230 protein-coding genes, 2 tRNA genes and 2 pseudogenes (2 of these 234 cut by a window edge) are annotated in these 218,943 nt (G+C 70.9%); 83 read left to right on the top strand and 151 right to left on the bottom strand.

Features of this window, described 5'->3' with window-relative positions; all coding sequences use genetic code 11:
• The 4 genes in view from VGN74_RS12420 to VGN74_RS12405 are tightly spaced (at most 48 nt apart) and all read left to right on the top strand, a layout consistent with a single transcriptional unit that may run on beyond the window.
• Positions 1–486 carry the 3' portion of a hypothetical protein gene (locus VGN74_RS12420; protein WP_327448651.1) on the top strand. It extends 141 nt beyond the left edge of the window, so 486 of the gene's 627 nt are visible here — the last part of the coding sequence; its start codon lies beyond the left edge, outside the window; it ends in the stop codon at positions 484–486.
• On the top strand, positions 486–785 hold the full coding sequence (locus VGN74_RS12415; RefSeq protein ID WP_327448649.1) for a transcriptional regulator: 300 nt from the start codon (positions 486–488) through the stop codon (positions 783–785). The genes VGN74_RS12420 and VGN74_RS12415 overlap by 1 nt, the downstream gene beginning before the upstream one ends.
• Positions 786–833: 48 nt before the next feature.
• Positions 834–1,607 carry a tyrosine-protein phosphatase gene (locus VGN74_RS12410; protein WP_327448647.1) on the top strand — a complete coding sequence of 258 codons (774 nt, stop codon included), beginning with the start codon at positions 834–836 and terminating at the stop codon, positions 1,605–1,607.
• Between the two features lies 1 nt (position 1,608).
• Positions 1,609–2,958: an anthranilate synthase component I family protein gene (locus tag VGN74_RS12405; protein WP_327448645.1), complete on the top strand. Its 1,350-nt coding sequence runs from the start codon at positions 1,609–1,611 to the stop codon at positions 2,956–2,958.
• Here VGN74_RS12405 and VGN74_RS12400 read toward each other — a convergent pair.
• From VGN74_RS12400 to VGN74_RS12390, 3 genes are read right to left on the bottom strand one after another with little or no spacing between them, the layout of a single operon-like run.
• The gene (locus tag VGN74_RS12400; protein ID WP_327448643.1) at positions 2,955–3,488 is read right to left on the bottom strand and encodes a TadE/TadG family type IV pilus assembly protein; all 534 of its coding nucleotides are present in this window, start codon (positions 3,486–3,488) and stop codon (positions 2,955–2,957) included. The genes VGN74_RS12405 and VGN74_RS12400 overlap by 4 nt on opposite strands.
• A complete protein-coding gene (locus VGN74_RS12395; protein WP_327448641.1) occupies positions 3,488–4,066 on the bottom strand; it encodes a TadE/TadG family type IV pilus assembly protein in 579 nt (192 codons plus the stop codon). The genes VGN74_RS12400 and VGN74_RS12395 overlap by 1 nt, the downstream gene beginning before the upstream one ends.
• Entirely contained in the window at positions 4,015–4,428 is a 414-nt protein-coding gene (locus VGN74_RS12390) for a pilus assembly protein N-terminal domain-containing protein (RefSeq protein ID WP_327448639.1), read from the bottom strand. Before VGN74_RS12390 ends, VGN74_RS12395 begins: the two co-directional genes overlap by 52 nt.
• A gap of 299 nt (positions 4,429–4,727) precedes the next feature.
• Here VGN74_RS12390 and VGN74_RS12385 point away from each other — a divergent pair, with 299 nt between their 5' ends.
• From VGN74_RS12385 to VGN74_RS12345, 9 genes are all read left to right on the top strand, one after another.
• Complete coding sequence (locus VGN74_RS12385; RefSeq protein WP_327448637.1) at positions 4,728–4,892, top strand: Flp family type IVb pilin; 165 nt, start codon at positions 4,728–4,730, stop codon at positions 4,890–4,892.
• A 119-nt stretch (positions 4,893–5,011) separates the two neighbouring features.
• Positions 5,012–5,524, top strand: coding sequence for an A24 family peptidase (locus VGN74_RS12380; protein WP_327448635.1), 513 nt, complete (start codon positions 5,012–5,014; stop codon positions 5,522–5,524).
• A gap of 89 nt (positions 5,525–5,613) precedes the next feature.
• Entirely contained in the window at positions 5,614–6,537 is a 924-nt protein-coding gene (gene cpaB / locus VGN74_RS12375; protein WP_327448633.1) for a Flp pilus assembly protein CpaB, read from the top strand.
• The gene (locus VGN74_RS12370; protein ID WP_327448631.1) at positions 6,534–7,940 is read left to right on the top strand and encodes a type II and III secretion system protein family protein; all 1,407 of its coding nucleotides are present in this window, start codon (positions 6,534–6,536) and stop codon (positions 7,938–7,940) included. Before cpaB ends, VGN74_RS12370 begins: the two co-directional genes overlap by 4 nt.
• Before the next feature lie 8 nt (positions 7,941–7,948).
• Positions 7,949–8,614: a CpaD family pilus assembly lipoprotein gene (locus VGN74_RS12365; RefSeq protein WP_327448629.1), complete on the top strand. Its 666-nt coding sequence runs from the start codon at positions 7,949–7,951 to the stop codon at positions 8,612–8,614.
• Between the two features lie 2 nt (positions 8,615–8,616).
• Complete coding sequence (locus VGN74_RS12360; protein ID WP_327448627.1) at positions 8,617–10,092, top strand: AAA family ATPase; 1,476 nt, start codon at positions 8,617–8,619, stop codon at positions 10,090–10,092.
• A gap of 3 nt (positions 10,093–10,095) precedes the next feature.
• The gene (locus tag VGN74_RS12355) at positions 10,096–11,724 is read left to right on the top strand and encodes a CpaF family protein (protein ID WP_327448625.1); all 1,629 of its coding nucleotides are present in this window, start codon (positions 10,096–10,098) and stop codon (positions 11,722–11,724) included.
• A 6-nt stretch (positions 11,725–11,730) separates the two neighbouring features.
• Complete coding sequence (locus tag VGN74_RS12350; RefSeq protein WP_327449494.1) at positions 11,731–12,708, top strand: type II secretion system F family protein; 978 nt, start codon at positions 11,731–11,733, stop codon at positions 12,706–12,708.
• 7 nt (positions 12,709–12,715) lie between these two features.
• Positions 12,716–13,684: a type II secretion system F family protein gene (locus VGN74_RS12345; protein ID WP_327448623.1), complete on the top strand. Its 969-nt coding sequence runs from the start codon at positions 12,716–12,718 to the stop codon at positions 13,682–13,684.
• Between the two features lie 24 nt (positions 13,685–13,708).
• Here VGN74_RS12345 and VGN74_RS12340 read toward each other — a convergent pair whose 3' ends face one another.
• Positions 13,709–14,338 carry a TetR/AcrR family transcriptional regulator gene (locus VGN74_RS12340; protein WP_327448621.1) on the bottom strand — a complete coding sequence of 210 codons (630 nt, stop codon included), beginning with the start codon at positions 14,336–14,338 and terminating at the stop codon, positions 13,709–13,711.
• A gap of 49 nt (positions 14,339–14,387) precedes the next feature.
• Positions 14,388–14,954, bottom strand: coding sequence for a TetR/AcrR family transcriptional regulator (locus VGN74_RS12335; RefSeq protein WP_327448618.1), 567 nt, complete (start codon positions 14,952–14,954; stop codon positions 14,388–14,390).
• Positions 14,955–15,196: 242 nt separating this feature from the next.
• Between VGN74_RS12335 and VGN74_RS12330 the strand changes: the two genes are divergently transcribed.
• From VGN74_RS12330 to VGN74_RS12285, 10 genes are all read left to right on the top strand, one after another.
• Complete coding sequence (locus VGN74_RS12330; protein ID WP_327448615.1) at positions 15,197–16,342, top strand: ABC transporter permease; 1,146 nt, start codon at positions 15,197–15,199, stop codon at positions 16,340–16,342.
• A 5-nt stretch (positions 16,343–16,347) separates the two neighbouring features.
• Positions 16,348–17,061 carry an ABC transporter ATP-binding protein gene (locus VGN74_RS12325; RefSeq protein ID WP_327448613.1) on the top strand — a complete coding sequence of 238 codons (714 nt, stop codon included), beginning with the start codon at positions 16,348–16,350 and terminating at the stop codon, positions 17,059–17,061.
• The gene (locus VGN74_RS12320; RefSeq protein WP_327448611.1) at positions 17,051–18,031 is read left to right on the top strand and encodes an HlyD family efflux transporter periplasmic adaptor subunit; all 981 of its coding nucleotides are present in this window, start codon (positions 17,051–17,053) and stop codon (positions 18,029–18,031) included. The genes VGN74_RS12325 and VGN74_RS12320 overlap by 11 nt, the downstream gene beginning before the upstream one ends.
• Positions 18,028–19,392, top strand: coding sequence for a TolC family protein (locus VGN74_RS12315; protein WP_327448609.1), 1,365 nt, complete (start codon positions 18,028–18,030; stop codon positions 19,390–19,392). The genes VGN74_RS12320 and VGN74_RS12315 overlap by 4 nt, the downstream gene beginning before the upstream one ends.
• Positions 19,393–19,470: 78 nt before the next feature.
• Positions 19,471–21,516, top strand: a complete 2,046-nt coding sequence (gene cckA / locus VGN74_RS12310; protein WP_327448607.1) for a cell cycle histidine kinase CckA — start codon at positions 19,471–19,473, stop codon at positions 21,514–21,516.
• A 69-nt stretch (positions 21,517–21,585) separates the two neighbouring features.
• Positions 21,586–23,430: a M61 family metallopeptidase gene (locus VGN74_RS12305; protein ID WP_327448605.1), complete on the top strand. Its 1,845-nt coding sequence runs from the start codon at positions 21,586–21,588 to the stop codon at positions 23,428–23,430.
• 111 nt (positions 23,431–23,541) lie between these two features.
• Positions 23,542–25,341 carry a DUF885 domain-containing protein gene (locus VGN74_RS12300; RefSeq protein ID WP_327448603.1) on the top strand — a complete coding sequence of 600 codons (1,800 nt, stop codon included), beginning with the start codon at positions 23,542–23,544 and terminating at the stop codon, positions 25,339–25,341.
• Between the two features lie 133 nt (positions 25,342–25,474).
• Positions 25,475–26,680 (top strand): acetyl-CoA C-acetyltransferase, encoded by a 1,206-nt coding sequence (locus tag VGN74_RS12295; RefSeq protein ID WP_327448601.1) that lies wholly within the window; start codon positions 25,475–25,477, stop codon positions 26,678–26,680.
• 139 nt (positions 26,681–26,819) lie between these two features.
• Positions 26,820–28,994 (top strand): 3-hydroxyacyl-CoA dehydrogenase NAD-binding domain-containing protein, encoded by a 2,175-nt coding sequence (locus VGN74_RS12290; protein ID WP_327448599.1) that lies wholly within the window; start codon positions 26,820–26,822, stop codon positions 28,992–28,994.
• Between the two features lie 80 nt (positions 28,995–29,074).
• Positions 29,075–29,428, top strand: coding sequence for a DUF6768 family protein (locus VGN74_RS12285; protein ID WP_327448597.1), 354 nt, complete (start codon positions 29,075–29,077; stop codon positions 29,426–29,428).
• 12 nt (positions 29,429–29,440) lie between these two features.
• Here the strand turns inward: VGN74_RS12285 and VGN74_RS12280 are convergent, their stop codons facing one another.
• From VGN74_RS12280 to VGN74_RS12270, 3 genes are read right to left on the bottom strand one after another with little or no spacing between them, the layout of a single operon-like run.
• The gene (locus VGN74_RS12280; RefSeq protein WP_327448595.1) at positions 29,441–30,322 is read right to left on the bottom strand and encodes a hypothetical protein; all 882 of its coding nucleotides are present in this window, start codon (positions 30,320–30,322) and stop codon (positions 29,441–29,443) included.
• 20 nt (positions 30,323–30,342) lie between these two features.
• Positions 30,343–31,269, bottom strand: coding sequence for a hypothetical protein (locus VGN74_RS12275; protein ID WP_327448594.1), 927 nt, complete (start codon positions 31,267–31,269; stop codon positions 30,343–30,345).
• A complete protein-coding gene (locus tag VGN74_RS12270) occupies positions 31,266–32,027 on the bottom strand; it encodes a hypothetical protein (RefSeq protein WP_327448593.1) in 762 nt (253 codons plus the stop codon). Before VGN74_RS12270 ends, VGN74_RS12275 begins: the two co-directional genes overlap by 4 nt.
• A 157-nt stretch (positions 32,028–32,184) precedes the next feature.
• Here VGN74_RS12270 and trmFO point away from each other — a divergent pair, with 157 nt between their 5' ends.
• Positions 32,185–33,576: a methylenetetrahydrofolate--tRNA-(uracil(54)-C(5))-methyltransferase (FADH(2)-oxidizing) TrmFO gene (gene trmFO / locus VGN74_RS12265; RefSeq protein WP_327448592.1), complete on the top strand. Its 1,392-nt coding sequence runs from the start codon at positions 32,185–32,187 to the stop codon at positions 33,574–33,576.
• Between the two features lie 27 nt (positions 33,577–33,603).
• On the opposite strand, the gene VGN74_RS12260 is transcribed toward trmFO, so the two are convergent.
• The gene (locus VGN74_RS12260; RefSeq protein ID WP_327448590.1) at positions 33,604–34,110 is read right to left on the bottom strand and encodes a hypothetical protein; all 507 of its coding nucleotides are present in this window, start codon (positions 34,108–34,110) and stop codon (positions 33,604–33,606) included.
• Positions 34,111–34,354: 244 nt separating this feature from the next.
• On the opposite strand from VGN74_RS12260, the gene VGN74_RS12255 reads away from it, so the two are divergent.
• A complete protein-coding gene (locus tag VGN74_RS12255; RefSeq protein WP_327448588.1) occupies positions 34,355–35,002 on the top strand; it encodes a CatB-related O-acetyltransferase in 648 nt (215 codons plus the stop codon).
• Here the strand turns inward: VGN74_RS12255 and VGN74_RS12250 are convergent.
• The 27 genes from VGN74_RS12250 to VGN74_RS12120 all read right to left on the bottom strand — a co-directional run bounded on the left by VGN74_RS12250 (position 34,999) and on the right by VGN74_RS12120 (position 57,682).
• Positions 34,999–35,625: a squalene/phytoene synthase family protein gene (locus tag VGN74_RS12250; RefSeq protein WP_327448586.1), complete on the bottom strand. Its 627-nt coding sequence runs from the start codon at positions 35,623–35,625 to the stop codon at positions 34,999–35,001. The genes VGN74_RS12255 and VGN74_RS12250 overlap by 4 nt on opposite strands.
• Positions 35,618–36,235, bottom strand: a complete 618-nt coding sequence (locus VGN74_RS12245) for a hypothetical protein (RefSeq protein ID WP_327448584.1) — start codon at positions 36,233–36,235, stop codon at positions 35,618–35,620. The genes VGN74_RS12250 and VGN74_RS12245 overlap by 8 nt, the downstream gene beginning before the upstream one ends.
• Positions 36,236–36,328: 93 nt before the next feature.
• Complete coding sequence (secF, locus tag VGN74_RS12240; RefSeq protein ID WP_327448582.1) at positions 36,329–37,297, bottom strand: protein translocase subunit SecF; 969 nt, start codon at positions 37,295–37,297, stop codon at positions 36,329–36,331.
• A complete protein-coding gene (gene secD / locus VGN74_RS12235) occupies positions 37,297–38,892 on the bottom strand; it encodes a protein translocase subunit SecD (RefSeq protein ID WP_327448580.1) in 1,596 nt (531 codons plus the stop codon). Before secD ends, secF begins: the two co-directional genes overlap by 1 nt.
• 30 nt (positions 38,893–38,922) lie before the next feature.
• Positions 38,923–39,237 (bottom strand): preprotein translocase subunit YajC, encoded by a 315-nt coding sequence (gene yajC, locus VGN74_RS12230; RefSeq protein WP_327448578.1) that lies wholly within the window; start codon positions 39,235–39,237, stop codon positions 38,923–38,925.
• Between the two features lie 434 nt (positions 39,238–39,671).
• Positions 39,672–40,652, bottom strand: coding sequence for a M23 family metallopeptidase (locus VGN74_RS12225; RefSeq protein ID WP_327448576.1), 981 nt, complete (start codon positions 40,650–40,652; stop codon positions 39,672–39,674).
• A gap of 257 nt (positions 40,653–40,909) precedes the next feature.
• Positions 40,910–41,554 (bottom strand): protein-L-isoaspartate(D-aspartate) O-methyltransferase, encoded by a 645-nt coding sequence (locus VGN74_RS12220; protein WP_327448574.1) that lies wholly within the window; start codon positions 41,552–41,554, stop codon positions 40,910–40,912.
• Entirely contained in the window at positions 41,551–42,336 is a 786-nt protein-coding gene (gene surE / locus VGN74_RS12215; RefSeq protein ID WP_327448572.1) for a 5'/3'-nucleotidase SurE, read from the bottom strand. The genes VGN74_RS12220 and surE overlap by 4 nt, the downstream gene beginning before the upstream one ends.
• A gap of 10 nt (positions 42,337–42,346) precedes the next feature.
• Positions 42,347–42,739, bottom strand: coding sequence for a hypothetical protein (locus VGN74_RS12210; protein ID WP_327448570.1), 393 nt, complete (start codon positions 42,737–42,739; stop codon positions 42,347–42,349).
• 4 nt (positions 42,740–42,743) lie between these two features.
• A complete protein-coding gene (gene serS / locus VGN74_RS12205; RefSeq protein WP_327448568.1) occupies positions 42,744–44,201 on the bottom strand; it encodes a serine--tRNA ligase in 1,458 nt (485 codons plus the stop codon).
• A 203-nt stretch (positions 44,202–44,404) separates the two neighbouring features.
• Complete coding sequence (locus tag VGN74_RS12200; RefSeq protein WP_327448566.1) at positions 44,405–44,758, bottom strand: phage holin family protein; 354 nt, start codon at positions 44,756–44,758, stop codon at positions 44,405–44,407.
• 252 nt (positions 44,759–45,010) lie between these two features.
• Positions 45,011–45,904, bottom strand: a complete 894-nt coding sequence (locus tag VGN74_RS12195; protein WP_327448564.1) for a DMT family transporter — start codon at positions 45,902–45,904, stop codon at positions 45,011–45,013.
• A gap of 101 nt (positions 45,905–46,005) precedes the next feature.
• Positions 46,006–46,485: a single-stranded DNA-binding protein gene (gene ssb / locus VGN74_RS12190; RefSeq protein ID WP_327448562.1), complete on the bottom strand. Its 480-nt coding sequence runs from the start codon at positions 46,483–46,485 to the stop codon at positions 46,006–46,008.
• 68 nt (positions 46,486–46,553) lie between these two features.
• Positions 46,554–47,018: a hypothetical protein gene (locus VGN74_RS12185; RefSeq protein WP_327448560.1), complete on the bottom strand. Its 465-nt coding sequence runs from the start codon at positions 47,016–47,018 to the stop codon at positions 46,554–46,556.
• Positions 47,015–47,707, bottom strand: coding sequence for a hypothetical protein (locus VGN74_RS12180; RefSeq protein ID WP_327448558.1), 693 nt, complete (start codon positions 47,705–47,707; stop codon positions 47,015–47,017). Before VGN74_RS12180 ends, VGN74_RS12185 begins: the two co-directional genes overlap by 4 nt.
• 75 nt (positions 47,708–47,782) lie before the next feature.
• Complete coding sequence (locus VGN74_RS12175; protein ID WP_327448556.1) at positions 47,783–50,464, bottom strand: transcriptional regulator; 2,682 nt, start codon at positions 50,462–50,464, stop codon at positions 47,783–47,785.
• Positions 50,465–50,540: 76 nt separating this feature from the next.
• On the bottom strand, positions 50,541–51,377 hold the full coding sequence (locus VGN74_RS12170; RefSeq protein WP_327448554.1) for a flagellin: 837 nt from the start codon (positions 51,375–51,377) through the stop codon (positions 50,541–50,543).
• Positions 51,378–51,510: 133 nt separating this feature from the next.
• Positions 51,511–51,789 (bottom strand): hypothetical protein, encoded by a 279-nt coding sequence (locus tag VGN74_RS12165; RefSeq protein ID WP_327448552.1) that lies wholly within the window; start codon positions 51,787–51,789, stop codon positions 51,511–51,513.
• 84 nt (positions 51,790–51,873) lie between these two features.
• The gene (locus VGN74_RS12160) at positions 51,874–52,704 is read right to left on the bottom strand and encodes a flagellin (protein ID WP_327448550.1); all 831 of its coding nucleotides are present in this window, start codon (positions 52,702–52,704) and stop codon (positions 51,874–51,876) included.
• A 321-nt stretch (positions 52,705–53,025) separates the two neighbouring features.
• Positions 53,026–53,532, bottom strand: a complete 507-nt coding sequence (locus tag VGN74_RS12155; RefSeq protein ID WP_327448548.1) for a hypothetical protein — start codon at positions 53,530–53,532, stop codon at positions 53,026–53,028.
• A complete protein-coding gene (locus VGN74_RS12150; RefSeq protein ID WP_327448546.1) occupies positions 53,529–53,918 on the bottom strand; it encodes a M15 family metallopeptidase in 390 nt (129 codons plus the stop codon). The genes VGN74_RS12155 and VGN74_RS12150 overlap by 4 nt, the downstream gene beginning before the upstream one ends.
• On the bottom strand, positions 53,915–54,178 hold the full coding sequence (locus VGN74_RS12145; protein WP_327448544.1) for a hypothetical protein: 264 nt from the start codon (positions 54,176–54,178) through the stop codon (positions 53,915–53,917). The genes VGN74_RS12150 and VGN74_RS12145 overlap by 4 nt, the downstream gene beginning before the upstream one ends.
• The gene (locus VGN74_RS12140) at positions 54,175–54,336 is read right to left on the bottom strand and encodes a hypothetical protein (RefSeq protein WP_327448542.1); all 162 of its coding nucleotides are present in this window, start codon (positions 54,334–54,336) and stop codon (positions 54,175–54,177) included. Before VGN74_RS12140 ends, VGN74_RS12145 begins: the two co-directional genes overlap by 4 nt.
• A gap of 3 nt (positions 54,337–54,339) precedes the next feature.
• On the bottom strand, positions 54,340–55,620 hold the full coding sequence (locus VGN74_RS12135) for a DUF2793 domain-containing protein (RefSeq protein ID WP_327448540.1): 1,281 nt from the start codon (positions 55,618–55,620) through the stop codon (positions 54,340–54,342).
• A gap of 272 nt (positions 55,621–55,892) precedes the next feature.
• Positions 55,893–56,609, bottom strand: coding sequence for an anti-sigma factor (locus tag VGN74_RS12130; protein WP_327448538.1), 717 nt, complete (start codon positions 56,607–56,609; stop codon positions 55,893–55,895).
• A complete protein-coding gene (locus VGN74_RS12125; protein WP_327448535.1) occupies positions 56,606–57,163 on the bottom strand; it encodes a sigma-70 family RNA polymerase sigma factor in 558 nt (185 codons plus the stop codon). Before VGN74_RS12125 ends, VGN74_RS12130 begins: the two co-directional genes overlap by 4 nt.
• Positions 57,164–57,220: 57 nt before the next feature.
• The gene (locus VGN74_RS12120) at positions 57,221–57,682 is read right to left on the bottom strand and encodes a DUF4112 domain-containing protein (protein WP_327448533.1); all 462 of its coding nucleotides are present in this window, start codon (positions 57,680–57,682) and stop codon (positions 57,221–57,223) included.
• Between the two features lie 62 nt (positions 57,683–57,744).
• On the opposite strand from VGN74_RS12120, the gene VGN74_RS12115 reads away from it, so the two are divergent.
• On the top strand, positions 57,745–58,704 hold the full coding sequence (locus VGN74_RS12115; protein ID WP_327448531.1) for an endonuclease/exonuclease/phosphatase family protein: 960 nt from the start codon (positions 57,745–57,747) through the stop codon (positions 58,702–58,704).
• On the opposite strand, the gene rlmJ is transcribed toward VGN74_RS12115, so the two are convergent.
• Positions 58,701–59,510, bottom strand: coding sequence for a 23S rRNA (adenine(2030)-N(6))-methyltransferase RlmJ (gene rlmJ / locus VGN74_RS12110; RefSeq protein WP_327448529.1), 810 nt, complete (start codon positions 59,508–59,510; stop codon positions 58,701–58,703). The two genes, VGN74_RS12115 and rlmJ, sit on opposite strands and share 4 nt — an antisense overlap.
• A 75-nt stretch (positions 59,511–59,585) precedes the next feature.
• Between rlmJ and VGN74_RS12105 the strand changes: the two genes are divergently transcribed.
• On the top strand, positions 59,586–60,602 hold the full coding sequence (locus VGN74_RS12105) for a DNA topoisomerase IB (protein WP_327448527.1): 1,017 nt from the start codon (positions 59,586–59,588) through the stop codon (positions 60,600–60,602).
• Positions 60,603–60,694: 92 nt separating this feature from the next.
• On the opposite strand, the gene tdh is transcribed toward VGN74_RS12105, so the two are convergent.
• Positions 60,695–61,729, bottom strand: a complete 1,035-nt coding sequence (gene tdh / locus VGN74_RS12100; RefSeq protein WP_349256348.1) for an L-threonine 3-dehydrogenase — start codon at positions 61,727–61,729, stop codon at positions 60,695–60,697.
• An 8-nt stretch (positions 61,730–61,737) separates the two neighbouring features.
• The gene (locus tag VGN74_RS12095; protein WP_327448523.1) at positions 61,738–62,931 is read right to left on the bottom strand and encodes a glycine C-acetyltransferase; all 1,194 of its coding nucleotides are present in this window, start codon (positions 62,929–62,931) and stop codon (positions 61,738–61,740) included.
• A 147-nt stretch (positions 62,932–63,078) separates the two neighbouring features.
• On the opposite strand from VGN74_RS12095, the gene VGN74_RS12090 reads away from it, so the two are divergent.
• Together VGN74_RS12090 and VGN74_RS12085 are read left to right on the top strand one after the other, a co-directional pair.
• Positions 63,079–63,720: a TetR/AcrR family transcriptional regulator gene (locus tag VGN74_RS12090; protein ID WP_327448521.1), complete on the top strand. Its 642-nt coding sequence runs from the start codon at positions 63,079–63,081 to the stop codon at positions 63,718–63,720.
• Between the two features lie 41 nt (positions 63,721–63,761).
• A complete protein-coding gene (locus VGN74_RS12085; protein ID WP_327448519.1) occupies positions 63,762–64,250 on the top strand; it encodes a DUF1003 domain-containing protein in 489 nt (162 codons plus the stop codon).
• On the opposite strand, the gene pyk is transcribed toward VGN74_RS12085, so the two are convergent.
• From pyk to VGN74_RS12045, 8 genes are all read right to left on the bottom strand, one after another.
• Complete coding sequence (gene pyk, locus VGN74_RS12080; protein ID WP_327448517.1) at positions 64,247–65,695, bottom strand: pyruvate kinase; 1,449 nt, start codon at positions 65,693–65,695, stop codon at positions 64,247–64,249. The genes VGN74_RS12085 and pyk overlap by 4 nt on opposite strands.
• A gap of 96 nt (positions 65,696–65,791) precedes the next feature.
• Positions 65,792–65,876: transfer RNA gene (locus tag VGN74_RS12075), tRNA-Leu, on the bottom strand.
• Between the two features lie 7 nt (positions 65,877–65,883).
• Positions 65,884–67,284: a M20/M25/M40 family metallo-hydrolase gene (locus VGN74_RS12070; RefSeq protein ID WP_327449492.1), complete on the bottom strand. Its 1,401-nt coding sequence runs from the start codon at positions 67,282–67,284 to the stop codon at positions 65,884–65,886.
• Between the two features lie 50 nt (positions 67,285–67,334).
• Positions 67,335–67,574, bottom strand: coding sequence for a DUF3297 family protein (locus tag VGN74_RS12065; protein ID WP_327448515.1), 240 nt, complete (start codon positions 67,572–67,574; stop codon positions 67,335–67,337).
• 62 nt (positions 67,575–67,636) lie between these two features.
• Positions 67,637–68,596 carry a hypothetical protein gene (locus tag VGN74_RS12060; protein ID WP_327448513.1) on the bottom strand — a complete coding sequence of 320 codons (960 nt, stop codon included), beginning with the start codon at positions 68,594–68,596 and terminating at the stop codon, positions 67,637–67,639.
• 35 nt (positions 68,597–68,631) lie between these two features.
• Positions 68,632–69,153, bottom strand: a complete 522-nt coding sequence (locus VGN74_RS12055; RefSeq protein WP_327448511.1) for a DUF6468 domain-containing protein — start codon at positions 69,151–69,153, stop codon at positions 68,632–68,634.
• The gene (gene fliM / locus VGN74_RS12050; RefSeq protein ID WP_327448509.1) at positions 69,150–70,193 is read right to left on the bottom strand and encodes a flagellar motor switch protein FliM; all 1,044 of its coding nucleotides are present in this window, start codon (positions 70,191–70,193) and stop codon (positions 69,150–69,152) included. The genes VGN74_RS12055 and fliM overlap by 4 nt, the downstream gene beginning before the upstream one ends.
• Positions 70,190–70,855 carry a flagellar basal body-associated FliL family protein gene (locus VGN74_RS12045; RefSeq protein WP_327448507.1) on the bottom strand — a complete coding sequence of 222 codons (666 nt, stop codon included), beginning with the start codon at positions 70,853–70,855 and terminating at the stop codon, positions 70,190–70,192. Before VGN74_RS12045 ends, fliM begins: the two co-directional genes overlap by 4 nt.
• A gap of 181 nt (positions 70,856–71,036) precedes the next feature.
• Between VGN74_RS12045 and flgF the strand changes: the two genes are divergently transcribed.
• The 7 genes from flgF (at position 71,037) to VGN74_RS12010 (ending at position 75,522) form a co-directional block, all read left to right on the top strand.
• On the top strand, positions 71,037–71,774 hold the full coding sequence (gene flgF, locus VGN74_RS12040) for a flagellar basal-body rod protein FlgF (protein ID WP_327448505.1): 738 nt from the start codon (positions 71,037–71,039) through the stop codon (positions 71,772–71,774).
• 14 nt (positions 71,775–71,788) lie between these two features.
• The gene (gene flgG / locus VGN74_RS12035) at positions 71,789–72,577 is read left to right on the top strand and encodes a flagellar basal-body rod protein FlgG (RefSeq protein WP_327448503.1); all 789 of its coding nucleotides are present in this window, start codon (positions 71,789–71,791) and stop codon (positions 72,575–72,577) included.
• Entirely contained in the window at positions 72,577–73,182 is a 606-nt protein-coding gene (locus tag VGN74_RS12030) for a flagella basal body P-ring formation protein FlgA (protein WP_327448501.1), read from the top strand. Before flgG ends, VGN74_RS12030 begins: the two co-directional genes overlap by 1 nt.
• Before the next feature lie 11 nt (positions 73,183–73,193).
• A complete protein-coding gene (gene flgH / locus VGN74_RS12025) occupies positions 73,194–73,934 on the top strand; it encodes a flagellar basal body L-ring protein FlgH (protein WP_327448499.1) in 741 nt (246 codons plus the stop codon).
• Between the two features lie 129 nt (positions 73,935–74,063).
• Positions 74,064–74,525 carry a hypothetical protein gene (locus tag VGN74_RS12020; protein WP_327448497.1) on the top strand — a complete coding sequence of 154 codons (462 nt, stop codon included), beginning with the start codon at positions 74,064–74,066 and terminating at the stop codon, positions 74,523–74,525.
• Between the two features lie 37 nt (positions 74,526–74,562).
• Positions 74,563–75,018 (top strand): hypothetical protein, encoded by a 456-nt coding sequence (locus tag VGN74_RS12015; RefSeq protein WP_327448495.1) that lies wholly within the window; start codon positions 74,563–74,565, stop codon positions 75,016–75,018.
• A gap of 15 nt (positions 75,019–75,033) precedes the next feature.
• Entirely contained in the window at positions 75,034–75,522 is a 489-nt protein-coding gene (locus tag VGN74_RS12010; protein ID WP_327448493.1) for a hypothetical protein, read from the top strand.
• A gap of 16 nt (positions 75,523–75,538) precedes the next feature.
• Here VGN74_RS12010 and dxs read toward each other — a convergent pair whose 3' ends face one another.
• The 6 genes from dxs to VGN74_RS11980 all read right to left on the bottom strand — a co-directional run bounded on the left by dxs (position 75,539) and on the right by VGN74_RS11980 (position 80,713).
• Entirely contained in the window at positions 75,539–77,449 is a 1,911-nt protein-coding gene (gene dxs, locus VGN74_RS12005) for a 1-deoxy-D-xylulose-5-phosphate synthase (protein ID WP_327448491.1), read from the bottom strand.
• Between the two features lie 65 nt (positions 77,450–77,514).
• Positions 77,515–78,411 (bottom strand): farnesyl diphosphate synthase, encoded by an 897-nt coding sequence (locus tag VGN74_RS12000; RefSeq protein WP_327448489.1) that lies wholly within the window; start codon positions 78,409–78,411, stop codon positions 77,515–77,517.
• An 11-nt stretch (positions 78,412–78,422) separates the two neighbouring features.
• On the bottom strand, positions 78,423–78,773 hold the full coding sequence (locus VGN74_RS11995; protein WP_327448487.1) for a tRNA-binding protein: 351 nt from the start codon (positions 78,771–78,773) through the stop codon (positions 78,423–78,425).
• Entirely contained in the window at positions 78,770–79,027 is a 258-nt protein-coding gene (locus tag VGN74_RS11990; RefSeq protein WP_327448485.1) for an exodeoxyribonuclease VII small subunit, read from the bottom strand. Before VGN74_RS11990 ends, VGN74_RS11995 begins: the two co-directional genes overlap by 4 nt.
• 86 nt (positions 79,028–79,113) lie before the next feature.
• Positions 79,114–79,698, bottom strand: a complete 585-nt coding sequence (locus VGN74_RS11985; protein ID WP_327448483.1) for a histidine phosphatase family protein — start codon at positions 79,696–79,698, stop codon at positions 79,114–79,116.
• Positions 79,699–79,792: 94 nt separating this feature from the next.
• Entirely contained in the window at positions 79,793–80,713 is a 921-nt protein-coding gene (locus tag VGN74_RS11980; protein WP_327448481.1) for a histone deacetylase family protein, read from the bottom strand.
• A gap of 63 nt (positions 80,714–80,776) precedes the next feature.
• Between VGN74_RS11980 and VGN74_RS11975 the strand changes: the two genes are divergently transcribed.
• The 5 genes from VGN74_RS11975 to VGN74_RS11955 are packed head-to-tail and all read left to right on the top strand — an operon-like array spanning position 80,777 to position 83,566.
• Positions 80,777–81,304: a GNAT family N-acetyltransferase gene (locus VGN74_RS11975; protein WP_327448479.1), complete on the top strand. Its 528-nt coding sequence runs from the start codon at positions 80,777–80,779 to the stop codon at positions 81,302–81,304.
• Positions 81,305–81,318: 14 nt separating this feature from the next.
• Positions 81,319–81,606, top strand: a complete 288-nt coding sequence (locus tag VGN74_RS11970) for a nucleotidyltransferase family protein (protein ID WP_327448477.1) — start codon at positions 81,319–81,321, stop codon at positions 81,604–81,606.
• Positions 81,596–81,919 carry a DUF86 domain-containing protein gene (locus VGN74_RS11965; protein ID WP_327448476.1) on the top strand — a complete coding sequence of 108 codons (324 nt, stop codon included), beginning with the start codon at positions 81,596–81,598 and terminating at the stop codon, positions 81,917–81,919. The genes VGN74_RS11970 and VGN74_RS11965 overlap by 11 nt, the downstream gene beginning before the upstream one ends.
• Positions 81,919–83,109, top strand: a complete 1,191-nt coding sequence (locus VGN74_RS11960) for a VWA domain-containing protein (protein WP_327448474.1) — start codon at positions 81,919–81,921, stop codon at positions 83,107–83,109. The genes VGN74_RS11965 and VGN74_RS11960 overlap by 1 nt, the downstream gene beginning before the upstream one ends.
• A 28-nt stretch (positions 83,110–83,137) precedes the next feature.
• On the top strand, positions 83,138–83,566 hold the full coding sequence (locus tag VGN74_RS11955) for a hypothetical protein (RefSeq protein ID WP_327448472.1): 429 nt from the start codon (positions 83,138–83,140) through the stop codon (positions 83,564–83,566).
• A gap of 6 nt (positions 83,567–83,572) precedes the next feature.
• Here VGN74_RS11955 and VGN74_RS11950 read toward each other — a convergent pair whose 3' ends face one another.
• The 5 genes from VGN74_RS11950 to VGN74_RS11930 all read right to left on the bottom strand — a co-directional run bounded on the left by VGN74_RS11950 (position 83,573) and on the right by VGN74_RS11930 (position 87,275).
• Positions 83,573–83,752 (bottom strand): CsbD family protein, encoded by a 180-nt coding sequence (locus tag VGN74_RS11950; RefSeq protein ID WP_327448470.1) that lies wholly within the window; start codon positions 83,750–83,752, stop codon positions 83,573–83,575.
• A gap of 83 nt (positions 83,753–83,835) precedes the next feature.
• A complete protein-coding gene (locus VGN74_RS11945) occupies positions 83,836–84,273 on the bottom strand; it encodes an NUDIX domain-containing protein (protein WP_327448468.1) in 438 nt (145 codons plus the stop codon).
• The gene (locus tag VGN74_RS11940) at positions 84,264–85,316 is read right to left on the bottom strand and encodes a sensor histidine kinase (RefSeq protein ID WP_327448466.1); all 1,053 of its coding nucleotides are present in this window, start codon (positions 85,314–85,316) and stop codon (positions 84,264–84,266) included. Before VGN74_RS11940 ends, VGN74_RS11945 begins: the two co-directional genes overlap by 10 nt.
• A 4-nt stretch (positions 85,317–85,320) precedes the next feature.
• Positions 85,321–85,746, bottom strand: coding sequence for a response regulator (locus tag VGN74_RS11935; protein ID WP_327448464.1), 426 nt, complete (start codon positions 85,744–85,746; stop codon positions 85,321–85,323).
• Complete coding sequence (locus VGN74_RS11930; protein WP_327448461.1) at positions 85,743–87,275, bottom strand: sensor histidine kinase; 1,533 nt, start codon at positions 87,273–87,275, stop codon at positions 85,743–85,745. Before VGN74_RS11930 ends, VGN74_RS11935 begins: the two co-directional genes overlap by 4 nt.
• 98 nt (positions 87,276–87,373) lie before the next feature.
• On the opposite strand from VGN74_RS11930, the gene VGN74_RS11925 reads away from it, so the two are divergent.
• Complete coding sequence (locus VGN74_RS11925) at positions 87,374–88,066, top strand: hypothetical protein (protein WP_327448459.1); 693 nt, start codon at positions 87,374–87,376, stop codon at positions 88,064–88,066.
• 71 nt (positions 88,067–88,137) lie between these two features.
• Positions 88,138–88,719: an NAD(P)H-dependent oxidoreductase gene (locus VGN74_RS11920; RefSeq protein WP_327448457.1), complete on the top strand. Its 582-nt coding sequence runs from the start codon at positions 88,138–88,140 to the stop codon at positions 88,717–88,719.
• Here the strand turns inward: VGN74_RS11920 and flhA are convergent, their stop codons facing one another.
• From flhA to VGN74_RS11870, 10 genes are all read right to left on the bottom strand, one after another.
• Positions 88,720–90,798: a flagellar biosynthesis protein FlhA gene (gene flhA / locus VGN74_RS11915; protein WP_327449490.1), complete on the bottom strand. Its 2,079-nt coding sequence runs from the start codon at positions 90,796–90,798 to the stop codon at positions 88,720–88,722. It abuts the gene before it with no gap.
• Positions 90,799–90,812: 14 nt separating this feature from the next.
• Complete coding sequence (gene bla / locus VGN74_RS11910) at positions 90,813–91,697, bottom strand: class A beta-lactamase (protein WP_327448455.1); 885 nt, start codon at positions 91,695–91,697, stop codon at positions 90,813–90,815.
• Positions 91,698–91,708: 11 nt separating this feature from the next.
• Positions 91,709–93,091, bottom strand: coding sequence for a sigma-54 dependent transcriptional regulator (locus tag VGN74_RS11905; RefSeq protein WP_327448453.1), 1,383 nt, complete (start codon positions 93,089–93,091; stop codon positions 91,709–91,711).
• 35 nt (positions 93,092–93,126) lie between these two features.
• The gene (gene fliN, locus VGN74_RS11900) at positions 93,127–93,459 is read right to left on the bottom strand and encodes a flagellar motor switch protein FliN (RefSeq protein WP_327448451.1); all 333 of its coding nucleotides are present in this window, start codon (positions 93,457–93,459) and stop codon (positions 93,127–93,129) included.
• Positions 93,459–94,115 carry a flagellar assembly protein FlbE gene (locus VGN74_RS11895; protein ID WP_327448449.1) on the bottom strand — a complete coding sequence of 219 codons (657 nt, stop codon included), beginning with the start codon at positions 94,113–94,115 and terminating at the stop codon, positions 93,459–93,461. Before VGN74_RS11895 ends, fliN begins: the two co-directional genes overlap by 1 nt.
• 1 nt (position 94,116) lies before the next feature.
• Positions 94,117–95,142 (bottom strand): flagellar motor switch protein FliG, encoded by a 1,026-nt coding sequence (fliG, locus tag VGN74_RS11890; protein WP_327448447.1) that lies wholly within the window; start codon positions 95,140–95,142, stop codon positions 94,117–94,119.
• Positions 95,143–95,150: 8 nt separating this feature from the next.
• A complete protein-coding gene (gene fliF / locus VGN74_RS11885) occupies positions 95,151–96,794 on the bottom strand; it encodes a flagellar basal-body MS-ring/collar protein FliF (RefSeq protein ID WP_327448445.1) in 1,644 nt (547 codons plus the stop codon).
• A 76-nt stretch (positions 96,795–96,870) separates the two neighbouring features.
• On the bottom strand, positions 96,871–97,890 hold the full coding sequence (locus VGN74_RS11880; RefSeq protein WP_327448443.1) for an alpha/beta fold hydrolase: 1,020 nt from the start codon (positions 97,888–97,890) through the stop codon (positions 96,871–96,873).
• Positions 97,887–98,468, bottom strand: a complete 582-nt coding sequence (locus tag VGN74_RS11875) for a uracil-DNA glycosylase family protein (RefSeq protein WP_327448441.1) — start codon at positions 98,466–98,468, stop codon at positions 97,887–97,889. Before VGN74_RS11875 ends, VGN74_RS11880 begins: the two co-directional genes overlap by 4 nt.
• The gene (locus VGN74_RS11870) at positions 98,465–98,737 is read right to left on the bottom strand and encodes a DUF3253 domain-containing protein (protein WP_327448439.1); all 273 of its coding nucleotides are present in this window, start codon (positions 98,735–98,737) and stop codon (positions 98,465–98,467) included. Before VGN74_RS11870 ends, VGN74_RS11875 begins: the two co-directional genes overlap by 4 nt.
• A 41-nt stretch (positions 98,738–98,778) precedes the next feature.
• On the opposite strand from VGN74_RS11870, the gene VGN74_RS11865 reads away from it, so the two are divergent.
• Positions 98,779–99,219 carry a PaaI family thioesterase gene (locus VGN74_RS11865; protein ID WP_327448437.1) on the top strand — a complete coding sequence of 147 codons (441 nt, stop codon included), beginning with the start codon at positions 98,779–98,781 and terminating at the stop codon, positions 99,217–99,219.
• Here VGN74_RS11865 and VGN74_RS11860 read toward each other — a convergent pair.
• Positions 99,216–100,511: an SLC13 family permease gene (locus tag VGN74_RS11860; RefSeq protein WP_327448435.1), complete on the bottom strand. Its 1,296-nt coding sequence runs from the start codon at positions 100,509–100,511 to the stop codon at positions 99,216–99,218. The genes VGN74_RS11865 and VGN74_RS11860 overlap by 4 nt on opposite strands.
• Positions 100,512–100,581: 70 nt before the next feature.
• Here VGN74_RS11860 and VGN74_RS11855 point away from each other — a divergent pair, with 70 nt between their 5' ends.
• On the top strand, positions 100,582–101,391 hold the full coding sequence (locus VGN74_RS11855; RefSeq protein ID WP_327448433.1) for a hypothetical protein: 810 nt from the start codon (positions 100,582–100,584) through the stop codon (positions 101,389–101,391).
• On the opposite strand, the gene VGN74_RS11850 is transcribed toward VGN74_RS11855, so the two are convergent.
• A complete protein-coding gene (locus VGN74_RS11850) occupies positions 101,372–101,851 on the bottom strand; it encodes a MarR family winged helix-turn-helix transcriptional regulator (RefSeq protein WP_327448431.1) in 480 nt (159 codons plus the stop codon). The genes VGN74_RS11855 and VGN74_RS11850 overlap by 20 nt on opposite strands.
• 101 nt (positions 101,852–101,952) lie before the next feature.
• Here VGN74_RS11850 and VGN74_RS11845 point away from each other — a divergent pair, with 101 nt between their 5' ends.
• Genes VGN74_RS11845 through VGN74_RS11835 form a run of 3 tightly spaced genes read left to right on the top strand, consistent with a single transcriptional unit; the run spans position 101,953 to position 106,641 of the window.
• Entirely contained in the window at positions 101,953–103,728 is a 1,776-nt protein-coding gene (locus tag VGN74_RS11845) for an N-acetylglutaminylglutamine amidotransferase (protein WP_327448429.1), read from the top strand.
• Positions 103,718–105,514: an N-acetylglutaminylglutamine synthetase gene (ngg, locus tag VGN74_RS11840; protein ID WP_327448426.1), complete on the top strand. Its 1,797-nt coding sequence runs from the start codon at positions 103,718–103,720 to the stop codon at positions 105,512–105,514. The genes VGN74_RS11845 and ngg overlap by 11 nt, the downstream gene beginning before the upstream one ends.
• On the top strand, positions 105,511–106,641 hold the full coding sequence (locus VGN74_RS11835) for an osmoprotectant NAGGN system M42 family peptidase (RefSeq protein ID WP_327448425.1): 1,131 nt from the start codon (positions 105,511–105,513) through the stop codon (positions 106,639–106,641). Before ngg ends, VGN74_RS11835 begins: the two co-directional genes overlap by 4 nt.
• Before the next feature lie 10 nt (positions 106,642–106,651).
• On the opposite strand, the gene VGN74_RS11830 is transcribed toward VGN74_RS11835, so the two are convergent.
• The 6 genes from VGN74_RS11830 to VGN74_RS11805 all read right to left on the bottom strand — a co-directional run bounded on the left by VGN74_RS11830 (position 106,652) and on the right by VGN74_RS11805 (position 111,030).
• Positions 106,652–107,269, bottom strand: a complete 618-nt coding sequence (locus VGN74_RS11830) for a glutathione S-transferase (protein ID WP_327448424.1) — start codon at positions 107,267–107,269, stop codon at positions 106,652–106,654.
• Between the two features lie 50 nt (positions 107,270–107,319).
• Complete coding sequence (locus tag VGN74_RS11825; protein ID WP_327448422.1) at positions 107,320–108,594, bottom strand: NupC/NupG family nucleoside CNT transporter; 1,275 nt, start codon at positions 108,592–108,594, stop codon at positions 107,320–107,322.
• A 76-nt stretch (positions 108,595–108,670) separates the two neighbouring features.
• On the bottom strand, positions 108,671–109,099 hold the full coding sequence (locus VGN74_RS11820; protein WP_327448421.1) for a DoxX family protein: 429 nt from the start codon (positions 109,097–109,099) through the stop codon (positions 108,671–108,673).
• Between the two features lie 2 nt (positions 109,100–109,101).
• Entirely contained in the window at positions 109,102–109,848 is a 747-nt protein-coding gene (locus tag VGN74_RS11815) for a DNA-binding domain-containing protein (RefSeq protein ID WP_327448419.1), read from the bottom strand.
• On the bottom strand, positions 109,845–110,690 hold the full coding sequence (locus VGN74_RS11810) for a DUF692 domain-containing protein (protein WP_327449488.1): 846 nt from the start codon (positions 110,688–110,690) through the stop codon (positions 109,845–109,847). Before VGN74_RS11810 ends, VGN74_RS11815 begins: the two co-directional genes overlap by 4 nt.
• Positions 110,691–110,730: 40 nt before the next feature.
• Positions 110,731–111,030, bottom strand: coding sequence for a DUF2282 domain-containing protein (locus VGN74_RS11805; protein WP_327448417.1), 300 nt, complete (start codon positions 111,028–111,030; stop codon positions 110,731–110,733).
• A 158-nt stretch (positions 111,031–111,188) separates the two neighbouring features.
• Between VGN74_RS11805 and VGN74_RS11800 the strand changes: the two genes are divergently transcribed.
• Both VGN74_RS11800 and VGN74_RS11795 read left to right on the top strand, forming a co-directional pair.
• Entirely contained in the window at positions 111,189–111,728 is a 540-nt protein-coding gene (locus VGN74_RS11800) for a sigma-70 family RNA polymerase sigma factor (protein WP_327448415.1), read from the top strand.
• Positions 111,718–112,350, top strand: coding sequence for a DUF1109 domain-containing protein (locus tag VGN74_RS11795; protein WP_327448413.1), 633 nt, complete (start codon positions 111,718–111,720; stop codon positions 112,348–112,350). Before VGN74_RS11800 ends, VGN74_RS11795 begins: the two co-directional genes overlap by 11 nt.
• A 6-nt stretch (positions 112,351–112,356) precedes the next feature.
• On the opposite strand, the gene VGN74_RS11790 is transcribed toward VGN74_RS11795, so the two are convergent.
• Positions 112,357–113,235, bottom strand: a complete 879-nt coding sequence (locus VGN74_RS11790) for a branched-chain amino acid aminotransferase (protein WP_327448411.1) — start codon at positions 113,233–113,235, stop codon at positions 112,357–112,359.
• Positions 113,236–113,317: 82 nt separating this feature from the next.
• On the opposite strand from VGN74_RS11790, the gene VGN74_RS11785 reads away from it, so the two are divergent.
• From VGN74_RS11785 to VGN74_RS11775, 3 genes are all read left to right on the top strand, one after another.
• A complete protein-coding gene (locus tag VGN74_RS11785) occupies positions 113,318–114,049 on the top strand; it encodes a response regulator (protein WP_327448409.1) in 732 nt (243 codons plus the stop codon).
• 46 nt (positions 114,050–114,095) lie between these two features.
• Complete coding sequence (locus VGN74_RS11780; protein WP_327448407.1) at positions 114,096–115,436, top strand: ATP-binding protein; 1,341 nt, start codon at positions 114,096–114,098, stop codon at positions 115,434–115,436.
• 76 nt (positions 115,437–115,512) lie between these two features.
• Entirely contained in the window at positions 115,513–116,022 is a 510-nt protein-coding gene (locus VGN74_RS11775) for a hypothetical protein (RefSeq protein ID WP_327448405.1), read from the top strand.
• A gap of 3 nt (positions 116,023–116,025) precedes the next feature.
• Here VGN74_RS11775 and VGN74_RS11770 read toward each other — a convergent pair whose 3' ends face one another.
• The 3 genes from VGN74_RS11770 to VGN74_RS11760 form a co-directional block, all read right to left on the bottom strand.
• Complete coding sequence (locus VGN74_RS11770; protein WP_327448403.1) at positions 116,026–116,814, bottom strand: pyrroline-5-carboxylate reductase family protein; 789 nt, start codon at positions 116,812–116,814, stop codon at positions 116,026–116,028.
• Positions 116,814–117,317: a YbjN domain-containing protein gene (locus VGN74_RS11765; RefSeq protein ID WP_327448401.1), complete on the bottom strand. Its 504-nt coding sequence runs from the start codon at positions 117,315–117,317 to the stop codon at positions 116,814–116,816. The genes VGN74_RS11770 and VGN74_RS11765 overlap by 1 nt, the downstream gene beginning before the upstream one ends.
• Before the next feature lie 64 nt (positions 117,318–117,381).
• Positions 117,382–117,663: an accessory factor UbiK family protein gene (locus tag VGN74_RS11760; RefSeq protein WP_327448399.1), complete on the bottom strand. Its 282-nt coding sequence runs from the start codon at positions 117,661–117,663 to the stop codon at positions 117,382–117,384.
• Positions 117,664–117,860: 197 nt separating this feature from the next.
• Between VGN74_RS11760 and lgt the strand changes: the two genes are divergently transcribed.
• From lgt to pgeF, 3 genes are read left to right on the top strand one after another with little or no spacing between them, the layout of a single operon-like run.
• Positions 117,861–118,739, top strand: a complete 879-nt coding sequence (gene lgt, locus VGN74_RS11755) for a prolipoprotein diacylglyceryl transferase (RefSeq protein WP_327448397.1) — start codon at positions 117,861–117,863, stop codon at positions 118,737–118,739.
• Complete coding sequence (locus VGN74_RS11750; protein WP_327448395.1) at positions 118,736–119,809, top strand: class I SAM-dependent methyltransferase; 1,074 nt, start codon at positions 118,736–118,738, stop codon at positions 119,807–119,809. Before lgt ends, VGN74_RS11750 begins: the two co-directional genes overlap by 4 nt.
• Positions 119,806–120,582 (top strand): peptidoglycan editing factor PgeF, encoded by a 777-nt coding sequence (gene pgeF, locus VGN74_RS11745; protein ID WP_327448393.1) that lies wholly within the window; start codon positions 119,806–119,808, stop codon positions 120,580–120,582. Before VGN74_RS11750 ends, pgeF begins: the two co-directional genes overlap by 4 nt.
• Positions 120,583–120,878: 296 nt before the next feature.
• On the opposite strand, the gene lpxC is transcribed toward pgeF, so the two are convergent.
• The 12 genes from lpxC to VGN74_RS11685 form a co-directional block, all read right to left on the bottom strand.
• Complete coding sequence (gene lpxC, locus VGN74_RS11740) at positions 120,879–121,781, bottom strand: UDP-3-O-acyl-N-acetylglucosamine deacetylase (protein ID WP_327448391.1); 903 nt, start codon at positions 121,779–121,781, stop codon at positions 120,879–120,881.
• A gap of 175 nt (positions 121,782–121,956) precedes the next feature.
• Positions 121,957–123,504 carry a cell division protein FtsZ gene (ftsZ, locus tag VGN74_RS11735; protein WP_327448389.1) on the bottom strand — a complete coding sequence of 516 codons (1,548 nt, stop codon included), beginning with the start codon at positions 123,502–123,504 and terminating at the stop codon, positions 121,957–121,959.
• A gap of 229 nt (positions 123,505–123,733) precedes the next feature.
• Positions 123,734–127,054, bottom strand: a complete 3,321-nt coding sequence (locus VGN74_RS11730; protein WP_327448387.1) for a TonB-dependent receptor — start codon at positions 127,052–127,054, stop codon at positions 123,734–123,736.
• 216 nt (positions 127,055–127,270) lie between these two features.
• Positions 127,271–128,578: a cell division protein FtsA gene (ftsA, locus tag VGN74_RS11725; RefSeq protein WP_327448385.1), complete on the bottom strand. Its 1,308-nt coding sequence runs from the start codon at positions 128,576–128,578 to the stop codon at positions 127,271–127,273.
• Positions 128,575–129,435, bottom strand: coding sequence for a cell division protein FtsQ/DivIB (locus tag VGN74_RS11720; RefSeq protein WP_327448383.1), 861 nt, complete (start codon positions 129,433–129,435; stop codon positions 128,575–128,577). The genes ftsA and VGN74_RS11720 overlap by 4 nt, the downstream gene beginning before the upstream one ends.
• Entirely contained in the window at positions 129,423–130,361 is a 939-nt protein-coding gene (locus VGN74_RS11715; protein WP_327448381.1) for a D-alanine--D-alanine ligase, read from the bottom strand. The genes VGN74_RS11720 and VGN74_RS11715 overlap by 13 nt, the downstream gene beginning before the upstream one ends.
• 61 nt (positions 130,362–130,422) lie before the next feature.
• Complete coding sequence (locus tag VGN74_RS11710; protein WP_327448379.1) at positions 130,423–131,982, bottom strand: MASE1 domain-containing protein; 1,560 nt, start codon at positions 131,980–131,982, stop codon at positions 130,423–130,425.
• Between the two features lie 47 nt (positions 131,983–132,029).
• Positions 132,030–132,935: a UDP-N-acetylmuramate dehydrogenase gene (gene murB / locus VGN74_RS11705; RefSeq protein ID WP_327448377.1), complete on the bottom strand. Its 906-nt coding sequence runs from the start codon at positions 132,933–132,935 to the stop codon at positions 132,030–132,032.
• Positions 132,932–133,333 (bottom strand): type II toxin-antitoxin system VapC family toxin, encoded by a 402-nt coding sequence (locus VGN74_RS11700; protein WP_327448375.1) that lies wholly within the window; start codon positions 133,331–133,333, stop codon positions 132,932–132,934. The genes murB and VGN74_RS11700 overlap by 4 nt, the downstream gene beginning before the upstream one ends.
• Positions 133,330–133,584, bottom strand: a complete 255-nt coding sequence (locus VGN74_RS11695; protein ID WP_327448373.1) for a type II toxin-antitoxin system VapB family antitoxin — start codon at positions 133,582–133,584, stop codon at positions 133,330–133,332. Before VGN74_RS11695 ends, VGN74_RS11700 begins: the two co-directional genes overlap by 4 nt.
• Positions 133,585–133,653: 69 nt before the next feature.
• Positions 133,654–135,099: a UDP-N-acetylmuramate--L-alanine ligase gene (gene murC / locus VGN74_RS11690; RefSeq protein WP_327448371.1), complete on the bottom strand. Its 1,446-nt coding sequence runs from the start codon at positions 135,097–135,099 to the stop codon at positions 133,654–133,656.
• A gap of 23 nt (positions 135,100–135,122) precedes the next feature.
• A complete protein-coding gene (locus tag VGN74_RS11685; RefSeq protein WP_327448369.1) occupies positions 135,123–136,838 on the bottom strand; it encodes a HAMP domain-containing sensor histidine kinase in 1,716 nt (571 codons plus the stop codon).
• A 167-nt stretch (positions 136,839–137,005) separates the two neighbouring features.
• Between VGN74_RS11685 and VGN74_RS11680 the strand changes: the two genes are divergently transcribed.
• Positions 137,006–137,452: a SufE family protein gene (locus VGN74_RS11680; protein WP_327448367.1), complete on the top strand. Its 447-nt coding sequence runs from the start codon at positions 137,006–137,008 to the stop codon at positions 137,450–137,452.
• Between the two features lie 13 nt (positions 137,453–137,465).
• Here the strand turns inward: VGN74_RS11680 and VGN74_RS11675 are convergent.
• The 5 genes and pseudogenes from VGN74_RS11675 to VGN74_RS11655 all read right to left on the bottom strand — a co-directional run.
• Positions 137,466–138,113, bottom strand: a pseudogene (locus VGN74_RS11675) (DUF6456 domain-containing protein); the annotation flags it as partial.
• Between the two features lie 20 nt (positions 138,114–138,133).
• Positions 138,134–138,502 carry a helix-turn-helix domain-containing protein gene (locus VGN74_RS11670; protein ID WP_327448365.1) on the bottom strand — a complete coding sequence of 123 codons (369 nt, stop codon included), beginning with the start codon at positions 138,500–138,502 and terminating at the stop codon, positions 138,134–138,136.
• Between the two features lie 138 nt (positions 138,503–138,640).
• Complete coding sequence (locus tag VGN74_RS11665) at positions 138,641–139,282, bottom strand: hypothetical protein (RefSeq protein ID WP_327448363.1); 642 nt, start codon at positions 139,280–139,282, stop codon at positions 138,641–138,643.
• 63 nt (positions 139,283–139,345) lie between these two features.
• On the bottom strand, positions 139,346–139,639 hold the full coding sequence (locus VGN74_RS11660) for a hypothetical protein (protein WP_327448361.1): 294 nt from the start codon (positions 139,637–139,639) through the stop codon (positions 139,346–139,348).
• Positions 139,640–139,859: 220 nt separating this feature from the next.
• A complete protein-coding gene (locus VGN74_RS11655; protein WP_327448359.1) occupies positions 139,860–140,819 on the bottom strand; it encodes an IS1595 family transposase in 960 nt (319 codons plus the stop codon).
• Between the two features lie 282 nt (positions 140,820–141,101).
• Here VGN74_RS11655 and ctrA point away from each other — a divergent pair, with 282 nt between their 5' ends.
• From ctrA to VGN74_RS11625, 6 genes are all read left to right on the top strand, one after another.
• Entirely contained in the window at positions 141,102–141,803 is a 702-nt protein-coding gene (gene ctrA / locus VGN74_RS11650) for a response regulator transcription factor CtrA (protein ID WP_327448357.1), read from the top strand.
• A gap of 247 nt (positions 141,804–142,050) precedes the next feature.
• Complete coding sequence (locus VGN74_RS11645) at positions 142,051–142,425, top strand: AtpZ/AtpI family protein (protein ID WP_327448355.1); 375 nt, start codon at positions 142,051–142,053, stop codon at positions 142,423–142,425.
• A 3-nt stretch (positions 142,426–142,428) separates the two neighbouring features.
• Complete coding sequence (locus tag VGN74_RS11640) at positions 142,429–143,217, top strand: F0F1 ATP synthase subunit A (protein WP_327448353.1); 789 nt, start codon at positions 142,429–142,431, stop codon at positions 143,215–143,217.
• Between the two features lie 59 nt (positions 143,218–143,276).
• On the top strand, positions 143,277–143,501 hold the full coding sequence (locus tag VGN74_RS11635) for a F0F1 ATP synthase subunit C (protein ID WP_298276930.1): 225 nt from the start codon (positions 143,277–143,279) through the stop codon (positions 143,499–143,501).
• A gap of 84 nt (positions 143,502–143,585) precedes the next feature.
• On the top strand, positions 143,586–144,122 hold the full coding sequence (locus VGN74_RS11630) for a hypothetical protein (RefSeq protein ID WP_327448348.1): 537 nt from the start codon (positions 143,586–143,588) through the stop codon (positions 144,120–144,122).
• Entirely contained in the window at positions 144,122–144,637 is a 516-nt protein-coding gene (locus tag VGN74_RS11625) for an ATP F0F1 synthase subunit B (RefSeq protein ID WP_327448346.1), read from the top strand. The genes VGN74_RS11630 and VGN74_RS11625 overlap by 1 nt, the downstream gene beginning before the upstream one ends.
• Positions 144,638–144,790: 153 nt before the next feature.
• Here VGN74_RS11625 and VGN74_RS11620 read toward each other — a convergent pair whose 3' ends face one another.
• Positions 144,791–145,264, bottom strand: a complete 474-nt coding sequence (locus VGN74_RS11620) for a DUF6789 family protein (RefSeq protein WP_327449486.1) — start codon at positions 145,262–145,264, stop codon at positions 144,791–144,793.
• A 113-nt stretch (positions 145,265–145,377) separates the two neighbouring features.
• Positions 145,378–146,313 (bottom strand): SDR family oxidoreductase, encoded by a 936-nt coding sequence (locus tag VGN74_RS11615; RefSeq protein ID WP_327448344.1) that lies wholly within the window; start codon positions 146,311–146,313, stop codon positions 145,378–145,380.
• An 81-nt stretch (positions 146,314–146,394) separates the two neighbouring features.
• Between VGN74_RS11615 and VGN74_RS11610 the strand changes: the two genes are divergently transcribed.
• Positions 146,395–146,979: a TetR/AcrR family transcriptional regulator gene (locus tag VGN74_RS11610; RefSeq protein ID WP_327448342.1), complete on the top strand. Its 585-nt coding sequence runs from the start codon at positions 146,395–146,397 to the stop codon at positions 146,977–146,979.
• Positions 146,980–146,982: 3 nt separating this feature from the next.
• Here VGN74_RS11610 and VGN74_RS11605 read toward each other — a convergent pair whose 3' ends face one another.
• Positions 146,983–147,756, bottom strand: a complete 774-nt coding sequence (locus tag VGN74_RS11605) for a YebC/PmpR family DNA-binding transcriptional regulator (RefSeq protein ID WP_327448340.1) — start codon at positions 147,754–147,756, stop codon at positions 146,983–146,985.
• Between the two features lie 174 nt (positions 147,757–147,930).
• Here VGN74_RS11605 and VGN74_RS11600 point away from each other — a divergent pair, with 174 nt between their 5' ends.
• On the top strand, positions 147,931–149,496 hold the full coding sequence (locus VGN74_RS11600) for an alkaline phosphatase D family protein (protein ID WP_327448338.1): 1,566 nt from the start codon (positions 147,931–147,933) through the stop codon (positions 149,494–149,496).
• A 172-nt stretch (positions 149,497–149,668) separates the two neighbouring features.
• Here the strand turns inward: VGN74_RS11600 and VGN74_RS11595 are convergent, their stop codons facing one another.
• A complete protein-coding gene (locus VGN74_RS11595) occupies positions 149,669–151,723 on the bottom strand; it encodes a glycoside hydrolase family 97 protein (RefSeq protein ID WP_327448336.1) in 2,055 nt (684 codons plus the stop codon).
• 93 nt (positions 151,724–151,816) lie between these two features.
• Between VGN74_RS11595 and VGN74_RS11590 the strand changes: the two genes are divergently transcribed.
• Entirely contained in the window at positions 151,817–152,833 is a 1,017-nt protein-coding gene (locus VGN74_RS11590; protein ID WP_327448334.1) for a LacI family DNA-binding transcriptional regulator, read from the top strand.
• A gap of 11 nt (positions 152,834–152,844) precedes the next feature.
• Here the strand turns inward: VGN74_RS11590 and VGN74_RS11585 are convergent, their stop codons facing one another.
• A complete protein-coding gene (locus tag VGN74_RS11585; protein ID WP_414643573.1) occupies positions 152,845–154,479 on the bottom strand; it encodes an alpha-amylase family glycosyl hydrolase in 1,635 nt (544 codons plus the stop codon).
• Between the two features lie 11 nt (positions 154,480–154,490).
• Complete coding sequence (locus VGN74_RS11580) at positions 154,491–156,341, bottom strand: alpha-amylase family glycosyl hydrolase (protein WP_327448329.1); 1,851 nt, start codon at positions 156,339–156,341, stop codon at positions 154,491–154,493.
• 285 nt (positions 156,342–156,626) lie between these two features.
• Between VGN74_RS11580 and VGN74_RS11575 the strand changes: the two genes are divergently transcribed.
• Together VGN74_RS11575 and VGN74_RS11570 are read left to right on the top strand one after the other, a co-directional pair.
• Positions 156,627–159,389 (top strand): TonB-dependent receptor, encoded by a 2,763-nt coding sequence (locus tag VGN74_RS11575; RefSeq protein WP_327448327.1) that lies wholly within the window; start codon positions 156,627–156,629, stop codon positions 159,387–159,389.
• A 107-nt stretch (positions 159,390–159,496) separates the two neighbouring features.
• A complete protein-coding gene (locus VGN74_RS11570) occupies positions 159,497–161,035 on the top strand; it encodes an MFS transporter (protein ID WP_327448325.1) in 1,539 nt (512 codons plus the stop codon).
• Between the two features lie 7 nt (positions 161,036–161,042).
• On the opposite strand, the gene VGN74_RS11565 is transcribed toward VGN74_RS11570, so the two are convergent.
• Positions 161,043–162,752, bottom strand: a complete 1,710-nt coding sequence (locus VGN74_RS11565; RefSeq protein ID WP_327448323.1) for an alkaline phosphatase D family protein — start codon at positions 162,750–162,752, stop codon at positions 161,043–161,045.
• A gap of 64 nt (positions 162,753–162,816) precedes the next feature.
• A complete protein-coding gene (locus VGN74_RS11560) occupies positions 162,817–165,375 on the bottom strand; it encodes a TonB-dependent receptor (protein ID WP_327448321.1) in 2,559 nt (852 codons plus the stop codon).
• A gap of 102 nt (positions 165,376–165,477) precedes the next feature.
• Between VGN74_RS11560 and VGN74_RS11555 the strand changes: the two genes are divergently transcribed.
• From VGN74_RS11555 to rpoH, 3 genes are all read left to right on the top strand, one after another.
• Entirely contained in the window at positions 165,478–166,476 is a 999-nt protein-coding gene (locus tag VGN74_RS11555; protein WP_414643559.1) for an RluA family pseudouridine synthase, read from the top strand.
• A 31-nt stretch (positions 166,477–166,507) separates the two neighbouring features.
• Positions 166,508–166,810: a GNAT family N-acetyltransferase gene (locus VGN74_RS11550; protein WP_327448319.1), complete on the top strand. Its 303-nt coding sequence runs from the start codon at positions 166,508–166,510 to the stop codon at positions 166,808–166,810.
• Positions 166,811–167,016: 206 nt separating this feature from the next.
• Positions 167,017–167,901: an RNA polymerase sigma factor RpoH gene (rpoH, locus tag VGN74_RS11545; protein WP_327448317.1), complete on the top strand. Its 885-nt coding sequence runs from the start codon at positions 167,017–167,019 to the stop codon at positions 167,899–167,901.
• Between the two features lie 15 nt (positions 167,902–167,916).
• Here the strand turns inward: rpoH and VGN74_RS11540 are convergent, their stop codons facing one another.
• The 8 genes from VGN74_RS11540 to VGN74_RS11505 form a co-directional block, all read right to left on the bottom strand.
• A complete protein-coding gene (locus VGN74_RS11540; RefSeq protein ID WP_327448315.1) occupies positions 167,917–168,720 on the bottom strand; it encodes a response regulator in 804 nt (267 codons plus the stop codon).
• Positions 168,721–168,811: 91 nt separating this feature from the next.
• Positions 168,812–170,104, bottom strand: coding sequence for an adenylosuccinate synthase (locus VGN74_RS11535; protein ID WP_327448313.1), 1,293 nt, complete (start codon positions 170,102–170,104; stop codon positions 168,812–168,814).
• Between the two features lie 79 nt (positions 170,105–170,183).
• On the bottom strand, positions 170,184–171,338 hold the full coding sequence (locus tag VGN74_RS11530) for a phosphoserine transaminase (protein ID WP_327448311.1): 1,155 nt from the start codon (positions 171,336–171,338) through the stop codon (positions 170,184–170,186).
• 5 nt (positions 171,339–171,343) lie between these two features.
• Positions 171,344–172,255, bottom strand: coding sequence for a DnaJ C-terminal domain-containing protein (locus VGN74_RS11525; RefSeq protein WP_327448309.1), 912 nt, complete (start codon positions 172,253–172,255; stop codon positions 171,344–171,346).
• Between the two features lie 67 nt (positions 172,256–172,322).
• The gene (locus VGN74_RS11520) at positions 172,323–175,997 is read right to left on the bottom strand and encodes a baseplate multidomain protein megatron (protein WP_327448307.1); all 3,675 of its coding nucleotides are present in this window, start codon (positions 175,995–175,997) and stop codon (positions 172,323–172,325) included.
• A 1-nt stretch (position 175,998) separates the two neighbouring features.
• On the bottom strand, positions 175,999–176,451 hold the full coding sequence (locus tag VGN74_RS11515; protein WP_327448305.1) for a peptidase P60: 453 nt from the start codon (positions 176,449–176,451) through the stop codon (positions 175,999–176,001).
• Positions 176,448–177,101: a baseplate hub protein gene (locus VGN74_RS11510; protein ID WP_327448303.1), complete on the bottom strand. Its 654-nt coding sequence runs from the start codon at positions 177,099–177,101 to the stop codon at positions 176,448–176,450. The genes VGN74_RS11515 and VGN74_RS11510 overlap by 4 nt, the downstream gene beginning before the upstream one ends.
• A 1-nt stretch (position 177,102) precedes the next feature.
• Complete coding sequence (locus VGN74_RS11505) at positions 177,103–177,732, bottom strand: DUF2460 domain-containing protein (protein WP_327448301.1); 630 nt, start codon at positions 177,730–177,732, stop codon at positions 177,103–177,105.
• Between the two features lie 73 nt (positions 177,733–177,805).
• On the opposite strand from VGN74_RS11505, the gene VGN74_RS11500 reads away from it, so the two are divergent.
• Positions 177,806–178,474: a DUF805 domain-containing protein gene (locus tag VGN74_RS11500; RefSeq protein WP_327448298.1), complete on the top strand. Its 669-nt coding sequence runs from the start codon at positions 177,806–177,808 to the stop codon at positions 178,472–178,474.
• On the opposite strand, the gene VGN74_RS11495 is transcribed toward VGN74_RS11500, so the two are convergent.
• From VGN74_RS11495 to VGN74_RS11460, 8 genes are all read right to left on the bottom strand, one after another.
• Positions 178,471–179,010: a phage tail tape measure protein gene (locus VGN74_RS11495; protein WP_327448296.1), complete on the bottom strand. Its 540-nt coding sequence runs from the start codon at positions 179,008–179,010 to the stop codon at positions 178,471–178,473. The two genes, VGN74_RS11500 and VGN74_RS11495, sit on opposite strands and share 4 nt — an antisense overlap.
• On the bottom strand, positions 179,003–179,182 hold the full coding sequence (locus tag VGN74_RS11490; RefSeq protein ID WP_327448294.1) for a phage tail assembly chaperone: 180 nt from the start codon (positions 179,180–179,182) through the stop codon (positions 179,003–179,005). The genes VGN74_RS11495 and VGN74_RS11490 overlap by 8 nt, the downstream gene beginning before the upstream one ends.
• Positions 179,179–179,481 carry a GTA-gp10 family protein gene (locus VGN74_RS11485; protein ID WP_327448292.1) on the bottom strand — a complete coding sequence of 101 codons (303 nt, stop codon included), beginning with the start codon at positions 179,479–179,481 and terminating at the stop codon, positions 179,179–179,181. The genes VGN74_RS11490 and VGN74_RS11485 overlap by 4 nt, the downstream gene beginning before the upstream one ends.
• Positions 179,478–179,900 (bottom strand): phage major tail protein, TP901-1 family, encoded by a 423-nt coding sequence (locus VGN74_RS11480; RefSeq protein WP_327448290.1) that lies wholly within the window; start codon positions 179,898–179,900, stop codon positions 179,478–179,480. Before VGN74_RS11480 ends, VGN74_RS11485 begins: the two co-directional genes overlap by 4 nt.
• Before the next feature lie 146 nt (positions 179,901–180,046).
• Entirely contained in the window at positions 180,047–180,451 is a 405-nt protein-coding gene (locus VGN74_RS11475) for a DUF3168 domain-containing protein (protein WP_327448288.1), read from the bottom strand.
• On the bottom strand, positions 180,448–180,753 hold the full coding sequence (locus VGN74_RS11470; RefSeq protein ID WP_327448286.1) for a phage head completion protein: 306 nt from the start codon (positions 180,751–180,753) through the stop codon (positions 180,448–180,450). Before VGN74_RS11470 ends, VGN74_RS11475 begins: the two co-directional genes overlap by 4 nt.
• Positions 180,750–181,025, bottom strand: coding sequence for a head-tail connector protein (locus tag VGN74_RS11465; protein ID WP_327448284.1), 276 nt, complete (start codon positions 181,023–181,025; stop codon positions 180,750–180,752). Before VGN74_RS11465 ends, VGN74_RS11470 begins: the two co-directional genes overlap by 4 nt.
• Positions 181,026–181,172: 147 nt before the next feature.
• Complete coding sequence (locus VGN74_RS11460; RefSeq protein WP_327448282.1) at positions 181,173–182,414, bottom strand: phage major capsid protein; 1,242 nt, start codon at positions 182,412–182,414, stop codon at positions 181,173–181,175.
• A gap of 117 nt (positions 182,415–182,531) precedes the next feature.
• Between VGN74_RS11460 and VGN74_RS11455 the strand changes: the two genes are divergently transcribed.
• A complete protein-coding gene (locus tag VGN74_RS11455) occupies positions 182,532–182,903 on the top strand; it encodes a hypothetical protein (RefSeq protein WP_327448280.1) in 372 nt (123 codons plus the stop codon).
• 200 nt (positions 182,904–183,103) lie between these two features.
• Here VGN74_RS11455 and VGN74_RS11450 read toward each other — a convergent pair whose 3' ends face one another.
• A complete protein-coding gene (locus VGN74_RS11450) occupies positions 183,104–183,712 on the bottom strand; it encodes an NYN domain-containing protein (RefSeq protein WP_327448278.1) in 609 nt (202 codons plus the stop codon).
• A 125-nt stretch (positions 183,713–183,837) separates the two neighbouring features.
• A pseudogene (locus tag VGN74_RS11445) lies at positions 183,838–184,719 on the bottom strand (IS1 family transposase).
• 77 nt (positions 184,720–184,796) lie between these two features.
• Between VGN74_RS11445 and VGN74_RS11440 the strand changes: the two are divergent.
• A complete protein-coding gene (locus VGN74_RS11440) occupies positions 184,797–186,038 on the top strand; it encodes an ATP-binding protein (protein WP_327448276.1) in 1,242 nt (413 codons plus the stop codon).
• 641 nt (positions 186,039–186,679) lie between these two features.
• Here the strand turns inward: VGN74_RS11440 and VGN74_RS11435 are convergent.
• The 4 genes from VGN74_RS11435 to VGN74_RS14600 all read right to left on the bottom strand — a co-directional run bounded on the left by VGN74_RS11435 (position 186,680) and on the right by VGN74_RS14600 (position 188,607).
• Positions 186,680–187,441, bottom strand: a complete 762-nt coding sequence (locus VGN74_RS11435) for a hypothetical protein (RefSeq protein ID WP_327448274.1) — start codon at positions 187,439–187,441, stop codon at positions 186,680–186,682.
• A 93-nt stretch (positions 187,442–187,534) separates the two neighbouring features.
• A complete protein-coding gene (locus VGN74_RS11430; RefSeq protein ID WP_327448272.1) occupies positions 187,535–187,822 on the bottom strand; it encodes a hypothetical protein in 288 nt (95 codons plus the stop codon).
• Positions 187,823–187,824: 2 nt separating this feature from the next.
• Positions 187,825–188,223, bottom strand: coding sequence for a hypothetical protein (locus VGN74_RS11425; protein WP_327448270.1), 399 nt, complete (start codon positions 188,221–188,223; stop codon positions 187,825–187,827).
• 42 nt (positions 188,224–188,265) lie between these two features.
• Positions 188,266–188,607, bottom strand: a complete 342-nt coding sequence (locus VGN74_RS14600) for a thermonuclease family protein (protein WP_414643572.1) — start codon at positions 188,605–188,607, stop codon at positions 188,266–188,268.
• Here VGN74_RS14600 and VGN74_RS11420 point away from each other — a divergent pair.
• Together VGN74_RS11420 and VGN74_RS11415 are read left to right on the top strand one after the other, a co-directional pair.
• Positions 188,509–188,760, top strand: coding sequence for a hypothetical protein (locus tag VGN74_RS11420; protein ID WP_327448268.1), 252 nt, complete (start codon positions 188,509–188,511; stop codon positions 188,758–188,760). The two genes, VGN74_RS14600 and VGN74_RS11420, sit on opposite strands and share 99 nt — an antisense overlap.
• A 412-nt stretch (positions 188,761–189,172) precedes the next feature.
• Positions 189,173–190,012: a hypothetical protein gene (locus VGN74_RS11415; RefSeq protein WP_327448266.1), complete on the top strand. Its 840-nt coding sequence runs from the start codon at positions 189,173–189,175 to the stop codon at positions 190,010–190,012.
• A 106-nt stretch (positions 190,013–190,118) separates the two neighbouring features.
• Here the strand turns inward: VGN74_RS11415 and VGN74_RS11410 are convergent, their stop codons facing one another.
• Positions 190,119–190,781 (bottom strand): recombinase family protein, encoded by a 663-nt coding sequence (locus VGN74_RS11410; protein ID WP_327448265.1) that lies wholly within the window; start codon positions 190,779–190,781, stop codon positions 190,119–190,121.
• Between the two features lie 418 nt (positions 190,782–191,199).
• Here VGN74_RS11410 and VGN74_RS11405 point away from each other — a divergent pair, with 418 nt between their 5' ends.
• The gene (locus VGN74_RS11405; RefSeq protein WP_327448263.1) at positions 191,200–191,745 is read left to right on the top strand and encodes a hypothetical protein; all 546 of its coding nucleotides are present in this window, start codon (positions 191,200–191,202) and stop codon (positions 191,743–191,745) included.
• A 193-nt stretch (positions 191,746–191,938) separates the two neighbouring features.
• Here VGN74_RS11405 and VGN74_RS11400 read toward each other — a convergent pair whose 3' ends face one another.
• The 9 genes from VGN74_RS11400 to VGN74_RS11360 all read right to left on the bottom strand — a co-directional run bounded on the left by VGN74_RS11400 (position 191,939) and on the right by VGN74_RS11360 (position 201,432).
• Positions 191,939–194,989 carry a DUF927 domain-containing protein gene (locus VGN74_RS11400; protein ID WP_327448261.1) on the bottom strand — a complete coding sequence of 1,017 codons (3,051 nt, stop codon included), beginning with the start codon at positions 194,987–194,989 and terminating at the stop codon, positions 191,939–191,941.
• A gap of 293 nt (positions 194,990–195,282) precedes the next feature.
• Complete coding sequence (locus VGN74_RS11395; protein WP_327448259.1) at positions 195,283–195,777, bottom strand: hypothetical protein; 495 nt, start codon at positions 195,775–195,777, stop codon at positions 195,283–195,285.
• 53 nt (positions 195,778–195,830) lie between these two features.
• Positions 195,831–196,052: a hypothetical protein gene (locus VGN74_RS11390; protein ID WP_327448257.1), complete on the bottom strand. Its 222-nt coding sequence runs from the start codon at positions 196,050–196,052 to the stop codon at positions 195,831–195,833.
• Complete coding sequence (locus tag VGN74_RS11385; protein WP_327448255.1) at positions 196,049–196,402, bottom strand: hypothetical protein; 354 nt, start codon at positions 196,400–196,402, stop codon at positions 196,049–196,051. The genes VGN74_RS11390 and VGN74_RS11385 overlap by 4 nt, the downstream gene beginning before the upstream one ends.
• A gap of 218 nt (positions 196,403–196,620) precedes the next feature.
• Positions 196,621–198,225, bottom strand: coding sequence for a recombinase family protein (locus VGN74_RS11380; RefSeq protein WP_327448253.1), 1,605 nt, complete (start codon positions 198,223–198,225; stop codon positions 196,621–196,623).
• Positions 198,191–198,655, bottom strand: a complete 465-nt coding sequence (locus VGN74_RS11375) for an HK97 family phage prohead protease (RefSeq protein WP_327448251.1) — start codon at positions 198,653–198,655, stop codon at positions 198,191–198,193. Before VGN74_RS11375 ends, VGN74_RS11380 begins: the two co-directional genes overlap by 35 nt.
• A 69-nt stretch (positions 198,656–198,724) precedes the next feature.
• Positions 198,725–198,949 (bottom strand): hypothetical protein, encoded by a 225-nt coding sequence (locus VGN74_RS11370; RefSeq protein WP_327448249.1) that lies wholly within the window; start codon positions 198,947–198,949, stop codon positions 198,725–198,727.
• A 108-nt stretch (positions 198,950–199,057) separates the two neighbouring features.
• Entirely contained in the window at positions 199,058–200,197 is a 1,140-nt protein-coding gene (locus tag VGN74_RS11365) for a phage portal protein (RefSeq protein WP_327448247.1), read from the bottom strand.
• Positions 200,198–200,220: 23 nt separating this feature from the next.
• Complete coding sequence (locus VGN74_RS11360) at positions 200,221–201,432, bottom strand: DNA-packaging protein (RefSeq protein WP_327448245.1); 1,212 nt, start codon at positions 201,430–201,432, stop codon at positions 200,221–200,223.
• 103 nt (positions 201,433–201,535) lie between these two features.
• Between VGN74_RS11360 and VGN74_RS11355 the strand changes: the two genes are divergently transcribed.
• Complete coding sequence (locus VGN74_RS11355) at positions 201,536–201,709, top strand: hypothetical protein (protein ID WP_327448243.1); 174 nt, start codon at positions 201,536–201,538, stop codon at positions 201,707–201,709.
• A 116-nt stretch (positions 201,710–201,825) separates the two neighbouring features.
• Here VGN74_RS11355 and VGN74_RS11350 read toward each other — a convergent pair whose 3' ends face one another.
• The 3 genes from VGN74_RS11350 to VGN74_RS11340 all read right to left on the bottom strand — a co-directional run bounded on the left by VGN74_RS11350 (position 201,826) and on the right by VGN74_RS11340 (position 205,082).
• Positions 201,826–202,593 (bottom strand): NYN domain-containing protein, encoded by a 768-nt coding sequence (locus tag VGN74_RS11350; protein ID WP_327448241.1) that lies wholly within the window; start codon positions 202,591–202,593, stop codon positions 201,826–201,828.
• 72 nt (positions 202,594–202,665) lie between these two features.
• Entirely contained in the window at positions 202,666–204,426 is a 1,761-nt protein-coding gene (argS, locus tag VGN74_RS11345) for an arginine--tRNA ligase (protein ID WP_327448239.1), read from the bottom strand.
• The gene (locus tag VGN74_RS11340) at positions 204,423–205,082 is read right to left on the bottom strand and encodes a Tat pathway signal sequence domain protein (RefSeq protein WP_327448237.1); all 660 of its coding nucleotides are present in this window, start codon (positions 205,080–205,082) and stop codon (positions 204,423–204,425) included. The genes argS and VGN74_RS11340 overlap by 4 nt, the downstream gene beginning before the upstream one ends.
• A 141-nt stretch (positions 205,083–205,223) precedes the next feature.
• Here VGN74_RS11340 and ispH point away from each other — a divergent pair, with 141 nt between their 5' ends.
• Together ispH and VGN74_RS11330 are read left to right on the top strand one after the other, a co-directional pair.
• Positions 205,224–206,183 carry a 4-hydroxy-3-methylbut-2-enyl diphosphate reductase gene (ispH, locus tag VGN74_RS11335; RefSeq protein WP_327448235.1) on the top strand — a complete coding sequence of 320 codons (960 nt, stop codon included), beginning with the start codon at positions 205,224–205,226 and terminating at the stop codon, positions 206,181–206,183.
• A gap of 13 nt (positions 206,184–206,196) precedes the next feature.
• Positions 206,197–206,928: an FkbM family methyltransferase gene (locus tag VGN74_RS11330; RefSeq protein ID WP_327448233.1), complete on the top strand. Its 732-nt coding sequence runs from the start codon at positions 206,197–206,199 to the stop codon at positions 206,926–206,928.
• Here the strand turns inward: VGN74_RS11330 and scpB are convergent.
• The 5 genes from scpB to VGN74_RS11305 form a co-directional block, all read right to left on the bottom strand.
• A complete protein-coding gene (gene scpB, locus VGN74_RS11325) occupies positions 206,925–207,584 on the bottom strand; it encodes an SMC-Scp complex subunit ScpB (RefSeq protein ID WP_327448231.1) in 660 nt (219 codons plus the stop codon). The two genes, VGN74_RS11330 and scpB, sit on opposite strands and share 4 nt — an antisense overlap.
• Positions 207,581–208,405, bottom strand: a complete 825-nt coding sequence (locus VGN74_RS11320) for a ScpA family protein (RefSeq protein WP_327448229.1) — start codon at positions 208,403–208,405, stop codon at positions 207,581–207,583. The genes scpB and VGN74_RS11320 overlap by 4 nt, the downstream gene beginning before the upstream one ends.
• Complete coding sequence (nagZ, locus tag VGN74_RS11315) at positions 208,402–209,451, bottom strand: beta-N-acetylhexosaminidase (protein WP_327448227.1); 1,050 nt, start codon at positions 209,449–209,451, stop codon at positions 208,402–208,404. Before nagZ ends, VGN74_RS11320 begins: the two co-directional genes overlap by 4 nt.
• A gap of 4 nt (positions 209,452–209,455) precedes the next feature.
• Complete coding sequence (locus VGN74_RS11310; RefSeq protein ID WP_327448225.1) at positions 209,456–210,232, bottom strand: SPOR domain-containing protein; 777 nt, start codon at positions 210,230–210,232, stop codon at positions 209,456–209,458.
• A gap of 80 nt (positions 210,233–210,312) precedes the next feature.
• On the bottom strand, positions 210,313–211,506 hold the full coding sequence (locus VGN74_RS11305) for a deoxyguanosinetriphosphate triphosphohydrolase (protein ID WP_327449482.1): 1,194 nt from the start codon (positions 211,504–211,506) through the stop codon (positions 210,313–210,315).
• A gap of 140 nt (positions 211,507–211,646) precedes the next feature.
• Here VGN74_RS11305 and VGN74_RS11300 point away from each other — a divergent pair, with 140 nt between their 5' ends.
• Complete coding sequence (locus tag VGN74_RS11300) at positions 211,647–211,964, top strand: HesB/IscA family protein (RefSeq protein ID WP_414643571.1); 318 nt, start codon at positions 211,647–211,649, stop codon at positions 211,962–211,964.
• 40 nt (positions 211,965–212,004) lie between these two features.
• Positions 212,005–213,165 carry a class I SAM-dependent methyltransferase gene (locus tag VGN74_RS11295; protein WP_327448221.1) on the top strand — a complete coding sequence of 387 codons (1,161 nt, stop codon included), beginning with the start codon at positions 212,005–212,007 and terminating at the stop codon, positions 213,163–213,165.
• Between the two features lie 6 nt (positions 213,166–213,171).
• Here the strand turns inward: VGN74_RS11295 and msrA are convergent, their stop codons facing one another.
• Positions 213,172–213,822 (bottom strand): peptide-methionine (S)-S-oxide reductase MsrA, encoded by a 651-nt coding sequence (gene msrA / locus VGN74_RS11290; RefSeq protein WP_327448219.1) that lies wholly within the window; start codon positions 213,820–213,822, stop codon positions 213,172–213,174.
• Positions 213,823–213,940: 118 nt separating this feature from the next.
• Here msrA and VGN74_RS11285 point away from each other — a divergent pair.
• Positions 213,941–214,030 (top strand) — tRNA-Ser (locus VGN74_RS11285).
• A gap of 77 nt (positions 214,031–214,107) precedes the next feature.
• Here VGN74_RS11285 and VGN74_RS11280 read toward each other — a convergent pair.
• From VGN74_RS11280 to VGN74_RS11260, 5 genes are all read right to left on the bottom strand, one after another.
• A complete protein-coding gene (locus VGN74_RS11280; protein ID WP_327448217.1) occupies positions 214,108–214,509 on the bottom strand; it encodes a cytochrome c in 402 nt (133 codons plus the stop codon).
• Entirely contained in the window at positions 214,506–214,961 is a 456-nt protein-coding gene (locus VGN74_RS11275; protein ID WP_327448215.1) for a host attachment protein, read from the bottom strand. Before VGN74_RS11275 ends, VGN74_RS11280 begins: the two co-directional genes overlap by 4 nt.
• Positions 214,962–215,006: 45 nt before the next feature.
• Positions 215,007–216,992: a sialate O-acetylesterase gene (locus VGN74_RS11270; protein ID WP_327448213.1), complete on the bottom strand. Its 1,986-nt coding sequence runs from the start codon at positions 216,990–216,992 to the stop codon at positions 215,007–215,009.
• A 5-nt stretch (positions 216,993–216,997) separates the two neighbouring features.
• Positions 216,998–218,143: an endo-1,4-beta-xylanase gene (locus VGN74_RS11265; protein ID WP_327448211.1), complete on the bottom strand. Its 1,146-nt coding sequence runs from the start codon at positions 218,141–218,143 to the stop codon at positions 216,998–217,000.
• A 71-nt stretch (positions 218,144–218,214) separates the two neighbouring features.
• A protein-coding gene (locus VGN74_RS11260) for a TonB-dependent receptor (RefSeq protein WP_327448208.1) crosses the window boundary here: on the bottom strand, positions 218,215–218,943 show its 3' end. The gene runs 2,430 nt beyond the window's last position; the window shows 729 of its 3,159 coding nt (coding positions 2,431–3,159); its start codon lies off the right edge, out of view — the gene reads right to left on this strand; it ends in the stop codon at positions 218,215–218,217.

Raw genomic sequence — 218,943 nt, 5'->3', positions numbered from 1 at the left:
CACTACGGCATCGAAAGCGGCATCCTCGACCTCCCCCCGGTCGCCTACCTCTGGCTCTGGGGCGCCGCCGGCCTGCTCTTCTTCATCACCCTCGGCGTCCTGAGCCACAGGGTCGGCAAGCTTCCGGGCGCCACCGGCCTTGGCAGCCGCGCCGTCGGCACGGCCTGGACCGGGGTCGGCATGGTGACCTTCGCCGTCGGCCTGTCGATGGCCGTTCTGGGCATGAAGTTCGAGAGCGCCCTGCCCTTCACCGTGTTCCCGTCGCTGATCTTCGCCGCCTACGGCGCCGGCTGGGCCGTCTCGGCCACCGTGTCCGGTTCCGCCTGGCAGCGGACGCTCGCCGTCGGCGCCTGGATCGCCGCGCCCGCCCTGGCCTTCCTCGCCGGCGAGCCCACCCTGTGGCTGGCCTATGCCGCCGGCCTGGCCCTCTTCGCCCTGCTGCCCGGCATCCTGCTGGTGCGGCAACAGCCGAGCCTGGTGGTGTGATGCCGGACGATTTCGATATCTCGAGACTGAACGACGTCATCCACGGCCGCGTCCGCCTCGGCATCATGGCCTACCTGTCCGGCGCCGACGAAGCGGACTTCGCCACCCTCAAGCAGAAGCTGGAGCTGACCGACGGCAATCTGTCGGTCCATCTCAAGAAGCTCGAGGAGGCGGGTTTCGTGGCGGTGGACAAGCGGTTCGTCGACCGCAAGCCGGTGACCCGGGCGCGGATGACCGAGGCGGGCCGCGACGCCTTCATCGCCTACCTCGACGCCATGGCGGCGCTGGTGAAGGGCTGAGGCGATCAGGCGGCTGTTCAGGCGGGCGCATGGCTCTATAGAGGAGCCATGCGCCTGCTCCCGTTCGAGGCCGTCGACAACTTCCGTGACTATGGCGACTACGCCACCGCCGCCGGACGGCGGGTCCGGCCCGGCCGCCTGTTCCGCTCCGCCCACCACGCCCGCGCGACCGAGGCCGACCTGGCGCGGCTGGAGGCCCTGGACCTCGGCGTGGTGGTCGACCTGCGGCGGCCCTCGGAGCGCCGCCAGCAGCCGTCGCGACGCCCGGGCGGCTTCTCGGCGCAGGTGATCGAGAGCCACGAGGACGATGGCGGCGAGGCCCCGCACATCACCTTTCTGAAGACCGAGGACCTGACCGAGGAGTCCGGGCGGCGCTTCATGACAGCGACCTACCGCGAGCTGCCGTTCCTGCCGGCCCACGTCGACCTGTTCCGCCGCTACTTCGAGGCGCTGGCCGACAGCGACCGGCCCGTGGTCATCCACTGCGCCGCCGGCAAGGACCGCACCGGCATGCTGGCCGCCCTGACCCACCACCTGCTGGGCGTCGGCCGCGACGACCTGCTGGAGGACTATCTGCTGACCAACCGCGCGGTGGATCTGGAGGGCCGGGCCCCGAAGATCGCGGAGCAGCTCCGCGCCATGACCGGCAAGACCGCCAGCCACGGGGCCGTGGTCGCCTTCCTCGGCGTCGAGCCGGCCTATCTGGACGCGGCCTTCGACGAGATGGGCCGACGCAATGGCGGGCTGGACGGCTATCTGGAGCAGGTGCTCGGGCTGGACGGGGCCCGGCGGGCCCGCATCGCCGAGCGGCTGACCGCCTGAGGTGGACATCGACCTGACAGGTCTGGAGGCGGTCGGGCAGACCGCCATCCCGTGGCGATCGCCGCTGACGACCCTCGCCGCCGTGGCCCATGAGGACGGGTCGCTGGGCCTGATCTCGGACGGGGTCGAGGGCCGCTGGTCGTTCGTCGCCGCCCGGCCGGACCGGGTGCGGATCATCCCCGCGGGCGAGGCGGACGGCTATGCGGCGCTGGCGGGACTGGTTCCCGGGCGCCGGACCGGCGACACGGCCGCGGCGGGCCTGTTCCCCGGCGGTTGGGTGGCGCTGGCGGCCTATGACCTCGGAGCCCGGGTCCTGATCGGCAGGGCGCCCGGCGACTGGCCCGACCTGATCCTCGCCCGCTATCCGGCGGTGATCGCCTTCGATCATCAGGAACAGCGCGCCTGGCGCATCGGCCGCGGGCCGGACGCGGCGTCAGCGCGCGCCGCGGCGGCGCGGCTGGACGACCTGCTCACAGCGCTGGAACCGCCGCCCCTGCCCGGCCCGCCGGGGCTCGACGCTGCGGAAGGGCTCGGTTCGGACGGCTATCGCGCCGCGGTCGCCGATGTGGTGGCGCGCATCGGTCAGGGCGAGCTGTTCCAGGCCAATGTCGGCCGGGACTGGTCGGGACGGCTGGCCCCCGGCCGCGATCCCTTCGAGGTGTTCCTGCGCGCCGCCGCCGCCGGGCCGGCCCCCTATGGCGCCTGGTGGCGTGCGCCCGGACTGGCGCTGGTGTCCAACTCCCCCGAGCGCTTCCTGCGACTGGACCCGGACAGCGGCCGGCTGGAGACCCTGCCGATCAAGGGCACGGCGCCGCGCGGCGCCACACCGGAGGCGGACTCCGCCGCCGCCGCCGCCCTGCTGGCCAGCGCCAAGGACCGGGCCGAGAACCTGATGATCGTCGACCTGATGCGCAACGATCTGGCGCGCCTGAGCCCGCCGGGCGAGGTGCGGGTCGACGCCCTGTTCGAGCTGCGCAGCTACGAGCGGGTGCACCACCTCGTGTCCCGCGTCAGCGCCCGGCTGCACCCGGGCGCCAGCCTCGCCGACCTGCTGGCGGCGACCTTCCCGCCGGGCTCGATCACCGGGGCGCCGAAACATCAGGCCATGCAGGTCATCGCCGCGCATGAGCCGCCGCGCGGACCATGGTGCGGGACCCTGGCGGTGATCGGGGCGGACGGCGGCTTCGACGCCTCGGTGCTGATCCGCAGCCTGGCTTTCACCCGCGAGGGCGAAGGCTGGCGCTGGTCGGGTCGGGCCGGCGCCGGGCTGACCGCCGACAGCGATCCCGACGCCGAACTGGCGGAGACCGAGGTCAAGATGGCGGCGCTGAAGGCCGCCCTGCTGGGCTAGCAGCAGGTGACGCGGTTGGTCAGGCGCGGCCGCAGATAATAGATGGCGTCGAACTGCACGCCGTTGGGCAGCAGGTCGCCGATCGGCGAGGTGTAGGTGTAGAGCACCTCGGCGACGATGATGGTCTCGCCGTTTTCCAGCACATCGGCGGGGAGCGGGATCGACCCTGTGGCCCCGAACGTGCCGCCGCCGCTCGTGCGGGTCCACAGCACGGTGGTCGTCCCGTCGGCGCGGCGCTCGATGCTGGTCAGGCGCTGGCTAAGCGGGGCCGCCGGAAACGGCTGCAGGATGTGCTGCCCGGCGGCGAAGATGTCATCGACCATGCCCTGGTTCAGGGTGGTCTCCTGCGAGGTCAGGTCGGCGATCACCGAGGCGACGTGGGTGACCCGCTTCTGGGCCATATAGGCCTGGGTCAGCTCGGCGGCGCCGAAGTACATCAGGATCATCAGCGGCGCGATCAGCGCGAACTCGACGGCGCTGACGCCGCGACGGTCCCGGATCAGATGGACCAGAAGGGCGATCGGGCGCATCAGAACGGCTCGTTCTTGAAGGCTGTGGTGACAGCGACGATGGCGTTGCCGTCCCCGAACCGGGAGACCGCCTGCTGCATCAGCGGTGACAGCAGCCGGTGGCGGTACCAGACGCGGACGAGGATCAGGTCGCCGGCCTCGCCGATCTGGAACTCCTGCGGGAAGCCGTCCTCGCTCGGCTGCGGCGGGTTCTGGTTGCGGAACTGGGGCACGACCCGGACATCGACGAACAGGTTGTCGGCGCAATTGGCCTCGAAGATCGTCATGCGATCGCAGATGGCCGTGCGGAATCCTTCCTGGTTCAGCCCCCCTTCCTGGGCCTGACCCGTCCTGATCAGGCGGTTGGTCTCGATCATCGCGTTCTCGAGCGAGGCGTCGAGCACCAGAAGCCCGCCGATCTCAAGGATGGCGAACAGCAGGATCAGGAAGGGGATGGCGACGAAGGCGAACTCGATCGCCGCCACGCCGTCGCGGCGGCGACGGCGGCGCAACGCCCGCCAGAGCCCCCGGGCGCGCACGCCGGACCTCAGGGCGTGGGCGAAGCGGCCGCGCCGCCCGCCCGCAGGCTGGGCGCGCACGACGCGCCGCAGGCCATCTCGGTCACCTGGCCGCCGCGCCAGACGCGGACCGCGCCGCGGGTCGGGGCGACCACGGCGATCTGGCCCTGGAACAGGGTGCGGCCGATGGCGTCGACCGCGACGATCTCGGTCAGGCCGTAGCCCTTGCCGGTGATGAACAGGGTGGTGGCGTCGACGACCGTAACGTCGGCGATCTGCGGATTGGCCACGATCACCGAGGTGGCGGCGCCGCGCAGCTGCACCCGGGCGGCGTGATCGATCTCCACCGTCAGGGCGCGGCCGGCCGGCTGCCCGCCATCCTGGGCCTGGGCCGGAGCCGCACAGACCATCACGGCCGCGAGGGCGATCAGGGCGCCGCGCATGGGAACCTCTTTCTGAAACAACCGCGCGCTCGCGCGGGACGCCCGCAACCTGCGCCCCAATCCTCAAGAAAGGCTGAAAGGGAACGCGCCCCGGCCGGGAGCACGATTAAGCGACGGTAACCATGTATTCGTAGTAAATCTCATGTAAACTACGAATTCTCGGATGACGACCATCAGTTTTACTTGGACTTAAGGAAGCCGGTCCATCTTGCGAACCGTAAGTTGGGGTCCAGCGGGCAAGCCGAGGACCCTTGTTTCGGAAACCTCAGTTGCTCGCTGCAGACGAAGGATCAAAGACCATGACCAAGTTCATCTCGCGCTTCGCCAAGAACGAATCGGGCGCCACCGCGATCGAGTACGGCCTGATCGCCGCCCTGATCGCCGTCGTCGTCATCGCCGTGCTGACCACCATCGGTCAGAACCTGCTGGCTCGCCTTACCGAAGTCGCGACCGGCCTCGCCTAACACGGCGACACGCGTCTGAAACCGCGGGGGGCCGGAGCGGAAACGCTCCGGCCCCTTTCGCTTGCGCGCGAGGCGGTGCGGCAACCCGTCCTTAAGTCGCCGAGGCTAGACCCGGAGACATGGAAGCCCTGTCTCCGGTTCTCGCCGCCATCCTGCCCCTCATCGCCGTGGCCGCCGCCGTGCATGATGTGGCCACCTACCGGATCCCCAACTGGATGTCGGTCGTGCTGCTGGCCGCCTTCATCCCGGCCGCCCTGGCCGCCGGCCTCGAGCCTCGCCTGATCGCCATCGACGCCCTCGTGGGCCTGGCCGCCCTGCTGGTCGGCATGGGTCTGTTCGCCGGCAATCTGCTGGGCGGCGGCGACGCCAAGATCATGGCCGCCATGGCGCCCTTCATGGGACTCGCCGCCCTGACGGAATTCGTCCTGTTCACCGCCGTGGCCGGCGGCCTGCTGGCGCTGTTCGCCCTCGTCGTCCGGCGCCTGCCCGAGCGCCTGCGGACGCGGGGCCCCGGCTGGTGGCGCCGTCTGGCCGAGCCGCGCGGCCCCCTGCCCTATGGCGTCGCCATCTGCGCCGGCGCGCTTGTGGCCTTCCCGGCCAGCCGGATCGGGCTCGCAGCGTTCGGCGGCTGACCCCGGCTTAGGCGGTCGTTAACCGGCGGGCCGCATGGTCGTTAACGCTCGGGCGGCGTGCGCGCGCCGTTCCGTGGGGAGACGTCCGGATGAAGCCCGCCCGCATCGCCGTCATCGCCGTCGCCGCCGTGTCCGCTATCGGCCTGGCGCTGGTCGTGCGCGCCATGATGGGCGGCGAGCCCACCGCGACCGCGACCGCCTCGGTCGCCGAGGTGCGTCCGATGGCCAAGGTTCTTGTCGCCGCGCGCGACCTTCAGCCGGGACAGCGCCTCGCTGACGCGGACCTGGAGTGGAAGGACTGGGCCGTCGAGGACGTCAATCCGGTCTTCATCACCGATGGCTCGGTGCCGATCCCGCAGGCCGAGGCCGCGGCGGACGCCGCCGCCGAGGCTGACGAGGAAGATGCCGGCGCGGCCGCCGCCCGACGCGTCGCCGAAGCCGCTGAAGCCCTGTCCGGCGGCGGGGCCAAGGCCGACTTCGTCGGCGCCGTGGTGCGCGAACCGATCCTCGCCGGCGAGCCAATCGTGACCCGCAAGATCGTCCGCGCGGGCGACAGCGGCTACATGGCCGCCTACCTCCAGCCCGGCATGCGCGCCATGGCGGTCCGGGTCAGCGTCGAGACCGCCGCCGGCGGCTTCATCCTGCCCGGCGACCGGGTCGACGTGTTGCTGACGCGCGAGATGGACCTCGGCAACGCCGGCACGCCGGAAAGCGCCCGCAGCCGCTTCGCCTCCTCGACCGTGATGCAGAACGTCAAGGTGCTGGCCATCGACCAGACCACCCGCGCCGATGAGGACGAACAGGCGGTGGTCGGCGCCACGGCCACGCTTGAACTCGGCCCGCGCGACGCCGAGGCCCTCGCGCTCGCCCGGTCCGAAGGCGAGTTGTCGCTGGTGCTGCGCTCCTACGCCGACACCAACGGCCCTTCCGGTCGTGTCGCCGCGCCGCGCACCGAGGCCCGCGCCGTGCGGGTCCATCGCGGCGATGATGTGGAAACGGTGGTGGTGCAATGATGCGCAAGCCGACCTCCCGGGCGATCGCCCTCGCCGCCGCCCTGCTGGCCATTCCGGCCCTCGCCGCCACCGGCCCCGCGGCCGCCCAGTCCGTGCGGGTCGCCCTTGGAACCGAGACCCAGTCCGTCAACCTGCCGCGCGGCCGGTCGGCCGCGATCGACCTGCCGACCGACGCCCGTGATGTGATCGTCTCCAACCCGGCGGTGGCCGAGGCGGTGCTGCACTCGCCGCGCCGCATCACGGTCATCGGCCTGGCCCCCGGCGAGACCGACGCGGTGTTCCTCGACGCGTCAGGCCGGGCCATCCTGAGCCTGCGGGTGCGGGTCGACACCGGCGTCGGAGCCCTGCAGGACACCCTCGCGCGGGTGGTGCCCAACGCCCGCGTGCAGGTCGAGGCGGTCAACGAAAGCATCATTCTCACCGGCACGGTCGCCAGCCCCGGCGAGTCGGACCGCGTGGCCCAGATCGCCCGCCAGTTCGTCAGCCAGCCCGACCGGGTGCTGAACATGCTGAGCGTCACGGGCGCCGACCAGGTGATGGTGCGGGCGCGCATCATCGAGGTGCAGCGCACGGCGGTGCGGCAGCTCGGCTTCGACATCAACGCCATTCTCGACGCCGGCAACGGCCTGTCCCTGACCCAGAACGCCACCTTCGGCGTCGCGGGCAGCCAGCTGGGCGGTGGCAACCTGCGCTACTCCGACGGCACGGGCGAAGGCCTCACCGGGACCCTGCGCGCCTTCGAGCGCGTCGGCCTGGTGCGCACCCTGGCCGAGCCCAATGTCACCACGGTCAACGGCGAGAACGCGGAGTTCCTGGCCGGCGGCGAGTACCCGGTGCCGGTGGGTCGCGACCGGGACGGCAACGTCACCATCGAGTTCAAGCCGTTCGGCGTGCGCCTCGCGTTCCGTCCGGTGGTGCTGTCCGAAGGTCGCATCTCGCTGCAGCTGTCGACCGAGGTGTCAGAGCTGACCACCGACGGCGCCTTCACCCTCGGCGGGACCTCCGAGAACGCCCTGATCATCCCGGCCCTGACCGTGCGCCGCTCGTCGAACACGGTGGAGCTGCCGTCCGGCGGCGCCCTGATGATCGCCGGCCTGCTGCGCGAGGAGACGCGCCAGAACATCGACCAGCTGCCGGGGGCCGGCGACCTGCCGGTGCTGGGGGCCCTGTTCCGCTCGCGCGACTACGAGTCCGGCCAGACCGAGCTGGTGATCATCGTCGAGGCCTATGTGGTCCAGCCGACGTCGCCGGATCGCCTGCAGACCCCGGCCGACGGCCTGCGTATCGCCAATGACCTGCAGACCCTCCTGTTTGGCCAGCTCAACCAGGTCTACCGCACCCCCGCCACAGAGAGCGCCGGTGCGCCGCGCTGGCAGGGGCCGGTCGGCTATGTGATCGAATGAGGCCGACGATGATCGCCCGCGCCCCTCTCGCCATCGCCCTGACCGCGAGCCTGGCCCTCGCCGCCTGCGCCGCAGGCCCGTCGGTCGGGCCCGAACCCCTGACCCCGACGAGCCGCTGGACCCTGCAGGTCGAGCCGGGCGTCGACCAGATCGCCCTCGCCGTGCGGGAGGACGCCCTGTCGGTGAACCAGGCGGCGGCGCTGGACGCCCTCACCGCCCGTCATCGCGCCCGCGGCGTCGGGGCCGTGAGCGTCGCGGCCCCGGCCGGGGAGGACGCCGCCGCCGCCCGCACCGCCTGGAATGTGCGCGACGCCCTGATGGCCCGCGGCCTGCCGGCCGAGGCGATCCGGATGGCCGGCTACGCCGCGCCGGACCCGCGCGCGCCGGTGATCGTCAGCTTCGAGACGGTCGAGGCCCGGGTGCCCGCCTGCGGGCGCGCCTGGGAAGACCTCTCCGCCAACAGCACCCGCACGCCGAACAATTTCGGCTGCGCCGTCACGGCCAATATGGCCGCCCAGATCGCCGATCCGCGCGACATCCAGCAGCCCCGCGCCATGCCGCTGCAGGACTCCCACCGCGCGGTCGTGGTCTTCGACAACTACCGGCAAGGCCGGCAGACCTCCGCACCGCAGGAAGAACTCGTCAGCGGCCGCGTCACCCAGGCCGTGGAGTGAGCATGAACGCCTTCGCCCCGTCTCCCGACGACGGATTCGAGGACGATCTGGACCTCGAGCTGGAGGCCCAGCCGGGCATGCCGGCGCGCGCGCCGGCGCCCGCGCCGGCCCCGTCGGCCGGTCCGCTCCAGTTCACCCCGCCAGCGCCTGTGGCTGCGCCGGTCGCCGTGGCGGCCGCGCCGCGCGCGGTCGTGGCCGAGCCGGGCTTCAATCCCGTCGGGGACCTGATCGCCGGGGCCAGCCAGGCGCTGGCGGAAGTGTCCGTGCCGCGCATCGCCATCCACGTCTTCGCTGAGCGCCAGGACACGCTGGCGGCCGCCGACCGGGCCGGACAGGACCGCCGCCTGTCGCGCGCGACCACCACGATCCGCGTGGGGGGCGTCAATGCGGCTATCGCCACCTATCACCACGAGCCGACCCCGCCGCTGATCATCGTCGAGCACATGGGCGATCCGGCCACCCTGCTGAACGACATCGACCGGCTGGCCGAGGTCTGCGACGCCGGCACCAAGGTCGTGATCATCGGCGCCGCGAACGACATCATCCTGTTCCGCGAGCTGATGCGCCGCGGGGTGTCCGAGTATCTGGTCGCCCCCATTCAGCCGCTGCAGCTGATCGGCGCCATCGGCGGCCTGTTCAACGACCCGGCCCAGCCCTTCGTCGGCCGCTCGATCGCCTTTGTCGGCGCGCGCGGCGGGACCGGCGCCAGCGCCGTGGCCCACAACACCGCCTACGCCCTGTCCGAGCGCATCGGCGCCAATACGGTCATCGTCGACTACGACCTGCCTTTCGGCACCGCCGGTCTCGATTTCAACCAGGACCCGATCAACGGCGTCGCCGACGCCCTGGCCCAGCCCGACCGGCTGGACCCGGTGCTGCTCGACCGCATGATGGTCCGCTGCACCGACAAGCTGAGCCTGTTCGCGGCCCCGGCCACGCTGGACGCCGACTACGAAATCAGCCCGGAGGCCTTCGAGGAGGTCACCACCCGGATCCGCGCCACGGCCCCGTTCGTGGTGCTGGATCTGCCACACGTCTGGTCGCGCTGGGTGCGCCGGACGCTGATTTCGGCCGACGAGGTGGTTGTGGTGGCGACACCGGATCTCGCCTCGCTGCGCAACGCCAAGAACATGATCGACCTGATCCGTCAGGGCCGGCCCAATGATGCGCCGCCGCGGGTGGTGCTGAACCAGGTCGGCATGCCCGGCCGTCCGGAGATCCCGGCCAAGGACTTCGGCGACGCGCTCGGCGTGCACCCGGCGCTGGTCATTCCCTTCGACCCGAAGGTGTTCGGCGCCGCCGCCAACAACGGCCAGATGATCCTCGACGCCGCGGCCAGGTCGAAGGCGGCGGACGCCTTCCAGGTGCTGGCCCAGATCGTGTCGCGCCGGGAGATGCCGGCCATCGCCGGGCCGAGGGCGGCCAAGGCCGGCGGCAAGTCCCTGCTCGGCGGCCTGTTCAAGAAGAAGGCGCGCTGACGGGTGTTCGGCAAGCGCACATCGCCGGTCAGCGGCGGCCCGCCCCCTGTCCCGGCCGGCGCGGCGACGGCCGACGCCGCGCCCAGTCCGTTCGCCGCCGACAGCGCGCCGGCACAGCCCCCGCAAGGCGTACAGACCCAGGCCTTCGCCTTCGACGCCGCCGCGCCCGGTGAGCCGGAGAGCGCGGCCCTGTTCACCGCCCAGCCTGGCGCCGAACGCCTGGACGCCCTCGCCGACCCGGTCGCCGCCCGGCCGCGCCCGGCGGCGGAAGGCCAGCGTCGCGGTCCTGGCCCGCGCGCCACCCCCGCCTTCGAGCAGCTGAAGAAGGCGCAGCAGGTCACCGAGATCGTCCGCGAGCAGTCGGACTACTATCACGCCACGAAGACGACGATCTTCAACGCGCTGATGAACACCATCGACCTGGCCCAGCTGGCGCAGCTGGAGGCCCGGGCGGCGGCCGAGGAGATCCGCGACATCGTCGCCGAGCTGGTGGCGATCAAGAACGTCTCCATGTCGGTGGCCGAGCAGGAGCACCTCGTCCAGGACATCGTCAACGACGTCCTCGGCTACGGCCCGCTGGAGCCGCTGCTGGCCCGCGACGACATCGCCGACATCATGGTCAACGGCGCCGGCCGGGTGTTCATCGAGGTCGGCGGCAAGGTGCAGCTGACCAATGTGCGCTTCCGCGACAACGGCCAGCTGATGAACATCTGTCAGCGCATCGTGTCCCAGGTGGGCCGGCGCGTGGACGAGAGCAGCCCGATCTGCGACGCGCGTCTGCCGGACGGCAGCCGGGTCAACGTCATCGCCCCGCCCCTGGCGATCGACGGCCCGACGCTGACGATCCGGAAGTTCAAAAAAGACAAGCTGACGATGAAGAACCTGGTGGAGTACGCCTCCATCAGCCCGGAAGGGGCCCGGGTTCTGGGAGTCATCGGCGCCTGCCGCTGCAACATCGTCATCTCGGGCGGCACCGGCTCGGGCAAGACCACCCTGCTCAACACCCTGACCGCCTTCATCGACCCGACCGAGCGGGTCATCACCTGCGAGGACGCGGCCGAACTGCAGCTGCAGCAGCCTCACGTGGTGCGTCTCGAAACCCGCCCGCCCAACCTCGAGGGCCAGGGCCAGATCACCATGCGCGATCTGGTCAAGAACTGTCTGCGGATGCGTCCCGAGCGGATCATCGTCGGCGAGGTGCGCGGGCCCGAGGCGTTCGACCTGCTGCAGGCCATGAACACCGGCCACGACGGCTCGATGGGCACGCTCCACGCCAACAGCCCGCGCGAGGCCATCAGCCGTCTGGAGTCGATGATCACCATGGGCGGCTACGGCCTGCCGTCCAAGACCATCCGCGAGATGATCGTCGGCTCGGTCGATGTGATCGTGCAGGCCGCCCGCCTGCGCGACGGCAGCCGTCGCATCACCCACATCACCGAGGTGGTCGGACTCGAAGGGGACGTCATCGTCACCCAGGACCTGTTCGTCTACGAGATCACCGGCGAGGACGAGAACGGCAAGATCATCGGCCGCCACCGCTCGACCGGCATCGCCCGGCCCCGCTTCTGGGACCGTGCGCGCTACTACGGGCTGGAGCGCGAGCTGGCCGAAGCCCTCGACGCGGCGGAGTAGGTCATGCTGCTGCCCACCCTCGCCGCGGTTCTGGCCTTCATCACCATCGGCGGCCTCGGCTGGGCCTTCGTCGGCGGCGACGATTCCAGCGCCGAGGCCCTGAAGCGCGCCCGCGGGCTGCAGGGCGGCAAGCAGGCCAACAGCGCCGCCCGGCGCGCCGCGCAGAACAACACGCCCGAGGGCCGCCGCAAGCAGATCCTGCAGCAGCTCAAGGAAGCGGACCGTCGCGACCGCAAGGCGCGCATGACCCTGTCCGCGCGGATGCAGCAGGCGGGCCTCGCCCCGAACCTGAAGATGTTCTGGATCCTGTCCTCGGTCGCCGGCGTGGTCGGGCTGCTGCTGGCCCTCATGGTCGGCCTGTCGCCGCTGATGGCGCTGATGATCGCCGTGGTGCTGGGTCTCGGCCTGCCGCGCTGGGTGCTGGCCTTCCTCGCCAAGGGGCGGATGAAGAAGTTCTCCGGCGAGTTCGCCAACGCCGTCGACGTGATCGTCCGCGGCATCAAGTCCGGCCTGCCGGTGCACGACTGCTTCAAGATCATCGCCCGCGAGAGCCCGGCCCCGCTCGGACCGGAGTTCCAGCGGCTGGTCGAGGCCGTCGGGGTCGGCATGACCCTCGGCCAGGCCCTCGACAAGATGTACGAGCGCATGCCCTCGCCGGAGCTACGCTTCCTCTCCATCGTCATGGCCATCCAGCAGAAGACCGGCGGCAACCTCGCCGAAGCCCTCGGCAACCTGTCGACCGTGCTGCGCGCCCGCCGGATGATGGGAGAGAAGGTCAAGGCCCTGTCGTCCGAGGCCATCTCCTCGGCCGGCATCATCGGCTCGCTGCCCATCGTGGTGATGGGCCTCGTGATGGTCGCCTCGCCTGGCTACATGAGCCGCATGTTCACCGACCCCCGCGGGCACGTGATGCTGCTCGGCTCGGCCCTTTGGATGGGCCTCGGGGTGCTGGTGATGAAGAAGATGATCTCGTTCAAGATCTGAGGACCGGATGGACGCGATCTCCGACCTCATCATGGACAAGAGCAACTGGGTGACCGGCGCAGTCGCCCTCGGCGTGTTCCTGACCGTGCTGACCCTGATGAACGGGGTGCTCCAGGGCGCCAGCCTCGAGAAGCGCATGAAGGCCGTGGCCGGCCGCCGCGAGGAGCTGCGGCGGCGCTCGCGCGAGGCCATGGCCACGCCCGGGGCCCTGCGCCAGGCCGACGACGGCTTCAAGAAGCGCATCGTCGAGCGGCTCAACCTGACCAAGCTGCTGGAAGATCCGCAGGTCGCCGAGAAGATGCTGCAGGCCGGCCTGCGCGGCCCGCGCCCGCTGACGACCTTCTACTTCTTCCGCTTCGCCTCGCCGTTCATCCTGATGGCGACGAGCTTCCTGTATCTGGAGTTCATCAACGACTTCGGCATGGCCCCCTTCCAGAAGCTGGCCGCCGTCATGGTGTTCGCGGCGATCGGCTTCTACGCGCCCAACATCTACGTCTCGAACCGCATCTCGAAGCGGCGGGCCTCGATCATGGTCGGCTTTCCCGACGCGCTGGACCTGCTGCTGATCTGCGTCGAGTCCGGCATGTCGATCGAGGCGGCCATCACCAAGGTCAGCCAGGAGATCGGCGGCAGTTCGCTGGAGCTGGCCGAGGAGCTGTCCCTGCTGGCCGCCGAGCTCAGCTACCTGCCTGAACGGCGCCTCGCTTACGAAGGCCTGGCGAAACGCACCAACCACCCGGGCGTGAAGGCGGTGACCACCGCCATGATCCAGGCCGAGCAGTACGGCACGCCCCTGGGCGCCGCCCTGCGGGTCATGGCCAAGGAGAACCGCGACCTGCGCCTGTCGGCGGCCGAGAAGAAGGCGGCCTCGCTGCCGGCCCAGCTGACGGTGCCGATGATCCTGTTCTTCCTGCCGGTGCTGTTCGTCGTGATCCTCGGCCCGGCGATCATCAACATCGCCGACACCATGGGCTGACGCGGAGGCTGGCGCCGCCCCCGGTCAGTCCGGCGCGTGGGCCCGGCAGAACTCGTCGGCGCAGGCTTCGACATGGGCGCGCAGCCGCGCCGGCTCCACCGGCGGCAACCCCATGGACGCGCGCAAATGCGCTTCGGCCTTGACGGCGCCGAGGAAGCGCCACGCGGCCCCGTCCGGATCCTTCACCGCCAGTCGACCCGCGGCCGTCTGCTGCCGCAGCCAGTCGGCGAAACGGGTCTTGGTGGCCAGAACCGCGGTCTCGAAGAACAGCTCGGCGACCCGCGGGGCCCGGCAGCATTCGGCGACGATGATGCGGTGCATGGCCATCGCCTTGTCGCCCAGCACCAGTCCGATGAACTGGTCGGCGATGAGGATCAGCGTCTCGCGCACCGAAGCGTCCGGCGGCGGAACGAACGAGGCCGGCAGCACCACCGAGCTGCACTCGTGGTCCAGCACGGCGCGGAACAGGGCGTCCTTGTCGGCGAAGCGCGAATAGATGGTGGCCTTGGACACGCCCGCCGCCTGGGCCACGGCGTCGAGGCTGGCGGCCTCGTAGCCGCGTTCCATGAACAGCTCGCCGGCGGCCACGAGGATGGCCTCGTCCTTGGAGGCGTCGCGCGGGCGGCCGCGCCGGGGCAGGTTTCCATCCGACATGTCAGACCACAGCGTATGCTAAATCGGCCAACAGGGCCACAATACCCGGTCAGGGGACGCCGTAGGTCTTCAGGAAGAGCTCGGTCGCGGCCCGGGCGCGGCGATCAACGGTGTCGGCGAGCGGCGTGGGTTCAACCCCGAGAGCGATCTGGAAACTGCTGTAGCCCTGCAGCAGTCCGAGGAACTGGTCCGCCGCGAGGTCGAGGTCCTCGATGGCGAGCTCGCCCCGCGCACAGCCTCGCCGGAAGATCGACTTCAGGTTCTCGAACGTCTTGCCCGGCCCGGCTTCATAGAAGGCCTGCGCCAGCTCGGGCGTTCGCCGCAACTCCCCCGCCAGGGCGGCGTAGAAGTCCATGGCCGGTCCGGAGAACAGATAGCTCATCAGGCCGCGGCCGAACGTCTCCAGCACGTCGCGGATCGGTCCGTCGCCGTCGAGCGCAGCGGCTCCCTGAAGCGACTCCAGCCGTGTCATCTCCATTCGGATCGCCGTGCGGAACAGGTCGTGCTTGTCCGCGAAATGCTTGTAGGCGGTCACCTTGGACACGCCGGCGGCGGCCGCGATCTGCTCCATGCTGACCGCCTGGACACCGTGCTGAAGGAAGAGCGACCAGCCCACATGCAGAAGCGCGTCCGCTTTGGCGGGATCGAGCCTGCGACCTTTTTGACCAGTTGCTGCGCCCAATTCGACTTGCCCTCACTCACCTGCGCAAATATGAACGCGAACGTTCACGTTTGCGATGGCGCAAATGGCGCCATTGACATACTGAACCGCTCAGTATTTTAATACGGTCAGTTCCCAGCTTACCCCGTCGCGCCCCTCCCGGCGCAAGCCCGACCGCGGATCACAGGAGTCCGAGGATGCGATCTGTCGCGCTCAAAATGCTGCTCGGCGACAGCGCCAAGTATCTGGCGCTGGTGTTCGGGGTGGCCTTCGCCACCCTGCTGATGAGCCAGCAGGTGTCGATCTTCATCGGCCTGATGACGCGCACCGCCAACCAGGTGCTGGACGTGCGCGAGGCGGACATCTGGGTCATGGACCCGCGCGTGCGCTACGTCGACGAGGTCGAACCCCTGCCCGACGCGGCGCTGGCCCGGGTGCGCTCGGTCGAGGGTGTCGAGTGGGCGGCGCCGCTGTTCAAGGGCCTCGCCATCTTCCGCACCCGGGACGGCCTGATCAATCAGGTCAGCCTGGTGGGTGTCGATGACGAGACCCTCGTCGGCGCGCCGCGGGAATGGCTGAGCGGCGACCTCGAATCCCTGCGCACGCCCGGCGGCATCGTCTTCGACAAGGAGGGCGCCCAGCTGATCTGGCCGGAGGGCGATCCGGTCGACCGGGTCGGGCTGGAGGCCGAGATCAACGACCGGCGGGTGGTGGTCAGCGGCATCGCCGACGCCTCGCCGCCCTTCATCACCTTCCCCATCGCCTATGTCCGCTACTCCGAGGCGATGAAGCTGACCCCGCCGCAGCGGAACAAGCTGTCCTTCGTGCTGGTGCGCGCCCGCGACGGCGAGGATCCGAAGGCGCTGGCCCAGCGCATTGCGGCGCAGACCGGCCTGCAGGCCCTGACCTGGGACCAGTTCGCCTGGCGCAGCGTGCAGTACTATCTGACGCGCACCGGCATCCCCGTGAACTTCGGCATCACCGTGTTGCTCGGCTTCATCGTCGGAGCGGCGGTGACGGCCCAGACCTTCTACCTGTTCGTGATCGAGAACCTGCGCCAGTTCGGGGCGCTCAAGGCCATCGGCGCGACCAACCGGCAGATCACCGGCATGGTGCTGCTGCAGGCGGCCGTGGTCGGGGTCATGGGCTATGCGCTGGGCATGGGCGGGGCCGCGGCCTTCTTCACCTTCGTCCGGGGCGGCGCAGCGCTGGAGGACTTCTACCTGCCCTGGCAGGTGCTGGTCGGCACCGGCGTGGTCGTCTTCCTGATCATCCTCGTGTCGGTGCTGGGCAGCCTGCTGAAGGTGTTCCGCGTCGATCCGGCCATCGTGTTCCGGGGGTGAGCGCCATGTCCGCTGTCATCGCCCGCCACATCGACATGGCCTTCGGCCAGAACGGCCTTTCCACCCAGGTGCTGTTCGACGTCAATCTCGAGGTCGCCCAGGGCGAGCTGACCATGCTGGTCGGCCCCTCCGGCTGCGGCAAGACCACCCTGCTGTCGATCCTGTCCGGCACCCTGCGGCCGACGGCCGGCGAGGTCGAGGTGATGGGCAACGTCATCACCCGCATGAAGGATGCGGAGAAGGTGATCCTGCGCCGCCGGCGGATCGGCTTCATCTTCCAGCAGTACAACCTGCTGCCCGCCCTGACCGCGGCCGAGAACGCCGCCATGGCGCTGGTGGCGGACGGCATGCCGCTGAAGGCCGCCGCCGAGCGCGCCCGCGTCGTGCTGGAGACCCTCGGCATGGGCCCGCACGCCGACAAGCTGCCGCGCCAGCTGTCCGGCGGCCAGCAGCAGCGCGTCGCCATCGCCCGCGCCATCGTGCACGAGCCGGACCTGGTGGTCTGCGACGAGCCGACCGCCGCCCTCGACGCCGAGACCGGCCGCCAGGTGATGGAGCTGCTCAAGGCCGCCGCCGCCGGGCCCGGCCGGGCCGTCCTCGTCGTCACCCACGACAACCGCATCTACCGCTACGCCGACCGCATCGTCGCCATGGAAGACGGGCGGATCGTCGGCGACAGCCGCACAAACTCGCTCCCGGAGGGACTCCATGCCCACTAGCCGTCGTCAGCAGATCCAGCGCCTTGTCCTGCCGGTCATCGCCGGCGGGTGTCTGGTGTTCGCCGTCTCCGCCGTGCTGCGGCCGGAGCGCACCCGGGCCGATCCGCCCGCCCCGCCGCCGTCGGCCGCCGCGGCCTCGGCCGTGGCCGGCATCGGCACGGTCGAGCCGCAGTCCGAGCTGATCGCCGTCGCCGCCGAACTGCCCGGCGTGGTGCGGCAGGTGCTGGTCCAGCCGGGCGACCGGGTGGCCGGCGGACAGCCGCTGTTCCGGCTCGATGACCGCGCCGCCCGCGCCGCCCTCGCCACCGCCCGGGCCGACGCCGCCGCAGCGGCCGCCGCGGCCCGGCAGGCCGAGGTGGCGCTGGCCGACGAGCGCCAGCGGCTCTCCCTGTTCGAGGCGGTGGAGGACGCCCGCGCCCTGTCCACCGACGAGCTGGCGCGGCGCCGCTTCGCCGTGTCCCGCGCCGAAGCCGCCCTCGCCCAGGCCCGCGCGGCGGTGGCCGTGGCCGACGCCCAGGTCCGCGCCCGGGCCGTCGATCTGGACCGGCTGACCGTGGCCGCCCCCATCGCCGGCCGCGTCTTCCGCGTCGATGTCCGCCCCGGCGAGTACGCGGTCGCCGGCCCGACGGCCGCGCCCCTGATCGCCCTCGGCGACGACGTGCGCCTGCACGTGCGGGCCGAGTTCGACGAGGCCGACGCCCCGCGCCTGAACCGCAATGGACGCGCCTACGGCGTGCTGCGCGGCCAGACCGGTCGACGCATCCCGCTGACCCTGGTGCGGATCGAGCCGCAGGTGGTCGAGAAGCGCGCTCTCGCCGGCGGCTCGGAGCGGGTCGACACGCGCGTGGTCGAGGTCCTCTACGCCTTCGATCCCGCCGCCCACCCGGCCTGGCTGGGCCAGCGCATGGACGTGTTCGTCGAGGCCGCCGCCTCGGCCACCCAGCGCCCCGCGACGGAGCCCGCGCGATGAGCCGGCTCGCGCTCCTGCTGACCGCGGCCGGCCTCGGCCTCGCCGCCTGCGCCACCGACAGCGGCCCCGCCCCGGTCGCCCTCGACGCGCCGGCGGCCTGGCAGGCGGCCGCCCTCCCCGACGTCGATCCCCGGCTTGAGGCCTGGTGGACCGCCGCCGGCGATCCGGTCCTCAGCGATCTGGCCCGCCGCGCCGGGACGGCGGCCGAGGTGAGGCTGGCCGAGGCCCGGCTGTTCGAGGCCCGGGCCCGGCTCGGCGCCGCCCGCGCCGCCCTGCGCCCGACCGTGGGCGCCGAGGGCGCGGCCCAGCGCGAGACCGTCGACGATCTGGATCAGGACACCTTCCGGGCCCTCGTCGCCTTCAGCGTGGACACGGATCTGAACGGAGCGCTCGGCGCCCGCGCCCGCGCCGCGGGGTTGCGCGCCGAGGCGCAGGCCGCCCGGATCGAGGCGGCCCGGCTGGGGGCTCGGTCGACCGCCGTCCAGCTCTATGCCGCCTGGCGCGAGGCCGCGGCGCGCGCCGCCGCCGGCGACCGCGCCGTCACCGCGCTCGAAGAGGCCCTGGACCTTGCGGAAGCGCGCGAGCGGGCCGGCCTGACCTCGGGTCTGGACGCCGCCGCGGCCCGCGCCGCCTTCGCCGCCGCCCGGGCCCGTCCGATCGCCGCCCGTCAGGCGCAGCAGGAGGCGCAGCTCGGCCTTGAGGCCCTGCTCGGCCTCGCGCCCGGCGGCCTGAGCGACGACCTCGCCGAGGCCCCGGACGCCCTGCAAGCGCCGCCAGCGACCGCCCTCGCCGCCCCGGCCGCGGTGCTGGCGCGTCGTCCGGACCTTCGGGTGGCCGAGCTGGACCTGCTGGCCGCGGGGGCCGACGCCGACGCCGCCCGACGCGACTTCTGGCCGACCCTCTCCCTCGGCGCAGCCCTTGGCGGTCAGGAGGTGGATCCGGAGACGCTCTTCACCGCCTCGGGCTTCCTCTCGCGCCTGACGGCCGGGCTGACGGCCCCGGTGTTCAGCTTCGGTCGACTGGAGAGCGCCCGGGACGGCGCCGACGCCCGCCGCCTGCAGGCGGACATCGCCTACCGCCAGGCGGCGATCGACGCCCTCACCGAGGTGGAGACCGCCCTGGTCGCCCTCGCCGCCGCCGAGGCCCGGGCGGCGACGCTCGACGCCGCGGCGCGCGCCGCCGCGACCCAGGCGGCCCTGGCCGACCAGCGCTACCGCGCAGGACTCTCGCCCTTACTCGAGGTGCTGGTCGCCCGGCGCGCCGTGGCGGACGCCGAGGCGGAGCTGGCCGGGGCGCAGGGGGCCGCCCTGTCCGGCTGGGCCCGGCTGAACGCCGCCGCCGGACTGGGAGGACGGGCCTGACAGCCCGCCCCGACGGTCATTCGTCGCTTGTCGCCCAACCGGCGTATCATCGGGCTCTGATTCGTCGCCGAGGACCCCATGAGCGCTGCGCCGGGCCGACCCCGCCTCGATCCCCTGCCGATCGTCATCGTGCTGGGCTTCGGCCTCGCCGCCGCCGCGCTGGCGTGGCCGGCCCTGCGTCAGGGCGACACCTCGGCCGCAGGCGTGGTGCTGATCTGCGCCGCCGCCGCCGTCTGCCTGATCGGCGTGCTGGTGTTCCTGCGCAATCCCGCCCGGCGGCCGCTCGAGGATGCGGTGGTCGATGTGCTCGACGCCATGGCCGAGCCCGCCGCCCTCGTCTGGGAAGGCGGGCAGGTGCTGGCCTTCAACGGCGCCTGGGTCGCCGCCAACGGAGCCCAGACCAGCCTGCCGCCGCCGCGCTCGCCCCAGGCCCTGTACATGGCCTTCGCCCAGGCCCGCCAGGGCGAGACCGGCCGCGCCATCCTGATGGTCGGCGAGCGCGAGCTGGAAGTGCTGATCGGCCAGGCCGGCCCGGACCGCTTCCTCGTGCGGCAGGCGCCCGAGGAGGCGGTGCCTGTCGCGGCCCCCGGGTCCGCCCCGCCCCCTTCGCCGCGCCAGACCGGCGACGCCCGGGCCATGGCCGCCGGCGCCCCGTTCGGCTCCGGCGTGATCGCCGCCGCCGACCTGTTCGCCGGGCGCATCGAGGACGCCAACGAGGCCCTGTCGGTGCTGACCGGCCCGGGCGCGGCGCGCGACGCCGCCTTCGGCCACCTGTTCGACCCGGCCGGGGTGGTCGCCGCCCGCGAGGCCATGGAGCGCGGCTCCTCCGGGCCGATCGAGCTGATCGCCCGGGCTCACCCGGACCGGGCCCTGCACCTCTACGTCGCGCCCGAGGGCGACAAGCGCCGCATCTGGCTGTTCGACGTGACCGCCCAGAAGTCGATGGAGCTGCAGCTCAGCCAGGCCCAGAAGATGCAGGCCGTGGGCCAGCTCGCCGGCGGCGTGGCGCACGACTTCAACAACCTGCTGACCGCCATCCAGCTGCAGCTGTCCGGGCTGCTGGAACGCCACCCGGTCGGCGACCCGTCCTACGACGGCCTGAACGAGATCCGCCAGACGGCCCACCGCGCCGCCGACCTGGTGCGCAAGCTGCTGGCCTTCTCGCGCAAGTCGACGGTGCGGCGCGAGCGGCTGGACCTCGGCGAACTGGTCGGCGAGTTCACGGTGCTGCTGCGCCGCCTGCTGCGCGAGGACGTGCGGCTGGAGACCGACTACGGCCGCAACCTGCCGCCGGTTCTGGCCGACAAGAGCCAGCTGGAGACGGCGGTGATGAACCTCGCCGTGAACGCCCGCGACGCCATGCGCGGGGTGGTCGAGCCGGGCGCCGGGGTGGTCACCATCCGCACCCGCCGCCTGACCCGTGACCAGGCCATGGTGCTGGGCTGGATGGACCCGCCGACCGAGGAGGTCGCGGTGATCGAGGTGGCCGACACCGGTCCGGGCGTGCCCGCCGACATCCTCGACAAGATCTTCGAGCCCTTCTTCACCACCAAGGCGGTGAACGAGGGCACCGGCATGGGCCTGGCCACGGTCTACGGCATCGTCGAACAGGCCGGCGGCCACATCAATGTCGCCAACCAGCCGGACGGCGGGGCCGTATTCCGCATCTTCCTGCCCGCCGCCGGGGCCGAGGAGCTGGCCGAGGCGGCGCCGGTCGAGGTGCGCGCCCCGAAGGCCCCGCGCGACCTGTCGGGCGCCGGCCGCATCCTGTTCGTCGAGGACGAGGCCGCCGTGCGCGGCATCGCCGCCCGGCTGCTGCGCCAGCGCGGCTACGAGGTCATCGAGGCCTGCGACGGCGAGGAAGCCCTGGCCCTGGCCGAGGAGCACGCCGGCCAGATCGACATGCTGATCTCGGACGTCATCATGCCGGGGCTGGATGGCCCCTCGCTGCTGAAAAAGGCTCGCCCCTTCCTCGGCGATGCCCCGGTGATGTTCATCTCCGGCTATGCCGAGAGCGACTTCTCGGACCTGTTGGCCGACGAGACCGGCGTGTCCTTCCTGCCCAAGCCGCTGGACATCAAGACCCTGGCCGAGCGCGTCAAACAGGAGCTGCGCGCGGCCTGACGCGTCGCGTCACTTGCCAGCCCCGTCCCGAGGCGCGAGGGTCGCGGCTTCGGGCTTCGGGGGTTCTGAATGCGTATCCTGGCTTTGTTCGTCGCCGCTGCGGCTGTGTTTTCCGGCGCGCCCGCATGGGCCCAGACGCCGCCGCCCGTTGAGTACGAGCTGAGCTTCGACAACGCCGCCCATCGCGAGGCGCGCATCGCCGTCACCTATCGCGGGCTTCAGCCCGGTCCGGTGCGCTTCCGCATGTCGCGGTCCTCGCCGGGGCGCTACGCCATCCACGAGTTCGCCAAGAACGTCTATTCGGTCACCGCCGTGGACGGGACCGGACGGCCGCTGCCGATCGATCGTGCCGAGCCCTATTCCTGGTCGGTGTCCGGCCACGACGGGACCGTGACGGTCGCCTACACCCTGTGGGCGGACCGGGGCGACGGCACCTACGCCCAGATCGACCCCACCCATGCGCGGCTCAATGCGCCGGCCAGCCTGATGTGGGCCGAGGGCCATGACGAGCGCGCCGCGCGTCTGCGGTTCCGCCGTCCCGACCCGAGCTGGCGCGTCGCGACCCAGCTGGCGCCGACCGATGATCCGGAGGTCTTCACCGCCCCGGACTTCCAGTACCTGATGGACAGCCCGATCGAGGTGTCGCGCCATACGGTGCGCGAGTGGCAGGTGGATGACGCGGGGGCCCCGCGCACCATCCGCATCGCCCTGCATCATCTCGGCACTGACGCCGAGGCCGACGAATTCGCCGCCCGCGCCCGGCGCATCGTCGACGCCCAGATCGCGGTCTTTGGCGATGTGCCCGACTTCGATTTCGGGACCTACACCTTCCTCGCCGACTATGTGCCGTGGATCAGCGGCGACGGGATGGAGCACCGCAACTCGACCGTCATCAGCACCCCGCGCGGGCTGGCCGAGGCGGAGTACGACCAGCTCGGCACTCTCAGCCACGAGTTCTTCCATGCCTGGAATGTGGAGCGCATCCGCCCCGCCGAGCTGGAGCCCTTCGACTTCACGGCGGCCAATCCGACCCCGTCGCTGTGGTTCGCCGAGGGCTTCACCAGCTACTACGGCCCCCTGACCATCCGCCGCGCCGCCGTGGAGGACGTCGACGCCTTCCTGAACGAGATGGGCGGGCAGCTGAGCTTCATCCTCAACACGCCGGCGCGGGCTTATGGCGGTCCGGAGGAGATGAGCCTGCGGGCCCCGTTCGTCGATGCGGCCACCTCGATCGACCCGACCAACGGCAACATCTTCGCCAGCTACTATCCCTATGGCGCGGTGGTCGCGATGGGGCTGGACCTGACGCTGAGGACGCGCTTTCCGGGCGTCACCCTCGACGACTACATGCGTCTGATGTGGGCGCGGCACGGGGTCAGCGAGCGGCCCTACACCCCGGCCGACCTGGAGCAGGCGCTGGCCGATGTGACCGGCGACGCCGCCTTTGCGCGCGAGGTGTTCGACGGCTGGATCCGCGACAGCCGGTTGCCGGACTTCACGGCCCTGCTGGCCCGGGCCGGCGTCGTCGTCGCGCCGAGGAACCCCGGCCGGGCCTGGGTCGGCCAGGTCTCGCTCCAGTCTGCAAACGGCGCCGCCACCCTCGGCGGGGCCAGCGCGCCCGGAACGCCGATCCATGCGCTCGGTCTGGATCGCGGCGACGAGATCGTGTCGGTGGGCGGCGTCGCCATCGACAGCCAGGCCGACTGGACCCGGGTCATCGCCGGGGCGCGCCCGGGCGATGAGGTCGAGGTGCAGTTCATTCGCCGCGGCGTCGCCGGCTCCGGCCGCCTGACCTTCGGCGCCGATCCCGCCCTGCGGCTGCAGCGCATCGAGGCGATCGAGGGCGAGCTGACGGAATCGCAGCGCGCCTTCCGCCGCGCCTGGCTGGGCGAGGACGCCGCACCCGCGACCTGAGGCGGGCCGACTGACGTGGGGAACGGCGGGCGGCCTCCGCCGCGCCGGCGCCCCGCCCTTGCGCCCCCCGACGGGGCGGGCTCCTATGGCGAAAACGCCCGGGAGGCCCTCATGAACATCGACCGTCGCCACCTTCTGATGGGGGCCGCCGGCGCGGCGGCGCTGGCCGCCCTGCCGGCCGCGGCGCAGGACAACCGTGACGCGGCGCTGGACGCCCTGATGGCCGGCTGGTTCGCCGCCGACCTCGACCGCAACCCCGAGAGCGCCACCAACCTGGGGCTGGACCGCGGGCCGAACGCCGGTCGCGCCGCGCGCCTGTCCGACCGCTCCCCGGCCGGCTGGCAGGCAGAGCGCGCCGAGGCGATCTCGCGCCTCGCCACCCTGCGCGCCTTCGGCCGCGAGGGCCTCAGCGACAACGGCGCCCTCAACCTCGATGTCGCCCTGTTCCGGGCCGAGACGGCCGCGACCGGCGCCAGCTTCGACTACGGCGCCCTGATCAGCGGCGGCCGCATGGGCCCCTATGTCGTCAGCCAGCTGGCCGGCGCCTATTTCAACGTCCCGGACTTCATGGACACCCAGCACCGGGTCGAGGACCGTGACGGGGCCGAGGCCTTTCTCGCCCGGCTGGCGCAGTTCGGGCCGGCGCTGGACGGTGAAACCGCGCGGATCGTCGCCGACGCCGGCAAGGGCGTGGTCCCGCCCGACTTCGTGCTGGACCTGACCACCGGCCAGCTGAACGCCCTCGCCGTCCAGCGCGGCGAGGACATGGCCATGATCCGGTCGCTGGCGCGCAAGGCCGCCGCCGCCGGCCTGCCGGCCTCCTGGGCCGAGCGCGCCGCCGCCCTGGTCGAGGCCGAGGTCAAGCCGGCGCTGGCCCGGCAGATCGCGGCGCTGGAGGCGCTCAAGCCCGGCGCCGTGCACGACGCCGGCGTCTGGCGTCTTCCCGAAGGCGAAGCGCTCTACGCCCACACGCTGAAGACCTGGACCACCACCACCCTGACCCCGGCCGAGATTCACGCCATCGGACTGGAGCAGGTGGCGGAGATCAGCGCCGGCATCGACGCCATCCTGCGCGCCCAGGGCATGACCGAGGGCACGACCGGCCAGCGCATCGACGCCCTGAACCGCGACCCGGCGCAGCTGTGGCCCAATACGGACGCGGGCAAGGCGGCGCTGCTGGAGAGCCTGAACGCCCAGATCCGCGCGCTCGACCCGCTGCTGCCGCAGGTGTTCGGCCGGCTGCCGCGGACCCATGTCGAGGTGCGGCGCGTGCCGCCGGCGATCGAGAACGGCGCCCCGGGCGGCTACTACCAGGGGCCGCCGCTGGATGGCTCGCGGCCGGGCGCCTACTACATCAACCTCCGGGACACGGCGAACTGGCCGAAGTTCAGCCTGCCGACCCTGACCTATCACGAGGCCTCGCCGGGCCATCACCTGCAGGTCGCGCTGCAGCGCGAGTCGACCCACCTGCCGGAGTGGCGGCGCGCCAACGGCTTCTCGGCCTACAACGAGGGCTGGGCCCTGTACGCCGAGGCGGTCGCCGCCGACGACCTGAACGCCTATGCCGAAGACCCGCTGGGCCGGCTCGGCTTCCTGATGTCCTACCTGTTCCGCGCCGTGCGGCTGGTGGTCGACACCGGCCTGCATGACAAGCGCTGGAGCCGTGAGCAGGCGGTCGACTACATGGTCGCCTCGGGGGCCAAGCCGGTCGGCTCGGCCAACAACGAGATCAACCGCTACACGGTGATGCCAGGCCAGGCCTGCTCCTACAAGATCGGCGAGACGGTGATGGCGCGGCTGAGGGCCGAGGCGGCGGCGCGGCCCGGTTTCGACCTGCGCGATTTCCACGACAAGGTGCTGGCGACGGGATCCGTGCCGCTGGCCGTGCTCGAACGGCGCATGCGGGCCTGAGCCTCGAGGGCCGTCGCGGCGACGCGCCGGCCCGGCTCGCCCCTGACGCGCTCACGACATCGATACTTGACGTTGACGTAAACGTAGGGCCTTTGGGCCCCAACGAGGAAACCGTCCTTACAGGAGACGCACCATGGCCGACGCCTACATCTACGACGCCGTGCGCACGCCGCGCGGCAAGGGCAAGAAGGACGGGAGCCTGCACGAGATCACCGCCCTGTCGCTGGCCACCCAGGTGCTGGAGGCCCTGCGCGACCGCAACGGGCTGGACACCTCGAAGGTCGACGACGTGATCCTCGGCTGCGTCTCGCCGGTGGGCGAGCAGGGCGCCGACATCGCCCGCACCGCCGTGCTCAACGCCGGCTGGGCCCAGACCACCGCCGGCGTCCAGATCAACCGCTTCTGCGCCTCGGGCCTGGAAGCGGTGAACATGGCCGCGGCCAAGGTGAAGTCCGGCGAGGCCGACTTCGCCGTCGGCGGCGGCATCGAGGCCATGAGCCGGGTGCCGATGGGCTCGGACGGCGGCGCCTGGCCGATCGACCCCTCCTCGGCCATGCCGACCTACTTCGTGCCCCAGGGCGTCTCGGCCGACATGATCGCCTCCAAGTGGGGCTTCAGCCGCGACGACGTCGACGCCTATTCGGTGGAGAGCCACAAGCGCTCGGCCCGCTCCTGGGCCGAGGGGCGCTTCAAGCGCTCCGTCGTGCCGGTCAAGGATCAGCTGGGCCTGACCATCCTCGACCACGACGAGACGATCCGTCCCAACACCGACATGCAGACCCTCGGCGGGCTGAACCCGTCGTTCGCCATGATGGGCGAGATGGCCTTCGACGCCGTGATCAACCAGCGCTACCCCGAGGTGGAGCGGGTCAACCACGTGCACACCCCGGGCAACAGCTCGGGCATCGTCGACGGCTCGGCCGGGGTGCTGATCGGCACGCTGGAGGCCGGCCAGGCTCTGGGCCTGAAGCCGCGCGCCCGCATCCGCGGCGCCGCCTCGATCGGCTCCGAGCCCTCGATCATGCTGACCGGTCCGGAGTTCGTGACCAACAAGCTGCTCGGCAAGCTGGGCATGACCACCGCCGACATCGACCTGTGGGAGCTGAACGAGGCCTTCGCCGCCGTCGTGCTGCGCTACATGCAGGCGCTCGACATCCCGCACGACAAGATCAACGTCTGCGGCGGCGCCATCGCCATGGGCCACCCGCTCGGCGCCACCGGGGCGATGATCCTCGGCACGGTGCTCGACGAGCTGGAGCGCACCGACCAGTCCACCGCCCTGATCACCCTGTGCATCGGCGGCGGCATGGGCACCGCCACGGTCATCGAGCGCGTCTGACGTCCCCTCCCGCCGTCATGGCCGGGCTTGTCCCGGCCACCCATAAGCGCGGACGGCGAGGAGCAGAGCGGAAAGACCTGAGTCTATGGGTCCCCGGGACAAGCCCGGGGATGACGAAACGAGAGAGCGGGAGCTCACGATGGAAAACTTCAAGATCGACGTCGACGCCGACGGCATCGCCCTGATCACCTTCGACGTGCCGGGCCGGTCGATGAACACCCTGACCTCGTCGGTCATGGCCGAGATCCCGCAGTGGGTCGACAAGGTGAAGGGCGACGACGCCATCAAGGGCGTGGTGCTGACCTCGGGCAAGAGCTCGGGCTTCTGCGCCGGCGCCGACCTGGGCGACATGGCCTCGGGCATGCTCGGCGGCGCCGACCTGCAGGCGGCCTATGACGCCGGCTGGAAGCTGAACGGCGCCCTGCGCGCGCTGGAGACCTGCGGCAAGCCGGTGGCCGCCGCGATCAACGGCCTGGCGCTGGGCGGCGGCCTCGAACTGACCCTCGCCTGCCACTATCGCGTCGTTGAGGACGATCCGAAGATCCAGCTGGGCCTGCCGGAGATCAAGGTCGGCCTGTTCCCGGGCGGCGGCGGCACCCAGCGCCTGACCCGCCTCGTCGGCGTGCAGGCGGCCATGATGGCCATGAGCGAGGGCAAGTCCTTCCGCCCGAACGACGCGAAGGGCGCCGGCATCGTCCATGAGGTCGTGGCCAAGGGCGGCGCGGTCGAGGCGGCCAAGGCCTGGATCAAGGGCGGCGGCAAGGCGCAGCAGCCGTGGGACGACAAGGGCTTCAAGCTGCCCGGCGGCGGCCCCTACCATCCGGCGGGGGTGCAGAACTTCCTCGTCGGCAACGCCATGCTGCGCAAGCAGAGCTACGGCAACTATCCGGCCGTCATCAACCTGATGAAGGCGGTCTACGAGGGCGTGCAGCTGCCGATGGACGCGGCCCTGCGGGTCGAGACGCGCTACTTCATCAAGACCCTGATGACGCCCCAGGCCCAGGGCATGATCCGCTCGCTGTTCCTGTCCAAGCAGGAGCTGGACAAGGGCGCGGTGCGGCCGAAGGACGTGCCGCCGTCGGACCCGAAGAAGGTCACCGTGCTGGGCGCCGGCATGATGGGCGCCGGCATCGCCTATGTGAACGCCATGGCCGGCATCGAGACCATCCTGATCGACCGCGACCAGGACGCCGCCGACAAGGGCAAGGCCCATGTCGAGGGCCTGCTGAAGAAGCGGCTGTCGCGCGGCCAGCTGACCCAGGAGAAGTACGACGCCCTGCTGGCGCTGGTGGTGCCGACCACCGACTACGATCACATCAAGGGCTCGGACCTGGTGATCGAGGCGGTGTTCGAGAACCGCGAGATCAAGGCCGAGGTGACGAAGCGCGCCGAGGCCCAGCTGGCCCCGGGCGCGGTGTTCGGCTCCAACACCTCGACCCTGCCGATCACCGGCCTCGCCGAGGCCAGCGTGCGGCCCGAGGACTTCATCGGCATCCACTTCTTCTCGCCCGTCGACAAGATGATGCTGGTCGAGATCATCATGGGCGCGAAGACCGGCCAGGTCGCCCTGGCCAAGTCGCTCGACTACGTCATGAAGATCAAAAAGACCCCGATCGTCGTCAACGACGGCCGCGGCTTCTACACCAGCCGCTGCTTCGGCACCTATGTGGCCGAGGGCATGGCCATGCTGGAGGAGGGCTACGCCCCCGCCCTGATCGACAACATCGGCCGGGCCACCGGCATGCCCCGCGGCCCGCTGGAGATGCACGACGACGTGGCGCTGGACCTCAGCGTCAAGATCGCGAAGCAGACGGCCGAGGACCTCGGCGACGCCTACAAGCCACTGCCGGGCTCGGAGATCGTCCGCAGGATGGTCGAGGAGCTGGGCCGCTACGGCCGCAAGAACGGCAAGGGCTTCTACGACTACGACACCAAGCCCAAGACCCTCTGGAAGGGCCTGTCGGACCTGGCCCCGGTGAAGATCAACGACTCCACCCCCGAGCTGGTCGAGGATCAGAAGCGCCGCCTGCTGTTCCGTCAGGCGGTCGAGGTGGCGCGCTGCTGGGAAGAGGGCGTCATCGACGACCCGCGCGAGGCCGACGTCGGCGCCATCCTGGCCTGGGGCTTCGCGCCCTGGACCGGCGGCCCGATCACCTACATCGACCAGTACGGGCTGAAGGCCTTCGTCGACCAGGCTGACACCTATGCGGCGAAGTACGGCGACCGCTTCAGCCCGCCGCAGCTGCTGCGCGACATGGCCGCGAAGGGCGAGACCTTCTACGGCCGGTTCACGGGAGCCAGGGCCGCGGCCTGAGCGAAAAACCGACCGGCCCGCTGAACCGGCGGGCCGGTTCGACGCACCTTTCCGGCATGAGCCTTTGAGAGGAGCGTCTCATGCCGGATATCGCCTCGACCCTGACCCCCGCCCAGCGGGCCATCCTTGACCGCCTCGAGCGCCAGCCGGGCTTCTTCGAGCTGGCGTTCGGCCTGTTTCGGGGCGGGGCGGCCTGGGCCACCCTGGCCATGATGGTCGCCGAAATCGGCCTGTTCGCCGCCGGCGTCTGGTGCGGCTGGCGCTTCCTTCAGGCGGCGGAGCCGATGGAGGCCCTGCGTTTCGGCCTGCCGGCGCTGGGGCTGATCCTGATGTCCTTCACCATCAAGTTCTCGTTCTGGCCGGTGATGCACGTCAACCGGCTGAAGCGACAGGTCGCTGAACTGGAACTGCGGCTGGCCGGCGAGGGACGGTGATCGCCGCGCGGCTCAGCCGGCCTTGAGGTCGCGGTAGGCGGCGCTGAAGGGCGCGTACATGATCGCCAGCTGCAGGGCCGAGAGGATGCCGTTGATCACCCCGAAGGCGATCAGGGCAGGCGCGGCGCCCTGCAGCAGCTCCACAAGGCTGGCGCCTTCGAAGGCCGCGAGCCGCTCAAGGTCCCCGGTCATCAGGGTGATCGGCATCACGACGATGCTGCCGAGCAGGCCGACGATCACGGCCATGACGATCGCAATCACCGCCATGCCGAGCAGGGGCCAGAAGCTTCCCTTCGTCAGGGCGAAGGAGGCGAAGGGGGCGAAGCGGCGCTCGGCCACGACCAGCGGCACCGCGAGGCTCAGCCGCACCAGCAGCCAGATGACCCCGGCCACACCGGCCAGCCCGAGCAGGACGGCGACGAGCCAGAGCCAGCCCTGTCCCGACGCCGTCGCGACGCCGCCGATGACGCCGACCAGCACGAACGGCAACGTCCAGGCGATGGCGAAGACGACAAACAGCACGAGGGTCACGCCCAGCACCCGGAGCTCGTCCATGCCGAGACGCATATAGCCCAGGGCGGACTCGGCCGGCCTCAGCACGGCCCGGGCCACCGCAGCGGCGAGGACAGCCGTCACCAGCAGCGACAGCGGCAGGGCGGTGCCGACCAGCAGGGCGTAAAGCGCGCCGAGGCTCTGCAGATCCTCGGGCTGCGGCGACGCCATGTCCTGGAGCCGCGCCACCTCGGCCATCAGGGTGGCCAGCGACGGCCCCATGAGGGCGACCGTGGCGACCATAAGCACCACGTAGAGCAGGGCCCACAGCGCCACGGCGACGGGCGCGCGGCGGGTCAGGCGGAAGCCCTCGAAGGCGGCGTCGGTGGCGGAGAAGGTCATGGCGGTCCCTCGGGAAGCGGTCACAGGGAGTCTAGCGAACTCGCCGGGGGCGCGTCACCCGTTTCCCGCGGCCGGGGCGCCAGATCGGCGGCGGCCGAGGCGAGCGGGGCCACGCTGAACGCCTGGCCGAGACCCGTCAGATAGAGCAGGGGCAGCATCACGGCCCCTGCCGCGGCGAGCAGCGGGATCCAGTCCTGGGTCACCTGCGCCGGCGTGTCGGCGCCAAAGTCGATGCGGCCGCCGAGGCCGAAAAAGACCGCCCCGCCGATCGCGGCGATGACGGCATAGGCGAACAGGGTCACGACCGTCGCCAGCAGGGCGACGATGATGATCAGGCCCAGCAGCTTCCAGACCCGCCCGCCCGTCGCGCGCCAGCCGTCGCCGACGGCGAACTCGCCGGTCGCCATGCTCATCGGGGCGATCAAGCAGGTGCGCAGGGCCAGCCAGATGACCAGGACGGTCGCGACCAGGATATAGAGGGCGATGCCGAGCCCTCGCGCCGGGTCGCCGAGGGACCACAGGGCGGCGCCGACCGCGAAGCCGATGAGCGTCAGGGCGAATATCAGGACGAAAACAGCGATCCACACCACGATCACGGTCAGACCGTAGCGCAGCTCGTCCATGCCGATGGCGAAGCCGCGGGCGCGCGGCGTCAGGGTCACGCGCGTGGCCCAGGCGGCGACGAGGATGCTGAGGAAGATCTGCAGCCAGCTGGCCAGCTGGCTGTAGACCTGCGCCGCCAGCCAGCCCTCGAGGTTCTGCTCCATCCAGACCTCGACGTCGACGCCGTCGACCGGCAGCGGGAAGAACTGGCCGAGGAAGGGGATCACGAACAGGAACGGCAGCCAGACGACCGCGCCCCAGCCGATCAGGGTCAGGGGGCGGCGCATCAGCCGGAAGGGGGCCTCCAGCGCGCGGCTGAAATCGAAGTCGGGGCGACGGCTCATGCGGCGCTCTCCTTCTCAGGGGTCCAGTACTCAAGCTGACGATAGGCGTCGCCCATGGCGCCGGCGGCGAACGGCGCCTGGATCAGGGCCAGCACCAGCACCCAGACGATCTGACCGGCGGCGCCGGTCAGGATTCCCTGGGCCGACAGGACCAGCAGGGCGATCTTGGGCAGGGCCACCACCAGCAACAACGCAAAAAGCGGCCACAGACTGCCTTCGGCCACGCCGAGGGTGTTCAGCGAAATGACCCGCCCCCGCCCGAGGCTGGCCTGGGCGAACAGGGACAGGCGCACGGCGAACAGCAGCGGCACGCCGATGGCGATGGCCGCCACGAGGCCGACCACCGCCAGCTGCAGCGGCGTGCCGGCGCGGCCCCAGTTGCGCGCGGCGATGGCCTCGGCGTCGAGATCCGACGCGCCAGCGACGCCCAGCAGCAGCAGGGTCGTGACCGTGGCGAGGATGGCGAGGAAGATCAGGTTCAGCAGGAGGGCGGCGAGGATCCGGCCCTCGCCGGCGCCGAGCTGCAGCCCGGCCGGGCCGAGCCCCAGCGCCTGCGCGCCTCCGACGTCGCGGGTCAAGCCGATCCGGGTCAGGGCGCCCCAGGCGATCAGCACCGCCAGCGCCTGGAACAGGCCGGCCACCCAGGCCGCGCCCCCGGGCAGGGGCGCCAGAACCGGCAGGACCCCCGCCACCACGCCGAAGGCCAGGGCGCCCCAGGCCTCGCGGTACATGCGCGGCATCGTCGCTGCGCCAGCCATGAGGGCCGCGCCCACGTTCAACCGCCGCCCGTCGGCGCGTGCGTTTCCAGCTCGTCGGGTCATGCCCCCTCCCGATACGGCCCGATCCTTAACCCGCCGGCCGCCCTGCGACCAGACCGGCCGTGACGCGGCGGGCCGACGTGACTAGAAAGCCGCGATGAGCACCCCCTCCCCCATCCATGTCATCGGCGGCGGCCTGGCCGGCTCCGAGGCCGCCTGGCAGATCGCCCGCGCCGGCGTGCCGGTGATCCTGCACGAGATGCGCGGCGTCCCCGGCGTGAAGACCGACGCCCACCACACCGACGGCCTGGCCGAACTGGTCTGCTCCAACTCCTTCCGGTCGGACGACTGGGAGTACAACGCCGTCGGTCTGCTTCACGCCGAGATGCGCCGGCTGGACAGCGTCATCATGGCCTGCGGCGACGCCAACCAGGTGCCGGCCGGCGGGGCGCTGGCCGTCGACCGCGAGGGCTTCTCGGCCGCCGTCACTGCCCGGCTCGAGGCCCATCCGCTGATCACCGTCGTGCGCGAGGAGATCGACGGCCTGCCGCCGGCCGACTGGGACAGCGTGATCGTGGCCACCGGCCCGCTGACCTCCCCGGCCCTGGCGGACGCCATCCTCGAGCTGACCGGCGAGGAGAGCCTGAGCTTCTTCGACGCCATCGCCCCGATCGTCCATGCGGACACGATCAACTTCGACATCGCCTGGCGCCAGTCGCGGTACGACAAGGCCGGGCCGGGCGGCGACGCCGCCGCCTATGTCAACTGCCCGATGACCCGGGATCAGTACGAGGCCTTCATCGACGCCCTGCTGTCGGGCCCCAAGGCCGAGTTCAAGGACTGGGAGCACGTGCCCTATTTCGACGGCTGCCTGCCGATCGAGGTGATGGCCGAGCGCGGCCGGGAGACCCTGCGCCACGGCCCGATGAAGCCGGTCGGCCTGACCGATCCGCGCAACCCGACGGTCAAGCCCCACGCCATCGTCCAGCTGCGCCAGGACAATGCGCTGGGCACGCTGTTCAACATGGTCGGCTTCCAGACCAAGCTGAAGCACGGGGCCCAGGCCGAGGTGTTCCGCATGATCCCGGGCCTGGAAAACGCCCAGTTCGCCCGGCTCGGCGGCCTGCACCGCAACACCTTCCTGAACAGCCCGAAGCTGCTGGACCGCCAGCTCCGCCTCAAGGCCATGCCGAGGCTGCGCTTCGCCGGCCAGGTCACCGGCGTCGAGGGCTATGTCGAGAGCGCCGCCATGGGGCTGGTCACCGGACGCTTGGCCGCGGCCGAGCGCCTCGGGGCCCCGATCGAGGCCCCGCCCGCGGACACGGCGCTGGGCGCCCTGGTCGAGCACATCACCGGCGGGCATCTGGACGGCGCCAAGTTCCAGCCGATGAACGTCAACTATGGCCTGCTGCCGCCGCTGGAAGCGCCGCGGGTCGACGAGGACGGCAAGCGCATCCCGCCGAAGGACCGCGGCCGGGCCAAGAAGCGGCTGATGAGCCTGCGGGCGCTGGCGTCGCTGGACCGGTGGAGCGGGGCGGCCGCGGCCTGAGCCCCCGTCTCGCCGGTCGCGGCGACCTCAGGGGCAGCGGGCGAACAGGCTCTTGCGGCCTTCGGCGTCGACCCAGATGAGGCGGTCCGGGCCGGGCTTGATGACGGTGACCACGCTGGTGCGCGGCGTCGAACCGCTCTCGGAGGGCCCCAGACCGGCGTGTTCGATGTCCACGGCCGTGATCGTGAGCTGGTCGCCGGCCAGCGTCCACGTCCCGGCCGAGCCCTCGTCGAAATACTCCCCCGAGGGGTCGAGCAGGAACGACTCGCCACTGTTGCACTCGCCGCCCTCGTTGACCCAGCGGGCGGCGAGGAACGGCGCCGACCCGGCCGGGGGCGTGGCGCCGTCCGGCGCAGGCGTCCCTGCGCTCGCGGGGGCGGCAGGTTGTTCCGCGGCGACCGGGGCCGGCGTAGCCGCCTCCGGGGCGGCATCCGCGCGCTCCCCCGGCAGGTCTACCACCCCGGTGGCCACGAGCAGCGCCAGACCGCCGCCGACGGCGGCGAGGACCAGAAGCGCCAGCCTTGCAGGACTCATCACACTCCCCTGAACGCGTTTCGATAGCCAACCCTGGCGCCATCGTTCCCGGGACGCACTCGCCTGAATCGTCGCTCCCCTCAAGCTTGACGTCGTCCGTCCCCGGCGCTCAGGTGCCACCCCAACCGGAGCTCGCCTGACGTGATCAGCTGACGAGCGCGGGTCTGGCCGCCGCGATCCGGCGTCCTCCGCGCGCAACGACATGACCGTTCCTGTCCTTGCCCCCGTCAGCGGAGCTCGCCCCATGCCTGCCGTCGCCGGCCCCGATCCCTCGGCCGTCCACCCCCTGCCGCACGCCCCGACCATGGTCTTTCTCAAGGCCGTGGTGTCGAACCCCCAGATCGAGGTGGGGGAGTTCACCTACTATCATGACCCCGACGACCCGCTGGGGTTCGAGAAGAACGTCCTGTACGCCTTCCCCTTCATCGGCGACCGGCTGGTGATCGGGAAGTTCTGCGCCATCGCCTCCGGCGCGACCTTCCTGCTGAACGGCGGCAATCACCATACGGAGACCCTGTCGACCTTTCCGTTCGGGATCTTCGGCGGCGGCTGGGAGACGGCCCTGCCGGAGACGTGGCCGCACAAGGGCGACATCGTCGTCGGCTCGGATGTCTGGATCGGTCAGGGCGCGGTGCTGATGCCGGGCGTCACGGTCGGCCACGGCGCAGTGATCGCCGCTCGCAGCGTCGTGACCTCGGACGTGCCGCCCTATGCCATCGTCGGCGGCAACCCGGCCCGGGTCATCCGGATGCGCCGGCCGGAAGCCGAAGTCACGCGTCTGCTGGCCCTGGCCTGGTGGGACTGGCCGGTCGATCGCATCAGCCGCCACGTCAAGGCCATCGCCGGCTTTGACCTGGCGGCGCTGGAGGCGGCGGCGGCAGCGGACGGCTAAACCCGTCCCCTGAGGCTGGCCCAGATCAGGCGCAGGCGCTTGACCGGCTCGGGCGCGTCGCGATCGATCAGCGCAGCGTGGGCCACGGCGGGGAAGGCGGCGGCGGGCAGCTGTTTCAGGGCGCGATTGGCCTCAGGGCGGAGGGCGCGGGCGGCGTCGAACTGACCGGTCTGGATCAGGCCCCACAGCCGCCCGGCCGGGGCCGCGAGGGCGGGCTCCGGCGCGCCGAGCAGCCGCGCCGCCTCGACCGCCGGGCCGGTGAACAGGGCCTCGAGATCATGGGGGCGGCCATGGGCGCGGTCGAGGTGGGCGTCGATCAGGGCGTCCAGCGGGGCCCGCTGCAGCCCGCGACCGGCGACGGCCGCCGCCAGCGCCTCCAGGACCGGATGGCCCTTGCGCGGCGTCCCGGCGAAGACCCCGTCCATCTGCTCCGCCCACCAGGTGAAGCGCATCTCCGCCAGCAGGGGCTGGGTGACGCGCGCGGGGATGGCGGAAAGCTCCGCCTCGAAGGCGTAGAGGGCGATCAGGTCCGCGCGCGCGCCGGCGTCCGCCACCAGCCGGCTGGACAGCCAGCGGTCGGGATCGGCCGCGCGGACCTGTCCGTCGAGGTCGGCCTCAGCCAAGGAGCGTCTGGTACATGGCCATGGACGTCAGCATCGGCAGCGACAGCAGCAGGTTGATGCGGCTGCCCAGCATGGCGACGCGGGCGGCGTGGGCCTTCTTGTCGTCATCGACGACGACGATGCCAAGCGCGCGCTTCTGGTTCGGCCAGATCACGCCCCAGACGTTCAGGAACATGACGATGGCCAGCCAGATGCCGACGCCCAGCAGGGTGAAGCCGCGGTCCTCGGGCCCGTAGCCGGCGGCGAAGCCGAAGCTCAGGGCCTCGGCCGAATAGGCGTGGCCGCGGGTGGCCATCAGGGCGAGGCCGGCCAGCACCGTGCCCAGCGCCGCCCAGCGGAACCAGAAGAGGGCCTCCGGCGCGATGTAGCGCGTCACCGTCGGCTTCAGCTCGGCGGGCACGGCCGGCATCACCCGGATCTGCACGAAGTTGAAGTAGTACAGCAGGCCGATCCAGAGGATGCCCAGCACCACGTGCACCCAGCGGAACGTCGCCTGCCAGAAGATCACGTCGAAGCCGCCGTAGGCCGCGCCGAAGGCGTAGATCATCACCCCCGCCAGCACGAGGCTGAGCAGAAGGGTGTTCCTGAAGTTGGTCAGCAGTCCGGCCATGTCTCGCCCCTCCCGTGGCGTCGTTCACCTGCGCCGGATTAGCCGGTTCGCGCTCCGGGGAGAAGGGCGGGCGGGGTCAGCCCCCGCCTCGCCTTACGGCCGGCTGGCCGGGCCGAGCACCACCGGCTGGGCGTCCTCGGCCGACTCGCCGCGCTTGACGCCCCAGATCAGGATCACCGGGGCGGCGATATACACCGACGAATAGGTGCCGATGATGATGCCGAACATCAGGGCGATGGAGAAGGCGAACAGGGCCGGACCGCCGAGCACCGCCAGCGCCGCCAGCACCATGACCGCCGTGATGCCGGTGATGATGGTCCGCGACAGGGTCTCGTTGACCGACAGGTCGATGATGTCACGCAGCGGCATGGTCTTGTACTTGCGCAGGTTCTCCCGCAGGCGGTCGAACACCACGACGGTGTCGTTCATCGAATAGCCGATCACCGTCAGGATGGCGGCGACGCTGTTCAGGCTGAACTCCAGCTGCATCAGCACCATCAGGCCGAACACCAGCACCACGTCGTGCACCAGCCCGAACACCGCTCCGAGGCCGAACTGCCAGGGGAAGCGGAAGGCGATGTAGAGGAACATCAGGATCACGGCGACGACCAGGGCGAGGACGCCCGAGGTCAGCAGCTCGCCGGACACCTTGGAGCCGACCACGCTGGTGCCCGAGAAGCGCGCGTCCGGCACCGCTTCGGTGATCGCCGCCTGCACCCGGTTGACCGTGTCCGCCTGGACCGTGCCGTCGGGAATCTGGAAGCGCACGATGGCGCTGGAGTCGCTGTCGATGCCCTGCACCTGCACGTCGCCGAGGCCGAGGTCATCGACCGCGCCGCGCACGGCGCCGAGGTCCAGCGTCTGGCCGCCCGGCCGGGTCATCTCCATGGCGGCGCCGCCGCGGAAGTCGATGCCGAGGTTCAGGCCGGGATAGAAGACGCCGATCAGCGAGGCCGCGCAGAGCAGCACGGACAGGATCCCGAACAGGCGCGCGAAGCGCACGAAGCGGAAGTTGGTCTTGACCGGGAGGGTCTTGATGAGGGGCCACCACGACATGGTCATCACTCCGCGATCGGCAGGGTCTTGGGCTTCTTCGCCCGCAGCCAGTAGGCCAGCAGCACCTGGGCGACGAGCACCGCCGAGAACACCGAGGTGAACACGCCGATGGTCAGGGTCCAGGCGAAGCCGCGCACCGGACCGGCCCCGAACACGAACATGATCAGCGCCGCCACCAGGGTGGTCAGGTTGGCGTCGATGATGGTGCCCATGGCGCGGTTGAAGCCGGCGTCCATGCTGGCGATCACCGACCGCCCGGCCCGCGCCTCGTCGCGCATCCGCTCGTAGATCAGCACATTGGCGTCGACGGCCACGGCGAAGGTCAGGATCAGACCGGCGATGCCCGGCAGGGTCAGGGTCGCCTGGGTCAGCGACATGGCGGCGACGATCATCAGACCGTTGAGCACCAGGCCCAGTACCGAGATGCCGCCGAACAGCCAGCCGTAGGAGAGGATCATGAAGGCGACGATGATCAGCCCGCCCACGGCCACCGAGATGGCGCCTGCCTGCACGGCGTCGGCGCCCAGCTCGGCGGTGACGACCCGACGCTCCTCGACTGTCAGCGGCGCCGGCAGGGCGCCGCCGTTCAGCAGGTTCACCATTTCCGAGGCCTCGGCGATGGTGAACTGGCCCTCGATGATGCCGGAGCCGTTGGGGATCGGGCTGTTAATGCGCGGGGCCGAGATGACCTTGCCGTCGAGGATGATGGCGAACAGCTTGCCTCGGTTCTCCGGGCGCGTGGCCTCGGCGAAGCGGCGCGCGCCCTGGCCGTCGAAGCGGAAGCCGATGGCCGGGCGATTGTTCTGGTCGGTGGAGACCTCGGCGCGGGTCAGATTTTCGCCCGACACCAGCACCCGGGTCTTGACCAGATAGGGGGTGTTGAACTCGTCGTAGACGACCTCGGAGCCCGGCGGCACGCGCCCGGCGAGGGCGTCCTGCACCGAGTTCTCGTCATCGACCATCTGGAAGGTCAGCTGCGCCGTCTGGCCGATGACCCGTTCCAGCTCTTCCGGATCACTCTCGCCCGGGGCCTGGACGACGATGCGGTTGGCGCCCTGACGCGTGATCGAGGGCTCGCGGGTGCCGAGGGCGTCGATCCGGCGGCGCACCACCTCGATCGACTGCTCGACGGCATTGGGGCCCATCTGCTCCAGCGCCTGGGGCGTGAAGACGACGCGGATGCCGTCATTGCCGGCGCGGCTGACGGTGCGCTCGGCGGCGGCGCCGGCGAGACCCGGCTGGCTGCCCAGCGGCTGCAGGGCGGTGAAGGCCGCGTCCTGATCGGCCGGGGCGACGCGGACCACCGCGCCGGCGGCCTCGCGCTCGATCCGGGCCAGGGCCACGCCGGACTCGTTCAGCGACACCCGCACGTCCTCGACGAGGTTGTCGAGGCGGGCCTGGCGCATCTCGTCGACATCGACCTCGAGCAGCAGGTACGAGCCGCCCTGCAGGTCGAGGCCGAGGTTGAGCGCGTTCTTCGGCAGGAAGTCCGGCAGCGCCGCACGCTGGGCGGGCGTCAGCAGGTTCGGATAGGCGAAGGCGACGCCCAGGATCACCGCAAGGACGACGAGGACGACCTTCCAGCGTGACAGCTGAATCATGGCGGGGATCCGGGCGGGAGAGAGCTGGGCTTACTTGCGGTCGTTGGCGGCCACGGCGGTGCGGTTACGCACCTCCGAGATCATCGCCTTGATGACGCTGACGTTCACGCCCTGGGCGATCTCGACCATGGCCTCGGCGTCCTCGACGCGGGTCACCTTGCCGACCATGCCGTTGGACAGGACCACCTGGTCGCCGCGCTTCAGCGAGGCGATCATCTCGCGGTGCTCCTTGGCGCGCTTCTGCTGCGGACGGATCAGCAGGAAGTAGAACAGCACGAAGATGAGGATGAAGGGCAGGAACTGCACCAGGGCGGCGGTCATGCCACCGTCAGCGGTCGGGCTCATGGATCACTCCGGATCGGGCGCGGACGCGCGCCGCAGAAAATGAGGCGCGGAACCTAGGGCGCAGCGTCGCCGGATGCAATGCGGCGCCCCCTTCCTTCTCCCCTTGCGGGAGAAGGTGGGCCGCGGAGCGGCTCGGATGAGGGGTGGCGGCGCCAACGTCCCGGGTTCATCACAGAGATCACGGAGGGGCCACAAAGGACACAACGGTCCCTCTGCCGCCGCGCGCGAAGCGCCTTCTCTACTGTCGTTGTCAGGAGAAGGCGCCTTCGGCGGAGCTTGCGCGACGCCGTTTTGCCCGCTGTGCCTTTCGCTGTGCTCGTTGTGATGAACCGGCGACGGTCGCCACAACAGCCCGGCGTCGGCGCTGACACCCCTCATCCGTCCTGCTCCGCAGGACACCTTCTCCCGCAAGGGGAGAAGGAACGATGCGCTGCCTACCGCGGCAGCACCGTCACCGGATCGATCGCCACCGGGTCTTCGCCGCGCATGCGACGGGTCTGGAAGTGCATCGACGGGCGGCCGTCGCCGGCGGTCTCCCCGACCGTGCCGATGGTCTGGCCGGCGCGCACCTCGTCGCCGTCGCGGACGCTGGCCGAGCCGAGGTGGCCGTAGACCGTGCGCCAGCCGTCAACGTGGGTGATCAGCACCGTCAGGCCCTGGCCGACGAGCCCGTCGCCCACATAGGCGACCCGCCCGGCGGCCGCGGCCACCACCGGCGTGTCGCGCGGGGCGGCGATGTTGATGCCGTTGTTGCGCTCGCTGACCCCGACCGGACCGAAGCGGCGGACGATGTCGCCGCGCACCGGCCAGGTGAAGGCCAGGCTCCCAGCGACGGCCGGCTGGGGCGTGGGGGTCGGCGGCGTGGCGGGACGCGCCGGCGGGGGTGGCGGCGGCGGAGCGCCTGTGTTGGTCACCTCGACGCCGACCGGCGACGGGCCCGTGGCGTAGGGATCGACCCCGCCATCGACGGCGCCGTCGGGCAGGCGCAGCCGCTGGCCGGCGCTGACCGCGCCGCGCGGGCCGAGGCTGTTCAGATCGATCAGGGTCTGCACCGGGGTGCGGAAGCGGCGCGCCACGCCGGACACCGTGTCGCCGGGCTGCAGCTCGTACATCAGGCCCAGCGCCGTGGCGGTCGAGGTGGTCAGGGCCGGCGGCAGGGCCCCGCCCTCGACCGGCGCCACCGCGGCGCCGGGGATCGGCGTGGGGGCCGGCGGAGTGGCCGGCTGGGCCGGGGCGGCCGGATTGTAGACATAGGGGCTGGCGGGCGGCGGCCCGCCGGCGGGCCCCGGCAGGGCCGTCCCCGGGGGGACCGGCCGCGTCGGATAGCGCGGGGCGTCCGGATAGGTCGAGCACGCCGCCGCCGTCATCGCCGCCAGCGCCACCGCCGCTGCTCTCAGCCAGCCGTTCCGGGTCATGCCGCCCCTCCCTGCTCTCGGTTCCGAATCGTTTGCCCCAAACCTACCGCCCCAGCCAATGCGGTAAACGGCGCGAAAGTTGGGCGGGGGCCTGACGCTCTCCCTTCCCCCTCGATGGGGGAAGGGGCGGGGATGGGGGTGGGCCCGCAACGGCGCCCATTCATCCACCAGAGGCTCAGCCTCCTGCGCGAGACCGGAAGCGCACTGCCCCCACCCCCTCCCAACCCTCCCCCATCGAGGGGGAGGGCTTGTGGACCTCACGGCTCCCTGGCCATGCCCTCGACCAGCGGCACGAAGCGGACCTCGGTCAGGCTCTCGCGGCGGAAACTGCCGTCGCCCTGGCCGACGTAGCGGTGCAGGATCTGCACCGAGGTGCGGCCGACCGGGCAGACCAGCACCCCGTTGGGCTTCAGCTGCTTGAGCAGTTCGGTCGGCTCGTGCGGGCTGGCGGCGGTGACCATGATGCGGTCGAACGGGGCCTGCTCGATCCAGCCCAGCCCGCCGTCGCCGTGGCGGGTGATGACGTTGTCGATCTCCAGCGCCCGCAGGCGGCCTTCGGCCTCGGCCAGCAGGCTGCGGTAGCGCTCGACCGAATAGACGTAGCGCGCCAGCCGGCTGAGCACGGCGCACTGATAGCCGGAGCCGGTGCCGATCTCGAGCACCCGATGCCGCGCCTGCACGTCCAGCGCCTGGGTCATCAGGCCGACGATGAAGGGCTGGCTGATGGTCTGGGCGCAGTCGATCGGCAGGGCCTGGTCCTCCCAGGCCTGGTCGAGGAACTTCTCGTGGACGAACACGGCGCGGTCGACCGACTCCATCGCCGCCAGCACGCGCGGGTCGGTGACCCCGCGCTGGCGCAGCGACAGGATCAGACGCCCGGCCCGGTCGTCCCTGAGGTTCACGCCACGGCCCTCGGCGGGGCGCCGCCCAGCACGCCCTTGAGGTCGTGGATCGAGGGCATGTGGGTCAGGTCGATGTGCAGCGGCGTGACCGAGATGCGGCCCTCGTCCATGGCCCGCAGGTCGGTACCGTCGGGATGCTGCTGCTTCGCGCCGCGGAAGCTCATCCAGTAGTAGTCGCGGCCGCGCAGGTCGGTGCGCTTGACCGCGTGCATCTCCCCCAGATCACGGAAGCCCTGGCGCGTCACCTCCACCTCGGTCACCGCCTCGGGCGGGCGGGCCGGGAAGTTGAGGTTCATCACCACCCCGTCGCCCCACTTCTGGTCGAGGAGACGGCGGATGATGGCCGGGGCATAGGCCTCGGCGGTCTCGAAGTGGGCGACCACCTCGTCGTGGAAGCGTTCGAGGCTCTGGCTCAGGGCGATGGAGCGGATGCCGAAGGCCATGCCCTGCAGCGCCCCGGCGACGGTGCCGGAATAGCTGACGTCCTCGCCGACGTTGTGGCCGCGGTTGACCCCGGACAGCACCAGGTCGGGCTTCTCCGGCATCAGGTCATTGACCGCCAGCACCACGCAGTCGGTGGGCGTGCCGGTGACGGCGAAGCGCCGGTCGCCCAGCCGGTTGACGCGCAGGGGCTCGGTCAGGGTGATGCCGCGGCCCTTGCCCGATTGCTCCACCGCCGGGGCGCAGATCCAGACGTCGTCGGACAGCACCCGGGCGATGCGCTCGAGGGCCTCCAGCCCCGGCGCGTCGATCCCGTCGTCGTTGGTCAGCAGAAGGCGCATCAGGCTCCGATCACAGGATGGCCTCGATGTCGTCGGCCAAGATGACGAAGGCGCCGCCGCAGGTGTTGCGGATGGTGGCGCGCTCATGGACGAGGCGGTTGCCCGGCAGGTCGGACGACCAGGCGGCCGTGCGGCCGGTGATGCGCACGCGGGCTCCGGCGAGGTCGCCGAGCGCGCGCATCTCGTCCAGCGACGCGGCGCCCGAGACGCACGGGCGCGCGAACGGACGCAGCACCTGCTCCTCGCGGGCGTAAAGCTCGAACTCCTCGCCCGACAGCTTCAGCCAGCCGGTGAACTCGGTGGCGTCGGCGGCGTAGGGCAGGTCGGTGCGCGGCGTCGTGGCGCAGGCCGACAGGGACAGGACGGCGGCCGCGGCGGCGGCCAGAGACAGCACGGTCTTCATGGCGTCAGGCTCCGATATGGGTGACCCCGCCCATCCAGGGCTTCAGGGCGTCGGGGACGGCGATGCGGCCGCCCTCATCCTGATAGGTCTCCATAATCGCGACAAGCGTGCGACCGACCGCCAGACCTGACCCGTTCAGCGTGTGGACAAACTCGGTCCTCTTCTCGCCGGCGCGCTTGAAGCGGGCGTCCATGCGGCGGGCCTGGAAGTCGCCGCAGTTCGAGCAGGAGCTGATCTCGCGATAGGTGCCCTGGCTGGGCAGCCAGACCTCGAGATCGAAGGTCTTGCGGGCCGAGAAGCCCATGTCGCCGTTGCACAGCAGCATGCGGCGGAACGGCAGGTCCAGCGCCTGCAGCACCGCCTCGGCGCACGCCGTCATGCGCTCGTGCTCGGCCTCGGAGTCCTCCGGCCGGGTGATGGAGACCAGCTCGACCTTGGAGAACTGATGCTGGCGGATCAGGCCGCGGGTGTCGCGCCCGGCCGAGCCCGCCTCGGCCCGGAAGCAGGGCGTCAGGGCGGTCAGCCGCATCGGCGTGGCCAGCTCGTCCTCGGACAGGATCTGCTCGCGCACCAGGTTGGTCAGGGAGACCTCGGCGGTGGGGATGAGGTAGAGCTTCAAGTGCTCGCTGACCTCACCGTCGAACGTCTGGCGCCACGACGGGAGGAGCTGATTGAAAGCGTCTTGGAGCATCTCTAGCGTGGCTCCATCGGGGAGCTCCCGCCGAGCCTTCTCGAAGCCGCCCTTGATCAATTCGTCGAACATCGCGTCGGCGTCAGACTTGCTCCGCATCGCCGAGAACAAGTCCTCTTCGAACTTCGGGAGCTGACCCGTCCCATACATAGTCGAGTTGCGCACGAGGAAGGGCGGGTTCACCTCCTGATACCCGTGCCTGTCGACCTGCATGTCCAGCATGAACTGGCCGATGGCGCGCTCCAGCCGGGCCAGCTGGCCCTTGAGCACGGCGAAGCGCGACCCGGACATGCGGGCGGCGGCCTCGAAGTCGAGCAGGCCCAGCGCCTCGCCGAGGTCGGCGTGGTCCTTCGCCGGCCCCGTGGTGCGCGGCGTCCCCCAACGCGACACCTCGACATTGCCGTGCTCGTCCGCGCCGTCGGGCACGTCGGCGGCGCCGAGGTTCTTCAGCCCGGCCAGCCGGTCCTTCAACTCCCCGGCCAGACGCCGCTCGTCAGCCTCGGCCGCGGCGATGGTGTCCTTGAGCGTCTCGACCTCGGCCTTGAGCCGGTCGGCCTCGGCCAGGTCCTTCCGGCCCATGGCGGCGCCGATGGCCTTGGAGGCGGCGTTGCGGGCGGCCAGCGCCTCCTGCCCCCGGGTCTGGGCGACGCGCAGGTCACGGTCCAGCGCCAGCAGCTGGTCCACCACGACCGCCGCATCCTCCACCCCGCGCGCGGACCAGCCCTGGATGAAGGTCTCGGGGGTCTCGCGAATGGCTTTGATGTCGTGCATGGCGGGCGCTTCGGTCAGGAGGAGCGCCTGCCTTACCCGCGCCCGGCCCGGCGATCAAACGGGGGGCGGCGGAGACAGCCCCGCCCCTCCACCGCTTCGCGGTCCCCCTCCCCACTTTGTGGGGAGGAAAGGCGTTCTCCTCCCCATGAAATGGGGAGGTGGATCGCCGGCGAAGCCGGCGAGACGGAGGGGCTGCCCGCCCCCTACCCCTTCTTCTCGTCCGGGATGGCCGAGCCGGCGATCCAGCTGACGACGCCGGTGACGATGGCGGCGCCGACGCCCGGCCACAGGCCGTCGACCTGGAAGCCGTCCAGCAGCATGGCCGTCAGTCCGATGGTGGCGGCGTTCACCACCAGCAGGAACAGGCCGAAGGTGATCACCGTCAGCGGGAAGGTGATGATCACCAGCAGCGGCCGCACCACCGCATTGACCAGGCCCAGCAGCACCGCCGCGAGGGCCAGCGTCAGGCCGTCACTGAAGGCCACCCCCGGCACGAACTGCGCCGCCAGCCACAGCCCCAGCGCGGTCACCACCGCCTGCACCAGAAAACGCATCATGGGTTGCTCCCTCCCGCGAGCCGCGCGGCTCAAGTGTCATCACAACGAGCACAGCGAAGCAAAAGCCACAACGATCACGACGGGCTTCTCCTCCCCCGCCTGCGGGGGAGGGGGACCACGCGCAGCGTGGTGGAGGGGGCGAGGGACGCAGTGCAAGGTTCGCAGGGCGCGGCGCTTGCGGCCGCCCCCTCCACCGCCTCCGGCGGTCCCCCTCCCCCATACGCTGCGCTATGGGGGAGGAGAGCGCCCCGCCTACCCCCGCGAGGCGCCGGCGCGCAGGCCGCGTTCGGCGAGGGCGACGACGGCGACGCCGCCGATGGTCAGGGCCGAGCCGAGCAGGATCTGGGCGGTCAGCACATCGCCGAGCAGGCCGGCCCCGATGATGATCGACACCACCGGCGTGGCCAGCAGATAGGGGGTGACCCGCCCCGCCTCGCGCCGCTGCACCAGCCAGAACAGCAGGCTGGTGGCGACCAGCGACGAGGCCAGCCCGCCCCAGGCCACCGCCGCCCAGGCGATCGGCGGGGCGGTCATCACCGCCTCGACCTGGCCGGACTCCAGGGTCAGGGAGGCGAGCGCCGCCAGCGGGAAGGTGGTCAGGGCCAGCAGCCCCTGCATCTTCAGCGGCGGGATGGAGGTGGTGCGCCGGGCAATCACCGTGGTGATGGCCCAGGCGGCGCTGGCGGCGACGGTGACGGCGATGGCGTCCCACTCGCTGAGAACGGCCGGGTCGGCGCCCATCCAGACGATGCCGAGGAAGGCCAGGGCCATGCCGATCATGGCCGCCTTCGACAGCCGCTCGCCCAGCATCAGGAAGGCGAACAGGCTGGTGAAGGGGATCCACAGCTGGGCCGCCACGGACACCGGGCTGACGTCGCGCGCCAGCCAGAAGGCGAGATAGATCAGGCCGTAGTGCAGCGGCCCGCCGAGGCCGACGATCAGCACCAGACTCTTCCAGTTGGGAAAGGGCGGCCGGATGAAGGGCGCGAGGCACAGCGCCGCCATCAGGAAGCGGACCGTCACCACGACCATCGGCGGCAGATAATCCGTAGCCACCGCCGCGGCCGCATTGTTGACGCCCCAGATCACCACCACGGCGAGGATGGCGGTCAGTTCGACGGGGCTGAGGCGGTCGGACAGGGGCACGGGCCGCCTATGGCATGCGTCGGCGGCCGGGCGGGCTCACATTCGGTGAGCGCAGGTTTCGCCCGGCCCCGGGCAAGGTGGAGACGTCAGAAGGGCCAGACTTAAAACGGGATGTCGTCGTTGAGGTCGTAGCTTTCGCGCGGGCCCGAGGGCTTGGCGGCGCCGCCGGTGGAGAAGCCCGAGCCGTAGTCGTCATCGCCGCCGCCGCGGCTGGCCCCGCCGCCGTCGCCGCGGCCGCCCAGCATGGTCAGCTCGCCGCGGTACTTCTGCAGCACGATCTCGGTGGAGTACTTCTCCACGCCCTGCTGGTCGGTCCACTTGCGGGTCTGCAGGGCCCCCTCGATGTACACCGTCGAGCCCTTCTTCAGGTAGTTCTCGGCGACCTTCACCAGGTTGTCGTTGAAGATCACGACCGAGTGCCACTCGGTCTTCTCCTTGCGCTCGCCGGTCGACTTGTCCCGCCAGGTCTCGGACGTGGCGAGGCGCAGGTTGGCGACCCGGTCGCCGGAGTTGAGGGTGCGGATTTCCGGGTCTTTCCCGAGGTTGCCGACCAGAATGACCTTGTTGACGCTGCCCGCCATGGCGCGGTTCCTTTTCTTCTGATTGCGCCCGCTCTATAGCGCGAACGGGCGGATGTTCCAACTTTGTTCTAGTTCGCCGGGGGCGCGGACGGCGCGTCAGCCGGCGGCGCGGCGATGGCCGTGGGCCGTCCGTCGATGTCGCGCTGGATCGCGCCGGGGATGGCCAGCCGGCCGTCGCCGGTCCGTGTCAGGGCGAAAAACCGCGGCCCGTTCAGATCCTTGCCAAACTGCACGCCGCGCCGGTCGATGAAGATGAACTGGCCCTGGTAGGCGCCGATGATCTCGCGGTTGGAGCCGCCGAGGCGCAGGAAGCGCAGCCGCATCTCTTCCAGCCGCGCGGCGCAGAACTCGATCTGCGGCTGGTCGCGGGCGACCAGGTTGAAGCGCGGCGGCGCATCCTCGGCGCCGTCTTCGGCCGGCACCACATACCAGCAGACCCCCTCGTCGCGCGGGGCCTCGACGCGCGGGGCGCAGGCGGCGGCGAGGCCGGCGACGGCCAGACCGGCGAGGGCGAGGAACGGCTTGCGGGTCATCCGAGGTCCGGGAACTGACAGTTGCGGTCCTGCTCGACGAGCGTGCGGAAGCGGGTGTTGTCCGGCGACTGCTCGACCCGGCGCGGCACGAGCCGCAGGGTGGTGTCGCCATAGCGGCCGTACAGGGCTTCGCCCGGGCGCACGCAGGCGCCGGCGAACAGGGCGCGGACGCAGGCGGCCTGGCTCAGGCCGTCGCCCATGTTGCGCCACTCCGAGCCGGCGAAGCGCAAGCACGCCGGCCCGGCCACTGGCGGCGGGGCCGCCGGCGCATCGGGCTGCGGCTGGGTCTGGGGCTGCGGCGCGACGACGACGGTCGGGGTCGGCGCGGCCGGCGGCGGGTCGAAGGTGGCGGTCGGGGCCGCGGCCAGGGCGCCGGTGGCGTCGAGCCCGACGTCCAGCGCGTCCGTGGCGAGGCCGTTGCGGCGGGCGCAGTCGACCAGCGTGGCCATGCCGACGAACTGGCCATTGACGAAGCAGCGCAGCTCGCGGGTCGGCTCCAGCGCCGGCGCCTCGGCCACATCGACGGTGAGGTCGCCAGGCGGTCCCTCCTCGACGGCCTGGGACGGCGGCGCGCCACGTCCGCCCAGCATTACGGCGAGCAGGACGGCGGCGGCGACGGCCAGCACCACCCCGACGATCAGCACGAGGCGGTTCGGAGGCGACTTCAGCGGGGAATCAGGCTCGGCCATGGGCGCTCGCGCGGGGGGCGGGGGACCCGGCCAATAACCCCGCCGGCCGGTCCGGCGTCAACCGCTATCGCACGGTCAGCCGCCGCCGGTCAGCCGGTTCAGCGCCGCCTGGTAGTTGGCCAGCTGGGCCTGCAGATAGGCCGGCGCCTGACCCGTGACGCGAGGCGTCGTCGACTCCGGGGCCAGCGCCCGGTAGGCGGCGCGAATCTGCGACAGGGCCTTCAGGATCGTCTCCCCGGCGGCCTTGCGCGTGTCGGCGTCGCGCAGGGTCAGGTCGCTGGTCAGGCCGAGCCCGAAGGTGCGCACCACGTCGTCCCCGGACGTGGCGCCGATGTAGCCCGGCGCCAGCCCGAGACCGGCGAGGGCGTCACGGCCGCTTTCCCCCGAGCTCAGCACGGCGCCGCGCTCCGGATCGCGGGGTCGCAGGTTCAGCCGCTGGATGCCGTCATCGCCGGTGGTCACGGAGACGATCAGGCGCCGCTGCGAGGCCTGTTCGATCTTGCGCGACAGGGTCTGCAGGGTGTCGCGCGCATCGATGGTGACCGTCCGGGCGCGCGAGCCGTCGCCGAGCGAGACGGAAAACCGGTCCCCGACCCGCAGGCTGGTGGCGGCGGTCAGCAGGCGCGAGTCGCTCTGGGCGATGGTCCCCGTCGGCAGGCCGAGGCGATCCAGCACGCTGGCTCCGCCGCCGCCCACTGCGAGCGTCGCGGGACTGGCCTGACCGCCGTCGCCGGCCCAGGTCGTCGCCGACACCACGGCGCCCGTGCCGGCGTCGAGCCGGGCCAGATAGGCGCGCGTCGGATCTTCCGGCTTGGCGTTGAACGGGCGGTCCGCGACCCCGGTCAGCCAGATGGCCCCGTTGTGCACCTTGACGTCGGCGGCCCCATCCTCGCCGGCGCCGCCATAGTAGCTGACCCAGTCGCCCGGATCGGCGGTCAGATCAGCGGCGAGGCTGGCGGCGAAAGCGTCCATGCCGCCGTTGTGGGGCTCGACGACCGTTCCGGCGTCGAGGGCCGCATTGCGGGTCGCCCCGGCGACGATGACGCGGCCGCCCTCGACGGCGATGCCGGCGATCTCGCCGCTCATCAGGCCGAGGTCGCGGGTGGCCGCCAGCGTCGGCGTACCGGCGGCGTCGAGGGTGAAGCGGCGCACCACGGCGCGGCCGCTTTCGACGCCTGCGGTGTAGAGATCGCTGCCCGACACCGTCATGGCCGAGACCGTGTCCTCGCCGCCGGTGCCGAACTGCCGGATCGAGGTCGCCACGGCGGTGAAGGGCGCGCCCGGATAGCGCTGGCTGGCCTTGAAGGACTCGACATAGCTGTCCCAGCCGCCGACCGAGGCGGCCCCGGGCATGGCCGAGGCCGCCCGTCCGCTGACGTAGACGGTCCCGTCGGCGCCGAAGGCCACGCCGGTCGCCTCATCCGCCGCCCGGGCGCCGCGGCGCTGGGTCCAGAGCTCGAGCCCGGCGGCGTCGAAGACCGTGACGAAGCTGTCGCTGGCGGCTGAATCGACCACGGCGCGGCCCGGCTCCAGCGCGCCGGTGACCGCGCCGGCCACCGCCACCTTGCCGTCCGCGGCGATGGCGATGGCGTAGCCCGAGGCGGTGTCGGCGGCCCCCAGCGCGCGGCTGGCGACCAGACGGCCGGACGGGTCGTACTTGAGCAGGGCGACGTCGCGTTCGCCCTTGACCGGCTGTCCGGCCAGAGCCTCATCCTCCACGTCCGCGACCAGCCAGAGCGAGCCGTCCGGACCGATGGCGCTGGCGCGCACCGCGGCCACGCCGGCCGGCAGAGCGCTCTGCGAGACGCGGCCATCGACCCACTGGGTCTCGCCCGGCCGGGCGGCGCCGGGCACGGTTGTGGTGTCGGCGGAGAACTTGAGCAGCTGGCCCGGGGCCGTCCCGCCGACAGACTGGGCGACATAGACGGCGTCCGCCGCCTGCACCGGCGCGAAGGAGACCGTCTCGACCGACGTTCCCCGCACCACCAGCGACCACCGGTCGGGACCGGACGGCAGGGTGACGGTTCGCCCCCCGACCTGGACCGTGCGGGCCTCCTGGGCCACCTGCTCGCGCCCGAAGCGGGTTTCGAGCCCGGCCGCCTGCAGCTTGTCGTTGATGAAGCTGTTGACCGCATCCAGCGTCCGCGGCGTGCTCCCCATGTCCGCCAGATCGATGCGCAGGGTCTGGGTGGGATTGGCGGTGCGCGCGACGGTGATGTCGAAGGCCACATCGCCCTGGAAGGCCGCGACCGGGGTGTCGATCGCCCCCTCATGGATCGGCGCCGTGACGAAGTTCGGCCGGTCGCGCGGCACGCCGGCTGTGGTCTTGGCGGTCGCCGCAGCCGTGCCGGTGACCACCCGGACATCCTGCAGACGCGTCGTGCTGAGATAGGAGGTGATTTCGGCCATCCCCGTCTCGAAGCGCCGCTGCAGGAGGTTCAGCTCCGTGGAGGCCAGTCCCTTGGCCTGCGAGCGGTTGACGATGGCGGCGAGGGTGTCCAGCCCGTTGTAGAGGCTGAACAGGGTGCGGTAGTCCGCCGACCCGCCGGTGGCGTCGAGCCGGATCGCGGATTCATTGATCAGCTTGCGACCGCCGAGGGCGGCGCGGACGAGATCGCTCTGGGGCGTGGCCTGGACCGACGTCGACCAGGGCGGCGTGGGCTGCCGCTGACGCGGAGGCGCGACGACGCCGCCGAAGTCGCCTGCGGCGATTCCGGAGCCTCCAAACAGACCCAGCAGGTAGCTGTTGTTGATCACGGCCACATCTCCGTCGGCCAGAATGACCGCGCGAGAGGTAACGCCGCGTTAAGCCGCGCGGCGTCGCCGCCGGGAATCAGCCCTGGAACAGCGACAGGATGATCTGCGGCGCCTGGTTGGCGATCGACAGCGACTGCACGCCCAGCTGCTGCTGCACCTGCAAGGCCTGCAGTCGCGCGCTTTCCTTGGCCAGGTCGGCGTCGACCAGGTTGCCGATCCCCGCCTCAAGCGTGTCGGTCAGCTTGGCCACGAAGTTGGTGTGGGCGGCGATTTGCTTGGCCTGGGCCCCCATCTCGCCGAGGGCGCTGTTCAGCGAGGTGATCGAGGCGTTCAGACGCGACAGCGCCTGGGAGGCGCCCGTCACCGTGGCCAGCGTATCGGCGGTCGACAGGCTGATGATGGCTCCCGACAGGCTCAGGTCCTTCGACGCCAGGGTGATGAAGGACGTCGCGTCGGCGTTGGCAAGGAAGGCGATGCCGTTGGTCAGCGAGCCGTTCAGCAGGTTGCCGCCGTCGAACTCGGCGTTCTCGACCGCCGACTCGATGGCGCGCAGCACGGCCTGGAAGTCGTCGTTGAGCAGCTCCCGCGACTGGGTGCTGAGCGACACGTCCTGGGCCGCGACCACCTTTTCCTTGAGCTGGTTCAGCAGGTCGGAGATCGACTCGCCGGCCGCCAGGGCCACATCCGCCAGCGAGGTGGCCCGCGCCAGGCTCTGCTTCACCGCATTGAGCGCGCCCAGATCGGCGCGCTGGCTCTGGGCGATGGCCCAGATCGAGGCGTTGTCCTTGGCCCCCTGGACCTTCAGGCCGGTGGAGATCCGGCCCTGGACCTCATCCATCCGCTGATTGGTGCGCGTCAGGTTCTGCAGCGCGACCGCGGCGGACGTGTTGGTATGGACGCTATTGGTGGACATGGCGTTCGGCCTCGCAGATTCGCCGTGACGCTAGCGCGTTAACCATGAGCGTATGGTTAACGCCGATTCACGACGATCAGCGCCGCCCCGGGCTGCGCCCGACGCGGTTGGAAAGGCCGGTGACGCCGGGGCCTCAGGCCCGGGTGTCGATCAGGGCGCCTGCCTGGACGCTGCTGTCATCCCGCATCAGCCGCAGCAATTCCTCTCGCGGCAGCTGGCGGAGCACCTCTCCCGTCACCGGATCCAGCGTCTTGTAGATAAAGACGCCCGGTTGGGGCCCCTCCTCGATGACCAGCCGTTCGGCCGGAGCCGGGGCGGGTTGCTCGGAGGTCCGCTCGACGACCGCGGGCTCGGGGCGCGCGGCGAGAGCGGCGGAAGCGGCTACAGGCAGAACTCGGACATTCTCGTTCATCTCCTGTCGCGTCGGCGGTCAGGCCGGCGCCTCCTAACGCGAAGACGGGGCGAGGTCCGAAGACCTCGCCCCAATCCGCGACGATTAGCGGAACAGCCCCAGCAGGATGCCGGTCGACTGGTTGGCGATGCCCAGCGCCTGCACACCCAGCTGTTGCTTGGTTTGCAGCGACTGCAGCCGCGCACTTTCCTTGGCCAGATCCGCGTCGACCAGGTTGCCAACGCCCGCTTCGAGGGCGTCGGACAGCTTGCCGACGAAGGTCAGGTGGGTGCCCAGGGCCTTCGAGCCGGTGCCCAGGCGGGCGAGGCCGGCCGAGACGTTGGCGATCGAGGCGGTGACAGCGCTCAGCGCCGCCGCAGCGTCGGTGGCGGTGTCGATTTCCTGGGTCGAGGTCAGGGTCACGATGGTCCCCGACAGGCTCAGGTCTTCGCCATCAACGGTGATCGCGCCACCCTCGACGTTGGCCAGAGCGGCATAGCCGTTGGTCAGCGAGCCATCGAGCAGGTTCACGCCGTTGAACGAGGCGTTTTCGATCACGGTGGTGATCTGGTCGCGAATCGCCGTGAAGTCTTCGTTCAGCGCGGCGCGGGCCGAGCTGGACAGCGAGGCGTCCGTGGCCGCCAGGGCCTTTTCCTTCAGCTGAACGAGCAGGTCCGAGACCGACTCGCCGGCCGCGAGGCTGACGTCGACGGCGGACTGACCGCGCTGCAGGGATTCCTTGACGGCGTTGAGCGCACCGATTTCCGAACGCTGGCCCTGGGCAATGGCCCAGATCGCGCCGTTATCCTTGGCGGTGGCGACCTTCTTGCCGGTGTTGATCCGGCTCTGAACCGTTCCGAGTTCGGAATTGGTCTGGTTCAGGTTTTGCAGGGCGATCATCGCCCCATAGTTCGTGTTAACGCTGTTCAGCGCCATGACGACAGTCCTTCTTTCAAGGTGTCCGACCGCCATTTTGGCCGTCGGGAGCATTTTGCTCGGACAGGGCCCAAGCAAGGGCCGGGCCACACGCTGAAAGCCCGGAACTCCGGGGTTTCCGAGCCCCTCCCCCGGCGCCCGGCGCCCGGCAGGAACGCGTGGGCGCCCGGCAGGATTTGCCGGTCCCGGCAGATTTTGCCGGGTCAGCGGCGGTCAGGTCCGCCGGCGGCGAGGGTCCGCTCTGCCGCGATGAGCTGCACCGCGAGGGCGCGGGCCGCGTCGCAGGCCACCAGGTCCGCGCCCCTTCGGGCATACGCAGCTTCAAGATCCGCCAGGGTCGCCTCCGGCGGCAGGGTGGCGAGCCGGCACGGCCGCGACACCGTCTCGGGCAGGGTCAAGCGCGGCGGCGCAGCCGTCGAGAGCGGGGGCGAGCTGGCACAGCCGGCGATCATGAGCGCGCAGGCGGTGGAGACGATCAGGCGATAGCGGCAGGGCGGCATCGGGGGCTCCTCGGGCCAGGGATTCGACATCACGGGTGGACGCCTCGGCGTCGGCGGCGCGGGTCGCTGCGGCGACCTCGGCCCGGGTCAGGGCGCGCTCGGCCGCCAGCACTGCCGCCAGCCGGTCGCGCTCGACCCTCAGCGTGGCCGCCTCCGCCTCGGCGCGCGCGAGCCGTCGCGCCTGCAGGCCCAGCGGATCCCAGCGCAGGCCGAGGCTCCCGGCCAGCTGGGCGGCCGCGACCGCGAGCCCTGCGGCCAGCGCCAGAGCGAGCAGCCAGCGGCCCGGTCCGGCGAGGGAAATGCGGGCCAGCCGTGGCAGGCCCCTCACGGGAACGCCCTCCGGTCGAGCTCGAAATGGGGGCCGTCGCGCAGTCGGGGCCAGTCGCCGCCCCAGACCAGCGCCACCCCCTGCGCCTGCGCCGCCGCCTTGAAGGCCGCCGCGATGCGCGGATAGAGCGGCCAGTCCCAGCGGAGCCGGCCCTCGACCCGGGCCGCCACATCGACGGCATGGCCGGTCAGATGGCGGCTGTTGAGCGTCCGGCTGGCCCCGGCCCGCACCAGCGCCGCCTGCCGCTCGGGCGTGCGCCGCCCCTCGGTGATGATGAAGGGCACGGGACTGGTGCGCGCCGCCTGCTCGACCACGGCGACCAGCGCCGGATGCACCCCGGCCAGCCGGGCCCGGCTGCGCGCATCCAGCGGATCGCGGCCCGTCACGGACGGCGCTCCAGGGCGCGCAGGCGCACCGCCGCGGCCAGCTCGACCAGCTGCTGCGCGGTCGGGGCCACCAGATAGAGCACCAGCACGAGGCCGAGCAGGCCGGTGAGCTGCTGCGCCAGGCTGCGCAGATCGGCGGCAGGCGCCCGCGCCACCACCTCCGCCAGCAGACGCCACAGCCCGAAGGTCACGGCGAAGACGAACAGGCGGCGCCACAGCCAGCGCCCTTCAGCCAGCCCGGGATGTCCGTTCAAGGTCATTCGGCGTCTCCGTCATCGAAGTCCGGGCGGCTCCAGACCCAGCCGGGGCCGGCGGCCGCCGCGAGGTCCGACCGGCTCAGGCGGTCGGGCGCGGGGTCATCTTCAGGATCGAGCAGGGGCGGCAGGGGCGGCCCGTCGAGGTCGTCTTCCGGGTCCATGGCTCAGCCCACCGCCAGGATCAGGACGCGGCCGGTGCCGCCGGGCCCCCCAGGGCCGGCCGGCGTCGCCCCGTCCGCGGCCCCGCCGCCCCCGCCCCCGGCGCCCGGACCTCCTGCGCCGCCTGTCTCGCCACGCTCCCCGCCACCCCCGCCGCCGCCAAGGAAGCCGTCCGGCGAGCTTCCGCCGGTCCCCCCGCCGGCCGCGCCGCCGGCGGCGGCGTCCACGCCCCGGGCCGGCGCGCCGGCGCTTCCCGCCGCCGCGGCGCGCGTCGAAGCGGCCCCGGGACCGCCGCCCCCGGGCGCGTCAGGATCCAGCGCGTCCCCGCCTGCGCCGGGCGCACCGCCGGCGGCGCGAAGCCGGACGCCGAGCGCATCGGCTACGGTGGTCTCGCCTCCGGCGGCGCCGGCTGTCCCGCCCGCCCCCGGCGCGATGAGCAGGGGACCGTCCAGAGCGTCCGCCACCAGCCAGCGCACACGTCGGGCGCCCGGCGCGCCGCCGAGGCCGCCCTCCCCGCCGCCCTGACCTCCCCCGCCGCCGCCGAGGGCCTCGATCCGCAGCGCGCGGGCCCAGGCGGGCGGCGTCCAGCTGGCGGGGCCGCTGAACACCGTTGTCTCCGCCCGGCCGGCCCCCGCGGCCGCCAGCAGCCGGCCGCTCGCCGGATCCGCACGCAGGACCTCGCGCCATTCAGCGCCGTCGGCGCTGATCTTGAGGCTGAGGGCGTCGTCGCCGATCAGACCCAGCTCGGCCCGGCCGCCCCAGGCGCTCTGGAACAGCAGGGACAGCACCCGGTCCGGGCCGGACTTGTTGAACACCAGCCGCAGGTCGCCGGTCCCGCCCTCGTCGGGCCCGCGCGCCATCCACAGGGCGCTGTTCAGGCGGGCGATGAAGGGATTGGCCGCATCGGCGGTCGCCTCGAGGCCGAGCCGGGTCAGCTCCTGCACCTCGCCGAGCCGACGGCCCAGCTCGACCCAGCCGCCGTCCTGCCGCAGCCACAGCCGGCCCTCGTCGCGCACCCAGACCCGCAGGCCTTCCGGCGGATCAAGGGCGAGCCACCCCGGTCCGTCGAACCGCACCAGGGTCCCGGCCGGGAACGGCCAGTCATCCGCGGCGATGTAGACATCGCCGTCGACCGGGCTGGCCGGCGGGGACGCCGTGCGGCTGTGCGCCGTCGTCTGCACCAGCGTATCGAGCCGGGTCAGGCCTTCATTGACGGTGACATGCTTCTGCAGCTGTCCGGCCGCCACAAGCGGCAGGCCGAGGCGGGGACTGAGGGTATCGGGCATGGGGCGCTCCTGTCTGGAACGCCAGCCTGCCTGTGACCCGAAGGCGGGTTGGCCGGGGCCGCTGGCCCGCCGCCAGCACGCGGACAGGCCTGGAGTTTCGCGCGGGGAACAGGAAGGCGGCCGGCCGCGCGCCTGCCGGTCGCGGGGTGGCGGGGAGACCTGTGGAAGGGCTGGGTTGGCCTCCCCGCCGGGCCGGACGCCGGCCAGGACCGAGGCCCCGGCTCAGGCGTGCAACCACACAGAGCTACGTCGCCGGCGGCCCGGCGGATGCATCAGAGGCTTTCGAGCTGACCCGAGGCGACCACTGGACCGTCCGGACGATCCATGGCCGGGGTGTGCCCCGGCTGCTCCATCGAGACGGCCACCGCCACGGCCCCGCGAACCCGGGCCGCGGTCGTTTCCGGCATGGCCATGCGCGACACCTCGACCCCGTCGATCGCCCCGACGAGGGTCGCGCCGCCCTCGGAGCCGATCAGCCACAGGTGCGGCACGCGCGGGTCGCCGGCCATGACGTCGGTCGGCGAGGCGAACAGCATGCCCGTCTCTGGGTCGTAGGCGAGGATCAGGGCCGACTGGCCGCTTTCGAGCCGCAGGGTGGCGACGCGGGTGACCTCGGCCGGCGGGGCGGCAGGCGCCACCGGGGCCGGGGCGGGGCGCGCCGCCAGCACGGCGACCGCGGCCAGGCTCGTGGCCAGCAGTCCCGTCGCCCCGACCGCCCAGGCGCGCCAGAAGACCAGTCGCCGGTCATCATTCGCCGGCAGACGCGCGACAATGCCACGCCACAGGCTCTCGGGCGGCGAGGCCGGCGCCACCTCGTCGATCAGGCCGCCCAGCCGCGCTTCCCACGCGGCGACTTCGGCGGCGAAGGCCGGGTCGGCGGCGACGCGGGCGCGGGCGGCGGCCTCCTCCGGGCCGTCCAGCAGGCGCAGGGCCAGTTCGGCAGCCAGGTCCGGCGTCTCGCCATCGTCTCTGTGCGGGGCGTCGGTCATGGCTCGAGACACGTCTTGAGGCGCTGCAGGCCGCGCCGGATCCAGCTCTTCATGGTGCCGATCGGCACCCCGGCGCGCGCCGCCAGGGCGTCATAGGTGACCCCGTCGAAGAAGGCGGTGCGGATGGCGGAGGCGGCGCGGTCCTCCAGCTGCTCGAGGCAGGACTCCAGCCGACGCCGCTCGCCGGCGCCGACCACCTCGGCCTCGGGCCCGGGACCGCCGTCGGGAACCTCGGCCAGCACCTCGACCGGCGCGGCGTCGCGCAGCGGCCGGGCCTGACGCAGCCGGTCGATGGCGCGGTTGCGCGCGATCGTCGCCAGCCAGGTGATCGGGCTGGCCCGGGCGGCGTCGAAGCCTCCGGCGCGGCTCCATACGGTGACATAGACGTCCTGCAACACATCCTCGGCGATCTGGCGATCACGCAAGATACGGAGGCAGACGCCAAACAGTTTCGCGGACGTCGCCTGGTAGACCTGCCGGAAGGCGGCGCGGTCCCCTTCCGCCACACGGGCGAGGGCGAGGGCCAGATCGTCTCGGGTCAGGGTCGTGGCCATGGGCTCGTCAGGTTGCGAGGCCGCACATGGCTTGGCCGCGGCGCAGGCGTCAACCCGTCAGTCATGCAGGTAGACGATCCGCTTCAGCTTCGGGTCGCTGCGCACCCGCTCCAGATGCTGCGCGTGCTCCCCCGAGGCGTGGGCGTCACGGGCGCTGCCCTCGACCCAGTGGGTGCGCTCGATCTCGGCCTGCAGGGCCTTGGCCGCCATCAGGTGGCCGGGGAAGAAGAAGTCGACCACGTCGCCGACGAGAAAGAGCTCGGTCGTGGCGCTGTCGATCAGCAGATAGGCGGCCATTCGCCCCAGCGTCAGCGGCGAGGCCTTGGCCCGCACCCCCTGCACCAGCAGATAGGCGCCGGCCCCGAGGGAGTAGGCCAGGCCCACGCCGGGGATCCACGTCAGCAGGCCGTCGAGGCCGACCCCGAACGGGCCGATGCCGACCACCCGGTCCGAGAGCTTCTTCACGCCCTCGACACCCGACCAGATTTTCTCGATATCGGCGATGGTCTTCTTCGGCATCCCATCCTCCCGGGTCCGCCGCGCCGGACCGAGGCGGACAGCTTAACGCCGGAGCGTCACACTTGTTCAAGCCCTCCGAAGGCGTCCGCCCCGCCCTGTGGCGCGGGGTCGCCGACGCCCTGCTCGCGTTGGCCCTGACCGGCCCCGCCGCCGTGGGCCTTGCCGCCCTTTCCGGCGTCGGCCATCGCTGGGTCGACCTCGTCGCCCAGTTCACCGCCCCGGCGCTGGTCGTCGCCCTCGCCGGTCTCGCCTTTGCCGCAGGGCTGCGCCTGCGCCTCGCCGGACTGAGCGGGGCCCTGGCGCTCGCCCTGCTGGCGGCGGCCCTTTGGGGGCAGGTCGCGCCGGCGCGCCCGACCCCGGCCGCCGATGAGGCGCGGCTGACCGTCTATGTCGCCAATCTGCACGAGGCGAACGCCGACCTCGACCGGATCGCCGCCTCGATCGCCGACGCCGACGCCGATGTGGTCATGCTGGTGGAGGTCGGGCCCGCCGTGGCCGCCGACCTCGACCGTATCCTGCCGGACCATCCGCACCGCGCCCCGACCCGCATCACGGCGCGCGGAAACCTGGTGGCCTCGCGAACCCCGCTCGAGGCCCTGCCCGGCCGCGCCGACGGCCTGTCGGCCCGGGGCGCACAGGTGCAGACGCCGCTGGGGCCCGTGCGGGTGTTCGCCACTCACCTGACCCGGCCCTGGCCGTTCCAGTACCAGTGGGGCCAGATCAGCCAGGTCATGGCGCTGGAGGCGCGCATGGCGGAAGGCGAGGGCCCGGTCATCGCCGCCGGCGACTTCAACAGCGTCTCGACCGCCCGCATCGGCCGGCAGATGCGCGATCTCGGCCTCGCCCCGGCCCCGGCCTGGCCCGGCACCTGGCCGACCGGCGTCCCGGCCCCGGCGCGCATCGCCATAGACCACCTGTGGGCCTCGCCGGAGCTGACCGTCGTCTCCCGCCGCCTCGGCCGCCCCACCGGGTCCGACCACAGCCCGGTCATCGTCGAGCTGGCGCGGGCGGAGGCAGGCTAGGGCCGCCAGACGCGCGCGCGGCCGCCGGGATCGCCCAGCGTATCGACGACCCAGTCGGTCACCGCCTGCAGCTCCGGCTCGAGCGTCGCCGGCGCTCCGATCAGGGTCAGGGTGCAGCCGTTCATCTTCATCGGATTGGTCAGGGGCCGCAGCCGCGCCTCGACCACCAGCACGTCGGCGAGCCCGGCCTTGGCCAGCCCCCTCAGGAAGCCGTCGAAGGTCTCGAGGTCTTTCAGCGGGGTCCAGATGGCCACCACCACCCCCGGGCGCAGCCGGCGGGTCTCCGCCGCGCAGTCGACCGCGCGCAGATAGTCGTCCGGCCGCTCGAACGGCGGGTCGATCAGCAGCAGGCCCGGGGCCTGGCAGACGGTCGGGGCCGCGGCATAGCCGTCGCCCGCTTCCGCCGTCGCCATCGGGAAATCGGCCAGGGCCTCGGTCAGGGCCTCGGCCACCGGGGGGTTGAGCTCGAAGCCGACATAGCGCGCGACGCCCGGCGCGGCCGCGACCAGCCGGGGCGAGCCCGGATACCAGCGGGTGCGGCCGTCGGGATTGAGCGCCCGCACCGCCGCCTGCAGCTGCGCCAGCGGCCCCGGCAGGGCGTCGGCCTGCATCAGCCGCAGCACCCCGGCCTCGGCCTCTTTCGAGCGCGACGCATCGCCGTCGAGGTCGTAGAGGCCGGCCCCGGCGTGGGTGTCGACCACCGTCAGCGGCCCGCGCGGCGCCAGCGCCCGCAGCAGGCCGAGCAGCCCGGCGTGCTTGACCAGATCGGCGAAGTTCCCGGCGTGAAAGCTGTGGCGATAGTTCATGCGGCCTCGTGGCGCGCCGACGGGCGGCGGGTCAAGCCGGAACCGCGCACGCCCGGCGCCCGTTTGCGGCCGGCCATGACCCTGTCCCCCGATGTCGACCCGACCGATCTCCCCGAGGGCCTGACCTATTGTTCGGACGAGAACCCCGGCCTGTCGCGTCACGGCCAGCCTGGCGCGTTCAGCTATGTGGACGCCCGGGGACGGGAGGTCGAGGACCGCAGGGTGCTCGACCGCATCGCCGCGCTGGCCATCCCCCCGGCCTGGACCGACGTCTGGATCTGCCCGCGCGTCCGCGGCCACATCCAGGCCACCGGTCGCGACCAGAGGGGCCGCAAGCAGTACCGCTACCACGCCGACTGGAGCGCCCACCGCGCGACCGGCAAGTTCGACCGCATGCCCGCCTTCGCCCGCGCCCTGCCGCGCCTGCGCCGCCAGGTCGACGCGGACCTCGCCCGGCGGGGAGTCTGCCGCGAGAAGGTTCTGGCCACGACCGTGCGGCTGCTCGAGCTCACCCTGATCCGCATCGGCAATGCGCAGTACGCCCGCCAGAACCGCAGCTACGGCCTGACGACCCTGCAAAAGCGCCACCTCGAGATCGACGGCGCCGCTCTGCAGTTCAGCTTCCGCGGCAAGAGCGGCAAGGCGCACGCTGTCAGCGTGCGCGACCGCCGGCTGGCGGGAGTGATCCGAGCGCTGCAGGACCTGCCGGGGCAGCAGGTGTTCAAGTACCGCGATGCGGACGGCGACCTGGTCCCGGTCACCTCGGATGAGGTCAACACCTACATCCGCGAGGCCATGGGCGAGGATTTTTCGGCCAAGGACTTCCGCACCTGGGCGGCGACCGTCTCGGCGGCGCGCGCGCTGCGGGAGATGCCGGCGCCAGGCTCCCCCACGGAGGCGAAACGAAAGATCACCGTGTGCATCCGCGCGGTCGCCGGACTCCTGGGCAATACTCCGACCGTCTGCCGTAGCGCCTATGTGCACCCCGGGGTGCTGGCCCTGTTCGAGCAGGACCGGTTGAGGAGGCTGCTGCCGCGCCCGGATGCGAGGAATTTCGAGACCCGGCTGGTGAAGGCGCTGGAGGCCGGGTGAACTGGCAGGATCGCAACCCTGATCCCGCCCGTCTCCGTCATCCTCGGGTCAAGCCCGAGGGTGACGGGATGGAGTCGCTGGAAGGACGGCCCTCAGGCCGCCCAGTCCAGCACGACCTTGCCCGATTGACCGGCCTTCATCACCTCGAAGCCCTCGCGGTACTGCGCATAGGGGTACTGGTGGGTGATCAGCGGCGTCAGGTCGAGACCGGCCTTCAGCAGGCCCAGCATCTTGCGCCAGGTGGTGAACATCTCGCGGCCGTAGACCCCCTTGATGGTCAGGGCCTTGAGGATGATCGCGCCCCAGTCGGTCTCCATCGGCTTCGACGGAATGCCGAGCATGGCCAGGCCGCCGCCCATGATCAGGGTGTCGACGCACTGCCTGAAGGCGATCGGCGAGCCGGACATCTCCAGCGCCACGTCGAAGCCGACCTTCATGCCGAGCTCCTTCATGACGTCGTGCAGGTCCTCGCGGGTGGTGTTCACCGTGCGCACGCCCGGGGCCACCTTCTGCGCCAGCTCCAGCCGGAAGTCGTTGATGTCGGTCAGCACCACGGTGCGCGCGCCGGCGTGACGGGCCACGGCCGCGGCCATCATGCCGATCGGTCCGGCGCCGGTGACCAGCACGTCCTCGCCCAGCAGGTCGAACTGCTGCGCCGTGTGCACGGCGTTGCCGAAGGGGTCGAGGATGGCCCCGATCTCGTACGGCACATCCTCGGGCAGCTCGATGACGTTGAAGGCCGGGGCGGCGACGAACTCGGCGAAGGCCCCCTGGCGATTGACGCCGATGCCGCGGGTCGCCGGATCGAGGTGGAAGTGACCCGCCCGCGCCGCCTCGGAGTTGAGGTCGATGACGTGGCCCTCGACCGACACCCGCTGGCCGATCTTCAGCGGCCGGTCGACGTCCCGGCCGATGGCGACGATCTCGCCGGCGAACTCGTGGCCGGTGATCATCGGCACCGGCACGTTCTTCTGGGACCACTCGTCCCAGTTCCAGATGTGGATGTCGGTGCCGCACACCGCCGCCCGGTGCACCCGGATCAGCACATCCTCAGGCCCCGCCTCGGGGATCGGCGCCTCGATCAACTCCAGCCCCTCGGCGGGGCGGGTCTTGGCCAGGGCTTTCATCATCTGCGTCATCGGATCACTCCCAGTTCCTTGCCGGCCGTCGTGAACGCCGCGACCGCTTCGTCGATGTGGTCAAAGGTGTGCGCCGCCGACATCTGGGTGCGGATGCGCGCCTGTCCCCGCGGCACGACGGGGAAGGAGAAGCCGATCACATAGACGCCCAGCTCCAGCATGCGGGCGGCGAAGTCCTGGGCCAGGCGGGCGTCGCCCAGCATCACCGGAATGATCGGGTGCTCGCCGGGCAGCAGGTTGAAGCCCGCCTCGGTCATCGCTCCCCGGAAGCGGGCGGCGTTGGCGACCAGCTGCGCCCGCAGCGCATCGCCCTCCTCGCCCTGGGCGATGCGGATGGCCTCGAGGCTGGCGCCGCAGACCGACGGGGCCAGGGCGTTGGAGAACAGATAGGGCCGGGCACGCTGCTTGAGCAGCTCGACCACCGGCGTGGTGGCGCAGATGAAGCCGCCCATGGCTCCGCCCAGCGCCTTGCCGAAGGTGCCGGTGACGATATCGACCGTGACGCCATGGTGGGCGAAGGAGCCCTTGCCCTGCGGCCCGAGGAAGCCGGTGGCGTGGCAGTCGTCGACCATGACGAGGGCGTCGTAGCGGTCGGCCAGGGCGCGGATCTCCGGCAGCCGGGCGATGTAGCCGTCCATCGAGAAGGCGCCGTCGGTGGCGATGATGATGTCGCGCGCCCCGTCAGCCCGGGCCTGCTTCAGCTGCGCCTCCAGATCGGCCATGTCCGAGGTGGCGAAACGGTAGCGCTTCGCCTTGCACAGCCGCACCCCGTCGATGATCGAGGCGTGGTTCAGACTGTCCGAGACGATCGCGTCCTCGGGCCCGAACAGCGGCTCGAACAGGCCGCCGTTGGCGTCGAAGGCGGCGGCGAACAGGATGGCGTCCTCGAAGCCGAGGTAATCGGCGATGGCGCGCTCCAGCGTCTTGTGGATGCCGAGGGTGCCGCAGATGAAGCGCACCGAGGCGGTGCCGGCCCCGTAAGCCTCCGCCGCGCGATCGCCGGCCTGGACCACGCGGCTGTCGCCGGCGAGGCCGAGATAGTTGTTGGCGCAGAAGTTCAGCACCCGACGGCCGCCCGTCTCGATCACCGGCCCCTGCCGCGAGTGGATCACCCGCTCGGGCTTGGTCAGGCCCTGGGCGTCGATCTCGGCCAGTTCGGCGGCGATGCGGGTGTGGAAGGCGGTCGGCATGGCGTCTCCGTCGGCGAACGGTGCGGACGGTTACGCCGGATCGGGCCCGGATTCCAGCGCCGCCGTCGCGGTCCGGTCGCCGCAGGCCGCCACGGTCCATGTTGCACTTGCTCACAGGCGCCGCCAATCTGGCGACGGGAGGCGACCATGGGCGAGAGCGGCGCACGGCCGGTCAACAAACTGGGCCACCGCATCGGCCGGCGCGGCGGCCGGACCCGCGAGGCGATCCTCGCGGCGACGCGGACCCTGCTGGAGACGCACAAGCTGGCCGACCTGCGCCCGGCGGACATCGCCCGGGCGGCCGGCGTCTCGGCGCCGAGCTTCTACACCTACTTCAAGAGCGTCGATGAGCCCGTGCTGGCCCTGTGCGAGGCGGCGAGCGCCCCCTACCAGGCCCTGACCCCGCTGTTCGACGCCGACTGGTCCGGCGAGCGCGCCGTCGATCAGGCCCGCGCCTATGTGGCGGCCGTGGTCGACATCTGGGCCGAGCATGGACCCGTGCTGCGCATCGGCACCGCCCTGGCCGACGAGGGGCACGAGGCTTTCGCCACCGAGCGCATCCGCCGCCTGCGCCGGGTGCATCTGGCCATTGAGCGCAAGATCGCCCAGGCCCGCGCCAATGGGCGCCATGATCCCCGCCTCGACCCGCGGCTGGCCTCCTACGAGGCGGCGAGCATGGTTGACGCCGTCGCCGCCGGGCTGCGGCTGCTGCAGCGCGGGGACACGCCGCTGGAGGCGGTCATCGACACCACCAGCCTGCTGTTCGCCAAGGTGGTGACCGGCCGCTGATCCGGCTTGCGGCCAGCGGGGACTCAGCGCGTCCTCGGCGCATGGATGAAGAGCTCAGGCGTCTCGGACAGGAGCTGGCCGACGGCCATGTGCGGCTCAGCGAGCGCGACCGCCGGCTGGTGCATCGGGTCCTGGCGCGGGGTAGCGAGACGCGCGATCCGAACGCCGCCTTCGAGGAAAGCCAGTCCTTCGGCGCGCGCATGGCCGATCACGTGGCCGCGATCGGCGGCTCGTGGGGCTTTGTCGGCGGTTTCGGCCTGTGCCTCGCGGTCTGGGCGGCGCTGAACCTGCTGCTGCCGGGGCCGGAGCGGTTCGACCCCTACCCCTTCATCTTCCTGAACCTGCTGCTGTCGATGCTGGCGGCGATCCAGGCCCCGATCATCATGATGTCGCAGAACCGCCAGGCGGCGAAGGACCGTCTCAGCGCCCAGCTGGACTATGAGGTCAACGTCAAGGCGGAGGCCGAGGTGGCCCAGCTTCACGAGAAGCTGGACCGGATCTCCCGTCAGCTGGCCGGGAAGGCGGACTAGCTCTTTTTCCGCCCGCGCGGCTTCGGCTGGGTCGGCGCATGGGCGAGGCGCAGCAGGTTGGCGGCGCCCGGCGCCCCGAACGGCGTGCCGGCGAGGATCAGGATGCGCTGCCCCGGCCCGGCCAGGCCGTACTCGGTGGCGGCGTTGACCGCGTCGTCGGTCACCTCTTCCAGCGAGGCCGGCTGGCGGCCCAGCCGCGGCTCCAGCCCCCAGACCAGCGCCAGCCGACGGGCGGTGTCGGCATTCGGCGTCAGGGCCAGCACCGGGTGCAGCGGCCGCTCGCGGGCCATGCGCCGGGCGGTGCCGCCGAGGGTGGTGAACACCACCACACAGGCGGTCGACTGGGCCTCGCCGGCCTTGCGCGCCGCCGCCACCAGGGCGTCGACGTCATGCTCGTCCATGCCGGCGTGCTCGGCGTCCATCAGGCTGGGCCAGAGCGGATCGCGCTCCACCCGCTCGATGATGCGGTTCATGATGGTGACCGCTTCCAGGGGATAGTCGCCCGAGGCGGTCTCGGCCGACAGCATCAGGGCGTCGGCGCCCTCGTAGACGGCGTTGGCCACGTCCGAGGCCTCGGCCCGGGTCGGGGCCGGGGCCGAGGTCATGCTCTCGAGCATCTGGGTGGCGACGATGGCCGGCACGCCGCGCTGGCGCGCCGCGCGCAGGATCTGCTTCTGCGCCACCGGCACTTCCTCGGGCTCCAGCTCGACGCCGAGGTCGCCGCGGGCGACCATCACCCCGTCGGAATAGTCGAGGATGGCCGGCAGGTCCTTCAGCGCCTGGGGCTTCTCGATCTTGGCCAGACAGGCGGCCTTGCCGGCCACCAGCCGCTTCAGCTCGGCCATGTCCTCGGCCTTCTGCACGAAGCTGAGCGCCACCCAGTCAACGCCGATGCGCAGGGCGAAGGCCAGGTCCTCCCGGTCCTTGGGGGTCAGGGCCGAGACCGGGATGATCGCTTCCGGCACCGCCACGCCCTTGCGGTCCGACAGCTTCGAGCCGCTGACCACCTCGACGTCGGCCCAGTCGTCCGTGCGCTCGCCGACCTTGAGCCGGACCCGGCCGTCGTCGAGCAGCAGCGACATGCCGGGGCGCAGCGCCTTGAGGATTTCCGGGTGGGGCATCTGCACCCGCGTCGCGTCGCCCGGCGTCGGGTCGAGGTCGAAGCGCATACGATGGCCGGGGGCGATGTCGATGGCCCCGTCGGCGAAACGGCCAAGGCGCAGCTTCGGCCCCTGCAGGTCGGCCAGCACGCCGAGCGGCCGCTGCAACGCCAGCTCGGCCCCGCGCACGGCTTTCAGGGCCGCCGCATGATCTTCATGCGAGCCGTGGCTGAAGTTGAGCCGGAAGACGTCAACCCCGGCCTGGGCCAGGGCCTTGACCGTGCCCGGGGCGCGGCTGGCGGGTCCGAGCGTGGCGACAATGCGCGCGCGGCGGGCTCTGTTCATGTGTGGTCCGTGACGGCGTTTCCCCGCGCCCCTTGTGGCAAGGAACCGCCCCCCCTGTTAAGGGCGCGGCCGCCGGCGAAACACGAAGTGAGCCGATGGTGCGAGCGGCGGGGATCGAACCCGCATGACCGAGGTCGAGCGATTTTAAGTCGCTTGCGTCTACCAGTTTCGCCACGCTCGCGGGGGCATCAGGGGGCCGGCCGGAAGCTGACGTCGCTTTCGGCCAGCAGCCAGAGGAAGGCGGCCCAGGCGGCGACGTTCTGGTCGAGGTTCTCCGGCTCGATGCGGTCGATCACGTCGTCCACCGTGTGGTGGGTGTCGAAATAGTCGGTTCCGTCCTGGGCCAGGCGGAAGGCCGGCACCCCCAGCGCCACCAGCGGCCCGGTGTCGGGCCCGCCGCTGCGCGCCGGCTCGCCGTCGAAATAGATCCCCAGCGGCGTGAGCACCCGCATGGCCGCGGCGCGGAAGGCCGGATCGGCCCCGGCCGGCAGGGCGAGGGCGTAGATCGGCCCGGCCCCGAAATCGCTCTCGCTCACCGCCACATGGTTTGCGGCCTGGTCCCGGCGGGTCTCGGCGTAGTGGCGCGCCCCGGCGAGGCCTTGGGCGGGCGGCGGCTGGCTGACCTCCTCGGCGCCCCACCAGACGACGCGGATGGTGCGGGCCGGCCGCTCGGGCAGGTCGGCGATCAGCTTCAGGGCCGCGGCGGTGATGGCCACCCCGGCCCCGTCGTCGATGGCCCCGGTGCCGAGGTCCCAGCTGTCGAGGTGGCCGCCGATGACGATCACCTCCTCCGGCCGCTCGTCGCCGATCACCTCGCCGACCACATTCTGCGAGGTCGAGGGCTCGAGGAAGCCGACGTCGGCGGCGAGGCGCAGGCGCACCGGCCCCAGCCCGGCGTCGCGCAGGCGCAGCAGCTGCTCCGCATCCGGCGGGCTGAGGGCGAAGGCCGGGATGGTCCCCTCGCCCACCCGCGTGGCCCCGGTGTGGGCGAAGCGATGGTCATGGGTGCCCAGCGAGCGCAGCAGGAAGCCGATAGCTCCGCGCCGCGCGGCCTCGGTCGGCCCCTGGAAGCGGATGGCGCTGGCCGAGCCATAGCCGGCCCCGTCCTGGGCGCGCGGCGTGTCCTGCAGCACCACGGCGATCTTGCCCGCCAGAGACCCGACCGGGGCGTCGAGCAGGTCCTGATAGGTGCGGAAGATGGCGGCCTCGCCCTCGACCCCGCCGGGCGGGGTGGCGATCGAACCGCCGAGCGCCGTCACCACCAGCCGCTGCGGCGCCGGCGACAGCACCTCGACCCGCTCCTCGCCGCGGCGCCAGGCCGACAGGGGGAAGGACTCGACCGCCACATTGCGGAAGCCCCAGGCGCGGAACTGCTCGGCGCCCCAGCGGGCGGCGGCCTGTTCCGATTCGGTCCCGGCCGGCCGCGCTCCGAAGCGTGTGGTCAGGTCCTCGACGATGGCGTAGGCGCCCGAGCCTTGCAGGGCGCGGTCGCGCAGGGCCTCGGCGGTGCGCAGCGCAGCGGCGTCCTGGGCGGCGGCGGACGCGGCCGACAGGGCCAGGGCGGCTCCGGCGAGCAGGCAGGATTTCATGAGAGACACGGCAACGCTCCGGCGACAGGGGCCGCCACCGTAAAGCGGTCTCAGCCGTTGCGATAGAACGGCTCGACCTCGCCCTGAAGCTTGATGGTCAGCTGCTTGCCGCGGCGGTCCACGCGATTGCCGACAGCGAGGCGGACCCAGCCCTCGGAGACGCAGTACTCCTCGACGTTGGTCTTCTCCTCGCCCTTGAAGCGGACGCCCACGTCGCGCGCCAGCACGGCGGCGTCGTGGAAGGGGCTGTCGGGATCGACCGACAGGCGGTCGGGAGGCGTGTCGGACATGGCGACCTCGGAAGGCAGGCGACGGGAGGCCGCTGCTTAGCCATCCCGAGGCCCGGCGCCAACTACTCCACGGACTGGCGCGGCGCGGCCGGCGGCGGCGTGGCGGCGGCGGGCGGGGTCTCCGCGGCGCCGGCGGCATAGGGCTGGGGACCGGCAGGCGCCGCCGGCGTCTGGGCCGCCGCCGGGCGTTGCGCCGGGCGCTGGGCCGGGCGCTGGGCCGGGCGGGCGGCGCGCTGGGCCGGGCGCTCGGCTGCATCCGCAGCAGGCGCAGCCGCGGGCGCGGCCGCCGGGGCCGCAGCCGGCGTCGCCGCGGCGCCAGCGCCAGCGGCAGGCGCGACCGTGGCGGCCGTCGGCAGGGCCGAAGCGGCAGCGGCGCGGGCCGCCAGCTGCTGGGCCTCGAATCTGCGGGCCAGCTTCTCGGTCAGCTCGCGGGCGGCGGCCGGCTCCATCTGCGCCATCACGGCGGCGAGCGAGCGGGGCCGCATGGCCGCGGCGACCGGCAGGCGCACTTCGTCGTCCAGCGTCGCCATGACCCGGGCCGCCTCACGCGGGCGCATGGCGGAATAGACCTGCACCAGCCGGTCGATCTCGGCCTGTTCGCGCTCGTCAACCTGCCCCAGCAGGGCCTCGACCTCGGCCTTGACCGTATTCAGCGCGGTGACCTGGGCCGCCAGCTTCTGCTCCGCCGCCGTCATCAGCGGCAGCATGGTGGCGAAGTCGGCGTCGCGGGCGTCCAGCTGCTCGCGCCGGGCCGACAGGCTCTGGATGATTCGCAGCTCGGCCGGGGAGATGCCGGCCTGCTCGGCCAGCTGCTCCGGCGTCAGGGCGCAGACCGCCGGCGGGGCGGCGGCGGTCGGGGTCGCCGCCGCGCCCTCGCCGCCCTCGCCCGCCGCGGCGGCCGGCAGCTCCTCGGCCCAGGCCTGGGCGCCCTGCCACAGCCCCGGGGCGGCGCCCACGGCGCGCACGGCGACCACGCCGCCAATGGCGACCGCGATCAGGGGCAGGAGACGGGGGAGCTTCATGCGGGGTTCCGGAGAGGGGTCAGGCGCGCGGGCGATCAGGCGGCGAACAGATCATCGTCCAGCCTGCGCCGGGCCTGGTTGAGGCTCTGTTTCGCGGCTTGGTTAGCGGTCATGGCCTGGACGATGGCGCGGACGTTGCCGGGGCTGGAGGCCTCGCCCGTGGCCAGGGCCTGGATCCGCTCGGCCAGCGAGCCGGGCGCAACGCGCGCAGGGCGCGCCGCCTCGCGGGCGGCGGTTTCGCGGGCGGGGGCCGGCGTCCGCGCCGGAGCGGCGGCGATCCCGCGCTCGGCCCGCGCCGTCAGGGTCTCCAGCTCCAGCTTCAACGCCTGGGCCTTGAGAATGCGGTCATGCAGCAGGTCGGTCTCCTGGCTCGCCACGCGCAGCGAGCCCAGCGCCGCCTCGGCGCGGCCGGCCGCGGCGTTCAGTTCGCCGACCGCCCTGGCGAAGTCGGCCTGGCCCTGGCGCAGGGTGGCCAGCTTGCGCTCCAGCCGCACGCCGTAGCCGAGCGCGGCCACCAGCAGCAGCATCAGCACCGCATCGAGGATCAGACCCGTCATGAACGTCTCCCGGTGAGGGCCGTGGCCGCCTCGATGCTGATGGGGCGCTCGACGCGTACGGCGATGTGCCGCCCCTTGCGGCCCATGCGCCCCGTGGTGAGCGGAATCTGGCCGCAGCGGATCGACACCTCGCTCTCCGGCGTAGCGTTGAGGATCAGGGTGTCGCCGACCTTCATCTCCAGCACCTTGGCGAGGGTGGTGGTCTGCTCGTCGAGCACGGCGCGCACCTCGGTCTCGGTGGTCCAGAGCTCGGTCGCCAGGTGGCTTTCCCAGATGTTGTCGCGCCCGAACTTCTCGCCCATGAACTGCTGCAGCAGCATCTTCCGGATGGGTTCGAGCGTGGCGTAGGGCAGCAACAGCTCGATGCGGCCGCCGCGGTCCTCCATGTCGATGCGCAGCTTGACCAGAATGGCGGCGTTGGCCGGCCGGGCGATGGCGGCGAAGCGCGGGTTGGTCTCCAGCCGGTCGAGGTTGAAGTTGACCGGGGTCAGGGGCTCGAACGCCGCCCGCGCGTCGGCGAGGATGACCTCGACCATCCGCTGCACCAGCACCCGCTCGATGGTGGTGTAGGGCCGTCCCTCGATGCGCAGGGCCGCCGTGCCGCGACGACCGCCCAGCAGAACGTCGACGATCGAATAGATCAGGTTGGAATCGACCGTCAGCAGGCCGTAGTTGTCGAGCTCCTCGGCCCGGAACACCGCCAGGATGGCCGGCAGCGGGATCGAGTTCAGATAGTCCCCGAACCGCATCGAGCTCATGCTGTCGAGGCTGACCTCGACGTTGTCCGAGGTGAAGTTGCGCAGCGAGGTCGTCATCAGCCGGACCAGCCGGTCAAAGACGATCTCGAGCATCGGCAGGCGCTCGTACGAGACCAGCGCCGAGTTGATGATCGCCCGGATGCCGCTCTTGTCGGCGCCGTCGTCCCCGCCGAGATCAAAGCCCAGCAGGCTGTCGATCTCGTCCTGGTTCAGGACGCGCTCCGTCGTCGTCGGGTCAGCCCCGCCGTCGAACGGATCATCGGACACAGGCTGATCGGTCACTGGATCAGCATCTCCTCGATCAGCACCGCATCGGCCTTGGCCGGCGCGGCCACGAGGTTGACGCGGCGAAGGATCTCGGCGCGCAGCTGGTGGGTGCCGGCCGAGCCGGACAGGTCCTCCGGACGCAGCTCGCGCAGGAAGCCCTGGAACATGTCGTTGAGGCGCGGGTACTCGGACTGCAGCTTGTAGGCGGCCTCGGAGTCCGACATCTCCAGCGTCAGCCGGAGCTTGAGGAAGGTCGGCCGGCCGTCCGGGCTCTGGATGTTCACCAGCATCGGCGGCAGGGTGTAGAAGGTGACCCCATCCGGCCCCTCGGCGATCACGCCGGTGGCCGCCCCGCCCTCGGCGTCGCCGCCGCCGCCGTGGCCGTCATCCTTCTTCTTCTCGCCGCCGTGGCCGTCGTCCTTCTTCTTCTCGGCCCCGTGGCCGTCGTCCTTCTTCTCGGCCCCGTGCTCGCCCTCTTCGGCCTCGGCCGGGGCCGGCTTGGGCTGCATCAGGAAGAAGGCGGCCCCGCCGCCGCCGCCCAGCACCACGAGGGCGGCCGGGATGATGATGAACAGGAGCGGGAGCTTTTTCTTCTTGGGCGCGTCTTCGCCCTCGGCGCCTTCGGCGGCCGGCGCAGCCTCGGCCGCGGCATCCTTCTTCTTGCCCAGCTTGATCATGGCGTGCGCGCCCCGGATTCCGACCCGGGCAAGGTGCGACCACTTTGGTTAACGAGGCGTTTAGAGACGGCAATTTCTGCCGGGTGAAGCCCCTCAGCCAAACCCACTTTCCATTGTTTTTATTTATCTTTCCCGCGTGGCACGGGGGTTGCGACGAGACGGCGCGAAGGAGCGCCTCGCCGTGGAAAACGCCGCCTACATCGGACTGTCCCGCCAGCTGACGCTGCGCCGCGAGCTGGACATCGTGGCGAACAACATCGCCAACGCCGACACGACGGGCTTCAAGGTCGAGCAGCTGATGACCTCGACCGAGGTGGGCTCGCGCGCGCGCAACCACGACGTCGACGGCGGCGTCCGCTTCGTGCTCGACAACGGCGTGGCCCGGGACTTCGGCCAGGGCGAGCTGAGCCAGACCGGACGCACGCTCGACTTCGCCATCGAGGGGGAAGGCGCCTTCTTCACGGTGCAGGACGCAGGCGGCGAGGCCTACACCCGCGACGGCGCCTTCACCCTCGACCCCGAAGGCCGTCTGGTCACCGAGGGCGGCCTGGCGGTGCTCGGCGGCGGGGCGGAGATCGTGCTCGACCCGGCCCAGGGCGAGCCGACCGTCGGGGCGGACGGCGTCATCACCCAGAACGGCCTGCCGGTCGGCCAGCTGACCGTGGTCCGCTTCGACAATCTCGCGGTCCTGCAGAAGGGCGGCGACGGGCTCTATCGCAACGTCGCCAACGCCGCCCCGGTCGACGCCCCCGACGCCCGGATCCGTCAGGGCATGCTGGAGGGCTCCAACGTCAACCCGCTGCTCGAGATCACCAATCTGATCGAGATCCAGCGCGCCTACGAGCGCGTCACCCGGATGATCGAGAACGCCAGTGACCTGTCCAAGCGCGCCGTCGAGCGCCTCGGCCGGGCGAGTTAAGCAGAGAGACCGCCATGCGTGCGCTGAGAACCGCCGCCTCGGGCATGACCGCCCAGCAGCTCAACGTTGAGGTCATCTCGAACAACATCGCCAACATGAACACGGTCGGCTTCAAGCGCCAGCGGGCCGAGTTCCAGGACCTGCTGTACCAGAACGTCGAACGCATGGGGGCCCAGTCCGCCGCCCAGGGCAACGTCATCCCGACCGGCATCCAGGTCGGGGCCGGCGTCAAGGCTGGCAGCGTCTACCGCATCACCGAGCAGGGCTCCCCCAGCCGCACCGGCAACACCTTCGACATCGCCATCGACGGCCGCGGCTACCTCCAGGTGCTGCTGCCGTCGGGCGAGACCGCCTACACCCGCGCCGGCAATCTCTCGCTCAATGCCGACGGCACCCTGGTGACCGACGACGGCTACGAGGTGCAGCCGAACATCACCATTCCCCAGGGCGCGGTCGACATCACCATCTCGCGCGCCGGCCAGGTGCAGGTGAGCACCGACGGCGATCCGCAGCCGCAGATCGTCGGCCAGCTGGAGCTCGCCACCTTCTTCAACGAGGCGGGGCTGGAAGCCATCGGCGATAACCTGCTGCTGGAGACCGCCGCCTCCGGGCCCGCCAACGTCGGGGCTCCGGGCGACATCGGCTTCGGCCAGCTGTTGCAGGGCTACACCGAGGCCTCGAACGTCGATGCGGTGTCCGAGATTACCGCCCTGATCGTGGCCCAGCGGGCCTATGAGATGAACTCCAAGGTCATCAGCACCGCCGACGAGATGCTGCAGGTGACCGGACAGGTGAAGAGCTGATGCGCCGTCTCCTCGTCCTCGCCCTGGGGCTGGCCGCGGCGGCGACGCCGGCGCTGGCCGACCCGGTCACCCTGCGCGCCAGCCCGCAGGACGCCGACGGGCGCGTCACCCTCGGCGACATCTTCGACGGGGCCGGCGCCGCCGCCAATGTGGTGGTGGCCGAGCGCGTCGGGCCGTCCGTGGTGCTGCCGGCCCACCAGGTCCAGGCCACGGCGCGCGCCGCCGGGCTCGACTGGGCCAATCCGCAGGGCCTGCGCCGCATCGTGGTGCGCCGCGCGCCGGAAGCCGCCGGCCCGGCTGCGGCCGGTGCGCCAGCCGCAGCCCCGGGCGCCTTCGCCGCCGCCGCGACGCCGGTGCGGGCGACACCCGGCGCGGCCGTGATCCAGCGCGGCGACAGCGTCCAGGTCATCTATGAGCTCGAGGGCGTCCGCCTGACCATCACCGGCCGCGCCCAGCGCAACGCGGCCGTGGGACAGCCTGTCCCGGTCCTCAATCTCCAGTCCGGCCGCGTGATCGAGGCCGTCGCTGCGGCTCCGGGCCGCGCCCTCGCCGGGCCCGCCGCCCTGCAGGCGCGCGCCGACGCCGCCGTTTTCGCCAGCCGATGAGAGGCCTCGCCATGTCCGTATCGTTCCGCCCGCGCCCCGCCCTCGTCGCCCTTATGGCCCTGGTCCCGCTGGCCGCCTGCAGCACGGCGATCGAGGCCGTGCGCGGCCCCGAACTGGCCCCGATCGGCTATCCGGCGGCGCTTGTGCCGGTGCAGCAGCCGATCCTCGCCGCGCCGGAGAACCGTCCGGCCAGCGCCAACTCCCTGTGGCGGACCGGCGCGCGCACCTTCTTCGGCGACCAGCGCGCGCGGCGGGTCGGCGACATTCTCACGGTCAACGTCAACATCGACGACCGCGCCCAGACCTCGAACGCCACCCAGCGCAACCGCAGCAACGAGATGTCCGGCGGGGTCAACAATCTGTTCGGGCTTGAGAGCAGCCTCGGCCGCGCCTTCCCGGGCGGCTTTGACCCGGCCAACATGGTCGGCCTCCAGGGCGAGTCCAACGCGACCGGCTCGGGCACCGTGAGCCGGTCGGAGCAGGTCGAGCTGACCATCGCCGCCGTCGTCACCGCGGTCATGCCGAACGGCAACCTTGTGATCCAGGGTCGGCAGGAAGTGCGCACCAACCGCGAGGTGCGCGAACTGACCGTGGCCGGCATCGTCCGGCCCGAGGACATCTCCTCGGCCAATACGGTCGACCACACGCAGATCGCCGAAGCGCGCATCTCCTACGGCGGCCGCGGCGACATCAGCCGGATGCAGGCCGCCCCGGCGGCGCAGAACCTGGTCGAGCGCTTCTCGCCGTTCTGACCCCGCTCGCCCGCGGGGCGAAATAGCTCAGCTTGCGTTCATCCGCGTTGCGCCAGCGTGAGAGGACGCAAGCGGAGCCGTGAACCCTCACCCCCGCCTCGCGTTAAGACTTCGAACGCGAGCCAAACCATGTTCCGATTTCTCATTCCCGCAACGGCGATCCTGGCGACCCTGGCCCTGGCGGGGCGCACCGAGCCGCAGACCGTCGACGGCGCGACCCCGATGCAGTGGACCCTCACCCATGAGGGAGATCTGGCGAAACTCGCCTATGGCGTCCCGAACTCCGACCATCTGGCGGTCATGCTGACCTGCAGCCCCGGCGAGGCTGTGAACGCCTGGGGCCCGGTGCGTCCGGACAGCCCGGCGCTGATGCGCGCCGCCATGGCCCCCGCGCCGATCGATCCGCTGAGCGGCGAGCTGCTGCTTGATCTCCGGCTGGCCAGTGATGACCCGGCCCTCATCAGCCTCGCCCGCGGCGACGGCCTGCCGGTCGTCAACGACGACGACGTGCGCGCGCGCATTCCCGCCGGGCCGGAGGGACGTCGCCTCGCCGCGGCCTTCCTCGGCCATTGCGCTTCGGCCCGGACCTGACCACCTTGGCCCCTGAACTTCCATGGAGGGGCCGGGCATGGGCCGGACGACGACGGGCGTCCTGATCGCCGCGCTGCTGGCGGCCCCGGCGGCGGCGGCCACTGCCGGTCCCGCCCAGTCGGGCTGGACCTGGACGCTGTACGAAGGCAGCGGGGCCATCACCCTCGCCCATGAGGTGCCCGAGACCGACCGGCTGCGGGCGACCCTGGAGTGCACGCCGGGGCAAAACCGCCTGGCGGTCACCGTCTATGGCGTCCGACCTGCGGCCCCCTTCGCCACCCTGACCGCCGGACAGGCCTCGGCCACGGCACAGCTGGAGGCGGTGCGCGGCGAGGCGCTGCGCGCGGCGGTGGCGCTCGACCATCCGGTCGTGACGGCCATGGCCGCCGCCGGGCAGATGACGCTGGACAGCGGCGGACGCAGCGAGGTGGTGCACGTCCCACGCGCGCATCTTGCCAAGCTTCGCCGGCTGGTGGAGCTTTGCGCCCGCTGATCCCGGGGGAACCCCATGCGCGCCATCATTGCTGTCGCCGGCCTGGCCATTGTCGGGGTGAGCGCCTGCGCCCCCCGCCCGGCCGTGGCGCCCGCCTCGCCCGCCGCCCCTCTGCCGGTGGCGGGACGGGACTGGTTCGTGCACGCCGACAGCGAGAGCGCCATGCTGGCTTATGGCGTCGAGGCCTCGGACGAGCTCAGCCTGCGCTTCGACTGCCGCCCGGGCAGCGGTCGCACCGACATCCTGCAGCCGGCGGCCCGAACGGCGGCGGAAATCCGGCTGGAGTCCGGCGGCGTCGCCGGAGCCTGGCGGGCCAGCGCCGAGCCCAGCAATCTTGAAGACGAGGTCCTGCTGCTGGCCGAGGCGCCGGTGACGGCGCCTGTTTTCGCACAGTTCCGCGCCCTGGGCTGGCTGGCCATCGATGACGGCGGCGAGCGACGCGGCCTCGCCGCCCAGCCCGGGTCGGCGGATCGGGTCGAGCGCTACTTCAAGCTCTGCGAATAATCGCGACGACCGGGCCTCAGGCGCGCGCCACGCCAGGCGCGCGATCGACGCCCAGCGCCGCCAAGGCCCGGGCGGCGATATGCTCGGCGTTCAGCCCCGCCTCGGCGTACATCAGGTCCGGCTTGTCGTGGTCCTGGAACACGTCGGGCAGGTGCATGGTGCGCACCTTGAGCCCTGCATCCAGCGCCCCGCGCTCGGCCAGCATCTGCAGCACGAAGGCGCCGAAACCGCCCATGGCGCCTTCCTCGATGGTCACCAGCGCCTCGTGCTCGCGCGCCAGCCGCAGGATCAGGTCCTCGTCGAGCGGCTTGGCGAAGCGGGCGTCGGCGACCGTGGCCGAGACCCCCCGGGCCGCCAGCATGTCGGCGGCCTTCAGCGTCTCCTGCAGGCGCGTGCCGAACGAGAGCAGGGCCACGCTGGTCCCCTCGCGCACGATGCGGCCCTTGCCGATCTCCAGCGGCGCCGCCAGCTCGGGGATCTCCACCCCGACCCCGTCCCCGCGCGGATAGCGGAAGGCGCTGGGGCGGTCGTCGATCTCGCAGGCGGTGGCGATCATGGCGGCGAGGTCGGCCTCGTCGGCGGCGGCCATCAGCACCATGCCCGGCAGGGCGCCCATGTAGCCGATGTCGAAGCTGCCGGCGTGGGTCGCCCCGTCGGCGCCGACCAGACCGGCCCGGTCCATGGCGAAGCGCACCGGCAGGCCCTGGATGGCCACGTCGTGCACCACCTGGTCGTAGCCGCGCTGCAGGAAGGTCGAATAGATGGCGCAGAACGGCTTCATGCCATCTGCGGCCAGGCCGGCGGCGAAGGTCACCGCGTGCTGCTCGGCGATGCCGACGTCGAAGGTGCGCTTGGGGAAGGCCTGGCCGAACAGGTCGAGGCCCGTGCCAGAAGGCATGGCGGCGGTGATGGCGACGATGCGCGGGTCGCGCTCGGCCCGCTTGATCAGCTCCGTGCCGAACACCTTGGTGTAGCTCGGGGCGTTGGAGATGGCCTTGGCCTGTTTGCCCGAGACCACGTCGAACTTGACCACCCCGTGGTACTTGTCGGCGCTGTTCTCGGCGGGGGCGTAGCCCTTGCCCTTCTGGGTCACGACGTGGACCAGCACCGGCCGGTCGTCGATTGCCGCCGCGTTCTCCAGAATGGGCACGAGGGTGTCGAGGTCGTGCCCGTCGATCGGGCCGATGTAGTAGAAGCCCAGCTCCTCGAAGAAGGTCCCGCCCGTGACCATGCCGCGGGCGTACTCCTCGGCCTTGCGGGCGGCGTCGCGGAAGGGGCGCGGCAGATGGTCGACCACCTGTTTCCCGAAGCGGCGGAAGTTCTGGTAGGCGCCGCCCGACACCAGCTTGGCCAGATAGGCGCTCATGCCCCCGACCGGCGGGGCGATCGACATGTCGTTGTCGTTCAGCACCACCATCAGCTGGCGGGTGGTCTCGGCGGCGTTGTTCATCGCCTCATAGGCCATGCCGGCGGACATCGAGCCGTCGCCGATCACCGCCACGACCTTGTTGTTGTCGCCACGCTGGTCACGGGCGGCGCAGTAGCCGAGCGCGGCCGAGATCGAGGTCGAGGCATGGGCCGCGCCGAACGGGTCGTATTCGCTCTCGGACCGCTTGGTGAAGCCGGACAGGCCGCCGCCCTGGCGCAGGGTGCGGATACGGTCGCGCCGGCCGGTGAGGATCTTGTGCGGATAGCACTGGTGGCCGACGTCCCAGATCAGGATGTCGCGCGGCGTCTCGAAGATATGGTGCAGCGCCACGGTCAGCTCGACCACGCCCAGCCCGGCCCCGAGGTGACCGCCGGTCACCGACACGGCGTCGATGGTTTCGGCGCGCACCTCGTCCGCCAGCTGGCGCAGGCGGGGCGCGTCGAACTCGCGGAAGTCGGCGGGAACGCGGACAGTATCGAGCAGCGGGGTTTTGGACATGGATCGGATGTTTCCGGCTCGGGCCTTATGGGCTGACTATAACCCCTCGGCGGGGGCCTGTTTCCTCACGAGCGGCGCTTCAGGACGAAATCCACGCTCGCCTTGAGGTTTTCGGCCTCCGCGCCGAAAAGGTCCAGATGCCCGCGCGCCTGATCGGCCAGATGGGCGACCCTTTGACGCGCCGCCTCGACGCCGAGCAGGGTGACGAAGTTCGTCTTGCCCTGGGCGGCATCCTTCTGCGCCGCCTTGCCGAGCAGGTCCTCGTCGCCCTCGGCGTCCAGAAGGTCATCGACGATCTGGTAGGCCAGGCCGATGTCGTGGGCGAAGTTCATCAGGGCCGCGCGGTAGGGGTCCCCGACCCGGGCGACGATGATCGGGATCTCGAAGGCGTAGCTGAACAGGGCGCCGGTCTTGAGCCGCTGCATGCGCGCGACGCCGCCGAGGTCGTCGCGCACGCCCATCAGGTCCAGCATCTGGCCGCCGGCCATGCCGCGCGCGCCGGACGACAGCGACAGGCGCGCCGCCAGTTCGCAGCGGATCTCGGCGTCCTCGTGGGTCTCGGGATCGAGCAGGATGTCGAAGGCTGCCGTCTGCAGGGCGTCCCCGGCCAGCACGGCGGTGGCTTCGTCATAGGCCCGGTGCAGGGTCGGGCGCCCGCGACGCATGTCGTCGTCGTCCATGCAGGGCAGATCGTCGTGGACGAGCGAATAGGCGTGCACGCACTCGAGCGCACAGGCGGCGCGCAGCACGGCGCGCTCGTCGACCTCGAAGAAGCGCGAGGCCTCCAGCGCGAAGAATGGACGCAGGCGCTTGCCCGGCCCCAGCGCCGCATAGCGCATGGCCTCGGTCAGGCGCGACTCGGGCCCCTCGACACGGGGCAGCAGCTCGTCGAGCGCCACGGTGACGAGATCTGCGACCTCGGCCACGCGCTGACGGACGCGCTCATGGGCGGAAGGGGGCATGGCGATCACGGTCAAAACAGCCGCCCCCCGATCTCGGCGTCCCGGTCGACCCCGACCAGCACCACCTCGCCCTCCGCATCAGGAAACCCGAGCGTCAGCACTTCGGACATGAAGGGCCCGATCTGGCGCGGCGGAAAGTTGACCACAGCGGCCACCTTGCGCCCGACCAGCTCGTCCAGCCGGTAGTGGCGCGTGATCTGGGCCGAGCTCTTCTTCACGCCCAGTTCCGGACCGAAGTCGATCCGCAGCTTGAACGCCGGCTTGCGCGCCTCGGGGAAGGGCTCGGCCTCGACGATCCGGCCCAGCCGGATATCAACCCGGGCGAAATCATCCCAGCCGATCGGGGCGGCCGCCGCCGTCATGTGAAGCTCGCGGGCTCGACGCCGCGGGCCTCGCCGCCGGCCCCGACCACAATCTGCTCGACCCGCAGCTGGGCCGCCTTCAGCCGCGCCTCGCAGTGGGCCTTCAGCGCCGCGCCCCGTTCGTAGATCTCGATCGACCGCTCCAGCGGAGCCTGGCCGGATTCCAGCTCGGCGACGATCCGCTCCAGCTGGGCGAGGGCGTCCTCGAAGCTGAGGTCGGCAGGAACGGCAGAGGGGGCGGGCGTGTCGGTCATGGTCCTGGTCGGGCGGCAAGAACGCGGCGCGTCTGGACGCCGACCCTAGAGGGCGTCACCGGAGGCGGCAATGCGGGATCGGCGGATCAGCGCTTCTCGAAGCGTCGTTGCGACCAGTACTTGAAGCCCTGATTGTGGACCAGGCGCCAGCCATCCGCCTTCAGGCGGCGGCCGACCATATGGTTGAAGTAGCCGTGCGCCAGCACCAGCACATCCTCGCCGCTCTCGGCCCGGCCGATCAGCACCTGGGCGGCCTGTTCAGCCCGGACCTCGGCCTCGACGCGGGTCTCTTCCTGGTGGTGACGGTCCGACAGGTACCACCAGCAGCGCGACACCACGCCCCACCAGCGGGGCGACAGGCGGATCCAGTCGGGCAGGCGCGGCGGCGGCAGCGGCGCCTCGATGAACAGGGCGTCGACCATCACCTCCCGGCCGTTGCAGATGGCGGCGGCGGTCTCCAGCGCGCGCGGACGGCTCGAGGCGTAGATGGCCCCGGCCCCTTCGGCGGCGGCGACGAGTTCAGCCGGCGGCGTCTGGCCGGCGCGCAATCCCCCGACCTCGTACCTGCCCCACCAGTCGCCGTACTGACGCGCGCTGATCATGCACTTGCGCGACAGGGCCGGCTCGCCATGACGCGCAAGGATGATGGCCCCCGGGCGCACCGGGACCACCGCCCGAGTCGCCCCGGGCGAATCCTGAAAAGCGAGGTGATCAGCGGCCATAAGACGCCAGACAGGCCTTTGAAATCAGACTCATGGGCGTCCCCTACCCCTCGCCCAGCGCCGCCACATGGGCGGCCGCCGAACGGCCCAGACCCTCAAGGTCGTAGCCCCCCTCGAGGGAGGACACAACCTTGCCGCCGCAGCGGGCCCGCGCGACCTCCAGCACGGCGCGTGTGGCCCACGCGAAATCCTCGGCCTCCAGGCTCTGGTGCGCCAGCGGATCGCGGCGGTGGGCGTCGAACCCGGCCGAGATCAGGATCAGGTCCGGGGCGAAGGCGTCGAGCGCCGGCATCAGCCGCCCGGCCAGGGCGGCGCGCCAGCGCTCCCGCGGCGCATGCGGCTCGACCGTGGCGTTGACGATGTTGCCGACGCCGGTCTCGTCCTCGGCGCCGGTGCCCGGATACAGCGGCCACTGGTGCAGCGAGCCGAGGAACAGCGTCGGGTCGGCCTCGAACGCCGCCTGGGTGCCGTTGCCGTGGTGGACGTCGAAGTCGATCACCGCCACCCGCGCCAGCCCTTCGGCCTGGGCGACCCGCGCCGCCACCGCCACGCTCGAGAACAGGCAGAAGCCCATGGCCCGGTCGGGCTCGGCGTGGTGCCCCGGCGGGCGCACGGCTGCGAAGGCGCGGTCGAGCTCGCCCGCCGCGACGGCGCGCACGGCGTCGATCGCCGCGCCCGTGGCCAGACGCGCCGCGCGCAGGCTGCCCGGCGACAGGAGGGTGTCCGCGTCCAGAGCTGTGACGCCCTCGGCCGGTCCTGCCGCCAGCAGACGCTCGACATGGGCCGGCGGGTGCACCCGGATCAGATCGGCGACGGCGGCTTCCGAGGCGCTGCGCAGGTCGCGGTCGAGCCCGGCGTCGGCGAGGGCCGACATCACCGCGGCGAGGCGCGCCGGGCGCTCGGGATGCCCCTCGCCCGGCTGGTGGGCGATCATGTCGGGATGGCTGAAGACGGCGACAGTCATGGGCGGACTCTAGGCCTGCGCCGCGCGCTTGTCGCCTGCCGGGCGAGGGAGTAGGCGCGACGCATGACCGAGCCCCTGATCCGCCCTGCCCGCCCCGACGACGCCGCCGCCCTCGGCGCCCTCGGCCGGCAGACCTTCCTCGACACCTTCGTCGAGGGCTTCGGCATCCCCTATCCCGAGGCGGACCTGACGGCCTTCCTCGACGCCAGCTTCAGCCCCGAAGCGATCGCCGCGAAGCTGCAGGAGCCGGGCGCCGCCTGGTGGGTGGCCGAGCGGGACGGTCAACTGCTGGCCTTCGCCAACGCCGGACCCAACACCCTGCCCCACCCGGACGCCCGGCCGGACCATATGGAGCTGCGCCGCCTCTATGTGGGCAAGGCCGCCCAGGGCCTGGGCCTCGGCACGCGGCTGCTGACCCTGGCGCTGGACTGGATGGTGGCCCACACCGCCGGCCCGCTGTGGATCGGGGTCTGGAGCGGCAACCTCAAGGCCCGGAAGCTCTACGCCGCCTACGGCTTCGACAAGGCCGGGGAGTACCAGTACCCGGTCGGCAGCTGGCGCGACGACGAGTTCATCCTGCGGCGCGGATAGGGTAGGATCGCGGCATGACCCGCGACGAGTTGCTCACCCGGCTGCGCGAGCTCAAGCCCTGGCTGGAAGAACAGGGCATCGTCAACCTGCGCCTGTTCGGCAGCTACGCCCGCGACGAGGCCGGCCCGGACAGCGACGTGGACCTGCTGGTGGATCTGTCGAAGCCGCTGGGCCTGCGCTTCTACAGCCTCGCGGAAGACATTCAGGACTCGCTTGGCCTGAGTGTTGATCTCCTCACGTCAAACGGCCTGCGGAATCCCCACCTCAAGGCTGCCGTGATGAGGGACGCCGTTGTCGTCTGATCTGGCCCTCATCATCGACATTCGACACTCCATTGGCCTGATCGAGCTTTACATCGGCGAACTGACGCAGGCGGAGTTCGAGAGCGATCCCCTCCGGCGTGATGCGACGGCCTTTCGCCTGCTGCTCATCGGAGAAGCTGCAAGCCGCCTTTCCCCTGCGGTGATCTCGAAACTCCCGGAGATCGACTGGCGAGGCATGATAAGTCTGCGCCACCGGCTGGCGCACGATTATGGCTCTGCCGATTTCGCTGTGCTGTGGGCTATAGCCAGCCAGGATATTCCCTCTTTGTCAGCTGCATTGGCGAGCCTCTGATGCTCCTGCCCTTCTTCACCGCCCTGCGCGACGTCCGGGTGCGCGTTTCGCCCAAGGAGTGGCTCCATCTGATGGAGGCCATGGACCGCGGCGTGGTCGGGCCGGGCGCCGGCATGGCGGTCGAGGACTTCTACCACCTGTCCCGCGCGGTGCTGGTCAAGGACGAGAAGCACTACGACCGCTTCGACCAGGTGTTCGGCCAGGTGTTCAAGGGCATCGAGCGGGTCGGCGCCGGAGAGGAAGTCACCGCGGACATCCCCGAGGACTGGCTGCGCCAGCTCAACGACCGCTACCTCAGCGATGAGGAGAAGGCCGAGATCGAGGCGATGGGCGGCTTCGATGAACTGATGGAGACCCTGCGCAAGCGGCTGGAGGAGCAGCGCGAGCGGCACGAGGGCGGCTCGAAATGGATCGGCACAGGCGGAACCAGCCCCTTCGGCCACGGCGGCTACAACCCCGAGGGCGTGCGCATCGGCGGCCCGGGCAAACAGGGCCGCGCGGTCAAGGTCTGGGAGAAGCGCGAGTACCGCAACCTCGACGACTCGGTCGAGCTGGGCACCCGCAACATCAAGGTGGCGCTGCGCCGGCTGCGCCGCTTCGCCCGCCAGGGCTCGCCGGACGAGCTGGACATCGACGGCACCATCGACGGCACCGCGCGCCAGGGCTGGCTCGACATCCGCATGCGGCCCGAGCGACGCAACACCATCAAGGTGCTGCTGTTCCTCGACGTCGGCGGCTCCATGGACGCCCACATCAAGCTCTGCGAGGAGCTGTTCTCGGCCGCCCGGACCGAGTTCCGGAACCTCGAGTTCTTCTACTTCCACAACTGCCTGTACGAAGGCGTCTGGAAGAACAACCGGCGTCGCCACAGCGAGCAGACGCCGACCTGGGACCTGCTCAACAAGTACCCCGGCGACTGGCGCGCCGTGTTCGTCGGCGACGCCACCATGAGCCCCTACGAGATCACGATGCCCGGCGGCTCGGTCGAGCACTGGAACGAGGAGGCCGGCGCCGTCTGGCTGAACCGGGCCGTCAAGCAGTGGGAGAAGTGCGTCTGGCTCAATCCGGTGCCTGAGCGGCACTGGCGCTTCACCCCGTCGGTGGGGCTGGTGCGGGAGGTGATGGAGGAGCGGATGTTCCCGCTGACCCTCGCCGGCCTTGATTCCGCCATGCGCGCCCTCGCGAAATAGCGCGTCCGCCCCGGCCGAGGAGATTCGCATGTTGGCCCCCCTGTTCGCCCTGGCTCTGATCCAGACGGCTGCGCCGGAGGCGACGCCCCTGCCGGCCTGGGCCCTGACCAACCCGTTCGGCTACGAGCGCGCCCAGTGCAGCCCGCTGGTCCGGGGCGAAGAGGCGCTGGAGGCGTGTCAGGGCCGGGTTCGACGCCAGCTCGCGGAGGCGCTGGGCGAGGATCTGCCGCCCGCCCTTCGTCCGGCCACGGTCGAAAACTGCCGGCCCGCCGATGCTGGCGGCGGCGTGATCTGCGGCCCCGAGCGGCGTAGCGCGCGGGCGGACGCCCCGGTGCTGGTGGAGCAGGAATGCAGCAACCGGCCGACCCCGGAGGGCTTCAGCTCCGAGTGCCGGCCGGTCAATCAACGCGAGTCGCGCGGCGGGCTGAGCCTGAGACTCGGCCGCCGCGACGACTGATCGTCGTCAGGCGCGCTTGCCGTCCACGGCGTCCTTCGCGCCACCGACGGCATTCTGGACCTTGCCTTCGACCTGGTCCATGCGGCCCTCGGCCTTCAGCTTCTCGTCGCCGCTCAGCTTGCCGGCGCCTTCCTTGAGCTTGCCTTCGGCCTGCTTCGCGGCGCCTTCGATCCGGTCGCTGTTCATGTCGTTCTCCTGTTGCGGGTGACATCCGCGAGTGCGGACACCTGCATCAGAAGCGGCCGGCGGACGGGGCCGTTCCATAAAGCTCAGCTCCGGCGCAGCCAGACCGTCACCGCCCAGGCATGGGCCTCGTGTCGCAACCCCTGCAGCGCCTCGACCGGCGCAAGCCAGACGAGCCGGTGATCCGGCTCCGACGGTCCGGCCCCGGTGTCGCTGGTGACCTCGACCGTCCAGAAGCCGGCCCGGTTCTCCAGCGCCTCGCCGTCCGTGCGGTGGAACCGCTGCGCCGCTTCGGCGATCCGGATCAGCGGGCGCACCCCGAGGCCGGTCTCCTCGCGGAACTCGCGGATCAGGGCCTCGGCCTCGGCCTCATCGCCATCGAGCGCGCCGCCCGGCAGGTCGAGGTAGGGCCCCTCGCCCCGGTCGATCTCGACACAGGCCAGGCGGCCGTCGCGTACGGCCAGCCCGAAGGCCGCCGGCCGCGGGCGATAGCCGTCGCCGTCCGGCCCGAACGTCAGCCGCACGGGCAGCGCTCGAAGGCCAGCCGGGCCCGCACCCCCCGATGGGAGGTATCGAACTCCACGGCGGACTTCAGCCCGCGCGCCATGGCCGAAATGATCTTGCCGCCGAGCCCCGTGCCCTTGGGCGCGCCCCCGTCCATGCCGGCCCCGTCATCCTCGACCACCAGCACCCCGTGGTGCTCGCCCTCGGCCTGCAGATGCACCCGGATCTCGCCGGCCTGACCGGGGGCGTAGGCGTACTTCACGGCGTTGGTGACCAGCTCGGTCACGACCACGCCGAGCGACACAGCCTGGTCCGTCGGCAGGCGCATCGGCTCGGCCTGCAGGGCGATGGTGACGGCCCGGTCCTCGGCCCCGATGGAGCGGGTCAGCTCCTCCACGAGCCCGGCGAGATACTCCTCCATCGCCACCGTGGTCACATCGGCGGAGGTATAGAGCCGGCGGTGCACATGGGCGACCGCCTCGATCCGCGCCTGGGCCTCGCGCAGCGCCGCGCGGGCGCCCTCGTCCTTGAGCTCGCGGTGCTGCAGCGACATGAAGCTGGACACCAGCTGCAGCGAATTGCCGACCCGGTGATTGACCTCGCGCAGCAGGGCCTCGGCGCGGTCGCGGGCCTGCCGCACCTCCTCCAGCGCCCGGGCGTTGGCCTGTTCGAGCCGGCGGCGGGCGACCGCGTCGCCGACCGCCGCGCGCAGCAGGGCGGTGAAATCCTCGGACACGTCCTTCATGACGTAATCGGCCGCGCCGGCGCGCAGGGCGCCCACGGCGATGCGCCCGTCCTCGGCCCCGGTGACATAGATCACCGGCGGCGGTTCCGGCAGGGCGAGGATGTCCGGCAGCACGTCCAGCCCGTCGCGCAGCGGCATGTAGTGATCCAGCGCGCAGGCGTCGAAGACCTCGGCCTGCAACCGCTCCAGCCCGGCGTCGCCATGCTCGGCCCAGACCACCTCGACCCCGTGCCGCGCAAGGTCCTTCTCGACCAGCCGCGCCAGCGCCCGGTCGTCATCGATGTAGAGCAGACGGACCGGGGCCTCGAAGGGGATCATGCGCCTACTCGATCTCCGGGGCCTGCATCACCGACAGGAACAGGCCGAGCTGCCGGATCGCCGTGGCGAAGGCCTCATAGTCCACCGGCTTGGTGATGTAGACGTTGCAGCCGAGGTCGTAGCAGCGCTGGATCTCGACCTTGTCGTCGGTCGTGGTCAGCACCACCACAGGGGCGCGCTTGAGGCGCTCATCGGCCTTCACCTGGGCCAGGATGTCGATGCCCGACATGTCCGGCAGGTTCAGGTCGAGGAGGATCAGCAGCGGCCCGTTGGCGCGCACCTCCTCGCTGAACAGATAGTCGACCGCCGCCCCGCCCTCGGCGAAATGCACGATCTCGTTGGCGATGTTGGCGCGACGGATGTTCTTTTCGATGAGCTTGGCGTGCCCCTCGTCGTCCTCGATCATCAGAATTTTCACGGCAGCGGTCATAGGGCGTCTCCGGAGCGCTCGATGACGAGCCGTTTGGGAAATCTGAGCCGGAAAGTCGACCCCTGGCCGAGCTCCGACTCCAGTTCGATGACGCCGCCAAGTCGGCGCACGCTGTTACGCACGAAGGCGAGGCCGAGCCCCTCGCCAGGCCGGTCCTGACGCCCGGAGCGGCGGAACAGTTCGAAGATGCGCTCATGGTCTCGCGCCGACACGCCCCGGCCGTTGTCGCGGATCTCGAACACGGTCCAGCCGCCGGGGACATCGGCGCCGCTGACCTCGATCAGGCCCGGGCGCGCCGGGTCGAGGTACTTCACGGCATTGTCGATCAGGTTGCCGAACACCTGCTCCATGGCCAGCCGGTCGCTCTCGATCCCGGGCAGGTCGCCGATCTCGATGCGGGCCCCGGCCGCGTCGGTCTGGTGGCGCACGCTGTCGGCGATGCCCTGCACCAGCCGCCCCACGTCCAGCGGCTCGGGCGTCAGGTTCCGGCGCCCCTCGCGGGAGAGCTTGAGGATGGCGTTGATCAGCCGGTCCATCTTGGTCGTGGAGGCGCGGATGAAGCCGATCGCCTCGGGGACGTCCTCGCGCACCGCGCGGGCCGCTTCGGCGTCGAGCAGGTCGGCGGCGTCGCGCTCGACGGCGGCGATCTGCCGGCCCAGCACCTCGCCTGCCTGCTCCAGCTCCGAGGTGTAGCCCATCACATTGACCAGCGGCGCGCGCAGGTCGTGGCTGACGATGTAGGCGAAGCGCTGGATCTCCTCATTGGCGCGGACAAGGTCGGCGGTGCGGCTGCGCACGGTGGCCTCCAGCCCGGCGTTGGCGCGATCCAGCGCCGCGCGCGCCGCCTCCACGTCGGAAAGGTAGCGCCGTACCAGCCAGACGCACACCACCGCCAGGGCCATGATCAGCGCCACGGTCACGGCGTTGACCGCCAGGGTGGCGGTGGCGGAGCGCGCGGCGGCGGCGTTGCGCGCCTGAAGCAGCCGCGCCTCCTCCGCGTCCAGGGCCGCCACCTCGGCCCGCATGGCGTCCATCAGGATCTTGCCGCGTCCGGACCGCAGTAGCGACACGGCCTCGCCGATCCGGCCCGTCGCCGCCTGTTCGACGCCGCGCCGCAGGGTCAGCAGGCGCTCATCGGCGATGTAGCGGATCCGCCGCGCCTTTGCCGTCTGCGCCGGGTTGTCCGCCACCCTTCTTTCGAGTGTGTCGAGTTCGCCGGGCAAGGATTCCAGCGCCTCGTTGTAGATCGCCAGATACTGCGGCCGCCCGGTCAGCAGATAGCCGCGCTGACCTGTCTCGGCGTCGACCGTCAGGGTCAGGACGCGCTGGGCGGTGAGGCGGACCTCCTGGGTGTGCTCCACCGCCGCCTGGAGCGCCGTGGTCTGGCGCACCATGACAAAGGTCAAAACATTTGCCCCGAGCAGCAACAGGAAGGCGGCGGCCAGCAGCGCGCCCACCGTCCGGCCGAGGGACGGCGTTCGCAGGAAGCGCAGCAGCGCCCCGAGGCGCCGGGCTTGATCGTCTGTCATGGCCGCCGTGTAGTCCCCTTCCGACCGGGCCGGAACGCACAAGCTTCGCCGCGGTTGCATCTTCGGTTTAGGATGTTGGTCCGCAGGGAGGCGACGGCATGGTCTGGTGGTGGTGGATTTTCCCGGGACTGCTCGGGTTCATCGGTGTGGTGTTCCTCGGAACCGGCCTGTCGGCCCTGTTCCGCGGCCGGATCCTGAGCGGATTCCTGGGCGCGATCGGGGGCGGCGGCATTCTCGCCGGCGGCGCCGCCATCGCCCTGTTCGGCATGAACCTGCAGACATGGGAGCGGCTCACCTACGAACAGCCGGTGGCCGCCATCAGCCTGGTCCAGACCGGCCCGCAGCGGTTCGACGCCACCCTGACCCTGCCGGACGGAACCTCCCGGGCGTTGCCGCTGGCCGGGGACGAGTGGCGGATCGAGGCCCAGGTGCTGCGCTGGCGGCCGTGGGCCAATGTGCTGGGGCTGAACGCCCAGTACCGGCTGGAGCGCCTGTCGGGCCGTTACCGCAGCGTCGAACAGGAGCTCACCGCCGAGCGCACCGCCCACGACCTGACCCTGCCGGCCGCGGCGGAGCGCCAGCCCTGGGACCTCGACGCCTGGCTGGTGGCCCGCCGCATGAGCCGCCACGTCGACGCCGTCGACACCCTGTACGGCTCGGCCGCCTACATGCCGATGGCCGACGGGGCCGCCTATGAGGTCTGGCTGACCCAGTCCGGCCTGATCGCCCGCCCGGCCAACCCGGCCGCCAACACCGCCACCACCGATGGCGGCTGGGTGCGGGCCGAGTAGCCACGTCTGACCTGGGTCAAGGCGCGCGACGCCGGACGCCGGCACAGGAGAGGTCTCGACGGGAGATCTCCATGAAAAGACCGGACCGCATCCTGATCATCGACGGCCACCCCGACCCGTCGGCGGATCGCCTCGGCCACGCGCTGGTGGCCGCCTATGCCGACGGAGCCCGCACGACCGGGGCCGAGGTCCAGGTGCACCGGATCGCCGACCTGCGCCTGCCGCCGCTGGAAAGACGCGCCGACTGGGAAGCGCCCGCGCCGAAGGTCATCGCCGGGCTGCAGGACGACCTGCGCCGGGCAGAGCATCTGGTGCTGGTGTATCCCCTTTGGCTGGGCGACATGCCCGCCGCGCTGAAGGCCTATCTGGAGCAGACCCTGAGGCCCGGCTTCGCGGTCCCGGAACCCCGCACCGCCCCGGGAGGACTGAAAGGAAAGTCGGCCCGGGTGATTGTCACCATGGGCATGCCGTCGGCGTTCTACAGGCTCTGGTACGGCGCCCACACGGTGAAGAGTCTGGCGCGCAACATCCTGAACTTCTGTGGTGTCACCCCGGTCCGCACGACCCTGATCGGCCTGGTCGAGGGCGCAAGCCCCGAACGGACGGCCCGCCGGATCGCCATGGTGCGGGACCTGGGCCGGCGGCGGGTCTGATCAGACCTGGCCCACCGTCCGCAGGCGCGCCTTCGGGTGCACCTCGTTCTGGCTCATCACCACGGTCTGGCCGCGGAAGCGCTCGATGATCGAGCGCACGAACGGTCGGCTGTGGGCCGCGGTCAGCAGCACCGGCGTCTCCCCGGACATGGCGGCGCGCTCGAACACGTCGCGCACGGCGCGGATGAAGTCCTGCAGGCGGGACGGGGCCATGGCCAGCTGACGGTCCTCGCCCTGGCCGATGAGGCTCTCGGCGAAGGCCTGTTCCCAGTCGGGCGACAGGGTGACGATCGGCAGGGCGCCGTCGTCGCCGCGATGCTGCCAGCACAGCTGACGCGCCAGCCGGCCCCGCACGTGCTCAACCAGCTGCGTCACCGAGGGCGTGTGCGCCGCCGCCTCGGCCAGCCCCTCGAGGATGGTCGGCAGGTCGCGGATCGACACCCGCTCGCGCAGCAGGGCCTGCAGCACCCGTTGCAAGGTGGTGGTGCTGACCACCGAGGGGATCAGCTCCTCGACCAGCTTCTTCTCTTCGGGCCCGACCTCGCGCAGCAGCTTCTGCACCTCGGCGTAGGACAGCAGGTCGGCCATGTTGTCCTTGAGGATCTCGGTCAGGTGGGTAGTCACCACCGTCGACGGGTCCACCAGGGTGTAGCCGCGGAAGGTCGCCTCCTCGCGCAGGCTCTCGTCGATCCAGGTGGCCGGCAGGCCGAAGGCCGGCTCGCGGGTGTGCTCGCCGGGCAGCTCGACCTGGCGGCCGGACGGATCCATGGCCATCAGGGCGCCGAGACGCACCTCGCCGGCGCCGGCCTCCATCTCCTTGATGCGGATGGCGTAGCCCTGGGTCGGCAGGCGCATGTTGTCGAGGATGCGCACCGGCGGCATGACGAAGCCGTACTCCTGGGCCAGGGCCCGGCGCAGGGCGCGCACCTGGTCGGTCAGGCGACGTCCCTCCAGCTCGTTGATCAGCCCGAGCAACGAGTAGCCCAGCTCGATCTTGACCTCGTCGATGGCCAGGGCCGTGCCGATCGGCTCCTCCACGTCCTCCGCCGGGCGGGTCTCGACCACGGGCTCGACCTTCGGCTTCAGCCGGGCCCGGCCGAGACGCCAGGCCATGAAGCCGGCCCCCAGCGACAGGGCCGCGAACGGCAGGATCGGCATGCCCGGGATGAGGCCGATCAGGCCCGAGGCCGCCGAGACCACGCCGAGGCTGACCGGGTTGGTCGCCAGCTGCTGCACCAGCGCCTTGTCGGCCGAGCCCTCGACCCCCGCCTTCGACACCAGGAAGCCGGCGGCGATGGAGATGATGATGGCCGGCACCTGGGTGACCAGACCGTCGCCGATGGTCAGCTGGATGTAGGTGGTGGCCGCCGCCCCCGCGTCCATGCCGTGCTGCAGCATGCCGATCAGGATGCCGCCGATGACGTTGATGAAGACGATGATCAGACCGGCGACGGCGTCGCCGCGGACGAACTTCGAGGCGCCGTCCATGGCCCCGAAGAAGGTCGATTCCTGCTCCAGCTCCTTGCGCCGCCGCTTGGCCTCGGCCTCGTCGATCAGGCCCGACGACAGGTCGGCGTCGATGGCCATTTGCTTGCCCGGCATGGAGTCCAGGGTGAAGCGCGCGCTGACCTCGGCGATCCGGGTCGAGCCCTTGGTGATGACGACGAAGTTCACCACCAGCAGGATGGCGAAGACGATCACGCCGATGATGAAGCTGCCGCTCATCATCAGCGCGCCGAAGGCCTCGATGATGGCGCCGGCGGCGTCGCCGCCCTCGTGGCCGCTGGTCAGCACCAGCCGGGTCGAGGCCAGGTTCAGGCCCAGACGGTACAGGGTCGAGACCAGCAGGACCGTCGGGAAGATGGCGAAGTCCAGCGGCTTCTTCATCATCAGCGCCGTCATCAGGATCAGCACGCTGGAGATCAGGGAGATCGCCAGCAGCATGTCCATCAGGAACGGCGGGATCGGCAGGATCAGCAGCAGGATGACGCCGATCACGCCGGCAGCCATGCCGACCTCGCCGCGCGCCACCCACCCCAGCATGTCCTTGCCGGTGGGGGCCGCGATCCCGTCCCGCATCAGGGGCGTGTCGGTCATGCCCGGCCCAGCTCCGTCAGCGCCTGCCGCGTCGCCTCGGCGATCACCGCCTCGTTGCGGTTCGCCGGCGTCTCGCGGGCGCCATGGTGGTAGGCGGCGATGATCACGGGCGCGCCGGTCGGCGGATACAGAATGCCGATGTCGTTGGTCGGGCCGTAGCCTCCGGTGCCGGTCTTGTGCGCCACGACCCAGTCGGTCGGGACGCCCGCCTTGATGCGGGCCGCGCCGGTGGGGGTGTCGATCAGCCAGCGCAGGAGCAGGGCCTTGTGCGCGGCCGACAGCGGCGTGGCCGGGTCGATCAGCAAGCGCTTCAGATTGGCGGCGCCGTTGAGCGGCCGGATCGTGTCCATGTCGCCGTCCAGACGGTTCATCTCCGGCTCGAAACGATCGACGCGCGTGTCGGCGTCGCCGAGCCCGCGATAGAAGGCGCGCATCGGCTCCAGCCCGCCCATCGCAGTGAGCAGTAGATTGGCGGCGGGGTTGTCGCTGACCTCGACCGTCGCCTCCATCAGCGCCTCGACGCTCAGGGCGCCGCCTACCGCCGGGCCGGTGACCGGGGCATGGGTGACCATGTCGTCGGCGGTGACCGGGATCCGCCGGTCCAGCCGCTCCTCGCCGGCCTGTACCCGCAGAAGGGTCGCGGCGGCGAGGAACAGCTTGAAGGTCGAGCAGTAGACGAAGCGCTCGTCGCCGCGCCAGGCCAGCACGCGGCCCGTGCCTGTGTCATGGGCGACAAAGCCCAGCCGGCCGCCATCGCGCGCCTCCAGCGCCGACAGGTCGATCGGCTCGGGCGCAGACGGCGCGGCGGCCGAAGCCCCGGGACGCGAGCAGGCGACCACGCCGAGCGCCGACAGGCCGGTGAGGACGCCCCTGCGGTCCATCCGGTCGCGCCTCAGCCCGCCGCCGCGACGCCGCTCTGCGGCGCCGGGATGTCGAGCCCCTCCTGGGCGTATTCGTTCAGCTTGTTGCGCAGGGTGCGGATCGAGATGCCGAGGATGTTGGCCGCGTGCGTGCGGTTGCCGAGGCAGTGCTTCAGGGTGTCGAGGATCAGCACCTTCTCCATCTCGGCCACGGTCTGGCCGACGAAGGCGCGGGTCACCGTCTCGGCCGCCTGGGCCGCATGACCGACCACGCCGGTCACCGCCGGGGTCGCTCCGGTCAGCCCCGCCAGCGGCTGGCCGTCCGGCAGGCGGATGGCCTCGACGTCGATCTCCGCGCCGGTCGCCAGCAGCACCGCCCGGTGCATGGCGTTCTCCAGCTCACGGACGTTGCCCGGCCAGCGGTGGCGGGTCAGGGCCTCACGGGCGGGAGACGACAGCGGCCGCGGCGGCACGCCATTGGCCGCCGCGTACTTCTTGATGAAGTGGTCGGCCAGCACGGCGATGTCGCCGGGGCGCTCGCGCAGGCTGGGCAGACGCAGATTGACCACGTTCAGGCGGTACAGCAGGTCCTCGCGGAAGGTCCCTTCGGACACCGCCCGGGCCAGGTCGCGGTTGGAGGTGGCGATGACCCGGATGTCGACCTTGACCGGCTTGGTGCCGCCGACCCGGTCGATCACCCGCTCCTGCAGGGCGCGCAGCAGCTTGGCCTGCAGACGCGCGTCCATCTCGCTGATTTCGTCGAGCAGCAGGGTGCCGCCGTCGGCCTCCTCGAACTTGCCGACGCGGCGGGCCACGGCCCCGGTGAAGGCGCCCTTCTCGTGCCCGAACAGCTCGGACTCCAGCAGATTGTCCGGGATGGCGGCGCAGTTGACGCTGATGAAGGGCCGGTCGGCGCGGCGCGAGTGGGTGTGCAGATAGCGCGCCATCACCTCCTTGCCGACGCCGCTTTCGCCGGTGATCAGGATCGACGCTTCCGAGCGGGCCACCTGGTCGGCGAGCTTGATCACCGCCTGCATCGAGGGGTCGGCCGAGACCAGCGGACGCTCGTCGTCGGCCACAGCCGCCAGCACCGCCGCGATCAGGTCGGCCTCGGGGGGCAGCGGGATGAACTCCTTGGCCCCGGCGCGGATGGCGTTGGCGGCGTCGCGGGCGTCGGCGTCGACGCCGCAGGCCACCACCGGCACATGGATGCGCTCGGCCTCGTTGGCGGCGATGAGGGCGGCGATGTCGACGCGGTAGTCGACCATCAGCAGGTCGGCGCCCTGCCCGCGGCGCAGCTGCTCCGTGGCCTGGTCGCCGCGTTCGACGTGATTGACCTTGGCCCCGTGGGCCATGGCCATCTTCACCGCGCTGGCGAGCTGTCCGCTCAGTCTGCCGACCACCAGAAGCCGCATGGGTCGTCTCCTCTAATCCGTACGCCGGTCGCCGATCAGGCGCCCAGATCCTCGGTCTTGATGATTTCCGTCATGGTCACGCCCAGCCGGTCCTCGACCACCACCACCTCGCCGCGGGCGACGAGCCGGTTGTTGACGAAGATGTCGATCGCCTCGCCGACCCGGCGGTCCAGCTCCAGGACGCTGCCGCGGTTGAGCTTGAGCAGTTGCGACACGGTCATGTGCGCCTTGCCCAGCACCGCCGAGATGTTGACCGGGACGTCGAACACCGGCGCAAGGTCGGTGGCGGACTTCTCGCCCGCGTCGTCGGCCGCGGCCACGGCCGTTCCGGGCGCGAACTCCTCGAGGCTCAGATCATCGGTCGGCATCAGAAGGCTCCTTCGCTCGGCGGCGCGGACAGCGCCTCGGCATGGCCCGCCTCGGCGGCGAGCGCCGCCTCGAGGGCCTCACGCATGCGGGATTCGACCCCGGCGGGGTCGTAGGCGGCGCGGCCGTCGGCCCATTCGAGCACGAAGGCCGCCGGCGGCAGGCCGGGCTCGTCGCGGAACACCACCAGGCCCTGGACGCCGGCCTCGGCGCACAGGCGGGTGATCTCCGCGCGGCCCTCGTCGTCAAGGCCGGCGGCGCTGACCACCAGCCGGGGCGAGGCCTCGACCTCCTCGGCCAGGGTTTCGAGCGCGGTCTTCAGCGGGCCATGCGGGAAGCGGGCCAGGGCGGCGCCGGCCAGCACCCGCGCCGCGACGATCGCGAGGTCGGCGGACTCGGCGCGGTGGCGCTCCGCCACCGCCTGCAGCGCCGGCGCGGACTGGACGAGGGTCTGGGCGATCGTCGCCAGGGCCTGGGCGCGCAGCCCCTCGGCCTCGGCCAGGGTGGCGGTGCGCGTCTCGGCCCGGGCCTGGGCCAGCATCGCCTCGACCTCGGTCGGCGCATAGGCGCGCTTCAGCGGCCGGTAGGTCGAGGCGCGCAGCACCTCGCCGCTGTCGGAGAACTCGGTATCGAAGCTGAAGGCGTTGGGCTGGGTCATGTCAGTAGATCAGCTCGTCGTCGTTGCTCTGGCCGACCAGCATGATCTCCCCGCGCGCCGCGAGGTCCTTGGCCACCTGCACCATGGCCATCTGGGCCCCGTCGACGTCCTTGAGGCGCACCGGCCCCATGGCCCCCATGTCTTCGCGCATGATCTTGGCGGCGCGCTCGGACATGTTGGAGAAGAACAGCTCGCGCAGGGTCTCGGACGACCCCTTCAGGGCGAGTCCCAGCTGGTCCTTCTCGACCGCGCGCAGCAGGGTCTGGATGCCGCCCGGGTCCAGCTTGCCGAGGTCCTCGAACACGAACATCAGGGCGCGGATGCGCTCCGCCGCCTCGCGGTTGGTCTCTTCCAGCGCGCCGATGAAACGGGCCTCGGTCTGACGGTCGAAGCTGTTGAAGATCTCCGCCATCAGCTCATGGCTGTCGCGCTTGGAGGTGCGCGCCAGGTTCGACATGAACTCGGTGCGCAGGGTCTGCTCGATCTTGTCGAGGATGTCGCGCTGCACGGGCTCCATGCGCAGCATGCGCTGCACGCACTCGAGGGCGAAGTCCTCGGGCAGGGCGGTCAGCACGCGGGCGGCGTGGTCGGCCTTCACCTTGGACAGCACCACCGCGACCGTCTGGGGGTATTCGTTCTTCAGATAGTTGGCGAGCACGGCCTCGTTCACATTGCCGAGCTTGTCCCACATGGTGCGACCCGCGGGGCCGCGGATCTCCTCCATCAGGGCCTCGACCCGGTCCGCCGGCATGAAGGCGGCGAGCAGGCGCTGGGTCTGCTCGTAGCTGCCCATCACCGTGCCCGAGCCGCTCATGCCCGAGACAAACTCGACCAGCAGCTGCTCGACGGTCTCGGCCGCGACGGCGCCCAGACCGGCCATGGCCTGGGAGACCTCCTTGATCTCCTCCTCGTCGAGGTTTTCCCAGATGTGGGCGTGATCCTCGCCGAGCGCGAGCAGGATCACCGCGGCCTTTTCAGGCCCGGTGAGTTTGCTCGGGTCGTCAATGGGCCCCTTCTTTCCCGCCATCCGCGCCATCAGCCCTCGGCCACCCAGCTGCGGATGATCGCCACCGACTCATCGGGATGCTTCTCGACGAACTCGGCCACGCGCTTGACCGAGGACGCCTTCACCTGGCCCTCGATGCGGGCCATGTCGATGCGCTGCTCCACCTGGGACGGCGCGGGGAGCAGGCCGGCGCCCGGCGCGCCGGGCAGCACCTCGCCGCCGGGGCCGACCACCTGGGTCTGCAGCATGGTGGCCCCCGGGCCCGCCTCGCCGCCGCCGCCGCGACCGCCGCCGCCCGCCGTCTTCAGCAGCGGCCGCAGGACGAAGAAGATCAGCAGCAGACCGGTGAGCAGCAGCACCAGCAGCTCGACGCCGCGCATGATGTCGCTGGTGGTGAAGTTGGTCAGGGGGGAGCCGCCGTCGGTGCCGCCGATGGCCGAGGTCTGGCGCGAGAAGCGGACATTGACGACCTCGACCGTGTCGCCGCGCTCCTCGTTGAAGCCGACCGCTGAGCGCACCAGCGCCGTGATCTGCTGCATCTCCTCCTCGGAGCGGGCGGCATAGGTCGGCTCGGCGCCGTTCTCGCCCGGGGTCCAGACGCCGTCGACGGCGACCGCCACCGCCAGCCGCTTGACCTCGCCCGGCTCGCGGATGGTCGTCGTGGTGGTGTTGGAGATCTCGTAGTTGGTGGTCTCGGTGCTCTCGGTCGAGGTCGAGCCGAGCGGGGTCTGGTTGGGGGCCTGACCGCCCGGAATGTTGTTGGCGGCGGTGGCGGCGCCATCCGCAAGACCGCTGGTCTCCTGGTTCTCCGCCCCGTTGGTCGAGACCGAGCGCACCACCTGGCCGTCCGGGTCGAAGCGCTGTTCCTGGGTGGTCGAGCGGCTGTGGTCGATCTCGGCGGTGACCTGAACGCGGGCCGCCCCGGCCCCGACCACGCCCTCGACGATGTCCTTGATCCGCGCCTGCAGCTGCGCCTCGGTCGAGGCCTTGGCCTCCTCGGCGCTCGCGCCGCTGAACCCGTCGCCCTCGGCCCCGGCGGCGAGGGTGCGGTTGTTCTCGTCCAGCACCGTGACCCGCTCGGGCTTCAGGCCCGGCACCGACGAGGCGATCAGGTTGCGGATGGCCCGGACCTGATCCGCCGTCAGGTCGCGGCCGCCGACGCCGACGACGACCGCCGCAGTAGGCTCGGGCGCCTGCGACTGGAACAGCTCGCGCTGCGGCCGGGTGATGTGCACCCGGGCCGAGTTGACGCCGCGGATCGACATCAGGGTCCGCGCCAGCTCGCCCTGCAGGGCCCGCTGCTCGTTGAGCTGCTGCTGGAACTCGGTCTGGCCCAGCACCGACTGGTTGTCGAACAGCTCGTAGCCCACCGAGCCGGACGTCACGAGGCCGCGCTCGGCCAGCATCAGCCGGGCGGTGCCGACCTCGTCGCGGTTGACCATGATGGTCGAGCCGTCGCCGCGGGTAGAGTATTTGATGCCGGCCTGGCCGAGAGCGGCGGTGATCTCGCCAGCCTCGCGCAGGTCGAGGTTGGAGTACAGCAGGGCGTCCGGCGCCTGGCCGATGCGCAGCATGACAGCCACCAGCACCGCCGCGACGCCCGCCGCCACGCCGAGGATGGCCGCGAGGCGACCAATACCGAATCTCTGGATCGCCGCCGTGAAGCCGCCCACGCGCCCCGCCCTGAACCCTCGCGGGAACTGCTGACGCCCGCTAGGCAGAAACTGCCGCCCGCCGGTAAACGGGGCGTTAAGGTCCGGCGGCGGCCCGGGCTGCGAGGGCGGCGCCGACCGCAACCGGGCCCGAGGGCAGAGGTCGGGCCGGATCGCGCAGGAAGCCGAGCACGTCGCCCATCACCCGCGCCCGGTCGAGGTCGCGCACGAGCAGGTGCCGCCCTTCGGAATAGAAGGCGGTGGTCAGGCCGGGCGCCGCCCCGGCCGCCGCCAGCGCCCGGGCCATGGCCGCCGGCGGGATGATCTGGTCGCGCCCGCCATAGGCCAGCAGGGCCGGGCCCGGCAGCGCCCCCAGCCGCCGGCTCGCCCCTTCCATCAGGCTGACCAGTCCGTGCAGGGTGTCGAAGCGGGTCTCGAAGATCATGCCGGGGTCGCGGCCCATGCGCCGCAGCTCCGGCAGATTGTCGGTGGCCAGGATGTCGCGCACCGCCCAGTCCGGCGGCGAGGCGGCGACCCCGCCCATCAGCCGCGCCGCCAGCCACAGGCTGGCGCGACTGGCCCAGGGCTGGCTGGACCAGCCCCACACCGCCGGGGCCAGCAGCACCAGCCGGTCCGCGTCCGGCGGCCGATCCGAGGTGAAGGCGGTGATGGCCACCGCTCCGCCCATGCTCTCGCCCGCCACGCCGATCGTCGCCGTCGGATGACGCGCCCGGACCAGCGCGGTGATCTGGCGCAGGTCCTCGACCATGCGCTCCGGGCCCGCCCAGACGCCACGGCCAGGGGCGGCGCCGAAACCGCGCTGGTCGGGAGCGTAGACGGCGACGCCGCGCGCCGCCCACCACGGTCCGGCGAGGTGGAAGGCCATGCCGTGGTCGTTCATCCCGTGCAGACAGACCAGCGCCGCCCAGGTCGGCCCCTCGGTCGGCCTCCAGGCGCGCAGCGGCAGTCGCGCCCCGTCCTCCATGATGACGGCGCCGGCCTCCAGCCGCGGCCCGCCGAAGCCCGGGAGCGGGGTCAGCCGCGGCTGCACCGTCGGCGCGCAGGCGGCGGCCAGCGGCGCCGCCAGACCTGCAGCCAGGAGGGCGCGGCGGTTCATGTGAGCAGCGCCCGCACTCGGGACTGCAGCCAGGGCACGACCTCGGCCTCGAACCACGGCTCGCGCTTCAGCCACGCCGTGTTGCGCCATGACGGATGCGGCAGGGGCAGGACGTCAGGCAGGTAGTCGCGCCAGGCCCGCACCGTGTCCGTCATGGCGGGGCCGGCCCGCGCCCCCAGCGCCCAGGCCTGGGCATGGCCGCCGACCAGCAGGGTCAGCTCCACCTGCTTCAGCTCGCCGAGCAGCCGCGGCCGCCACAGCCGGGCGCACCGTTTCGGCGGCGGATAGTCGCCGCCCTTCGCCGCGGTGCCCGGATAGCAGAAGGCCTGGGCGGCCACGCCGATGCGGCGATCGCCATAGAAGGTGTCGGCGTCGACGCCCAGCCAGCGGCGCAGCCGGTCGCCGGACGGGTCGGTGAAGGGCAGGCCGCTCTCGTGCACCCGCCGGCCCGGGGCCTGGCCGCAGATCAGCAGCCGCGTCTCCGGGAAGACGCGCACGACCGGGCGGGGCGCGTGCGCCAGCTCGCCGGCGCAGGCCTGGCAGGCGCGGATTTCCTCAAGGACGGCGTCGAGGCTCATGCCTCCGACGATGTGGTCCCCTCGCCCGGCAGCGGCAAGCGAAGCCGGACCACGCCCTTGAAGTCGTCCGGATCGACCGGCTTGCCCTTCTTGGTGATGACCAGACGGCCCTGCCGCGCCATGCCGATGGCGGTGGCCTTGACCCGGCCCAGCTGGCGTCGCCAGCCCTCGGGATCGAGCGCCTTGGCGGCCTCGGACGGACAGATGCTCTTGCCCGCGTCGCGTTCGGACAGTTTTTCGAGAATGACGGCTTCGATCGGATCGCTCATAGGGCCTATATCCCGCACCGCAGCATGAAGGGGAACCGTCCATGGTCGCCAAGATCACCGTCGCCGAGGGAGAATTCGCCGGCTGGCAGATGTACGATGTGCACGGGACCTTCGATCAGGTGGTCGGGCCGTTCTACTTCCGGCCCGATCCGGACGGGCGCATGCGCTGCGCCTTCCGCGCCGAGCCCAAGCACATGAACGCCGGCGGGCGGATGCACGGCGGCTGTCTGATGACCTTCGCCGACATCGCCCTGTTCCAGACCGCCTATCAGGAGATGGAAGGCGCCTCGGGCGTGACGGTCCAGCTCGACTCGACCTTCATCGACGGAGCCTATGTCGGCGAGCTGGTCGAGGCGACCGGCGAGGTGGTGCGCGCCGGCAAGAGCCTGATCTTCGTGCGCGGCCAGATCCAGACCGGCGAACGGGTGCTGATGACCTATTCCGGGGTGATCCGGAAGTTCGAGAAGCGCCGCCCGGCCTAGAACGGGAAGAACACCGGGATGGCCAGGGCCCCGGCGACCCAGCTGATCAGGTTCAGCGGCACGCCGATGCGCAGGAAGTCCATGTAGGTGTAACCGCCGGTCTCATAGACCAGCACATTGGTCTGGTAGCCGAACGGGGTGGCGAAGGCGGCGCTGGCGGCCATCATGATGGTGACGAGGAACGGCCGCGGGTCGACCCCGAGGCTCTCGGCCAGGGCGACGGCGATGGGCGTCAGCAGCACGGCCACGGCAGCGTTGGACAGCAGCTCGGTGGCGAACAGGGTCACGCCATAGAGGATGATCAGCGCGCCGAGCGGCCCCAGCGGCCGGATCACCTCGATCAGGGCCGAGGCGCCGGACGCCGCCAGCCCGGTGAGCTCGATCGACAGGCCGACCACCACCATGCCGGCGATCAGCAGCAGCACTTCGGGCCGCAGCCCGGCATAGGCCTCGTCCGGGGTGATGACGCCGATGAGGATGAGCAGCACCGCCCCGGCGAAGGCCGCCGCCGCGATCGGCGCCCAGCCCAGCGCGGCGGTGGTGACCACAGCGACGAACACCCCGACCGACAGGACCGCCTTGCGGCGATCCAGCGGCTTGTCGACCTTGAACAGCTTCAGGTCGCCGAGCAGTCCGTCGCCGGTCTGGACGCGGTTTGGAGCCGGCTCGGCCCTGTCGCGTGCCGGCGCCAGCAGCCGCCCGCCGAGGAAGTAGAGATAGAGCCCGCCCACAACAGCGATGACGAGGCCGACCGGGGTGATCTCGAACATGCTGAACACCGGCTGGCCGGCGCTGCGCGCCATGTCGTTGACCAGCAGATTGGTCGAGGTGCCGATCAGGGTGCAGGCGCCGCCCATGATGGTCACATAGGACAACGGGATCAGAAACCGCTTGGGATCGAGGTTCAGCGACCCGGCGACGTCCTTCACCACCGGGGCCGCCAGCACCACGATCGGCGTGTTGTTGAGGAAGGCGGAGGCGCCGCCGCAGAGCCCGATCACCAGCCACAGCCCGGCGGCGCCGATGCGGGCGCACAGCCGGGCCCCCATGCGGATCAGCAGGCCGAGAAAACCGGACAGCTCGATGGCGTAGGCCAGCACGAACAGCGAGGCGAGCGCGACGATGGCGGGCGAGGCGAAGGCCTCCTGCACCTCGACCGGGCGCACCACCCCGGTGACCAGCAGCACTGCCGCGCCGGTCAGGGCGACGACGTCGGCGCGCAACCGGCCCTGCACCAGCCCGAAGACCACTGCGGCCAGAACGCCAAGCGCAGCCATTTGCTCGAAAGTCATGCCCGATAGTCAGTGCGTCGGCGTCCACGTCAACCGGTTCACATGCGGGATCGACGTGTTAGGCTGCCCCATGCCTGCTTTCCGGACTCCCGCTGCGGCAGCCGTCGTCCTGTCCGGCCTTCTCGGCCTCGCCGCCTGCGACCGGCCGACGGAGGCGCCGCCGGAGCCGGTTCCGGCGACCCCGGTCGAGGCCCCTGCGCCGCCCGTGGTCCAGATCGCGCCGATGACCCGCGCCGACCTCATCGCCGCCTTCGACGCCGCCGCCTCCGCCTTCGCCGAGGGTCGCGCCGCGCCCCCGACGCCGCGCGTGGCCGGTCGCCAGTTCAACCTCGTGCAGGCGTTCGGCTGCACGGCCCCGGCCGCGGCGGCGCCGCCACCGGGGCTCGCCGGGACCAGCCGCACCGCCGGGGACGCCGTCTCCCTGAGCCTGACCCCCGCCGACTGGGCGCAGACCGGCCTGATCCGGCAGGCGGCGCCGGAGGCGGAGGCGGTCGAGGGCCTGTGGCTGACCCGGCCCTGGCTGCGCACGCCCGCCTGCCCGGCGACGCCGTTCGATCCCCTCATGCCCGCCGGGGTCAGCCCCCAGGTCTACGGCCTGGCCGTGATCTTTCCCGAGGGCGGCTCGCGGGTGAACCGGCGCGACGGCCGCGCCTACAGCCATGTGGTGCGCAGCCAGGCCGACGGCGCGCCGACGCCCGCCCCGGCCGGCGGCTATCGCCTCGTGGTCTCGGGCCGGCTGACCAGCTTCGCCGACGGGCGCGCCATCCGCTGCGCCGCCTCGGGGCCGGATCAGCGGCCGACGTGTATCGCGGCGGTCGAGATCGACCGCGTCGCCTTCACCGACGCCGCCGGGGCCACCCTCAGCGAGTGGCGGAACTGACCGCCTCCCCGGTCGGGGCCATCAGGACGGCGATACGGCTGATGGCGTCGGCCAGCGACTGACGGTCCTCCTCGGGCAGGGCCCGGAACGCGGCCATGAAGCCCGGCTGCAACAGATCCGGCGCGGTCGACAGCGCCTCTTCCCCGGCCCCGGTCAGGCGGGCGTGCACGATGCGCCGGTCGCGGGTGGAGCGGTAGCGTTCCACCAGCCCCTTGGCCTCCAGCTTGTCGAGCACCGCCACCACCGTCGGGGCGGACATCGCCGCCTCGCGCGAGACCTGCACGGTGGTGACCTCGCCGAGACTGCGCACCGCCTGCAGCACGATCAGCTGCGGCAGGGTCAGGCCGGTCAGGCGGGCGATCTCGCGCGACCGCACATCGATCGCCTGGGCCACCCGACGCAGGGATCGCAGAAGGGTGACCGAGGGATCGATCGGGTCCGCGGCGCGTTCAGGCGCCACGCCCGCCGCAACGACTTCTGAACCAGGCGTGGCCATTCGGGTTGTAATCCTTCGTGTGCAAACTATTTGTGCACGCATCTTCAACAACACAAGGATGCCCCATGTGCGGCTTGAGCGGCGAGATCAATTTCGACGGTCGCCCGGCGGACGCCGGCGCGCTGCAACGGATGACGGACGCGCTCTCGCCGCGGGGACCTGACGGATCGGGTGTGGTGCTGCGGGGGCCGGTCGGCCTCGGCCACCGGCGGCTGAAAATCATCGACCTGTCCGAGAAGGCGCAGCAGCCGATGGTCGACGCCGGGCTGGGTCTGACCATCGCCTTCAACGGCTGCATCTACAACTATCCGGAACTGCGCGCCGAGTTGGAGGCCCACGGCCACCGCTTCTTCTCGCACGGCGACACCGAGGTGATCCTCAAGGCCTGGGCCCAGTGGGGCGACCGCTGCGTCGACCGCTTCCACGGCATGTTCGCCTTCGTCATCCACGAGCGCGACAGCGGCCGGCTGGTGATGGCCCGCGACCGTTTCGGCATCAAGCCGCTCTACCTGACGCAGCAGGATCGCCGCCTGCGCTTCGCCTCCAGCCTGCCGGCGCTGGTCAAGGGGGGTGACGTCGACACGGCGATCGATCCGGTCGCCCTGCACCACTACATGAGCTTCCACGCGGTCGTGCCGCCGCCGCGCACCCTGCTCAAGGGCGTCAGCAAGTTCCCGCCGGCGACGATCCGCGTCTATGAGGCCGACGGCTCGCACCGGGAGCGGGTCTACTGGTCGCCGCCGCATGCGCGGGGGCCGGGCGACGCCACCCGCCGCTTCGAGGACTGGCGCGACCAGGTGCTGGACGGTCTGAAGACGGCCGTGAAACGCCGCATGGTGGCGGACGTCCCGGTCGGGGTGCTGCTGTCCGGCGGGGTCGACTCCAGCCTGATCGTCGGCCTGCTGGCCGAGCTGGGCCAGCCGGATCTGATGACCTTCTCGGTCGGCTTCGAGGCCGCCAATGGCGAGAAGGGCGACGAGTTCGCCTGGTCCGACCTGATCGCCCGGCACTACGACACCCGCCACCACCAGATCTTCGTGCCGCACGACCGGCTGATGGCCGCCCTGCCCGGGACCATCGCCGCCATGTCCGAGCCGATGGTCAGCTATGACAATGTCGGCTTCTACCTGCTGAGCCAGGAGGTGGCGAAGCACATCAAGGTGGTCCAGTCCGGCCAGGGCGCCGATGAAATCTTCGCCGGCTATCACTGGTACCCGCCGATGCAGGGGGCGACCGATCCGGTCGACACCTATGCGACGGCCTTCCTCGACCGCCCGCACGCCACCCTGGCGACCCAGCTCAACCCCCGCTGGCTGGCCGATCACGACGCCAGCCGGGCGCTGGTCGAGGCCCACTTCGCGCGGCCGGGCGCCGAGACGCCGGTCGACAAGGCGCTGCGCCTCGACAGCCAGGTGATGCTGGTCGACGACCCGGTGAAGCGGGTCGACAACATGACCATGGCCTGGGGGCTGGAGGCCCGGGTGCCCTTCCTCGACCACGAGCTGGTCGAGCTGGCCGCCCGCATCCCGCCCGAGCACAAGCTGGCCGACGGCGGCAAGGGCGTGCTCAAGGCCGCCGCCCGCCAGGTCATCCCGTCCGAGGTCATCGACCGGCCCAAGGGCTATTTCCCGGTGCCGGCCCTGAAGCACATCGAGGGACCGTACCTCGAGATGGCGCGGGACGCCCTGACCAGCCAGGCGGCGCGCGAGCGGGGCCTGTTCAACGACGCCTGGCTCGATCGCCTGTTCGCCGAGCCCAAGGCGCACATCACGCCGCTGCGCGGCTCGGAGCTGTGGCAGGTCGCCCTGCTCGAGATGTGGCTGCAGACCCATGGCCTCTGACGTGCGCGCCGGGCGGTCCAAGGCGCACCGCCTCAAACGTCTTCGCCACGAAGGCCTCAAGCCGGTCGTCGGCGCCGCGCCCATGGCCGAGAACGCCACCCTCGACTGCGGCTGGGGCCGGCTGCTGTTCGCCCAGACCTTTCCGAAGGCCGAACCCCTGATCGACGCCCTGCGCGCCGAGGGGCCGGACCGGCGCGACATCGCCTTCTATGTCCGCAATCCGCACGTGCTGCTGGCGGGCGCGCCGCAGGAGGTGTTCCTCGACCCGTCGCACACCTTCCGGCTCGATCTGGCGACCTATCGCGCCAGCCGTCGCCAGCCGCGCGGCTTCCTGGTGCGCCGTCTTGTCAGCGAGGCCGACGCCGAGGCCATCAACGCCATCTACGCCCGCCGGCGCATGGTGCAGCCGCCGGCCGATTTCGTCTGGTCGCACCGCGACGACCGTAGCCTCGTCTATCTGGTGGCCGAGGACGCGGCGACCGGCCGGATCATCGGCACCGTCACGGGCGTGAACCATCAGCGCGCCTTCGAGGATCCGGAGGCGGGCTCGTCCCTGTGGTGTCTCGCCGTCGATCCCCAGGCCTCGCAGCCAGGCATCGGCGAGGCGCTGGTGCGGCGGCTGGCCGAGCACTTCAAGACCCACGGGCTGGCCTACATGGATCTGTCGGTCATGCACGACAACGCCCAGGCCATCGCCCTCTACGAGAAGCTCGGCTTCCGACGGGTCAGCTTCTTCGCGGTCAAGCGCAAGAACCCGATCAACGAGGCCCTGTTCGTCGGGCCCGCCGAGGACGCCGGCCTCAACCCCTACGCCCGCATCATCGTCGATGAGGCGCGGCGCCGGGGCATCCATACAGACATCCTCGACGCTGAGGGCGGCCTGTTCCGGCTCAGCTGGGGCGGCCGGTCGATCCGCTGCCGCGAAAGCCTGTCGGAGCTGACCTCGGCCGTGGCCCTGTCGATCTGCGACGACAAGCGCATGACCCGGCGCATCGTCGAGGCCGCCGGCGTCCGCGTGCCCGAGCGCTTCGATGCGAATGACGCCCCGGCGCTGGCGGCCGGGCTGGCCCGGCACGGGGCGCTGGTGGTCAAGGTGGCCCGCGGCGAACAGGGCAAGGGCGTATTCGTCGGCCTGACCACCCTGCCGGCCGTCCAGGACGCCATCGCCGCCGCCCGCAGCCTGTGCCCGGAAGTGCTGGTCGAGGAACAGGTCGAGGGCGATGACCTGCGACTGGTGGTGATCGACTTCAAGGTGGTCGCCGCCGCCGTGCGCCGGCCGCCGCGGGTCACCGGCGACGGGCGCTCGACCCTGCGCGCCCTGATCGAGCACCAGAGCCGCCGCCGCGCCGCCGCCACCGGCGGGGAGTCGCGCATCCCGGTCGATGCCGAGACGGAGCGCACCCTCGCCGCCGCCGGCTACAGCCTCGACGACGTCGCCCCGGAGGGCGAGATCATCCAGGTGCGCAAGGCCGCCAACCTGCACCTGGGCGGCACCATCCATGACGTCACCGAGGAAGTGCACCCGGCCCTGATCCGGGCTGCTGTCGCCGCCGCCCGCGCTATCGACATCCCGGTGACCGGCATCGACCTGATGGTCCGCAGCCACCGCGAGGCCGACTACGCCTTCATCGAGGCCAACGAGCGGCCCGGCCTGGCCAACCATGAGCCGCAGCCGACCGCCGAGCGCTTCCTCGACCTGCTGTTTCCCCTGTCCATGCCCGCCGCCGCCCGCGCTGTCGCGCTGGCCCCGCGACCGGCCGAACCGACGGAGACGTCCGCCGCATGACCCTGCCCGAGATCGACGCCGCCTGGCTGGCCGAACAGCTCCAGGGGCTGCTCGCGATCCCCAGCCCCACCGGCTACACCGACGAGGCGGTCTGGCGCCTGTGCGGCGAGCTGGACCGGCTCGGGGTGGACTATGAGCTGACCCGGCGGGGCGCCATCCGCGCCTGTCTGCGCGGCGCCGAGCCGGGCTCGGCCCGCGCCCTGGTCACCCACGTCGACACCCTCGGCGCCCAGGTCAAGCGCATCAAGGGCACCGGCCGGCTGGAGCTGGTGCCGATTGGCCACTGGTCCTCGCGCTTCGCCGAGGGCGCCCGCTGCACCGTGTTCGGAGAGGATGCCCAGGCCCGCGGAACGATCCTGCCGCTCAAGGCCTCCGGCCACACATTCAACGAGGAGGTGGACACCCAGCCGGTGGCCTGGACGCAGGTCGAGCTGCGACTGGACCTGCCGGTGTCGAGCCGCGAGGATGTGCTGGCCCATGGCCTCGACGTCGGCGACATCGTCGCCATCGACCCCCAGCCGGAGTTTCTCGACAACGGCTTCATCGTCTCCCGGCATCTCGACGACAAGGCGGGCGTGGCGGCCATGCTGGCGGCGCTGAAGGCGCTGGTCGACGCCGGCGCGAGGCCGCCGGTGGATCTCTACTTCCTCGTCACCATCGCCGAGGAGGTGGGGCTGGGCGCCTCGTCGGTGCTCGTCCCCGACGTGGCCTCCATGGTGACCATCGACAACGGCACGACGGCTCCCGGCCAGAACTCGTCCGAGTTCGGCGTCACCCTGGCCATGGCCGACCAGACGGGCCCGTTCGACTGGCACCTGACCCGCAAGCTGGCGCGGCTGGCCCGCGAGCACGAGATCCCGTTCCAGAAGGACGTGTTCCGCTACTACCGCTCGGACTCCGCCTCGGCGCTGGAGGCCGGCGCCGACATCCGCACCGCCCTGATCACCTTCGGGGTCGACGCCAGCCACGGCTATGAGCGCATCCACATGGACGCCCTGGTCTCGGTCGCCCGGCTGGCGACCGCCTACGCCCTGAGCCCGGTCGAGATCGAGCGCGACCGTGAACCGGTGTCCGGCCCGGAGGGCTTCACCCACCAGCCCCTCGCCGAAACGCCCGGCGAGGGCTGAGGGGCGACGCCTACATCCCCGCCTTCGCCGCCGGGCGGGCGCGGCAGGCCTCGAGCCAGCGGCCGAGGTGGGCGTATTCCTCCGGCGGCCGGTACTTGATCAGCCGCGCGAACTCGAGCCCGACCACGGCGACGATGTCGGCGATGCTGAAGCGGTCGCCGGCGATCCATTCGTGCTCCGCCAGCCGGCGGTCCAGCGTCTTCATGAACTTCTCGGCGGTCGTGCGGTTCATCTCCGCCACCTGCGGGGACTGGGCCTCCAGCGCCGCCAGCGCCGGATGGCTGTGGCGCACCACCAGCATCATCGGATTGGCCATGTAGAACTCGCAGCGGCGGGTCCACATCTCGATCACGGCCTGTTCCTTCGCGTCGCGCCCGAACAGGTTGGGCTCGGGATACAGGGCCTCGAGATAGCGGCAGATGGCCAGGGACTCGGAGATGCAGGTCCCGTCGTCCAGCTCCAGCGCCGGAACATGGGGCAGGCCGACGCTGGCGCGATACTCCGGGGTGCGGTGCTGGCCCGACATGATGTCGACCTGGACGATCTCGATGTCGGTCACGCCCTTCTCGGCCATGACCCAGCGCACGCGCCGCGGATTGGGCGCCTTCAGGCTGTCGTAGAGCTTCATGCCATCCTCCCGGCGCGGTCGGATCGCCGCGCATCCTTATTCGCTACGGACTAGCGCGCGAACACGGACTCCGGCAAGGCGCCGACCACCGAGGCCGTCATCAGCGTGGCGAGGAAGCCGGCGAACAGCGCCTTCCACACCAGGCCCAGCACCTCCTCGCGGCGCTCCGGGATCAGCACCGACAGGCCGGTCACGGTGATGCCCACCGAGCCGATGTTGGCGAAGCCGCACAGGGCGTAGGTCAGAAGCATGCGGGTGCGCTCGCTCATGCCGTCCTCCGGCACAGCGCCCAGCTGGATGAAGGCGACGAACTCGGTCAGGGTCAGCTTCACCCCGAGCAGCCGCCCGGCGACCTGGGCGTCGGCCCATTCGACCCCGGTCAGCCAGGCCACCGGCGCAAAGACATAGCCGAGCAGGCGCTCGATGGTGACCGGCTCGCCGAACAGCCAGAAGCCGCCGAGCATGACGTTGGCGAGGGCCACGAGGGCCACGAACACGATCAGGATGGCCGAGATGTTGAGCACCACCATCAGCCCGTCGGAGGTGCCCTTGACGATGGCGTCGATGGCCGAGTCGTACTTCAGGGCCGAGCCGTAGTCGGCGAAGGCGCCACCCTGCCCCGCCTTCTCCGGCACGATGATGCGGGCCAGCAGCACCCCGGCCGGAGCCGAGACGATGGAGGCGACCAGCACGTGACCGGCGGCGTTGGGCAGCACCGGCGCCAGCAGGGTGGCGTAGGCCACCATGGTCGAGCCGGCCACGGTCGCCAGGCCGACCACCATCATCAGGAAGATCTCGGAGCGGGTCAGCTTGTCGAGATAGGCCCGGATGACGATCGGGCTCTCGATCATGCCGAGGAAGATATTGGCCGCCACCGCGAGCGCCGAGGCGCCGCCCAGTCCCAGGGTCTTCTGGAACAGGAAGCCGAAGCCGCGGGTGATCCAGCGCAGGACATGCCAGTGCCACAGCAGGGCCGACAGGGCCGAGATCACCAGGATCAGCGGCAGCACCTCGAAGGCGAAGACGAACAGGGCCGGCCGGTTCTCGATCACATAGGGCTGGGCCCCGCCGGCGAGGTAGCCGAACACGAACTGCGCCCCGACCCGGGTGGCCGCCGCCAGCCCGTCCACCGCCCCGGTGATCGCCGCCAGCACCCCTTGCGAGCCCGGAATGGCGAACAGGGCCAGCACCAGCGCCGCCTGCACCGCCACCGCCCCGATCGCCAGCCGCCAAGGGAACAGCCTGCGGTTCTCCGACACCAGCCAGCACAGGGCGATGACGACGACGATCCCCAGCAGGCTCTGGAGGTTCAAGGCGCTGAACATGGGGGGAAGGGCTCCGGGACCGACGCCCCTTCCTGTCCGACCTGCGACCTTGTGGCAAGCGTCCTCGCGGGCGGCGCTAGTCGACCCCCAGCCGGCGATCGAGGCTCCAGCCGCCCGGCCCCTGGCTCAGCAGATAGACCAGCGGCCCGGCCCACAGCAGGTGCACGCCCCAGGCCTCGGGATAGACGAACAGCTGGATCACCAGCGTCATACCGATCAGCCCCAAGGCCGACAGGCGGGTCGCCAGCCCCAGCACGAGCAGGATCGGAAACAGGTGCTCGGCGTACGTGGCCAGATGCGCCGCAAGCTCCGGCGGCAGGACGGGCACCCTGTACTCCTCGGCGAACAGGAAGCGGGTCCCGTCATTGATCGTCAGCAGGCCGTCGACCTTGGTCCGGCCGGACAGCCAGAACGGCGTGGCGATGGCGACGCGCAGCAGCAAGAGGGCCGCGTCGCGCGGGATGAACCGCCCGGGCAGGGCGTTGAGACGGGCGAGGGCGGTCATGGTCAGGGCTCCGCGTGGGGATGAAGAAAGACCCTTTCGGCCAGCAGCCGGGGGATGGGGCCGTCGGGGTCGGCGGGATCGAGCCCGGCCTGCAGGGCCGCGGCGGCGGCCGGACGCCCGGCGGCGCCGGCGCGCAGAAAGACCACCTCGGCGGGATCAAGCCGCCGCCAGACCACCTCGGCGTCCGGGCGATGGATGAGCAGGGCTTCGGGCCGCGCCTCCCAGACCAGTGGTCCGCGGTCCGGCTGGCGGTGGGCCAGCCACAGCGACGGAACGCTCCAGTCGAACTGGAACACCCGCACGTCCGGCCGCAGGGCCAGGACCTGTCCGCCCAGGGCAGGGCCGGCGGCGCGGGCGTCCGCTTCCGTCATCGGCCGGCTGTCGGCAGCCAAGTGGGCCTCGGTCCAGGCCCGGTCCAGCCGCGCCAAGGGCGCCAGGTAGGGCAGCTCCAGCGCCGGGGGGAAGGCCGCGAGCCAGGCCGGGAAGCCCGCCCCGAAGGCGGCCAGCACCGGATCATCGCCGGGCTGGTCCTCCAGAAAGGCCAGCGCCGCGGCGTGGAACCAGTCGTCGCCGACCAGCTGGACCACCGTCGGATAGTTGGCGGCCAGAGCGTCGACCCGGCCTTTCAGGCTGGCGTTGCGATAGACGCGCAGCGCGGTCAGGGCGTGCGGATCGTGGCCGAGCCGCGCCGTCATGCCCGTGGGGTCGCCGGCGAGGGCCCGGCTGAAGTCGTCGTGAAAGGCGGTCATGCGGCCAGCCGACCTTCGCCGGCCAGCACGCGGGCGGCGCGCGCCTGTTCGGCCAGCAACGCCTCAAAGGCGGGCACGTCCCCGTCGCGCTCGATCAGGGTCGGCCGCGGCCCGATGCGGGCGATCAGGCGAGCGTAGAGATCCCAGACCGGTTCGGCCACGGGGGTGTCATGGCTGTCGATCAGCAGGGTCTCGCCCAGCTCCGGGTCGGGACGCGTCCCGGCGAGATGGATCTCGCCGACCAGCTCGCCGGGGATCCGGTCCAGCCAGGCGACCGGGTCGAAGCCGGTGTTCACCGCCCCCGCATGCACATTGTTGACGTCCACCAGCAGGCCGCAGCCGGTGAGGCGCGCCAGCTCGGCGAGGAACTCCACCTCGTCCCAGGCGTGCGGAAGCGTGCGCAGATAGTGGGTCGGGTTCTCGATCAGCAGCCGCCGGCCCAGCGCCTGCTGGGCGATGTCGATGTTGCGGACCAGCAGATCCAGCGTCTCGTCGGTGCGCGGCACGGGCAGCAGGTCGGGATGATAGACCCCGCCGCGGCGCGACCACGCCAGATGCTCGGACACCACGAACGGCTCGAAGCGATCGATCAGGGCGCGGAAGCGCCGCAGGTGCAGCGGGTCCGGCCGCTCGTCCCCGGCCAGCGACAGCCCGACCCCGTGCAGCGACAGGGGGAAGCGCTCGCGGATCGCGGCCAGCCAGGCCAGCCGCGGCCCGCCGTCGACCATGTAGTTCTCGGGATGAACCTCGAACCACAAGCCCGCCTGCTCGCCGGCCGCCGGACAGGCGTGCGCCGCCGCGTAGTGGACGGGCTTGAGGCCCAGACCTGCGGTGGGCTCGATCGTGGCGGTCGGCGAGCAGGGCATGGTCGCGCTTCCGGCGTCAGCGGTTGGCGATCGGCGTCAGCGAGCCGGGGCCGCGCGGGGTCTGGATGGTGGTGCAGGTGCCCTTGGGGACCAGCTTCCAGGCGTTGCCCTGCCAGTCGCGGGTCGAGGTGCCCGAGCAGGAGGTGCCGGGGCCCGCGGCGCAGTCGTTCTGACCGGCGCGCGAGACGCCGAAGCAGCGCTCCATTTCCTGGGCGGGCTGGGGGGCGGCGCGCTGCTGGCCCGACTGGGCGGTGGCGGCGCCGGCGGCGACACCGGCGGCGGCGAGGGCGCCGGCGGCGAGGAACAGGCGGTTCATGGGATGTCTCCGTGCAGACCGGACCGGAGCGGTCGGGCACAGGACAGTTCGCAGGGCTGCCGCAGCCGGTTACCGGAAAAACGCCGGAAAGCCGCGAGTCCGGAAAATGGCCGGCGCGATGTAACCTCTTCCCGGAACCCGCCGTATTGGTTGGCCACGTGGTCGAAGACGAAGCCGAACTCAAGCGCCTGATGGTGCAGGGCCTGGGAGGGGACGCCCATGCGTGGCGGACCCTGCTGACGGCTGTCCGGCGACCGCTTGAGGACTACTTCCGCCGGCGCATGGCCGGCCACGCCGACATCGAGGATCTGGTGCAGGAAACGCTACTGGCCATTCACGCCAAGCGCGCGACGTTCGACCCCCGACAGCCGTTCGGGCCGTGGTGCTATGCCGTGGCCCGCTACAAGATGATCGACCACCTGCGCCGCGAAGGCCGGCGACCCACAGCCCCGCTGGAAGACGCCGGGGACGTGGCCGGGCCGAGCACCACCGAGGACGGCGTGATGCGCCGCGACCTGCGGCGGCTGCTGGCGCGCCTGCCGTTACGGCAGCGCCAGTTGATCGAGGACACGCGGCTGGCCGGCTACTCCATGGCCGAGGCGGCCGAACGGCGCGGCGTCACCGAAGGCGCGGCCAAGGTCAGCGTTCACCGTGGCCTGAAGGTGGTGTCGGAAGAGGTGCAGCGCGATGCGGACTGAAGACCTGATTGAGGCGCTGGCGCGCGATGTGGCTCCGGTCCGGCCTGTCCGCCCGCCGGTCTGGCCGCTGCTCGCCGCGGCCGCCGTGCTCCTGGCGGTCATCGCCGTCGTGCCGGCGCTGCGCCCGAATCTGGAACCGCTCATCGGCCAGCCGGGCTTCTGGCTACGGGCCGGCTATACGGCGGCGCTGGCCACCTCGGCCCTGTGGCTGGCCGACCGGCTCGGCCGGCCGGGGGCCGCCTGGGGTGCGCCGCTGGCGGCGCTGGGCACGGTGCTGGCCGCCGCCGTCGTCGCGGCGCTCGCCGAACAGGCCGGACTCGAAGGACCGGCGCGGATGAAGGCCCTGATGGGTCAGAGCTGGTCGATCTGCCCGCCGCTGATCTTCGCCATGTCGCTGGCGGCCGCACCTGTGGTCTTGCTCGGAGCCCGTCGCTTCGCGCCGATGCGCCCGGCGCTGATGGGCGCGGCGCTTGGCCTGATGAGCGGCGCGGCCGCCGCGGGCTTCTACAGCCTGCATTGCCCGGAACTGACCGCCAGCTTCGTGGCGGTCTGGTACACGGCCGGCGTCTTGGCAGCCGGCCTTGTCGGGGCCGTGGCCGGCCGCTTCGCCCTGCGCTGGTAGCCGCCGTCAGAGCTGACGGCGCACCAGCCGGCCGTAGTCCTCCATCAGCCCGAGGCTCAGATCGCCCGGGGTGAAATTGTACTCGCCCACCTGGGCCACCGGGGTGACTTCCGCGGCCGTGCCGGTGAGGAAGCACTCGGAGAAGGTCGACAGCTCCTCCGGACGGATGTGGCGCACGACCACCTCGATGCCCTTGGACTCCGCGAGGGCGATCACCGTGCGGCGGGTGATGCCGTCGAGAATGGCGTCGGTCGGCGGGGTGTGGATCACCCCGTCCTGCACGAAGAAGACGTTCGCGCCGGTGGCCTCGGCCACATAGCCGCGCCAGTCCAGCATCATGGCGTCGGCGAAACCGCGCTTCTCGGCGGCGGTCTTGGACATGGTGCAGATCATGTACAGGCCGGCGGCCTTGGAGGCCGAGGGGGCCGTGGCCGGGTCCGGGCGGCGCCACCTGGCCCACTCCAGACGGATGCCCTTCTTCTTGGTCTCGGGGTCGAAGTAGCTGGGCCAATCCCACACGGCGATGGCGACGTGGGTCTTGTTGTGGATGGCCGACACCGCCAGGGCTTCCGGGCCGCGGAAGGCCACCGGGCGGATGTAGCAGTCGTCCAGCCCCATGCGGCGGCAGGTCTCGACACAGGCCTGGTCGATCTCCTCGACCGAATAGGGCAGATCGAAATCGAGCAGGTTGGCCGAGGCCTTCAGGCGCTCGGAATGCTCCGTCAGCTTGAAGATTTCGCCGGCATACATACGCTCGCCCTCGAACACCGACGAGCCGTAGTGCAGGGCGTGGGTCAGAATGTGCGTTTTCGCTTCCCGCCAGGGTACGAAATCGCCATCAACCCAGATCCAGCCGTCGCGATCGTCGAAAGGAACCAGAGCCATTGAACAACATCTCCTCGAGAGCCGATCGCTTTAGACCCCTCCCGGCGCGCCAGGTCAACGGCGCGACGCCGGAGTCTGTCCGATGAGCGACGCCCGCTGGGGCCGCTCCGGGCCCGTCGCAGGCCCCGGGGTCGGCCGTCACCTGCTGATCGTCGACGACGACGACCGCATCCGCGAGCTGCTCAAGGAGTATCTGGCGCGCGAGGGCTATCGCGTGACCGGGGCGGCGCACGCCTCGGCGGCGCGCCGGCTGCTGGAGCTGATCGAGTTCGACCTGGTGGTGCTCGACATCATGATGCCGGGCGAGGACGGCCTGTCCCTGACCGGCTGGGTGCGCTCCAAGGCGCAGTTGTCGAACACGCCGGTGCTGCTGCTGACCGCCCGGGGAGAGCCCGATGACCGCATCCGCGGGCTCGAGGTCGGGGCCGACGACTACATGTCCAAGCCGTTCGACCCGCGCGAGCTGGCGCTGCGCATCGACGCCATCCTGCGCCGGGCCGGGACCAAGCCGGTCGCCCCGCGCGAGATCCGGCTCGGACCGGTGCGTTTCGACATGGAACGGCTGGAGCTGACCCGCGACGGCGCGCCCCTGCGCCTGACCGAGGCCGAGGCGCAGCTGCTCAAGACCCTGGCGCTCAACGCCCACGCCCCGGTCGAGCGCATCACCCTGTCGCCGGACACCGCCGACATCACCGGCCGGGCGGTCGACGTGCAGGTGACGCGCCTGCGCCGCAAGCTGGAGGTCGATCCGAAGAACCCTCGCTACCTGCAGACGGTGCGCGGGGTCGGCTACATGCTGGCGCCGGACTCGTGATGCGCGTCGCCTCCCCCGCCCTGGTCCGCGCGCCGGGGGAGACGAGATGAGGCTCCTCCCGCCAGCCCTGTGGGGGCGCTTCCTCAAGCGGCGGCTGCCGACCAGCCTGTGGGGCCGGTCGCTGCTGATCATCGTTCTGCCGGTGCTGCTGATGCAGGTGGCGGTGACCTGGGCCTTCTTCGACGCCCACTGGCAGACGGTGACGGCGCGCCTGTCGGACGGTCTGGCCGGCGAGATCGCCTGGGCGGCGGAGTCCTATCTCGACGAGCCGACGCCGGAGAACCTGGCCCTGATCGCCGCCCGGGCGGAGCGGTCGATGCAGCTGTCGATCGCCTTCCGCGAGGGCGACACCCTGCCCAGCGACACGCGCCGCGGCGTGATCGGGGTGATCGACCGCACCCTCGACGCCGCCCTGCGCGCGCGGCTGGACCAGTCCTACTGGTTCGACACCACCCGCTACCCGGCCTATGTCGATGTGCAGGTGCAGCTGCCCCAGGGGGTGCTGCGGGTGATCGCCCCGCGCGAGCGCGCGGTCGCCACCCAGGCCCACATCTTCGTGCTCTGGCTGTTTCTCGCGACAGTGCTGCTGATGTCCGTCGCCATCCTGTTCATCCGTAACCAGGTGCGGGCCATCGAGCGGCTGGCGGATGCGGCGGAGTCCTTCGGCCGGGGGGAAAGCCCCCGCTTCAAGCCGCACGGCGCCCGCGAGGTGCGCGCCGCCGCCCTGGCCTTCATCGACATGCGCCAGCGCATCCAGCGCTACATCGAGCAGCGCACCGCCCTGCTGGCCTCGGTCAGCCACGACCTGCGCACCCCCCTGACCCGGCTGCGGCTGGAGCTGGCCCTGTCCGAGCCGACGAAGCGCACCGCCGCCATGCAGCGCGATCTCGACGAGATGGAGCACATGATCGACGAGTACCTCGCCTTCGCCCGGGGCGAGGCCGGCGAGGCGGCGGAGCTGCGGTCTGTGGCCGAGCTTCTGACCCCGGCCGCCGAGGATGCGCGCCGGGCCGGGGCCGAGGTCGAGGTCGTGGCGCCCGAAGACCTGACCCTGATGGTGCGCCCGCTGGCGATGAAGCGGGCGCTGGGCAACCTCGCGGACAACGCCGCGTCGCACGGCCGGACCGTGCGCCTGTCCGCCCGCGCCCTGCCTTCCGGCGAGGTCGAGCTGGCGGTCGAGGACGACGGGCCGGGCATTCCCGAGGCGCTGCGCGAGGAGGCCTTCCGCCCGTTCTCGCGGCTGGACGAGGCGCGCAACCAGAACCGCAAGGGCGTGGGTCTGGGGCTGGCCATCGCCCGCGATGTGGCGCGCAGTCACGGCGGCGAGGCGCAGCTGGAGGACAGCGACCTCGGCGGCCTCAAGGCCGCGCTACGACTGCCGGGCTGACCACCCCCTCTGGCGCGATCCGGGATTCAGGGCCATCTTGGGCGGGCAAGGGGGCTTGCATCCCGGGAGTCGTCACATGCGATCTCTGACCTTCCTTTCCCTCCTCTACGCGAGCGTGCTCGCCGCGGGGGCCGCCGCCGCCAGCGACGCCCGTTTCCAGGCGCCCGACGGCCCGGCGCCGCGCGTGGCCGTGGCGCTCGGCCCCGACCTTCAGGACAAGGCCGAGGATATCGGCCAGCGCGATCTCGACCGCCTGACCGGCCGGCTGCAGCGCGAGGTCGAGCAGGCCCTGGCGCGCGACGGCGGCGATGTCGTCTCGGCCCGGCTGGTGCTGGTCGACGCCCGACCCAACCGCCCGACCTTCGAGCAGGTGGCCAGCCGGCCCGGCCTCGACGCCTTCCGCAGCGTGAGCATCGGCGGCGCCCGCATCGAGGGTGAGGTGACGACGGCCGACGGGGTGACGCGGCCGGTCAGCTACGACTGGTATTCGTCCAATCTCGCTGACGTGCGCGGCTTCGGCGTCTGGGACGACGCGGACCGGGCCATCGATCGCTTCGCCCGGCGTCTGGCCGACGGCCGCAACTGACGTCTAGCCGAGCTCACGCGAGCGGCGGATGGCGGCCTCGACCGTCGCCGCCGCCAGCGGCGCCAGACCGGCCTCACGCATCGCCTCCAGCCCGGCCCGGGTGACGCCGCCCGGTGAGGCGATGCGATCGATCAGCGCCGCCAGCGGCGCGCCGGTCGCCTCGCCGGCCGCGGCCGAGCGCAGGGCCCCGCGCGCCAGACGCGCCGCCGCGTCGGGGTCCAGCCCCTCGGCGGCGCCGGCCTCGGCCAGGGCCTCGACCAGCGCATGGATGAAGGCGGGGGCGCAGCCGGACACGGCGGTGGCGGCGTGGAACAGGGTCTCGTCCGCCAGCGGCACAAGATCGGCCAGACGGCCGAAGGCGGCCTGCGCCGCGGCGGCGGCCTCAAGGCTGTCGGCCCACAGGGCGGCGACGCCCTGCGCCTGGGCGACCGCCGTGGTCGGCATCAAGCGGGCCACCGGCCGTCCCTCGACGCCGGCGGCGATATCCGCGCCGCTGACGCCGGCCATGACGCTGAGCACGACCGCGTCGGGCGCCAGGGCCGGCAGCCAGGGCGCGAGGGCCTGACGCCACAGCCCCGGCTTGACCGCCAGCACGACGCGGGAGAGCCCCTCAATGCCCTCGGGGCTGGTGACGACCCGCGCCCCGAGCGCCCGCGCCGCCTCTGCGGCCGGCTTGGACGAGGGGGTGGCGATCACCAGCCGGGCGGGCGGCAGGGCTTCGGTCAGCAGCCAGCCTTCGAGGATGGCCGAGCCCAGCCGGCCGCAGCCCAGCAGCAGGACGTCGCCGGCCATCAGGCCGAGCCGACGGTCTCGAACATGCAGGCGTCGAGCGCGTCCTGCGCCTTCCGGGCCCCGCGCACGAGGAAGTCGAAGGCCGGATAGAACTTGTCCGCCGCATGCACCGCCGCATCGATCATCGAGGCGGCCTGGGCGAGGGTCGGGCGCTCGCCCAGCGGCAGGGCCAGGGCGTGGCGATAGACGATCTCGCCGTCCTCGCTCATCACCTCGAAGTGCCCGAGCCAGTTGCGCTGGTTGACCAGCGAGACCAGCTCATGGGCCTGGCCGCGGCGCGACTTGGGGGCCCGCAGATCGAGCGCGCAGGACACCTGCAGACAGTCGCCCTCGGGCCGCCAGGCGAACCACAGCTCGTAGTCCTTCCAGTCCCCCGCCAGAGCGAAGGCCAGGTCGCCGTCGTCATTGCGGTCGAACGGCAGGTTCTCGGCGGTCAGGACGTGCTCGACCACGTCGAGCGGGTCGTAGGGAGTATCGACCTCATCGGGTCTCAGAACGTCCATGGATACCTTTCCGGGCGCGAGTCGCGGCCACTGGAGCGAGCCTAGGCGGGTTGCCGGATTCGGCTCAACCGGCTGCGTCCTCCGGGGGAACCGCGCCTGTGGACGTTCCCTTCTGAGGCTTCTTGCCCGAGCCTGCCTTCAGGGCCGTCAGTTCGGCGCGGAGGGCCGCCACCTCGGCCTTGAGGGCGTCGTGCTCGTCGCGCCGGACGAGGTCCAGTTCGGCCACAAGGCGATCGCTCTGGGCGCGGAAGGCGCTCTTCGCCTCTTCCCCCGCCGCCTGGGCCAGGCCCATGGCGCCGGTGGTCAGCCGGGCGAATTCCTCGAACAGGGGGCTGCGGGTCTGCATGGGCGGCGGGGCTCCGACTGGCGGCGACGCTAGGTCGTCAGGGTCCGTTGAACATGGTGAACAGTTCCCTAAAGTCGATGCTCCGGTTCGTCGCGCGGCTCAAGCGGCGCCGTGACATCGGGCATGGCAATTGGGCAGGCGACGTTGCCGACAGGAGTTGCTAAAGGCGGCGCAGGCTCAAGCGCGACGGAGGCTGCGTGCCCTTTCCCGACTTCGATCCGGTGCTGATCCACATCGGACCCCTGCCCCTGCGCTGGTACGCCCTGGCCTATGTCGCCGGCATCCTGCTGGGCTGGTGGTACGCGGCGCGGTTGCTGCGCGCCGAGCGGGTCTGGGCCCCGGCCCGCCCGCCGATCACCCTGCCGCAGCTCGACGATCTGGTGCTGTGGGTGACGCTGGGCATCATCCTCGGCGGCCGCCTCGGCTACGCCCTGTTCTACCAGCCCTCGCTGTTCCTGCAGATCTTCACCGGACCGACCCTGGGCGACCGGCTGGAGCTGCTGCAGCTGTGGACTGGCGGCATGTCGTTCCACGGCGGCTTCCTCGGCGTGTCGCTGGCGGTCTGGTGGTACGCCCGCAAGCACAAGGTGCGCCTGCTGTCGCTGGCCGACGTGCTGGCGCCCGTGGCCCCCATCGGCCTGTTCTTCGGCCGCATCGCCAACTTCGTGAACGGCGAGCTGTGGGGCCGGCCGACCGACGGCCCGTTCGGCGTGATTTTCTGCAACGACCGCATCGCCCAGCTGTACGGCGGCGCCTGCCCGCCCCAGCTGCTGATGCCGCGCCATCCCAGCCAGCTGTACGAGGCCGCCCTTGAGGGCCTGCTGCTGTTCATCGTGCTGGGCCTCGCCGTCTGGAAGCTGAAGCTGCTGACCAAGCCCGGCTACGTCACCGGCCTGTTCCTGCTCGGCTACGGCCTCAGCCGCGCCCTGATGGAGACGGTGCGCGAGCCGGATGCGCACATGCCCGAGGCGCTGCAGGGCGTGATCACCATGGGCATGCTGCTGTCGATCCCGATGATCCTCGTCGGCGCCTGGCTCGTGTGGCGCGCCCGCAGCCGGCCGCCGGTCGCGGCGTGAGCCTGAAGGCCCGGCTGGCGCGCGAGATCGCCCTGACCGGCCCCCTGTCGGTGGCCGACTATGTGACGCGCTGCCTGCACGATCCGCAGGACGGCTACTACGCCACCCGGCCGCGGCTGGGGGCCGAGGGCGACTTCATCACCGCGCCGCTGGTCAGCCAGATGTTCGGCGAGCTGATCGGGCTCTGGATGGCCGAGGTCTGGCGCGGCCTGGGCGCCCCGGACCGCTTCCGGCTGGTCGAGGTCGGCCCCGGCGACGGGACGCTGATGCTGGACCTGCTGCGCGCGGCGCGGGCGGCCCCGGGCTTCCTCGACGCCGCCGAGCTGGTGCTGATCGAGCCCAGCCGCCCCCTGCGCGCCGAACAGGCCCGGCGCCTCGCCGACAGCCCGCTGGAGCCGCGCTGGGTCGACAGCCTGACCGCCCTGCCCGACGACGCCCCGGTGCTGCTGGTGGCCAATGAGGTGCTGGACTGCCTGCCGGCCCGCCAGTTCGTGAGGACCGCCGGCGGCTGGGCCGAGCGACGCGTCGGCGTGACCGAGACCGGCGATCTGGTCTTCGGCCTGTCAGCCCCCACCGGCGGCCTGATCGAGACGGCCGCCGAGGTGGGCGAGGGCCAGGTGCTGGAGGTGGCGGAGCAGCAGGCCGCCTTCGGGCGCGCGCTCGGCGACCTGATCGCCCGCGCCGGGGGCGCCGCCCTGTTGATCGACTACGGCCGGGCCCGGCCCGAGGCCGGCGACACCCTCCAGGCGCTCAGCCGCCACCGCAAGGTGGACCCGCTGGACAGCCCCGGCGAGGCCGACCTGACCCAGTGGGCCGACTTCCCGACCGTGCTGGAGGCCGCCGTGCGCGCCGGGGCGGACGTCACCGGCTGCCTCGGCCAGGGCGACTTCCTGCGGGCGCTGGGCATCGCGCTCCGCGCCGGGCGGCTGAAGGCGGCGCGGCCCGAGGCCGCCGCGGTGATCGACCGCCAGCTGCACCGCCTGACAGCGCCGGACCAGATGGGCGAGCTGTTCAAGGCCTGCGCCGTGTTCTCGCCCCGCAGCCTGGCCCTGCCGGGGTTCACCGCATGAGCGACGCGCCCGCCCCCCTCACCCACCCGCTTCTGGACCTGCCCGGGGTGCGCCACGGCTTCTTCACCCGCGCGGGCGGGGTGTCGGAGGGCCTGTACGCCGGGCTCAACGTCGGCGTCGGCTCCAGCGATGATCCGACGGCGGTGGTCGAAAACCGACGGCGGGTGACGGCCTGGTTCGACCGCAGCCCGGACGATCTGGCCACCTGCTACCAGACCCATTCGGACATCACGCGGGTCGCCGAGCGCCCGTGGCGCGGCGAGCGGCCCGAGGGCGACGCGGTCGCCTCGGCGACCCTTGGCCTGGTCTGCGGCGTGCTGACCGCCGACTGCGCGCCGGTGCTGATCTGCGACCCGGAGGGCCCCTTCGTCGCCGCCGTCCACGCGGGCTGGAAGGGCGCGCTGCAGGACGTGACCACCAGCGCCGTCACGGCCCTGACCGGGCTCGGCGCGCGGCCGTCGCGCATGGTCGCCGTGGTCGGCCCCTGCATCGGCCCGGACAGCTATGAGGTCGGGGCCGACTTCGAGGCGCGCTTCACGGACCGGCACGCCGCGGCCGCGCGCTTCTTCCGACCGGGCGCCGCGGCGGACAAGCGCCTGTTCGACCTGCCCGGCTTCGTGCTGTGGCGGCTGGAGATAGCCGGCGTCGGCGCGGCCGCCTGGACCGGCCACGACACCTGCGCCGACGAGGCCCGCTTCTACTCGAACCGCCGCGCCTTCCAGCGCGGCGAGCCCGACTTCGGCCGGCTGATGAGCGCCATCTGCATTGAATGACAGCCCCCATTCCTCCCCCGCAGGGGGAGGGGGACCATGCGAAGCATGGTGGAGGGGGGATGTCCGCAACGGGGCCCCTTGCCCCTTGAAGAGGGGATCACAGCGGTCACGGCGAGGTCACAGCGAACACGACGGGGTCGGGGTGTCGGCGCGCGAAGCGCCTTCCCTTCGACCGTGTGCAGACGAAGGTGCCTTCGGCGCAGCGCCGCCACGCCGCTGTGACCTCTGTGTCCTTCGTTGTGTTCGTTGTGATGAACCCCTTACCGGGCCGCCACAACAGCCGGTCGCCGGGACGCTCAGCCCGCCAGGGCGTAGTCCGGGGTGCGCACGGTCTCGCGCCAGGCCTGCGGATGGGCCAGCAGGGCGCGGACGAGCAGGTTGTTGACGGCGTGGCCGGCCTTGACGCCCTCGTAGCGGCCGATCAGCGGCGCGCCGAGGACGTAGAGGTCGCCGATGGCGTCCAGCGCCTTGTGCCGCACGAACTCGCGCTCCATGCGCAGGCCGCCGGGGTTGAGAATGCGGTCGCCGTCGATGACCACGGCGTTCTCGAGGCTGCCGCCGCGGGCCAGACCGGCCTGACGCAGGGCCTCGACCTCATGGGCGAAGCCGAAGGTGCGCGCGGCCATGATCTCGTCGCGGAAGGTCCGCTCGTCGACGACGAAGTCCACCACCTGACGGCCGATCACCGGCGTCGGGAAGTCGATCTCGAAGCGCATCTCGTAGCGGTCGCAGGGCAGCAGGACGGCGGACTTGTCGCCCTCCGCCACCCGCACGGGCTCGAGGATCTCGATGTAGCGGACCGGGGCCTCCTGACGGCGGAAGCCGGCGCGGTCCAGCAGCTGCACGAACGGAAGGGCCGAGCCGTCGAGGATCGGCAGCTCCGGGCCGTCCACCTCGATCACTGCATTGGCCACGCCGAGCGCGCACAGGGCGGCCATCAGGTGCTCGATGGTCGACAGCTCCACGCCCGCGGCATTGCGGATCATGGTGTTGAGCCGGGCCTCGACCACGGCCTCGCCGCTCACCGGAATGCGGTTGTCGCGATCAGTGATGTCGGTGCGCACGAAGACGATGCCGGTCCCGGGCGCCGCCGGACGCACCGCCAGCCGCACCCGTCGGCCGGTGTGGACGCCCACGCCGGCGCAGATCGCCGGAGCGACCAGGGTCCGCTGATGATGATCGTGGGTGGTCTGCGCCACGCGGTCTCTCGTCCTGTCGACCCGCCTCACCGGCGGTCCGCCTCACTGGCGAGGTAAACAGGGTGTTGAGAAGGGTAAACCCAACTCGGGTTTCCAAATGTTTCGCAGCCGCGAAGGCCTGAAATGAAAACGCCCCGGAGCGGACTCCGGGGCGATCCATCAGGTCAGCGGCCGGTCAGTTGGCCAGGCGACGCAGGAACGAGGGAATCTCGAGGTCGTCGTCTTCAGCCTCAGGGGCCATGTCATAGGCCGGCTGGGCGGCGGCCGGACCGCGCGGGGCGGCGGCGGCGCGGCTCGGCGGCGGCGCATAGGTCGGCTCGGGGGCCGGAGCGGCCTGGCGACGGCCGCGGCCGAACAGACTCCAGCCGCTCTTGCGGTGGTCGCCGCGATCGTCGGCCTCGGGGGCTTCCACCGGGGCGCCGCGATCGAGATAGAGGTCGCCCTGTTCCTCGGCGATCGTCGCCGGGGCGGGTTCCGGCGCGCGCGGGGCGGCCGGCGCAGGCTCGACGACGCCGGCCTCATAAGCCTCGACCCAGGGGTCGACGATCGGCTCGAGGGCGCGCGGGGCCGGCTCGGCGGCGTGGATGACCGGTTCCGGGCGCAGCGGCGGCGGCGGCGGGGTCGGCTCGACACGACGCGCGGTGAAGGTCGGGGTCACCGGATCGGCGGCGCGTGGCGCGGGCGTGGGGGCCGGGGCAGGGGCGGCCGGGGCGCGGGTGGCGAAGCGGCCGGCGGGGGGCTCGGCGGCGACGGCCACGTCCTGATCCATGCCGGTGGCGACGACGGACACGCGGATCTTGCCTTCCAGCGCCGGGTCGAAGGCGGCGCCGAAGATGATGTTGGCGTCGCCGTCCACTTCCGCCGAGATGGCGTTGGCCGCCTCGTCCACCTCGAGCAGGGTCATGTCGAGGCCGCCGGTGATGTTGACCAGCACGGCCTTGGCGCCCTTCAGCGAGGTCTCGTCCAGCAGCGGGTTGGCGATGGCGTTCTGGGCCGCCTGCAGGGCGCGATCCTCGCCGGAGGCCTCGCCGGTGCCCATCATCGCCTTGCCCATCTCGGACATGACGGCGCGCACGTCGGCGAAGTCGAGGTTGATCAGGCCCGGCAGGATCATCAGGTCAGTGATCGAGCGCACGCCCGAGTGCAGCACCTGGTCGGCCATGCCGAAGGCGTCGGCGAACGTAGTCCGCTCGTTGGCGACGCGGAACAGGTTCTGGTTGGGGATGACGATCAGGGTGTCGACGTAGCGCTGCAGCTCGGCGATGCCGGCCTCGGCCAGGCGCATGCGGTGACGGCCCTCGAAGGTGAAGGGCTTGGTGACGACGCCGACGGTCAGGATGCCGCGGTCACGGGCGCACTTGGCGATGATCGGGGCCGCGCCGGTGCCGGTGCCGCCGCCCATGCCGGCGGTGATGAAGACCATGTGCGCGCCTTCCAGGTGCGCATTGATCTCGTCGGCCGATTCCTCGGCGGCGTTCATGCCGACTTCCGGGTGGGCGCCCGCGCCCAGGCCCTGGGTGATGGTCTCGCCCAGCTGGATACGGCGGTCGGTCTTGGCGAAGCTGAGGTGCTGCGCGTCGGTGTTGGCCACGACGAACTCGACGCCCTCGAGACCGGCGTCGATCATGTTGTTCACGGCGTTGCCGCCGGCGCCGCCGACGCCGAACACGACGATCCGGGGCTTCAGCTCCGTGGTTTGCGGACGCACCAGCGAAAGAGACATTCTACGTTTCCGACCTTGCCGACCCTGCCCTGACGACCCCGCCGCGATCCCCCGCCGAATCGCGATGGTTATGAGCCCGTTAAGAAGAGCCCGCGTGTCGTTAAGGGAAGGTTACGACCTAGGGTGAGTCGGGCTCCAGGCCACGGCTTTCTGCAGCTTCACCGCCGCAAAAACGCAAAAAAGGGGCGGCTCCGCAGAGCCGCCCCCCTCTTGTCGTCGTGTCCGCGACTTAGAACGGACGGTAGTTCAGGCCGATGAAGAAGCGACGGCCGTAGGGGTCGAAGTTCGAGTAGAGGGTGGTGCCCAGCCACTCGGCCTGTTCGTTGTCGAAGGCGTTGACCACACCGGTGCGCAGCGACAGGTCGTCCCGGACGTTCCACCGGAAGGTGAAGTCGTGACGGGCGAAGTTGCCGGAGTTCAGGTAGGCCTGATCGCGGCTGTCGGCGTTGTTGATGAAGTCGCGCGGGTTCACGATGTCCTGGGCGGTTTGCCAGTCCATCGACCAGTTGACGCTCCAGACCTCGTTCGGGGTCCAGGTCAGCGACGAGGTGAAGCGGACGCGCGGGTAGAACAGGTCGGAGCTCAGCTCGTTGCCGTCGTTCGGGTCGGCGGCGTTGAGGAAGTTCTCCTGCTCGATCAGCCACAGGCCGCCGATCGAGTAGTTCAGCACGCCCCAGTCACGGCCCATCATCTCCTCGAAGTCCCACCGGTAGGTGGCGGTGAAATCGAGGCCGCGGGTGGTCAGCGCCGCGTAGTTGATCGAGCCCTGGATGAAGCCGCCGATCGGGTCACCCTGCGGGGCGCCGACCTTGAAGGCTTCCGACGCGTCCTGCGGGGTTTGCGGGTTGGCCACCGCCGCGACGTTGCGGAAGATGGTCGAGCAGGCCGCCGGGTTCAGGCCCGTGCCGTTGACGCAGTTGTTGGCGGCGGTCTGGGCCGTCACCGACGCGATCACGTTGGTGATCTCGATCTCGTAGTAGTCGAGCACCAGGCTGAAGTTCGGGATGAACCGCGGACGGATCACCGTCGAGAAGGTGAAGGATTCCGACTCTTCCGGCTGCAGGAAGGGGTTGCCGCCGTTCACGCCGGCGATGCCCGAGGTGTAGACCGGGACGTAGTCGTCGGTGTTGGTGGCGGTGGCGCCGGCGAAGTCGTAGGTCAGGCCCTTCTGTTGCGCCAGAGCGGTACAGTTGGCGACCCGGTTGGTGCGGATCTCCGTGTTCTGCTGCGCCGTGATCTGCGCGGTGGCGCAGGGGTCGACGAAGCCGTTGGCGAAGGTCTGCGAGAAGGGCGAGAAGTTCTCGGCCAGGTTCGGCACGCGGATCGAGGTGTTGAAGCTGGTCTTGAACGCGATGTCGCGGATCGGACGGTAGGTGAGGTTGACGCCCCACACTTCCTGCTCACCGACGGTGGTGTAGTCGGCGTAGCGGTACGAACCGGTCAGGTCGGCGTATTCGCCCAGGAAGCTGTCGCGGAACAGCGGGATCGACAGTTCGGCGAAGGCTTCTTCGGTCTCATACTCCGAACCCGGGAAGTCGGCGCCGGTGTTCAGGAACAGGAAGCGGTCGCCGGTCGAGCGCGAGCGGCCGAGGCCTTCGGCGTACTCACGACGGTATTCCGCGCCCACGGCGACGCCGATCGGGCCGGCGCCCCACAGGTCCCACAGGTTGCCCGAGATGATGCCGAGCGCCTGCTCCTGCTCGTTGACGTGGCTGACCGAGATGTTCGCGGCGATGTAGTCGAGCGCCGCTTGCGACTGGTTGCCGTTGCCGAACACGTTGAGCGGGGTGCACTGGGCGAGATCGGCCTGACCCTGGGTCGAGTCCCGAAGGTCGCCACCACGGAAGCGGTCGGCGACTTCGGCGCCGGGGGTAGCCGCGATCAGGCGCGCCCGACAGACGATTTCGCCCGGACGGCCGTTGACCACACCGGCGGTGTCAACCACCGCGTCCGCCGCGAGGGCGAAGCGCAGAACGTCGACGCCGTTTTCGAAGTTCTCGTTGCGGGCCTCGCCATAGACGTACGACAGGCTCCAGGCCACGTCGCGGGCGAACAGCAGGCTGTCGCGCTCGCCTTCCAGCGCCACGACGTAGCGCTCGACCTCACGGGTGTTCTCCTGGAAGCGATCCGGGCCGAACATCGAGTGACGGGCCCAGGCGCGGGCGACAGGCGCCAGAGCCGAACCCGCCGCAGTGGCGGTCGGGGCCGAGAAGTTGGTCACCGTGTTGGCGAGGATGGCGCTGCGCAGGTTGGCCGGCAGGAAGGCGTTGTCGAGGCGCAGGTCGAACTGCGAGGTGGCGCGCAGGGTGTTGGTGACGTTGGCGGCGTAGCCGTCGTTCAGGAAGATGTCGAAGAAGGTCGGCTGACCGATGTCGAACGTGTCTTCGGTGATGAACTTGGCCTCGGCGGTCAGACGCACATCATCGGTGATGTTGAACGTCATGCCGGCCTGGAAGCGCTGCGACTCCGATTCCGGCGAGCGGCTGAACTGGCCGAAGTTGGCGGGGATGTCGCCGTCGCCGCCGTAGTTGAACGGACGGTTCGCGCCGGTGGCGCCGACGCGCTGGCCGAAGTTGGCCAGACGGGCGGTCGTGCCGTCGAACCACCAGGTCTTGGACGGATCAACCGAGTAGCAGTTGCCCGAGGTCAGCGACGAACAGCTGGCGAAGGCCACGTCCGGGTCGTTCAGCATGCTGGGCTGCTGGGCGTTGGCCAGGGTGGTCTGGCCCCAGCGCGGACGGTCCAGACGACGCAGGTCGCCGGTGAACAGCTGGCTGTCGACGATGCCGTCGGAAGGCGTGGCCGCCGGATCGGCGTCGACGCCGAGCAGGAACGGGTTGTTGGCCAGCCAGTCGATATCCGTCGTCTGGATCTCGTCGTTGGCGTCGTACTCGGCGTGCAGATAGGTGTTCAGACGGTCGTCGAACCAGTTGCGGCCGATCAGGGCCGAGACGCGGCGGTTGGCCTGGCCGTCCTGGTTGATCATGCCGTAGTTGGCGTCGATCTCGACGCCCTCGAAGTCGTCGCGCAGGATGAAGTTCAGCACGCCCGACACGGCGTCGGCGCCGTAGATCGACGAGGCGCCGCCGGTGACGATCTCGATGTTCTCGATCAGCAGACGCGGAATGGTGTCGACGTCGACGGCGAGGTTGCCCTGGAAGGCGCCGACGTGGCGGCGGCCGTCAACGAGGGTCAGGGTCCGGCCGGAGCCAAGGCTGCGCAGGTTGGCGAGCGACACGCCGCCGTCGTTCAGGTTCGAGCCGGTGGTGTCGGACGGCACCAGCGAGTTCGACAGCGCCGGGATGGTGGCCAGGTAGTCGATGACGGTCGCCTGACCGGTGGTCAGCAGGTCCTCGCGCTGAACCTGGATCAGCGGGGTCGGCGAGTTCTCGGGGTTCCGCCGGATCAGCGAACCCGTGACGACGATCTCTTCGACTTCCGTGGCGTCTTGCGAGACCGGCGGGGCGCTCTGGGCGAAAGCCGGGCCCGAGACGGCGACCACGCCGGCCAGGATCGTGGTGCAGAAGAGAACGTTTCGTTTGGCGTGCATGCGCGCGGCCCCCGTGAAATGACAGACACGCTGGACCCACGAATGGAGCCAGCCTGTCCGATCCGTAATCTTCACGGTCGCAATCGGGCAACACCTTTGACACGGAAAGGCCAAGATCGGGCGGGGCTGTTACAGCATGGCCACAGTTCGGCCATCGGGCCGCCTCGCCCGCAACACGTGTCTGAAATGTTTGAAATCTCGCCTGAGGCGAAGATGTCACAGGTTCTCGCGGAGCCAGCCGGCGCAGCGTGCAATCAGGCCGCGTGAGTCCGCCGGAGCCGGCGCGGTGAGCTGGCGCGACATCAGCTTGCGGGCCGAAACCGCCTCGCGCGGGCCATAGGCGGCGCGCAGCAGCACCCCGGCGGCGGTGCAGAAGGCCGGGCCGGCGGCCGCATCGGCCAGGTGCGGGGCCCGCTGGGGGCGGCCCAGACGCACGGGACGGTCGAACACGCGGACCGCGAGCTCCCGCACCCCGTTCAGTTGACTCGCCCCGCCGGTCAGGACGACGCCGGCGCCCGGCTCGAGACCTGCGCCCGACTGCCGCAGCCGGTCGCGCAGCAGCTCCAGGGTCTCCTCGACCCGCGGCGCGATCACCGTCTTGAGCATGGCGCGGGGCACGACCACAGGCCCGGCCCCCGGCTCCTCGCCGCGCGGCGGCGCCTCCAGCATCTCCCGGTCCTCGTTGGCCGAGGCCATGGCCGAGCCGTGCAGGGTCTTGAGCCGCTCGGCCCCGGCGCGCGAGGTCGACAGACCGCGGGCGATGTCCGAGGTGACGTGCTCGCCGCCGACATTGACGCTCTCGATATGCAGCAGCGAACCACCAGCCCACACGGCCGCGCTGGTCGAGCCGCCGCCCATGTCGATGCAGACGCAGCCGAGGTCGGTCTCGTCATCCTCCAGCGCCGCCAGCGAGGCGGCCACCGGCGCCGCGACCACGCCCTGCAGGTCGAGATGGGCCAGCTCCAGCGCGTGGCTCAGGGTCTGGAACGCCCCCTCGGCCATGGACACGACCACCAGATCCAGCCCCAGCGCGCCGCCGCGCATGTTGCGGGGGTCGCGCACGCCGCGGGCTCCGTCGACCGACCATGCGACCGGCAGGACATGGATCGGGCGGCGGTTGGGCAGGCGGATCTCGGCCAGAGCCATGCCGATCGCCCGCGCGAGGTCGCCGTCGGAGACCGGCTGGGCCCCGAGCGACACCTTGGCCCGCACCCGGTGGCTGGCCATCTGGCCGATGGCGGTGGAGACAACCACGCCCGAGACCGGCGCCCCGGCGGCGCGCTCGGCGCGCTCCACGGCCTGGCCGATGGCCTGGGCCGCCTCGTCCATGTTGATGATGGCCCCGCCCTTCACGCCGCGCGACTGGACGTGGCCGGCCCCGGCCACCCGCACGGTGCGGTCGGCGTGACGCACGCCCTCGGGCTTCATGATGAAGCAGGCGACCTTGGACGCGCCAAGGTCCAGCGCGGCCACCACCGGCGCGCGCGGATCGCCGGCGACGCGGGCGTCCGGACGGCGGCTCATGCGGCCCCTCCGGCGCGCAGGGCGACCGCGTCCGGCGTGCGCAGGTCGACGCGCGAGAAGCCGAGGTCGAGCAGACGCTCGCGCTGGTCCATGGCGTCCAGCTGGATCAGGGCGGCCTCCTCGTCCGAGGCCGGCAGCAGGATGGTCGAGCCGTCCTTGAGACGCAGGTCCCAGCGGCGCTCGTCGACCCGGATCAGGGCCTCCAGCCGCGAGGCCAGCCGGGGCCGCTGACGCACCAGCGGCAGGATCTCCGGCGCCGCCTCGGCCGCGCCGACCCCCACCACCAGCGGCAGGTCGGGATGGCGGCGCGCATCGGCGCCAGGGATGATCTCGCCCGAGGCGTCGACGACCCAGGCGCGACGTCCGTCCTGCCACACGGCCAGACGGTCATGCTCGCGCACGTCGACGATCAGGGTGTCAGGCAGCAGGCGCACCACGCGCGCCGACTCGACCCAGCCGACCGACTCCGCCTGCTGGCGCACGGCTTCCAGATCGATGCGGGTGATCGGCTCGCCCGCCGAGAGCTGCAGGGCCTGCTGGATGGCGGGCTCCGCCTCGGCCGAGGCCCCTTCGATATAGACGCGCTTCAGCCCGAAACCGGCGGCGACCATCGCCCCGTCCACGGCCGACGTCGTGGCGGCGGCGATGCGCGCCGCCCCGCCGGTGACGAGAAACACGGTGACGACCAGAACGGCGCCCGCCGCAAAGGCGGCGCCGACGGCGCGCGGAGACAGGTCAAGTCGGCCGACCGCCGACACCTGGCCGGGGACCGCCGGAATCTTCCGGGGCCCGCCGCCGCGCCGCGCCTGTCCGCCTGTTGCTCCCCGTCGCCGACCGCCGCGCACTACCGCGGGCATGAGGCGTCCTCCACGATCCACCGAACCAGGTCATCAAACCCCAGTCCGACATGATCGGCCTGCTCGGGGACGAGCGAGGTCGGAGTCATGCCCGGCTGGGTGTTGACCTCCAGCAGAACGAGAACGTCCTTAACATCGTCATAACGGAAGTCGGATCGCGTCACGCCGCGGCAGCCAAGGGCGACGTGCGCCTGCTCGGCGGCGCGCAGCGCACGCTGGAAAACGGCTTCGGGAAGGCCGGCCGGAAGTCTGTGGACAGACCCGCCCGGGGCGTACTTGGCCTCATAGTCATAGAAGCCCTTCACCGGGGTGATGTCGGTCACGGTCAGGGCCCGGGGCCCGGACGCCTCGCCCACCACCGCCACCGCCAGCTCCTTGCCCGGAATGTAGGGCTCGACCATCACCTGTTCGCCATAGGCCCAGTCGTCCGCGCCCACCTCGGCCTGGGGCCCGTTGGCGCCCTCCGGCACCAGATAGACGCCGACCGACGAGCCCTCGGCGTTCGGCTTGATGATGTAGGGCGGGGCGATGACGTGGCGGCGCGCCACCTCGCGACGGTCGTACAGCCCGCCCCCCGGCACCTCGACCCCGGCGGCGCGCAGGATCGCCTTGGTCTTGTCCTTGTCCATGGTCAGGGCCGAGGCCAGCACGCCCGAGTGGGTGTAGGGCAGGCCCAGCGTCTCGAGGATGCCCTGGACGCAGCCGTCCTCACCCCAGGAGCCGTGCAGGGCGTTGAACACCACATCGGGCTGCAGCGCCGTCAGGACCTCGCCGAGGTCGCGGCCGGCATCCACCCGGGTGACCCGCGCGCCCTGGCGCTCGAGAGCGGCGGCGCACTCCCGGCCGGAGCTCAGCGACACCTCCCGCTCCGACGACAGGCCGCCCATCAGGACGGCCACATGAAGCTCGGCGAGTGGGCGGGTCATGGTCGGCTCCGGCTGGTCAGCGTCGTTACCAATCCCCCGGACTCGTGAAAAGCGGGCACGCTCAGGCGGCGACGCGCCGGCCGCTTGCCGGGAGCTGCAGGTCGACGCGCAGGCCGCCGAGCTCACCGATGGCGAGGATCAGATCACCGCCCTGCTGCTGCAGCCAGTTGCGGTCGAAGGCGTCACCGCTGACCGGCGCGCGCTCCAGCCGGGCCACCTGGTGCGCGGACAGGCGCCGCGCCGCGCCGGCGGCGTCGTCGTCCTCGATCCGCACCCGGGCGCCGTCGGCGACCCGCTCGACCCCGATCCGGACCCGGCCGCCGCGCGGCGCGGCGGCGATGGCGGCGGCGAGGGCCTCCTCGATGACCCGGGCCAGCCGGGCCCGGTCCACCCCGACCGAAAGTCCCGGCGTGAGCGCGGTTTCCACCACCAACAGCCGGTGACGGGCGACGAAGGCGAGGGCGCGCACGGCGTCGTCGGCGGCCTCGGCGGGGTCACAGCCCCTCGCCCCCCGACCCGGCGCGTCCAGCGCCCCGCGCATCATCCCCTCGGACAGGGTCTCGATCTCGGCACCGGCGTCGGCGATGCGACGCAGCAGCTCCCGCTGGCGCGGGTTCAGGTCGCCCAGCCGGCCGCTGCGCAGCATCTCGGCCAGGGTGACGACGCCCGAGAGCGGCGAGCGCAGCTCCTCCCCGACCTCGCCGAGCAGACGCATCTTGGCCTGCGAGTCCGCCTCGGCGGCATTGCGCCGGGCCTCGGCGTCGGCGGCGTGGGCGTCCAGCCGCTGCAGCGCCACGGCCAGGGGATAGGCGGTGGCCACTAGGCAGCCGAAGAAGACCTGGATCCACGCGGTCGGATCCACGCCCAGCCGCGCCAGATAATGCACCAGCCCCAGCTCGAGCGAGGCCAGGGTGAGCATGGCGGCGGCCACCAGCCCGATGACGAGCGCGGCGCCGCGCACCCGGTCGTGCACCACCGCCAGCATGACCAGCGGGAAGGCCAGCAGGCCGACCGGGGCCGGCGTCCTCAACGACAGGAGCACGAACAGCAGGGCGACGACAAAGGGCACCATCACGGCGCGCCACATCGGCCAGGCCCCGCGCGAGGCGGCGAACAGGGCGAAGGGCGCCACCACCGCCATGCCGAAGGTGTGGGCCCCGAACCAGCCGGCCGCCGCGCGCACCAGCGAGGTGTCGCCGTCACCCGACAGGGCCAGCAGCGGCAGCACCAGCACGGTCGAGGCCAGCGGGGCCAGGATGACGCCGCCGGCGAACAGGCGACCGAGATCATGGAAGCCGCGGAGCGCATCGCGCCGCGGGCCGAGCAGCCGGCGGGCCAGCAGGATCTCGGCGGCATGCACCGCGGACAGGCCCAGCGCCAGCCATGCCGGCGTCCCGCCGGTCAGATAGGCGGCCGCCATGACAATAGCGGCGGCGGCGACCACGGCGCGGGCCACAGGCGGCTGCGGGCACGCCCGCAGGATGAAGGCCAGCACGAGGGCGTTTGCGGGCCAGACGGCCCCCGCCGCAAGGATGTGGTCGAACGCCTCGGCCGCCCGGACCAGTCCGAAGACGGTCACCAGCAGCAGCCCCCCGGCGATCCAGGTCAGTCGCAGACGCATGAACTCCCCCCTGCGCCGCGTTTTGAGGGTCAGGGGTTGCGCAGCGCTTAACGCTGACGTCCGATCCGACGGATTTCCCAATGTAAATCAATGCCGGTCCGCGCCAGCACATCGGCGCGCACCTGCTCCCCCAGCCCCTCCAGATCCGCCGCCGTGGCCTCCCCCGGGTTGATCATGAAGTTGGCATGCAGGTCGCTGAACATGGCCCCGCCGCCGTCGACGGCGAACAGCCGGCCGCGCCAGCCGGCCTCGTCGACCAGCTTCCACGAGGAGTGGCCCGGCGGGTTCTTGAAGGTCGAGCCGCCGGTCTTCTCGCGGATCGGCTGGGTCTGCTCGCGCCGGGCGGTGATCTCGTCGATCCGGGCCTGGACGGCGTCGGGCGCGTCCGGCGTCCCGCGGAAGGTGGCCGCGAGCCAAAGGATGTCGGCCGGGGCCTGCGAATGGCGATAGCTGTAGCCGAAGTCGGCCACGACGTACTCGACCCGTTCCCCGGCGCGCGTCAGGCCGCGGGCCGAGACCAGCACGTCCTTCGTCTCCGAACCATAGCAGCCGGCGTTCATTGTCAGGGCCCCGCCGATGGTGCCCGGGATGCCGGCGTAGAACTCCAGACCGGCCAGCCCCGCCTTCGCCGAGGCCTTCGCCACCATGGAGTCCAGCGCGCCGGCTCCGGCGGTGATGGTGTCGCCTTCGATCGTGACCTGGGCCCAGGCCCGGCCGGCCAGGCGGATCACCACCCCGGGCACGCCGCCGTCCCGGACGATGACGTTCGAGCCGACCCCGAGGGTCGTCACCGGCACGCCCGGGTCCAGCGCCTTGAGAAAGTCCGCCAGATCCTCGGCGTCGGCCGGCAGGAACAGCGCCTCGGCCGCCCCCCCGACGCGGAACCAGGTGTAGGGCGCCAGCGGCTCGTCGCGCAGCAGCTTGCCGCGGACGGGAGGGAGGGACAGGGTCATGCGGGCTCGATATCGGTCAGGGCGAAGTCATCGCCCTTGTAGAGCATCGGAACCCGGGCGTGACGGGCGCAGGCGTAGGCGAAACAGTCGCCGAAGTTCAAGGCCGCCGGATGCCGGCCCTTGCCGAAGCGGGCATGGGCCTCAAGCGCCAAGGGGGCGGCCTCCGGCGGCACCGCGAGCACCTCCATGCCCGCGATCTGCAGCAGGCGCTCGACGCTCGCCTGCGCCTGTTCAACGGTCACATGCCGTTCACGGCTGACCGCGCGCACCGCCTCCCAGACCGCGAGCGGCGAAGTGATGCACGGCGCGCGGGCGCGGACGCGCGCGAACAGCTCGACCGCGTCCCCCTCGTCCAGCAGGATGGCGGCGATGGCCGACGCATCGACGAAGGCCGTCATTCGTAGAGCGAGTCGATGAAGGCCTTGTCCGCCGGCAGGGGATCGGGGCCCTGCCGCGCTTTCAGGTCCCGCGTCAGGGCGAGGATCTGTTCAAGCGGGTCAGGCGACCCCGGCGGGCCGGACGTCGCCTCCACCCGCTCCAGCTCGCGACGCAGCGCCTGCCTGACCACCTCGGTCTTCGTGGTGCGGCGCTGCGCGGCCAAGCGCTCGGCCAGCCGGTCGACCTCCGGGTCCTTGATGTAGAGCGGCATGAAGCGCCTCCGGGATATATCCCTCTGAGACGCAGTATATACCCGCGCCGCGCCCGCATGAAGGCCGCCCTACCCCAGCGCCTCCAGCTGGGCCGGCAGGGCGTAGGCCCAGCTGGTGATGTCGCCGGCGCCGAGGCAGACGACCAGATCCCCGGCCTTGGCTTCCTCGCGGATCAGGCGCGGCAGGACGGCGGCGTTCTCCAGCGGCTGCACGTTGCGATGGCCGAAGCGGCGGATGCCGTCGACGAGGGCCTGCTTGTCGACGCCCTCGATCGGCGTCTCGCCGGCGGCGTAGACGTCGGCCACGATCACCGCATCGGCGTCGGAGAAGCAGGTCGAGAACTCCTCCATCAGGTCGCGCAGGCGGGTGTAGCGGTGCGGCTGCACCACAGCGATGACCCGCCCGGCCCCTTCGGCGCTCTGCGTCACCTGCCGGGCCGCCTTGAGCACGGCGGCGATCTCCACCGGATGGTGGCCATAGTCGTCGATGATCCGGACCCCGTGCGCCAGGCCGGTGGTGGTGAAGCGGCGCTTGACCCCGCCGAAGCCGGCCAGACCACTGCGGATGGCCTCGTCGGTGACGCCCAGCTCGCGCGCCACGGCGATGGCGGCGAGGGCGTTGGAGACATTGTGCGACCCGGCCATCGGCAGGTGCAGGTCGACGATCCGGTCCGGCGCGTCCAGCGCCGCCACGCCGCGCTTCTGGATCACCACGTCGAAGCGGGCGCCGTCGGGATCGAGCCGGCAGTTGTCGGCCCGCACCATGGCCTGGGGGTTGGTCCCGTAGGTGACCAGCCGGCGGTTGTCGATCTGGGCCACCAGCCGCTGCACCTCGGGGTGGTCGAGGCAGACGGCGGCGAAGCCGTAGAAGGGGATGTTCTCGACGAAATCCACGAAGGCCCGGCGCACCCCGTCGAAGTCGCCGTAGTGGTCCAGATGCTCCGGATCGATGTTGGTGACGATGGCCACCGTCGACTTCAGCCTCAGGAAGCTGCCGTCCGACTCGTCGGCCTCGACCACGATCCAGTCGCCGTCGCCGACCTTGGCGTTGGTGCCGTAGGCGTTGATGATGCCGCCGTTCACCACCGTCGGATCGAAGCCGGCGGCGTCGAGCAGGGCGGCGACCATGCTGGTGGTGGTGGTCTTGCCGTGGGTGCCGCCGACGGCGATCGAGAACTGCAGCCGCATCAGTTCGGCCAGCATCTCGGCCCGGCGCACCAGCGGGATGCGGCGCTCGCGGGCGACCTTCAGCTCCGGATTGTCCGGCTTGACCGCGGTCGAATAGACCACCGCCGAGACCCCGTCGCCGACGTGGGCCGCGTCATGGCCGATGAACACCCGCGCGCCCAGCTTCTCCAGCCGCTCGGTGTTGGCGCTGGCCTTGGCGTCCGAGCCCTGCACCTGGTAACCGATCTTGAGCATGATCTCGGCGATGCCGCTCATGCCGATGCCGCCCAGCCCCACGAAGTGGACCGGACCGATGTCGAAGGGGACGGGGCGCAGGCGACGGATCATGACCGCGCCTTAGCAAGCGGCTTTCAGGATTGCACGAGGGCTTCGGCCGCCGCGGCCGTAGCCGGCGCATCCGATGCATCGGGCGCCGGGGGTGAGACCCCGCCCAGATCGGCCACCGGCAGACGCACCAGCGCCACCGTGCCCTCGCCCAGGGTGCTGTCCAGCACCAGACGCCCCTTGTGCAGCTCGGCCAGCGACCGCACCAGCGACAGGCCGAGCCCGGTGCCCTGGGCCCGCAGGCGCGCCTCTCCGGCCTGCTCGAACGGTCGGCCGAGCCGCTTCAGGTCCTCCGGCGCGATGCCGACGCCGGTGTCGGCCACCATCAGCTCCAGATAGGGTCCAACGGCCTGCAGGGTGACCGTCACCGAGCCCTCCTGCGGCGTGAACTTGATGGCGTTCGACAACAGGTTCAGCGCCATCTGCTTCAGGGCCCGCCGGTCAGCCGTCACCGGCAGGGGCTCCGCCGTCAGCGTTCCGGCGAGGGTCAGGCCCTTCTCCTCGGCCTGGCCCCGGACCATGGCCATGGCCGCCGAGACCACCTCGCGGGCGTCGAAGGACTCCAGCGACAGCTCGTAGCGGGCCGCCGCCAGCTTGGAGACATCGAGCACGTCATTGATCAGTTCGAGCAGATGCTGGCCGGCCTGGTGGATCAGTTCGGCGTACTCGCCGTACTTGTCGGGAATCGGCCCGAACAGGCGGCTCTTCATGATGTCGGCGAAGCCGATAACCGCATTCAGCGGCGTGCGCAGCTCGTGGGACATGTTGGCGAGGAAGCGCGACTTGCCCTGGTCGGCCGCCTCGGCCTCCATCCGCGCCGCCTCGAGCGCCGCCTCGCGCGCATACTGGGCCGTGTCGTCGAACAGCTGCAGCACCAGACGGCGGCCCGGGGCCCCGTCTTCCGTCAGAGGCCGCGCCAGCAGGACAATCCGCCGGTCCAGCGCCAGCCGCGGCGCAAAGCGCGTCTGGGCGGCGCCGCCGGCCAGCGCCTTGCTGATCGCCGACAGCACCGCTGGCCGGTCGGGGGCATGGACGGCGGCGATCAGGCCCGCCTCGAACAGACCATCGACCGACAGGGCCGGCGGCGCGGCGCCATAGGCGGCGGCGATGCGCCCGGCCGGATCGCTGATCAGGGTCAGACCGGGCTGGCCCGCCAGCAGACGTTCGACCCGGTCAGCGACGGCCTCGGCCTGTTCCAGACGCCGCTGGTGCGATCGCCCGGAGAGACGCGCGCCCCAGGCCATGGCGGCGGCGAGCAGCAGGCCGGACGCGGCGGCGACATCGGCGGCCGGCGCCGGCGGCCCGTACCAGGCGGCGGTCAGCAGCCCGGCCAGCACCGCGGCCCCGGACGCGCCGGCGGCCAGCTGCAGACGCCGCCAGCCCCCGAGGGTCAGCGCCGCCGCCACGGGCATGAAGGCCAGCGGGGCCAGCGGCCCGCTGAGGCCGCGCGTCAGGGCGGCTGTCAGCACCGCCGCCCCGCCCCAGATCAGGACCATGTGAAGGCGTCGCGACTCCGCATGGCCCGACCGCAGCAGGATCAGGCCTGCCGCGCCCGGGGTCGCCGCCAGCAGAAGGCCGTAGGTCACGGCCGGTTCCGGCGACAGCCCCGCCGCCCTCAGCACGAGGGCCAGCAGCGCGCAGCCTGCCGCCCAGGCCGCATGCCAGACGGCGAGCGTCGGCTCCGGCAAGGCGTCCGGGGCGACGACGGTCGCCTGGCGCGAACGGGCGGGGATGGGGTCCAAGGAAACCTGACGTTAGGTCACGAGCGAAGGGCGGACCTTAACGAAGTGTATGCGGCGCGGCGAGCGCGCTCGCGGATGAGGCGACGAGCGACTGTGGGCGGTGAGCCCCGGACTGGGGATGGATGGGTCGCATTGCTCCGGCTCCACCGCCGCCCTATGTGGCCGATATGACGACAGGCAGCGAGATCGAGACGGCTCTGGAGGCCCTGGTCGAGGACTTCGACCTGCTCGAGGATTGGGAGCAGCGCATCGCCTATGTCATCGAGCTGGGACGCGACCTGCCGCCCCTGCCGGACAGCGACCGGATCGAGGCCAACAAGGTGCGCGGCTGCGCCGCCCAGGTCTGGGTCGCCTCCGACCGCGACGGCGACCGGCTGGTGTTCCGGGCCGACTCCGACAGCCATCTGTCCAAGGGCAATGTCGCGCTGCTGCTGCGGCTCTACTCCGGTCGCCGCCCGGCCGACATCCTCGCCTTCGACGCCCGCGCGGCGCTGGACCGCCTCGGCCTGCCCCAGGCCCTGACGCCGCAGCGCGCCAACGGGCTGAACAGCATGGTCGGCCGCATCCGCGAGACGGCGGCCGCCGTGGCCGGCGAGGCTCAGACCAGCCGGTAGTCCGGGCCAGGGCCGCCAGCCCGGCCTTCAGCCGCGCCCGGCCCTCGCGCCGTCGCAACCCCAGCCGCCCCTCGGCGGCCATCAGGGCGTCGCCCTCCAGACAGATGCGCACCAGCACCGCCGCCTCGAGCGGCGGCACCGCCTGCAGCGCTTGGGCGATGCGCCGGCGCGCCGCCAGAGCGGCGCCGCCCGGCCCGAGGTCCGCGCCGCCGCCGGCCCCGCGTCGCGGCAGGGCGTCCCAGCGCGAGGTCAGGCGGGCGCTGCGGCGGGCGAGCTCGCCGTCGCGCGTCAGACGCTCGCCCGCGGCCGCCTCGGCGGCGTCCAGCAGCGGCCGCCCCTGCCGGTCGCGCCGCGCCGCGAGCCAGGCGATCGCCGTCGGCGTCAGATTGGCGTGCGCCCGGCGCGCCCGCCCGTCGCCCTCCACGATCAGCCGCTCGCCGACAGTGACGCCGGGCCGTCCGGGCGGCGGGGCCTCGGCCGTGGTCGCGGCGTCCCGGGCCAGCCAGCCGCCGCCCGGGCGGGCGCGCAGCCCCGGGGCCTCGACCAGCGCCCGGAAGCCGGCCTCGTCCAGCCGCAGCAGGGGCCGGGTCCGCCGGTCGCCGCCGATCCGCAGCGCATAGCCGTCGCCCTCGGCCCCCAGCCAGGCCCCCGGCCGGGACATGAGCCGCCGCGCCCGGGCGATCACGCCGCGCCCTCCCCGGCCCCACGCCCGGCGGTCGCCAGCGCGGCCGTCAACAGCGCCGTCAGCTGCTCCAGCCGCGCATCGATCTCGGGCGCGTCGCGCTCGTCCTCGACCCGCTGGCAGGCGGCGCCGACCGTCACCCGGTTGCGGCCGAAGGCGTGGCCGACCCGCTCCAGCGTCCAGCCATAGGCCACATGGGTCAGATACATGGCCGTGCGCCGCGCCCGCGAGATCCCTGCATCCCGCCGCCGGATGTCGAGGATCACCTCCGGCGGCCAGCCCGTGGCCACCGCCACCAGCTGCACCACCAGTCCGGCGCGGATGCGGTCCTCGTCCCGCACCGGAACCCTGTAGGCCGATCCATCCACGGCATCCTCCCTCGCTGCACCTCAAGACAGAAGGAAGATATTCCTATATATGCACTTTACATACCGATGCGGAAATGACACATACGGAACTGCGTGACAGGCCGGAATTTTGCGACGCTCAAGCCGATCAGTTTGAGGTCATTCTTTACGACTGGGTTGATCGCAATCGGGCGGTGATTGAGCTTGGCGGGTCTGGTGATTGGCAAGCCTTGCTTGCTGCACTTCGGGCAGCTTCGCTCGCCATAGTGCCGCGTGGGCCATCGCCTGCTCTGTGAGCGGCTCAATCTCGTTGTAAAGGTCTAGTATCTGCTGGATTTTTTGCCGGACAGTTGCGAGGTCCCATTCTAGGTCTGGGAGTTTGAGCTCTCCCTTGGCGCTGACGGTCCAAAACTTAATCCCGCCCTTTTTGCCGGGGGCAAAGGTGTTGTGCGCTATGATGTTTCTGTCGCCACACCTGTCGGCGATGCGTGAGCAAAGCCGGTTCACAGCTTTCTTCCACTCGTCGTCGTCGGACCCGCTCCACAGGAGCAGGCTTTTAAGGGTGTTTATCTTGTCTCTAGTGCCCATGTTGGCACCGATGATGGCAACTACGGCTAAGCCCTCAAGGCGGGCTAGCTGGCCTATGGATTGGGTCATCTTTTGTTCGAGGTGCGACCAAACGAACATGAATTCGCCGACCAGGGCGAACGTAGTTGTGTAGTCAGTGGGTGTCTTCATGAGCGACGAACCGGATGGGGCGGCCCAGCGCCGCGACGAGGTGGTTAAGCGGATGCTGGCCACGCCCCCGAAGAAGCGAAAGCCGAAGAAAGGGGGGCGCGAGCCAAAGCCCGCGCCCAAGGAGGATTAAGCGACGTGAATCTTTTCGCTGAGCCACCGGGCGACCTCAGGCGGACGTGCCCCGAACCAGTCGCCCCGGCCCGTGATTTCAAGCACGACGATGCCGTCTCCCGCATCAATTACGCGCGCCGCTATGAGGCGATCTATGATCTGGGCGGGCGAAAGTGGCGTTCCGACAATCCAGAACGACCAGAGGGCGCGGCAGAAGTCTGGTGCAGTCCTCAGGGCGTCGGCGAGACGGACGTAATCCTGCGGTCCAATCTCGCCGCGAAGATCGTAACTGACGACGTAGTAGCGCATTCGGCTCTCCGTTGAGCCATGGCGCTTGACCCGGATTCCCGACTCCTGAAAGGTCGGGGTGTCAACCACGGGCTGCCGCGCCACGGCAGTTGGTGAAAGGGATGGGCGACCGCGAATCGCCCATCCCATCTACCAGACCCGGATTCCGCCGTTCTGTGGAGTCCTAATGTTCCGCTTTTGTGCCTTCTTCCGCATGCGCGCCAAGCGGGCGGCCTGAAACTTAAACGTAGGCCGCGTCAGTCCGCCGATAGGTGAGGCGCTTCCCGACCGTCCCGATCAGCGCAAGGTCGGTGCGGGTCACGTCATCCACGCCCAGCTTGGCGCGGGTGTTGTGGCGGAAGTTGAACTCGGTGACGTAGCGGTGAAGGTGCTTCTCGGCGCAGTGCTGATAGACGCCCTTCATGCCCTTCTTGAACACGCCGAAGAAGCCTTCGGCCGAGTTGGTGTGCACGTCGCCACGGGCGTATTCGCCGCCGGAGTGCTTGACCGTCTCATGGGTGGCAAAGGCGGCGCTGGCACCGTGGTAGAGCCTGCTCTCGTCGGTATGGAGGCGCGACGCGGGATGGACGTTCTCGCGGACGATCTTCTGAACGGTCGCCTTGTCGGCGACGGCGACGTGAAAGACCTTGGCCTTGCCGCCGCGCTCAACGAGGGCGACGACCGGGCGGCTGTTGCGCTTCTTGGGGTATTTGAACGGCTCTCCTGAGGTGCGGAGCGCCGGGGTGATCGCGGGCTTGCCGTAGTAGGTTTCGTCGGCTTCCACGATCTTGCCCTCGCCGCCCAGCGGGGTGTCGTCAGTGTCGGTCATGGCCTCGCGGATGCGGTGGGCCATGAACCAAGCGGTGCGGTAGGAGCCAAGGGCAAGCTCGCGCTGGAGCTGGAGCGCGCTGATACCCTTTTTCGAGGCGCACATGAGGTGGGTGGCGAGGAGCCACTTATGCAGCGGCACCTTGGAGTCCTCGTAGACGGTCCCGATGGTGGCGGTGAACGGCTGGGCGCAGGCCTTGCACTTGTAGAGCCCAGGTCGGTGCGACTTGCCTTGCAGCAGGGTGGATTGATCGTCGCCGACAACGCCGCAGTGAGGGCAGGTCCGACCGGCGGGCCAGCGGAGCTTTTCGAAGTGCGCGCGGGCGGCGCCTTCGTCGTGAAAGATCGGGTCGGAAAGGGTCGCGTTGGCCATGACCGAACCCTATAAAATCAGCCCCGGTATGTAAAGTGCATAGTGGGGAAGATATTCCTGCCGCACGTCAGCTACGGTCGCAGGAGGCCCGCGCGGCGGGCCCTCGCAGGACCCGCTCGCGAAATCGGCGCCTTGACGCTGACGAGCCCTAGACGGCGATTCGCAAATCACCCTAGATTCGCCATTAACTACTCTTAAGCCTTTGGCCGATTAACTGGCGAACAAGGTTACCGTTCGCCAAGCGTGCGGAGCCATGGCCAAGCTTCGCCTGGAGGGGCACGAATGCGCGTTCTGTTGATCGAAGACGACAGCGCCACCGCGCAGAGCATCGAGCTGATGCTGAAGTCGGAAGGCTTTAACGTCTACACGACCGATCTGGGCGAGGAAGGCGTGGATCTGGGCAAGATCTACGACTACGACCTGATCCTCCTGGACCTGAACCTTCCCGACATGAGCGGGCTTGAAGTTCTGCGCCAGCTGCGCGTCGGCAAGATCAACACGCCGGTGATGATCCTCTCGGGCAGCCACGAGATCGAGACGAAGGTGAAGACCTTCGGCGGCGGCGCCGACGACTACTTGACCAAGCCCTTCCACAAGGACGAGCTGATCGCCCGCACCCACGCGGTGGTGCGTCGCTCCAAGGGTCACGCCCAGGCCATCATCACCACCGGCGAGATCGCGGTGAACCTCGACGCCAAGACCGTCGAGGTGAACGGCCACCGCGTCCATCTGACCGGCAAGGAGTACCAGATGCTGGAGCTCCTCTCCCTGCGGAAGGGCACGACCCTGACCAAGGAGATGTTCCTGAACCACCTGTACGGCGGCATGGACGAGCCCGAGCTGAAGATCATCGACGTCTTCATCTGCAAGCTGCGGAAGAAGCTGGCCACGGCCGCCGGCGGCAAGCACTACATAGAGACCGTCTGGGGCCGCGGCTATGTGCTGCGCGACCCGGCCGAAGGCTCCCAGACCGCGGCCGCCTGAGGCCGTCGCCCCCCTCCCCGACCGGACAACGCCCGTCGCAGCCTGCTGCGGCGGGCGTTTTCGCGCCCGCCCCCCGCGCCAAAGCGTCCCGGTTCCGCGCCGACTGAAGATTTTCCCATATTTTCCGGCACTTGGACTGTCGCCGCCCCGCCTTGACCTGCCCGCGCCCCGCCTATAGGTTCCGCGCCGAATTCAGACCCCCCTCGGAGGCCGCCTGCGGGCGCGTCGAAGAGGCGCTGAGGCCGCCATGTCCACGGAACCGGAATCGCGCGAAGAGGCGATCGCTCGTCTCAGCCGAAGCGCATCCGATCTGGAGGCGCGCAACCGGCCCCCGTCGTCGCAGACGCTGGCCGCCAGCGCGGTGGTGTCGGAGGCCTACAAGATCATCGCCGAGCTGATCGGCGGCGTGGCGGTGGGCCTGGCGCTGGGGTTCGTGGTCGACCGGTACTTGCCGACCGACCCGTGGGGACTGATCGGCGGCGTCCTGCTGGGCTTCGCCGTCTCGATCTGGATGGCGCGCCGCACGGCGAACCGTCTGATGGAAAAGGCCAAGGCGGAAGGGATCACCCCAGGGTCGATCCCCTTCGATGACGAAGACGACGACTGGGAGCGCAAGGCTTAGGCGATGGCCGACCCGATTTATCAGTTCAAGGTCAAGACCCTGGTCGACCTGCCGGATGTCACCGTGCCCGGCCTGGGCGTGGTCGACCTCGCCTTCACCAATTCGCACCTGGCGATGACCGTCGCCTTCCTGCTGATGGCCGGCTTCATGCACGCGGTCACCTCGCGAGCCCAGATCGTGCCCGGCCGCTTCCAGGCCGCCGGCGAACAGATCTTCGGCCTGATCGACAACGTCACCGAGTCGATCATCGGCCACGACGGCCGCAAGTACTTCCCCTTCGTGTTCACCCTGTTCCTGCTGATCCTCGGCATGAACCTGCTGGGCATGTTCTTCTTCTTCACGGCGACGTCGCAGCTGGCCATCACCGCCACCCTCGGCGCCATCACCATCCTGCTGGTGGTCGCCATCGGGGTGCTCAAGCACGGCTTCGGCTTCTTCAAGCTGTTCTGGCCGTCGTCGGCGCCGCTGGTGCTTCGCCCGATCGTCGGGGCCATCGAGTTCCTGTCGTTCCTGCTGCGCCCGGTCACCCTCGCCCTGCGTCTGTTCGGCAACATGCTGGGCGGCCACGTGGCCCTGAAGATCTTCGCCGGCTTCGTCGTGACCCTCGGGGCCGCCGCCTTCGCCGGCGAGGGCCTCGGCCTGTTCGCCCTGCCGATCGCCGCCCTGTCGATGGTGATGGTCGTCGCCATCACGGCGCTGGAGTTTCTCGTGGCCTTCCTGCAGGCCTTCGTCTTCGCCGTTCTGGCCAGCATCTACCTCAACGATGTGGTCAACCTGGGCCACGGGCACTAAGAGCCCCGGACCAGCCTTCACCCCCAACCCCCGAACCTCTGAAACAGGACTAGACAGACATGGAAGCTGAAGCCGCCAAGTACCTCGGCGCGGGTCTCGCCACCCTCGGCATGATCGGCTCGGCCATCGGCGTGGGCAACATCTTCGGGAACTTCCTGAACGGCGCCCTGCGCAACCCGTCGGCCGCCGCCTCGCAGGTCGGCAACCTGTTCGTGGGCGCCGCCCTGGCCGAAGCCCTCGGGATCCTGGCCTTCGTGCTCGGCATCCTGATCCTGAACGCCTAAGCGCCAGGATACGCCTGATCCAGACGGCGGCGGCCCCCGCGCGGGGTCGCCGTCGCCTTGTCGATATCCAGACGAACGGACCCCATGGCCTCTCCCGCCTCTTCCGACGCCCACGGCGAGACCTACGCCACCACCGAGGCCCCCTCGGGCGGCCTGCCGCAGTTCGACACCACGGTCTGGGCCGGGCAGATCGCCTGGTTCCTGATCCTGTTCGCGCTGATGCTGGTGCTGGTCACCAGGGTGTTTGCGCCGCGCATGCGCCGGGTGTGGGACGAGCGGGCCGCGACCATCCGCGGCGCGGTCGAGACCGCCCGCACCGTGCAGGACGAGGCTGCTGTCCAGGCCGCCGCGGCCAAGGCCGAGGTTGAGGCCGCCCGCGCCTCGGCCCGCGCCACCGCCGCCGCCGCCCGGGCCCGCGTCGCCGAACAGGCCGCCGCCCGCAACGCGGCCCAGGAAGCGGAGCTCAACGCCCGCATCGCCGCCGCCGAAGCCGACATCGCGAAGACCCGCGACGCCGCCCTGACCTCGGTCGGCGCTGTCGCCTCGGAAACCGCCACGGCCATGGTCGCCCGCCTGACGGGCAAGGCCCCGACGGCCGCTGAACTGAAGGGCGCCGCCTGATGCCGTACTTCCTCACCCCCGAATTCTACTCCTTCGGCAGCGCTGACCTGTGGGCCGGTATCGGCCTGCTGATCTTCTTCGGCATCCTCATCGCCGCCGGCGTTCCGAAGCTGGTCGCCGGCCAGCTGGACGCCAAGGCCGCCAAGATCCAGGGCGAGCTCGACGAGGCCGCCCGCCTGCGCGCCGAGGCCGAGGCCCTGCTGGCGCAGATCCGCGCCGAGAAGGCCGCCGCCGACGCCCAGGCCCGCGACATGCTCGCCGCCGCCGAGGCCGACGCCCGCCGCCTCGAGGACGAGACCCGCGCCCAGGTCGAGGAAGCCCTCGCCCGTCGCCAGAAGCTGGCCGAGCAGCGCATCGCCCAGGCCGAGGCCCAGGCCATGGCCGAGGTCAAGGCGCTCGCCGCCGAACAGGCCGCGGTTCAGGCCGAAGCCATCCTCGCCGCCCGCCTCGCGGCCGCTGGCGCCGACCCCATGGCCGACGCCGCCATCGCCCAGATCGGCCAGCGCCTGAGCTGAGGAAATAGCGCCCTTTCCTCCCCACGCCAGTGGGGAGGGGGACCGCCGCAGGCGGTGGAGGGGCAGCCGACGCATCGCGCTTGACCAGCCCCTCCGTCTCGCCGGCTTCGCCGTCGAGCCACCTCCCCATGGCATGGGGAGGAGAGCCGGCCCTCAGAGCGCCGCGACGCCCTCGGGCGGATGCATCCGGGCCAGCCGCTTCTGACGGCTCTCCAGGCGGCCGAACACATTGCCCAGAACGATGCCGAACACGACGTGTCCGCCCAGCATCCACAGCACCCCGCCGAGACCGGCGCGGGCGCCGAGCATGCCGACGCCCGACAGGGGCGCGACCGTCAGCATCATCACCAGGAAGGCCCCGACGGCGAAGACGATGCCCTTCGTCTCCGGGGTGTCGGTCGGCAGCCGGGGGCTGAGCACCCCGAACAGCGGGCCGAGCAACAGGGTCCCGACGACGAAGTGACCGATCCAGCCGGCGAGGGCCAGATCGGGCACCTGCAGCATCACGGCGACCATACGGGGAAAGGGAACGGCCCAGGGACCGAGGGCGAGGTTGACGGCCTCCATCGCCGCCACCGCCAGGGCCCCCGAGAGCCCCGAAATCATGCCCATTTGTACGCGTGACATCATGACCAGAGCGCCTCCCAACGCATCGTTCTTGTGTACGCGAGGGGGAGGATACGCCCGTTGGGCGAACGCCGGTGTCACATTAACGTGCGCGGCCCCGAGAGGTCCGGGTTTCAGCCGAAGCGGACGCCCGAGAGCCGCTCCGCCTCGCCCCACAGGGCGTGCGCCACGCCCGCGTCCAGCGCCCGGGGCTCGATCCTCGCCGGCCCCGGCGGCCCCTTGTATTCCTTCATCCGGACGGGACCGTAGTAGCCGCCCGACTCGACCGGGCCGGTCGCCGCCAGCAGGATCGGCAGGGCCCCGTCGGCCTGGGAATGGCTCACTAGCGGCTCGAGGAACGGGCGGTAGACATAGCGGAAGCCGGCCCGGGCAAGCCCCGACGCCGAGGCCAGCGGGCCGTTGCCGATCAGGTCCGTGCGGGCATAGCCAGGGTGGGCCGCCACGCTGGTCAGGCCCCAGTTCGCCGCGGCGCTGCGCCGGTCCAGCTCGAGGGCGAACATCAGCATGGCCAGCTTGGACTGGGCATAGGCCTTCCACGGCGTGTAGCCGGAGGTCAGGTTCAGGTCGTCCAGATGGATGCGGCCCTGCCGGTGAGCGACCGAGGACAGCTGCACCACCCGGGCCTGACCCGCCTGCAGCAGCGGCAGCAGACGCGCCGTCAGGGCGAAGTGACCGAGGACATTGGTGGCCAGCTGCAGCTCGTGCCCGTCTGGACTCTCCTGACGCGTCGGCAGGGCCATGACCCCGGCGTTGTTGATCAGGACATGGATCGGCCGCCCCTCGGCCAGCAGGCGCGCCGCCGCCCCGGCGACCGAGACCTGGCTGGCGAGGTCGAGCTGTTCCACCCGCACCGTGGCCGCCGGCGTCTCGCGCAGGATCGCCGCCCGCGCCGCCTCGCCCTTGCCGGGGTTGCGCACCGCGAGCACCAGATCGGCCCCGCGCGCGGCCAGCACCCGCGCCGTCTCGAAGCCGGTGCCGGAGTTGGCCCCGGTGACGATGATCCGCCGACCCGTCTGATCCGGTACATCGCGACTGGTGAAGCGGGCCATGGGCGTTATCCTTGCGCTGTGAAACCATCGACGAAACGACGTTCAGCGGATATATCTGCACCCGATGCAACATTGCAAGGGGTGCACAACATCGGCCTCAGGGACCGCAAGCGCCGCGAGACCCACGCTCGCATCCAGCAGGAGGCGATCCGGCTGTTCCTCACCCATGGCTTCGAGGCGGTGACGCTCGACCAGATCGCCGGCGCCGCCGGCGTGTCGCGGCGCAGCCTGTTTCACTACTTCACCTCCAAGGAGGACATGGTGCTGGCGGCCAAGGTCGAGATTGGACCGCAGCTGGCCGAGGCGGTGGCCCGCCGTCCCGCCGACGAACCGACCCTCGACATGGCCGAGGCGGCGCTGACGGATATGGCGCAGCACTTTCAGGGGCCGGAGATGCGGGCCCTTGCACGGCTCATCGCGACCACGCCGTCACTGGAGGCCGGCGATCACGCCAGGTACGCCGAACTGGAGCGGGCCCTCGCGCGGGCCCTCGCGCAGCGTCGGGGCCTGGCGGAGGACGACCTCGAGATCGTCGCCGTGGCGGCGGCGTCGATCGCCATGATGCGACACGCGACCGAAGCCTGGCTGGCCGCTGATGACGCTCACGGGCCAGAGATTTTCGGGCAGCGCCTGTTCACCGCCCTGCGGCAGGCGGTGCGTTCCTGACGGTCAGCCCGCGAACTTCGCCGCGTCCTCGTCCGAGATGTCCTCGTTCGAATAGACCTGCTGCACGTCGTCCTCGGCGTCGAGGGCGTCCAGCAGCTTGAACAGGGTGCCGACCTGGTCGCCGGTCAGGCTGACCTCGGACTGGGGCTTCCAGACGATGGCCGTCGACTTGGGATCGCCCAGCACCTTAGACATGGCCTCGGCCACCTCGTTGAGGTCCTCGAAGGCGGTCCAGATGGTGTGGCCCGGCGCGTCCTCATAGATGTCCGGCTTGACCAGGTCGCTCTCGACGTCCTGGGCCCCGGCCTCGATGGCCGCCTCCATGACCGCGTCCTCGGAGCCGGCCTCGGCCGGATAGTGGATCTTGCCGACCCGGTCCCACATGAAGGTCACCGAGCCGGTTTCGCCCAGCGCCCCGCCGTTCTTGGAGAAGGCCGCGCGCACCGCCGAGGCGGCGCGGTTGCGGTTGTCGGTCAGCACCTCGACGATGATCTGCACGCCGCCCGGGCCGCGCCCCTCGTAGCGGATCTCCTCCATCGCATCGACTTCGCCGCCGACGGCCTTCTTTATGGCCCGGTCGATGTTGTCCTTGGGCATGGACTCGGCCTTGGCGTTGTTCACCGCCAGGCGCAGGCGCGGGTTCATCGCCGGGTCGGGCAGGCCCGACTTGGCCGCCACGGTGATCTCGCGCGAGAGGCGCGAGAACAGCTTGGAGCGGAGCGCGTCCTGGCGCCCCTTCTTGTGCATGATGTTCTTGAACTTGGAGTGGCCGGCCATGCGTCAGGTCCCGTCGAGGGCATCGAGGAAGGGGGGCTCTAGCGCAGCCGCGCGCGCCTGTCACGGCGGCGGCCGGGGAACCGGACGTGAGGCCCTTGGGTCGCGGCGACGCGCGCCCGACGGACTGTCATATTCGGAGGCTAACGGACGGCAACTGTCGATCGGAGCGCCCGCATGTCCCTCTTCACCCCCTCCCGTCGCGGCCTGATCCTCGGCCTCACCTCCGGCGCCGCGGGCTTCGCCTCCACCGGGGCCCTGGCCCAGCAGGTGTTCGCCGAATACCCCTTCCAGCTAGGCGTCGCCTCGGGCGACCCGGCGGCGGACGGCTTCGTCATCTGGACCCGTCTGGCCCCCCGTCCGCTGGAGACCGGCTACGGCATGCCGGCCGCGCCGATGAGCGTGTCGTGGGAGGTGGCCGAGGACCGCGGCTTCAACCGCACCGTCGCCTCGGGCGAGGTGGTGGCGCGCCCCGAGCTGGGCCACGCCGTCCACGTCGAGGTCGAGGGCCTGCAGCCCGCCCGCGACTACTTCTACCGCTTCAGCGCCGGGCGCGAGCGCAGCCTGACCGGCCGGGCCCGCACGGCCCCGGCGGCCGGCGCCCCGACCGCGGGCGTGCGCTTCGGCGTGGTCGGCTGCCAGAACTATGAGCAGGGCTACTACACCGCCCACCGCTACATCGCCGACGAGACCCTCGATTTCATCTACTGCTACGGCGACTACATCTACGAGGGCCGCGGCAACCGGGTGTGGAACAGCGCCAGCGGCCCCCAGGCCCAGCCGCGCCCCCACCTCGGCGGCGAGACCTTCTCGCTGGACGACTACCGGCGGCGCTACGCCCAGTACAAGATGGACGTGGACCTTCAGGCGGCCCACGCCTCGGCCCCCTGGTTCGTCACCTGGGACGACCACGAGATCGACAACAACTGGGTCAGCGACCTCGACCAGGACGGCACCGACCCGGCCATCTTCCGCCTGCGCCAGCAGGCGGCGCTGCAGGCCTTCTACGAGAACATGCCGCTGCGGCGCTCGGCCTTCCCGCGCGGCTCGGCCATGCAGCTGTACCGTCGCGCCGTCTATGGCGACCTGCTGGACCTGAACCTGCTGGACACCCGCCAGTACCGCACCGACCAGCCCTGCAACGAGCGCTGGGCCTCGACCTGCGACGGCGTCAACGATCCGGCCGCCGAGGTGCTGGGCCAGGCCCAGGAAGCCTGGCTGTTCCAGAGCCTGCAGGGCTCCCGCGCCCGCTGGAAGGCGCTGGCCCAGCAGGTCATGCTGATGGACCTGAACCGCAACCTGAACGGCGAGGTCGGCTACAACCTCGACACCTGGGCCGGCTATCGCGTGCCCCGGGCGCGGCTGCTCACCCACATCCAGCGCCGCAACATCGACAATGTGGTGGTCCTGACCGGCGACGAACACCAGAACTACGCCGGCGAGCTGTTCCTCGACGGGCGCAACCCCGAGGGCCGGCCGATCGCCACCGAGTTCGTCACCACCTCGATCAGCTCCTCGGGCGACGGCGTCGACCAGCGCTCCGACATGGCCCGTATCCAGAGCCAGAATCCGTTCCTGAAGTTCAACAACGCCCAGCGCGGCTATGTGATCTGCGACCTGACCCACGCGCGCTGGCGCACCGACTTCAAGGTGCTGGACCGGGTGTCGACCCCGGGCGGGGTGCTGAGTACCCGGCGGTCGATGGCCATCGAGGCGGGCGACCCGACGCTGGCGGAGGCGTAGCCGCCACTCCCTTCCCCCTCGATGGGGGAAGGGTCGGGGATGGGGGTGGGAACACGACGTCGACGGAAAGACGCTTGAGGCGGCGCCGCCTCCTGCACCCATCCGGACGCCTCGCGCACTCACCCCCACCCAACCCTCCCCCATCGAGGGGGAGGGCCTTTTTTGTGCGCCCCTACCGCCGGCCCAGCGCCACGAAGCGCACGGCCATGCCGCCGCCGGGGGCGAGGCGCAGGTCCATGGCGTCGCGCGCGGTGACCTCGCGGGTTTCGATGGCGATGGCGTAGGGATTGGTCTCCCAGTCGGCATCGTCGCCGTCACGGTAGATCTCCGCGCGATAGCGGCGGTTCGGATCGAGGAAGTCCAGCCGCACCGGCAGCACGCGGCCGTGCTCGTCCGTGACGGCCCCGAGGTACCAGTCCTCGGAGTTGCGGTCCTTGCGGGCGAAGGTGACGAAGTCGCCGATCTCGCCGTTCAGCACCCGCGTGTCGGCCCAGTCGACGGGCACGTCCTTGATGAACTGGAACGCCTCCATGTTGGTGGCGTAGTTCTCGATCAGGTCGGCCACCATCTGGATCGGGCTGTAGATCACCACATAGAGCGCCAGCTGCTTGGCCAGGGTGCTCTGGATGCGGCTGCCCGGCTGCTGGCCGTTCAGTACGAAGATGCCGGGCGTGTAGTCCATCGGGCCCGACAGCATGCGGGTGAAGACCAGATTGGCCTCATGCTCCGGCGGGTTCGGCGGCACGCCCCAGGCGGCGAACTCCATGCCGCGGGCGCCCTCGCGCGAGACCCAGTTCGGGTAGGTCCGGCGCAGGCCGGTGTCCTTGATCGGCTCGTGCGGATTGACGGCGATGCGGTGTTCGGCGGCAGCGCGCACCACGTTCAGATGGTGCCGCGCCATGTGCTGGCCGTCGTGCCAGGCCCAGGCGATCTCGCCGTTGTCGTCCAGCACCTTGGCCTGGCCGGCGTCGGCGACATAGCCGGACTTGATGGAGTCGATGCCGAGACGCTCGTACAGGGCGAAGGCTTCGGGGATCTGCGCCTCATAGTGCGAGGCGAAGCCCGAGGTCTCGTTGTGGCCCACCAGATGCACGCCGCGCTCGCGGGCGTAGGCGGCCAGACCCTCGAGGTCGAAGTCCGGATAGGGCTGGGTGAAGCTGAAGTCCTGGCCGTTGCCGAACCAGTCGCCGTCCCAGCCGACGTTCCAGCCCTCGACCAGCACCCCGCGGAAGCCATGCTCGGCGGCGAAGTCGATGTAGTCGCGGGTGCGCTCGGTGGTGGCCCCGTGGTTCGGGCCCGAGGCCCAGGTCATGGTGTTGAGGTGCATGCCCCACCAGATGCCCACATACTTGTAGGGCTCGACCCAGCTGACGTCGCCCAGGGCGTTGGGTTCGTTCAGGTTCAGGATCAGGTCCGACATGTACAGGCCGCCAGCGTCGTCGGCGATCTGCATCGTCCGCCACGGGGTCGGGAACGGGGCGGTGCGGCGCACCTTCGCCTCGTCGATGCCGGGCGCCAGCTGCGCGGTGAAGCGCTGGCCCGAGACCCGCCGCAGCCACATGCCGGAGTAATCGACCAGCGCCGCCTCGTGGAAGGCGATGTGCAGGCCGCTGTCCAGCTTGACCGTCATCGGCGTGTGGGCGCGGCCGATCTCGGCGATCGGAGTGCGGTTGTAGAGGTATTCGTAGCGGTTCCACTCCCCGGCCGGGATCCACCAGGCCTCCCCCGCCTCGACCAGGTTGAACTCGGTCAGCTCGTCGGCGATGGCCACATCGCGCAGCTGCGGCTGGTCCGGGAACTCGTAGCGGAAGCCGACGCCGTCATCGAACACGCGGAACACCACGTCGAAGCGGCGGCGCGGCTCGACCTGCTCGGTGAAGGTCACACGCAGCTCGTTGTGACGGTCGCGCACGAAGCGGCGCTCGCCCCACGGCTGCTCCCAGGTCTCGTCGCGGCTGGCGCGGGCCTCGCCGGTCAGGCGGAAGTTGCGCTCGAGCTTCGGCGCGCCGACCAGCATGAAGCCGAGGCGGCTCTCCTCGATCACCGGCCGGCCGAGGCGGCTGACGGTGTAGAAGGGCCGGCCCTCGCCATTGGTCGACAGGGTCACGCTCAGCACCCCGCCGGGCGAGGTGACGGTGGCGCTTGGCGGCGGCGGCGGCGGGCTCTGGGCCAGCGCCAGCCCCGGCGCGACGGCCAGGGCGAGGGTCAGGAAGAGGCGTCTCAGCATGGGGACTCCTGGGGCGAGAGAAAAAACGAAGGCCGCTTGCCAGACCCGGCGAACTCTGCGACCGAGGCCTGAAACTTTTGCGGCAAATTTTGCATGACCCGGAAGGCCACACGTCTGGCGGACCTCGCGGCGATGACCGGACTGTCGATCTCGACGGTCTCGCGCGCGCTCAACGACAGTCCGGCGATTAACGCCCAGACCAAGCAGCGCATCTGGCAGCTGGCGCGGGAGCACGGCTACGCCCTGCGCCGCTCGATGCCGGCGGGCCCCGAGGGGGCCGAAGCGGTCATCGCCATCATCGTGCCCCGGCCGCAGGGCCGCGACAACTACTGGCTCTCCGACCCCTTCTTCCTCGAGCTGTTTGCCGGCGTCGGCGACGCGGCGCGCCAGCGCGACTGCGACTTCCTCGTCAGCCACGTCTCCCCGGACAGTTTCGAGGACCTGCGCCAGGTCATGAGCACGACCCGCGCCGACGGCGTCATCTTCCTCGGCCAGAGCCATCTGCACGAGGCCTTCAACCGGCTGGCGGACGTGGAGGACAGGTTCGCCGTCTGGGGCGCCCAGCTGCCGGACCAGCGCTACTGCTGCGTCGGCTCGGACAATGTGCTCGGCGGCCGCCGGGCCACCCTGCACCTGGCGCGGCTGGGCCGCAGCCGCATCGTCTTCCTCGGCGACACCGAGGCGCCGGAGGTCGACCAGCGTCGGCGGGGCTACCTCGAGGGCCTGACCCAGGCCGGCCTCGCCGCCGATCCGGCGCTGGTGGTCGACGCCCATTTCGAGGTCGAGAGCGCCGAAGCCTCGGTGGAATCGCTGATCCGTCGCGGCGTCGCCTTCGACGGGGTGGTGGCGGCCTCGGACCTGATCGCGCTCGGGGCCATCCGCGCCCTGCGCCGCGCCGGCCGCGCCGTGCCGAAGGACGTCTCGGTCATCGGCTACGACAATGTGCCTTTCGCCCGCTACTCCGGCCCGGCCCTGTCGACCATCGCCCAGAACACCGCCCGCGCCGGCAGGCTGCTGGTGTCCAAGCTGCTGGACCACCAGGGCGAGGGGGCGCTGCGCTCGGAACGCGTCGCCACGGACCTCATCGTCCGCGAGAGCTGCGGGGGCTGACCCGCGGCGGCTCACGCCCGGGTCGCCACATAGGCGCCGTAGGGCGGCAGGGTCCCCGGCGCCGCGCCGTCCATGTTCACCTCCAGCAGGCGCCGCCAGCCGGGTTCGGCCGCCAGAGCCGCCGGCAGGGTCTGCGTCTCCGGCCCGAGGTTGAACAGGCACAGCAGGCGCCCGTCGTCGGCCACCCGCTCGAAGGCGACCAGCGGCGCCGCGACCTCGCGCGGGGTCAGCCGCCCGACGCGCAGGGCCGCATGGGCCCGACGCAGGCCGATGGCCCGGCGGGTGGCGTTCAGCGTCGAGGCCGGGTCCGCTTCCTGCGCCTCGACCGCCAGCGGCGGGTGACGCGGATCGACCGGCAGCCAGGGCTCGACGCCGGAGAAGCCCGCCCACGGCGTCTCGGCGCGCCAGGGCATGGGCGTGCGCGCCCCGTCCCGGCCCAGGGTCTGGGGCCAGTTGACGATCGCCTCGGGGTCGACCAGCCGCTCGAACGGCACATGCGCCTGGGGCAGCCCCAGCTCCTCGCCCTGGTAGACGAAGGCGTTGCCGCGCATGCACATCAGCAGCAGCATGGCCATCTCGGCGAAGGCCTTGCGATCGGCCTCGGCGGCCCAGCGCGACACCGCCCGCGGCGCGTCGTGGTTGGAGAAGGTCCAGGACGGCCAGCCCTCCCCCGCCGCCCCCGGCCACATGGTCTCGGCCTGATGCAGCAGGTCGGCGCTGAGTTTGTCCGCATACAGATAAAGGAAGCCATAGGCGCTGTTCAGCCGGTCGTCGCCGGCGGTGAACAGCTTCATCTCGCGCTCGGCGTCCTCGCCGCCGACCTCGGCCACGGTGAAGCGGCCGCCGTAGCTGTCGGTCAGGGCCCGCAGCCGGTTCAGATAGGCCGGAATGTCGGCGTGGCTCTGGTTGTAGAGATGGCGCTGGAAGTCGAACGGCCGGGTGCGCTTGCCCGGGGTCGTGACCGGCGGATTGTCGGTCAGGGCCGGGTCGTGCATGGCGAAGTTGATGGCGTCGAGGCGGAAGCCGTCGACCCCGCGCTCCAGCCAGAACCGCGCCGCCGCCAGCGTGGCGTCCTGCACCTCGGGATGGTGCAGGTTCAGCTGCGGCTGCTCCGGCAGGAAGTTGTGCATGTAGTACTGGCCGCGCCGCGCGTCCCAGGTCCAGGCCGGACCGCCGAACACCGACTGCCAGTTGCTGGGCGGCGATCCGTCCGGCTTCGCATCGGCCCAGACGTACCAGTCGGCCTTCGCATTGTCCCGGCTCTGCCGGCTCTCCTGGAACCAGGCGTGCCGGTCCGAGGTGTGACAGAACACCTGGTCGATGATGACCTTAAGCCCCAGCGCATGGGCGCGCGCCACCAGGGCGTCGAAGTCCGCCAGCGTGCCGAAGATCGGATCGACGTCGCAATAGTCGGCCACGTCATAGCCGAAGTCGCGCATCGGCGAGGTGAAGAAGGGCGAGATCCAGATCCCGTCCACCCCGAGCGAGGCGACGTGATCCAGCCGGGCGGTGATGCCCTTAAGGTCGCCGACGCCGTCGTTGTTCGAGTCGGCGAAGCTGCGCGGATAGATCTGGTAGATGACCGCGCCGCGCCACCAGACGTCGGCGGCCGTTTCCGGCTCGGGGGCGGCGACGGGACGGGAGATGAGGGTGGTGGTCAAGCGGCGTCTCGCGTCGTGCAGATGAGATAATCGAGCGGGCCCAGGCTGACGCGGACGCTGCCGGGCGCCTGGGAGGTCGGGACGCAGGTCCCGGCGAGCGACCGCCAGCGGTCCGAGCCGACCTCGACCTCGATGGCGCCCTCGAACGGGGTCTCGGCGGTATTCAACACGACCAGGGTCTCGACGCCATCCAGCCGGCGCGAGAAGGCGAACACGCCGGCCCCGTCCTGCGAGGCGCGCACCACCTGGTCGCCGCGCGCGAGGGCCGGCTCGGCGCGCCGCACGGCCGCGAGGCTGGCGATCAGCCGGTACAGGGGCGCGTCGGTGTCGAAGTTGGCCTCCGCCGCCGTCGCGTCCGTGCCCAGCAGGACATTGTCGTTGTAGACGGCCACCTGGCTGGGGAAGAGCGGCTCGCGCGCGTCCTGGTCGCCGCCGTCGCCGACGAAACCCTGCTCGTCGCCGGAGTAGATCACCGGCGAACCGCGCCCGGTCATCAGCAGCACATGGGCCAGCTCGACCCGGCGCAGCACCTCGTCGGGCGAGGCGTCCGGGCGGGCCTCGCGCACGAAGCGCGCGAAGCGGCCCATGTCGTGATTGCCCAGGAAGGTCTGCAGCCGCCGCGCCGCCTCGGTCCCGCCGGCATAGACCGGGTCCTGGAAGTAGAGGCGCTCCAGCACGTCGGTCGCGCCGCCCCTGGCGAACACCTCGACCGCCGCGCCCTGGAAGGCGAAGTCGAGGACCGACGGATAGCTGTCGACGCGGGTGAAGCGGGCCAGGGCCCCGGGCTGGAACTCGTAGACCTCGCCGAAAATCTGGAAGTTGGGGATGCCGCGCGCCGCCGCCCGCGCCTGCATGGCCGGCACGAAGGCCTGCCAGAACTCCGGATTGACGTGCTTGGCGGTGTCGACGCGGAAGCCGTCGACGCCGAAGCGATCGATCCATTCGCCGAAGATGTCGATGAAGCCCTGAACCACCCGCGGGTTCTCGGTCATCAGGTCGTCCAGCCCGGCGAAGTCGCCCATGGTCACGGTCTCTGGACCGCGCCAGTCGCTGTCGCCGCGGTTGTGATAGAGCACCGGGTCATTCAGCCAGGCCGGAACCTTCACCCCGACCTCGGCCTCCGGCACGAACGGCGTGTAGGCATAGGACGGGTCGGTCAGACGCGCGAAGTTCTCCGCCGTCTGATGCGCCGGCCCGTCGCCGAGGAAGCCCGGATTGATCGCCGGCCCGTCCGGCCCGCCGCGCCGCTGGTACGGATAGTCCGCCCGCGAGCGATAGGCGCACGGCGCCTGGTAGCACTCGCGATACCGGATCACATCGGCGGTGTGGTTGGTGATGATGTCCAGATAGACCTTGATGCCCCGGGCATGCGCCGCGGTGACGAAGGCCTCCATCTCCGCATTGGTCCCGAAGTGGGGATCGACCCGGGTGAAGTCGGTGATCCAGTAGCCGTGATAGCCGGCCGACTCATTGCCGGGCGGTCCCTGCACCGGCTTGTTCTGGTAGATCGGCCCCAGCCAGATGGCGGTCGCGCCGAGCCCCTGGATGTAGTCCAGCCGCTGGATCAGGCCGGCCAGGTCGCCGCCCAGATAGAAGCCCTTGTGGGTCGGGTCGAAGCCGGTGACGAGCCGGTCGCCCTCAAGCCCGCCACGATCGTTGGACGGGTCGCCGTTCTCGAACCGGTCCGGCAGCATGAAATAGACCACCTCGTCCTCGGGCAGCCGGTCCCGGAAGGCGGCGTCCTGGGCCGCCGCAGGCAGGCCGGACAGAAGGGCGGCGGCGGCCAGACCGCTGGCCAGAACGCGGCGCAACCGCGTTGACGCGCCGGCGGCGCGGACCCGAGTCATCCCAAACTCCTCCCAGGAAGCGCGGCCCTCAGCCGTCTTTTGCAAACTTTTGCGTGGCGATTTTCACCGTGTCAACCCGGCCGGATCGGGGGCGCAGAGCGTGACATTTCTGCTTTACCATTATTTTTGCTGGCTTTTTTTCATTACCGCCCCGTTTCGATCACGGCCAGTTTATGGCGTCAGTAAGATTCGCCGTTGCAACTTGCCTCAAATTTGCGTTCTTTTGCGAACGTCAGGCCTACCGCGCATTCCAGAAGGCGGATGGCCCAAGGGAGGATAGAGGCCATGAGAACCCCGTCGCGCGCCCGGCTGCTGGCCGGCGCCGCCATGATCGCCATCTGCGGCGCCAGCCCCGTGCTCGCGCAGTCCGCACAGGACCCGCAGGACGCGACCGAAGTCGAAGAGATCGTCATCACCGGCATCGCGGCCGCGCTCGAGACCGCCATCGCCGAGAAGCGCCGGGCCACCTCGATCGTCGAGGTCATCGCCGCCGAGGACCTCGGCAAGCTGCCGGACCAGTCGATCGCCGAGTCGCTGGCGCGCCTGCCGGGCCTCGCCGCCCAGCGCATCGACGGCCGCGCCCAGGTGATCAGCATCCGCGGCCTCGGCCCGGACTTCACCACCGCCCTTCTGAACGGCCGCGAGCAGGTCACCACCGGTGACAACCGCGGCGTCGAGTTCGACCAGTTCCCGTCGGAACTGCTGTCGGGCGTCATCGTCTACAAGACCCCGGACGCGGCCCTCGCCGCCCAGGGCCTGGCCGGCACCGCCGACCTGCAGACCGTTCGCCCGCTGGAATACGGCCGTCGCGCCGGGGCCATCAACTACCGCTACGAGTGGAACGACCTCGGCTCGCTGAACGCCGGCGCCGAGGACACCGGCCACCGCATCAGCGCCTCCTTCGTCGACCAGTTCATGGACGACACGCTCGGCGTCGCCCTTGGCGTCGCCTACATGGAAACGCCCTACCAGAACGAGCGCTACAACGCCTGGGGCTATCCCAGCGTCGAGACCTGGCCGGCCTACATCCAGGCCAACCCCGCCGCCTACGCGGGCGCCGTCGGCCAGGCCATCCTCGGCGGGGCCAAGCCCTACGCCCAGTCGGGCCTGATCGAACGCACCGGCGTCATGGGCGTGGTGGAATGGGCTCCGAACGACCGCTTCCGCGCCACCGCGGACGTGTTCTACTCGGAGTTCGAGAACACCCAGATCCTGCGCGGCATCGAGATCCCGCTGTGGTGGGGCGACGCCTCGCGCGAGCAGCTGCAGCCCAACTACACCGTCACCGACGGTCTGATCACCCAGGCGACCTTCAACGGCGTGCGCGGCGTGGTCCGCAACGACCTGAACACCCGGGAGGCCGAGACCACCTCGCTGGGCCTGCGGCTGGAGTACGACCTGACCGACAACTGGGCGGTGTCGCTGGACGTCAGCAGCTCGACCGTCGACCGCACCGACCAGGTGATCGAGTCCTACTCGGGCTACGGCTACAACTTCGCCGGCGCCACGGACAACATCACCTACACCCTCGACAGCCGCGGCGTGGCCAGCTTCCAGACCGGCCTCGACTACACCGATCCGACGCGGATGGTGCTGACCGACCCGCGCGGCTGGGGCGGCTCGCAGATCCAGGCCGGCTATCTCAACTCGCCGATCACCGAGGACGAGCTGAACGCGGTGCGTCTGGCCACCACCTACACCTTCGCGGGCGGCCTGATCCGCTCGATCGAGGCCGGGGCCAACTTCACCTCGCGGGACAAGAGCTTCGTCTCTGACGAGTTCTTCCTGATCCCGTCCGGCGGAGTCACCTCGCGTCCGATCCCGACGGACTGCCTGCTGGAGCCGACCAGCATCGGCTTCCTCGGCTTCAGCATGATCAGCTACGACACGCAGTGCGTGCTCGACTCCGGCGCCCTGGCGCAGCAGCGCAACGCCAACTTCGACGTCGTGTCGAAGAACTGGGAAGTCAGCGAGGACGTCATCAACGTCTTCGTTAAGGCCAACCTCGAGGGCAGCCTCGGCCCGATCCCCTTCACCGGCAACGCCGGTCTGCAGATGATCGACGTCGATCAGTCGTCGAATGGCTTCGCCGCGACCAGCCAGATCAACGGCGTCTCCACGCCGGTGTCGGGTGGCGTCGAGTACCGGGACTTCCTGCCCAGCCTGAACCTGATCTTCGAACTGTCGCCGTCCGACGTGCTGCGCTTCGCTGCCGCCCGGGTGCAGGCCCGTCCGCGGATGGACCAGATGCGCGCCAGCCGGACCTACGGCTTCAACGAGCAGAACCGCAACTCGACCGACATCAACGCCGCCTACTTCGGCGGCGGCGGCGGCAACCCGGAACTGCGTCCGTGGGAAGCTGACATCCTCGATGTGTCGTACGAGCACTACTTCACGTCGCGGTCCTATGTGTCGATCGCCGGCTTCCTGAAGGACCTCAAGACCTACATCTACAACCAGAATGTGGTGCAGGACTTCTCCGGCCTGAACTTCCCGACCGCTCCGGGTCAGGGCGCTCCCGCCTCGTTCTTCGGTCTGTACAACTCGCCGCAGAACGGCACGGGCGGGACCATCGAGGGCGTCGAGGTCGCGGCCTCGCTGGCGCTCGGCGACTTCATCTCGCCGCTGGAGGGCTTCGGGATCGTGGCCAGCTGGGCCGACACCTCGTCGGACATCCAGCCCGAGCCGGGCAACCCGTCGCGCCCGATCGAGGGCCTGTCGGAGCAGGTCGCCAATGTCACCGTCTACTACGAGCGTGACGGCTTCTCGGCCCGGGTCTCGAACCGCTACCGCTCCGAGTTCCTCGGCGAGGTGGCCGGCTTCGGCAACGGCCGGACCTTCCGCACCGTGGCTGACGAAAACATCGTCGACGCCCAGATCGGCTACGAGTTCCAGTCGGGCCCGCTGGAGGGGCTGTCGCTGCTGCTGCAAGGCAACAACCTCACCGACGAAGAGTTCGTCACGCTGAACAACAATCTCGAGACCCAGCCGATCGACTATCAGGTCTATGGTTCGACCTATCTGATCGGCATCAACTATCGCTTCTAAAGTTCTCTCCTGAGAAACCTCCTGCCCCGGCCCTTGCGGCCGGGGCTTTTTTATTTGAATGATCGCGACCTGAACCGGCGAAAGACCGGCTGTGGAGGAGTTCGACCATGTCCAGCGCACCCGCCGCCCCGCTGCTGAGCCAGCGCCCCCGTCTGTCCGGCCTCGCCATCTGGAACATGTGCGTCGGCTTCTTCGGCATCCAGATCGGCTTCGGCCTGCAGAACGCCAACACCAGCCGGATCTTCCAGACCCTGGGCGCCGAGGTGGACTCGCTGGCCATCCTGTGGATCGCCGCCCCCCTCACCGGCCTGCTGGTGCAGCCGGTCATCGGCTACCTGTCGGACAAGACCTGGAGCCGCCGACTCGGGCGCCGCCGCCCCTACTTCCTCGTGGGGGCCATCCTGACCAGCCTGGCGCTGGTGGCCATGCCCAACTCCCCGACCCTGTGGTTCGCCGCGGCCATGCTGTGGATCATGGACGCCTCGATCAACATCACCATGGAGCCGTTCCGCGCCTTCGTCGGCGACAACCTGCCGGACGAGCAGCGCACCACCGGCTTCGCCATGCAGAGCTTCTTCATCGGCACGGGGGCGGTGTTCGCCTCGTGCCTGCCGTGGCTGCTGTCGAACGTCTTCCAGGTGGCCTCGACCGCGCCCGAAGGCGTGGTGCCCGACACGGTGCGCATCGCCTTCTACGTCGGCGCCGCGGGCCTGTTCGCCGCGGTGCTGTGGACCATCGTGACCAGCCGCGAGTACAGCCCGGCCCAGCTTGACGCCTTCGAGGCGCACCGCGCCCGGCTGGCCGGCGAGCCGGCCTTCGACCCGGCAGCCCGCGAGGCGCCGGCGCGCACGCCGCGCGCCTATCTGGTCGGCGGCCTCCTGTGGCTGCTGGTCGGGGGCGCGGCCTTCTACGGCGTCTGGGCTTTCGGCGTGGAGAAGGAGCTCTACATCTTCTCCGGCTTCGTCGCCGGTTTCGGCCTGCTGCAGATGGTCGTCGGGGCCCTGCACGCCGCCCGCACCGTCAACGGCGTGACGGAGGTGGTCGACGACATCTTCCGCATGCCGCGCACCATGGCCGACCTGGCGATCGTCCAGTTCTTCAGCTGGTTCGCCCTGTTCGCCATGTGGATCTACACCACGGCGGCGGTGACCTCGGTGCACTACGGAACGAGCGATCCGACCTCGGCCGCCTACAACGCCGGGGCCGACTGGGTCGGGGTGCTGTTCGGGGTCTACAACGGCGTCGCCGCCCTGGCCGCCTTCGCCATCCCGGTCGTGGCCCGCCGCACCGGCCGCAAGGGCGCCCACGCGATCAACCTGCTGCTGGGGGCCGCCGGCTTCGCCGGCATCTTCCTGATCCGCGATCCGCAGCTGCTGTGGCTGCCCATGATCGGCGTCGGCATCGCCTGGGCCTCGATCCTGTCGATGCCCTACGCCATCCTCTCGGGGGCCCTGCCGGCGCGCAAGATGGGCGTCTACATGGGGGTGTTCAACATCTTCATCGTCGTGCCCCAGCTGGTCGCCGCCACCCTGCTCGGGCTGGTGCTCAAGTACCTGTTTGAGGGGCAGGCCATCTACGCCCTGCTGATCGGCGCCGGCGCCTTCACCCTCGCCGCCCTCGCCTCCCTGCGGGTGCGCGAGCGCTGAGCCGGGGTCACGCTTCGCGAAGCGGCCCGGTCACGCCCGGCGCCCCGGCCTCGACCTCCCACGCCTTGAGAACGTCGAGGCGATAGGGCTTCTCGAGGATGGTCGAGACCGCCATCAGCTCGCCGCGGGCCCGCTCCGGCGTCAGGGTCAGGCGCACGAAGCCGCGCGGCTGGAAGTCGATGAAGGCCACCTCGGGGTTGGCGTCATTGACCGCCTGGTTGGCGAAGGCCGGCGGCAGGCCCAGCGAGTCCGCCGGGCTCGGGCTGCTGATCGCAGTCGTGCCGAACTCGACGCCGACGTCGGCCCCGGAGGCGTCCGCCAGTCGGTTGACCCAGAAGGTGTGGCTGTCGCCCGCCAGAACGACCGGGCGCGCGCCGGCCCGCTTGAGCGCCGCATACAGCCGCTCCCGCTCGGCCGGGTAGCCGTCCCAGGCGTCGAGGTTCAGCGGCACGTCCTGGCCGAACAGGCTGATCAGGCTGCGGATGCTCTGGCGCCGCTCTTCCGGCAAGGTCGCCAGCACGGCGTTGAGGGTCGCCTCGGGGATCAGGGCCCCGAAGTCCGGGGCCGTCACCCGCGCCATCACGACCTGGTTGCCGATCACCTGCCAGGCTGCGCCGTCGCGCGCGGCGACGGCGAGGTCGCGCTCCAGCCAGGCCAGCTGGTCGTCGCCCAGCAGGCGTCGATCCGGCGCGTTCAGCTTCGCCATGAAGCCGGCGCGGTCGGCGACCGGCTGCCCGTCCGGGCCCGTCGTGTAGAAGTCCGTGGCGTAGTCCAGCTGCTTCGTCCGGGCCATCAGCCGCGTCTCGAGCATGTGCAGCGAAGCCGAGCGGCCGAAGCGGAAACTGCGATAGGTTGCGGCCTCCAGCGACCCCTCCGCCCGCGGCTCGCGGATCGGCATCCACTCGAAGTACGCCTTCAGCGCCACGGCCTTGCGCGTCGCCCAGTCGCCCTCGTCCGGCTGGTGGTTCTCGGCCCCGACGTCGAAGCTGTCGTTGGTGGTCTCGTGGTCGTCATAGACCACGATCCACGGCGCCCGGGCGTGGGCCGCCTGCAGATCGGGGTCGGCCTTGTACTGGGCGTGCCGGGCCCGGTAATCGGCGAGGCTGACGATCTCGTGCGCCGGCTCCGGGATGCGGTTCAGACGCAGGCCGTTGACCATGCCGTAGTCGGTCGGCGCCGCGCCGTATTCGTAGATGTAGTCGCCCAGGTGCACGACCGCGTGCAGCGTCTCCTGCCGGGCAATGGCGTCATAGGCGTTGAACAGGCCGTTCGGGTGCAGCGAGCAGGAGCACACCGCCAGCACTACCGGGTCGGTCGAGGCGGCGTCCGGCAGGGTCCGCGTGCGGCCGACGGGCGAGCCGGTCCCGTCGGCGGCGATGAAGCGGTACCAGTAGTCCGTCCCCGGCTGCAGCCCCTCGGCCACCACCTTGACCGTGTGGTCGCGGGCCCGGCTGGTCGCGGTCACGCCCTCGGCGACGATGCGGCTGAAGGCGTCGTCCCCGGCCACCTGCCAGCGCAGGCGTTGATCGTCCTCCGCGTTGCTGATCCGGGTCCAGAGCAGCACCGAGGTCGCGTCGGGGTCGCCGGAGGCCACCCCATGCGCAAAGCTGACGGCGCCGCCGGTCCCCGGGGCGCGCGGCGGCTCCGGCGCGGTGGCGCAGCCGGCGGCGGCTCCGACCCCGAACAGACCCAGCAGGCGGCGACGATCAACGGTCATGGGCGAACTCCCGGAGGCAGGCTGGACGAGCGGGACCGCCGCAGGGACGGCCCCGCCCCGGTCATCAGTAGCGCAGGGTCAGGCCCACGCCCCAGGTCGTCGGCGCCCCGGCGATGAAGGTCGCGAGGCCCAGCGCATCGCCGGTGTTGCCGGCGTCCTTGAAGTATTCCTCGTCCAGCAGGTTGTCGCCGAAGGCCTCCAGCGACCAGTTGCTGTCCGCCGGGGTGAAGGCCACCCGCAGGTTGAGCAGGCCATAGCTGTCCTGCGTCTCGTCCTGCACGACGTCAGGCACCAGACCGCCCTGCAGGGCGGGCACGTCGTTATTGTCGTCGAAGAACACTTCCGACTGCCAGGTGTAGCTCGGGGTCACCCGCAGCTCGCCGCCGGCGAGGGCGAAACGGGCCGAGGCCCCGACCGAGACCTGGTGGTCCGGCGACAGGCGGAAGCGGTTGCCGTCGAAGCGGCCCACGTCGAAGCGCGAGCGGTTGTACGCATAGGTGGCGAACACATCGAGCATGTCCGCCGGCGTCCAGACGCCCTGCATCTCGACGCCGTAGGAGGTCGCCTCGCCGGCGTTGGTGGTGACGAACACCGCGCCTTCCTGGATCTGGGTCTGGAAGTTCTCGTAGCCATAGTAGAAGGCGGCCGTCTCGAAGCGCAGGGTTCCGTCGAGCAGGCTGGCGGCCTTGTAGCCGACCTCGAAGCTGTCGACCGTTTCCTCATCGACCACGCGGAAGCTGGCCTGGCCGCCGGTCGCGGACGCCAGCGGCGGGGCCGACGGGACGCTCGGCGACAGCACCGCCGGGCGGCGGCCGCGGGCGTAGTTGGCGTAGACGCTGGTGTTGGCGTCGATCTCGTAGCGGGCGGTCAGACGCCAGGTGAAGCCGTCATCCTCCAGCGACTGCTCCTGCACGGCGCCGCCGGTGGTCGGCTGGATGAACAGGCCGAAGGTCGGCACCGGGTAGGTGGCGCCGAAGGGGATCTGGCCGGCGTTGGGAGCGGCAAGGGCGCCCACGAGGCTGGCGCTGCGGATCGAGGCCCCGGCCAGCACCGAACCCAGCACGCTGCGCTGGCCGCCGGTCACCGCCGAGGCGATCCCCGAGGTCTTCTCGTCCGAGGTGAAGCGGATGCCGGCGCCCACTTCCAGCCGGTCGGTCAGATCGTAGCTGACGTCGGCGAAGACGTCGAACGACTGCAGGTCGGCCGAGTTGGTGACGATCTCGGTGTAGTTGGGGCTGAGGTTGGCGGCGATGGCCTGGCCTTGCTGGGCCGAAAGCAGAATCGTGTTGCCCGAGGAGGCCGCCACCAGCCCCTGCACGAGCGCGCCGGTGAAGGCCGTGTTGCCGAACAGGGCCAGCGGCGCGGGGCGGTTGGCGGCGAAGCCGGTGCCTGCGGCGCCGCCGTTAAGCTGCCCCGTCAGCAGCGCGAGGGTGGCCCGCTCGTCCCACTGCAGCGGCAGGCGCTGCGAACCGTCTTCCTCGAAATAGCCGGCGCCGACGAAGGCCCGGAAACGGCCGCCGGCGTCATAGTTCAGGCGCAGCTCCTGGCTGAACTGGTCGCCGGTCGCGTCTTCCGAGATGGTCAGGATGGGCAGGCTGATCCCGTCCGGATCGAACACCTCGACCGAGTCGAAGGTGCGGGCGGCGGTGATCGACGTCAGGCTGACCGAGTCGCTCAGGTCCCAGCGCAGGATCGCCGTGGCGCCATAGACCTCGCGGTCGAGTCCGAGCCGCGAGCCGTCAACGAAGTTCTGGCCGGCGCGCAGGGCCGCCGGCTCCCACGGCTCGGCCCCGCCGAGCACCGCGCCGGTGGCCGGGTCGGTCGGCACAAAGCTGCGGGCCTTGAACGAGGTGCCGGTCGAACCATCGCGCTGGTAGTTCAGGATCAGGTCGGCGCGGAAGGCGTCCGTCGGCTGCCACAGCAGCGACAGGCGGGCGGCCGAGGTGTCGACGCCGTTGAAGTCCTCGCCGCCCAGGGCGTTCTCCACCGAGCCGTCGCGCTGGCGGTGACGGAAGGCCAGGCGGGCGGCGAAGGTGTCGGACAGCGGCGCATTCACCACCGAGCCGAACTGCAGCAGGCCCAGCGACCCGGCCTGGGCCGAAAGCTCGCCCTCGAAGCCGGCCAGCGAGGCCTTGTTCTGGATGATGTTCACCGCCCCGATCAGAGCGCCGCGCCCGAACAGGGTCGACTGCGGGCCCTTGGCGATCTCAACGCGCTGGATGTCGAACAGCTCGACGTAGGAGCCGCGGGCCTTGGAGATCGACACCCCGTCCTGGAACACCGACACGCGCGGCTCGATATAGGCCTCGCCGGAGTCCGAGGTGATGCCGCGCATCACGAAGCCCGGGTTGTTCGGCGACTGGTCCTGCACGTCGAAGCCCGGCGTGAACAGGCCCAGCTCGTTGAAGTCCTCGACGCCGATTTCACGGAGGAACTCGCCGGAATAGGCGGTCAGCGCCGTCGGCACCTCGATGATCGACTGCTCCCGCTTCTGCAGGGTGACGATGATCTCGTCGACGGTGGTCACGCCCGGGTCGGCCTGCTGGGCCAGAACGGGCGAGGACAGGCAGGCGGCGAGGCCGGCGGACGCCAGCAGCCAGGACTTGGTGCGCGCAACGGTCATGATAAAGCTCCCCAATCCCCATCAGATCAGGGGATCATGGAAGGGCCGTTAAGCGTCGCCGGTGTCCGGCCAACGACAGGGTGACGACCAGCGGATGAAGCCTTGACCGATGTTTTCGAGACAGATGATCCGGAGACGGACGCCGGCGCGACGGTGCTGGAGGTGCGCTTCACCGGCGACGAGGGGCGGCTCGACCGGGCCCTGGCGCTGGCCCTGCCCGACCTGTCGCGGGCCCGCCTGCAAGCGCTGATCGCCGCAGGGGCCGTCAGCCTCGACGAGGCGCCCGTGCGCCAGGGCTCGGCCGCGGCGCGGGCCGGCCTGTACCGGGTCGCCGTCCCCCCGCCGGAGTCCGCAGATCCTGAACCCGAGCCCATTCCCCTGACGGTGCTGTTCGAGGACGCCCACCTGATCGTGGTCGACAAGCCGGCGGGGATGCCGGTGCACCCGTCGCACGGTCACGCGCGCGGCACCCTCGTCAACGCCCTGCTGCACCATTGCGCCGGCAGTCTGTCCGGGGTCGGCGGCGTGGCCCGTCCGGGCATCGTCCACCGCCTCGACAAGGACACCTCGGGGGTGATGGTGGCGGCCAAGAGCGACGCCGCCCATGCCGGCCTGTCGGCCCTGTTCGCCCGCCACGACATCGACCGCAGCTACATCGCCCTGACCCGGGGCGCGCCCCACCCGCGCGCCGGCCGGGTCGAGACCCGCCTTGGCCGCTCGACCGCCGACCGCAAGAAGATGGCGGTGCTGCGCAACGGAGGCCGCGAGGCGATCACCGACTACGCCACCCTGCGGGTGTTCGGACCGGACGGCCGCCCCCTCGCGGCAGAGGTCCGCAGCACCCTGCACACGGGCCGCACCCACCAGATCCGGGTGCACATGGCCCATCTTGGCGCGCCCCTGCTGGGCGATCCGGTTTACGGCTCCGGCGGCGTCAGCCCGGTGGTGCGCGAGGCGGTGGCCGCCTCCGGCCTGACCGGCCAGGCCCTGCACGCGGCGGTGCTGGGGTTCGTCCATCCCGTGACCGGCGAGGCGCTGCGCTTCGAGTCCGCCCCGCCCCCGGCCATGCAGGCGCTCGCCGCCGCCCTCTCGGCCCTGTAGCCTCGGCCGGCACGAAACCAGGGAGACGGCCATGACCGGCGAGGTGCGCGACAACCCCGAGGCCCGGCGCTACGAGCTGGAGCTCGACGGCCAGGTCGCCGTCATGACCTACAACCTCAATCCGCCGCAGCTGATGATCACCGAGACCCTGGTGCCCGAGGCGCTGGAGGGCCGGGGTCTGGCCAGTCGCCTGGCCGCCGCCGTGGTCGCCGATGTCCGGGCGCGCGGGCTCGTCCTGCTGCCGGTCTGCCCCTACCTCGCGGGCTGGCTCCAGAAGCATCCGGAGCACGCGGATGTGGTGCATCCGACCTACCGGGGCATTCTCGGCCTGTGAGGCGTCGCACAGGTCCGTCTTGTAAAAGGACTGACTATCGGCTAGGTACCTGTGGCGGCGAGGACGCAGGTCGCGGCCTGCCGTGACGATCCGCCCCTTTCGCTCGAGGCAACCGATCGCCATCTTGCCGATTGAGGGGTGAGGGCCTGGTGCACAGCAGTGGCCGGCCGGGACGCCTGCTCGCTGAACAAGGTCGGAGGGACCACATGGCCAACAACGCGCTCGCGATCATGTCGCCGGAACAGGGACTGTCGCGCTACCTTTCGGAAATCCGGAAGTTCCCCATGCTGAGCAAGGACGAGGAGTTCATGCTCGCCAAGCGCTGGTCGGAACACCAGGACCCCGAAGCGGCCCACAAGCTCGTCACCTCGCACCTGCGCCTCGTGGCCAAGATCGCCATGGGCTATCGCGGCTACGGCCTGCCGATCGGCGAGGTCATCTCCGAGGGCAACGTCGGCCTGATGCAGGCCGTCAAGAAGTTCGACCCGGACAAGGGCTTCCGCCTCGCCACCTACGCCATGTGGTGGATCCGCGCCTCGATCCAGGAATACATCCTGCGCAGCTGGTCGCTCGTGAAGATGGGCACCACCGCGGCGCAGAAGAAGCTGTTCTTCAACCTGCGCAAGGCCAAGAGCCAGATCTCCGCCTTCGAGGAAGGCGACCTGCGTCCCGAGCATGTCGAGGCCATCGCCACCAAGCTCGGCGTGACCCAGCAGGACGTGGTCGACATGAACCGCCGCCTGTCCGGCGACGCTTCGCTCAACGCGCCGCTGCGCGCCGACGGCGAGAGCGAGTGGCAGGACTGGCTGGCCGATGACACCGCCGTCTCGCAGGAGACCCACCTCGCCGAGAGCGAGGAGCGCGACATCCGCATGGGCCTGCTGCAGGAGGCCATGGAAGAGCTCAGCGAGCGCGAGAAACACATTCTCACCGAGCGCCGCCTCAAGGACGACCCGGTGACCCTTGAGGAGCTGGCCGGCCACTACGGCGTCAGCCGCGAGCGCGTGCGCCAGATCGAGGTGCGGGCGTTCGAGAAGCTGCAGAAGGCGATGCGCGCCGCCGCGCTCGAGCGGAACCTCGTCGACGCCTGACGACCGGGGCCGGCGTCAGCCGGCCTTGGCGAAGGTGTCCGGGGCGGCCAGCTCAAGAACACGGCCCACCGGTCCGCTGAGCATGGCCTTGGTCGGCGTCGGACCGGTCAGGGTTGTCTCCAGCGCCGCCACGGTGACCGCCAGCCGCGCATCCGCCGCCTTGATCGCCAGCTGCTTGAGGGCGTTGGCCTGCTCCCGGATCGACCGCAGCGCCTGGGCCGGGTCGCTGTCGAACTGGTTCAGGGCCGAGGCGAGGATACGCATGGCCTGGTCCTTGACCGCCGCCGGGGCGGCCTTGCCGGCCACGTCGCTCTTGCGCTTCCGCGCCCCGCTGTATTCGCCCGAGTTGAAGCGCCGCCGGTCCGGACCGACATAGCCGACCGCCTCGATCCAGTCGCGCTGCCGGGTCGCCACCACCTCGATGCGCTTGAGCACGTCGCCGGCGGTGAAGGGCTTGCGCACGAACTCGTGCACGCCGCAGTCGCGCGCGCCCTTGATGGCGCTGGCCGTGGCCTCGGCGGTGACCATGATGATCGGGACCTGACGGCAGCCCAGGTGCGAGCGACGCAGGCGACGGGTGAAGGACTCGCCGCTCAGCCGCGGACCGGCATGCTCGACGAAGATCACGCCCGGCTCGAGATCACGGCAGATCTCCAGCGCCATCTTCTCGTCAGCCTCCAGCACGACCTCGCGCGCGCCCAGACCCTTGAGCAGATCGGCGATGAGCTTGGCGGACGCCACATTGGGGTCGACGATCAGCGCCCGTCGGACGACCGGCGCGATCTTCGCCGCGTTCTTGGGATCCGTCGTAAAGACCACCGTACACCTCTCCACCCCTGAAGCGGCGGCATAGTGCACGGACGGGGTTAAGCGGGCCTTGCCAGACGGGGACGTCTGGCAAGTTTTGCAATCAGCCCGCGAACGGGTCCTGCATCAGGATGGTGTCTTCGCGCTCCGGGCTGGTGGACAGCAGGGCCACCGGGGCCTGGATCAGCTCCTCGATCCGACGCACATACTTGATGGCGTTGGCCGGCAGGTCCTTCCACGAGCGCGCGCCCTGGGTGCTTTCGGACCAGCCTTCGAGGCTCTCGTAGACCGGCCGCGCCGCGGCCTGGTCGCGCATCCCCGCCGGCAGATAGTCCAGCACCCGGTCGCCGACCTGATAGCCGACGCAGATCTTCAGGGTCTCGAACCCGTCCAGCACGTCCAGCTTCGTCAGGGCCACGCCGTGGATGCCGTTGACGGCGATCGACTGGCGCACCAGCACCGCGTCGAACCAGCCGCAACGCCGCGCCCGGCCGGTCACCGTGCCGAACTCGCGCCCGCGCTCCCCCAGCCGCTGGCCGTCGGCGTCGGTCAGCTCCGTCGGGAACGGCCCCGAGCCCACGCGCGTGGTGTAGGCCTTGACGATGCCCAGCACATAGCCGACCGAGCGCGGCCCGAGGCCCGAGCCGGCCGCCGCCTGCCCCGCCACGGTGTTGGAGCTGGTCACGAACGGATAGGTGCCGTGGTCGACGTCCAGCAGCGTGCCCTGGGCGCCCTCGAACAGGATGCGCTTGCCCTCGCGATAGGCGCGGTCCAGCTGCCGCCACACCGGCTCCCCGGTGAACCTCAGCACGCCGGGGGCGACCGCCAGCAGCTCGGCCTTCAGCGCCGCCGGATCAATCTCTGGCAGGTCCAGGCCCTTGCGCAGCGCCCCGTGGTGCGCGAGCAGCCGCTCGATCTTGGCGTCCAGCGCCTCGGGATCGGCCAGGTCGCCCACGCGGATGGCGCGGCGGCCGGCCTTGTCCTCATAGGCCGGGCCGATGCCGCGGCCGGTCGTGCCGATCTTGCCGGCGCCGGCCTGGGCCTCGCGCGCCCCGTCGAGATCGCGGTGCAGCGGCAGGATCAGACAGGCGTTGTCGGCCAGCTTGAGGATGTCCGGGGTGATCGCCACGCCCTGCGCCTCGATCCGCCCGATCTCGTCGAGCAGGGCCCAGGGATCGACCACGACCCCGTTGCCGATCACCGAAGGCTTGCCCTGCACCACGCCCGACGGCAGCAGGCTGAGCTTGTAGACCTTCTCGCCGACCACCAGGGTATGGCCCGCGTTGTGGCCGCCCTGGAAGCGGACCACCACATCGGCCCGGTTCGACAGCCAGTCGACGATCTTGCCCTTGCCCTCGTCGCCCCACTGGGCGCCGACCACCGCGACGTTCGCCAAGTCCCACTCTCCACGGAATGCGCGGCGTCGCTATAGACGGCCCCGCGGCGAATGTCGTCCCGGCGCGGCCGATTTCTGCTCAGAGCTCGGCGATCGCCGTGGCGAAGGCCCAGTCCAGCCAGGGCGTGGCCGCCGCCACGTCCGCCGCCTCGACCGTGCAGCCGCACCAGATCCTGAGGCCGGCCGGGGCGTTGCGGTGGCCCTCCACGTCATAGGCGGCCCCGGCCTCCTCCAGCAGCGCCTTCATGCGCCAGACGAAGGCCTGACGCGCCGCATCGTCCAGCGCGGTGACGCGCGGATCGACGATCTTCAGGCACACCGAGGTGGTCGAGCGCGTGGCGGGGTCCTTGGCGAGGAAGTCGATCCAGTCGGTCCGCTCCACCCATTCGGCCAAGGCCGCGAAGCTGGCGTCGGTGCGGCGGATCAGCTCGTCCAGCCCGCCGATCCGGTCGGCCCACTCCAGGGCGTCGATCCAGTCCTCCAGCGTCAGGACCGAGAAGGTGTTGATCATGGTGCCAGTCGCCAGCGCCCGGTTGAACCGCCCGCCCTCGGTCAGGCGCAGCAGCTTGGGCACCGGGAAGCGCGCCTCGACCTCGTCCAGCCGCTGCACCGCGCGCGGCGACAGCACCGCCACGCCGATCCCGGCCTCGCCGCCCAGCGCCTTCTGGAAGGAGAAGGTCGTCACATCCAGCTTCGGCCACGGCAGGGGCATGGCGAAGGCGGCCGAGGTGGCGTCGCAGATCACCAGCCCCGAACGGTCATCGGCGATGAAATCAGCGTTCGGCGCGCGCACGCCCGAGGTCGTGCCATTCCACGGAAACACCAGATCCTTGGCCGGATCGACGCGCGCGGTGTCGGGCCAGCGGCCCCAGGGCGCCTCGAGGATCTCCGGGTTGAGCTTCAGGTGGTCGCGCGCATCCACCGCCCACGTCTTGCCGAAGTTCTCGAACGCCAGCAGCTGCACCGGCCGCGAGCCCAGCAGGCTCCACATGGCCGATTCCACCGCCCCGGTGTCCGACCCGGGGATGTAGGCCAGAACATAGTCGTCCGGCGGGGCCAGCACCTTGCGGGTCAGCTCCAGCCCGTAGGCGAAGCGGGCCACCACCTCCGGCGCGCGGATGCCGCGGCCCAGCAGCTCGCCCGGCAGGCCCTCGAGCGTCCAGCCCGGCCGCTTGGCGGTCGGCCCGGAGGAGAACCACGGGCGCTGCGGCTTGACGGCGGGCGGGGTCGGCATGGCGGTCAGCGTCCCGGCTGGTAGGGACGCTTCGCGCGCCACTCTTCGGAGAATTTCAGCAAAGCCTCGTCCGGCGATTCCGGCAAGGCGACGAGCAGCCTCACCTTCAGGTCGCCGCGCTGGCCGTTGGCGTAGCCGCCGCGCCCCTTGAGGCGCAGCACCTGGCCGGTGTTGCTGCCCTTGGGAATGGTCAGGTTGACCGTCCCGTCCGGCGTCCGCACCGGCGCCTTGCCGCCGAGCACGGCGTCCGGCACCGACACCATCAGGTCCATGGTCAGGTCCGCGCCCTCGACCCGGTAGAGCGGATGCGGCTGCAGCTTCAGCTCGATCAGGGCGTCGCCGGCCTCGCCGCCGCCCCGCCCGGCCGCGCCCTGGCCGCGCAGCCGGATCACCTGACCATCGCCGGCGCCACGCGGGATGGCCACGTCGAGCGTGCGGCCGTCAGTGAACTGGATACGTCGCGTCGCCCCGGCGATGGCGTCCTCCAGCGAGATCTCGAGCGTCGCCCGCACGTCCGCACCACGCCCGCCGCCGAAGCCGCGCCCGGCCCCGCGCGCGCCGGCCCCGCCGCCGAACATGCCGAACAGCTCGTCGAGGTCGATGTTCTCGAAGCCGGCGCGGCCGCCGCCAGGTCCCGGCCCATAGCCGCCGCCGGACTGGCCGCCGCCGCCGCCGAAGCCGCGGAACTGCTCGCGCCCGTCGGCGTCGATCTCGCCGCGGTCGAAGCGCCGCCGCTTCTCCTCGTCGCCGAGAATGTCGAAGGCCGCCGTGACCCGCTTGAACCGTTCGGCCGCCGCCGGATTGTCCCGGTTCTGGTCGGGGTGCAGCTGCTTGGCCAGCTTGCGGAAGGCGCTCTTGATCTCGCCCGCGCTTGCGCCGCGCGCCACGCCCAGTTCCTTGTAGGGATCTCCCGCCACGGGGACGCCACCTGCACCAGTGTTTCGACGGCGTCCAGTTAGGGGCTTCGGCGGCGTTCGCAAACCTCTAGATGTCGAGGAACGCCGGATCTCCCCAGCCGAAGCCGGGACCGTACTGCGCCACAGCCAGCGTGAGGCCGCCGTAGATCGCCTGGTCCGCCGCCAGATCGTCCGCCGGATAGAGCGCATGTCGGGCGGTCGTCTCGAACCGCCGCACCTCGACCTCGCCCGCCAGCACCCGCACCGCGAAACGCTCCGGCCCGTCCACCCCGTCCGGCTCGCCGTCCCAGCCGTCGCCACCGATCCGCACGCGCGGGATCCAGCTCACCACCAGCCCCGCCGGCGTCGCCAGCGCCCGCAGATGGGCCGGGCTCCACGGCGAGGCCTGCCGCCCCTGCCAGACGGCGTTCAAGGTCGCGGCGGTCGGGCCTGCCGGCGCGCCGTCGGGCGCGGCCCGCCACAGCCGCGGCAGTCCCTTCTCGTCGGCGCGCACCGCGACCCGCGCGCAGGTCTCCGGGACCACCACCGGCGCCCCCGCCGCCGCACCTGTCGCCCGCGCCTCCGTCCCCAGCTGACCACGCAAGAGACCGGTCAGACGCCAGCGCCCGCCGCCCTGCAGCTCGGCCTGGCGGTACTGCAGCAGTTCCCAGGCGTCGCCCACGGCCACCGCCAGCAGGCCCTCGCCGGCCAGCACCCGCGCCGCGGACCGGCTTTCGGGCGCCGTCCCCTCGATCTCCAGCTCCAGCCCGCCGCTCTCCTGCCAGCGGCCGGTCGGTCCCGCCGCCAGCGGCGCGGTCAGCCGCCCGACCGTGGCCGGCGTCTTGACCCGCGTGCGCAAGGTCAGGCTGTCCGCCTCATCCCCGGCCCACACCGCCATCGGTCGCCACGGGTCGAGGGCGACCGCCGCCAGCGGCCGGCCGTCGGTCTCCGCGCCCGGCAGGGGCGGCAGGTCCAGCAGCGCCAGCACCGGCGGCGACCCCGGGGGCGCCGGGGGCGGGGGATCCGCCACGGGCGGCGGCGGCGGCTCTGACGCGACAACCGCAGTCAGCGGCTCCAGCGCGACTCGCGTCCCCGCCGCCTCATCCGCCAGCGCCGCCACGCGCCAGCGGCTCCCGTCCTGACGACGCGCAGCGTCGCCGGGCTCCAGCCGCAGCCGGGCCAGCGGCGCCAGCCGCGCCTGCGCCGTCTCCCGCGCCGCCGCCGACGCCAGGGTCCGCACCGCCACCGCCGCGGCGACCGGCCGGGCGCAGCTGATCGGCAGGTCGAGCGTCACCCGCGGCCCGTCGAGCCCGGCCACCGCCAGCGCCGCCCCGGTCTGATAACCGGCCCCGTCGTCCACATGACGCACCTGCACAGAGGCCGCCGGCTCGCCTGGCTCGCGCACCGTCGTCCAGACCGGCGCATCATCGGGCAGCAGCAGGTCGTCGTCCGCCAGATCCAGCGCCGGTTCGGCCCGGTCCGGGGCCAGCACCGCCACGCGCCCGTCGCGCTCCGCCAGCCGGGCGTCGACGGCGGTCAGCAGCGGGGCCAGCGCCTCGCGCACCCGCATCGGCCGCGCCGCCACCAGCCCGGTCGGCCCCTCCGGCACAGGCTCGACGCGCATGTCGTCGTCCGCCACCCCGCCGCGGCGCAGCACCTCCCGGATCAGGTCGCTGGCCTCGCCGGTCAGGCGGCCATTGAGCCAGTGCCCGGTCTGCCACTGCGGCGCATCGGCCCAGACCTCGGTCAGGGCCGGAAAGGCCGGGTACGGCCGCGCATCCCAGCACCAGACCTCCGCCCCCGCGATCATCGCCCCCCCGTAAACCGGCGAGACGGGGTTGCGCGCCGGATCGGCGATGACGTCCAGCAGGGCCGCCAGCAACCGACGCTGGATCCGGTCGTCACGACCGCCGCGCGAGAAGGGCGGCGCGGCGCTCTCGCTGCTCTTGGGGTCCTGGAACAGGTTCGGCGCATTGCCGCCACGGTCGACGGCGGCGCAACCGATCTCGGTCAGCCGGATGGGCTTCATGCCAGGGACCCAGGCCGTCGGGGACGGGCTGCGCAACCCGCCGACCCGGTCATGGTGCGGATTGCCCCACCAGCCGGCCAGGTCCTTGGGCCGGAACACCCAGGCCTCGCCCCAGCCCGTATCCACGATCGGCGTGCGCGCCTGCGCCGCCCGCGCGGCGTCATCGGCATAGTACCAGTCGAAGCCCTCGCCCCCGTCGACCTGCGCCGCCAGATAGGCCGGATCTTCCGGGCCGCGATATCCGGCCAGGGCGTCGAGGTGATCCTCGCCGTCGCGCCAGTCGCCCATCGGCGGGTACCAGTCGATGGCCACGTGATCGAGCGCCGGGTCGGCCCACAGCGGATCGAGGTGAAACAGCCGGTCGCCGTCCGCCGTCTGACAGCCGAAGTATTCCGACCAGTCCGCCGCATAGGACAGGGACGGCCCCGGCCCGATCACCGCCCGCGCCCTTCCCGCCAGCGCCCGCAGCCGCGTCACGGCCGGGAAGCCGCCGTCGCTGGCCCGACTGGTAGTGAGGCCGCGCATCTCCGAGCCGATCAGCAGCCCGTCCGCCCCGGTCTCCGCCGCCAGCGCCGCATGGTGCAGGATGAAGCGGTCGAACCCCTCCGCCCCGTCGAAGAAGGCGGCGATGTCCGCCGCCGCCGTGGCCGGGTCCCCCGCCGTGATCCGTCCGCGCCACGGATAGCCCTCGCCGTCCATGAACAGGAAGGGGTAGAGCACGACCTCGAGGCCGCGCCGCTTCAGCTCGGCCACCGCCTCGCGCACCGTTTCGTCCGACGGCGTGCCGCCATAGGCGGGCCGGCCATCCACCTGCGACACCACATGGGCCGTCGCCCGGGTCTCGCCCGCCACGCTCCAGTCCAGCGGCGCAGTGGTCTTGTCGCGCCGCTCCACCCCGGGCCGGATGCGGCAGGTCCCGGCCTCCAGGCTGTCGCCGAACCAGCCGATCACCAGATTGACCCGCCGCAGGTTCGGGCACTGGGCCTCCAGCTGGTCCAGCGAGACGATCAGGTCCGGCCGCCCGTCCGCGGCGTGGACATTCTCGGCCGCGACCGCGGTCAGGCCGGTCCGTCGCAGCACCGCCTCCGTGGCCAGGGTGAACTCCCCCGCCCCGGGGATCAGGCACACCCCGGCCAGTCGCGCCTCCAGCTCGCTCCCGTCGCCGCGCGGCCGGCGGAACAGCTCGGCGCTGATCATCGGCGGCCGATTGCCCCAGACCGCCAGCGGCAGGTCCTCGAACACCAGATAGGCCACCCCGCGATAGGCCGGCGCCTCGCCCTCGACCGCCGCGATCAGCGGGTCCGGCCCCTGCGTCTCGTCGCCCCGGTGCAGCCGCCAGCTGACCCCGGTCAGGTCCATCGGCTGGTTGTCGGCCCAGATCCGGCCGACGCCGTCGATCGGCCCCTCGCACAGGGCCACGGCGAAGCTCAGGGAATAGGCGTAGTCGCGTCGCGCCGGCCCGCCCTTGCCGCCGCCCTGCTCCAGCCGCCGCTCGCGGAATCGCGACGCCCAGATCACCTGACCCGCCACCCGGTTGCGGCCGATGGCGAAGGCCAGCCCCGCCCCCTCCGCCGCCGAGGTCAGCCGTAGCCCGTCCAGCCGCGGCCCCTCCCGCGCCGGCGTCAGCGCCCCGACCAGGGCGTCGTCCAGCGCCCGCCCGGCCACCGCCCCGATCAGCCGCCCCGCCGGTCCGGCCACCGCCGCCCCGACCGAACTCAGGATCACCTGGGCCATCTCAGCCCTCCGTCCGTTCCGGCGGCCAGGTGAAGGCCGCCGCCAGCCGCCGTCGCCACCACGGGCCGATCCAGCTCTCCACCACCGCCCGCCCCCAGTAGGCGTGGATCATCCGCGCCTCCGGCCCGTCGACCGCGCTCAGCACGGCGCAGTGCTTGGCCGGCGCCTGCAGGCCCATGCGGAACAGCAGGACATCGCCCGGCCGCGCCGCGTCGGGCGCCAGCTCGACCAGCCACGCGCGCGCCGCCGCCAGCAGCCGCTCCTCGCCCGAGGTCTCCGCCCAGTCGGCGCTGTAGGGCCCCGGCGCGACGGGCTCCGGCCCCATGACCTCGCGCCAGACGCCGCGTACCAGACCTAGGCAGTCCGCTCCCTCGCCGCGCACGCTGGCCTGGTGGCGGTACGGCGTGCCCAGCCAGCCCCGCGCCGCCGCCAGCGCCTGCGCCCGCCGGCTCATCGCCGGCTGCCGCCGTCGTGGCGCACGCCCTCGCGCGGCGTCACGCTCAACCAGTCGTCGCCGGGGATGTCGGGGAAGCCGCGGAAATTCACCCCGTTACCGAACACACCGGTGCAGGTCGCCCAGCGCCGGTCGCAGACCGGCTGCGGCGCGCTCGCCAGATCGACGCCGCAGCGTGCGTCGCCGACGGTGGCGTCGCAGGTCCGCGCGAACGTCCGGCCGATGGTCCCTTCCAGCGCCGCGAGCGGCCCTTCGAGGTCGGCCAGGAAGCGGTCGCCCTCGCGCCGCACCCGCCCCATCCGCCCGCGCCACAGCCGCATCCGCAGCGCAGGTTCGGACCAGTCGACCCGCCACAGCTCCACCTCGGCCCCGTCGTACAGACCTGCCGCGACCTCGGCCCCGGCCAGGGCGCTGTCGTCCAGCACCCCCGCCGCCGCCGCCGCGCCCGGGGCTGGCCCGACCGCCGTCTCGATCGCCCCGGCGGTCCAGCCGGACGCCGCCGTGCACGCCACCCCCTCCACCGTCAGCTCGCGGTCATGGTCGGTGAAGCCCAGCCGCACCCCGTCCGCCCGCCGCAGCAGCCAGACATGGCACAGGGCCGCCGCCCCGCTCTCGATCCGGGCCGCCAGCGCCTCGGGAACGACGCGCATATCAGAGCCTCACCTCGATCAGGGGCACCGCCACCAGCCGCCCGGCGGCGAACCCCTCCAGCGTCACGTCCAGCCGGTCGCTCTCGAACCGCACCGGCGTGTCGAAAGCGAACCCGGCGGTCACCGCCGCGCCCGGTGCCGGCGTTGTGGCCAGCGTCACCTCGCCCGTCGTCGCCTCAAGGCTGAAGGCCGACGCCGCCAGCTCCACCCCGTCCACCGCCACCCGCACCGAGCCCGCCACCGGCTTGGCGATCGGCCGGGCGACGTCGCCATAGGCCTTCACCAGCCCGAACTGGGTCCGCGCCCCGTCGCCGACGCCCAGCGCCTGATCGGTCGCCGCCACCGACCGCGACGGCGCGCAGGACCTGAAGTCCAGCGGATCACGGAAGCGAAAGCCGTACAGCGGCCCGCGCCGCGCCTCGAAGAAGGCGACCAGCTCGGCCATGTCGTCCAGCGACCGCACCCCGGCCCCGATCAGGTAGCGCCGCCGCGCAAAGGCCCATGGCGTCGAGCGTCGCTCGAAGCCGCTGCCCAGGGTGGCGATTTCGGTGCGGCGCTCCACCCCGGCGGTCGAGCCGAAGGCCAGCCGGGCCGGCAGGCGCACCTCGTGGAAGCTCTCCGCCAAACTCATCTGCGCGCCTCCCTTGATCTTGGGCGCAACGCACGGTCATCCTGTCCCTGGGGAAACCACTGGGAGGGACGCCATGCGCGGCGAGGTTCTGAGCTACGATGCGGCCGCCGGGGCCGGCCTGATCAGCGGCGACGACGGCGTCCGCTACAGCTTCGGGGCCATGGCCCTGCGCGACGGACCCGTCCGGGCCGGCCAGAAGGTCGACTTCGTCCCGGTCGGCACGGAGGCCACCGAGATCATGGCGCTGAATGGGCCGGCCCTCGGCCTGCCGACCCAGGTCGGCGGCTTCGACTGGCAACGCGCCCTGTTCTCCTTCGAAGGCCGCCTGCGCCGCTCGCACTTCTGGATCGCCTGGCTGATCCTGCTCGGCGTCGGGGTCGTCACCGGCTGGTTCCCGTTCGTCGGGGGCATCATCTCGTTGCTGCTGATCTGGCCCAACCTCGCCATCGGCGTGAAGCGGCTGCACGACATGGGCCTGACCGGCTGGCTGATCGTCACGCCGTGGGTGCTCAACATCATCGGCACCATCGCCCTGATCGCCAGCGTCGGCATCCAGGCCATCGCCAACTCCGCCGCGCTGGAGGCCGAGGACCCGGCCGCCATCATGGCCCTGATCGCCCCCGTCTTCGGCTGGCTCGGCCTGCTCCTGCTGGCCAACCTCGGCTTCCTGCTGTGGATCGGGCTGGTCGAGGGCACGCGCGGCCCGAACCGCTACGGCGAGGACCCCAAGGGGGGCGTCTAGAGCCGTCGCGCGCCCAGCAGCGTCGCCCGGGCCAGCGCCTGGGCGATCTGCGCCTCCGAACGAAGCAGCTCCCGCCCGGACGCGCCGCTCAGGTTCAGCGTCACGCTGACGCCGCCACCGCCCACCGGCTCGACCACCCCGCCGGTCGCCGGCCGGAACAGCTCCGGCCCGCGCTCGCCGACCAGATAGGCGCCCCCGCCGCGCACCGGCCCGCCCTCGGCCCGGGCCCCGCCGAACAGGCCCCCGACCGCGGCGCTCACCGCCGCCGCCAGACCCTCGCCGCCGCTCCGACCACTGCCCAGCCCCGCGTTCAGCGCCGTCAGCACCGCCCGCGCCAGTTCGGCCAGGCTCAGCTCCCCGTCCGCCGCCGCCCGCGCCAGCGACCGGCTCAGGCTCTCGCCCGCACGGCCGAAGGCCGTCTCGATCGCCCGCGCCGCCTGCTCCGCCGGGGCCTCCAGCCCCTTCAGCGCCTCGGCCGCCTCCGCCGCCCGCGCCCGCACATCGTCGGGCCGCTCGTCCCTGAAACCGTCAGTCATCCGGATATCGCTCCATCAGCGCCGTCAGCGCCGCGCGCCCCAGCCCCGGTCCGCCCGCCGGCGCCGTCAGCCAGCGCCACTCCTTCAGGGACAACCGCCAGAAGGCCGCCGGCGCCACGCCCAACCCCGCCGCCGTGCGCAGCATCCCGGCCCAGGGCGTCGCCCCGCTCACGCGGCCGCCGCCGCGGCGAAGGCCCGGGCCACGGCGGCCGCGGCCTCGGCCGGCGTCACCGGCGCCTGCGCCAGCCCGTCCGCCGCCTCGCCCTCGCCGCCCCCGCGCAGCAGGGCCGCCAGCACCACGCTCAGATCCGCCGCCGACAGGGCCCGCAGCCTTGCCGCCAGCGCCTCGACCCCGGCCACGCCCAGCCCCGTCTCGATCTCCGCCAGCGCCCCCAGCGTCAGGCACAGGCGCCGCTCGGCCCCGCCCAGCGTCGCCCGCACCTCGCCCCTGACTCCATTGACCCCGTTCACGGCGTCGCCGCCAGCGCCGTGAAGGCGATCTCTCCGGCGCTGGCCAGGCTGACGGCATAGGTCGCCTCGCCCTGGTGCTCGCCGGCGTACTCCAGCGTCGCCACCTGGAACGGCCCCTCCAGCGTCCCGAAGTCGGGGATCACCAGCCGCCAGGTCCGCGCCGCCTGGGCGAAGAAGGCCTCGCGGATCAGGGCGTCGGAGGCCGCGTCGCGGAACACCCCCTCGCCGCTCACCGCCGCCGAGCGCGCCCCGGCCCCGTCCAGCAGCTCGCGCCAGCGCCCGGCGCTGTCGGAGTCCGTCGCGTCCACCGGACGCGCATTCAGCGACAGGGTGCGCGCCCGCAGCCCCGCCACCGTGACGAAGCCCCCGGCCCCGTCCGCGATCTTCAGCAGGATGTCCCTGCCTCTCTGCGCCGCCATGTCCTCGCCTCCACCGTTCAGTAGATGGGTGAGGAGTGAGTAGGGCTTAGGGCTTAGGGCTTGGGCGGGGCCATTGATGTCGGCGTGCGGTCCGCCGGCGCGCCGCATCCCCTACTCCCTACTCCCTACTCCCTACTCCCTACTCCCTACTCACTCTCTTCCGTCACCGCCCGCACCCGGATCACCGCCCAGGCCCGGGCCCCGTCCCGCGCACGGAAGGCGTCGACGAAGGTCACGGCCAGGCTGACCGTGCGCACCCCGTCCGCCTCCAGCCGCGCGCCTTCAAGTCGCGCCCGCACCGCCGCCGCCACCGCTCGCGCCTCCTCCAGCCCCTGGAAGCGCGAGGCGCAGCTCAGGGTCAGCCGGTGCTCCAGCAGGCCGCCGTCCGCCGCGACCGGGCGGCTCTCGCCCGGCCCGAGCAACAGCTGCGGAAAGGCCGCGCCTGGCCTCAGGTCCTCCCACACCCGCCCGCCGACCAGGGCCGACAGCGTCGGATCGGCCTTCAGATGCGCGACCAGCGCCCGCACCAGCGCATTCTCCGCCCCGCTCATCGCCGCCGCTCCAGCCCCAGCCGCACCCGCCCGGGCGACACGGCGTCGACCGTCACGATCGCCCAGTCCTCGTCGGCCAGCCGCAGCCGTCGCCCGACCTGCAGCCGCGGATCGGCGCGCGTCTCCGCCGTGGTCGTCTCGATGCCCGCATCGCGCCCGGCCTCGGTCCCCGCCCGCCGCGCCCGCGGCGTCAGCGCCGCCCAGACCCAGCCCAGCGGCGCATAGCTGACGCTGCGCCCGCCGTAGGGGGTCTCGGCCTCGACCGGCTCCAGCAGCTCGACCAGCCGCCGCGGCGGGCTCACAGCCGCACCCGCCGGTAGGGCGCCAGCCAGGCCGCCACCTCTGCCTCGGCCCGCGCCGCGTCTTCGTCCTCGCCCCGAGCAAAGCCGGCCGCGGTCAGGCGCAGCACCGCCAGCCGCACCGGCGCCGGCGCCTCGCCGTCCACCGGCCCGCCTGTCAGGGCCGCGACCCGCGCCGTCGCCGCGTCGATGAGCGTGGCGATCAGCCCGTCCTCGACGTCATGCCCGACGCGCAGGAACAGCTTCGCCTCGGTGAGCGTCACCGCAGCGGTCATGGGTCCTCGCTTTGCTCGGAAGTGGCGAGTGACCAGTGATGAGTGGCGAGCGCCGCCCATCCTGCCGTCCCCGCCGGAATCTCACCACGGCAGCGGCGAGCGACGACCCTCCTCGCCACTCGCCACTCGCCACTCACCACTCGGCGACTACGTCGCCGCGAACTTCATCACCTTGATGGCGTCGAAGTTCTGCACCCCGCCGCCGACGCGCTTGGTGGTGTAGAACAGCACATAGGGCTTGGCCGAATAGGGGTCGCGCAGCACCCGCACCCCGGCCCGGTCGACGATCAGATAGCCGCGCCGGAAGTCGCCGAAGGCGATCGCCAGGCTGTTGGCGGCGATGTCCGGCATGGTCTCGATCTCGGTCACCGGATAGCCGAGCAGGGAGGCCGTCTCCCCCGGCCGCGACGCCGGCGTCCAGATGTAGTTGCCGTCCGCGTCCTTGAACTTGCGCACGGTCGAGACCGTCTTGCGGTTCATCACGAACCGCCCGTTCGGCCGGTACTGCGCCCGCGGCGCATAGATCAGGTCGATCAGCCGGTCGACCGGATGGCTGGCCGGAAAGGCCCCCGCCGCCCCCGAGGCGAGATAGCCGATCTGGCCCCAGCTCGCGCTCGCGTCCGCCGCCGTGTCATAGGCGAGGAACCCCTTCGGCCTGTTGACCCCGTCGCCGGTGACGAAGGCCTCGGTCTCCTGGGCGGCGAAAGCGTCCTCCACCTCCGAGGCCAGCCACTCGTCCATGTCGACCAGGGCGTCGTCCAGCAGGGTCTGGGTCGCCGCCGGGCTGGCGTAGAGGTCCGCCGACGGGAACTCGATCAGCGACAGGGTGGCCGGATCCGTCTCCGGCCGCGCCGCCGTCTCGGCCACCCAGCCGCACTCCACCCCGACGGTCGACACCGGCTTCCTGAACACGCCGCTGTTGATGGTCCGCACCGTGGCGATCTCGCGCATCGGCGAGGCCGCCATCAGCCGCCGCTCGATGGCCCGCTCGGTCTCCACCGGGGCCAGCACCCCCGACCCCGCCGCCGTCGACAGCCCGGCCTTGAGCTCCAGCCCCAGCCCCGTCTTCATCCACCCGGCGAACGCGCTCTTCTCCTCCCCACGCAGTGGGGAGGGGGACCACGAAGTGGTGGAGGGGCCCTCCGCCCCACCCCCGAGCGCCGGCCGCCGCGCCTCGCTGGCCAGGCGGTCGAGCCGCGCCTGCGCCGCCCCGACCGCCTGGTCGATGCGCGCCACCTTCTCCTCCAGCAGCACGTCGGCCGCCGCCTTCTGCTCGATCTCCGCCAGCCGCGCGTCATTGGCCGCGCGGAAGGCCTCGAACGCCGCCATCATCTCGTGCAGCGCCGCCCGCGCCTCGGGCGAGCCCGAGACGGTCTTGGTCTCTTTCATGTCAGTCTCCGGTTTGGCCCCGCCCCCGACGGGCGCGGGCGAGCCTCAGGTCACCGGCGGTCCGCGGCGCCGGGCCATCGCTTGACAGCGCGGCACCCTGCAATCCACGGTTTCGCCATGGCGTACGAATTCATCATGCTGGGCCTCGGGACCGTCATGGCCCTCAGGCCTGGCCTGTTCTCCGGACTCGCCAGCAAGCGGCGGCAGCGCCGCCTGCTCGCGCTTGAGGCCGGCGCGCCCGAACGGCACTTCGAGGAACGCCGCGAGCTTCAGGCCTACCAGCCCACCCCCCGCATCCTCCTGATGTGGCGCGTCATCGGCGTCGTCATCGTCCTCGGCGCCGCCGGCCGACTGGTCGACGAGCACCGCGAGCAGCGGGCGGCCGACGCCGCCAGAGCGGAGGCTCGGGCCGCCATCAGCGCTGGCGAGGCCGCAATGGCCCGTGCCGAAAGCGCCCAGGGTGAGGTCGACCGGCTGACGGGGTCATAGGCCCTGCCGCCGCCGACCGTCTCCGTCACCCGGCCACCCCGAACCTCGCCCCCGGCAGCATCGGGAAGGTCACTATCGCTCCGCGCATTTACAATGTTGGAATTGTTGGGATCACGGTGAACCGTTGGTGGCAATCCCTTAACCTCGAAGGCCGGGGTCAGCCGTCAGCGGACAGTAGGCGGTAGTGTCTCAGTTTGAAATCAACGATCGGGTCCATAGCGGGCTGGCATGAACGCAACCGCTTTACCCGTTCGATCCGTCACGGTGTTCGGCAGCAGTGCCGTGCCGAGCCGTCCCCGCGTCAACTCGGTGCGGTCGGGAATCACATTCCCCAAGTCGCGCGCCTCTTTGCCCCGACCGGGTGGATAAACCAACGTGATCGACACGTTCGGCAGCGAGGCAATGAACCTTGCGGTGGGGATTTGATCGCTGTCCGCCGTGAGCAAAATCACCCTGTCCACGGCCCCGGAAAGGGCATCCGCAACGATCTTCACCGAAATCGCCACGTCGGTTTGCTTCTCCTCGTGGAACTTGCAGTTCCGCTCATACATGCGGCATCGCTTGGTGGTCTTCTTGAAGTTGGCTTCGTGAACGGTGACGCCCACGGCTCTAAGAGCCTTCAAGTAATTTACATGTCGCTGTTGCTTTTCGCGTTCCCAAGTCAAAACGGCTGTAAAGAAATGGACCTCGTCAAGTTCTTCACCTTCTCGAAGCAAGGATTTCGCCAAAAGCCAATGGTTAAGCCACTTTAACTTGGGGCGATTTAGCTCATCGATAGCGTGATAGAGATTGAAGCCGTCGATGTACATTCTTGCTTTTGGCATCGAAACCCTTGACGCTCCGGGGCGTTTTCGCTATGAACGCTACATCCACCCGGCAGGCGCGGACCTGTCGGAAAGAGGGGCTAAGCCTTCGGGCTGGCCCCTCTACTATTTCAGGCCTGACGCTTTTTGTAAGGCCCCCTCGGACCCGGCTTCGGGGCCGCCGCGTCAATCCGCTCCACAATATCCTCCAGCGACCACAGGCGGTCCGTGATGCCCGCCGCCATCGCAGGCGTGACCTTGAGCGTCTTGTGGATGCGGACGAAGTTGTAGAACGCGAAATAGAGCGCCAGCGCGTGAATGTGGTTGTCCAGCTTCTTGGAGAAGGCGTTGGTCAGCCGCGTGAACCGGCGGTTCTGCATCCGGATAGAGAGGTTGGACCGCTCAACGTAGGACGTGGAGACGTGCTTGGGGTCCGGCTCGCCTTCCACCACCTTCGTCCGGATGCCGGTGCAGACCGGCGGGCTTTAGCGGCCTTGGGCCGCGCGCGGGTCGGTCCGGTAGACCTTCTCCAGCGTGGCGTAGTCCGCATCGGCTCCGAAGGCTTCCTCAATGGCCCGGAGGTAGGCGTTGTGGCCGTCCGTGGTGATCTGGACGCGCTCGCTGGACACGCGAGAGCGTAGATCGTCGGCCAGGATCAGCGCGCTCTCGCCCGAACGGTCGCCGACGAAGTAGCTGACCATGAGCTTCGTGTCGGCATCCAGAGCCGTCCACGTCCACACGTCGCCAGCACCCTCCGGAGCCGCCTTGGCCGTCGCGACGTTCTTGGCCTTGGCGTAGGTGAACGACCAAATCTCGTCGCACTGGACCCGCGCCGCCGGGACGTTGCGGACCAGCTCGTCATGCATGGCGAGGCAAGCTTCCCCCGCATCCACCAGCAGCTTCGTCACCGTGTTGATCGACACGTCCGCCACGCGGCTGATCGACCGCATGGACGAGCCCTCGCAAAGCATCGCGAGGATTTGGACGCGCTTGGCGAGAGGGAGCCGAGTCAACGCCTTTTTGGGTTTAGTCAACGCTTGGGCGGTGTTAGTCATACCTAACGGACGATTCCCGCATCAGAGAGACCGCCTTGGCCGCCAAACCACCGCTCACCGCCGACGACTGGATGGCGCTCGACTTCGAGATTTCCCGCCTTTTCGACGGCGCGCCTGTCGATGAGGAGCAGATGTTCGCCGGTCGCCTGGCTGAGGTGACCAAGATGCTCCGGACGGTCATGGAACGGTCCCGCCACGTGGTCCTTTTTGGCGAACGTGGGGTGGGTAAGACCTCGCTTTCCAACATCTTTTGGCGTCGCTACGGAAAAACGCTTCAGAGCTTCATCGTCGCGAGGGTTCAAACGGGGCCACAGGACAACTTCACTTCGCTGTGGGTTCGCGCTCTGGAGGAGCTCAAAGCGGTCGGCATAGCGAACGGCCGAGGCTCCTATGTTCCCTTCGAAACGGATTTCGAAACGATCACGCCGTCACAAGTCCGCCGGGAGCTACAAAAGATCAACGCCAATGCCCTGCCGGTCATCATTATCGATGAGTATGACAAGCTAGCCGACCGAGACACAAAGGTTCTCACAGCGAACCTTATTAAGGAGCTTTATGACTTCTCTGTCTCCACAACCGTTATTTTGGTAGGGGTCGCTGAAAACATCTCAGAGCTTATCGAGGATCACGCCTCGACGGACCGGGCTGTCGTTCAGGTTCCGCTGAGCCGAATGTCTGAATCGGAGCTCCGCGAGATTATCGCCAAGCGAATTAGTCAGACGCCGATGAAGTTTTCGCCTGACGCCGTTCTGACGATCGTGCTTCTGTCCCGGGGACTTCCCTACTTCACGCAAGTCCTTTCGAAACACGCGGCCCTGCACGCGATCGATAACCGCCGACTAAATATCGCAAATCAAGATGTCGAGGCGGCCATGAACCGTTTCATCAACGACACTGAGGTGTCGTTTAGGGATGGATACAGGGCGGCTACCCGAACTAACCAACAAAGCAACCTTCACCAATCGCTTTTGGCCTGCGCTCTGGCGCGCTGCGATGACGAGGGGTTCTTCAAGGCCACCGATGTTGTCGAGCCTTTCAGCGCCATAATGAAGAGCCCGAAGCGGATAGCCCACTTCGAAAAGCACCTCCGCCGATTCAGCAGTGATGAGGGCGGGAACATTTTGGTTCGGCGCGGTGGTGATCGGCAACAGACCTTTCGCTTCGCGGACCCGATGATGCAGCCCTATGTCATTATTCGGGGCATCCAGACCAACATGATCGACGAGTCTGCTAAGAAGCTTCTTCTTCAGAAGGAACAGGGCGAGCTTGCCATCTAGCGGCAGCGGCCTTCTTCGCAACTTTCGCTCGTTGGTCGGGACTCAGCTTCGCCGCCCTCGCCCTCTTGAGCCGACCTCGGCCCTAGTAGGGGCTGGCTGGACCGCGTCCTCAACCTCGCCGGTCGCGATCTTGGCGACCATGATAGCCGCGCCGATCACGTCGCCAGGTCGTTTCTCGCCTCTAGGTCCCTTCGGCATCTCAGCGGCCTCGCGAATAGCGACGGTAGGACCGCCAAACGCTTCTGGCAGCGGCTACGGCCCCACGTCGCCCCATGCCCAAGGCGTACGCCTCAACGTCAGCCCAACTCTGAGCATCTGGCAATGACGGGTCAGCCTTAGCGTGGCGGGTGAAGTCACCGGTTGGGGTGTCGGTCACGCGGCGGCGAGCGATGTATTCCCTGAATGACATGCACCCATTATGGGGCCGCCCCAGGCTGAGCGCCATGCCTGTCAACGGTGGTCAGATTTCAAACTGAGACACTACCCAGTAGGCCCGGCGCTTGCCCTTAGCTGCTGATAGGTGAACGGTCAGGATTTGGCATTGTGGCCAGCCTGCCTAGCGTCGCCCCTGTTGGAGTCAGATTCGGCAGATTGCCCTCGACTGGCACGTCAATGTAAAGCAGACCTTACAACCTCGGCAGCTACCCTGCGCCGCTGAAAATCAGCCATAGGATCACGCCGACTACGACCAAGGCGATCAGGCATCCGATATTGTTTTCGGAGCCCGACGACCTGCCGAACTTGGGGCTCGGCTCCTCCAGTGAAAGGCCGGTCGCATTCCGGTCGGCGAGGATTTCGAGTTCGTGCTTTCCCACTTTCACGACATGGGCGATGCGCGTTGTTTGACCGGCCGCGTCGACTGCTAAGTGCTCCAGCATTACGGGCGTCTGGAGCCTCACCCCTTCCGCCACCACTTCCCGTTCGCGCTGGACGAGGTAGTTCAAGAGCTGCTGCTTAACCGTCACGTCGCCCGCCGAAAGCCAGGCGAAGCGCGCCTCCAGCGGCTCGGGAATCCGGTAGTCGACCAAGAGCCCCTCGACATGCGCGAGAAACGCGGCGGCAACCTGATCTGCGGTCACATCCGGCCCGATCCTCAGCACCTTTCTCGATGAGGGGCCGTAGTGGTTCCACAGGCTTTCCGTGAGGCGATACTTGTCCGCCAATGGCATCATCGGCGGCAAAAGCTGAAACAGCCGATCTGCCACCAGACCGCTCATGCCGCGTCGGCCCGTCGCCCAATACGGAAAGGCTTCTTCGGCATACTGACGCTTGTCGGCACCGAACGCGGCTTCGTAGCGGTCGAGAACGAGCTTCAGCTTGGCCTTGGGGAGGGCGAAGAAGTAGGCCTTTACGTCTTTGTCCGTGCCGCCCAGGACGCGGCTCAAAGCCCGCGCTTCGTCCATATGCTGGCGAGCGCGCTCCGCCCCGTAATTGTGAGAACTGGACCGGGAATAGCGTCTGCCGCTTGACCGGTAGGAACGCCGCGCCATCCGCGCTCAGCGCCCTAGAAGCATATCGAGGAAGCTGCGCTTCGGCCGATTGCCGAACATCACCTTCACACTGTAGCCAGGGCCGGTGAGGTCGCGGGTCACGTTTAGCGCACTGCCGTTGGCGGCAAGCGTGGCCCCCTGTTCCACCAAGGATCTGAGAACCGTCCGCGTGCTTTCGACCACGCTCCCGAGCGCGACGGCGTCGAGCCCGGCCCGAGACGCCTTCCGCTCCAGTTCGCCAACCACCGCCGCAACATCCGACGCGGGCGTTGCTCGGATGGTGTGCCGGAACATGGCTAGCGCCCCGCTACCGCCATGACCACCAGAACCAAGGCGATCAAGCCTGCGATCACGTAAACTAATGTATAGTCACGCTCGCCCGTCTGGCTTTTCGTGAGGCGACCTTTCTGAGCTTGTTCCGTATTCCCCATGATCACCTCAGTGCGACCGATTGAGGTCTGCTGAGTGTGGGTAACGGTGACGGCCGCACCGCTCGCGGCGACGTCTTTCGTGGTATCGCTAAGCGTTCCAAGGGTGCTTTTCAAAGCCCCCACGTCAACGTGCAAATCTTGTGCTTTCTTCGCGATGTCGAGAACGCCTTTGGCGTAGTCCGCCATCAGCGCCTTGCGCTCGTGCTCGGGAAGCCAGCTTAAATCGATGCTGGTGGTCGGGCCGATTGGGACGGTGGTCGGCACTGTCGGCTCAGCGGGGCTCGGCACACGATCTTTGTTCGACATTTAGCTCCCCCCGCGACGTTCCCGCCGGTAGTCCTCGGGCTGGACAAACTCGCCTGCCCAGACGCCCCGCCTTGCAGCGCGTGCCTCTGCCTCGGCACCCACATAATCCATTGAATATCGACGATAGGCGGTCGCCCAACCCTCCGCCACCATAAACTGTGCAATGTCGCGCCCACCGCTAAGGCATCGGGCGACGGTTCGGCCGTAGCGGTCTGTGTCGAGCGGCTCGCAGACCACCGGCCGATGCCCAAGCAGATCACTAAGAACAAGCGCCGCGCGCTGGCCACACCTGACCGGGCTCCCGGAAACGTCACAGGTCTGCGAGCCTTCCGGGGCGTCGATTCCATGAAGGCGGATGCGCTGGCCCCCGACCTCGATCGTGTCGCCGTCGATTACCGACGCGCGACCCTCGATCCGGCGAGGATCGGAGGACTCTTGCGCCTCGGCAGACGCCGGCAGGACCGGCCGATCCGCCTCAGCTTCTGGCGGGAGTAGTCGGACGCCCAAGAAGGCGACCGCCGCGACGACGGGGGCGGCCAGGGCGACTTTGGCGACCATCTCCATAGCGTCAGCGTACAGGCCGCGCGCGGTTAAGCAACGGTGGCCGGAACCCGCTGCGTGGGCTGACGCCGCAGCGAATGGCTCCTTTTCGAATCGGAACAAACCGTGCACATTGGGAGCGGTAGCGTAGCCGTCCTTCCCCTCCCCAGGTAGACGCTGAATGCCCCAGTCGAAGTTAAGGATCGAGCCCGCCGCGGGCGCGGACGGCCTAGTTCTTCGCAGTCTATATCCGAAGCGGCCGGCGGCCACGGTCGCCGCAGATTTCCGACGCCATGTGAATGAAACAGGGCGGCCCGAAACCTATCCCACAATCAGCACGACCGAGCCGCCGAGGGACACTCGGGTCGTGGTGATCTCTGACATTCACATACAGAAGTCGGTGCGAGGCGATGAAACATATGCTCCCTGCCCGATCTGCAATCCGCTCGGCTCGCAGTTTCTTCATGGCCTCCTGATCTGGTGCGAGGCCTCTGAGGCAATTTACGCCATCGGGATGGAGTGTGGGGACACCCTCTTTGAGGCCGGTCTGCTTGACCGCGCGATCTCAGATTACAGGCAGCAACAGCGCGAAGTGGCGCTCGACTCTGTCTTGCTAGACGCCCTGCCGCGCATTCGCCTGATGGCCGCATGGGCTGATCAGCATGAAGCGGCTGCCATCGCCACAGACCGTCTGTCGCGGTCATTTCGGCAGAGCCTTTCTGGACACCTTGGCGCACTAGAGGCGGTGGCGAAGGGAGGCGGATACCTGAATAGCGATGACAAGGACGGTCAATCAATCATCATGGGACAGATAAGCGGAGGGAATTTCTGCTTAGGCACAAGTCAGGTCGTGCGGGACCATCGTATAGCGCGTCAATACCTCGCCGCAATCGACTTTGGAACCGATGACGACATGCTCGAAAAGCTGGCGGCCATGTCATTCAAAGAAAAACAGGCTGCCAGTGCGGCTGCAACCCGCGCTCGCGGGCTCTTGCTTAAGGTGGCAGAGCGCATCGGCGATTGCTGGAGTTTCACGCGTCCGGAGAACCTAGCCCTCTTGAACCGATGGGGCGGGCAACAGAGGGATCGCCTTTCTGCTGTCGGCGACGGGCGGAAAGTTCGCATCGACGTGAACGGCCGGTATTGGTTTGCTGAACTTGGCCCGCTGGTAAGCCCCGGACCGGTTCCGGCGCTGAGGAATGCCTAAGGGGCGGTTCTTCGATTCATTGCGGAGGCACCGGAGGGCGTCTCGCGCGGAGCAAGAGGGTGGGGGCTTAGGGGCCCCCTCCTTTGTCGGAATGTTTTCCTGACCGCTACCTCATGAGGATTTCCCTCACCACACTATGGCTGAGCGGCTTGCCCGAACTCGCCGGGTAGCCGAGCGCGGCAAGCTCGACTGCGATCTGCCTCAAAGAGCGGACCTTGCCGGTCTTCGGATTGCGACGCGCGAGACGGCGGGCTTCGCGTGCAAGGCCCGGGCGAAGGTCCGTATAGGCCTTCCGCCCCTCACACCGGCCGGTCACCGCTCGCACGCGGTCACGCCCCGCGCGAAGGCGTTGGACCGTTTTGGCCTTGTCGTATTGCGCGACCGCCCCAGCCATATGCCGGATCATGACCCGCTCAGGGTTCGAGTCGTCAGTCAGGTCGACTCCGCCTGAGGTCACGAGCCGGACGTTCAAGCTGGCGAGGTGCGCGAGCCCGAGTTCCTGTGCCAGGATCGAACGGGCGAAGCGGTCGGCGCTCTCGACAAGCACCACAGCCACGCCGGACTCGACGACGTGCTTTAGGAGCGCGGCGAAGCCCGGACGGCTCTCGACCGGATCGGCGCCGGACACGGCCGCATCCCAGAAACAGGAGTCGAGGTCGTATCCAGCGGCGTTCGCATACAGCTCCACTGCACGGGCTTGGCGATGAACCGAGTCCCCATCTGTGTTGGTTGCAGACGAGGTTCTAAAATAGGCGATGGCAGGGGTCATTTGCGTACTTCCTTTCGCCTGTTCTATAGCCCTAGAATCCTTATGGAGTCTGGGATAAAGAGGGTAAATATGGACGGAATTCTTGAGAAATCCGTCCAGATTGTCTCCCGCATTGGCGGGTTCGGCGGACCTCGCGGCGGATTGCCTCGCGTCGGTCAGGGTGGCTAGCTTGGCCGTATGATCCCACTACCGAGTCCCGCTCAATCTCTTGCGCTCAGCCTTGACTGCGCAGCCGTCGCAGTAGGCATGATCGCTTTCGAAGCATGGGCGGCGGTGATCTGGACGGCGGTCTCGGCTGCGCAGGCGGTGAAGCTAATCTGGTCCTGAGGGCGCGCGCCCCCGAGAAAACAGGCTGGCGTCAAAGCGTTCGAGCGTCAAAATATCCGCGATCAAGACGGACGCCGGACGGGAGATGTGCATGGGAGAGGCGAAGCGGCGGCAGGCGGAGTTGCGCGACCAACTGCTTAGGAAGGCCGATCAGTGGGCCTTCCCGCCTAGCCAATGGGAAGCAGATACCGTCGCGGAGTTGAAGACCCTTCCCGTTGTCACGGTCGAGCGTATGTCAGCCCAGGACATCGCCTACATGCGGATGCCCGCTTCGGAGTGTCACGGGAACTGCCGTTGGTATGAGGCCAACGACCCGACAGGGACATTCCGAGCCGTCGTCGGTTGGCTTGTCGATCCAGAGGGCAACTATGTGCTCCACTCGGTGGTGTCTGACGGCGCGAACTACGGCTGTATTACTCCGACCGTTTCGGACCGGCGCCCGTTTTTCGAGTTCATCCCGGATTCCAAGATCGCTTGGCAGGACGGCGATGACGGGTATCGACATGCCATACGTGACGGACACGCAATCGGCCCCGGCGTGCGAGGCGATCCCGAGAAGACCATCGCCGACGTTGCCGAGATCAAGCGAAAGCTGCTGGCCGGCGTGCATCCGTTGAAGGCGATCGAGGTCGTATGATCCGAAAGCGAGCGCAGTGGAGCGAAGTGCGGATGAGTCGGATTCGACAATTCGACACTTTGACAGTTCGAACTATACCATCGTGTGTCTGAGACCTTTTTCAGACCCTCTAGATCCACGTCTATACATCCCTGAAAATGACACTCCCCCAGAGTTGGTATCTGAGGGAGTGTCGAACTGTCGAAATGTCGAATCAGGCGGCGAGCCGAAGGCGAGGAGGCTCGGCCTTCGGCCGGCCCTCGTACTCGGCTCCCTCTTGCTCGATTGCATTGGCCGGGATCACCACCGCCGTGACCTTGCCTAGCTTCGCCACATAGTCCCAGGTGCGGCGGTTCTGACGCCCGCGGATCAGCGCCCCACGGCCGTCTAGCGCTTTCTCCAATGCCCTGTCGTTCAACGCCCCGCCCGCGAGGCGCGAGAGGGCGTCGCTCGCCACGACGTAAACGGCCGTATCGGGATCGTCGCGACAGTCCGGGCGGGGCTCCGGCCAAGCGGCGGGCCAATCTTTCGGGCCATAGTCCGCCGGCGACAGGCGCCAGGCGTCCACCTCCCGGCGATCACCGCCGAGCCCCTCGGCGACTCGTCCGCCCCGGTTCCGGATCAGGAACTCGAAGAGCGTACGCACGGCCACATCTTCGGCCGAGCGGGGCGCCAGGTCGGATTCCTGAGCCTTCGCCCAAAGCTGACGGATCGCGCCCTCGACGTCGGCCCAATTCGGAAGCAAGCCAGCGTCGTGCGCGAGTTGCCCGGCGCGCCACATGATGGCGGCGATCCGCGCGGCACGGATGGTCGGCGGCTTCGCACCCGCGCCTGCCAAGTCCGCCGCCAGCATCTCGACCTCGCCCCAGAGGCGCTCGGGATCACGATCGTGTCCGCCGTCGATCAGCGCGCGGACGTACGCCCGCCCGGCTTGGCCGTGGTGATCGTAGGCGGCCTCGATCGCCTCGATGACCTCGGGCGCGAGGTCCGGCGCCGCTTCGCAGTCGAGTTCCAGGACGCGGGTTCCGACGCCGGTCGTCGTCGCCACGCCGCTCGCCCTGATCTTCCGCATCAGGTCGTGCTCCCCGGTGATCAGATACATGGCCCGCCAAGTCCGCGACGACCGCAGTTCCGCCGACCGCTTCATCCGGTCGCGCCCGGCCCCGGCCGACCCAGTGAAGATGAGGGTTTGCAGACGATCGCCCGTTACCAGAGCCGTCTCATCGAACGCAAAGCCAGCGCCCGAGCCCTGCGCCAAGCGCGCCTCCGCCGCTGCGTCAGTTCCGTTCAACGGACCCCAGAGCCCCATCCGTTCACGCGTGTCGCCCCAGACGGCCGCCATCAGCTTCGCCGTGGTCGTCTTGCCTCGGCTTGTCGAGCCGGTCAGGGCGAGCCAGCACGAGTCGGCCTCGCACAAGTCCACCAGAACCGATCCCCAGGCGATCAGGGGCGCCAGCTTGAAATGGAGCACGTCCGCACCCCAGGCAGCGGCCGTGGCGGCTTTCCAACCCGCCAGCGTCCCGGCGACCTCTCGGCCCTTCGGCATGACCGACTCGGCCAACTCGACCTCTTGATTCATGGGGACGCTTGCAGAGCCCCACGGAGTGATGAACAAGCCGCGTCCGCGCCAGCCCGGCCGCTCATACAGGCGCGTCGGGTTCGCCGGGGCGTGTTCCCGAATCCAGCGCACGGCCATGAACTCGCCGTCGTCGGTCATGCCGACTCCAGCTTCGCGAAGCCGGGTTTTCAGCGGCAGTCCGGCGCCCGTGAAGGCGTCGGCCGCCGTGACGGTGAAAACCGACCGTTCGCCGTCCTGGTCGAGCGCGGCGAGGCGGACGCCCTGCTTCCCCTCATTGTCCACCTCGATCAATCCGGCATCGATCGTCCAGGGCGTCCAGAGGCGAAGCAGGCCTTTGTCACCGCCCTGATCGACATGAAGCCACGGCCGCCCGTCATAACTCCTGTAGGAGAACGCGCCCCGCTCACCGGTCGGCGGGGGATAATCGGCGGCGAGACGAGCCCCTTCCGCCTTCGAGACGGGCGGCGAAGCCTTCTCCCGCGCTTCAGCCTTCGCTTCGCCCCGGACGCGCCCGAGGATCGTTTTGAATGCCGAAGCACTCAGCTTCGCCGCGCTCCGCACGGCGGCAAGGGCGCGCTCCGCCTCCGCCTCCCCCGGCGCGAGCTTCAAAGCCGACCGGATCGCCGCCTCGACCTCTTCCGTCGAGGACTCGGTCGTCAGGCCCGGGGTCTCGACCTCCACATGATACGCGTCATCGTCCAGCGCCTCGCGCGGAATCCATCCCGACCCGATCATCATCCCGAGCATGTCGAGCGGCCCGAGGTCTTGGCAGTGCGCGTGCTGACACCTCACCACGAACCGCTCGCCCTCGGGGTTATCCGGGGCGTCCCGGACCAGGCACGCCCTATCGGCGGGGTCGCCCGCGTTGGAATGTTCGGCGTCGTTCGGACATTCGATTTCGAGCCCCTGGGCCACCTCGCTCCGGATCACTTCGGGGCAATGATCCTCGATCGCCCGAGTGATCAGAAAGGTATCAGCGCGCCGCTTCCCCCATGCGGCGAGGTCGGCTCCGCCGGCGGTGACCGCCGCCGTCCGGGGCTTGCGTTCCGGCCGCGCGAGCGCCGCCGACAGGTCCAGCCGGGCGAGGTCCAGCAACCTCCCGCCGACGATCGTGGACTCCCACGGCGCGCCGGCCGCGTGGCGGGGAAGATAGTAGGCGCGGGCGAGGTCGCAGCACGCCTTGTCCGGTTCGACTCCAAGCCGGGCGCCGACCGTTTTCAGGATTGCCCGCCACTGGCGTTCGGCTTCGCGGATGCTGTCGTGGTCCCTTGGCCGAAACGGCTCCGCCAAGGGGAGGATCACGCGGTGGCGCTCGCCCTTCCGGCCGTGCGAATGCGTGGTCGCGCGGACGGCGAGGAAGCCGAGTTCGGCGAGCTTGGAGTCGAGTTCCGGCCCGGTCAGGGGCGAGCCGTCCAAGTCGAGCCCCAGGGCGTAGACCGCCTCCACCTTATCCTTCTTACGGCGGCTCCCGACAAAGTCGCCGAACACCACCGCCAAGCCCTCTTTCGGGCCTTCCCGATGCGTAGCGGACAAGGCGATGAGTTCGCCAAGCGCCATCGGCTTCCGCACCCATCTGGATGCGTCCACCCCGTCGCCGATCATGGCGACCACTTCGCACGCGAGGCGCGGGTCATCCTCAGCATAGCCATTGATCATGGCCACACGATTCTTGACGTCGCGCGCCAAGTCGTTATCCTGTTTGGGCATAAGAGAGTTCCTACGCGCGGCCCGTTACCAGCGAGCCGCGCGTTTTGCTTTATGGGTTCTTCGATTGGCGCTAAGCGCCGGCGATGACTGCTAAGGCCGTGCTATCGCTAAGACTGTCGCGCGCCCGAAAGATTTGACGCGGCTTCTAAATCGCGACCCCGTGGAGCCACTCTATATTGGTGGGCCTGGCACATGACGCATGTCAGGGCGGCCGGATCGAGTGCGAGTATGGCGCCCGATTTTGGACGTGCAAGATTCACGTGTGCCCGCCATCAAATGGGGGCGGCGACCCCCGCTTGCGCCAGCGGCCGGGCGGCCCCTCGACGGTGTGCGCGAGGTGTTAGGTCGGGAGCGAGGTTGTCCGTCTCGACCATCTCGACCGGCCCCACAAAGAAGCGCGCGCAATGCGCCGCCAGGGCTGTCACAAGGGCATCGCCGCCATAGCGGAGTTGGAACAACTGCCCATCGAACTCCGCCACTCGCAGGCGACCCGTTCCGCTCACGCGGAGAGGAACTGAACGGAACCGCGTCGCATCGAAGAGGAACAAGTGCGAAGGATCGTCGTGGTCGTCGAGATCGGCCCGCCAGACACCACCGGAGAGCCACTGGAGGGCGCTATCGAGAAGGTTGGCGACCAAGTAGCCGAGACGACGTCCCGGCGTCCGCACGCCTCCCGTCCAATCAGATTCGAACGCGCCGTAGGTCATCTCGAAACGGGGCCACCGCCACCTGATCGCATCCGGCAGCCACCGCGCGATATCGGGCATCGATAGATCGCGCCCGCGCCCCTCTAGCACCGGATCATAAGGGTGAGAGGCGGTCACTGGACCGCCTCGCCGACCACCGGGGCCATCTTGATCGCGATCCAGGCCGCCACGTCCCGCCGACACCACAGAACGGGCTGGCGGGGACTGATACGAAGCGACTCTGGAAACTGCCCGTGTTCCGACATCCGCCGCAGCGTTCGATAGGTTGGGCAGCAGCCGGGGGGCATCATCGCCTTGACGGCCTCGTAGCCGATGAACTCGACGGGGACGGTCATCGGGCACCCTCCCCGTTTGCCAGTTCCAAGAGATCGGCAGCCGACCGGCGCCGACCCTTCGAGTCGAGACGACCGACGCGCGGCGGTCGGGGATCATTCGGCCTGTCCGTGGGCAATCTCTTGTAGAACGGCGCTGCCTCGACGGCGCGGTTGATCCAGTCGGAGAGCGGAAGACCACGACGAGCGTCTAGACGACCGTCCGACGTGAGACCGTAGCCACCCTCTCGGGCTGCCTTTGCGGCGAGGTCGTCGATCGCCGTACGTTCCAGGTTGTGAGCATCGGCAACGCGATGCAGCTCGCGCGACAACACCGCTTCGAGGTGCGCGCGCGAAAGTTCTTTCTCACTCATGAGTGAGTCCTTTCGATCAGATTTTCATTAAGGTCAGACCGGCCGGGCCCCCCGGCAACAGTCAAGCGCGCACCGCGCGGCTTTTGACTGTTCTATTATATCAGCATCGGCGAGAAATGCAAGATTTACGTCAGCGCCGCGCTTAAATCCACAAGCGTATTTCTTGATGGCATTGTTGATATGTCAAACCGCGCGACCCTCTGAAGTAAGAAATGGCGCTATCGCTTGGCCGGGTCCAGGCGGCGCGTGCGAGGGATGGGCTCCGCGGGCGCCACCTCAACCCGTATGCGACCACCGCGCGCCGCGTCTACCAGCAATCGGCCTTTGCCCCTCACGTCGGCAGGATCGAACCTCAGAACGAGCCTGCTGCCGTCCATCAAGGCTCCCCCACGCAGCAAACGTCCAAGAGTCGCGTTGATGCGGGCGCGGATGCGGTAGAGATCGTCGCCGGAAGCTTCCCGCATTGCGGCCTCCAGCCGGACAAGTTCCGCTTGGGCGTCTGCGGCAGGCGTGAGAGGCGCGGACGCCTTGGCCTTCAACTCCGATATCCGCCGTTCAAGGTCGGCCAACTCAATCTCGCGCTGCCGGAGACGGTCGCCAACCCGGCCGCCAGCCTCGACTTGGTCTAGCAGCGCTTCGATTCTGACCATCAGGGCGGCACGTTCGCCCTCGGCTATCGCAAGTGCGCGAGCCTCGCTTGACGGTGCGGCGGAACCAGAGAGAGGCAGCGAAGCGATGAAGGGGAGGAGGTCCGCTTCTAGTTCGCCGTAGGGAATGCGGGCTCGATTTCCGCAGAGGCCGCGATAGACCTGATTACAGCGGATCACACCGGCTGAACGCCAGTTCGGCGCTTTGGGAAAGGTGCTCCGCAGATAGCCTGCCGTGCCTCCACATTCGGCGCAACGGACCAGGCCGACCAGAAGATTGGGGAATGCCTTGGACGCCGGTCGCGCATGGGGATTCTGGCGTTCCGCGTTCATCGCTTGAACCCGGTGGAACAAGCCCGAGTCGATGATCGCGGGGTAGTAGTCGGAGATCGGCGGACCGTCCGGCTGGCGCGGCTTGCCTCGGCGATGGCCGCTATACGGCTGATACTCACCTAGCACGGTGCGGGAGGCCGCAATGTCGGCAACGGTCGAGTTGAACCACCTTCCGCGACCCGTTGGGGTCGGGACCCCTTCCTGATTGAAGGTTTTCGCGATGAAAGCGTTGCCGAGCCCGGACTCTCGCATTTCGTAGATGCGCTGCACCACCGCTACGCGGTCCGGAAGGGGCTGCCAAACGCCGTCCACTAGCTTTAGCCAATGAGGTCCAACGGGTGTCCACGGACGGCCTTCCTCGCGCGCTCGACGGCGGTTTTCGGCATGCGCGGCGGCAACCTTCCGTCCCTTCTCAGCGGACTCCTCGTGACCTCGTGCAAACTGCATCAGCGCCCACATGAGCCCCATCATGTCCGCCGACGCATCGTATATGCGGCCGTCATTCAGGGTGACCACGCGCACGCCTTTCAGGGCGATGCCGGTCAGGAGGTTGACGGCTTCGACTACCGTTTCGCGCGTCAGTCGGTCGAAGGAGTCGACCAGTAGGTAGCTGCCTTGTGCGATCTCGCCGGTTTCGATCCGCCGCAGAAATGAGCCCAAAGCACCATTGGCGCGGTGAGCGCCTGTGAAGGCAGAGACCCCGGGATCGTGCAAGGTGGTATCTAGTTCCAGACCGTGCTCAGCGGCGAAGGTCTCAGCGGCCGCAAGCTGACGGCGCAGGGAGTCCCCCGCTGCCTGGGCAGGTGTGCTATATCGCGAGTAGGCGTAAGCGACCGGCTTCATGACCTAGAGTTATATTGTAAGAGCTAGGGATCGTCACCAGCGACACCTCCCACAGCTCCACCTCGCTGAGCACCCGCAGCCGCCCGTCGCGCCGCGCCCGGGCGGTGCGGAAGCCAATCGACAGGCCGTCCAGCGCTCCGGCCCGCGCCAGGGCCGCGGCGAAGCGCGCCTCCGCCGACCAGCTTTCGATCCGCCCCCGGACGAACAGCCCCTTGCCGTCCTCGGTCACCTCATCCCAGACCCCGACCGGCGCCCGCCCGTCGTGCTGGAACAGCATCTTGATCTCGCCGGGCCCGGCCCGCGCCAGGCTGCGCCGGAACGCCCCTTCCGCCACCACATCCCCGTTCAGGTCCGCCACGCCCCACAGGGAGGCGTAGCCCTCGATGGCGAGTGGCGCGTGGCGAGTGGCGAGTGACGAGTTTCCAGACATTGCCGACGTCTCCGCGACCATCATCCCGCCCCCCTCGCCACTCGCCACTCGCCACTCACCACTCTCCACTCACTCCCCCAGCCGTGCCTCGATCCGCGCCAGCGCCGCCTGCAGCCCCTCGCCCTGGGCCTCCAGCCGCGCCAGCCGCTCGATCACCGCGCGCTGCTCGGCCATGGCCGACTCCAGCGCTCCGATGCGCGCCGCCGCCCCGCCGGCCCACACCAGGCCGGCGATGGTCTGCACCACCAGCGCCGCCACCAGCGGCGCCGGCCAGCGCTTCATCTCCTCGGGCATCGCGTTCTCCTTCGGGGGCCTTGGGACGTCACCCGTGAATCGTGAGTCGTGATTGGGGCGCGGCGATCACCTGCCACGCCTCACGATTCACCAATCACCAATCACGACTCACGAACTGATCCCCGCCATCCGCCGCCGCTCCTCGGGCGTCAGGAAACTGGCCGCCTCCAGTCGCGCCCACAGGGCCTCGCGGTCGGCCGCCAGCGCCGGGGTGCCTTCCAGGTCCGGCGCCACGCGACAGCCCGGGAAGCGCGCCCCCAGCCAGCCCGACAGGGCCCCGGTGGTCCGCTGCACCAGCGGCATGATGGTCTGCCGCCACAGGGCGACATTGGCCTCGCGATAGTTGGCGTAGGTGGCGTCGCCGGGAATGCCCAGCAGCTGCGGCGGCACCCCGAAGGCCAGGGCGATCTCCCGCGCCGCCGCGTGCTTGCCCGCGATGAAGTCCATCTCCGCCGGGGTCAGGCTGATCGGCTTCCAGTCCAGCCCGCCCTCCAGCAGCATCGGTCGCCCGGCGTTGGCCGCCCCCGCATGGGCCTCCACCAGCTCGACCTTCAGCTGCTCGAACTGCGCCTCGGTCAACCGCTCGCCGCTTTTGCCGCCATAGACCAGCGCCCCCGAAGGCCGCGCCGCATTGTCCAGCAGCGCCTTGTTCCAGGCCCCCGAGGCGTTGTGCACATCGATGGCGAAGGCGGCCGCCTCCAGCGGCGGAAAGCCGTAGTGGTCGTCGGTCGGATGGTAGAGCTTCAGATGCAGCACCGGCGACCAGCCGTCGCTGCGCCGCATCAGGCTGACCGATCGTCCGGCGACGGAATACTCATAGCCCGCGGGCCAGCCGTTCGGGCCCGGGATCACCTTCACGCGGTCGGGGCGCAGGCTCCACAGCTCCGCCGGCTGGGCCTCGCCGTCCCCCGTCGCCTCGACATAGGCGTTGCCCGCCGTCTGCAGACCGACGTACAGCGCCTCCAGCAGCTCGCCGCCGCCCTGCTCCGGGTTGGGCCGGGCCAGCAGCGCCGCCAGCGGGTGATCCGCCCGCCGCTCGCCGTCGACGAACACCGCCAGCGGCACGCTCGCCGCCGCCTCGGCCACCAGCCGCACGCAGCGATAGGTCACCGGATTGCGGGCGAAGCCCTCCTCCGCCAGCCGGCCATAGTCGCGCGGCGTCCAGCGCGGCCGGCCGAGGTGGCTCAGCGCCACCAGCCGCCCGGTCCGGCTCGCCTTGGCCTCCCGGCCCCGCAGGCTCCAGCGCATCCGCCGCTCCTTCCTGATCCCGTTCAGACGCGGCGGATGCGTGGCAGGCCGTCGCCGCGCAGCATCAGCTCCGCCACCGCCCACACCAGGGCGTCGCAGCGGTCCGGACTGCCCGAGGCCGCCGTCGTGCCCAGCGCCAGCATCTCCTCCTCCAGCGCCGCGAACACCGCCACGTGCTTGACCCGTCCCTGCTCGTAGAGGGCCGCCACCGGCTCGGCCCGCGCGCGCTTGCCGGTGGCGGCGCGCACCGCCCGCACCGGCGGCCCGTCCCCGGCCAGCCGCAGCACCGTCTCCACCATCTCGCCGCCCTGGTTGACCTCGGCGACGATGGTCGCGGCGTCGAAGTCCTGCGCCGCCTGCAGCGCCGCCCGCGCCCACTCCATGGGCGAGCAGCCGCGCACCGTGCGGTCGGCCAGCACATAGGCCGTCCCGCCGCGCCGTCCGGCCACGACGATCCCGCAGGCGTCGCCCCCGCTCGTGGCCGGCGGATCGACCGCCACCACCACCCGCTCCAACGGCCCGTCGGCGGCGCCCCGGCACGCCGCCAGGATCTCCGTCGTCCACAGGCTGCCGTCCGGCTCCAGCACCAGCCCGTCCAGCTCCTGCGCCGCCAGCCGCGTGCCGCCGTAGAGCGCCTGCAGCCCTTCCAGAAACCCCAGCGACAGATTGTCGGCGTTGGCCGCCGTCGGCGCCCGCGTCACCACACAGCCCGGCTCCTCCAGCAGCCGCCGCACCGCCGGGATCGCCTTCGGCGTCGTCGTGATCGCCAGCCGCGGATCGTCCCCCAGCCTCAGCCCCAGCCGCAGCATGGCCAGCACCGCCTCCGGCTGCCGCCACGCCGCCAGCTCGTCCGCCCAGGCCGCATGGAACTGCGGCCCGCGCAGGCTCTCCGGATCCTCCGCCGAAAAGGCGTAGGCGATCGCCCCGCCCGGCCACACCAGCCGTCGCCGGCTGGCCTCATAGGTCGGCCGCTCCGCCCGCGGGGCCACGGCCTTCAGGCCCGACGGCCCCTCGATCATCACCTCGCGCACGTCGTGCAGGGTCGGCCCCACCAGCGCCAGCCGCGCCTCAGGACCCGCCCGGGCGTTCAGCCACTCCGCCCCCGCCCGGGTCTTGCCGGCGCCGCGTCCGCCCATGAACAGCCAGGTGCGCCACGGCCCCTCCGGCGGCATCTGCGCCGTCCCGGCGTGGCCCCGCCACTCCAGCCGCAGCGCCTCGATCTCCTGCGGCGTCATCGCCTTCAGCCACGCCTTTCGTCTCGCGGGCGGCAGCGAGGCGATCCAGTCGCATAAGGAGCCGGGCGCGCAGGGCCTCGAGTTCGGCCCCGCTCCATCCGCCATGTGCCGATCCGTCCATCTGCGCCAGCTCCGCCAGGGCCTGCTCCAGCCGCACCAGGGCGAGGGCGGCCTTGCCGCGCCGCTCCACCTCGGCCACGTCCTCGCCGGCCGCCAGCCGGCGCCAGCTCTCGGCGAGGACCTTCGCCGCCGAAGCCCGATCTCCCGCCATGCCTGAAGGATGCCACGCCAGCGCCGGCGGGCAGGCGTCGGGCGCTGATGTCCTCGCAAGACCCTGCCCCGCAAGCCGAATTCCCGCCCGGACAGGACGGCCGGCCGCCCGCCGCCTTCGCGTCAGGGGTTGGACACCACCAGCCGCAGCCGCGAGCGCCGCGCCTCGTCGCTGGTCACCGGCGGCGGCCGCGGCGGCTCGGGATCGCGCGCGCGCCAGGCGTCCGGCCGTTCCAGCCAGCCATAGGGGCTCTTCACCCGCTCCGGCAGCGGCGACCGGGCGACCAGGTCCGGCCCCGCCTCGGTGCGGGCATGACAATAGGCCAGCACCTGACGGTTATGCCCCCGCCCCGGCGGCGCCACGCTGACCAGCCGCTTGCGGGGATAGGACTCCTGCAGGAAGCGCGCGGTCGCCGCATGGTCCCCGTCCGTGGTCAGCAGATAGGCCACGTCGAACCGGTCGGCGGCGGCGTCCGCCGCCAGCGCCAGCGCCAGATTCACGTCGCTCTGCTTCTCCGTGGCCTGCATCCAGCTGTGGCCGCAGGCGCGGCAGTGGTCGCCGTGGATGACGAAGTGGCCCATCAGGCAGCGCACACCCGAGGCCCGCAGCGCCAGCTCATAGGTGGCCAGGGCCGACATCCGGTCCTCGCGCTGCGGCCGGTGCGCCGCCACCCAGGTGACCCCGGCCAGCCGCTCGCCGCGCGGCAGCAGGCCCCGGCCGAGCGCCTTCAGATCCAGCCACAGCAACTCGGGCCGCCCCAGATCAAGCAGGGCGTGATGCAGGTTGAAGCCGTCCACATAGAAGCGCGCGCGACGACGGAACAGCGGCAGACCCGCGCCCCCCGCGCGCACCTCCGGCGTCTCCAGCGTTCCCCTGCCCGTGCGCGCCATTGCGGCGTCCCGTCCCGTGGCTCCCCGGCAAAGGTTAACCCCCGGCGGGCCGCCGAGTCTGTGGCCGAAACGCTACATCCGTTCGGGCGTCGCGATCCCCAGCAGGTCCAGGGCGGTCTCCAGCTGGTCCAGCGCCGCCCGCGACAGCGCCAGCCGCGAGGCCCGCGTCTCCGCATCGGGAGCGGCCATCACCGGGCAGGCGGCGTAGAACTTCGAGAAGCTCTGGGCCAGGCGGAAGGCATGCTCGGCGATCAGGTGCGGGCCGCGGCGCTCATAGGCGTCCTCGACCGTCTGGGCGAAGGCGTCCAGCGTCAGGGCCAGATCGCGCTCGGCCGGCGCGGCGATACGGATGTCCCCTGCGGTCGCGCCTTCGGTCGCCGCGCGGCGCAGCAGGCTCTTGATGCGCACCGACTGGTACAGCAGGTACGGCCCGGTCTTGCCCTCGAACGAGGTGAAGCGGTCCAGGTCGAAGACGTAGCTGGTCGTGCGGTTGTTCGACAGGTCGGCGAACTTCAGGGCCGCCACCGCCACCTTGCGGGCGATGTCCTCGAACTCCTCCGGCGGCAGGTCCCCGCCCAGCTCCGCCTCACGGAGCCGCTCGCGCGCCTTGTCGGTCGCCTGGCTGATCAGGTCGTGCAGCTTCAGCACCCCGCCGGCGCGGGTCTTGAACGGCTTGCCGTCGGCCCCGTTCATGGTGCCGTTGGCGATGTGCTCCAGCTGGTCCGCCGTGGCGTAGCCGGCCTTGCAGGCCGCGCGGAACACCTGGGCGAAGTGGTCGCCCTGGCGCTGGTCGACGCAGTAGAGCGCCAGCTCGAAGTCCTGCTCGCGACGGCGCTGCAGGATCGTCGCCAGATCGGTGGTGCCGTACATGGCCGAGCCTTCCGACGACACCAGCAGCAGCGGCGGCAGCTCGCGCTTGTCGCCCTCCTCGACCACGCGGATGATCCAGGCGCCCTGGTCCAGCTCGGCCAGCCCGCGGGCCTTGAGCTCCGCGACCATGTCCGGGATCAGGGGATCGGCGTCCGACTCCCCGTTCCACAGGTCAAAGGTCACGCCCAGCGCCGAGAACTCGCGCTCCAGCGCCGCGCGGCTGACCGCCACGAAGTGCGCCCACAGCGCCCGGTAGCCCGGCCGCCCGGCCTGCAGCTCCGCCGTTGCCTTGCGGGCGCGGTCACGGAACTCCGGCTCGGCCTTGGCCCGCGCCGCGGCGGCCGGATACAGCCGCTCCAGATCCTCCAGCGTCACCGGGCTCGCGTCCGGGAACGGCCCGTCGCCCTCGGCCATGAAGGCCGCGGCCAGCCCCTCGTCGGCGCAGGCGACGATCAGCAGGCCCATCTGGAAGCCCCAGTCGCCGAAGTGGGCGTCGCCCCACACCGTGTCGCCACGGAAGCGGAACAGGCGCTTCAGGCTCTCGCCGATGATCGAGCTGCGCAGATGGCCGACGTGCATCGGCTTGGCCACGTTCGGCCCGGCGTAGTCGATCACCACCCGCCGCGGCGCGGCCACGGCGCTGGCGCCCCGCATCGCTTCGGTCGCCGTCTCGGTCGCCCGCGCCGCCAGCGCCGCCGGCGAGGCGGTCAGGTTCAGGAAGCCCGGCCCGGCCACCTCGACGCGCTCCAGCGCCGCCTCGCCCGCCAGCCGCTCGGCCACCCGGGTCGCCAGCTCGCGCGGATTGGCCTTCAGCGCCTTGGCGGCGGCCAGCGCGGCGTTCGACTGGAAGTCGGCCAGGTCAGGCCGGTCCGACGGCGTCACCTTGACCAGGTCGGCGGGCACGCCTTCGGCGGCGAAGGCGGCGACGACCGCTTCGCGAAGTCGGGAAGCCAGATCGGTCATTGGGCGCCGGCGACCCCCGCCTGCGGCCGGAAGCGGCTGCCGGAGCGGTTGAACTCGGCCATCTCCGGCGTCACGTCGAAGCCGACGAGAATCTCGAAATTGGCGCCCGAGGTCGAGGCTTCGGCGCGCGGGATCACCACCCGCTGCTGCTGCTCGACCTGCGCCGTCCGCTGACCGTCAAAGTCGACGGGCAGGTCGAAATACTCCTTCGACAGCACGGCGCGGTTCCGCTCGGTCACCGCCACCCAGTAACGATAGGTGCGGCCCTCGCCCTCGGCCTGCGGCCCGCGGCCCAGGCTGAACAGCACATTGAAGTCCACCGTGATCGGCTCGTCGCCCTGGTAGGCGCAGCCCGAGGTCACGCCCTCGATCTCACCGGTATAGCCGACCGCCGAGGCGCTCGCCTGCCCGCCTTCCAGCTCCACATACCGCGCAGCGTCGTAGAGGACCTTCACGAACGGGCACGGGCCGGCGTTGGGCTGGCGGCGCAGGGGCGCCGGGCCCCGCGGACGCTGGCGCTGCTGCTGCTCGCCGTCGGCCTGCTGACGCTCCGACCGGTCGCGATCCTGGCGGTCGCGCGACTGGGCCTGCGCCGCATCCGGCGCAGCCACGCCCGCGAGGAACAGCGCGGAGAGAAGGAACGCGACACGGCGCATGTGGGAATCCCGGGCAGACGAAGGAACGCCCCGCGGAGGGGGCGAAGGACGCTTGCGCCTGATAGCGGCTAAAGCGAGGCGCGGCAAACGGAGGCGCGTCGCCCCGTAGCGGGCCGGCCGCGATGCGACTAGGGTGGGCGCATGTCCGCCGAACCCCTCCCCCGTCCGGCCCTCAGCATTCGCATGGCGACGCCGCGCGGCTTCTGCGCCGGCGTCGACCGGGCCATCCAGATCGTCGAGCGCGCCCTCGAGCGCTTCGGGGCCCCGGTCTACGTCCGCCACGAGATCGTCCACAACAAGCATGTGGTCGAGCGGCTGCGCAGCCTCGGCGCCGTCTTCGTCAAGGAGCTGGACGAGTGCCCCGACGACCGGCCGGTGGTGTTCTCGGCCCACGGCGTGCCCAAGTCCGTCCCGGCGGCGGCGAAGGCGCGGAACCTGTTCTTCCTCGACGCCACCTGTCCGCTGGTCTCCAAGGTCCACGTCGAGGCCGAGCGCCACCATGCCGCCGGTCGCCACATCCTGCTGATCGGCCATGCCGGCCATCCCGAGGTGGTCGGCACCATGGGCCAGCTGCCCGCCGGCGCCGTGTCGTTGATCGAGACCGTCGAGGACGCCGAGACCTTCCAGCGCCCGGGTGACACGCCGCTGGCCTACGCTACCCAGACCACCCTCTCGCTGGATGATACGGCCGAGATCATCGCCGCGCTCAAGGCCCGCTTCCCGGAGCTGCCCGACCCGCACAAGGAAGACATCTGTTACGCCACCACCAACCGCCAGGAGGCGGTCAAGCGGCTCGCCGAGGCGGCGGACCTGGTGCTGGTGGTCGGCTCGCCCAACTCCTCCAACTCGGCGCGTCTGGTCGAGGTGGCGATGAAGGCCGGGGCCCGCGACGCCCGCCTCATCGATGACGCCTCCCACATCGACTGGGCCTGGCTGGAGGGCGTGCGCCACCTCGGCCTGACCGCCGGCGCCTCGGCCCCGGAGAGCCTCGTCCAGGGCGTGATCGACGCCCTCGCCGCCCGCTTCGACGTTACGGTCGAAGACGACGGCGGCGCGCGCGAGACCGTCACCTTCAAGCTTCCCCGCGCCCTCACCGGCTGATGGCGCCAGGGCCATGCGGGCGAGCTTCACTGACATCATCGCGATCCTTCAGGCCGTTCGCGACACGGCGCGCAAGCCGCACGACAACGCCGGCCTCGACTTCCTGACCGCCTGCATGACCGGGGCCATGCGCAGCCGGGCCCAGTTCTTCCAGGACCTCTGGGTCCTGTTCGAGCTCGGCGAACGCCGCGACGGCTATTTCGTCGAGTTCGGGGCGGCCGACGGGGTTCACTGCTCCAACAGCTGGCTGTTCGAGAACGAGCTGGGCTGGCGCGGCATCCTCGCGGAGCCGGCGCGCGGCTGGCACGCCGCCCTGCACCGCAACCGCCGCTGCCACATCGACACCCGCTGCGTCTGGTCCCGGACGGGCGAAACCCTGATGTTCAACGAGCCCGTCATGACGCTGCACGCGACCATCGACGCCTTCAGCGACCACGACGGCCTCGCCGCCACACGCGTCGACGGTCAGCGCTACGAGGTCGAGACCGTGTCGCTCAACGACCTGCTCACCCACTGGCAGGCCCCGGCGCGCATCGACTACCTGTCCCTCGATACCGAGGGCTCCGAGCTCGCCATCCTCGAGGCATTCGACTTCGACCGGTGGGATGTCCGGTGCATCTCCGTCGAACACAACAACACGCCTCAGCGGGCGCAGCTCCGCGACCTGCTGGCCGGCAAGGGCTACATCAACCGCTTCCCCGCCCTGTCAAACGTGGACGACTGGTACATCAAGCCGGGGACCTAGCTCTCCCGCAGGAAGTCCTGCGCGAATTCCGGGATCTCGTCCCCGTCCGCCGGGTCCTCGTCCTCGCCCCCCGGCTGGCCCGGGTCCGGCAGCTCGAAGCCGGCCGGCACATTCATGTCCAGCAGACCGGCGGCCTTCATCTCGGCCAGCCCCGGCAGATCGGCGAGGCTCCCGAGGCCGAACTGCTCGAGGAACCTGTCCGCCGTGCCATAGGTCACTGGGCGGCCCGGAGAGCGCCGCCGGCCGCGCAGGCGCACGAAGCCCATTTCCAGCAGCTGGTCGAGGGTGCCCTTGGACATCGACACGCCGCGCACGCTCTCGATCTCGGCCCGCGTCACCGGCTGGTGATAGGCGATGATCGCCAGCGTCTCGAGCGCCGCCCGCGACAGCCGCCGCGGCTCCTCGCGCTCCTCGGTCATCAGGAAGCCGAGGTCGGGCGCCGTCCGGAAGCGCCAGCGATCCGCAACGCACTCCAGCTCGACCCCCCGCCCCTGATAGCGCGCCCGCAGTCCGGCGATGGCCCGGCCGACATCGACGCCCTCCGGCAGCCGGGCCGCCAGATCGGCCGCTGACAGAGGACCGGCGGCGGCGAACAGCAGGGCCTCCACCCGCCGCTCGATCTCCGCCTCGTCCGGCTGGAACCCGAGGTCGCTCACGGCGTCAGCTCCAGCGGCTGGCCGATCGCGCGACGACGCAGGTACAGCGGCTCGAACGGTCCCGACTGGCGCACGTCCAGCGCCCCTTCCTTGACCAGCTCCAGACCCGCCGACAGCGTCGAGGCCAGACAGCTGGCCCGGCTCGGATCGCCCTCGGCCGTCCCCGGCTCCGGCGCCGCCTGTTCGAGGGTGGTCCAGGTCGACAGGCGCGGCATGATCTCGCGCAGCCAGTCGCGCGCCGCCTCCAGCGGGAAGGCCTCGATGCGCTGGCCCGGATTGTACTGCCGCCCCGCCACCTTGCGGCGCTGCTCCACATAGGCCGCCATCAGCTCATAGAGGCCGGCGTCGATCCGGTCGGACGGCACGATCACCCGCGCTTCCGGGTCGCCGCGGGTGAAGACGTCGCGCTTCAGCTGCGGCCGTTCCATCAGCCGGTCTGCCGCCTGGCGCATGGCCTCCAGCTTGCGCAGGCGGAAGGCCAGCGCCGCCGCCATCTGCTGCGCGTCCGGCTCCTCCGGCCGCCCCTTCTCGGTGCGCGGCAGCAGCAGGCGCGACTTCAGGAAGGCCAGCCACGAGGCCATCACCAGATAGTCGGCGGCGAGGGCGAAGTTGCGCCGCCGCGCTTCGTGCACAAAGGCCAGATACTGCTCCGCCAGCCGCGTGATCGACAGCTTCAGCAGGTCGACCTTCTGGTTCCGCGCGAGCGCCAGCAGCACATGCAGCGGGCCCTCATAGCCCTCCAGATCGACGACGAAGGCGTCCCGGGCGTCGATCTCCTCGGCCGCGGTGAAATCAAGGCTGGGCTGGAAGGCCGCCTTCACGCCTGGGCCTCCCCGACATCAGGCCCCTTCGCCGCGTCCAGCCGGCCGGCCAGCAGGGCGTCGAACCGCGCACGGGCAGCTTCGAGGTCCAGCGGCTCGGGCGACCGGACAATGCGGGCCAGCGCCGCCCCGGCGCGCCGGGCCGCCCCGCCCCGGAGCGGACCGACGCCCCTTGCCACCTGCCGCATCTCGTCGAGATCCCCGGTCCAGTGGATGACCAGATCACACCCGGCCTTCAGGGACGCCGTCGCCCGCTCGGTCAGGGTCCCGGACAGGGCGTTCATGCACAGGTCGTCGGACAGCAGCAGGCCGCCGAACCCCAGCCGTTCCCGGATCAGCCGGATGGCCTTGCGCGACTGGGTCGCCGGCCGCTTCCGGTCGATGGCGGTGAAGACGATGTGGGCGGTCATCCCGATCGGCATGTCCGACAGGGCGCGGAAGGGGGCGAAATCCCACGCCTCCAGCGTGTCGAGGTCGACCTCGACCGTGGGCAGCTCCTTGTGGCTGTCGGCGAAGGCGCGGCCGTGACCGGGCATGTGCTTGATCACCGGCAGCACACCGCCGGCCAGCAGCCCCTCGGCGGCGGCGCGACCCAGTTGCGCCACCGTCGCCGGATCACGCGCATAGGCGCGGTCGCCGATGATGTCGTGGGCCCCCGGCACCGGCACATCGAGCACCGGCAGGCAATCGACATCGATGCCCACGGCCTTGAGGTCATGAGCCATCAGCCGCCCGCCCAGCCGCGCCAGCTCGCGCGCCGCCAGCGGGTCGTTGGTCGCCTTCAGATAGGCCTCGCCGGGCGGATATTTCGGCCAGTACGGCGGCCCCATCCGCTGCACCCGTCCGCCCTCCTGGTCGATCAGGATCGGCGCATGCCGGCCGACGCTCTCCCGCAGGGCGGCCGTCAGGGCCCGCACCTGGTCCGGGCTGTCCACATTGCGTCGGAACAGGATGAAGCCCCACGGCCGCGCCTCGGCGAAGAAGGCGCGCTCGGCCGGCGTCAGCTCCAGCCCGGCGCAGCCATAGATCGCCGCCGACGCGTCCAAGGCCTCAGCGCACCAGGCAGTCGCGGCCCGCGGCCCGCAGGGCGGCGCAGAAGGCCCGCGCCCGCTCCGGCGACAGACCGGTGAACTGGGTGCGATAGACCGTCTGTCCGTTCGAGCTGGTCACCTCCTGCACGCGCTTGCCGGCGCCGGAAGCGAACTGCGGAAAGCCCGAGGCCACCGCCGCATACTCGCGGTCGGCGATGGCGGTCGAGCCGAAGGCCCCGATCTGCACCGACGCCGATCCGGTCGCCGGCGTCGTCGTCTCGCGCTCGGCCCGGACGAGGGCGTCGGCGATGGGATCCGCCGGGCGCGCCGGAGCCGGGGCCGGGGTCGCCGGAGCCCGGGCGGCGGGCGCCGCCGGAGTCGGCGCCGCGGCGGGAGCCGGCAGGGCCTCGCGCGGCATCGGCTCGGCCGGCGGCGGGGCGAAGGCCACCGCCCCCGGCGCCTGGGCGTCGGCGTAGACGCTGACGCCCGCCTCGGGATCGACCGGCTGGGCGTCGATCGGGGCCTCGACCCGCAGCTCGCCGACCGGTTCGCCCACCGCCGGCGGCGCGTCTTCCGAAGCGCGCAGGCCGGAGCGATAGAACAGCACCACGGCGACGATCAGCGCCAGCAGCACCGCCACGCTGACCATCAGGGTCACCGGCGGCCGGCTCGGCCCCGTGGGCGCGCGCCGCGCGTCATAACCGCGGTTGAACGGCAGGTCGTCGTCGGTCGGCGGCGTATAGGCGCCCCGTCCATGGTCGCGTTCGGACCGGCCGCGAGGATCGTCGTGGGACATGTCAGGCTCACCCGGATCGGCGGGACGGCCGAATCGGCCGCGTTCCGCGACAGTCTAGACGCCCCCGTGCCGCTTTCGAATCACAAGTCGAGGGCGACATCGAGGCTGAACAGGTGCCGGTGCTCCTCGATGGCGTAGCGATCGGTCATCCCGGCCACATAGTCGCACACCAGTCGGGCGCGCCGGTCCGGCGGAACGGCCGCCGCCGCTGCCGCCCACTCGGTCGGCAGCACCGAAGGGTCGGCGAGGAACAGGCTGAACATCTCCCGCAGCAGCCGCCGCGCCTGGCTGCGCGTACGGTTGACCCGGTAGTGCCGGTACATGCGCTCGAACAGGAAGGCGCGCAGCCCGGTCAGTTGCTCCAGCATGCCGCGCGAGAAGGCCACCATCGGCCGGCCCGCCAGCCGCACGGCCTCGGGCCCGTCGATGCGATCCTCCGCCAGCCGCGCCCGCGTCTCGGCCAGCACATCGTCGACCATCGCCCCGATCATCCGCCGCACCGCCTCCAGCCGCACCATGCGGTCATCGAGGCCCGGCCAGTCGCGCCGCACCTCGGCGAGGATCGGCCCGATCAGCGGCAGGCTCGCAAGGTCCGCCAGCGAGAACAGCCCGGCCTGCACGCCGTCGTCGACGTCGTGGTTGTTGTAGGCGATGTCGTCGGCAATCGCCGCCACCTGGGCCTCCATCGAGGCGAAGGTGCCGAGCCGAAGGTCCCAGTCGTCTGCATAGGCGGCGACCGCCGCCCACGCCGGCTCCCCGAGCCGGTCCGTGACCGGCCCGTTGTGCTTGATCACCCCCTCCAGCGTCTCCCGGCTCAGGTTCAGCCCGGGGAAGGCCGGGTAGCGCCGCTCCAGCTCGGTCACCACCCGGAAAGTCTGGACATTGTGGTCGAAGCCGCCGTGCCCGGCCATCAGCAGGTGCAGCTCGTCCTCCCCGGCATGACCAAAGGGCGGATGCCCCAGGTCATGCGCCAGCGCCACCGCCTCGGCGAGGTCCACATCCAGCTTCAGCGCCGCCGCCAGCGACCGGGCGATCTGCGCCACCTCCAGCGAATGGGTCAGTCGGGTCCGGTAGTGGTCCCCTTCATGGGCCACGAAGACCTGGGTCTTCTCCTTCAGCCGGCGGAAGGCGGTCGCATGGATGATGCGGTCGCGGTCGCGGGCGAAGGGCGTGCGGGTGCGGCTCTCCGGCTCCGCATGGCGACGGCCGGCGCTGGCGGCCGGATCGCTGGCCCAGGGGGCGAGGCGACGATCGGAGGACGGGAGGGGAGACAGGCGATCGACGCTCAAGGGGCCGGGGCTTTCCTGCATGCCGGGGCTTTTCCCCCGGCCTTCGCCGCCACATATAATGGGGCGTGAGCGACGCCCCAACCCAAAGCTTCCAGATCGCCGCCCGCGCGGTTCCCGACCACGGCCTGACCCTGGCGGACAGCGCCGCGCGGCGCCTCGCCCGTCTGGCCGAGGCCGAGGGCCGCCCCGTGCTGCTGCGCGTCGCCGTCGATGGCGGCGGCTGCTCCGGCTTCCAGTACCGCTTCGATCTGATCGACGCCCCCGAGGCCGACGACATCGTCGTCCGCCGTGACGGCCAGGCCGCGGCCGTCGACCCGGTCTCCCTGCCCCTGCTTCAGGGCTCGGAAATCGCCTTCGTCGACGAGCTCGTCGGAGCCCAGTTCGTCGTGCGCAATCCCAACGCCGCCTCGTCCTGCGGTTGCGGCGTCAGCTTCTCCATCTGACGGCGCCGGTTTAGGCTCCCGCGACTCCGCGAGGGCCCCGATGACCACACCCGACCCCCAGCGCCAGCTTTTCCTCCGCGGTCTGCGCTGGCTGCGCGACCGGCATCTCAATCTCGCCGAGGAGCAGTTCGACCTGCTTCTGGCCGTGGCCCCGGGACACATGAACGCGCGCCGTCTGAAGGGCGTCGCCGCCATCATGCTTGGCCGGGTGCAGGAGGGGCTGGCGCTCGTCGAGCAGGCCGCGGCCGCCGACCCCGCCCTGCCGGCGATCCATGAGGATCTCGCCGCCGCCCGCGCAGCGGCCGGGGACATGGCCGGGGCCGTCGAGGCCTGGGCGCGGGGCTCTGAAGCCCCCCGGCCCGAGCGGTGGGCCTTCGCCAGCGAACGCAGGAGTCACCGCTGCGAGCTGTTCGAGTACCCCTTCGAGGTCACCATCCGCTACGGCGCCGACCGGCCGCCCCACCCGGAGCTGACCGCCCTGCTGGAGGCCCGCCGGCCGGCGTTTCTCGACCATCTGCGCGAGATGGAGGCCGCGGCGGCCGATTTCGAGGACGTCCCGCGCGTGGCGCCCCTCAATGCCGCCACCCCCATGTGGAACAATGGCTGGTTCCCGCCTCTGGACGCCATGCTGCTCACGCACATGCTCAAGACGCACCGGCCGGCGCGCTTCATCGAGATCGGGTCGGGCTTCTCGACCAAGTTCGCACGGCGCGCCGTCGACCGTTACGATCTGCCGACGCGCCTCATCTCGGTCGACCCCCAGCCCCGCGCGGAGGTCGACGCCCTCTGCGACGAGGTCATCCGCCAGCCGTTGGAAACCGTCGACCAGGCCCTGTTCCAGACGCTGGAGCCCGGCGACATCCTGTTCCTCGACAGCTCCCACCGCGCCTTCCAGGGCTCGGACGTCACCGTCTTCTTCCTTGAGATCCTGCCGCGGCTGAAGCCCGGCGTGATCGTCCATGTGCACGACATCTACCTGCCGGAGGACTACATCTCCGGCCACCTGCACCGCATGTGGAACGAGCAGTACCTGCTGGCCACCGCCCTGCTCTTCGGCGATGCGCTGGAGATCCTGTTTCCCGCCTGGTGGGCCTGTCGCGACCCCGAGGCGGCGGCCCTGGCCCGCGCCACCCTGATGCGCGGGCCGACCGAGGGCCTGAATCTCTATGGCGTGTCCTTCTGGCTGACGAAGCGCCGCTGACGACGCTCAGGCCTCGACGCCGACCCCGATCGGGCAGGTCACGCCGGTGCCGCCGATGCCGCAGTAGCCGCCCGGGTTCTTCGCCAGATAGCCCTGGTGATAGTCCTCGGCGAAATAGTAGGGCCCGGCGTCCACGATCTCGGTCGTGATGGCGCCCCGTCCCGCCGCCGTCAGCGCCGCCTGGTAGGCGTCGCGCGAGGCCTCGGCCTCGGCCCGCTGCCCCGCGTCGAGGACGTAGATCGCCGAGCGATACTGGGTGCCCACATCATTGCCCTGGCGCATGCCCTGGGTCGGATCATGGTTCTCCCAGAAGGCCTTGAGCAGCGCGCCATAGCTGGTCGCCGCCGGGTCGAACACCACCTGCACCACCTCGGCGTGGCCGGTGCGGCCCGAGCAGACCTCCTCATAGGTCGGGTTCGGCGTGATCCCGCCGGCGTAGCCGACCGAGGTCACCCAGACACCCGGCAGCTTCCAGAACACCCGTTCCACACCCCAGAAGCAGCCCATGGCCAGGATCGCCGTCTGGAAGCCCTCCGGGTGCGGCCCTTTCAGCGGGCGGCCGTTGACCACATGGACCTCGTCGGTCTTCAGCGGCGTGGCGCGCCCGGGCAGGGCGGTGTCGGCGGTCGGCAGGGCGTCGGTCATCTTGCTCAGCATGGCGGGTCTCCGGATCGAGCCCGCCATATGGGGGCTCGCCGGCCGTTTGCCGAGAGGGCCGCTTGCCGCGCGGCCCCCGTTGATCTATCTCGCACCCCTTCCCGCCTGCGGTGGGTCCGGACAGGTGGCCGAGTGGTTGAAGGCGCACGCCTGGAACGCGTGTATAGGTGAAAGCCTATCGAGGGTTCGAATCCCTCTCTGTCCGCCATCTGCCTCGGGAAACGCCCCTGCCAGCGCTCCCGGCCTGATCCGCCGAGCCCGGACTGCCGCATTTCGGCGCCCGCCTCAGGACGTCCGGGCGGCCCTCAACGCATTCAGATAGGCGATCAGATCGTCGATCTCGCCGGCGCGGTAATTGAACGGCGGCATGGTGGGATGGGCCGTCACCAGTCCCTCGGCCAGCTGCTCCTCGAGCCGCCCGAGGTCCCGCCGCGCCGCGACGTCGCGCAGCGGCGGGGCCGCATCCATCACGCTGGCGTCGTACAAACCCACGGCGTGACAGCTGGCGCAGGCCGTCCGGGCGATCTGCTCGCCGCGCCAGGCCGCCGCCGCCGCCGCCGCCCCGATCGTCGCAGGCGCGGGCCCCGCGCGTTGCGGCGCAGGGGCGCAGCCCGTCCCCGAGGCCGCCAGGGTCAGCATCGCGACGACAAGGCTGCGTCTCCGGAGCGATCCGGTCGCGGGGCTCATGCGTCCAGCCTCGCGGCGCGCACCGCCTCGCGCAACTGGTCCACGGTCTCGCCGCAACGCTCTGCGGCTTCGGTCGGCCCGAGGCGCTCGAGGGCGGCCGGCGGCAACGCGGCGCGCAGCGTGCCCAGCGCCCGCGGCGGCGCGATCAGGATCACCTCGTCGGGGGCATCGCGGGCGACGAGGCGCCCGATCTGCTCGGCCACAGCCTCAAGAAACCGCGCCTCGGAGCGCGCCTTCGGCGTCGCCGCATCGACGGTGTGGGAACCCGGCCCCACCCGCTGGAACACCCGCCCCCTGGGAGGCGACGCCAGCAGATCGTAGTCGAGGTCCTTCGTCCAGTCCTCGCGCTCCGTGAGGGGCCCGCCGCGGCGACGCTCCTCCAACATCCGAACATGCTCGCCGTCCGCGACGACGACCAGGGCCTTTCCGTCCAGCTGCATGGCGACCTCCATGTCGGGCAGGATGGCGCAAGGGCGCCCCCCGGCCCATGATGCAGATCAAACCGGCGGGTCAGGATCGCCGGACAACTCGCGGAACGGACCGGCGGGCAGCCCGGACTCGTCCTGGAGATTGCACAGGGGATTGTCAGCCCAACAGTAGCGCACGCTGGCGACCGGCTCGCCCGGAGGCGCCGCGATCCGGACCGTGTCGCCCTCGACCACCGCCGTGGCGTAGCGGCAGCGCTCCTCTGCGGCGCACAGCTCCATGCCCAGGACGCTGTCCCCGCCGCGCGTCACGAGCCGGCCCACGACGTCCCCGAACCGGATGTGGATGGCGTCCGCATCCCGCCGGACGCTGAGGGGCCGCGGCCCCGAAGGCGGCGCCGGGTCGCCATAGACGAGGCGGCGCGCGGCCCGGGCGAGACGCCGGCCCAGCTCCTGTTTCTGCGCCGGATGGATGTCCCAGGCGTCCCCGAGGTCGATCGCCACGGCCAGGGCGGCGTGCGGGTCCGCGGCCACCGCGCGGCGCTGGCTCTCGCGGAGCTCGGCCCAGCCCGACGGTCCGGGCGCGGTCGCCGGCGGGCCGAAGTTGGCCAGCTGGACCACGAGGAACGGCAGGTCGGGCGCCGCGAAGCCGCGCCGCCAGTCGGCCATCAGCCCCGTGAGCAGGTCCCGGTAGCGGCGCGCCGCGCCCGTATTGGACTCGCCCTGGTACCAGAGCACCCCGCGCAGCCCGTAGGGCTGCAGCGGCGCGATCATGGCGTTGCCGATGGTCGTCAGCCCGGATGTCGACGACCAGGGCGCCCGCGGCGGCCCCTCGGCGACCGACGCTGTCCGGTAGCGCCAGCCGGCCGGGTCCAGCGGCAGGCGCGTCCCGTCGGCCAGGACAAGCGCGCGCCCCTCGGGCGGGCCGTACAGGCCCCCGACCTCCCAGCTGTCATGGACATTGACCACGAGGGTGTTGCGGCCCGCGCGCAGCGCCCCGCGCGGCAGGGCGTAGAGCCGGTCGCCCGAGCCCGACGCCCCGACCGCCACGCCGTTGACCCAGGTCTGGTCGGCCTCGTCGATCGGGCCGAGCGACAGGGCGACCGCGGCCGCGGCCTGCGCCGCGGTCAGCTCAAGGTCCAGCCGGTACCAGACCATGCCGTTGTAGGCGGCCAGGGCGGGGACGCCCCAGCGCTCCCACGGGACCATGGCCGGGACCGGCGTCCACGGGCCCGCATCGTCGGGCGACCAGGGCGCATCCGGCGCCCGGTCGCGCCACCAGCCCTCCCACTGCCGCCCCCAGGCGGCCTGGGCCCCGGCGGGGTCGGTGGCGAGCCGGGCCAGCACGGCGAGGCGGTCGCCCTCCCCCGCCGCCTCCAGCGCTCCGGCGCTCATCCAGGTCTCGATATTGGACCCGCCCCAGCTGGCGTGGATCAGCCCCATGGGCACGTCGTGGTCGCGACGCAGATCCCGCGCGAAGTGGTAGCAGGCGGCCGAGAAGTCCCCCACGGTGGCCGGTCCCGCAGGCGCCCACGACACGGGCCGGCGCAGCACCGCCTGCGGCGCGGGGTCGAAGTCCTTCGCCACGGTGAGCAGGCGCACGCCGTCATCGGCCGACGCGCCAATCACAGACGGGGCGTTGAGCGTGCGGTTGACCGGCAGCTCCATGTTGGACTGGCCCGAGCACAGCCAGACATCGCCGACGAGCACATTCTCGGCCGTGTCGCCGTGTCCGGCCGCGTCCGAGACCGAAAGCCTGTACGGGCCGCCCGCCGGACTGGCCGGCAGGCGCACCCGCCAGACCCCGTCCGGGCCGGCCGTTGCGGCGAGCCGATGGGGACCGAACGTCACCGTCAGGGGTCGACCGGGGGCGCCTGTGCCCCAGACCGGGACCGGTCGGTCGCGCTGAAGCACCGCATGGTCGCTGAACAGCGCCCCCAGCCGGGGGGCGTCCGGGATGTCCGCGACCTGGCCCGAAGCCGGGCCGGCGGGCCCCAGAAGCGCCGTCAGCGACAGCCCCGCCGCAAGAGCGGTCCACCGGCAGGCGCGCGCGCTCACCGCCGTCAGGCCGTGCGCCGGGGCGTGGCGTCGCGCAGCGCCGCGGCGATCGCCTCGCGCAGCGGCTTGGGCCGATAGTCGGCGTCGTAGGGCGTCGGCCGCTTCGGCAGCCGGTCGTCCCGCAGCCAGCGATCCTGCAGCCAGGTATGCTGGTCCGACAGACCCCAGCACAGGATGTCGCCCATCTGCGGATAGCTCAGCATCAGGTCCAGATAGCGCCGGGCCAGAGCCGCCACGGCGGCGTCCCGGGCCGGAACGTCCGCCGGCAGATTCCGGTCGTGGACGTCGAACTCGGTGATCACCAGATCGTAGCCCATGCCCACCACCTCATCGAGGAAGCGGCGCCAGTTGTCGTCGCGGGCGGTGTCGAAACCGACCGAGTCGTCGGCGTTGCCCGAGCCGATGTGACTCTGAACGCCAAGCGCGTCGCACGGGACTCCCCGCGCCCTGAACCCCTCCAGCAGCCGCAGGACGCCTGCCTGATGGGTCTCGTGGCCGGCTTCCCAGCTCATGTAATCGTTGTAGACCAGCTGGGCGCCGGGCGCCTTCTCGCGCGCCCGGCGGAAGGCGAGATCCATCACCGCCTCCGGACCGCCCATACGCTGCGAGAACGGCGTCACGCGCAGGCTGCCGTCCGCCGGGTCGACCGCCTCATTGATGACGTCCCAGGAATCGATCGCCCCGTAGCGATCGATGATGGCGTCGATGTGCTCCAGCACCAGCCGCTCGACCTCGGCGGCCGGGCGCGCGCCGTAATCGTGCGTGGTGGTCCAGGCCGGAAACCACTGGGGATGATGCCAGATCAGGGTGTGGCCGCGCAGGCCCATGCCACGCTCGGCCGCGAAGCCGGCGATCCGATCGGCCGGACCAAACACGAAGCGGTCCGCCTCGGGGCGCAGCACATACCATTTCAGCTCGTTCTCGTGGACCAGCACGCCGCACTCGCGCTCGAGCAGCTGCCGGTACCGGGCATTGTCGAACGAAGCCGTGAGGGTCCCCGGGGCGCCGGCGCCGACCGCGCTGCCGAAGCGGCGGCCGGAGCGTTGCGCAAGGTCGTGGAGGCTCGGCGCCGCCTGGGCGGCGGAAGCGCCGGCCCAGCCGGCTGCAAGGCTGCCCGCGGCGAGGGCCAGCGACTGTCGACGCGTGATCATGGCGAATCCGGAACTTCGAGAAAGGAGGGCGCGCCGGGAACCGGCGCGCCCTGTCCAGGGGGGAGACAGACTCAGAAGGTCGACCGCAGCACAAGCGTGAACCGGCGATCATTCATGAACCAGGAGCGGGGCGCCCGCAGCAGGTCGTTGTTCAGGACCTGGGTCGTGCGGGTGATCTCGTTGGTCAGGTTGACCGCCTGGATCCCGATCCGGGTGGTGTCATTGATGTTGTAGAAGATCGACCCGTCCAGCTGGCCGGTGTCCTCGTTCATGATGGGCGCGAACGGCACGATGACGTCCCGCGGCGTGATCAGGAACTCGGAGCGCCAGGCGTAGGCCAGACGCGCCGACAGCGGCCCCTTCTCATAGAACACCGCGAGGTTGGCGGTGTGCTCTGACAGGTTCTGGAGCGGCAGCAGGCTGGTGTCGATGTTGGCCACGCGACCGGCCGCCACATCGGGATCGGTGGAGGACAGGGTGCTCTGCGCCACGCCCTCGGAGTCGATGTAGGTGTAGTTCGCCGACATCCCCAGGCCGTCGAAGGGGGCCGGCAGGAAGTCGTAGGTCTGCTGATAGGCGACCTCGAAGCCCTGGATGGTGCCGGTGTCGTCCGAGTTCACCGGGGTGGTGACCACCGCATCGAAGGTCGCGCCGTTATTGGTGAAGGCGAGACGCTCGGTGCCGTTGGTGATGACGTCTTCCAGTTCCTTGTAGAACAGGGACAGCGTCAGCTGGCCGACCTGGGCGAAGTACCATTCGGCCGACAGGTCGATGTTGTTGGCGCTGATCGGCCGCAGGTA

Origin of the sequence: Brevundimonas sp., from assembly GCF_035998205.1 — a bacterium.
Classification (GTDB): Bacteria; Pseudomonadota; Alphaproteobacteria; order Caulobacterales; family Caulobacteraceae; genus Brevundimonas.
Note: the sequence above shows the minus strand (reverse complement) of the source record. Positions and strands in the feature narration are given on the sequence as shown.

Excerpts from the sequence above, each read along its gene's own strand:
- VGN74_RS12415 (WP_327448649.1), top strand. The coding sequence starts at position 486 with ATGCCGGACGATTTCGATATCTCGAGACTGAACGACGTCATCCACGGC.
- VGN74_RS12410 (WP_327448647.1), top strand. The coding sequence starts at position 834 with ATGCGCCTGCTCCCGTTCGAGGCCGTCGACAACTTCCGTGACTATGGC.
- VGN74_RS12400 (WP_327448643.1), bottom strand. The coding sequence starts at position 3,488 with ATGCGCCCGATCGCCCTTCTGGTCCATCTGATCCGGGACCGTCGCGGC.
- VGN74_RS12390 (WP_327448639.1), bottom strand. The coding sequence starts at position 4,428 with ATGCGCGGCGCCCTGATCGCCCTCGCGGCCGTGATGGTCTGTGCGGCT.
- VGN74_RS12385 (WP_327448637.1), top strand. The coding sequence starts at position 4,728 with ATGACCAAGTTCATCTCGCGCTTCGCCAAGAACGAATCGGGCGCCACC.
- VGN74_RS12380 (WP_327448635.1), top strand. The coding sequence starts at position 5,012 with ATGGAAGCCCTGTCTCCGGTTCTCGCCGCCATCCTGCCCCTCATCGCC.
- cpaB (WP_327448633.1), top strand. The coding sequence starts at position 5,614 with ATGAAGCCCGCCCGCATCGCCGTCATCGCCGTCGCCGCCGTGTCCGCT.
- VGN74_RS12370 (WP_327448631.1), top strand. The coding sequence starts at position 6,534 with ATGATGCGCAAGCCGACCTCCCGGGCGATCGCCCTCGCCGCCGCCCTG.
- VGN74_RS12365 (WP_327448629.1), top strand. The coding sequence starts at position 7,949 with ATGATCGCCCGCGCCCCTCTCGCCATCGCCCTGACCGCGAGCCTGGCC.
- VGN74_RS12360 (WP_327448627.1), top strand. The coding sequence starts at position 8,617 with ATGAACGCCTTCGCCCCGTCTCCCGACGACGGATTCGAGGACGATCTG.
- VGN74_RS12345 (WP_327448623.1), top strand. The coding sequence starts at position 12,716 with ATGGACGCGATCTCCGACCTCATCATGGACAAGAGCAACTGGGTGACC.
- VGN74_RS12340 (WP_327448621.1), bottom strand. The coding sequence starts at position 14,338 with ATGTCGGATGGAAACCTGCCCCGGCGCGGCCGCCCGCGCGACGCCTCC.
- VGN74_RS12330 (WP_327448615.1), top strand. The coding sequence starts at position 15,197 with ATGCGATCTGTCGCGCTCAAAATGCTGCTCGGCGACAGCGCCAAGTAT.
- VGN74_RS12325 (WP_327448613.1), top strand. The coding sequence starts at position 16,348 with ATGTCCGCTGTCATCGCCCGCCACATCGACATGGCCTTCGGCCAGAAC.
- VGN74_RS12320 (WP_327448611.1), top strand. The coding sequence starts at position 17,051 with ATGCCCACTAGCCGTCGTCAGCAGATCCAGCGCCTTGTCCTGCCGGTC.
- VGN74_RS12315 (WP_327448609.1), top strand. The coding sequence starts at position 18,028 with ATGAGCCGGCTCGCGCTCCTGCTGACCGCGGCCGGCCTCGGCCTCGCC.
- cckA (WP_327448607.1), top strand. The coding sequence starts at position 19,471 with ATGAGCGCTGCGCCGGGCCGACCCCGCCTCGATCCCCTGCCGATCGTC.
- VGN74_RS12305 (WP_327448605.1), top strand. The coding sequence starts at position 21,586 with ATGCGTATCCTGGCTTTGTTCGTCGCCGCTGCGGCTGTGTTTTCCGGC.
- VGN74_RS12300 (WP_327448603.1), top strand. The coding sequence starts at position 23,542 with ATGAACATCGACCGTCGCCACCTTCTGATGGGGGCCGCCGGCGCGGCG.
- VGN74_RS12295 (WP_327448601.1), top strand. The coding sequence starts at position 25,475 with ATGGCCGACGCCTACATCTACGACGCCGTGCGCACGCCGCGCGGCAAG.
- VGN74_RS12290 (WP_327448599.1), top strand. The coding sequence starts at position 26,820 with ATGGAAAACTTCAAGATCGACGTCGACGCCGACGGCATCGCCCTGATC.
- VGN74_RS12285 (WP_327448597.1), top strand. The coding sequence starts at position 29,075 with ATGCCGGATATCGCCTCGACCCTGACCCCCGCCCAGCGGGCCATCCTT.
- VGN74_RS12280 (WP_327448595.1), bottom strand. The coding sequence starts at position 30,322 with ATGACCTTCTCCGCCACCGACGCCGCCTTCGAGGGCTTCCGCCTGACC.
- VGN74_RS12275 (WP_327448594.1), bottom strand. The coding sequence starts at position 31,269 with ATGAGCCGTCGCCCCGACTTCGATTTCAGCCGCGCGCTGGAGGCCCCC.
- VGN74_RS12270 (WP_327448593.1), bottom strand. The coding sequence starts at position 32,027 with ATGGCTGGCGCAGCGACGATGCCGCGCATGTACCGCGAGGCCTGGGGC.
- trmFO (WP_327448592.1), top strand. The coding sequence starts at position 32,185 with ATGAGCACCCCCTCCCCCATCCATGTCATCGGCGGCGGCCTGGCCGGC.
- VGN74_RS12260 (WP_327448590.1), bottom strand. The coding sequence starts at position 34,110 with ATGAGTCCTGCAAGGCTGGCGCTTCTGGTCCTCGCCGCCGTCGGCGGC.
- VGN74_RS12255 (WP_327448588.1), top strand. The coding sequence starts at position 34,355 with ATGCCTGCCGTCGCCGGCCCCGATCCCTCGGCCGTCCACCCCCTGCCG.
- VGN74_RS12245 (WP_327448584.1), bottom strand. The coding sequence starts at position 36,235 with ATGGCCGGACTGCTGACCAACTTCAGGAACACCCTTCTGCTCAGCCTC.
- secF (WP_327448582.1), bottom strand. The coding sequence starts at position 37,297 with ATGACCATGTCGTGGTGGCCCCTCATCAAGACCCTCCCGGTCAAGACC.
- secD (WP_327448580.1), bottom strand. The coding sequence starts at position 38,892 with ATGATTCAGCTGTCACGCTGGAAGGTCGTCCTCGTCGTCCTTGCGGTG.
- yajC (WP_327448578.1), bottom strand. The coding sequence starts at position 39,237 with ATGAGCCCGACCGCTGACGGTGGCATGACCGCCGCCCTGGTGCAGTTC.
- VGN74_RS12225 (WP_327448576.1), bottom strand. The coding sequence starts at position 40,652 with ATGACCCGGAACGGCTGGCTGAGAGCAGCGGCGGTGGCGCTGGCGGCG.
- surE (WP_327448572.1), bottom strand. The coding sequence starts at position 42,336 with ATGCGCCTTCTGCTGACCAACGACGACGGGATCGACGCGCCGGGGCTG.
- VGN74_RS12210 (WP_327448570.1), bottom strand. The coding sequence starts at position 42,739 with ATGAAGACCGTGCTGTCTCTGGCCGCCGCCGCGGCCGCCGTCCTGTCC.
- serS (WP_327448568.1), bottom strand. The coding sequence starts at position 44,201 with ATGCACGACATCAAAGCCATTCGCGAGACCCCCGAGACCTTCATCCAG.
- VGN74_RS12200 (WP_327448566.1), bottom strand. The coding sequence starts at position 44,758 with ATGATGCGTTTTCTGGTGCAGGCGGTGGTGACCGCGCTGGGGCTGTGG.
- ssb (WP_327448562.1), bottom strand. The coding sequence starts at position 46,485 with ATGGCGGGCAGCGTCAACAAGGTCATTCTGGTCGGCAACCTCGGGAAA.
- VGN74_RS12185 (WP_327448560.1), bottom strand. The coding sequence starts at position 47,018 with ATGACCCGCAAGCCGTTCCTCGCCCTCGCCGGTCTGGCCGTCGCCGGC.
- VGN74_RS12180 (WP_327448558.1), bottom strand. The coding sequence starts at position 47,707 with ATGGCCGAGCCTGATTCCCCGCTGAAGTCGCCTCCGAACCGCCTCGTG.
- VGN74_RS12170 (WP_327448554.1), bottom strand. The coding sequence starts at position 51,377 with ATGTCCACCAATAGCGTCCATACCAACACGTCCGCCGCGGTCGCGCTG.
- VGN74_RS12165 (WP_327448552.1), bottom strand. The coding sequence starts at position 51,789 with ATGAACGAGAATGTCCGAGTTCTGCCTGTAGCCGCTTCCGCCGCTCTC.
- VGN74_RS12160 (WP_327448550.1), bottom strand. The coding sequence starts at position 52,704 with ATGGCGCTGAACAGCGTTAACACGAACTATGGGGCGATGATCGCCCTG.
- VGN74_RS12145 (WP_327448544.1), bottom strand. The coding sequence starts at position 54,178 with ATGACCTTGAACGGACATCCCGGGCTGGCTGAAGGGCGCTGGCTGTGG.
- VGN74_RS12140 (WP_327448542.1), bottom strand. The coding sequence starts at position 54,336 with ATGGACCCGGAAGACGACCTCGACGGGCCGCCCCTGCCGCCCCTGCTC.
- VGN74_RS12135 (WP_327448540.1), bottom strand. The coding sequence starts at position 55,620 with ATGCCCGATACCCTCAGTCCCCGCCTCGGCCTGCCGCTTGTGGCGGCC.
- VGN74_RS12130 (WP_327448538.1), bottom strand. The coding sequence starts at position 56,609 with ATGACCGACGCCCCGCACAGAGACGATGGCGAGACGCCGGACCTGGCT.
- VGN74_RS12125 (WP_327448535.1), bottom strand. The coding sequence starts at position 57,163 with ATGGCCACGACCCTGACCCGAGACGATCTGGCCCTCGCCCTCGCCCGT.
- VGN74_RS12120 (WP_327448533.1), bottom strand. The coding sequence starts at position 57,682 with ATGCCGAAGAAGACCATCGCCGATATCGAGAAAATCTGGTCGGGTGTC.
- rlmJ (WP_327448529.1), bottom strand. The coding sequence starts at position 59,510 with ATGAACTATCGCCACAGCTTTCACGCCGGGAACTTCGCCGATCTGGTC.
- VGN74_RS12105 (WP_327448527.1), top strand. The coding sequence starts at position 59,586 with ATGACCCTGTCCCCCGATGTCGACCCGACCGATCTCCCCGAGGGCCTG.
- tdh (WP_349256348.1), bottom strand. The coding sequence starts at position 61,729 with ATGAAAGCCCTGGCCAAGACCCGCCCCGCCGAGGGGCTGGAGTTGATC.
- VGN74_RS12095 (WP_327448523.1), bottom strand. The coding sequence starts at position 62,931 with ATGCCGACCGCCTTCCACACCCGCATCGCCGCCGAACTGGCCGAGATC.
- VGN74_RS12090 (WP_327448521.1), top strand. The coding sequence starts at position 63,079 with ATGGGCGAGAGCGGCGCACGGCCGGTCAACAAACTGGGCCACCGCATC.
- VGN74_RS12085 (WP_327448519.1), top strand. The coding sequence starts at position 63,762 with ATGGATGAAGAGCTCAGGCGTCTCGGACAGGAGCTGGCCGACGGCCAT.
- pyk (WP_327448517.1), bottom strand. The coding sequence starts at position 65,695 with ATGAACAGAGCCCGCCGCGCGCGCATTGTCGCCACGCTCGGACCCGCC.
- VGN74_RS12070 (WP_327449492.1), bottom strand. The coding sequence starts at position 67,284 with ATGAAATCCTGCCTGCTCGCCGGAGCCGCCCTGGCCCTGTCGGCCGCG.
- VGN74_RS12065 (WP_327448515.1), bottom strand. The coding sequence starts at position 67,574 with ATGTCCGACACGCCTCCCGACCGCCTGTCGGTCGATCCCGACAGCCCC.
- VGN74_RS12060 (WP_327448513.1), bottom strand. The coding sequence starts at position 68,596 with ATGAAGCTCCCCCGTCTCCTGCCCCTGATCGCGGTCGCCATTGGCGGC.
- VGN74_RS12055 (WP_327448511.1), bottom strand. The coding sequence starts at position 69,153 with ATGACGGGTCTGATCCTCGATGCGGTGCTGATGCTGCTGCTGGTGGCC.
- VGN74_RS12045 (WP_327448507.1), bottom strand. The coding sequence starts at position 70,855 with ATGATCAAGCTGGGCAAGAAGAAGGATGCCGCGGCCGAGGCTGCGCCG.
- flgG (WP_327448503.1), top strand. The coding sequence starts at position 71,789 with ATGCGTGCGCTGAGAACCGCCGCCTCGGGCATGACCGCCCAGCAGCTC.
- VGN74_RS12030 (WP_327448501.1), top strand. The coding sequence starts at position 72,577 with ATGCGCCGTCTCCTCGTCCTCGCCCTGGGGCTGGCCGCGGCGGCGACG.
- flgH (WP_327448499.1), top strand. The coding sequence starts at position 73,194 with ATGTCCGTATCGTTCCGCCCGCGCCCCGCCCTCGTCGCCCTTATGGCC.
- VGN74_RS12020 (WP_327448497.1), top strand. The coding sequence starts at position 74,064 with ATGTTCCGATTTCTCATTCCCGCAACGGCGATCCTGGCGACCCTGGCC.
- VGN74_RS12015 (WP_327448495.1), top strand. The coding sequence starts at position 74,563 with ATGGGCCGGACGACGACGGGCGTCCTGATCGCCGCGCTGCTGGCGGCC.
- VGN74_RS12010 (WP_327448493.1), top strand. The coding sequence starts at position 75,034 with ATGCGCGCCATCATTGCTGTCGCCGGCCTGGCCATTGTCGGGGTGAGC.
- dxs (WP_327448491.1), bottom strand. The coding sequence starts at position 77,449 with ATGTCCAAAACCCCGCTGCTCGATACTGTCCGCGTTCCCGCCGACTTC.
- VGN74_RS12000 (WP_327448489.1), bottom strand. The coding sequence starts at position 78,411 with ATGCCCCCTTCCGCCCATGAGCGCGTCCGTCAGCGCGTGGCCGAGGTC.
- VGN74_RS11995 (WP_327448487.1), bottom strand. The coding sequence starts at position 78,773 with ATGACGGCGGCGGCCGCCCCGATCGGCTGGGATGATTTCGCCCGGGTT.
- VGN74_RS11990 (WP_327448485.1), bottom strand. The coding sequence starts at position 79,027 with ATGACCGACACGCCCGCCCCCTCTGCCGTTCCTGCCGACCTCAGCTTC.
- VGN74_RS11980 (WP_327448481.1), bottom strand. The coding sequence starts at position 80,713 with ATGACTGTCGCCGTCTTCAGCCATCCCGACATGATCGCCCACCAGCCG.
- VGN74_RS11975 (WP_327448479.1), top strand. The coding sequence starts at position 80,777 with ATGACCGAGCCCCTGATCCGCCCTGCCCGCCCCGACGACGCCGCCGCC.
- VGN74_RS11970 (WP_327448477.1), top strand. The coding sequence starts at position 81,319 with ATGACCCGCGACGAGTTGCTCACCCGGCTGCGCGAGCTCAAGCCCTGG.
- VGN74_RS11960 (WP_327448474.1), top strand. The coding sequence starts at position 81,919 with ATGCTCCTGCCCTTCTTCACCGCCCTGCGCGACGTCCGGGTGCGCGTT.
- VGN74_RS11955 (WP_327448472.1), top strand. The coding sequence starts at position 83,138 with ATGTTGGCCCCCCTGTTCGCCCTGGCTCTGATCCAGACGGCTGCGCCG.
- VGN74_RS11950 (WP_327448470.1), bottom strand. The coding sequence starts at position 83,752 with ATGAACAGCGACCGGATCGAAGGCGCCGCGAAGCAGGCCGAAGGCAAG.
- VGN74_RS11940 (WP_327448466.1), bottom strand. The coding sequence starts at position 85,316 with ATGATCCCCTTCGAGGCCCCGGTCCGTCTGCTCTACATCGATGACGAC.
- VGN74_RS11935 (WP_327448464.1), bottom strand. The coding sequence starts at position 85,746 with ATGACCGCTGCCGTGAAAATTCTGATGATCGAGGACGACGAGGGGCAC.
- VGN74_RS11930 (WP_327448461.1), bottom strand. The coding sequence starts at position 87,275 with ATGACAGACGATCAAGCCCGGCGCCTCGGGGCGCTGCTGCGCTTCCTG.
- VGN74_RS11925 (WP_327448459.1), top strand. The coding sequence starts at position 87,374 with ATGGTCTGGTGGTGGTGGATTTTCCCGGGACTGCTCGGGTTCATCGGT.
- VGN74_RS11920 (WP_327448457.1), top strand. The coding sequence starts at position 88,138 with ATGAAAAGACCGGACCGCATCCTGATCATCGACGGCCACCCCGACCCG.
- flhA (WP_327449490.1), bottom strand. The coding sequence starts at position 90,798 with ATGCGGGACGGGATCGCGGCCCCCACCGGCAAGGACATGCTGGGGTGG.
- bla (WP_327448455.1), bottom strand. The coding sequence starts at position 91,697 with ATGGACCGCAGGGGCGTCCTCACCGGCCTGTCGGCGCTCGGCGTGGTC.
- VGN74_RS11905 (WP_327448453.1), bottom strand. The coding sequence starts at position 93,091 with ATGCGGCTTCTGGTGGTCGGCAGACTGAGCGGACAGCTCGCCAGCGCG.
- fliN (WP_327448451.1), bottom strand. The coding sequence starts at position 93,459 with ATGCCGACCGATGATCTGAGCCTCGAGGAGTTCGCGCCCGGAACGGCC.
- VGN74_RS11895 (WP_327448449.1), bottom strand. The coding sequence starts at position 94,115 with ATGACCCAGCCCAACGCCTTCAGCTTCGATACCGAGTTCTCCGACAGC.
- fliG (WP_327448447.1), bottom strand. The coding sequence starts at position 95,142 with ATGGCGGGAAAGAAGGGGCCCATTGACGACCCGAGCAAACTCACCGGG.
- VGN74_RS11880 (WP_327448443.1), bottom strand. The coding sequence starts at position 97,890 with ATGAACCGCCGCGCCCTCCTGGCTGCAGGTCTGGCGGCGCCGCTGGCC.
- VGN74_RS11875 (WP_327448441.1), bottom strand. The coding sequence starts at position 98,468 with ATGAGCCTCGACGCCGTCCTTGAGGAAATCCGCGCCTGCCAGGCCTGC.
- VGN74_RS11870 (WP_327448439.1), bottom strand. The coding sequence starts at position 98,737 with ATGAGCGATCCGATCGAAGCCGTCATTCTCGAAAAACTGTCCGAACGC.
- VGN74_RS11865 (WP_327448437.1), top strand. The coding sequence starts at position 98,779 with ATGGTCGCCAAGATCACCGTCGCCGAGGGAGAATTCGCCGGCTGGCAG.
- VGN74_RS11860 (WP_327448435.1), bottom strand. The coding sequence starts at position 100,511 with ATGACTTTCGAGCAAATGGCTGCGCTTGGCGTTCTGGCCGCAGTGGTC.
- VGN74_RS11855 (WP_327448433.1), top strand. The coding sequence starts at position 100,582 with ATGCCTGCTTTCCGGACTCCCGCTGCGGCAGCCGTCGTCCTGTCCGGC.
- VGN74_RS11845 (WP_327448429.1), top strand. The coding sequence starts at position 101,953 with ATGTGCGGCTTGAGCGGCGAGATCAATTTCGACGGTCGCCCGGCGGAC.
- ngg (WP_327448426.1), top strand. The coding sequence starts at position 103,718 with ATGGCCTCTGACGTGCGCGCCGGGCGGTCCAAGGCGCACCGCCTCAAA.
- VGN74_RS11835 (WP_327448425.1), top strand. The coding sequence starts at position 105,511 with ATGACCCTGCCCGAGATCGACGCCGCCTGGCTGGCCGAACAGCTCCAG.
- VGN74_RS11830 (WP_327448424.1), bottom strand. The coding sequence starts at position 107,269 with ATGAAGCTCTACGACAGCCTGAAGGCGCCCAATCCGCGGCGCGTGCGC.
- VGN74_RS11825 (WP_327448422.1), bottom strand. The coding sequence starts at position 108,594 with ATGTTCAGCGCCTTGAACCTCCAGAGCCTGCTGGGGATCGTCGTCGTC.
- VGN74_RS11820 (WP_327448421.1), bottom strand. The coding sequence starts at position 109,099 with ATGACCGCCCTCGCCCGTCTCAACGCCCTGCCCGGGCGGTTCATCCCG.
- VGN74_RS11815 (WP_327448419.1), bottom strand. The coding sequence starts at position 109,848 with ATGACCGCCTTTCACGACGACTTCAGCCGGGCCCTCGCCGGCGACCCC.
- VGN74_RS11805 (WP_327448417.1), bottom strand. The coding sequence starts at position 111,030 with ATGAACCGCCTGTTCCTCGCCGCCGGCGCCCTCGCCGCCGCCGGTGTC.
- VGN74_RS11795 (WP_327448413.1), top strand. The coding sequence starts at position 111,718 with ATGCGGACTGAAGACCTGATTGAGGCGCTGGCGCGCGATGTGGCTCCG.
- VGN74_RS11790 (WP_327448411.1), bottom strand. The coding sequence starts at position 113,235 with ATGGCTCTGGTTCCTTTCGACGATCGCGACGGCTGGATCTGGGTTGAT.
- VGN74_RS11785 (WP_327448409.1), top strand. The coding sequence starts at position 113,318 with ATGAGCGACGCCCGCTGGGGCCGCTCCGGGCCCGTCGCAGGCCCCGGG.
- VGN74_RS11780 (WP_327448407.1), top strand. The coding sequence starts at position 114,096 with ATGAGGCTCCTCCCGCCAGCCCTGTGGGGGCGCTTCCTCAAGCGGCGG.
- VGN74_RS11775 (WP_327448405.1), top strand. The coding sequence starts at position 115,513 with ATGCGATCTCTGACCTTCCTTTCCCTCCTCTACGCGAGCGTGCTCGCC.
- VGN74_RS11770 (WP_327448403.1), bottom strand. The coding sequence starts at position 116,814 with ATGGCCGGCGACGTCCTGCTGCTGGGCTGCGGCCGGCTGGGCTCGGCC.
- VGN74_RS11765 (WP_327448401.1), bottom strand. The coding sequence starts at position 117,317 with ATGGACGTTCTGAGACCCGATGAGGTCGATACTCCCTACGACCCGCTC.
- VGN74_RS11760 (WP_327448399.1), bottom strand. The coding sequence starts at position 117,663 with ATGCAGACCCGCAGCCCCCTGTTCGAGGAATTCGCCCGGCTGACCACC.
- pgeF (WP_327448393.1), top strand. The coding sequence starts at position 119,806 with ATGAGCGACGCGCCCGCCCCCCTCACCCACCCGCTTCTGGACCTGCCC.
- ftsZ (WP_327448389.1), bottom strand. The coding sequence starts at position 123,504 with ATGTCTCTTTCGCTGGTGCGTCCGCAAACCACGGAGCTGAAGCCCCGG.
- VGN74_RS11730 (WP_327448387.1), bottom strand. The coding sequence starts at position 127,054 with ATGCACGCCAAACGAAACGTTCTCTTCTGCACCACGATCCTGGCCGGC.
- ftsA (WP_327448385.1), bottom strand. The coding sequence starts at position 128,578 with ATGAGCCGCCGTCCGGACGCCCGCGTCGCCGGCGATCCGCGCGCGCCG.
- VGN74_RS11720 (WP_327448383.1), bottom strand. The coding sequence starts at position 129,435 with ATGCCCGCGGTAGTGCGCGGCGGTCGGCGACGGGGAGCAACAGGCGGA.
- VGN74_RS11715 (WP_327448381.1), bottom strand. The coding sequence starts at position 130,361 with ATGACCCGCCCACTCGCCGAGCTTCATGTGGCCGTCCTGATGGGCGGC.
- VGN74_RS11710 (WP_327448379.1), bottom strand. The coding sequence starts at position 131,982 with ATGCGTCTGCGACTGACCTGGATCGCCGGGGGGCTGCTGCTGGTGACC.
- murB (WP_327448377.1), bottom strand. The coding sequence starts at position 132,935 with ATGACCCTGTCCCTCCCTCCCGTCCGCGGCAAGCTGCTGCGCGACGAG.
- VGN74_RS11700 (WP_327448375.1), bottom strand. The coding sequence starts at position 133,333 with ATGACGGCCTTCGTCGATGCGTCGGCCATCGCCGCCATCCTGCTGGAC.
- VGN74_RS11695 (WP_327448373.1), bottom strand. The coding sequence starts at position 133,584 with ATGCCGCTCTACATCAAGGACCCGGAGGTCGACCGGCTGGCCGAGCGC.
- murC (WP_327448371.1), bottom strand. The coding sequence starts at position 135,099 with ATGATCCGTCGCCTGCGCCCCGTCCCCTTCGACATCGGTCCGGTCCAC.
- VGN74_RS11680 (WP_327448367.1), top strand. The coding sequence starts at position 137,006 with ATGACGACAGGCAGCGAGATCGAGACGGCTCTGGAGGCCCTGGTCGAG.
- VGN74_RS11660 (WP_327448361.1), bottom strand. The coding sequence starts at position 139,639 with ATGCGCTACTACGTCGTCAGTTACGATCTTCGCGGCGAGATTGGACCG.
- VGN74_RS11655 (WP_327448359.1), bottom strand. The coding sequence starts at position 140,819 with ATGGCCAACGCGACCCTTTCCGACCCGATCTTTCACGACGAAGGCGCC.
- ctrA (WP_327448357.1), top strand. The coding sequence starts at position 141,102 with ATGCGCGTTCTGTTGATCGAAGACGACAGCGCCACCGCGCAGAGCATC.
- VGN74_RS11645 (WP_327448355.1), top strand. The coding sequence starts at position 142,051 with ATGTCCACGGAACCGGAATCGCGCGAAGAGGCGATCGCTCGTCTCAGC.
- VGN74_RS11640 (WP_327448353.1), top strand. The coding sequence starts at position 142,429 with ATGGCCGACCCGATTTATCAGTTCAAGGTCAAGACCCTGGTCGACCTG.
- VGN74_RS11635 (WP_298276930.1), top strand. The coding sequence starts at position 143,277 with ATGGAAGCTGAAGCCGCCAAGTACCTCGGCGCGGGTCTCGCCACCCTC.
- VGN74_RS11630 (WP_327448348.1), top strand. The coding sequence starts at position 143,586 with ATGGCCTCTCCCGCCTCTTCCGACGCCCACGGCGAGACCTACGCCACC.
- VGN74_RS11625 (WP_327448346.1), top strand. The coding sequence starts at position 144,122 with ATGCCGTACTTCCTCACCCCCGAATTCTACTCCTTCGGCAGCGCTGAC.
- VGN74_RS11620 (WP_327449486.1), bottom strand. The coding sequence starts at position 145,264 with ATGTCACGCGTACAAATGGGCATGATTTCGGGGCTCTCGGGGGCCCTG.
- VGN74_RS11615 (WP_327448344.1), bottom strand. The coding sequence starts at position 146,313 with ATGGCCCGCTTCACCAGTCGCGATGTACCGGATCAGACGGGTCGGCGG.
- VGN74_RS11605 (WP_327448340.1), bottom strand. The coding sequence starts at position 147,756 with ATGGCCGGCCACTCCAAGTTCAAGAACATCATGCACAAGAAGGGGCGC.
- VGN74_RS11600 (WP_327448338.1), top strand. The coding sequence starts at position 147,931 with ATGTCCCTCTTCACCCCCTCCCGTCGCGGCCTGATCCTCGGCCTCACC.
- VGN74_RS11595 (WP_327448336.1), bottom strand. The coding sequence starts at position 151,723 with ATGCTGAGACGCCTCTTCCTGACCCTCGCCCTGGCCGTCGCGCCGGGG.
- VGN74_RS11590 (WP_327448334.1), top strand. The coding sequence starts at position 151,817 with ATGACCCGGAAGGCCACACGTCTGGCGGACCTCGCGGCGATGACCGGA.
- VGN74_RS11580 (WP_327448329.1), bottom strand. The coding sequence starts at position 156,341 with ATGACTCGGGTCCGCGCCGCCGGCGCGTCAACGCGGTTGCGCCGCGTT.
- VGN74_RS11575 (WP_327448327.1), top strand. The coding sequence starts at position 156,627 with ATGAGAACCCCGTCGCGCGCCCGGCTGCTGGCCGGCGCCGCCATGATC.
- VGN74_RS11570 (WP_327448325.1), top strand. The coding sequence starts at position 159,497 with ATGTCCAGCGCACCCGCCGCCCCGCTGCTGAGCCAGCGCCCCCGTCTG.
- VGN74_RS11565 (WP_327448323.1), bottom strand. The coding sequence starts at position 162,752 with ATGACCGTTGATCGTCGCCGCCTGCTGGGTCTGTTCGGGGTCGGAGCC.
- VGN74_RS11560 (WP_327448321.1), bottom strand. The coding sequence starts at position 165,375 with ATGACCGTTGCGCGCACCAAGTCCTGGCTGCTGGCGTCCGCCGGCCTC.
- VGN74_RS11550 (WP_327448319.1), top strand. The coding sequence starts at position 166,508 with ATGACCGGCGAGGTGCGCGACAACCCCGAGGCCCGGCGCTACGAGCTG.
- rpoH (WP_327448317.1), top strand. The coding sequence starts at position 167,017 with ATGGCCAACAACGCGCTCGCGATCATGTCGCCGGAACAGGGACTGTCG.
- VGN74_RS11530 (WP_327448311.1), bottom strand. The coding sequence starts at position 171,338 with ATGCCGACCCCGCCCGCCGTCAAGCCGCAGCGCCCGTGGTTCTCCTCC.
- VGN74_RS11520 (WP_327448307.1), bottom strand. The coding sequence starts at position 175,997 with ATGGCCCAGGTGATCCTGAGTTCGGTCGGGGCGGCGGTGGCCGGACCG.
- VGN74_RS11515 (WP_327448305.1), bottom strand. The coding sequence starts at position 176,451 with ATGAGCCGGCGGGCGCAGGCGCTGGCGGCGGCGCGGGGCTGGCTGGGC.
- VGN74_RS11510 (WP_327448303.1), bottom strand. The coding sequence starts at position 177,101 with ATGCGCGTCGTTCCCGAGGCGCTGGCGGCCCGGATCGAGAGCGGGGCG.
- VGN74_RS11505 (WP_327448301.1), bottom strand. The coding sequence starts at position 177,732 with ATGAGTTTGGCGGAGAGCTTCCACGAGGTGCGCCTGCCGGCCCGGCTG.
- VGN74_RS11500 (WP_327448298.1), top strand. The coding sequence starts at position 177,806 with ATGCGCGGCGAGGTTCTGAGCTACGATGCGGCCGCCGGGGCCGGCCTG.
- VGN74_RS11495 (WP_327448296.1), bottom strand. The coding sequence starts at position 179,010 with ATGACTGACGGTTTCAGGGACGAGCGGCCCGACGATGTGCGGGCGCGG.
- VGN74_RS11480 (WP_327448290.1), bottom strand. The coding sequence starts at position 179,900 with ATGGCGGCGCAGAGAGGCAGGGACATCCTGCTGAAGATCGCGGACGGG.
- VGN74_RS11475 (WP_327448288.1), bottom strand. The coding sequence starts at position 180,451 with ATGAGCGGGGCGGAGAATGCGCTGGTGCGGGCGCTGGTCGCGCATCTG.
- VGN74_RS11465 (WP_327448284.1), bottom strand. The coding sequence starts at position 181,025 with ATGACCGCTGCGGTGACGCTCACCGAGGCGAAGCTGTTCCTGCGCGTC.
- VGN74_RS11460 (WP_327448282.1), bottom strand. The coding sequence starts at position 182,414 with ATGAAAGAGACCAAGACCGTCTCGGGCTCGCCCGAGGCGCGGGCGGCG.
- VGN74_RS11455 (WP_327448280.1), top strand. The coding sequence starts at position 182,532 with ATGGCGTACGAATTCATCATGCTGGGCCTCGGGACCGTCATGGCCCTC.
- VGN74_RS11450 (WP_327448278.1), bottom strand. The coding sequence starts at position 183,712 with ATGTACATCGACGGCTTCAATCTCTATCACGCTATCGATGAGCTAAAT.
- VGN74_RS11435 (WP_327448274.1), bottom strand. The coding sequence starts at position 187,441 with ATGGACGAAGCGCGGGCTTTGAGCCGCGTCCTGGGCGGCACGGACAAA.
- VGN74_RS11430 (WP_327448272.1), bottom strand. The coding sequence starts at position 187,822 with ATGTTCCGGCACACCATCCGAGCAACGCCCGCGTCGGATGTTGCGGCG.
- VGN74_RS11420 (WP_327448268.1), top strand. The coding sequence starts at position 188,509 with ATGCCCAAGCAGATCACTAAGAACAAGCGCCGCGCGCTGGCCACACCT.
- VGN74_RS11410 (WP_327448265.1), bottom strand. The coding sequence starts at position 190,781 with ATGACCCCTGCCATCGCCTATTTTAGAACCTCGTCTGCAACCAACACA.
- VGN74_RS11405 (WP_327448263.1), top strand. The coding sequence starts at position 191,200 with ATGGGAGAGGCGAAGCGGCGGCAGGCGGAGTTGCGCGACCAACTGCTT.
- VGN74_RS11395 (WP_327448259.1), bottom strand. The coding sequence starts at position 195,777 with ATGCCCGATATCGCGCGGTGGCTGCCGGATGCGATCAGGTGGCGGTGG.
- VGN74_RS11390 (WP_327448257.1), bottom strand. The coding sequence starts at position 196,052 with ATGACCGTCCCCGTCGAGTTCATCGGCTACGAGGCCGTCAAGGCGATG.
- VGN74_RS11385 (WP_327448255.1), bottom strand. The coding sequence starts at position 196,402 with ATGAGTGAGAAAGAACTTTCGCGCGCGCACCTCGAAGCGGTGTTGTCG.
- VGN74_RS11380 (WP_327448253.1), bottom strand. The coding sequence starts at position 198,225 with ATGAAGCCGGTCGCTTACGCCTACTCGCGATATAGCACACCTGCCCAG.
- VGN74_RS11375 (WP_327448251.1), bottom strand. The coding sequence starts at position 198,655 with ATGTCTGGAAACTCGTCACTCGCCACTCGCCACGCGCCACTCGCCATC.
- VGN74_RS11370 (WP_327448249.1), bottom strand. The coding sequence starts at position 198,949 with ATGCCCGAGGAGATGAAGCGCTGGCCGGCGCCGCTGGTGGCGGCGCTG.
- VGN74_RS11365 (WP_327448247.1), bottom strand. The coding sequence starts at position 200,197 with ATGCGCTGGAGCCTGCGGGGCCGGGAGGCCAAGGCGAGCCGGACCGGG.
- VGN74_RS11360 (WP_327448245.1), bottom strand. The coding sequence starts at position 201,432 with ATGACGCCGCAGGAGATCGAGGCGCTGCGGCTGGAGTGGCGGGGCCAC.
- VGN74_RS11355 (WP_327448243.1), top strand. The coding sequence starts at position 201,536 with ATGTGCCGATCCGTCCATCTGCGCCAGCTCCGCCAGGGCCTGCTCCAG.
- VGN74_RS11350 (WP_327448241.1), bottom strand. The coding sequence starts at position 202,593 with ATGGCGCGCACGGGCAGGGGAACGCTGGAGACGCCGGAGGTGCGCGCG.
- argS (WP_327448239.1), bottom strand. The coding sequence starts at position 204,426 with ATGACCGATCTGGCTTCCCGACTTCGCGAAGCGGTCGTCGCCGCCTTC.
- VGN74_RS11340 (WP_327448237.1), bottom strand. The coding sequence starts at position 205,082 with ATGCGCCGTGTCGCGTTCCTTCTCTCCGCGCTGTTCCTCGCGGGCGTG.
- ispH (WP_327448235.1), top strand. The coding sequence starts at position 205,224 with ATGTCCGCCGAACCCCTCCCCCGTCCGGCCCTCAGCATTCGCATGGCG.
- VGN74_RS11330 (WP_327448233.1), top strand. The coding sequence starts at position 206,197 with ATGCGGGCGAGCTTCACTGACATCATCGCGATCCTTCAGGCCGTTCGC.
- VGN74_RS11310 (WP_327448225.1), bottom strand. The coding sequence starts at position 210,232 with ATGTCCCACGACGATCCTCGCGGCCGGTCCGAACGCGACCATGGACGG.
- VGN74_RS11295 (WP_327448221.1), top strand. The coding sequence starts at position 212,005 with ATGACCACACCCGACCCCCAGCGCCAGCTTTTCCTCCGCGGTCTGCGC.
- msrA (WP_327448219.1), bottom strand. The coding sequence starts at position 213,822 with ATGCTGAGCAAGATGACCGACGCCCTGCCGACCGCCGACACCGCCCTG.
- VGN74_RS11280 (WP_327448217.1), bottom strand. The coding sequence starts at position 214,509 with ATGAGCCCCGCGACCGGATCGCTCCGGAGACGCAGCCTTGTCGTCGCG.
- VGN74_RS11275 (WP_327448215.1), bottom strand. The coding sequence starts at position 214,961 with ATGGAGGTCGCCATGCAGCTGGACGGAAAGGCCCTGGTCGTCGTCGCG.
- VGN74_RS11265 (WP_327448211.1), bottom strand. The coding sequence starts at position 218,143 with ATGATCACGCGTCGACAGTCGCTGGCCCTCGCCGCGGGCAGCCTTGCA.